The sequence below is a fragment of the Conchiformibius steedae genome (assembly GCF_014054725.1).
In the GTDB taxonomy this organism is placed as follows: Bacteria; Pseudomonadota; Gammaproteobacteria; order Burkholderiales; family Neisseriaceae; genus Conchiformibius; species Conchiformibius steedae.
Genome location: NZ_CP059563.1, coordinates 225766 through 456451, shown reverse-complemented (window position 1 = coordinate 456451; position 230686 = coordinate 225766). Strand labels below are relative to the sequence as shown.

The 230686-nt window shown below is 50.5% G+C and carries 214 protein-coding genes, 12 tRNA genes, 6 rRNA genes, 2 pseudogenes and 1 riboswitch (2 of these 235 running past the window's edge); of the genes and pseudogenes, 140 read left to right on the top strand and 94 right to left on the bottom strand.

What is annotated here, in order from left to right; all coding sequences use genetic code 11:
* A protein-coding gene (sstT, locus tag H3L98_RS02645) for a serine/threonine transporter SstT (protein ID WP_420838889.1) crosses the window boundary here: on the bottom strand, positions 1-1022 show its 5' portion. The gene continues 232 nt to the left of window position 1, outside the view; only the first 1022 of its 1254 coding nucleotides appear in the window; it begins with the start codon at positions 1020-1022; its stop codon lies beyond the left edge, outside the window.
* Positions 1023-1153: 131 nt separating this feature from the next.
* Here sstT and H3L98_RS02640 point away from each other — a divergent pair, with 131 nt between their 5' ends.
* The gene (locus H3L98_RS02640) at positions 1154-2056 is read left to right on the top strand and encodes a metal ABC transporter solute-binding protein, Zn/Mn family (protein WP_027022295.1); all 903 of its coding nucleotides are present in this window, start codon (positions 1154-1156) and stop codon (positions 2054-2056) included.
* 150 nt (positions 2057-2206) lie between these two features.
* Entirely contained in the window at positions 2207-2941 is a 735-nt protein-coding gene (locus H3L98_RS02635; protein WP_084481898.1) for a DUF4440 domain-containing protein, read from the top strand.
* Positions 2942-3102: 161 nt separating this feature from the next.
* Here H3L98_RS02635 and H3L98_RS02630 read toward each other — a convergent pair whose 3' ends face one another.
* The 4 genes from H3L98_RS02630 to murJ form a co-directional block, all read right to left on the bottom strand.
* Entirely contained in the window at positions 3103-3948 is an 846-nt protein-coding gene (locus tag H3L98_RS02630; protein WP_027022296.1) for an SDR family NAD(P)-dependent oxidoreductase, read from the bottom strand.
* 4 nt (positions 3949-3952) lie between these two features.
* Positions 3953-6655, bottom strand: coding sequence for a preprotein translocase subunit SecA (gene secA, locus H3L98_RS02625; RefSeq protein WP_027022297.1), 2703 nt, complete (start codon positions 6653-6655; stop codon positions 3953-3955).
* A gap of 161 nt (positions 6656-6816) precedes the next feature.
* Positions 6817-7908 carry an MBL fold metallo-hydrolase gene (locus H3L98_RS02620; RefSeq protein WP_051532109.1) on the bottom strand — a complete coding sequence of 364 codons (1092 nt, stop codon included), beginning with the start codon at positions 7906-7908 and terminating at the stop codon, positions 6817-6819.
* 1 nt (position 7909) lies between these two features.
* Positions 7910-9451 carry a murein biosynthesis integral membrane protein MurJ gene (gene murJ, locus H3L98_RS02615; protein WP_027022298.1) on the bottom strand — a complete coding sequence of 514 codons (1542 nt, stop codon included), beginning with the start codon at positions 9449-9451 and terminating at the stop codon, positions 7910-7912.
* 305 nt (positions 9452-9756) lie between these two features.
* Between murJ and pyrH the strand changes: the two genes are divergently transcribed.
* The 4 genes from pyrH (at position 9757) to H3L98_RS02595 (ending at position 12784) form a co-directional block, all read left to right on the top strand.
* The gene (gene pyrH / locus H3L98_RS02610) at positions 9757-10470 is read left to right on the top strand and encodes a UMP kinase (RefSeq protein WP_027022300.1); all 714 of its coding nucleotides are present in this window, start codon (positions 9757-9759) and stop codon (positions 10468-10470) included.
* A gap of 91 nt (positions 10471-10561) precedes the next feature.
* Positions 10562-11119, top strand: a complete 558-nt coding sequence (gene frr / locus H3L98_RS02605; RefSeq protein WP_027022301.1) for a ribosome recycling factor — start codon at positions 10562-10564, stop codon at positions 11117-11119.
* Between the two features lie 333 nt (positions 11120-11452).
* Entirely contained in the window at positions 11453-12037 is a 585-nt protein-coding gene (locus H3L98_RS02600) for a hypothetical protein (RefSeq protein WP_084481899.1), read from the top strand.
* A gap of 90 nt (positions 12038-12127) precedes the next feature.
* Positions 12128-12784: an isochorismatase family protein gene (locus tag H3L98_RS02595; protein ID WP_027022302.1), complete on the top strand. Its 657-nt coding sequence runs from the start codon at positions 12128-12130 to the stop codon at positions 12782-12784.
* On the opposite strand, the gene H3L98_RS02590 is transcribed toward H3L98_RS02595, so the two are convergent.
* The 5 genes from H3L98_RS02590 to truA form a co-directional block, all read right to left on the bottom strand.
* Complete coding sequence (locus H3L98_RS02590; RefSeq protein WP_027022303.1) at positions 12781-13653, bottom strand: NAD(P)H-hydrate dehydratase; 873 nt, start codon at positions 13651-13653, stop codon at positions 12781-12783. The genes H3L98_RS02595 and H3L98_RS02590 overlap by 4 nt on opposite strands.
* Complete coding sequence (gene dapB / locus H3L98_RS02585; RefSeq protein WP_027022304.1) at positions 13640-14440, bottom strand: 4-hydroxy-tetrahydrodipicolinate reductase; 801 nt, start codon at positions 14438-14440, stop codon at positions 13640-13642. The genes H3L98_RS02590 and dapB overlap by 14 nt, the downstream gene beginning before the upstream one ends.
* Positions 14437-14799, bottom strand: coding sequence for an outer membrane protein assembly factor BamE (locus tag H3L98_RS02580; protein ID WP_027022305.1), 363 nt, complete (start codon positions 14797-14799; stop codon positions 14437-14439). The genes dapB and H3L98_RS02580 overlap by 4 nt, the downstream gene beginning before the upstream one ends.
* 217 nt (positions 14800-15016) lie before the next feature.
* Positions 15017-16540 (bottom strand): ABC transporter permease, encoded by a 1524-nt coding sequence (locus tag H3L98_RS02575; RefSeq protein ID WP_027022306.1) that lies wholly within the window; start codon positions 16538-16540, stop codon positions 15017-15019.
* A 3-nt stretch (positions 16541-16543) separates the two neighbouring features.
* Positions 16544-17326 carry a tRNA pseudouridine(38-40) synthase TruA gene (truA, locus tag H3L98_RS02570; RefSeq protein ID WP_051532110.1) on the bottom strand — a complete coding sequence of 261 codons (783 nt, stop codon included), beginning with the start codon at positions 17324-17326 and terminating at the stop codon, positions 16544-16546.
* 119 nt (positions 17327-17445) lie between these two features.
* On the opposite strand from truA, the gene H3L98_RS02565 reads away from it, so the two are divergent.
* Entirely contained in the window at positions 17446-19596 is a 2151-nt protein-coding gene (locus H3L98_RS02565; protein WP_246327832.1) for a heavy metal translocating P-type ATPase, read from the top strand.
* Between the two features lie 48 nt (positions 19597-19644).
* Here H3L98_RS02565 and H3L98_RS02560 read toward each other — a convergent pair.
* Positions 19645-19716, bottom strand: a tRNA-Arg gene (locus H3L98_RS02560).
* A gap of 6 nt (positions 19717-19722) precedes the next feature.
* Entirely contained in the window at positions 19723-20697 is a 975-nt protein-coding gene (locus H3L98_RS02555; RefSeq protein WP_027022309.1) for a polyprenyl synthetase family protein, read from the bottom strand.
* Positions 20698-20759: 62 nt separating this feature from the next.
* Here H3L98_RS02555 and H3L98_RS02550 point away from each other — a divergent pair, with 62 nt between their 5' ends.
* The 4 genes from H3L98_RS02550 (at position 20760) to H3L98_RS02535 (ending at position 24308) form a co-directional block, all read left to right on the top strand.
* On the top strand, positions 20760-21560 hold the full coding sequence (locus H3L98_RS02550; RefSeq protein WP_246327831.1) for an endonuclease/exonuclease/phosphatase family protein: 801 nt from the start codon (positions 20760-20762) through the stop codon (positions 21558-21560).
* Between the two features lie 161 nt (positions 21561-21721).
* Complete coding sequence (locus H3L98_RS02545) at positions 21722-21988, top strand: DUF4212 domain-containing protein (RefSeq protein ID WP_027022311.1); 267 nt, start codon at positions 21722-21724, stop codon at positions 21986-21988.
* Positions 21989-21992: 4 nt separating this feature from the next.
* Positions 21993-23762 (top strand): sodium:solute symporter family protein, encoded by a 1770-nt coding sequence (locus H3L98_RS02540; RefSeq protein WP_027022312.1) that lies wholly within the window; start codon positions 21993-21995, stop codon positions 23760-23762.
* A 69-nt stretch (positions 23763-23831) separates the two neighbouring features.
* Positions 23832-24308: a hypothetical protein gene (locus H3L98_RS02535; protein WP_027022313.1), complete on the top strand. Its 477-nt coding sequence runs from the start codon at positions 23832-23834 to the stop codon at positions 24306-24308.
* 68 nt (positions 24309-24376) lie between these two features.
* Here the strand turns inward: H3L98_RS02535 and H3L98_RS02530 are convergent.
* Positions 24377-24461: transfer RNA gene (locus H3L98_RS02530), tRNA-Leu, on the bottom strand.
* 133 nt (positions 24462-24594) lie between these two features.
* Positions 24595-25845, bottom strand: coding sequence for a serine hydroxymethyltransferase (gene glyA / locus H3L98_RS02525; RefSeq protein WP_027022314.1), 1251 nt, complete (start codon positions 25843-25845; stop codon positions 24595-24597).
* 195 nt (positions 25846-26040) lie between these two features.
* On the opposite strand from glyA, the gene H3L98_RS02520 reads away from it, so the two are divergent.
* The 5 genes from H3L98_RS02520 (at position 26041) to H3L98_RS02500 (ending at position 32149) form a co-directional block, all read left to right on the top strand.
* Complete coding sequence (locus H3L98_RS02520) at positions 26041-26454, top strand: rhodanese-like domain-containing protein (protein ID WP_027022315.1); 414 nt, start codon at positions 26041-26043, stop codon at positions 26452-26454.
* A gap of 22 nt (positions 26455-26476) precedes the next feature.
* Complete coding sequence (locus H3L98_RS02515) at positions 26477-29449, top strand: DUF2339 domain-containing protein (protein ID WP_084481900.1); 2973 nt, start codon at positions 26477-26479, stop codon at positions 29447-29449.
* Positions 29450-29657: 208 nt separating this feature from the next.
* Complete coding sequence (locus H3L98_RS02510; RefSeq protein WP_182078445.1) at positions 29658-30392, top strand: metal ABC transporter ATP-binding protein; 735 nt, start codon at positions 29658-29660, stop codon at positions 30390-30392.
* Positions 30389-30793 (top strand): pyrimidine dimer DNA glycosylase/endonuclease V, encoded by a 405-nt coding sequence (locus tag H3L98_RS02505; RefSeq protein WP_027022318.1) that lies wholly within the window; start codon positions 30389-30391, stop codon positions 30791-30793. The genes H3L98_RS02510 and H3L98_RS02505 overlap by 4 nt, the downstream gene beginning before the upstream one ends.
* Positions 30794-30820: 27 nt before the next feature.
* Positions 30821-32149, top strand: a complete 1329-nt coding sequence (locus H3L98_RS02500; protein ID WP_027022319.1) for an MATE family Na+-driven efflux transporter — start codon at positions 30821-30823, stop codon at positions 32147-32149.
* Here the strand turns inward: H3L98_RS02500 and H3L98_RS02495 are convergent.
* Positions 32139-32603, bottom strand: a complete 465-nt coding sequence (locus H3L98_RS02495; protein ID WP_027022320.1) for an Lrp/AsnC family transcriptional regulator — start codon at positions 32601-32603, stop codon at positions 32139-32141. The genes H3L98_RS02500 and H3L98_RS02495 overlap by 11 nt on opposite strands.
* A 155-nt stretch (positions 32604-32758) precedes the next feature.
* Between H3L98_RS02495 and rarD the strand changes: the two genes are divergently transcribed.
* From rarD to H3L98_RS02480, 3 genes are read left to right on the top strand one after another with little or no spacing between them, the layout of a single operon-like run.
* Entirely contained in the window at positions 32759-33646 is an 888-nt protein-coding gene (gene rarD, locus H3L98_RS02490; protein ID WP_034333705.1) for an EamA family transporter RarD, read from the top strand.
* A 15-nt stretch (positions 33647-33661) separates the two neighbouring features.
* Positions 33662-34027, top strand: a complete 366-nt coding sequence (locus H3L98_RS02485; protein WP_027022322.1) for a hypothetical protein — start codon at positions 33662-33664, stop codon at positions 34025-34027.
* Positions 34028-34030: 3 nt separating this feature from the next.
* Positions 34031-34897, top strand: coding sequence for a metal ABC transporter permease (locus H3L98_RS02480; RefSeq protein WP_027022323.1), 867 nt, complete (start codon positions 34031-34033; stop codon positions 34895-34897).
* Positions 34898-35044: 147 nt separating this feature from the next.
* Here H3L98_RS02480 and H3L98_RS10885 read toward each other — a convergent pair.
* Positions 35045-35389, bottom strand: a pseudogene (locus H3L98_RS10885) (winged helix-turn-helix transcriptional regulator); the annotation flags it as partial.
* A gap of 92 nt (positions 35390-35481) precedes the next feature.
* Between H3L98_RS10885 and H3L98_RS02470 the strand changes: the two are divergent.
* Both H3L98_RS02470 and H3L98_RS02465 read left to right on the top strand, forming a co-directional pair.
* Positions 35482-35709 carry a DUF896 domain-containing protein gene (locus H3L98_RS02470; RefSeq protein ID WP_027022324.1) on the top strand — a complete coding sequence of 76 codons (228 nt, stop codon included), beginning with the start codon at positions 35482-35484 and terminating at the stop codon, positions 35707-35709.
* Between the two features lie 15 nt (positions 35710-35724).
* A complete protein-coding gene (locus H3L98_RS02465) occupies positions 35725-36591 on the top strand; it encodes a pirin family protein (protein WP_027022325.1) in 867 nt (288 codons plus the stop codon).
* A 163-nt stretch (positions 36592-36754) separates the two neighbouring features.
* On the opposite strand, the gene aroG is transcribed toward H3L98_RS02465, so the two are convergent.
* From aroG to H3L98_RS02430, 7 genes are all read right to left on the bottom strand, one after another.
* Positions 36755-37804 (bottom strand): 3-deoxy-7-phosphoheptulonate synthase AroG, encoded by a 1050-nt coding sequence (aroG, locus tag H3L98_RS02460; RefSeq protein WP_027022326.1) that lies wholly within the window; start codon positions 37802-37804, stop codon positions 36755-36757.
* A gap of 224 nt (positions 37805-38028) precedes the next feature.
* Positions 38029-38141: ribosomal RNA gene (gene rrf / locus H3L98_RS02455) — 5S ribosomal RNA — on the bottom strand.
* A gap of 74 nt (positions 38142-38215) precedes the next feature.
* Positions 38216-41101 (bottom strand): 23S ribosomal RNA (locus H3L98_RS02450).
* 328 nt (positions 41102-41429) lie between these two features.
* Positions 41430-41505: transfer RNA gene (locus H3L98_RS02445), tRNA-Ala, on the bottom strand.
* A gap of 42 nt (positions 41506-41547) precedes the next feature.
* Positions 41548-41624: transfer RNA gene (locus H3L98_RS02440), tRNA-Ile, on the bottom strand.
* A 64-nt stretch (positions 41625-41688) separates the two neighbouring features.
* A 16S ribosomal RNA gene (locus H3L98_RS02435) occupies positions 41689-43229 on the bottom strand.
* 344 nt (positions 43230-43573) lie between these two features.
* The gene (locus H3L98_RS02430; RefSeq protein ID WP_027022106.1) at positions 43574-44422 is read right to left on the bottom strand and encodes a GNAT family N-acetyltransferase; all 849 of its coding nucleotides are present in this window, start codon (positions 44420-44422) and stop codon (positions 43574-43576) included.
* 297 nt (positions 44423-44719) lie between these two features.
* On the opposite strand from H3L98_RS02430, the gene H3L98_RS02425 reads away from it, so the two are divergent.
* Positions 44720-46873: a M3 family metallopeptidase gene (locus H3L98_RS02425; protein ID WP_084481883.1), complete on the top strand. Its 2154-nt coding sequence runs from the start codon at positions 44720-44722 to the stop codon at positions 46871-46873.
* A gap of 118 nt (positions 46874-46991) precedes the next feature.
* Positions 46992-47564 carry a hypothetical protein gene (locus H3L98_RS02420; protein ID WP_027022108.1) on the top strand — a complete coding sequence of 191 codons (573 nt, stop codon included), beginning with the start codon at positions 46992-46994 and terminating at the stop codon, positions 47562-47564.
* Positions 47565-47631: 67 nt separating this feature from the next.
* Here the strand turns inward: H3L98_RS02420 and H3L98_RS02415 are convergent, their stop codons facing one another.
* Positions 47632-49083, bottom strand: coding sequence for an NAD-dependent succinate-semialdehyde dehydrogenase (locus H3L98_RS02415; protein WP_034333599.1), 1452 nt, complete (start codon positions 49081-49083; stop codon positions 47632-47634).
* Between the two features lie 125 nt (positions 49084-49208).
* Here H3L98_RS02415 and gnd point away from each other — a divergent pair, with 125 nt between their 5' ends.
* The 9 genes and pseudogenes from gnd (at position 49209) to H3L98_RS10810 (ending at position 58632) form a co-directional block, all read left to right on the top strand.
* A complete protein-coding gene (gene gnd / locus H3L98_RS02410) occupies positions 49209-50657 on the top strand; it encodes a decarboxylating NADP(+)-dependent phosphogluconate dehydrogenase (protein WP_027022110.1) in 1449 nt (482 codons plus the stop codon).
* A gap of 124 nt (positions 50658-50781) precedes the next feature.
* Complete coding sequence (gene murU, locus H3L98_RS02405; protein ID WP_027022111.1) at positions 50782-51483, top strand: N-acetylmuramate alpha-1-phosphate uridylyltransferase MurU; 702 nt, start codon at positions 50782-50784, stop codon at positions 51481-51483.
* A gap of 15 nt (positions 51484-51498) precedes the next feature.
* Positions 51499-52935, top strand: a complete 1437-nt coding sequence (locus tag H3L98_RS02400) for a porin family protein (protein ID WP_034333601.1) — start codon at positions 51499-51501, stop codon at positions 52933-52935.
* Positions 52936-53010: 75 nt separating this feature from the next.
* Positions 53011-54087: an AI-2E family transporter gene (locus H3L98_RS02395; RefSeq protein ID WP_027022113.1), complete on the top strand. Its 1077-nt coding sequence runs from the start codon at positions 53011-53013 to the stop codon at positions 54085-54087.
* 59 nt (positions 54088-54146) lie between these two features.
* Positions 54147-55088: a calcium/sodium antiporter gene (locus tag H3L98_RS02390; protein ID WP_027022114.1), complete on the top strand. Its 942-nt coding sequence runs from the start codon at positions 54147-54149 to the stop codon at positions 55086-55088.
* Positions 55089-55139: 51 nt separating this feature from the next.
* Complete coding sequence (locus H3L98_RS02385; protein WP_027022115.1) at positions 55140-55634, top strand: hypothetical protein; 495 nt, start codon at positions 55140-55142, stop codon at positions 55632-55634.
* Positions 55635-55658: 24 nt separating this feature from the next.
* The gene (locus tag H3L98_RS02380) at positions 55659-56024 is read left to right on the top strand and encodes a hemerythrin domain-containing protein (protein WP_027022116.1); all 366 of its coding nucleotides are present in this window, start codon (positions 55659-55661) and stop codon (positions 56022-56024) included.
* A pseudogene (locus tag H3L98_RS02375) lies at positions 56024-57192 on the top strand (NnrS family protein). Before H3L98_RS02380 ends, H3L98_RS02375 begins: the two are co-directional and overlap by 1 nt.
* Before the next feature lie 18 nt (positions 57193-57210).
* Positions 57211-58632: a sulfatase-like hydrolase/transferase gene (locus tag H3L98_RS10810; protein ID WP_051532081.1), complete on the top strand. Its 1422-nt coding sequence runs from the start codon at positions 57211-57213 to the stop codon at positions 58630-58632.
* Between the two features lies 1 nt (position 58633).
* Here H3L98_RS10810 and H3L98_RS02365 read toward each other — a convergent pair whose 3' ends face one another.
* A complete protein-coding gene (locus H3L98_RS02365) occupies positions 58634-59128 on the bottom strand; it encodes a pilin (RefSeq protein WP_027022118.1) in 495 nt (164 codons plus the stop codon).
* Positions 59129-59628: 500 nt separating this feature from the next.
* Between H3L98_RS02365 and H3L98_RS02360 the strand changes: the two genes are divergently transcribed.
* The 4 genes from H3L98_RS02360 (at position 59629) to H3L98_RS02345 (ending at position 62653) form a co-directional block, all read left to right on the top strand.
* Positions 59629-60336, top strand: coding sequence for a hypothetical protein (locus H3L98_RS02360; protein ID WP_051532082.1), 708 nt, complete (start codon positions 59629-59631; stop codon positions 60334-60336).
* A 16-nt stretch (positions 60337-60352) separates the two neighbouring features.
* Entirely contained in the window at positions 60353-61699 is a 1347-nt protein-coding gene (locus tag H3L98_RS02355; RefSeq protein WP_034333603.1) for a DEAD/DEAH box helicase, read from the top strand.
* Positions 61700-61861: 162 nt separating this feature from the next.
* Positions 61862-62275, top strand: coding sequence for a hypothetical protein (locus H3L98_RS02350; protein WP_051532083.1), 414 nt, complete (start codon positions 61862-61864; stop codon positions 62273-62275).
* A 51-nt stretch (positions 62276-62326) separates the two neighbouring features.
* Positions 62327-62653: a hypothetical protein gene (locus tag H3L98_RS02345; RefSeq protein WP_027022120.1), complete on the top strand. Its 327-nt coding sequence runs from the start codon at positions 62327-62329 to the stop codon at positions 62651-62653.
* A gap of 506 nt (positions 62654-63159) precedes the next feature.
* On the opposite strand, the gene H3L98_RS02340 is transcribed toward H3L98_RS02345, so the two are convergent.
* From H3L98_RS02340 to mnmE, 4 genes are all read right to left on the bottom strand, one after another.
* Positions 63160-64233: a transferrin-binding protein-like solute binding protein gene (locus H3L98_RS02340; protein WP_027022121.1), complete on the bottom strand. Its 1074-nt coding sequence runs from the start codon at positions 64231-64233 to the stop codon at positions 63160-63162.
* Between the two features lie 202 nt (positions 64234-64435).
* On the bottom strand, positions 64436-65707 hold the full coding sequence (gene purD / locus H3L98_RS02335; protein ID WP_027022122.1) for a phosphoribosylamine--glycine ligase: 1272 nt from the start codon (positions 65705-65707) through the stop codon (positions 64436-64438).
* Positions 65708-65724: 17 nt separating this feature from the next.
* Positions 65725-66732: a thiamine ABC transporter substrate-binding protein gene (locus H3L98_RS02330; protein WP_051532084.1), complete on the bottom strand. Its 1008-nt coding sequence runs from the start codon at positions 66730-66732 to the stop codon at positions 65725-65727.
* A 72-nt stretch (positions 66733-66804) separates the two neighbouring features.
* Positions 66805-68157, bottom strand: coding sequence for a tRNA uridine-5-carboxymethylaminomethyl(34) synthesis GTPase MnmE (gene mnmE, locus H3L98_RS02325; protein WP_027022124.1), 1353 nt, complete (start codon positions 68155-68157; stop codon positions 66805-66807).
* Positions 68158-68301: 144 nt separating this feature from the next.
* On the opposite strand from mnmE, the gene H3L98_RS02320 reads away from it, so the two are divergent.
* From H3L98_RS02320 to H3L98_RS02300, 5 genes are all read left to right on the top strand, one after another.
* Positions 68302-69048, top strand: coding sequence for an electron transfer flavoprotein subunit beta/FixA family protein (locus H3L98_RS02320; protein WP_027022125.1), 747 nt, complete (start codon positions 68302-68304; stop codon positions 69046-69048).
* A 19-nt stretch (positions 69049-69067) separates the two neighbouring features.
* Entirely contained in the window at positions 69068-70012 is a 945-nt protein-coding gene (locus H3L98_RS02315) for an electron transfer flavoprotein subunit alpha/FixB family protein (protein WP_027022126.1), read from the top strand.
* Positions 70013-70083: 71 nt separating this feature from the next.
* The gene (nadE, locus tag H3L98_RS02310; protein WP_027022127.1) at positions 70084-70881 is read left to right on the top strand and encodes an NAD(+) synthase; all 798 of its coding nucleotides are present in this window, start codon (positions 70084-70086) and stop codon (positions 70879-70881) included.
* A 175-nt stretch (positions 70882-71056) separates the two neighbouring features.
* A complete protein-coding gene (locus tag H3L98_RS02305) occupies positions 71057-71509 on the top strand; it encodes a hypothetical protein (protein WP_027022128.1) in 453 nt (150 codons plus the stop codon).
* A 250-nt stretch (positions 71510-71759) separates the two neighbouring features.
* Positions 71760-72425: a hypothetical protein gene (locus H3L98_RS02300; RefSeq protein ID WP_027022129.1), complete on the top strand. Its 666-nt coding sequence runs from the start codon at positions 71760-71762 to the stop codon at positions 72423-72425.
* Between the two features lie 143 nt (positions 72426-72568).
* Here the strand turns inward: H3L98_RS02300 and H3L98_RS02295 are convergent, their stop codons facing one another.
* The 3 genes from H3L98_RS02295 to H3L98_RS02285 all read right to left on the bottom strand — a co-directional run bounded on the left by H3L98_RS02295 (position 72569) and on the right by H3L98_RS02285 (position 74981).
* Positions 72569-73222, bottom strand: coding sequence for a TetR/AcrR family transcriptional regulator (locus H3L98_RS02295; protein ID WP_034333606.1), 654 nt, complete (start codon positions 73220-73222; stop codon positions 72569-72571).
* Between the two features lie 312 nt (positions 73223-73534).
* Positions 73535-74311 (bottom strand): acyl-ACP--UDP-N-acetylglucosamine O-acyltransferase, encoded by a 777-nt coding sequence (lpxA, locus tag H3L98_RS02290; protein ID WP_027022130.1) that lies wholly within the window; start codon positions 74309-74311, stop codon positions 73535-73537.
* 70 nt (positions 74312-74381) lie between these two features.
* Positions 74382-74981, bottom strand: a complete 600-nt coding sequence (locus tag H3L98_RS02285) for a Maf family protein (RefSeq protein WP_034333608.1) — start codon at positions 74979-74981, stop codon at positions 74382-74384.
* A 52-nt stretch (positions 74982-75033) separates the two neighbouring features.
* Here H3L98_RS02285 and H3L98_RS02280 point away from each other — a divergent pair, with 52 nt between their 5' ends.
* From H3L98_RS02280 to H3L98_RS02270, 3 genes are all read left to right on the top strand, one after another.
* On the top strand, positions 75034-75531 hold the full coding sequence (locus H3L98_RS02280) for a YceD family protein (RefSeq protein WP_027022132.1): 498 nt from the start codon (positions 75034-75036) through the stop codon (positions 75529-75531).
* Positions 75532-75555: 24 nt separating this feature from the next.
* A complete protein-coding gene (rpmF, locus tag H3L98_RS02275; protein ID WP_027022133.1) occupies positions 75556-75735 on the top strand; it encodes a 50S ribosomal protein L32 in 180 nt (59 codons plus the stop codon).
* Positions 75736-75814: 79 nt separating this feature from the next.
* Positions 75815-76345, top strand: a complete 531-nt coding sequence (locus tag H3L98_RS02270) for a phosphoribosyltransferase (protein ID WP_027022134.1) — start codon at positions 75815-75817, stop codon at positions 76343-76345.
* Positions 76346-76384: 39 nt separating this feature from the next.
* Here the strand turns inward: H3L98_RS02270 and hemL are convergent, their stop codons facing one another.
* The 4 genes from hemL to gap all read right to left on the bottom strand — a co-directional run bounded on the left by hemL (position 76385) and on the right by gap (position 80456).
* Entirely contained in the window at positions 76385-77671 is a 1287-nt protein-coding gene (gene hemL / locus H3L98_RS02265; RefSeq protein ID WP_027022135.1) for a glutamate-1-semialdehyde 2,1-aminomutase, read from the bottom strand.
* 18 nt (positions 77672-77689) lie between these two features.
* Positions 77690-78757: an NAD(P)H-dependent flavin oxidoreductase gene (locus H3L98_RS02260; protein WP_027022136.1), complete on the bottom strand. Its 1068-nt coding sequence runs from the start codon at positions 78755-78757 to the stop codon at positions 77690-77692.
* A gap of 67 nt (positions 78758-78824) precedes the next feature.
* On the bottom strand, positions 78825-79361 hold the full coding sequence (gene ruvC / locus H3L98_RS02255) for a crossover junction endodeoxyribonuclease RuvC (protein ID WP_027022137.1): 537 nt from the start codon (positions 79359-79361) through the stop codon (positions 78825-78827).
* Between the two features lie 90 nt (positions 79362-79451).
* A complete protein-coding gene (gene gap, locus H3L98_RS02250) occupies positions 79452-80456 on the bottom strand; it encodes a type I glyceraldehyde-3-phosphate dehydrogenase (protein WP_027022138.1) in 1005 nt (334 codons plus the stop codon).
* Between the two features lie 401 nt (positions 80457-80857).
* On the opposite strand from gap, the gene lpxC reads away from it, so the two are divergent.
* A complete protein-coding gene (gene lpxC / locus H3L98_RS02245; protein WP_027022139.1) occupies positions 80858-81766 on the top strand; it encodes a UDP-3-O-acyl-N-acetylglucosamine deacetylase in 909 nt (302 codons plus the stop codon).
* Positions 81767-81835: 69 nt separating this feature from the next.
* On the opposite strand, the gene H3L98_RS02240 is transcribed toward lpxC, so the two are convergent.
* The 5 genes from H3L98_RS02240 to H3L98_RS02215 form a co-directional block, all read right to left on the bottom strand.
* A complete protein-coding gene (locus tag H3L98_RS02240; RefSeq protein ID WP_027022140.1) occupies positions 81836-82414 on the bottom strand; it encodes a porin family protein in 579 nt (192 codons plus the stop codon).
* Positions 82415-82630: 216 nt separating this feature from the next.
* Complete coding sequence (locus H3L98_RS02230; RefSeq protein WP_027022141.1) at positions 82631-83353, bottom strand: SAM-dependent methyltransferase; 723 nt, start codon at positions 83351-83353, stop codon at positions 82631-82633.
* Positions 83354-83454: 101 nt separating this feature from the next.
* Entirely contained in the window at positions 83455-84882 is a 1428-nt protein-coding gene (locus H3L98_RS02225; RefSeq protein ID WP_027022142.1) for a surface lipoprotein assembly modifier, read from the bottom strand.
* Positions 84883-85013: 131 nt separating this feature from the next.
* Entirely contained in the window at positions 85014-86960 is a 1947-nt protein-coding gene (locus H3L98_RS02220; protein ID WP_051532086.1) for a transferrin-binding protein-like solute binding protein, read from the bottom strand.
* Between the two features lie 321 nt (positions 86961-87281).
* A complete protein-coding gene (locus H3L98_RS02215; RefSeq protein WP_027022143.1) occupies positions 87282-88562 on the bottom strand; it encodes a DUF2868 domain-containing protein in 1281 nt (426 codons plus the stop codon).
* 110 nt (positions 88563-88672) lie between these two features.
* On the opposite strand from H3L98_RS02215, the gene H3L98_RS02210 reads away from it, so the two are divergent.
* Positions 88673-88748, top strand: a tRNA-Lys gene (locus tag H3L98_RS02210).
* A gap of 95 nt (positions 88749-88843) precedes the next feature.
* Here the strand turns inward: H3L98_RS02210 and H3L98_RS02205 are convergent.
* The 4 genes from H3L98_RS02205 to H3L98_RS02190 all read right to left on the bottom strand — a co-directional run bounded on the left by H3L98_RS02205 (position 88844) and on the right by H3L98_RS02190 (position 94350).
* The gene (locus H3L98_RS02205) at positions 88844-90967 is read right to left on the bottom strand and encodes an AAA family ATPase (protein WP_034333611.1); all 2124 of its coding nucleotides are present in this window, start codon (positions 90965-90967) and stop codon (positions 88844-88846) included.
* 8 nt (positions 90968-90975) lie between these two features.
* The gene (gene prfH / locus H3L98_RS02200) at positions 90976-91611 is read right to left on the bottom strand and encodes a peptide chain release factor H (protein WP_034333614.1); all 636 of its coding nucleotides are present in this window, start codon (positions 91609-91611) and stop codon (positions 90976-90978) included.
* Entirely contained in the window at positions 91608-92675 is a 1068-nt protein-coding gene (locus tag H3L98_RS02195) for an RNA ligase RtcB family protein (protein ID WP_027022146.1), read from the bottom strand. Before H3L98_RS02195 ends, prfH begins: the two co-directional genes overlap by 4 nt.
* Positions 92676-92958: 283 nt before the next feature.
* The gene (locus tag H3L98_RS02190) at positions 92959-94350 is read right to left on the bottom strand and encodes a surface lipoprotein assembly modifier (protein WP_027022147.1); all 1392 of its coding nucleotides are present in this window, start codon (positions 94348-94350) and stop codon (positions 92959-92961) included.
* Between the two features lie 167 nt (positions 94351-94517).
* Between H3L98_RS02190 and H3L98_RS02185 the strand changes: the two genes are divergently transcribed.
* Genes H3L98_RS02185 through H3L98_RS02175 form a run of 3 tightly spaced genes read left to right on the top strand, consistent with a single transcriptional unit; the run spans position 94518 to position 98761 of the window.
* Positions 94518-95519: a Slam-dependent surface lipoprotein gene (locus H3L98_RS02185; RefSeq protein ID WP_027022148.1), complete on the top strand. Its 1002-nt coding sequence runs from the start codon at positions 94518-94520 to the stop codon at positions 95517-95519.
* A 15-nt stretch (positions 95520-95534) separates the two neighbouring features.
* Entirely contained in the window at positions 95535-98159 is a 2625-nt protein-coding gene (locus tag H3L98_RS02180) for a TonB-dependent hemoglobin/transferrin/lactoferrin family receptor (RefSeq protein WP_246327830.1), read from the top strand.
* Positions 98160-98188: 29 nt separating this feature from the next.
* Positions 98189-98761: a biliverdin-producing heme oxygenase gene (locus tag H3L98_RS02175; protein WP_027022150.1), complete on the top strand. Its 573-nt coding sequence runs from the start codon at positions 98189-98191 to the stop codon at positions 98759-98761.
* A 127-nt stretch (positions 98762-98888) separates the two neighbouring features.
* Here the strand turns inward: H3L98_RS02175 and H3L98_RS02170 are convergent, their stop codons facing one another.
* Both H3L98_RS02170 and polA read right to left on the bottom strand, forming a co-directional pair.
* Positions 98889-99554, bottom strand: a complete 666-nt coding sequence (locus tag H3L98_RS02170) for an NAD(P)H-dependent oxidoreductase (RefSeq protein WP_027022151.1) — start codon at positions 99552-99554, stop codon at positions 98889-98891.
* A gap of 19 nt (positions 99555-99573) precedes the next feature.
* Positions 99574-102339 carry a DNA polymerase I gene (gene polA / locus H3L98_RS02165; RefSeq protein WP_338025825.1) on the bottom strand — a complete coding sequence of 922 codons (2766 nt, stop codon included), beginning with the start codon at positions 102337-102339 and terminating at the stop codon, positions 99574-99576.
* A gap of 157 nt (positions 102340-102496) precedes the next feature.
* Between polA and adh the strand changes: the two genes are divergently transcribed.
* A complete protein-coding gene (adh, locus tag H3L98_RS02160) occupies positions 102497-104017 on the top strand; it encodes an aldehyde dehydrogenase (protein ID WP_027022153.1) in 1521 nt (506 codons plus the stop codon).
* Between the two features lie 59 nt (positions 104018-104076).
* Here adh and H3L98_RS02155 read toward each other — a convergent pair whose 3' ends face one another.
* From H3L98_RS02155 to H3L98_RS02145, 3 genes are all read right to left on the bottom strand, one after another.
* Positions 104077-104475 carry a hypothetical protein gene (locus H3L98_RS02155; RefSeq protein ID WP_027022154.1) on the bottom strand — a complete coding sequence of 133 codons (399 nt, stop codon included), beginning with the start codon at positions 104473-104475 and terminating at the stop codon, positions 104077-104079.
* 116 nt (positions 104476-104591) lie between these two features.
* Positions 104592-105686 carry a glycine cleavage system aminomethyltransferase GcvT gene (gene gcvT, locus H3L98_RS02150; RefSeq protein ID WP_027022155.1) on the bottom strand — a complete coding sequence of 365 codons (1095 nt, stop codon included), beginning with the start codon at positions 105684-105686 and terminating at the stop codon, positions 104592-104594.
* Between the two features lie 55 nt (positions 105687-105741).
* Positions 105742-105819, bottom strand: a riboswitch (glycine riboswitch).
* Between the two features lie 118 nt (positions 105820-105937).
* Complete coding sequence (locus H3L98_RS02145) at positions 105938-107782, bottom strand: ABC transporter ATP-binding protein (RefSeq protein WP_027022156.1); 1845 nt, start codon at positions 107780-107782, stop codon at positions 105938-105940.
* Between the two features lie 109 nt (positions 107783-107891).
* Here H3L98_RS02145 and H3L98_RS02140 point away from each other — a divergent pair, with 109 nt between their 5' ends.
* From H3L98_RS02140 to H3L98_RS02130, 3 genes are all read left to right on the top strand, one after another.
* On the top strand, positions 107892-108419 hold the full coding sequence (locus H3L98_RS02140; protein ID WP_124794445.1) for a hypothetical protein: 528 nt from the start codon (positions 107892-107894) through the stop codon (positions 108417-108419).
* Complete coding sequence (locus tag H3L98_RS02135) at positions 108392-108700, top strand: hypothetical protein (RefSeq protein ID WP_027022158.1); 309 nt, start codon at positions 108392-108394, stop codon at positions 108698-108700. Before H3L98_RS02140 ends, H3L98_RS02135 begins: the two co-directional genes overlap by 28 nt.
* 91 nt (positions 108701-108791) lie before the next feature.
* Positions 108792-109136 (top strand): hypothetical protein, encoded by a 345-nt coding sequence (locus H3L98_RS02130; RefSeq protein WP_027022159.1) that lies wholly within the window; start codon positions 108792-108794, stop codon positions 109134-109136.
* 40 nt (positions 109137-109176) lie between these two features.
* Here the strand turns inward: H3L98_RS02130 and H3L98_RS02125 are convergent, their stop codons facing one another.
* Positions 109177-109845 carry an HdaA/DnaA family protein gene (locus H3L98_RS02125; RefSeq protein WP_027022160.1) on the bottom strand — a complete coding sequence of 223 codons (669 nt, stop codon included), beginning with the start codon at positions 109843-109845 and terminating at the stop codon, positions 109177-109179.
* A 202-nt stretch (positions 109846-110047) separates the two neighbouring features.
* Here H3L98_RS02125 and H3L98_RS02120 point away from each other — a divergent pair, with 202 nt between their 5' ends.
* The 3 genes from H3L98_RS02120 (at position 110048) to H3L98_RS02110 (ending at position 113012) form a co-directional block, all read left to right on the top strand.
* Positions 110048-110554 (top strand): Spy/CpxP family protein refolding chaperone, encoded by a 507-nt coding sequence (locus H3L98_RS02120; protein ID WP_027022161.1) that lies wholly within the window; start codon positions 110048-110050, stop codon positions 110552-110554.
* A 159-nt stretch (positions 110555-110713) separates the two neighbouring features.
* Positions 110714-111463 carry a polyprenyl diphosphate synthase gene (gene uppS, locus H3L98_RS02115; protein WP_027022162.1) on the top strand — a complete coding sequence of 250 codons (750 nt, stop codon included), beginning with the start codon at positions 110714-110716 and terminating at the stop codon, positions 111461-111463.
* A 46-nt stretch (positions 111464-111509) separates the two neighbouring features.
* The gene (locus H3L98_RS02110) at positions 111510-113012 is read left to right on the top strand and encodes a hypothetical protein (protein ID WP_027022163.1); all 1503 of its coding nucleotides are present in this window, start codon (positions 111510-111512) and stop codon (positions 113010-113012) included.
* Between the two features lie 94 nt (positions 113013-113106).
* On the opposite strand, the gene glmU is transcribed toward H3L98_RS02110, so the two are convergent.
* The 5 genes from glmU to tsaA form a co-directional block, all read right to left on the bottom strand.
* A complete protein-coding gene (gene glmU / locus H3L98_RS02105) occupies positions 113107-114474 on the bottom strand; it encodes a bifunctional UDP-N-acetylglucosamine diphosphorylase/glucosamine-1-phosphate N-acetyltransferase GlmU (protein WP_027022164.1) in 1368 nt (455 codons plus the stop codon).
* Positions 114475-114489: 15 nt separating this feature from the next.
* Complete coding sequence (locus H3L98_RS02100) at positions 114490-114696, bottom strand: hypothetical protein (RefSeq protein WP_034333617.1); 207 nt, start codon at positions 114694-114696, stop codon at positions 114490-114492.
* Positions 114697-114877: 181 nt separating this feature from the next.
* The gene (locus tag H3L98_RS02095; protein ID WP_027022165.1) at positions 114878-115489 is read right to left on the bottom strand and encodes a 3'-5' exonuclease; all 612 of its coding nucleotides are present in this window, start codon (positions 115487-115489) and stop codon (positions 114878-114880) included.
* A 12-nt stretch (positions 115490-115501) separates the two neighbouring features.
* Entirely contained in the window at positions 115502-117304 is a 1803-nt protein-coding gene (locus H3L98_RS02090; protein ID WP_027022166.1) for a DUF294 nucleotidyltransferase-like domain-containing protein, read from the bottom strand.
* A gap of 80 nt (positions 117305-117384) precedes the next feature.
* On the bottom strand, positions 117385-118062 hold the full coding sequence (gene tsaA / locus H3L98_RS02085; protein ID WP_027022167.1) for a tRNA (N6-threonylcarbamoyladenosine(37)-N6)-methyltransferase TrmO: 678 nt from the start codon (positions 118060-118062) through the stop codon (positions 117385-117387).
* A gap of 151 nt (positions 118063-118213) precedes the next feature.
* On the opposite strand from tsaA, the gene H3L98_RS02080 reads away from it, so the two are divergent.
* From H3L98_RS02080 to ileS, 3 genes are all read left to right on the top strand, one after another.
* Positions 118214-118834 (top strand): YdcF family protein, encoded by a 621-nt coding sequence (locus H3L98_RS02080; protein WP_034333619.1) that lies wholly within the window; start codon positions 118214-118216, stop codon positions 118832-118834.
* Positions 118835-118971: 137 nt separating this feature from the next.
* Positions 118972-120312 (top strand): NCS2 family permease, encoded by a 1341-nt coding sequence (locus H3L98_RS02075; RefSeq protein ID WP_027022169.1) that lies wholly within the window; start codon positions 118972-118974, stop codon positions 120310-120312.
* Positions 120313-120346: 34 nt separating this feature from the next.
* Complete coding sequence (ileS, locus tag H3L98_RS02070) at positions 120347-123127, top strand: isoleucine--tRNA ligase (RefSeq protein ID WP_034333620.1); 2781 nt, start codon at positions 120347-120349, stop codon at positions 123125-123127.
* 63 nt (positions 123128-123190) lie between these two features.
* Here the strand turns inward: ileS and H3L98_RS02065 are convergent, their stop codons facing one another.
* Positions 123191-123397 carry a (2Fe-2S)-binding protein gene (locus H3L98_RS02065; RefSeq protein WP_051532087.1) on the bottom strand — a complete coding sequence of 69 codons (207 nt, stop codon included), beginning with the start codon at positions 123395-123397 and terminating at the stop codon, positions 123191-123193.
* 152 nt (positions 123398-123549) lie between these two features.
* Between H3L98_RS02065 and galU the strand changes: the two genes are divergently transcribed.
* The 5 genes from galU to glmS all read left to right on the top strand — a co-directional run bounded on the left by galU (position 123550) and on the right by glmS (position 129799).
* A complete protein-coding gene (gene galU, locus H3L98_RS02060) occupies positions 123550-124425 on the top strand; it encodes a UTP--glucose-1-phosphate uridylyltransferase GalU (protein WP_027022171.1) in 876 nt (291 codons plus the stop codon).
* A gap of 153 nt (positions 124426-124578) precedes the next feature.
* The gene (locus tag H3L98_RS02055) at positions 124579-125787 is read left to right on the top strand and encodes a transferrin-binding protein-like solute binding protein (protein ID WP_027022172.1); all 1209 of its coding nucleotides are present in this window, start codon (positions 124579-124581) and stop codon (positions 125785-125787) included.
* Between the two features lie 101 nt (positions 125788-125888).
* Positions 125889-126914 carry a UDP-N-acetylmuramate dehydrogenase gene (murB, locus tag H3L98_RS02050; RefSeq protein ID WP_027022173.1) on the top strand — a complete coding sequence of 342 codons (1026 nt, stop codon included), beginning with the start codon at positions 125889-125891 and terminating at the stop codon, positions 126912-126914.
* A 77-nt stretch (positions 126915-126991) separates the two neighbouring features.
* Positions 126992-127879, top strand: a complete 888-nt coding sequence (hslO, locus tag H3L98_RS02045) for an Hsp33 family molecular chaperone HslO (RefSeq protein ID WP_027022174.1) — start codon at positions 126992-126994, stop codon at positions 127877-127879.
* Between the two features lie 78 nt (positions 127880-127957).
* Positions 127958-129799 carry a glutamine--fructose-6-phosphate transaminase (isomerizing) gene (gene glmS, locus H3L98_RS02040; protein WP_027022175.1) on the top strand — a complete coding sequence of 614 codons (1842 nt, stop codon included), beginning with the start codon at positions 127958-127960 and terminating at the stop codon, positions 129797-129799.
* 74 nt (positions 129800-129873) lie between these two features.
* Here glmS and H3L98_RS02035 read toward each other — a convergent pair whose 3' ends face one another.
* Positions 129874-130491, bottom strand: coding sequence for an opacity family porin (locus H3L98_RS02035; RefSeq protein WP_027022176.1), 618 nt, complete (start codon positions 130489-130491; stop codon positions 129874-129876).
* Positions 130492-130782: 291 nt separating this feature from the next.
* Here H3L98_RS02035 and H3L98_RS02030 point away from each other — a divergent pair, with 291 nt between their 5' ends.
* The 19 genes from H3L98_RS02030 (at position 130783) to rpoC (ending at position 147767) form a co-directional block, all read left to right on the top strand.
* On the top strand, positions 130783-131034 hold the full coding sequence (locus tag H3L98_RS02030) for a YfhL family 4Fe-4S dicluster ferredoxin (RefSeq protein ID WP_027022177.1): 252 nt from the start codon (positions 130783-130785) through the stop codon (positions 131032-131034).
* Between the two features lie 106 nt (positions 131035-131140).
* A tRNA-Tyr gene (locus H3L98_RS02025) sits at positions 131141-131224 on the top strand.
* A 32-nt stretch (positions 131225-131256) separates the two neighbouring features.
* Positions 131257-131330, top strand: a tRNA-Gly gene (locus H3L98_RS02020).
* An 11-nt stretch (positions 131331-131341) separates the two neighbouring features.
* A tRNA-Thr gene (locus tag H3L98_RS02015) sits at positions 131342-131416 on the top strand.
* A 45-nt stretch (positions 131417-131461) separates the two neighbouring features.
* Complete coding sequence (gene tuf / locus H3L98_RS02010; protein ID WP_124794465.1) at positions 131462-132646, top strand: elongation factor Tu; 1185 nt, start codon at positions 131462-131464, stop codon at positions 132644-132646.
* A 7-nt stretch (positions 132647-132653) separates the two neighbouring features.
* A tRNA-Trp gene (locus H3L98_RS02005) sits at positions 132654-132729 on the top strand.
* 259 nt (positions 132730-132988) lie between these two features.
* Positions 132989-133180 carry a preprotein translocase subunit SecE gene (gene secE / locus H3L98_RS02000; protein ID WP_027022401.1) on the top strand — a complete coding sequence of 64 codons (192 nt, stop codon included), beginning with the start codon at positions 132989-132991 and terminating at the stop codon, positions 133178-133180.
* Between the two features lie 2 nt (positions 133181-133182).
* A complete protein-coding gene (gene nusG / locus H3L98_RS01995; protein ID WP_027022400.1) occupies positions 133183-133725 on the top strand; it encodes a transcription termination/antitermination protein NusG in 543 nt (180 codons plus the stop codon).
* A 147-nt stretch (positions 133726-133872) separates the two neighbouring features.
* Entirely contained in the window at positions 133873-134304 is a 432-nt protein-coding gene (rplK, locus tag H3L98_RS01990; protein ID WP_027022399.1) for a 50S ribosomal protein L11, read from the top strand.
* 1 nt (position 134305) lies between these two features.
* Entirely contained in the window at positions 134306-135004 is a 699-nt protein-coding gene (rplA, locus tag H3L98_RS01985) for a 50S ribosomal protein L1 (RefSeq protein ID WP_027022398.1), read from the top strand.
* 242 nt (positions 135005-135246) lie between these two features.
* Positions 135247-135744 (top strand): 50S ribosomal protein L10, encoded by a 498-nt coding sequence (gene rplJ, locus H3L98_RS01980; RefSeq protein WP_027022397.1) that lies wholly within the window; start codon positions 135247-135249, stop codon positions 135742-135744.
* A gap of 75 nt (positions 135745-135819) precedes the next feature.
* The gene (gene rplL / locus H3L98_RS01975; RefSeq protein WP_027022396.1) at positions 135820-136188 is read left to right on the top strand and encodes a 50S ribosomal protein L7/L12; all 369 of its coding nucleotides are present in this window, start codon (positions 135820-135822) and stop codon (positions 136186-136188) included.
* A 385-nt stretch (positions 136189-136573) separates the two neighbouring features.
* Positions 136574-140761 (top strand): DNA-directed RNA polymerase subunit beta, encoded by a 4188-nt coding sequence (gene rpoB / locus H3L98_RS01970; protein WP_027022395.1) that lies wholly within the window; start codon positions 136574-136576, stop codon positions 140759-140761.
* A gap of 158 nt (positions 140762-140919) precedes the next feature.
* The gene (locus H3L98_RS01965) at positions 140920-141345 is read left to right on the top strand and encodes a hypothetical protein (protein ID WP_156932320.1); all 426 of its coding nucleotides are present in this window, start codon (positions 140920-140922) and stop codon (positions 141343-141345) included.
* Positions 141342-141635 carry a hypothetical protein gene (locus H3L98_RS01960; protein ID WP_027022394.1) on the top strand — a complete coding sequence of 98 codons (294 nt, stop codon included), beginning with the start codon at positions 141342-141344 and terminating at the stop codon, positions 141633-141635. The genes H3L98_RS01965 and H3L98_RS01960 overlap by 4 nt, the downstream gene beginning before the upstream one ends.
* Positions 141636-141700: 65 nt before the next feature.
* Positions 141701-142561 (top strand): DMT family transporter, encoded by an 861-nt coding sequence (locus H3L98_RS01955; RefSeq protein WP_027022393.1) that lies wholly within the window; start codon positions 141701-141703, stop codon positions 142559-142561.
* Positions 142562-142624: 63 nt separating this feature from the next.
* Positions 142625-143161, top strand: a complete 537-nt coding sequence (locus H3L98_RS01950) for a copper resistance protein NlpE (RefSeq protein ID WP_051532121.1) — start codon at positions 142625-142627, stop codon at positions 143159-143161.
* A 3-nt stretch (positions 143162-143164) separates the two neighbouring features.
* Positions 143165-143488, top strand: coding sequence for a hypothetical protein (locus H3L98_RS01945; RefSeq protein WP_027022392.1), 324 nt, complete (start codon positions 143165-143167; stop codon positions 143486-143488).
* 88 nt (positions 143489-143576) lie between these two features.
* Positions 143577-147767, top strand: coding sequence for a DNA-directed RNA polymerase subunit beta' (gene rpoC, locus H3L98_RS01940; protein WP_027022391.1), 4191 nt, complete (start codon positions 143577-143579; stop codon positions 147765-147767).
* 81 nt (positions 147768-147848) lie between these two features.
* Here the strand turns inward: rpoC and H3L98_RS01935 are convergent, their stop codons facing one another.
* Complete coding sequence (locus H3L98_RS01935) at positions 147849-148076, bottom strand: hypothetical protein (protein ID WP_156932319.1); 228 nt, start codon at positions 148074-148076, stop codon at positions 147849-147851.
* A gap of 112 nt (positions 148077-148188) precedes the next feature.
* On the opposite strand from H3L98_RS01935, the gene H3L98_RS01930 reads away from it, so the two are divergent.
* Positions 148189-148431 (top strand): helix-turn-helix domain-containing protein, encoded by a 243-nt coding sequence (locus tag H3L98_RS01930; RefSeq protein WP_027022389.1) that lies wholly within the window; start codon positions 148189-148191, stop codon positions 148429-148431.
* 42 nt (positions 148432-148473) lie between these two features.
* Here H3L98_RS01930 and H3L98_RS01925 read toward each other — a convergent pair whose 3' ends face one another.
* The gene (locus tag H3L98_RS01925; RefSeq protein WP_051532120.1) at positions 148474-150513 is read right to left on the bottom strand and encodes a site-specific recombinase; all 2040 of its coding nucleotides are present in this window, start codon (positions 150511-150513) and stop codon (positions 148474-148476) included.
* A gap of 202 nt (positions 150514-150715) precedes the next feature.
* Between H3L98_RS01925 and H3L98_RS01920 the strand changes: the two genes are divergently transcribed.
* Both H3L98_RS01920 and ftsX read left to right on the top strand, forming a co-directional pair.
* Positions 150716-151369 (top strand): cell division ATP-binding protein FtsE, encoded by a 654-nt coding sequence (locus H3L98_RS01920; protein WP_027022388.1) that lies wholly within the window; start codon positions 150716-150718, stop codon positions 151367-151369.
* Positions 151366-152280, top strand: coding sequence for a permease-like cell division protein FtsX (ftsX, locus tag H3L98_RS01915; protein ID WP_027022387.1), 915 nt, complete (start codon positions 151366-151368; stop codon positions 152278-152280). The genes H3L98_RS01920 and ftsX overlap by 4 nt, the downstream gene beginning before the upstream one ends.
* Before the next feature lie 56 nt (positions 152281-152336).
* Here the strand turns inward: ftsX and H3L98_RS01910 are convergent, their stop codons facing one another.
* Positions 152337-152753: a hypothetical protein gene (locus H3L98_RS01910; RefSeq protein ID WP_051532119.1), complete on the bottom strand. Its 417-nt coding sequence runs from the start codon at positions 152751-152753 to the stop codon at positions 152337-152339.
* Positions 152754-153029: 276 nt separating this feature from the next.
* On the opposite strand from H3L98_RS01910, the gene rpsL reads away from it, so the two are divergent.
* The 3 genes from rpsL to fusA all read left to right on the top strand — a co-directional run bounded on the left by rpsL (position 153030) and on the right by fusA (position 156109).
* Positions 153030-153404, top strand: a complete 375-nt coding sequence (rpsL, locus tag H3L98_RS01905; protein WP_003792002.1) for a 30S ribosomal protein S12 — start codon at positions 153030-153032, stop codon at positions 153402-153404.
* Between the two features lie 107 nt (positions 153405-153511).
* Positions 153512-153985, top strand: coding sequence for a 30S ribosomal protein S7 (gene rpsG / locus H3L98_RS01900; protein WP_027022386.1), 474 nt, complete (start codon positions 153512-153514; stop codon positions 153983-153985).
* Positions 153986-154006: 21 nt separating this feature from the next.
* Positions 154007-156109 carry an elongation factor G gene (gene fusA, locus H3L98_RS01895; protein ID WP_027022385.1) on the top strand — a complete coding sequence of 701 codons (2103 nt, stop codon included), beginning with the start codon at positions 154007-154009 and terminating at the stop codon, positions 156107-156109.
* Between the two features lie 123 nt (positions 156110-156232).
* Here fusA and H3L98_RS01890 read toward each other — a convergent pair whose 3' ends face one another.
* The 8 genes from H3L98_RS01890 to orn form a co-directional block, all read right to left on the bottom strand.
* Complete coding sequence (locus H3L98_RS01890; RefSeq protein ID WP_027022384.1) at positions 156233-156832, bottom strand: hypothetical protein; 600 nt, start codon at positions 156830-156832, stop codon at positions 156233-156235.
* 112 nt (positions 156833-156944) lie between these two features.
* A complete protein-coding gene (zupT, locus tag H3L98_RS01885; RefSeq protein WP_027022383.1) occupies positions 156945-157754 on the bottom strand; it encodes a zinc transporter ZupT in 810 nt (269 codons plus the stop codon).
* An 85-nt stretch (positions 157755-157839) separates the two neighbouring features.
* Positions 157840-159177: a sodium-dependent transporter gene (locus tag H3L98_RS01880; protein WP_027022382.1), complete on the bottom strand. Its 1338-nt coding sequence runs from the start codon at positions 159175-159177 to the stop codon at positions 157840-157842.
* Between the two features lie 256 nt (positions 159178-159433).
* On the bottom strand, positions 159434-159745 hold the full coding sequence (gene rpsJ / locus H3L98_RS01875) for a 30S ribosomal protein S10 (RefSeq protein ID WP_027022381.1): 312 nt from the start codon (positions 159743-159745) through the stop codon (positions 159434-159436).
* A 12-nt stretch (positions 159746-159757) separates the two neighbouring features.
* A complete protein-coding gene (gene tuf, locus H3L98_RS01870; protein ID WP_182078444.1) occupies positions 159758-160942 on the bottom strand; it encodes an elongation factor Tu in 1185 nt (394 codons plus the stop codon).
* 192 nt (positions 160943-161134) lie between these two features.
* A complete protein-coding gene (gene ykgO / locus H3L98_RS01865; protein ID WP_027022379.1) occupies positions 161135-161260 on the bottom strand; it encodes a type B 50S ribosomal protein L36 in 126 nt (41 codons plus the stop codon).
* 2 nt (positions 161261-161262) lie between these two features.
* Entirely contained in the window at positions 161263-161535 is a 273-nt protein-coding gene (locus tag H3L98_RS01860) for a type B 50S ribosomal protein L31 (protein WP_027022378.1), read from the bottom strand.
* Positions 161536-161613: 78 nt separating this feature from the next.
* Entirely contained in the window at positions 161614-162162 is a 549-nt protein-coding gene (gene orn, locus H3L98_RS01855; protein ID WP_027022377.1) for an oligoribonuclease, read from the bottom strand.
* A gap of 211 nt (positions 162163-162373) precedes the next feature.
* Between orn and rplC the strand changes: the two genes are divergently transcribed.
* The 29 genes from rplC to rplQ all read left to right on the top strand — a co-directional run bounded on the left by rplC (position 162374) and on the right by rplQ (position 176756).
* Complete coding sequence (gene rplC / locus H3L98_RS01850) at positions 162374-163018, top strand: 50S ribosomal protein L3 (RefSeq protein WP_027022376.1); 645 nt, start codon at positions 162374-162376, stop codon at positions 163016-163018.
* Positions 163018-163638 (top strand): 50S ribosomal protein L4, encoded by a 621-nt coding sequence (gene rplD, locus H3L98_RS01845; protein ID WP_027022375.1) that lies wholly within the window; start codon positions 163018-163020, stop codon positions 163636-163638. Before rplC ends, rplD begins: the two co-directional genes overlap by 1 nt.
* Positions 163635-163949: a 50S ribosomal protein L23 gene (gene rplW, locus H3L98_RS01840; RefSeq protein ID WP_027022374.1), complete on the top strand. Its 315-nt coding sequence runs from the start codon at positions 163635-163637 to the stop codon at positions 163947-163949. The genes rplD and rplW overlap by 4 nt, the downstream gene beginning before the upstream one ends.
* 2 nt (positions 163950-163951) lie before the next feature.
* Positions 163952-164785, top strand: a complete 834-nt coding sequence (gene rplB / locus H3L98_RS01835; RefSeq protein WP_027022373.1) for a 50S ribosomal protein L2 — start codon at positions 163952-163954, stop codon at positions 164783-164785.
* A gap of 5 nt (positions 164786-164790) precedes the next feature.
* Positions 164791-165069, top strand: a complete 279-nt coding sequence (gene rpsS / locus H3L98_RS01830; RefSeq protein WP_002642293.1) for a 30S ribosomal protein S19 — start codon at positions 164791-164793, stop codon at positions 165067-165069.
* 10 nt (positions 165070-165079) lie between these two features.
* On the top strand, positions 165080-165409 hold the full coding sequence (rplV, locus tag H3L98_RS01825) for a 50S ribosomal protein L22 (protein ID WP_027022372.1): 330 nt from the start codon (positions 165080-165082) through the stop codon (positions 165407-165409).
* Between the two features lie 9 nt (positions 165410-165418).
* Positions 165419-166111, top strand: a complete 693-nt coding sequence (gene rpsC, locus H3L98_RS01820; RefSeq protein ID WP_027022371.1) for a 30S ribosomal protein S3 — start codon at positions 165419-165421, stop codon at positions 166109-166111.
* Positions 166095-166511 (top strand): 50S ribosomal protein L16, encoded by a 417-nt coding sequence (gene rplP / locus H3L98_RS01815; protein WP_027022370.1) that lies wholly within the window; start codon positions 166095-166097, stop codon positions 166509-166511. Before rpsC ends, rplP begins: the two co-directional genes overlap by 17 nt.
* Positions 166511-166705, top strand: a complete 195-nt coding sequence (rpmC, locus tag H3L98_RS01810) for a 50S ribosomal protein L29 (protein WP_027022369.1) — start codon at positions 166511-166513, stop codon at positions 166703-166705. The genes rplP and rpmC overlap by 1 nt, the downstream gene beginning before the upstream one ends.
* Positions 166702-166965 (top strand): 30S ribosomal protein S17, encoded by a 264-nt coding sequence (gene rpsQ, locus H3L98_RS01805; protein WP_027022368.1) that lies wholly within the window; start codon positions 166702-166704, stop codon positions 166963-166965. Before rpmC ends, rpsQ begins: the two co-directional genes overlap by 4 nt.
* Before the next feature lie 195 nt (positions 166966-167160).
* Positions 167161-167952: a substrate-binding periplasmic protein gene (locus H3L98_RS01800; RefSeq protein ID WP_084481904.1), complete on the top strand. Its 792-nt coding sequence runs from the start codon at positions 167161-167163 to the stop codon at positions 167950-167952.
* 198 nt (positions 167953-168150) lie between these two features.
* Positions 168151-168519, top strand: a complete 369-nt coding sequence (gene rplN / locus H3L98_RS01795) for a 50S ribosomal protein L14 (protein ID WP_027022366.1) — start codon at positions 168151-168153, stop codon at positions 168517-168519.
* Between the two features lie 15 nt (positions 168520-168534).
* Complete coding sequence (rplX, locus tag H3L98_RS01790) at positions 168535-168873, top strand: 50S ribosomal protein L24 (protein WP_027022365.1); 339 nt, start codon at positions 168535-168537, stop codon at positions 168871-168873.
* A gap of 2 nt (positions 168874-168875) precedes the next feature.
* A complete protein-coding gene (gene rplE, locus H3L98_RS01785) occupies positions 168876-169415 on the top strand; it encodes a 50S ribosomal protein L5 (RefSeq protein WP_027022364.1) in 540 nt (179 codons plus the stop codon).
* A 2-nt stretch (positions 169416-169417) separates the two neighbouring features.
* The gene (rpsN, locus tag H3L98_RS01780; protein ID WP_027022363.1) at positions 169418-169723 is read left to right on the top strand and encodes a 30S ribosomal protein S14; all 306 of its coding nucleotides are present in this window, start codon (positions 169418-169420) and stop codon (positions 169721-169723) included.
* A gap of 14 nt (positions 169724-169737) precedes the next feature.
* Positions 169738-170130 carry a 30S ribosomal protein S8 gene (gene rpsH / locus H3L98_RS01775; protein WP_027022362.1) on the top strand — a complete coding sequence of 131 codons (393 nt, stop codon included), beginning with the start codon at positions 169738-169740 and terminating at the stop codon, positions 170128-170130.
* Between the two features lie 14 nt (positions 170131-170144).
* Positions 170145-170678, top strand: a complete 534-nt coding sequence (rplF, locus tag H3L98_RS01770; RefSeq protein WP_027022361.1) for a 50S ribosomal protein L6 — start codon at positions 170145-170147, stop codon at positions 170676-170678.
* A gap of 14 nt (positions 170679-170692) precedes the next feature.
* On the top strand, positions 170693-171046 hold the full coding sequence (gene rplR / locus H3L98_RS01765; protein WP_027022360.1) for a 50S ribosomal protein L18: 354 nt from the start codon (positions 170693-170695) through the stop codon (positions 171044-171046).
* 19 nt (positions 171047-171065) lie between these two features.
* Positions 171066-171584: a 30S ribosomal protein S5 gene (gene rpsE, locus H3L98_RS01760; protein ID WP_027009601.1), complete on the top strand. Its 519-nt coding sequence runs from the start codon at positions 171066-171068 to the stop codon at positions 171582-171584.
* Positions 171577-171762, top strand: coding sequence for a 50S ribosomal protein L30 (rpmD, locus tag H3L98_RS01755; RefSeq protein ID WP_027022359.1), 186 nt, complete (start codon positions 171577-171579; stop codon positions 171760-171762). Before rpsE ends, rpmD begins: the two co-directional genes overlap by 8 nt.
* Positions 171763-171764: 2 nt before the next feature.
* Complete coding sequence (gene rplO / locus H3L98_RS01750) at positions 171765-172199, top strand: 50S ribosomal protein L15 (RefSeq protein WP_027022358.1); 435 nt, start codon at positions 171765-171767, stop codon at positions 172197-172199.
* Positions 172200-172210: 11 nt separating this feature from the next.
* Positions 172211-173518 carry a preprotein translocase subunit SecY gene (gene secY / locus H3L98_RS01745; RefSeq protein ID WP_027022357.1) on the top strand — a complete coding sequence of 436 codons (1308 nt, stop codon included), beginning with the start codon at positions 172211-172213 and terminating at the stop codon, positions 173516-173518.
* Between the two features lie 2 nt (positions 173519-173520).
* Positions 173521-173739: a translation initiation factor IF-1 gene (gene infA / locus H3L98_RS01740; RefSeq protein WP_027009605.1), complete on the top strand. Its 219-nt coding sequence runs from the start codon at positions 173521-173523 to the stop codon at positions 173737-173739.
* Between the two features lie 20 nt (positions 173740-173759).
* Complete coding sequence (gene rpmJ, locus H3L98_RS01735; protein ID WP_084481903.1) at positions 173760-173873, top strand: 50S ribosomal protein L36; 114 nt, start codon at positions 173760-173762, stop codon at positions 173871-173873.
* Positions 173874-173926: 53 nt separating this feature from the next.
* The gene (gene rpsM, locus H3L98_RS01730; protein ID WP_027022356.1) at positions 173927-174289 is read left to right on the top strand and encodes a 30S ribosomal protein S13; all 363 of its coding nucleotides are present in this window, start codon (positions 173927-173929) and stop codon (positions 174287-174289) included.
* Between the two features lie 18 nt (positions 174290-174307).
* Positions 174308-174703 (top strand): 30S ribosomal protein S11, encoded by a 396-nt coding sequence (gene rpsK, locus H3L98_RS01725; protein WP_002216249.1) that lies wholly within the window; start codon positions 174308-174310, stop codon positions 174701-174703.
* Between the two features lie 13 nt (positions 174704-174716).
* Complete coding sequence (gene rpsD / locus H3L98_RS01720) at positions 174717-175337, top strand: 30S ribosomal protein S4 (RefSeq protein WP_027022355.1); 621 nt, start codon at positions 174717-174719, stop codon at positions 175335-175337.
* A 25-nt stretch (positions 175338-175362) separates the two neighbouring features.
* Positions 175363-176346, top strand: coding sequence for a DNA-directed RNA polymerase subunit alpha (locus H3L98_RS01715; protein ID WP_027022354.1), 984 nt, complete (start codon positions 175363-175365; stop codon positions 176344-176346).
* Between the two features lie 26 nt (positions 176347-176372).
* Positions 176373-176756: a 50S ribosomal protein L17 gene (gene rplQ / locus H3L98_RS01710; RefSeq protein ID WP_027022353.1), complete on the top strand. Its 384-nt coding sequence runs from the start codon at positions 176373-176375 to the stop codon at positions 176754-176756.
* A gap of 90 nt (positions 176757-176846) precedes the next feature.
* Here rplQ and rpmE read toward each other — a convergent pair whose 3' ends face one another.
* On the bottom strand, positions 176847-177071 hold the full coding sequence (gene rpmE, locus H3L98_RS01705) for a 50S ribosomal protein L31 (RefSeq protein ID WP_027022352.1): 225 nt from the start codon (positions 177069-177071) through the stop codon (positions 176847-176849).
* A gap of 90 nt (positions 177072-177161) precedes the next feature.
* Positions 177162-177581 (bottom strand): DUF4124 domain-containing protein, encoded by a 420-nt coding sequence (locus tag H3L98_RS01700; protein ID WP_051532117.1) that lies wholly within the window; start codon positions 177579-177581, stop codon positions 177162-177164.
* A gap of 150 nt (positions 177582-177731) precedes the next feature.
* Here H3L98_RS01700 and guaB point away from each other — a divergent pair, with 150 nt between their 5' ends.
* From guaB to ftsY, 3 genes are all read left to right on the top strand, one after another.
* Positions 177732-179195, top strand: a complete 1464-nt coding sequence (gene guaB / locus H3L98_RS01695; RefSeq protein ID WP_027022350.1) for an IMP dehydrogenase — start codon at positions 177732-177734, stop codon at positions 179193-179195.
* Between the two features lie 72 nt (positions 179196-179267).
* Positions 179268-180218 carry an ABC transporter ATP-binding protein gene (locus H3L98_RS01690; RefSeq protein ID WP_027022349.1) on the top strand — a complete coding sequence of 317 codons (951 nt, stop codon included), beginning with the start codon at positions 179268-179270 and terminating at the stop codon, positions 180216-180218.
* A gap of 764 nt (positions 180219-180982) precedes the next feature.
* The gene (gene ftsY, locus H3L98_RS01685; RefSeq protein ID WP_420838888.1) at positions 180983-182482 is read left to right on the top strand and encodes a signal recognition particle-docking protein FtsY; all 1500 of its coding nucleotides are present in this window, start codon (positions 180983-180985) and stop codon (positions 182480-182482) included.
* A gap of 37 nt (positions 182483-182519) precedes the next feature.
* Here ftsY and dnaJ read toward each other — a convergent pair whose 3' ends face one another.
* Together dnaJ and uvrC are read right to left on the bottom strand one after the other, a co-directional pair.
* Positions 182520-183665 carry a molecular chaperone DnaJ gene (gene dnaJ, locus H3L98_RS01680; protein ID WP_027022347.1) on the bottom strand — a complete coding sequence of 382 codons (1146 nt, stop codon included), beginning with the start codon at positions 183663-183665 and terminating at the stop codon, positions 182520-182522.
* Between the two features lie 656 nt (positions 183666-184321).
* A complete protein-coding gene (gene uvrC / locus H3L98_RS01675; protein ID WP_027022345.1) occupies positions 184322-186145 on the bottom strand; it encodes an excinuclease ABC subunit UvrC in 1824 nt (607 codons plus the stop codon).
* A gap of 27 nt (positions 186146-186172) precedes the next feature.
* Here uvrC and H3L98_RS01670 point away from each other — a divergent pair, with 27 nt between their 5' ends.
* Positions 186173-186565, top strand: a complete 393-nt coding sequence (locus H3L98_RS01670) for an endonuclease V (protein ID WP_051532116.1) — start codon at positions 186173-186175, stop codon at positions 186563-186565.
* A gap of 41 nt (positions 186566-186606) precedes the next feature.
* Here H3L98_RS01670 and H3L98_RS01665 read toward each other — a convergent pair whose 3' ends face one another.
* The 13 genes from H3L98_RS01665 to H3L98_RS01610 all read right to left on the bottom strand — a co-directional run bounded on the left by H3L98_RS01665 (position 186607) and on the right by H3L98_RS01610 (position 195376).
* Positions 186607-187569, bottom strand: coding sequence for an IS110 family RNA-guided transposase (locus H3L98_RS01665; protein WP_027022344.1), 963 nt, complete (start codon positions 187567-187569; stop codon positions 186607-186609).
* Between the two features lie 202 nt (positions 187570-187771).
* The gene (locus H3L98_RS10805; RefSeq protein WP_027022343.1) at positions 187772-187954 is read right to left on the bottom strand and encodes a hypothetical protein; all 183 of its coding nucleotides are present in this window, start codon (positions 187952-187954) and stop codon (positions 187772-187774) included.
* Between the two features lie 24 nt (positions 187955-187978).
* Positions 187979-188203, bottom strand: coding sequence for a hypothetical protein (locus H3L98_RS01660; RefSeq protein ID WP_027022342.1), 225 nt, complete (start codon positions 188201-188203; stop codon positions 187979-187981).
* Positions 188200-189351 carry a zonular occludens toxin family protein gene (locus tag H3L98_RS01655; protein ID WP_051532115.1) on the bottom strand — a complete coding sequence of 384 codons (1152 nt, stop codon included), beginning with the start codon at positions 189349-189351 and terminating at the stop codon, positions 188200-188202. The genes H3L98_RS01660 and H3L98_RS01655 overlap by 4 nt, the downstream gene beginning before the upstream one ends.
* A 26-nt stretch (positions 189352-189377) precedes the next feature.
* Positions 189378-189662, bottom strand: a complete 285-nt coding sequence (locus H3L98_RS01650; protein ID WP_027022341.1) for a DUF2523 domain-containing protein — start codon at positions 189660-189662, stop codon at positions 189378-189380.
* 384 nt (positions 189663-190046) lie between these two features.
* Positions 190047-191906, bottom strand: a complete 1860-nt coding sequence (locus tag H3L98_RS01645) for an IgG-binding virulence factor TspB family protein (protein WP_027022340.1) — start codon at positions 191904-191906, stop codon at positions 190047-190049.
* A gap of 64 nt (positions 191907-191970) precedes the next feature.
* Positions 191971-192276, bottom strand: a complete 306-nt coding sequence (locus tag H3L98_RS01640) for a hypothetical protein (protein ID WP_027022339.1) — start codon at positions 192274-192276, stop codon at positions 191971-191973.
* Positions 192277-192334: 58 nt separating this feature from the next.
* Positions 192335-192565, bottom strand: coding sequence for a major capsid protein (locus H3L98_RS01635; RefSeq protein ID WP_027022338.1), 231 nt, complete (start codon positions 192563-192565; stop codon positions 192335-192337).
* Between the two features lie 145 nt (positions 192566-192710).
* The gene (locus H3L98_RS01630; RefSeq protein ID WP_027022337.1) at positions 192711-193097 is read right to left on the bottom strand and encodes a hypothetical protein; all 387 of its coding nucleotides are present in this window, start codon (positions 193095-193097) and stop codon (positions 192711-192713) included.
* Between the two features lie 74 nt (positions 193098-193171).
* Positions 193172-193486: a hypothetical protein gene (locus H3L98_RS01625; protein ID WP_027022336.1), complete on the bottom strand. Its 315-nt coding sequence runs from the start codon at positions 193484-193486 to the stop codon at positions 193172-193174.
* Between the two features lie 30 nt (positions 193487-193516).
* Positions 193517-194929, bottom strand: a complete 1413-nt coding sequence (locus tag H3L98_RS01620; RefSeq protein ID WP_034333727.1) for a replication initiation factor domain-containing protein — start codon at positions 194927-194929, stop codon at positions 193517-193519.
* Positions 194929-195159, bottom strand: coding sequence for a hypothetical protein (locus H3L98_RS01615; protein ID WP_027022334.1), 231 nt, complete (start codon positions 195157-195159; stop codon positions 194929-194931). The genes H3L98_RS01620 and H3L98_RS01615 overlap by 1 nt, the downstream gene beginning before the upstream one ends.
* Positions 195152-195376 carry a hypothetical protein gene (locus H3L98_RS01610; RefSeq protein ID WP_027022333.1) on the bottom strand — a complete coding sequence of 75 codons (225 nt, stop codon included), beginning with the start codon at positions 195374-195376 and terminating at the stop codon, positions 195152-195154. The genes H3L98_RS01615 and H3L98_RS01610 overlap by 8 nt, the downstream gene beginning before the upstream one ends.
* Before the next feature lie 98 nt (positions 195377-195474).
* On the opposite strand from H3L98_RS01610, the gene H3L98_RS01605 reads away from it, so the two are divergent.
* The gene (locus H3L98_RS01605; RefSeq protein ID WP_156932317.1) at positions 195475-195636 is read left to right on the top strand and encodes an endonuclease V; all 162 of its coding nucleotides are present in this window, start codon (positions 195475-195477) and stop codon (positions 195634-195636) included.
* Here the strand turns inward: H3L98_RS01605 and H3L98_RS01600 are convergent.
* From H3L98_RS01600 to H3L98_RS01580, 5 genes are all read right to left on the bottom strand, one after another.
* Entirely contained in the window at positions 195615-196004 is a 390-nt protein-coding gene (locus H3L98_RS01600; RefSeq protein WP_027022332.1) for a hypothetical protein, read from the bottom strand. The genes H3L98_RS01605 and H3L98_RS01600 overlap by 22 nt on opposite strands.
* Before the next feature lie 81 nt (positions 196005-196085).
* On the bottom strand, positions 196086-197021 hold the full coding sequence (gene ispH, locus H3L98_RS01595) for a 4-hydroxy-3-methylbut-2-enyl diphosphate reductase (RefSeq protein WP_027022331.1): 936 nt from the start codon (positions 197019-197021) through the stop codon (positions 196086-196088).
* A gap of 10 nt (positions 197022-197031) precedes the next feature.
* Positions 197032-197508: a signal peptidase II gene (gene lspA / locus H3L98_RS01590; protein WP_027022330.1), complete on the bottom strand. Its 477-nt coding sequence runs from the start codon at positions 197506-197508 to the stop codon at positions 197032-197034.
* 61 nt (positions 197509-197569) lie between these two features.
* Entirely contained in the window at positions 197570-199105 is a 1536-nt protein-coding gene (locus H3L98_RS01585) for a class I SAM-dependent methyltransferase (RefSeq protein WP_027022329.1), read from the bottom strand.
* 106 nt (positions 199106-199211) lie between these two features.
* Positions 199212-199302 (bottom strand) — tRNA-Ser (locus H3L98_RS01580).
* Between the two features lie 77 nt (positions 199303-199379).
* Here H3L98_RS01580 and H3L98_RS01575 point away from each other — a divergent pair.
* A complete protein-coding gene (locus H3L98_RS01575) occupies positions 199380-200048 on the top strand; it encodes an energy-coupling factor ABC transporter permease (protein WP_034333724.1) in 669 nt (222 codons plus the stop codon).
* Here the strand turns inward: H3L98_RS01575 and pdxA are convergent.
* Complete coding sequence (gene pdxA, locus H3L98_RS01570; RefSeq protein ID WP_051532114.1) at positions 200045-201037, bottom strand: 4-hydroxythreonine-4-phosphate dehydrogenase PdxA; 993 nt, start codon at positions 201035-201037, stop codon at positions 200045-200047. The two genes, H3L98_RS01575 and pdxA, sit on opposite strands and share 4 nt — an antisense overlap.
* Before the next feature lie 545 nt (positions 201038-201582).
* Here pdxA and H3L98_RS01565 point away from each other — a divergent pair.
* The 12 genes from H3L98_RS01565 to H3L98_RS01510 all read left to right on the top strand — a co-directional run bounded on the left by H3L98_RS01565 (position 201583) and on the right by H3L98_RS01510 (position 223167).
* On the top strand, positions 201583-211431 hold the full coding sequence (locus H3L98_RS01565; protein ID WP_182078443.1) for a YadA-like family protein: 9849 nt from the start codon (positions 201583-201585) through the stop codon (positions 211429-211431).
* 72 nt (positions 211432-211503) lie between these two features.
* Positions 211504-212394: an OmpA family protein gene (locus H3L98_RS01560; RefSeq protein ID WP_027022444.1), complete on the top strand. Its 891-nt coding sequence runs from the start codon at positions 211504-211506 to the stop codon at positions 212392-212394.
* A gap of 78 nt (positions 212395-212472) precedes the next feature.
* Complete coding sequence (locus tag H3L98_RS01555) at positions 212473-213018, top strand: L-threonylcarbamoyladenylate synthase (RefSeq protein ID WP_034333779.1); 546 nt, start codon at positions 212473-212475, stop codon at positions 213016-213018.
* A 286-nt stretch (positions 213019-213304) separates the two neighbouring features.
* Positions 213305-214845, top strand: a 16S ribosomal RNA gene (locus H3L98_RS01550).
* A 64-nt stretch (positions 214846-214909) separates the two neighbouring features.
* A tRNA-Ile gene (locus H3L98_RS01545) sits at positions 214910-214986 on the top strand.
* 42 nt (positions 214987-215028) lie between these two features.
* Positions 215029-215104: transfer RNA gene (locus tag H3L98_RS01540), tRNA-Ala, on the top strand.
* Positions 215105-215432: 328 nt separating this feature from the next.
* Positions 215433-218318: ribosomal RNA gene (locus H3L98_RS01535) — 23S ribosomal RNA — on the top strand.
* 74 nt (positions 218319-218392) lie between these two features.
* Positions 218393-218505 (top strand): 5S ribosomal RNA (rrf, locus tag H3L98_RS01530).
* 60 nt (positions 218506-218565) lie between these two features.
* Positions 218566-219078: a pantetheine-phosphate adenylyltransferase gene (gene coaD, locus H3L98_RS01525; RefSeq protein ID WP_027022421.1), complete on the top strand. Its 513-nt coding sequence runs from the start codon at positions 218566-218568 to the stop codon at positions 219076-219078.
* Complete coding sequence (locus H3L98_RS01520) at positions 219078-219791, top strand: DUF4184 family protein (RefSeq protein WP_027022420.1); 714 nt, start codon at positions 219078-219080, stop codon at positions 219789-219791. The genes coaD and H3L98_RS01520 overlap by 1 nt, the downstream gene beginning before the upstream one ends.
* A gap of 139 nt (positions 219792-219930) precedes the next feature.
* Complete coding sequence (metE, locus tag H3L98_RS01515) at positions 219931-222204, top strand: 5-methyltetrahydropteroyltriglutamate--homocysteine S-methyltransferase (RefSeq protein ID WP_027022419.1); 2274 nt, start codon at positions 219931-219933, stop codon at positions 222202-222204.
* 126 nt (positions 222205-222330) lie between these two features.
* A complete protein-coding gene (locus H3L98_RS01510) occupies positions 222331-223167 on the top strand; it encodes a hypothetical protein (protein ID WP_027022418.1) in 837 nt (278 codons plus the stop codon).
* 101 nt (positions 223168-223268) lie between these two features.
* Here H3L98_RS01510 and H3L98_RS01505 read toward each other — a convergent pair whose 3' ends face one another.
* Entirely contained in the window at positions 223269-223721 is a 453-nt protein-coding gene (locus tag H3L98_RS01505) for a hypothetical protein (protein WP_027022417.1), read from the bottom strand.
* Positions 223722-224000: 279 nt separating this feature from the next.
* On the opposite strand from H3L98_RS01505, the gene pepN reads away from it, so the two are divergent.
* The 3 genes from pepN to H3L98_RS01490 all read left to right on the top strand — a co-directional run bounded on the left by pepN (position 224001) and on the right by H3L98_RS01490 (position 229137).
* Positions 224001-226640: an aminopeptidase N gene (pepN, locus tag H3L98_RS01500; RefSeq protein ID WP_027022416.1), complete on the top strand. Its 2640-nt coding sequence runs from the start codon at positions 224001-224003 to the stop codon at positions 226638-226640.
* A gap of 179 nt (positions 226641-226819) precedes the next feature.
* Positions 226820-227632 (top strand): YoaK family protein, encoded by an 813-nt coding sequence (locus H3L98_RS01495; protein ID WP_027022415.1) that lies wholly within the window; start codon positions 226820-226822, stop codon positions 227630-227632.
* A 149-nt stretch (positions 227633-227781) separates the two neighbouring features.
* Positions 227782-229137 (top strand): pentapeptide repeat-containing protein, encoded by a 1356-nt coding sequence (locus H3L98_RS01490; RefSeq protein WP_051532126.1) that lies wholly within the window; start codon positions 227782-227784, stop codon positions 229135-229137.
* 160 nt (positions 229138-229297) lie between these two features.
* On the opposite strand, the gene dapD is transcribed toward H3L98_RS01490, so the two are convergent.
* Positions 229298-230116 (bottom strand): 2,3,4,5-tetrahydropyridine-2,6-dicarboxylate N-succinyltransferase, encoded by an 819-nt coding sequence (dapD, locus tag H3L98_RS01485; RefSeq protein WP_027022414.1) that lies wholly within the window; start codon positions 230114-230116, stop codon positions 229298-229300.
* A gap of 130 nt (positions 230117-230246) precedes the next feature.
* Here dapD and H3L98_RS01480 point away from each other — a divergent pair, with 130 nt between their 5' ends.
* Positions 230247-230686 carry the 5' portion of a low molecular weight protein-tyrosine-phosphatase gene (locus tag H3L98_RS01480; RefSeq protein ID WP_027022413.1) on the top strand. Its footprint extends 22 nt past the window's final position, so only the first 440 of its 462 coding nucleotides appear in the window; its start codon is at positions 230247-230249; its stop codon lies off the right edge, out of view.

Sequence of the window (230686 nt, the reverse complement as noted above, 5' to 3'; positions counted from 1 at the left end):
GATGCACCGCACGCACTTACCGTTGCCACCAAGCTTAACAGCAATGCTGTGGCAAAATCCACGCTAATGCCTTGTGTGTGCGCGGCTGCCAAAGTTAGCACGGTAATGGTAATCGCTGCGCCTGCCATATTGATGGTTGCACCCAAAGGCAGCGACACGCTGTACGTATCTTCATGCAGATTCAGTTTTTTTGCCAAAGCAAAATTGATGGGGATATTGGCAGCAGAAGAGCGGGTAAAAAACGCGGGAACGCCGCTTTCGCGCAAGCACAAAAACACCAAAGGATAAGGGTTTTTACGGATACGCAAAAACACCAGCAAGGGATTGACCACCAAGGCCACAAACGCCATACAGCCCACCAACACCACAATCAAACGCACATATTCCAGCAAAGTGGCTGCGCCTGTGTTGGCAACGGTTTCTGCCAGCAAGCCCAATACGCCCAAAGGTGCAAAACGGATAATCCACGCCACAATGGTGGAAACGGCTTTAGACATATCGCTGATAACGGTTAAAGTGGCAGGCGATGCACGGCGCAGGGCAAAACCCAGCAACAACGCCCATGCCAAAATGCCGATGTAGTTGGCATTGCTTAAAGCATTCACAGGATTGGCAACCAGATTCATCAGCAGATTGGTCATCACTTCGGCAATGCCTGACGGGGGCGTGAGTTTGTCGTCAGCCTGCTGCAACAGCGTCAGCGTGCTGGGAAACATAAAGCTGGCAGCCACCGCCACCACCGCCGCGCTAAACGTGCCGATTAAATACATGATTAAAATCGGACGGATATGGGTTTTGGTTTCGCTGTTGTGTTGGGCGATGGCAGCGGTTACCAGCACAAACACCAAAAACGGGGCAACACTTTTTAATGCGCCCACAAACAGCTTACCCAAAATCGCCACCGTGGGCACGGCAGCGGGAAGAAACTGTCCGATAAACGCGCCAACCAGCAAGCCCGCAATAATTTGATAAATCAGACCTGTACGCTGATACACACGGCATAAGGTATGCAAGAACATAATGGGATTTCCAAACAGATAAAGTTAAAGCGAATTATTATCGCAAAATCGGTTTCCGTCAAACAAAGGCATTGATGTTACACTATAACATTAAATACGGTACAATCGCCCTTTTTACTTATTGGAACACCACCATGAATCTCAAAACCCTTTATTCTGCTTTTGCGGCACTGCTTGTGTGGACAGGCACAGCTTTGGCTGAACCTTTGCCTGTGGTCAGCAGCTTCAGCATTTTGGGCGATGTTGCCACGCAAATCGGCGGTAACCGCGTACAGGTTAAAAACTTGGTGGGCGCAGATGCCGATGCCCACGCTTACCGTTTAACAGCACGCGACAGCCAAAGCATTGCTCAAGCCAAGCTGGTGTTGCTCAACGGATTGGGTTTGGAAAAAGCCGATATTGTCCGCGCTGTTAAACAAAGCAAAGTGCCTTATGCCGAAGCCGCCGCAGGCATCAGCCCGATTAAAGCTACCGAACACGCCCATCATCATCACGGGCATGACCACGACCACGGCGAGTTTGACCCCCATGTGTGGCACGACCCCGTATTGATGCAAAAATACGCCGCCAACGTTACCGCTGCGCTTACCAAAGCCGATCCCGCAGGCAAAAGCCATTACCAAGCAGGTTTACAGCGTTATCTTGCCCAGTTAAAACAATTGGACCAATACGCCCGCCAACAATTCGCCGCCGTGCCTGCTGCCAAGCGCAAAGTTTTAACGGGACACGATTCCTTTGCCTATTTGGGTAAACGCTATGGCGTAATGTTTTTGTCGCCGCAGGGCGTAAGCACCGAAGCCGAGCCTTCTGCGCGTACCGTTGCTGCCATTATCCGCCAAATCAAACAACAAGGGCTCAAAGCCGTGTTTGTAGAAAACATTAAAGACGGACGCATGATTAGCCGCATCGCCCAAGAAACCGGCGTAAAAGTCAGCGGCAAACTGTATTCCGATGCCCTTAGCCGTGGTGCACCCGCTGCCACCTATGCCGATTTGTTCCGCCACAATGTGCGTACCCTCACTAACAGCATGAAATAGCATTGTAAAATCCGCTTTACAAAAGCCCTGAACACTCTTAACATATCTGCTCTAAGAAACTTCCTGTAACGGACAAAGTGGCGTGTATTCGCCCTTTGCCCGTTTTTGCAATCTTTTGAATAAAAATAGCCTTTTCAAGGAGCAAACCTCATGGATATCAAAACCATCGCCCTAATGGCATCGGTGCTGGCACTGGCTGCCTGTGGCAACGGCGAAAAACGCAAACAAGAGCGTGAAAAGAAAGCCGAAAAAGCCGCCGCCGAGCAAAGCCAACATACCAATAACTACGCCTGCCACAGCATAACCGATGACGAAGTAGCCGCCCTGTTTGACCGTTGGAACAACGCCCTCAAAACAGGCAAGCCTGCCAATGTGGTGGCGACCTACGCCAAAGATTCTGTATTGTTGCCCACTCTTTCCGATAAAGTGCGTTACAGCCCTGCCGAAAAAGAAGACTACTTTGTTCATTTTCTGGAAAAATCGCCCGTAGGTGAAATCAACGAACGCCACATTCAAATCGGCTGTAATACCGCGTTTGATGCAGGTGTTTACACCTTTACCTTTGGCAAAACAGGCGAAAAAGCCACAGGACGCTACAGCTACACCTACAAATGGGACGGTAAAGACTGGTTGATTACCAGCCACCATTCCTCACTGATGCCCGAAGCGCAAGCCGCCAAAACCGCTGCCGCAGTCGCCGCTGCCAAAGCCCAAGCTGCAGCCGTGCCCGCAGCCCCCGCCTCTGCCCCGATTGCACCGGTAGCCCATCCTGCCACCGCCGCCGCCACGCCCGCACAGCAGCAACAGGCAGCAGCGGCAATGGCATCCGCTCCGATTGCCCCTGTCGCAGCCCCTGCACCCGCATCCGCGCCTGCCGCGCACTAAAGCCTCCAAGCCCAAGCACCTGTTTGAATGCACGGCAGGTGCTTGGTAAACCGATAAAACTTCCCCATTATCCCCTCCCCTGTTTACGGGAGAGGGCTAGAGTGGGGGATAAAATAAAACACCTGCAGATACAAGCATCTGCGGGTGTTTTCAATTAAATCTCAACGCTTTTCGGCAGCAAAGGCACGCCGTTTCAGCATATCCAGCACTGATGTGGGCAGGAATTTCCGCAGCCACCAAAATACCTGTGTTGGCACGGTTACGCGGTAGCGCGGCTTCGGCACGGTATCGGTAAAAGCACAGGCGCAGATTTCGGCACAAGCCGCAGCCGATACGGTAAACGGCGTGGGCTTGGTTTGCCCTGCCAAACGCGCCAAATGATTTTGATATGCCACACGATGCACGCTGTTTTCTATGTCAATATTTTGCTTAAATTTACTTAGGGCGTGTTCGCTAAAACGGCTGGTAACGGGACCTGGTTCAACCAAGCTGACGTAAATTTCCGTACCGTGTACTTCGTGGCGCAGGGTGTCGCACATGCCTTCTAGGGCAAATTTGCTGCTGTTGTACGCGCCGCGCATGGGCATAGCAGCAAAACCAAGAATGCTGCTATTGACCAACAAACGCCCATACCCTTGTTTACGAAAGATTTTCATGGCTTCAGCAACACATTGCCATGTGCCGAATACATTGGTTTCAAACTGCGCCCGCAGCGCAGCGCGGGAAACGTCTTCCACCGCGCCCATCTGCCCGTAACCTGCATTGCAAAACACGCCGTCCAGCGTTCCGCCTGTTTGCGCCAATACGGCGGCAAAAGCGGCGGAAACGCTGTTTTCGTCGTCCAAATCCATCAGCACGGTTTCCAGCCCTTCGGCTGCCAAACGGCTGCGGTCGCTTTCTTGGCGTACGGCGGCGAACACGCGCCAGCCCAAGGCGCGCATCCGCAAGACGCTGTCGTAGCCGATGCCGCTGGATGCGCCTGTAATCAAAATGCTTTTTTGTGTCATAATATTAGCTTAATTTACCGTGGCACTGTTTGTATTTTAAGCCGCTGCCGCACGGACAGGGGTCGTTGCGGTGAACCACTTTGCCTGCGGCTGCCAAGGCTTCGGGGGTGTAGGGCGAATACTCTTTAGCATCGGGGTGGATGGCTTCGGCTTCGGTGTGTTCGGGCAACATATCGGCTGCCGCTTGTTCCACATCGTCGTCTTGACGGATTTCCACCGATACCAGCAGGGCGCTGGATTGGTGTTGCACGGTATTCCACAAATTGCGGAACATTTCAAAGGCTTCGCGCTTGTATTCTTGTTTGGGGTTTTTCTGGGCGTAACCGCGCAAGTGAATGCCTTGACGCAGATAGTCCATCGCTGCCAAATGTTCGCGCCAATTGCTATCAATGCTGTGCAACAAGACGTTGCGTTCAAACGAGTTAAACGCATCTTGTCCCACCAAGGCGATTTTTTCGGCGTATTGACGGTCAATTTCTGCCAACAGGCGTTCTTTTACGTCTTCGTTTTCCAATGAATTATCGGCTTTTAACCAAGCGCGAATGTCAATTTGGGTGCGGAATTCGGCTGCCAATTGCGCTTCCAAACCTGCCAAATCCCATTGTTCTTCCATGCTGTCGGGAGGCATGTGGGTATCCACCAAACCGCCAATCACTTCGTGGCGCATTTCGCGGGCAATGGCGGAAACATCGTTGCTGTTTAAAATTTCGTTGCGCTGGTGGTAAATCACTTTGCGCTGGTCGTTGGCAACGTCGTCGTATTCCAATACTTGTTTGCGCTGGTCAAAGTTGCGCCCTTCCACTTTGCGCTGGGCGTTTTCAATCTGGCGGGTAAGAATGCCTGCTTCAATCGGTACGCCGCGTTCGGGGGCGAGTTTGTTCAGAATGGTGGCGGCGCGGTCGAGTGCGAACAGGCGCAGCAGCGGGTCTTCAAACGACAGGTAAAAACGGCTGGAACCGGGGTCGCCCTGACGACCAGCACGTCCGCGCAACTGGTTGTCGATGCGGCGGCTTTCGTGGCGTTCCGTACCGATAATGTGCAAACCGCCCGCTTCCATCACGCGCTCGTGGTCGGCTTCCCAAGAATCTTCTAACTGTTTGATTTGTTGTTTTTTCTCTTCTTCGCTTAAGTTTTCGTCTGCCATAATGGCATTCGCCTGATGTTTGACGTTGCCGCCCAAAACAATATCCGTACCGCGCCCCGCCATATTGGTGGCAACGGTAATCATGCCAGGTTTACCCGCCTGTGCCACAATCAGGGCTTCGCGCTGATGCTCTTTGGCGTTCAACACATTGTGCGGCAAACCTGCTTTATCCAACAGGCGCGACACCAATTCGGAATTTTCAATGGTGGTGGTACCCACCAACACGGGCTGACCGCGTTTGTAGCAGACTTCAATATCTTTAACCACCGCTTCATATTTTTCTTCGGCGGTGCGGAAAATTTGGTCGTTGAAATCTTTACGCTGAATGGGGCGGTTGGTGGGGATAATTACAGTTTCCAAGTTGTAAATAGATTGGAATTCATAGGCTTCTGTATCTGCCGTACCCGTCATACCCGCCAATTTGTCGTACAAACGGAAATAGTTTTGGAAGGTAATGGACGCCAAAGTTTGGTTTTCCTGACGGATTTCCACGCCTTCTTTGGCTTCTACCGCCTGATGCAAACCCTCTGACCAACGGCGACCGTCCATCAAACGCCCTGTGTGTTCGTCCACAATCACGATTTCGCCGTCTTTAATCACATAATGCTGGTCGAGATGGAACAGCGAATGCGCCCGCAATGCTGCCATCAAATGGTGCATCAGCATAATATTGCCTGTGGAATACAGCGAATCGCCTTCGTTCAGCAAACCCATTCTCGCCAAAATTTCTTCGGCGTGTTCGTGTCCGCGTTCGCTCAAAATCACCTGATGGGCTTTTTCGTCCACCCAGTAATCGCCTGCGCCGTCTTCTTTTTCCTGACGTTCCAACTGCGGTGGCACTTGGTTCATAATCTGATACAGCTGAATGTTGTCTTCTGCCTGACCCGAAATAATCAGCGGGGTACGTGCTTCGTCAATCAAAATGGAATCCACTTCGTCCACCACGGCAAAATTCAAGCTGCGTTGCACTTTGTCGTAACGGTCGTTCACCATATTGTCGCGCAGGTAGTCAAAACCGAATTCGTTGTTGGTACCGTAGGTAATATCGGCGTTGTAGGCTTCTTGGCGGTAAAACGGCTCTTGATTGCTGACAATCACGCCCACGCTCAAACCAAGGAAATTATACAAAGGTGCCAAAATGCCTGCGTCGCGCTCGGCAAGGTAGTCGTTTACAGTTACCACATGAACGCCTTTGCCCGCCAAGGCATTCAGATACACCGCTAAAGTGGCGACCAAGGTTTTGCCTTCGCCCGTACGCATTTCGGCGATTTTGCCGTCGTGCAACACCATGCCGCCAATCAATTGCACGTCAAAATGGCGCATGCCCAACACACGGCGCGAGGCTTCGCGGCATACGGCAAAGGCTTCGGGCAACATGCTGTCAAGGCTTTCGCCCTGTGCGTAACGCTGTTGGAAATCTTTGGTTTTTTCTTGCAGCGCTTCGTCTGACAAATCCTGTATGGTTTTTTCCAGTGAATTAATTTTATTGACGTTTTTTTGATATTGTTTGAGCAGTCGGTCGTTGCGGCTGCCGAAGACTTTTTTGGCAAGATTGGCTAACATAACATAAATTCCCTATGCCCCATACGGGCAAAACGGCATAGATTTTAACACAAGCCGCGCTGCCTTTGCGATACGCGCCCCAAGTAAAAAACCGCTGTGGTTTTTTTACATAAACAGCGGTTAGCAGAAAAAATTTTTACATGTCGGACAACAGGGCGTTTTTAGGATTCGCCGTTTTCCCACCAGCGGAAGGTTTCGCTTTCGCGGTCAAATACCTGCCCTTGAACGGGTGTCAGTACCGCCAAGCCTTCGTGTCTTGCCAAGGGAATGCTGCGGCACACGGGTTCGTCCCACGGGTGGGTGCTGAGTGCGTATGCGCCCCAATGCACGGGCATCAGGCATTTGGCGCGTACATCTAAAGCGGCTTGGACGGTTTGTTCGGGAAACATGTGATTGTCGCGCCATGCGGGATTGTATTGTCCGTTTTCGATGAGTGCCAAATCCAGTCCGCCAAAACGCTTGCCGATTTCGGCAAAATGGCTGCCGTAGCTGGAATCGCCTGAATAGTAAATGCTTTCGCTTTGGGTGCGGACAACCCAGCCATTCCACAGGGTAAGGTTGGTGTCGCCCCAGCCGCGTCCGCTGTTATGACGGGCGGGAACGGCGTGTAGCTGCCAACCGTCTAGGGCGATTTCGTCCCACCAATCGGCTTCGCGGATGCGTTCGGACGCTGCACCCCACGAACGCAGCAGCGCCGCCATGCCTAAAGGCACGATAAATTGTGTGGCTGTTGCAGCAAAATGTTGAAAAGCGGTTTTGTCGAGATGGTCGTAGTGGTTATGGCTGTACACCACATAATCCACTGGGGGCAGTTCGTGCAATGCGGCGGGCGCGGCTTGAAAACGGCGCATCATCCACGGCAGCGGCGACACGGATGGGGCAAATACGGGGTCAAAAAAGACGGTTTTTCCGCCCACGCGCATCAGCAGGCTGGAATGCCCGAACCAAATCATTTTGATGCGTTCTTTATCATCAGCACAAAAAAAGGCGTCCCAATCGGGGCGTTGCACAGGCAAGGGCTGTGGCGGACGGTAACGCTGCGGATACAGTGCCATACACAATAATGCCGCCAATGTGCTGCGGCGGTGCAACGCCGCCGCAGGCGGCGTGTTGGCAAAAGTTCTGCGCCCGTATTGCCTGCTTTGGCGATAGGGCGGATAACGCCGCCGCAGCTGCCAACGCCACCCTGCCAATCCTGCTAAAACCACACATACTGCTGCCAGCAGCAGCAGCGTCCTACCGTCCGACATCATATCAATGCTGCTCCGCCCTTCTGAAATGGCTGGGGCGCGTACCCAATACCACCAACGTACCGAAATACAAAATCATGCCCAACATCAGCAGGCACAGCAGCTGTATGCTACGGTGCCAACCGCTCACTTCCACCCATTGCAAAGGCAGCCAGTGCTGCGCCGCCAGCAAACCGCCCACCATCATCACCGCCGCAATCATAATACGGCGGATAAAGCGTTTCCAACCAAAACGCGGCGTGTAAATACCACGCATTTTTAACAACATTAACAACAACGATGCATTGATGGTCGCGCCCAAAGCAATCGCCAGCGACAAACCAACGTGTTTCAGCTTCCACACCAGCAGCAGATTAAACAACTGCGTTGCCACAATGGAAACCAAGGCGATACGGGTAGGCGTTTTCACATTTTTTTGCGCGTAAAAGCCCGAAGCCAAAATCCGCACCATAATCATGGCAGGCAAGCCCACCGCATACGCCATCAGCGCGTAACGGGTCATTTGGGCATCGTGTAGGGTAAATTCTTTATACATAAACAAAGTGGCAATCAAAGGAAACGCCAGCACCGCCAAACCGAATGCAGCAGGCACAATCAGCAATACGCACAGGCGCAAGCCCCAGTCCAGCAAAGCGGAAAATTCTTCGGTACTGCCTGCGGCGGCGTGGCGCGACAAGCTGGGCAGCAAAATCGTTCCCAATGCCGCACCAATGACCCCTGCGGGCAATTCCATCAAACGGTCGGCATAATACATCCACGACACACTTCCCGCCGCCAAAAACGAAGCAAACATGGTGTTAATCACCAAGGACACCTGCGCCGCTGAAGAAGCAAACACCGAAGGCAACATTTGGCGCATCACATAATTCACCGCAGGGCTGCGGAAACTCAATTTCGGACGTTTTAAAAAACCCAAACGCCACAGCCACGGCAATTGAAACACCAGCTGCAAAATGCCACCCACAAACACCGCCCAACCCAATGCCATAATCGGCGGGTCAAAATACGGTACAAAAAACACCGCAAACACAATAAACGACACATTCAGCAGCACGGGCGTAAACGCAGGAATCACAAAGCGACCAAACGTGTTCAAAATACTGCCCACAAAAGACGACAGCGAAATAAACAAAATATAAGGAAACACCACCCGCAGCAGCGACACCGCCAAATCAAAGCGCGAGCCTTCGGTAGAAAAGCCCGCCGCCGTCAGCCAAATCACCACAGGCGCAGCCAGCACGCCGATTGCCGTCACCACACACAGCGCAAACAGCAGCATACCCGCCACATATTGCACAAATAACTGCGTGGTACGCGCATCGCGTTTTTGACGGTATTCTGCCAGCACAGGCACAAACGCCTGCGAAAACGCACCTTCGGCGAACACCCGCCGCAACAGATTGGGCAGGCGGAACGCCACCACAAACGCATCCATTGCCGCGCCCGCACCGAAAATCCGCGCCAATACCGCATCGCGCACAAAGCCCAAAATCCGCGACAGCATGGTCATGCTGCTGACTTTGGCTAAAACGGCCAGTAGGTTCATCAAGATTCCTTTTCGGTTTGCCATTTTCGGCTTGCCGCAGCAGGCTAATGCGGCGGGCAAGCATGATTATTGCCAAGTGTACACTAAAAACAGGCAAATTGTGCAAGATGATGTACCGATTCCCCATCATTTTTAATACAAATCAAAATATTATCAAGTTTTGCATTATCCGCATCATGCCCGCGACTGCGACTGCTGCACTACCTGTGTGGGATTTTTGCCGCAGGCAAAGTAAAAATCGGTAAAAACGCGTTATAATGCGCCCCATTTATCTGTTTGTTTCCCTATATAAGAAGGTGCTTCACATGACTGTCAAATACAAACGCATCCTGCTCAAACTGTCTGGCGAATCGCTGATGGGCGGCGACCCATTCGGCATCAACCGCGAAACCATTATGCGCATTGTGTCGCAAGTCAAAGAAATTGCCGATTTGGGCGTACAAGTCGGCGTGGTGGTGGGCGGCGGTAATATTTTCCGCGGCGTATCGGGTCAGGCGCAAAGCATGGACCGCGCCACTGCCGATTATATGGGTATGATGGCAACGGTAATGAACGCTTTGGCATTAAAAGACGCGTTTGAAAGCTTGGGAACGAAAGCACGGGTACAGTCTGCCCTATCCATGCAGCAGATTGCCGAAACCTACGCCCGTCCCAAAGCCATTCAATATCTGGAAGAAGGCAAAGTGGTGATTTTTGCCGCAGGCACGGGCAACCCCTTCTTTACCACCGACACTGCTGCTGCCCTGCGCGGTGCGGAAATGAACTGCGACATTATGATGAAGGCAACCAATGTAGATGGTGTTTATACCGCTGACCCGAAAAAAGACCCCTCTGCCGAGCGTTATCAAACCCTAACTTTTGATGAAGCCCTGAACAAAAACCTGAAAGTAATGGACGCCACCGCCTTTGCCCTGTGCCGCGAACGCCGTTTGAACATCGTTGTGTTTGACATTCACAAAGACGGCGCGTTAAAAAACGTGATTTTGGGCGCAGACGAAGGCACGCTGGTGCATAACTGAAGTGCCTGACCCGTGCCGCAATATTCTTGTTGGCACGGCGCAAACGCGATAATATTCGCCATTTAGACCGATTGATTTTGGACAAAACCTTATGATTAACGACATTCAAAAAACCGCCGAAACCAAAATGCAGCGTTCGCTGGAAGTCTTGCGCGAAAATCTGGCAAAAGTGCGTACCGGACGCGCCCACACTGGTTTGCTCGACCAAGTGGAAGTGGAATACTATGGCAGTCCCGTTCCCGTGAGCCAAGTGGCAAACGTTACCCTGCTGGATGCGCGTACCATCGGCGTCAAAGTATATGAAAGCAATATGGCATCGGCGGTAGAAAAAGCCATCCGCGATTCCAATTTGGGTTTGAACCCCGCTGCGATGGCCGACGTGATTCGCGTACCCATGCCCATGCTCACAGAAGAGCGCCGCAAAGACCTGATTAAAGTGGTGCGCGGCGAAGTGGAAGAAGGACGCGTTGCCATCCGCAATGTGCGCCGCGATGCCAACGACCACATCAAAAAACTGCTCAAAGACAAAGAAATCACCGAAGACGATGCCCGTCGTGGCGAAGAATCGGTACAAAAACTGACCGACAAATACATTGCCGAAGCTGACAAAACGCTTGCCGCTAAAGAAGAAGACCTGATGGCAATCTGATAAGCTGCAGATATTGTGTCAAAAAATCCCCGATTTCGGTTTTTTGCGGTAGATGGGGGTTTCTTGACACAATTTTAAGCCGATTTACATTCGTCCGCCGCCACAGGCACAGGTTTACGCCGTGCGCCCCGATACGGTTTTGTAAAGAATGGTTAGATTTTGTGGTTTTCTTTACATAAATACACGCTTTTATCCCACTTATTCCCCCGCAGCAGGTGTGCGCGACAGCCAATTGGCATACAATCGCTACCGTATCATCCAGCAGGGCAAGGCTTTTTTGCAAGGCTCTGTATGTTTTCCGTAATTTGATTCATTTTTGAAAGGCATTCAACCATGAAACATCACATTTTCACGGCTGCCGCCGTAACGGTTTTGCTGGGTGCGTGCACCAACCAGCTGCCCCCCTATCAAGCTTACCAGCCCTATCAGGTGTATCCGGGCGTGGTGCCGTCCATGCTGCCGCAAACGGCGGTGGTAACCGCTACGCCGCAAGTGCCGCAGGTGGTGGTACAGCCCCCTGTTGCCGTTGCGCCGCCGGTACAGGTGCAAGTACCGCGTCAGCCAAGCACTACCGCCACCAAACCGCCTGCCGTAACCAAAACGGTTAGTCCGCCGCCTGTCAGCACTGTTGTTGATGCTTACGGTTGTCAAACCGCCACAGGTGCAACTTGGTCGGTATTGCTGCAACAATGCGTGCAGTTATTCAACGTTGCCAATATCCGCATGGTGGACCCCGATAACCAGTCTTTGGCAGCCTACGCCATTTTTAGTAAGGACAAAAAACAGGCGGAAATTTTCTCTGCCACTTTGCCCAAAGGCATTATTTTGTCGGCAACCAAAGGCGGCTTTATTTCTTCAGACGGCAGAATCCGTTTGGTGGATTTGGGTCGCAACAATTGGAAACTGGTTAAAAAATAACCGATTCAATCCAAATAACCACAACGCCTTGACCGTATTGTTACGCGGCAAGGCGTTTATTCCATACCCACAACCAACGAAAGGCAAACCATGATTGCAGCCATTGATGTTGATGCCCAAAAAACCTTTACTCCGCTTTGCCCGAATGAACTGCCCGTGGCAGGCGGCGATGAAATCGTGTCGGAATTAAACGCACAAGCCCAATACGCCGATTTACGGGTGATGACCAAAGACGCGCACACCTTGGAAGCCAAATGGCTATGCGCCGACCACAGCCAGATGGGTCAGCTCACAGGCTTGCCCGATGCCGACCAAACTTGGGTTGCTCATGCCATTGTAGGCACATACGGATTTGAATTATTAGACGGTTTGCCTGCCGAAAGCGAATATGATTTTTGTGTATGGAAAGGCACGTCGCCCGAATTGCACCCTTATGGTGCGTGTTTTCACGATTTGAAAGAACAGCGCAGCACGGGTTTGATTGAATGGCTGCAAAGCCAACAGGTTGACACGGTGATTGTGGGCGGTTTGGCAACGGATTATTGTGTGAAAACCACAGTATTGCAGCTGTTGCAGCACAGCGGCATCAAGGTGTTGGTTAACCGCGCTGCCTGCCGAGGCATTGCTGCTGATACCTGCGAACAGGCTTGGGCGCAAATGGCGCAGCAGGGCGCGGTGATTTTGGACGATGCGGCGGCGGTGGGCGAATATTTGTCGAGCGCACCGACAAATTGCGCTGCCGCTTAAGCGGCGGCGCTGCCCGCCACGCTGACCAAGCGGTTACGCAGCCAGCGGATGGCAGCGGGCAGTTCGCCTGCCAACAAACCGATGGGACCGGTTTGCCGTGCTGCCAGCCATTCGGCAGCCACACCGTGCAGCCATACCGAAGCGGCAATTGCCTGTTCTACGGCAATGCCCTGTGCCAACAGGCTGCCAATCAAACCCGCCAGCACGTCACCGCTGCCTGCGGTTGCCAAACCTGCATTGCCGCTGCGGTTGATGCGTAAAAAGCCTTGAGCGGAAGCAATCACGCTTTCATGCCCTTTTAATACCACCCAAGCCTGATGGCGGGACGACAATTCGCGTGCTGCCCACACACGGTTTTGCTCAACGGCATCTACGCTGCTTTTCAGCAGCCGTGCCGCTTCGCCCGGATGGGGGGTTAACACGCGCACCGTTTGCCCCGCATCAGGAAGCGGCAGCGCTTGTTTTGCCAACAAATTCAATGCACCCGCATCCAGCACCACCGCATCGGCACGGCGGCAGACAGGCGCAAGCAAGGCAGCGGCACGGTCGGTTTCCGCCAAACCGCAACCCAATACCCACACATCCGCACTGCCTGCCGATACCGACACGGCATCGTCTGCCATCAGTTCCAAACGGGCATGGTGAACGGGTGGCGGATAATGTTCCAAACCCACCAGCACTTTGCCGCAACCGCCGTACAAAGCCGCTTCCGCCGCCAACAATGCCGCACCCGTCATGCCCTTGCTGCCGCCGATAACGGCTACCGTGCCAAACGTCCCTTTGTGGCTGTTTTCGGGGTGCGGTTGGCAGATATCGGGAAAATGCTGTAAAGCATAACGGCGGCTGGTTTCAGTATCAAACGGTGTCATGGCGCAATCCCAATACGTCCTGCATATCAAACAAACCCTTATCTTGCGAAGCCAGCCACGCCGCTGCGCGTACTGCACCACCGGCAAAGGTCATGCGGCTGGAAGCCTTGTGGGTAATTTCCACGCGCTCGCCTTCTGTGGCAAACAGCGCGGTATGGTCGCCGACAATATCGCCGCCGCGCACGGTGGCAAAACCAATGGTATCGGCAGCGCGCGCACCTATTTGCCCTTCGCGTCCGTAAACCGCACATTCGCGCAAATCACGCCCCAAGGCATGGGCAATCACTTCGCCCATCCGCAACGCTGTTCCGCTGGGCGCATCAATTTTGTGACGGTGATGCGCTTCAATAATTTCAATATCGTAACCTTCGTTTAACACGCGGGCAACGGTGTCCAAAATATGAAAGGTCAGATTCACGCCCACGCTGTAGTTGGCGGCAAACACCACGGCGGTGCGCTCGGCAGCCGCCGCAATCGCCGCTTTGCCTGCTTCATCATAACCCGTTGTACCGATAACCAGTTTTACGCCTTTTTCGGCGCAGCGGGCAATCAGTGGCAGCGAAGCATCGGGACGGGTAAAGTCAATCAGCACATCGCAAGTGTCCAATACCGCATCCACATCGGCACTGATGCGTACCCCGTCTGCCACCACATTACCCAATACGGGCGAAGCAGCGTGCTCTAACGCGCCTGACAACACCACGCCTTCACGCTGTGCCACCGCTTCCACCAACATTTTGCCCATGCGCCCGCCTACGCCTGCAATTGCAATTCTTAAATCATTCATTGTGTTGCTTCCTGTCTATTGCGCTGGATTTCATCCAAGGCACTGCCTTCAATGCGCGACACCATATTGCCTTGGAAATAAACGGTTAACGTTTTGGTTTCTTTGACTTTGCCGCCGCGCACCACTTCATAAGTATAATCCCAACGGTCGTTACGGAACACGGAATTCAGCAACGGTGCGCCTACGGTTAATTGTACCTGCTCGCGTGTCATGCCCGGTTTTAAGGCAGCCACGGCTTCCACATCCAAGGGAATGCCTTGAATCACAGGCAGTTTGTAATAGGGAAGCTGTTCCACCAGCTTGGGCGTACACGCGCTTGCCAACAGCGCGGCACACAGTAATGCAAATGTTTTATTCATAGAATACCTTTCATTTATGTGTTTATTTTTCAAATAGATACCATCAATGCCAACACAAACGGGGCAAAAATCTGCAACCTTACCATAAGATAAGGCAAACCAAAAGCCTTATAGTCAATGTGCTTTATTTCCCATACGGCGTTGGCATCACCTTGCCGTATGATTCATACTGTCTGCGGCATCGCCGCCTTGTCTGAAAAATAAATCACATTAACTATTACGATTCACGTTCTTTGCCGTCTAATGCCACAAACACCAGCACCGACAATGCCATCAGCAAAACTGTCAGCACTGCGGCTTTGTCTTGATTTTCTGCACCCACTTTGCCTAAATAGCGGTAAATTAAGGTGGTTAAAGTGGTCCATTCGGGGCGAGACAGCAGTAAAGTAGCGGCGAATTCACCTATGCCTGTGGCCGCTGCCAAGGTCAGCCCGCGCCGCAAAGCAGGTAGCAGCAAAGGCAGTGTAACCGTACCCAGCACTTGCCAACGGTTTGCCCCGCATATCCGCGCCGCTGCGGTATAGGCAGGCGGTAAAGCGTCCCATGCCGCCAATATGTCTTTGGTTACAAACGGATAAGCCAGCAGCGCATACAGCGCAACCAGCATCCCCAGCGATGCCGACCAATCGGGATACAGCAGCAGCATCCCAAACGCCAAACACACGGGCGATACCATAAACGGTAAAAAGGTTAAAGCGCGTAAATACGTCCAACGGCGCACCAACGCCGCGTGTGCCATTCCCAACAACGCCGATACCGCCACCGCCGCCGCCGTAAAACGCAGCGTATTCCACAACGCCAATAAAGTTTCTTCGTGCCACAACACCTGCCACGCTTCGCCCGCGCCCATTGCCCGTGCCAGTACCGCCAACAAGGGCAATACGCAGCAACACAGCAGCACAGTCAATACCGTTGCCAACAACAGCCGTTCCCAAACCGTTTGCGGCGGGCGTGGCGATAGCGGGCGTACTTTGGCAGCATGGCTGCGGCGGCTCACCCACGCATACGCGCCCCCTGCCAACGCCGTTACCGCCAACACCAGCCACACCAATACCCCTGCCCGTGCCATGTCCAATTCATAGGCAATCAGTTGATAAATTTCCACTTCTACGGTGGCATAACGCTGTCCGCCCAATAATAACGCCAAACCAAATCCCGAAAAACAATACAAAAACACCAAACAGCCCGCACCCGCCAGCCACGGCAGCAACACGGGTCGTTCCACCTGCCAAAACCGTTGCCACGCACCCGCGCCCAAGGTTTGCACCGCTGCCACGCGGTTGGTGGGAACAGCGCAAAAACCCTGATAGGCAGCGCGTATCATCACGGGCAGATTAAAAAAAACATTGCCGTATAACAACAAATAAGGTGTATCCTGCCAACCTCGCCACAACAGCCCGCGTTCGCCAAACAATGCCAATACGCCCATGCCTGCTACCAAAGTGGGCGTGATAAACGGCAGCATCAGCAGCCGCAGCAGCCACAATCTCCCACGAAACTGCAAACGCGCCAGCACCCACCCCACAGGCACGCCCAAACACAAGGTCAACATCACCGTACAAAACGCCTGCCACGCCGTCCAGCCGATGCGCCAACGGTAATAGCTGTCGCCCAAGATTTCGCCCCACAGCAACGCGGCATCTTCATAACGCAGCATAGCAAACAGCGGTGCCAACACCGTTGCCGATAAAAACAGCAGCGGCATCAGCGCGAACAGCCAAAAACCGGTACGGTACATCATGGTTTACAGCCAATCGGATGCGGGAACTGGGTAAATGCCCCATTCAGGCGGATAGTCTGCGCCGACAAAATACAAACCGTCAGGCATAAAAGTGGGCGGTGCGTGGCAACGGTTTTGCGCTTGCAGCAGTTCTGCAAAAGCATTGACACTTAAACGTCCGCTGCCCACATATACCAGTGCGCCAACAATATTGCGTATCATGTGATGCAAAAAGGCATTGGCATGGAAATCAAACACAAAACGCTCGCCCGTGTGTTGGATTTCGGCGGAATACAGGGTTTTAACAGGGGATTTGGCTTGACATTGCGCAGCGCGGAAACTGGAAAAATCGTGTGTTCCCACCAATAGCGCAGCGGCTTGGCGCATCAGCGCAGCGTCTAAAGGATAATGTGTCCACCCTGCACGACGGTATAAATGCGGCGAACGCACGGGCGCGGATTGCAATACATAGCGGTAACGCCGCGCACAGGCATCAAAACGGGCATGAAAACGTTCATCAACCGCTTGGGCGTGCAGCACCGCCACGCCTTCAGGCAAACGGGCATTAACCCCGCGCACCCATGCTTGCAAGGGGCGAACGGTGTCGGTGTCAAAATGCACGGTTTGTGCCAGCGCGTGTACGCCTGTGTCGGTGCGCCCTGCGGCAAAGGTCCGCACGGGATGCTCTGCCATCTGTTCCAAAGCATGTTCAAGAGCGGCTTGCACGGTGGGCGTGCCGTCTGCCTGTTTTTGCCAACCAAAAAAATGGCTGCCGTCATAAGCAAGGGTAAGGGCGTAGCGGGTCATGGGCGGAATGGGCGGTTAAAACGCGCATTGTTCAACAAGCAGGCGGCGCTGTCAAAAATGTTGAAAAACGGATAATGCACCCGATAATATCGCTACCTTTATTTTGGGAAAAAGACATCATGGAACGTTTGCGTTTGCGGATTGACGGCATGAGTTGCCAAAGCTGTGCGGCGCGGGTGGAAAAAGTGTTAAACGCGCACCCTGCGGTAAGCCGTGCCGAAGTGAGTTTTGCCACCGAAGAGGCGCGGATTGATTTTGATGCGGCGGCTGCCGATGCCGCGCAGTTGGCGGCGCTGGTGGAACGGGCGGGATTTTCCGCGCACGCCGTACAAGGCACGACTGCACCGCTGCCCGCACCCGCTCCCCCCGATTGGCGTTTGAAACTGCTTTTGGTGCTGATGGCGACATTTATTCCCGGAATGGCGGGCATGTTATTCGGTTCGCACGCGCTGATGCCGCCGCTGTGGTGGCAAATTGTGGCTGCTACGCTGGTGCAAGTTTGGCTGGCACAACCGTTTTATCGGCGGGCGTGGGCAGCTTTGCGCGGCGGCAGTGCCAATATGGATGTGCTGGTGGTAGCGGGAACGGCTGCCGCTTACCTGTATTCACTGGTGTCTGCCGCGCAAGGTGCGGGAACGCACGGCGTGTATTTTGAAACAGGCGTGATGGTGCTGGCACTGGTGTCTTTGGGCAAATACTGGGAAGAACGCATGAAACGCGAAAGCCTGAACGGTTTGGCATTGCTGGTCAAACTCGTTCCCAAAACCGTGCAGGCGCAACGCAACGGCGAATGGGTGGAAATTGAAGTGGCACAAATTGGCATGGGCGAGCATTTGCGCGGGATACACGGCGGACGGATTGCCGCAGACGGTACGGTGTTGTCGGGCGAAGCATGGGCAGACGAAAGCCATCTTACAGGTGAAAGCCGTCCCGTTGCCAAACGTGCGGGCGACAGCGTGTTGGCAGGGGCAGTGTTGCACGGTTCCTTAGAATACCGCGCCGACAAATTGGGCGAAGACACACTGTTGGGCGACATGATGCGGGCGTTGGCAGAAGCACAATCGGGCAAAGCGCCTGCCGCTGCCTTGGCAGACCGCGTGGCAGCGGTGTTTGTGCCTTTGGTGGCAGCGGTGGCATTGCTCACTTTTGCGGGCAACCTGATGGCGGGCGTGGCAGCGGGTACGGCGGTGATGCGTGGGGTGGCGGTGCTGGTGGTGGCGTGTCCGTGCGCCCTCGGTTTGGCAACGCCTGCTGCGGTGATGGCGGGCATGGCGGCAGCGGTACGGCACGGGGTTTGGTTTAAACATCCTGCCGCTTTGGAAAGTGCTGCCGCTGCCGATACCGCCGTGTTTGACAAAACGGGTACGCTGACCGAAGGTCGTCCCGACATCATCGCCGTCCACACCGCAGCCGACACAGACGAAACCCGTTTGCTGCACGCTGCCGCTGCCTTGGAACGCCACAGCCTGCACCCGTTTGCCGCTGCCATTGTGCGCCGCGCCCATCAATTAGGCGACATTCCCGCCGCCCAATCCGTCCGCACCGAAGCAGGACAAGGCATCAGCGGCACGGTAACGGGCATGGGCGACGTGCGTGTCGGTTCGCCCGAATTTTGCGGACTGACTACCTTGCCCGATAACGAAACATGGCGGGAAGCAGGCATTGCCGCCGTTGCCGTCAACGGCAAACCCGCAGGCGCATTTGCCTTTGCCGATACCCTCAAACCCGACAGCCGCGCCGCCGTTGCCCGTTTGCAAAACATGGGCATCGCCACGCTGATGCTCAGTGGCGACCGTCCCGCCGCCGTTGCCCGCAGTGCCGCCGAAGCAGGGATTGCTCGCGCCCAAGGCGGTATGTCGCCACGCGACAAAACCGATACCGTGGCACAACTCGCCCAATCGGGCAAACACATTGCCATGATTGGCGACGGCATTAATGATGCCCCCGCACTCGCCGCCGCCCACATCGGTTTTGCCCCCTACGGCAGCAGCGCCGCCGCCGAACACACCGCCCAAGCCGTGCTGATGCGCCCCTCGCTGATGCGTTTGGCAGATGCGTTCGCCGTTGCCCGCGCCACCCGCCGCACCATCCGCCAAAACCTGTTTTTTGCATTTGCGTATAATGTATTGGCGATTCCCCTTGCCGCCACGGGCACACTCAGCCCCACCGTGGCAGGCATGGCGATGGCACTCAGTTCCGTATCGGTGCTGATCAATTCTCTGCGCCTGCACCGTTTCGGGCAAAAATCCGTATCAATGCCATCAGATTAAAAAAATGCCGTTTTCCTCAATCTGGAAAACGGCATTTTTATCACCCAACCCCGCCGACAGGAATCGAACCTGTATTTTACGCTTAGGAGGCATACGTTCTATCCATTGAACTACGGCGGGAAAAACTCAACTGATACGCGCCACCGAATGTTGCGCCAAATCGCGCATTGCCTGCACCGTTTCATTGTCGGGCAGCTTGTCCAAACAGGCACAGGCGCGGGCAACGGCATTTTGTGCCTGTTTGGTGCAATAGTTTAAGGCATCGGATTGGCTGACATGGCGGTAAATGGCTTCAAAACGGCTGCGGTCGGCGTTTTGCAGGGCATCGCGCACTTCGGCGGCGGCTTCGGCACTGCCTTGACGCATCAGATAAATCAGCGGCAGCGTGGGTTTGCCTTCTGCCAAATCATCGCCGACATTTTTGCCGATTTGTTCGGCGCTGCCCGAATAATCCAACACATCATCAATAATTTGAAATGCCGTGCCCACATACATGCCGTAATCTTTTAAGGCTTGTTCGTGTTCGGGCGACGCGCCTGCCAATACCGCGCCCACTTGCGCCGCCGCTTCAAACAGCTTGGCGGTTTTGTATTGAATCACGCGCAAATATTGTTCTTCGCTGATATCGGTATTGCCGATATTCATCAGCTGCATCACTTCTCCTTCGGCAATAATGTTGGTGGCTTCCGCCATAATGTCCAGAATTTTCAAACTGCCCGAACCCACCATCAATTGAAAAGCACGGGTATAGAGAAAATCGCCCACCAACACGGCAGCGGCGTTACCAAACAAATTATTGGCGGTGGCACGTCCGCGCCGCAATTCGCTTTCATCTACCACATCATCATGCAGCAGCGTGGAAGTGTGGATAAATTCCACCATCGCCGCCAGCGAATAAAGTTGGTCGGTGTCGCAACCAAGCGATTTGCCCGACAAAATGGTGATAATCGGGCGCAAGCGTTTACCGCCAGCACTGATGATGTAGTTGCCGATTTGCGAAATCAGCGCCACTTCCGACTGCACGGCGCGATTGACCACCGCGTCCACGCGGTGCAAATCATTTTGCAGATTTTGTTGAAAATAAGGCAGTTGGCGCAGCATGGGCAAGATTTTTGGCAAAATGAAAAGCGGCGATTATAGCAGTTTGGATTGACGGTTTCCATGTGTGGGCGCAATATTCGCCCAAGGTTTTTTTATGGAAACGCCAAGCAGCTTTGGCGTATGGGTTGATGCGTATTCTCAGTTACAACATTCAGGCTGCCATCGGTACAGACAGCTATTGGCGTTATGTGTCGCGCCTGCACCGTCAGGTCTTGCCTGCGCGGGCAAAACACGACACTTTGGCACGGATTGCCGATTATATTGCAGCGTTTGACGTGGTGTGTTTGCAAGAAATTGATTTGGGCGGTTTGCGCAGCGGTTTTTGCTGTCAGGCAAACCTACTGGCTGAAGCGTCTGCGTTTGCCCACAGCCTGCACCAAACCAACCGTGTGGTCGGCAAATTGTCGCGCCACGGCAACATGATGTTAAGCCATTTTCCACTGCGTCTGCTGGTTAGCGAAAGCCTGCCTTCGCGGATTAAAGGGCGTGGTTGGCTGGCAGCGGCAGCAGACACACCTTGGGGCGAAATGGTGGTGGCAAACGCCCATTTCAGCTTGGGAAGGCAAGACCAAATCCATCAGGCGCAACATATTGTTGATGCACTGGCGAAATATGAAAAGGTTTGTTTATGCGGAGATTTTAACTTTTTACCCGATGCCGCAGCAGCCAAAGTATTGGAACGGGCAGGTTTTATCCGCGTGGCTGCGCCTGCGCCCACCTATCCCAGTTGGCAACCGCGCAAAACGCTGGACCACATCTTTTTAAAAGGCTTGCATGGACAAGGGCAAACAGAAACCTTTTGCGCGTCTGACCATTTACCCGTTTCCGCGCAATTAAGCCTGTCCGCTGACAAATCGGTTTAAACGATAAGGGGCATCACATCTGCCGATACGGCATCAAATCCAAGCGGACGTTTTGTAAGGTTGTGTTATCCTGATTTTCATTGTTGATACGTTCAAGCGTATCGGCAGGAACACAGCGGGGGTATTTCCCGTTTTCACCACCTTTCATCAGGAGATGAAACATGTCCGTAGAAAAAAAACATGATGCTTCAGGCTACTGGAAGGCAAATTTACGCATTATCTTTATCTGCCTGACCGTATGGGCGCTTTGCTCGCACTTTGCCGCCATTTTGCTGCGCCCGATGTTGATGGGTATTAGCGTGGGCGGTGCCGATTTGGGCTTTTGGTTTGCCCAACAAGGCTCGATTTTGGTGTTTATCGCCATTATTTTTTATTACTCATGGCGCATGAACAAACTGGACGAACAGTTTGGCGTAAAAGAGGAGTGATATCATGAGCCAATTTTGGATTAACTTGGTGTTTGTGGGTGCGTCGTTTGCGCTGTATTTCGGCATTGCGATTTGGGCACGCGCGGGTTCTACCAAAGAATTTTATGTGGCAGGCGGGGGCGTGCATCCCGTACTCAACGGCATGGCAACCGCCGCCGACTGGATGAGTGCCGCTTCGTTTATTTCCATGGCGGGCATTATCGCCATGAGCGGTTATCCCGCTTCTGCCTACCTGATGGGCTGGACGGGCGGTTATGTGTTGCTGGCATTGCTGCTGGCACCCTATCTGCGTAAATTCGGCAAATTTACCGTGCCTGATTTTATTGGCGACCGTTTTTACAGCCGTACCGCGCGTTTGGTGGCGGTGGCGTGTTTGATTACCGCGTCCACCACCTACGTTATCGGACAAATGACAGGTGCAGGCGTGGCGTTTTCACGCTTTTTGGAAGTGAGCAATACCACAGGTTTGCTGATTGCCGCCGTGGTGGTGCTGTTTTACGCGGTATTGGGTGGCATGAAAGGCATTACCTACACCCAAGTGGCGCAATATGTGGTGCTGATTATTGCCTACACCATTCCCGCCGTGTTTATTTCGTTTAACCTGACAGGCAATCCGCTGCCACCTTTGGGTATGTTTGGCAACGAAAACGCTTCAGGCGAACCGCTGTTGCACAAACTTAACGGCTTAATTACCGATTTGGGCTTTAAAGCCTTTACCGCAGACGAACCCAACAAGCTGAATATGCTGTTGTTTACCATGTCGCTGATGATTGGTACAGCGGGTTTGCCCCATGTGATTATCCGTTTCTTTACCGTTCCCAAAGTGTCTGATGCGCGTACTTCCGCAGGTTGGGCATTGGTGTTTATCGCCCTGCTCTACACCACTGCACCCGCAGTCGGTTCAATGGCGCGTATGAATCTGGTGAACACCATTTACCCCGCAGGCACAAACCAGCCCGCTTTGGACTACGAACAACGCCCCGAATGGATGAAAAACTGGGAAACCACAGGTTTGCTGAAGTTTGAAGACAAAAACGGTGACGGCAAAATCCAATATTACAACGACAAAAACGAACAGTTTGAAGCCACCGCCACCGAACGCGGCTGGAAAGGCAATGAACTGACCGTTAACAACGATATTTTGGTATTGGCCAACCCCGAAATCGCCAATTTGCCCAGCTGGGTAATCGGCTTGATTGCCGCAGGTGGTTTGGCAGCAGCACTTTCTACCGCAGCAGGCTTGTTGTTGGCAATTTCTTCCGCCGTGTCGCACGATTTGATTAAGAAAACCCTCAAACCCGATATCAGCGAAAAAGGCGAACTGCTGGCAGCGCGTGTGTCAATGACGGTTGCCATCGTGGTGGCAACATGGTTGGGCATTAACCCGCCGGGGTTTGCCGCGCAAGTGGTTGCACTGGCATTCGGTATCGCCGCCGCTTCGCTGTTCCCCGTGCTGATGATGGGTATTTTCTCAAAACGCATCAACGACAAAGGTGCGATTGCGGGCATGCTGGCAGGTTTGCTTTCCACTTGTGTGTATATCTTCCTGTATTTGGGCTGGTTCTTTATCCCCGATACCAATACCTTTGAAAACAAACCTGAAAACTGGCTGTTTGGTATTTCGCCGCTGTCTTTCGGTACAGTGGGTGCCATCATCAACTTTGCCGTGGCGTTTGTGGTATCGCATTTGGGTAAAGCCCCGCCGCAAGACGTTCAGGACTTGGTGGAAAGCGTGCGTTTCCCGCACGGTGCAGGCAAAGCCATTGACCACTAATGGATTGATTTGAAAAAGCGGCACGTTTATCATCGTGCCGCTTTTGGTATTACAGACAAGGAAAGAACAATGCTGTGGGAATTTTTAGCCACCCTGTTTGCAGGTTTGGGCGCGGCAGGTGTGGTATTAATCGCCAAAACGCTGTTGCGCGGACGTATGCCCAAATGGGCTTTGCCTGCAGCGGCGGGTTTGGGGATGTTGGGATTTCAGGTTTACAGCGAATACACTTGGTTTGCCCATACCCGCGCCCAACTGCCGCAAGGTGCGCGGGTGGTGGCAGAAGTGCCTGCACGCGCATGGTATAAACCTTGGTCGTATGCCGTGCCGCAGGTTTTGCAGTTTGTGGCTGCCGATACGCAAAACATGGTGGTGGAAAACGAATCGCGCCGTGTAAACCTGTATTTTTTTGAACGGCGCATGAGCGCAAAAGTGCAAAGTGTGCGGGTAAACTGCACCACAGGGCATTATACCGATGTGTCGGGCAAATATACTTGGCAGTTTGACGGGCGTTTGCGTGAAGCAGTTTGCACAGGAAAAACGGAATAAAAATAGGCTGGATATAATCCAGCCGCTTGAAATGTAAAAAACAGCCTGAAAAGGCTGTTTTTTGAGTTTGGTGCCCAGGGTCGGACTCGAACCGACACACCTTTCGGTGGGGGATTTTGAGTCCCCTGCGTCTACCAATTTCGCCACCTGGGCTGGTGTTGAAGCTTGCTATTATACGGATTTTTTTTCTGCTGTCAAACGCTGCGTAAAACTTTTTTATAAAATATTAAAATTTTTAATAAAAAAGCCGCCGAATACATCGGCGGCGGTAAGCACGGGCGTGGTTTTACGCGCCGTAAACAGGATATTTATCGCACAGGGCTTTTACTTTTTCCGCCACTTGCGCCAAAACGGCGGCATCTTCGGGGGCTTCCAATACGTCTGCCACCAAGTTTGCCAACACGCGCGAATCGGCTTCGTTAAAACCGCGTGTGGTAATCGCTGCCGTACCGACACGGATACCACTGGTTACAAACGGTTTTTCGGGGTCGTTGGGAATGGCGTTTTTGTTGATGGTGATGTGCGCTTTGCCCAAGGCTTCTTCAGCGGCTTTGCCCGTAATCTGTTTGGCGCGTAAATCCACCAAGAAAACATGGCTTTCGGTACGACCCGAAATAATGCGCAAACCGCGTTTTACCAATTCTTCCGCCATGGCTGCGGCATTGGTTTTCACTTGTTTGGCATAGGTTTTGAATTCAGGCTCAAGCGCTTCTTTAAACGCAACGGCTTTGGCAGCAATCACGTGCATCAGCGGCCCACCTTGCAGGCTGGGGAAAATGCTGGAATTTAAGGCTTTTTCGTGGGTGGTATCGCGGCACAAAATCACGCCGCCGCGCGGACCGCGCAGGGTTTTGTGGGTGGTGGTGGTGACAAAATCGGCGTGGGGAACGGGGTTGGGGTATTCGCCACCTGCCACCAAGCCTGCATAGTGCGCCATATCCACAAACAGATACGCGCCCACTTTGTCGGCAATTTCGCGGAAACGCGCCCAATCAATTTCCAGCGCATAGGCAGATGCACCCGCCACAATCATTTTCGGTTTGTGTTCCAATGCCAAACGTTCCACTTCGGCATAGTCCAACACTTCGTTTTCGTCCAAACCGTAAGTAATGGCGTTGTACAGCTTGCCAGAAATATTCACAGACGCACCGTGGGTCAGGTGTCCGCCGTGCGCCAAACTCATGCCGAGAATGGTGTCGCCCGGTTTCAACACAGCAGCATACACGGCTTGATTGGCTTGGCTGCCTGAATGCGGCTGCACATTGGCGTATTCTGCGCCAAACAGTTTTTTCACGCGGTCAATGGCAAGCTGTTCCGCCACATCAACGTGTTCACAACCGCCGTAATAACGTTTGGCAGGATAGCCTTCGGCGTATTTATTGGTTAATTGGCTGCCTTGGGCTTCCATCACGGCGCAGCTGACATAGTTTTCAGAGGCAATCAGTTCAATGTGGTCTTGCTGGCGCACCACTTCGGCGGCGATGGCGGCGGCGAGTTCGAGGTCGTATTTTTCAATGGTAACGCTTTTGGAGAACATAAGCACAAATCCTAAACAGGTTCAGAAAAAAACCGCAGCGGCACAACGCGCGGCAGCGGCATTTTAACCTAATCTGACAACAAATCCGAAACACTTTACCCGTTTTGTGCGCAATTTTACTGAAAACAGCTGGACAGCCGCGCAGGGCTTTGGCAATAATCAAAATCCGTTTAACCGCCATCAAGGACCAATCCGATGAAACGCTTTTTGTGTCTCACTTTTACCTTGTTTGCTGCTGCTTGCGGTAATGCAGCGCAAACTCAACCCCCAGCTTCTACACCTGTCACACCAGCCGCATCATCGGCTTCCGCACCCGCCGCATCTGCTGCGGTAAGCGATGCCGCATCTGCTGTTGCCCCCAAACAGGTTTTACTGATTGACGTGCGCTCGCCCGAAGAATTCGCCGCAGGGCATTTGGACGGCGCAGTCAATATCCCCCACGACCAAATCGCCGAGCAAATCGCCCGTTTTACTAAAGACCCAAATGCCGAAATCCAACTTTACTGCCGCAGCGGTCGCCGTTCGGGTGTGGCTTTGGAAACCCTGCAAGGAATGGGTTATAAAAACTTAAGCAATTTGGGCGCGTATGACGACCTGAAGAAAAAATAAATCCGATTAAGGACAATGTGTTATGGCTATCATTATCTTGATGCTGATATTGGGGCTATGTTACCTGTTGTTTGACGTTAGCCAGATGCGCCAGCGTTTAGAAGCGGTGGAAAAACGCTTGCGCCATGTGGAAAAATTATTGCATCGGCAGGGCGTGCCGTCTGTGTCCGCGCCAACAGCCGAAACGCTTACGCCCAAACCGCCTGAAACGGCGGTTGCGCCCGCTGCGGTAGAAGCTGCACCGCCGAAAACGGTTAAAGCAGAAATCGCGCCACCGCTGCCTGAAACGGTCGCCGCCGCCACACCAGCAAACAGCAGTAACGATGCCCCGCGCTTCCGCATCAAACGGACAGAACCCGCCATTGCCCCGCCGCCGCCACCACCGGAAGCCCCCAAGCGCGTACCGTCTTCCGTTCCCCGCACTACCGCGTCAGAACCTGCCCCCAATCTTGTTTGGGCATGGTTTTGGCGCGGTAATCCTTTGTTAAAAACAGGTATGGCGTTGTTGTTTTTGGGTTTGGCGTTTTTATTGCGGTTGGCGGCGGAACACGTTCATTTTCCGATTGAAATGCGTTATTTGGGCGTGGCTGCCACGGGCATGGCAGCGGTGTGGTTGGGCGGAAAGCTGGCGCACAAACGCCGTGCCTACGGTTTGGCGGTGCAGGGTTTCGGTATGGCGGTGCTGTATTTAACCGTGTTGGCAGCATTAAAACTGCATCAGCTGCTGCCTGCGCCTGTCGCTTTAATGCTGATGAGTATTACCGTGATGGCAATGGCGGCTTTGGCGGTGCGCCGTGATGCTTTGGCGTTGGCGCATATTGCGGTGGCGGGCGGTATGGCTGCGCCCGTATTGGTATCAGACGGCAGCGGCAACCATATACTTTTGTTTGCCTATTTGGCTTTGCTCAACACAGGCATTGCGCTGATTGCTTGGTTTAAATCGTGGCGTTCGCTCAACCTGATGGGTTTTGCGGGTACGTTTTTAATTGGCGCGGTATGGGGCGCACAGGCTTATACACGCGAACATTTCGCCACCACCGAACCGTTTTTGCTGTATCACACACTGCTTTATACGCTGGTGGTGTGGCGTTTTGCCCTGCACAACCAACACGATGATATTCCTGCGCCCGACAACGATGCGGATTGGCAGACTTTGTGGCAACACGCTGCCCGCTACGGTATGCAAATCGGTAAAGTAGATGTTGCCTTGCTGTGCGCCACTGCCTTAACCGCGTTTTCACTGCAATACCGTATGGTGGCGGATATGCCTTACGGAGCAGCGGTGTCAGCATTCGGCTTTGCTGTGGCGTATGCGTTGGCGGCATGGTTTGCCCAACGGCAATCCCACAGCCTGCAAACGGCGTTTTCCCTGTTGGCAGCGGGTTTTGCCACGCTCAGTATTCCTTTGGCGTTTGATGGAGAATGGACAACGGCATTGTGGACCATAGAAGCCGCGCTGGTGTACGGCAGCGGCACACGTCTGCGCCAACCGTGGCTGCGTATGGGCGCATTGGCGGTAGGCATGATGGCAACCTTAATGCAGTTCGGCAGCTACAACAGCAGCAATGTTAGCGAACACACCGATATTCTGCTGATGGGCGACAGCTGGGGCGTATTGTGGATTTTGGCAAGCGCTGCCGCCGTGTGGGCATGGCGGCGCCATGATACCCCTGCCGATTGGGAACGGCGCGGACGTACTGCGTGGTTCGGGCTGGCAGGCATACACTTGATGTTGCTGCCCTTGATGTTGTTGCCTGTAACTTGGGCTTTGCCCGTATCGGCATGCTTGCCCCTACTGTGGGCAGTGCTGCGCCGCAGATTGGGCGTGATGGCAGAAGTGCTGACTGCCATCGGTTTGCTGTTGTGTCTGCTGCTGTGCCTGATTATGGCTGCACGTTTTGGCGATTTAACGGCATGGATGATGCTGACGGCTGCCGTTCCGCTTGCTGCCACTGCCTTTGTCCTGCATAAACAATACCGTTCAGAATTCGGCGCAGGCGTGGCATGGTGGGCATTACTGATGTCTTTTGCCTTTGGCTGGTATGCCCTGATACGTTTGTTGCCCGATGTGTGGGCAACGGTGCTGTGGTTTGCCGTTTGGTTGGCGGCAGCCGTGTACCTGAAATGGCGGCAAGGCATGAAAATTACCCTTGTTTTCCCCATTGTCTTTACGGTTTTATGGCTGATGTATCAACACAGCGTCCTGCCCCTGCTGGCAGCCACCATGTTACACGGCTGGATTTTACACGCCCAAAAACAACGCGCTGCCACCGAAATCCACGGCTTGGGTTTGGTGTTGTTTGTTTGGCTGTGGGGGATGTTTATTGCCGAAACCACCGCCAATAGCGATTGGCAAATCAGTGCAATGGGGCTATATGCCGCTGCGGGATTGTACTTATCCGCAGGTTACGGCACGGATTTGGCACGTTGGCTGCGCCACAACGGCGAAATCTACAGCCAAGTGGGTACGCTGATATTCACCGCTTTATCCGCCATGTGGCTGTTTTATGCCAACACCGCTACCCCCACTGCGCCCGTGCCGTATTTGCCGCTGCTTAATCCCGTGTTTGTATTGAGTGCGCTGATGTGCTGGATTGCGCTGCGCCACACGCGCCTGCCACAATGGTGCATGGGCGTGGCAATGTGGTACGCACTCAGTGCCGAAGTGTTACGCAACGGACACTTTTTCGGCGGCGTGGTATGGAATTTGCCCGACTTGCTGGCATCGTTTGCCCTGCAAGCGGCGTTGTCGGTGGCGTGGACAACAATGGGTATCGCCCTGATGGTGTGGGGCAACCGTAGCGCCCACCGCTTGCGCTGGCAGGCAGGCGCAGTTTTGTTGGGCGTGGTGGTGGCAAAACTGTTTTTTGTGGAACTCGCCGACAGCGGCGGCATCGCCCGCATTGTTTCGTTTATCGTGGTGGGACTGATGATGGTGGCTGTGGGCTGGTTCGCGCCCGTACCGCCGCCGCATTCCACCGAAGACGAAGACTAAATCACATCAACCAACAGGGCAGTTTGAACCCCTTTCAAACTGCCCTTTGTGTTATCCCCGCCTAAAATGTTATACAATAACCCCCTTTCATTTTTACCCAACGCCAAATGCCTTATTCCCTGCTGCTGGCGGGCGTGTGGCAACGTCTGCTGCTTGCCCTGTGTGCCATTGCCCTGATTTGGGGCGTTTATTTTTGGGCGTCCGCCGCATGAATACCCCCGCCATCCAAGTTGAAAACCTAACCGTCAGCTACCGCAGCCGTCCCGCCGTGCATCATGTGGATATGCGTTTTGACGCAGGCTGTATGTATGCCGTGTTCGGACCCAACGGCGCAGGCAAATCCACCCTGCTCAAAGCCATGATGCGCCTGCTGCGCTGCAATACAGGTGCCGTACACTGGCACGGGCTTTCCCGCGCCGACATCGCCTATCTGCCCCAACAGTCCGATATAGACCGCAGCCAGCCCATGAGCGTATTTGAACTGGCAGCATTGGGCTTATGGTATGAAACAGGCTTTTTCGGCAGCATTACCCCCACACAGCGCGAGCGTGTTCACGCTGCCTTAACACGGGTAAACATGAACGATTTTGCCCAACGCATGATAGGCGATTTGTCTAACGGACAATTCCAACGCGTGCTGTTAGCGCGTATGCTGGTACAAAACGCCCAATTTTTGCTGTTAGACGAACCGTTTAACGCCGTAGATGCCAAAACCACCTATGCCCTGTTAGACGTATTGCAGCAGGAACACCAAAACGGACGTGCCATTATTGCCGTTTTGCACGATTACGAACAAGTCCGCGCCTATTTTCCGCATACCTTCCTGATTGCCCGCGAAAAAGTGGCAGCGGGGCAAACCGATGACATCCTTTGTGAAGATTTGTTGCGCCGTGCCAATGCCTTGGCACAGGCAAGCGAAACGGAAGAATGGTGCGCCTTATGACCCGAATCAACCTTGTGCCACCGTCCGAACTGTGCGACCAACACCTGTTGGCAGAACACCGTGAATTAACGCGCATTCCCAATGCCGTTGCCAAAGGGCGTTTTCATTTAAACGGGCAGCCCGAAGACTACAAGCTGGGCGAAGGGCATGTACGTTTTTTCTTTAACCGACTGTTGTTTCTAAAAAACCGTTATGCTTTGCTGCATCAGGAATGTTTGGCGCGTGGTTTTAATGTGCAAAACCGTTGGCCCGACACGCTGCCTGAAGATGCCGCGCTGTGGCAGGACTACGTCCCCACTGTCGCCGCATTAGCCGCTAACCGCGCCCGTATTGCCGAGCGTATGCCGCAGAAAGCACGTTTTACCGCCCATCAAAACCAACAAGCAAGCCATACCGCATAACCGCACAATCAGAAAGCCAAACAACTGATGGGTAAAATAAATTTTGATTTTAAATTGTGGACGGCATTTGTACTGCTGTTGCTGATTCCGTCTGTTTTAAACTTGGTACGCCTGCACTTTATCGGCAATCTGCCTAATGAATGGGGTTTTAATATTGCCAGCCAAATCCAATGGCTGAATATTGTTTATGAAATCCTGCAAGAAGCCTTTTTAATTCCCCTGTTTTTTATGCTTGCCACTGCCCGCCAAACGGGACGGGAAACATTTTTAAATACCGCTGCCAACGGTTTGATGGTGGTGTTTGCCGTTTATTTGCTGTTGGCAGCGGGGGTGTGGACGTTTGCAGATGCCCTGCTGCCGCACACCGGTATCAGTCCGCAGCTTATCGGGCAGACAAGCGAGTACATCCGTTTGGAATCATTGGCATTAATGGGTGCAGTGGCAGGCGAATACCTGATTGTGTATTTGGCGGTAACGGGGCAATATCGGCAAATGATGGTTTTTTCCGTATGCAAAACGGCTTTATTGCTGTTGGCAGACGTATTTTTGATTGCCGATAACCGTTTTTCCCTGCAATTGGGCGTAAACGGCATTGCCCTGTCCAATCTCGCCGTCAATACGCTGCTGACCGTATGGCTGGCATACCGTATCCGCCTGTTGGATTGGATACGCCGACACGGTATCCGCTGGGACGGCGCATGGTTAAAACATTGGTTTGCCTTGGGCGCATTTTCAGGTTTGGAATCCCTGATACGCAATGTGGTTTTTGCCGTGATGATTTTGGCAATGGTCAACCAAATCGGTAATCAGGGCGTGTATTGGGTGGCAAACAGCGTGATTTGGGGCGTATTACTGGTGCCTGCCTTGGCATTATCGGAAGTGGTTAAACGCGATGTGGCTGCCGATGCCGACAATATCCGCCTCCGCACCCGCAGTTATTTGGGTTTGGCAACCGTATTTGTTTTGCTGTGGCTGTTGTCCATTCCCCTGTGGCAGCCGTTTTTAAGCCATGCTTTGCAGGTGCGCGAAGCCGATACCGTATTGTCGGTCATGCTGCTGCAAACGGGATTTTATTGTGTGTTTATTTTTAATTATGCGGTGTTGGATGCCACGCTGAAGGGCTTGGGTTTGACACGCTATATGCTGTATCAGTCTGTTTGTATTGATGTGGTGTATTACGGGGTGGTATTTGTGCTGTATCAGGCAGGAATGGTGTCCATGTCTTTGCAGACCATCAGTTTGATATTCGGCATCGGTATGGTGCTGGATATGCTGCCTACGATGTACCTGTATGCCAAAGCATTACGCCAACGCGGTATGCGTTGGCAGGAAGTGTGTTTTGCGCCTAAAGTTTAATTTTGGTTTCCGCCTTAACAAAATTCATAATAAATAAACTTTTAAACGTGCGAACTCGGTTGTCTGCCCCCAATACACGGCGGGTAAAACGGTGGTAGGCGTGCATGTCGCGGCAATGCACCAGCAGCATAAAATCATAATCGCCCGATATTTCATAACAACCTGCCACTTCGGGTTCGCGGCGCACCGCTGCTTCAAACGCACCTTGAATCAGATGGTCTTGATGTTCCAACTGAATTTGCACAAACACGCTGATTTCGCAGCCTGCTGCTTGCGGCGACACCAAGGCAACCGATTTCACCATACCATTTTGTTTCAAACGCGCCAAACGGCGTTGGCAGGTGGCAGCGGAAGCATGGCATTGTTCCGCCAAATCTTTTAAGGGCATATCGGCATTGTCTTGCAGCAGGTTTAATATGCGGCGGTCAAGCGCGTCTAAAGGGTAAAGGTTCATAGGGAAGAAAAAGAGAAGAAAATCGGAACAGCGTGAAACGGTATTATTTTGCACGAAGCCTAATATTTTGCAAAATATTTGCATCTTGTGCCGAAAAGCGGAAAAACCGTTCAGGTAGCCTGCGTACAATTTGGTTTTTTATCAGGAACAAACCCATGTGGTACGGTATGGCGTTGGCGGTTTTTGCCAATATTTTATTCGGTGTGATTTTTTTATACGGCGTGTGGCTGCAACCGTTAAACGGCACAGATGTTTTTGCGTGGCGGATGGTGGCGATGGCAGCGGTGATGCTGCTGTGGCTGACGGTAACGGGACAAAGACCCATGCTGTTGCGTCAATTGGCTAAAATACGCGGATGGAAAGTATGGCTGCTGCTGGTGTTGCCCACACCGATTTTAGCCAGCCAGTTTTGGCTGTTTATGTGGGCGCCTGCCAACGGACACGGACTGAATGTGGCAATGGGGTATTTTCTGTTTCCCCTAATAATGATTGTGGCGGGCAGGTTGTTTTTGGGCGAACGCTGGGACAGTTGGCAGGCAGCGGCGGTGGCGTGTGCCACGGCAGGCGTGCTGTGGGAATTGCTGCGGACAGGCGCGTTTGCGTGGAGTACCGCGTGGATTGCGTTCACTTATCCTGCTTACTACCTGATACGGCGGCAGCAGCGTGTGCCTGCGGTGGTGGGTTTGACGGTGGATTTGCTGTTGATTGCGCCCTGTGTCGGCTGGTATCTGCTTACCGCATCCGACAGCTTGGCACTGATAACGGCGCGTCCCGTATTGGCGGCAGCGGTGCTGTCTTTGGGCGTGTTCAGCGTATGGGCGATGCAGTGCAATTTACAGGCAGGTTTGCAGTTGCCTGTGGCATTATTTGGTATGATGAATTATTTGAAACCTGTGTTGCTGCTGGTGTTGGCGGTGCTGTATTTGCAGGAAGCGGTACAGGCGCAGATGCTGCCTGCTTACGGTTTAATTTGGCTGGGCGTGTGTTTGGCGGTATGGGGGGCGTGGCGGCGCGGATACCAGCCTGTTTGTAAAAATTCTTAATATATTTAATGTGATATGACGAGTAAATTAAACATTCTTTCCTTGTCTTCCCTGCTGATGCTGTTGGGTGCTTGTGCCGCGCCTTCTACACCTGCCGTTTCGTCCTGCCAAACTTTGTTGGACGATGCTTCTTTTTTAAGTGCCTACCGCAGCGCCTGTGTCGCGGAAAACCATGCCGATGCGGCGCGTTACGACAGCGAAAGCTATTTTGCGGGCGAAACTTTATTTAAACGGCAAAGCTGCCTGAAACATATTCCCGATGCACATATAGAAGTCAGCGTGGCAGCCGCCCAAGCCCAAACGGAAAACCAAGGTTATTGCGCTGCCAACCGCCACCGCGCCGAATCGCTGCTGCAACATTACGAATCACAAAAGCCTTAAACCATGTACGAACTGCTTATCCAACCTTTTTCCGAATTCGCTTTTATGCGTACCGCCTTGGCTTCGGTACTGATTTTGGCATTGTCTGCCGCGCCTGTAGGCGTATTTTTGGTGATGCGGCGCATGAGCCTGATTGGCGATGCACTCAGTCATGCCGTGCTGCCGGGGGCGGCTGCGGGCTATATGGTGGCGGGTTTGAGTTTGCCTGCGATGGGCATCGGCGGCTTTGTGGCGGGCATGCTGATGGCATTGTTGGCAGGATTAGCCAGCCGTTTTACCGAAGTGAAAGAAGATGCCAATTTTGCTGCGTTTTATTTAAGCAGCTTGGCGGTGGGTGTAACTTTGGTCAGTATTGGCGGCAACAGCGTAGAACTGCTGCATTTGCTGTTTGGTTCGGTGCTGGCGGTAGATGAAACCTCACTGTTGCTGATGGCATCGGTATCCACTGCCACACTGCTGGCATTGGCGGTAATGTACCGTCCCTTACTGCTGGAAAGCATAGACCCCACTTTTTTACGCGCGGTAAACGGACACGGCGGCGCGTGGCATGTGGCGTTTTTGGTGCTGGTGGTAATGAATTTGGTAGCAGGCTTTCAGGCTTTGGGTACGCTGATGTCGGTGGGATTGATGATGCTGCCGGCGGTAACGGCGCGTTTGTGGGTGCGCCGCATCGGGGCAATGATGGCAGTTGCCGCAGCCATTGCCTTGGTATGCGGTGCAGCGGGATTATTGTTTTCCTATTACGTCAATATCCCGTCAGGACCTGCCATTATTTTATTCTGCGGTGGATTTTATTTGTTTTCGGTGCTGTTTGGCGCACAAAGCGGCGTATTGGTCAAACTGCTGCGCCGCAAACACCGCAAGCCCTAAATCCCGCTGCAGCTATTTCCCCACAGAACGCGGCTGTCCGCCTGCTTCCGCCCCCATCAAAGCCATCATTTGCGCCAAACTGCCCGCATCGGACAAACGTACAGAAGGCTCTTTTGCCGCCGCAGCCGCCAAAACCGCCGCTTCGGTTTGGCTTTTAACACGGCTGCATTCGTCCGCATACGCCCTGCCCCACGCGTGCATCGCCGCCACCACCGGCATCAGCGTTTCGCCAAACGCCGTCAGCGAATATTCCACTTTCGGCGGCACTTGCGCATACACCTTGCGCAACACAATCCCATCGTTTTCCAATTCGCGCAACTGCATGGTCAGCACCCGCTGGGTTACGGCGGGAATCAAACGGTTCAATTCGTTAAAACGGCGCGTATTTCCGTTTAAATAATACAAAATCAACGGTTTCCATTTTCCACCCATTACCGCCAAAGTGGTATTAACGGGGCAAAGGTGTTCCTGATTCTCAACGGGTTCGCTCATGCTTTCGTCCTTTACAGTATCAAAAATGTATGTACTTGCAAAAATAATTATACACCATATAATAGCGGTAACGATTCACACAAGGAAAAAATATGCGTATCGCCGAACTTGACCGTATTAACCAATTGGCACAAAAAGCCAAAACCACCCCTTTAAGCACCGCAGAGCAGCACGAACGCGAGCAATTGCGCCAAAGCTATCTGGCACAAATCCGCGCCCAATTTCGTGGCACCTTATCCGTGCTTACCGTTATAGACAGCGAAGGCAACGACGTTACCCCTGCCAAGCTGCGTTATGCACAAGCCAATAATCTAATTTAAATTAAGGAAATAAACATGAGAAACGTACAACAGATTTACCGCGCCAACAGCCAGCACTGGGTAGGCAACGGCTTTTTGGTACAACCCCTGTTTTCCCATATGGATGAAGACCGCGGCAGCGACCCGTTTTTGATGCTGGATTACGCAGCCCCCAAAGATTTTCCCGCTGACGGACTGGAACGCGGCGTGGGCGCACACCCACACAAAGGCTTTGAAGCCGTTACCATCGCCTATCAAGGCGAAGTGGAACACCGCGATTCCACAGGCGGCGGTGGCGTTATCGGCACAGGCGATGTACAGTGGATGACCGCAGGCAACGGCATTATTCACCAAGAATTCCATTCCGAGCATTTTTCGCGTAACGGCGGCACATTTGAAATGGTGCAGCTGTGGGTAAACCTGCCTGCCAAACACAAATCCGCGCCTGCCCGTTACCAGCATCTGGCAAAAGAAAACATTCCCGTTATCGCCCTGCCCGCGCAAGCAGGCACAATACGCCTGATTGCCGGCGAATACCAAAATACCCAAGGCGCAGCGGAAACCTTTACCGAAATGAACGTATGGGACATGGATTTGAACGCCACCCAGCAAGCCGAATTATCCATTCCCGTCAGCCACAATTTGCTGTTGGTGGTATTGCGCGGCGAAGTCAGCATCAACAGCGAACAAAAAGCCCGTGCAGGTGAATTGGTACGTTTTGAGCAACAAGGCGAAGCCTTTACCCTGCAAGCAGGCGCAGAAAACGCCAAAATCCTGCTGCTGTCAGGCGTACCGATTAACGAGCCTGTCGCCGCTTACGGACCGTTTGTGATGAACACCGAAACAGAAATCCTGCAAGCGATGGATGATTTCCGTTCTGAACGTTTTGGCGCGATTGCTTAAACCACAATAAAGCCGTTTTTCCTTAAATATTTTGGAAAAACGGCTTTTTATCATTTGGCTGATTTTATAATTGATAAAAATAAAAACGAGACAAAGCGACAACGCCCGCCGTGTACCAACAGTCCATAAGGGCGTTAACAACGCCTTATCGTTGCGATTTTAATCAACTATATACACGTCCCGCATTTGCTTCCGCCAATACCGCCAACAATTTTTCGGTATCGTCCCAACCAATACAGGCATCGGTAATGCTCTTACCATACACTTCAGGCTTATCTTGCCGCCCAGCCTGCAAATGGCTTTCCACCATCACACCCATAATATTGTCTTCGCCGCTGCGCAGCTGTTGCGCCACATCTTCTGCGACAATCATCTGACGGGTATGGTCTTTATTACTGTTGGCATGGCTGCAATCCACCATCAGTTTAGGCGTTACGCCTGCTTTATTCAAAGCCGCTGCCGCTGCTTGCACATGCTCACTGCTGTAATTGGGCTCTTTGCCGCCACGCAAAATCACATGGCAATCAGGATTGCCCGCTGTATGCACAATGGCAGAATGCCCTGTTTTGGTTACCGATAAAAAGTGATGCGGATGCGAAGCCGCACCAATGGCATCAATGGCGATTTTCAAATTGCCGTCCGTACCGTTTTTAAAGCCCACGGGGCAAGACAAACCACTTGCCAACTCACGGTGAACTTGGCTTTCGGTTGTCCGCGCCCCAATCGCCCCCCACGAAATCAAATCCGCATAATACTGCGGCGTAATCATGTCCAAAAACTCGGTAGAAGCAGGCATACCCAGATTATTCAAATCCAATAATAATTTACGCGCCTGACGCAAACCAAAATTAATATCAAACGAACCATCTAAATGCGGGTCGTTAATCAAACCTTTCCAACCTACAGTGGTACGCGGTTTTTCAAAATATACCCGCATCACAATCAACAGCTCTTTGGCATATTTTTCGCGCAATACCAATAACTTCTGTGCATATTCCAATGCTGCTTTGGGGTCGTGAATGGAACACGGTCCGATAATCACCAATAAGCGTTTATCTTCGCCTTTTAATAATTTGGCAATTTCCGCACGGGTTTTTAACACCAAATCGGTTGCCTGTTCGCTAATCGGCAATTCGTATAAGTGGGCAATCGGCGGCAACAGTTCTGCCAATGCGTGAATGCGTACATCATCTGTCGTATGTAAGTGGTTCATTATTGTGTCCTTATCAAAAACTCAAGATTAACCTTTCCCCACATTCTTGACAAGGATTTTTTGACATAAATTGAAATATAATTGCGTTTATTTCACTTTAACTTAATTTTATAGCATATAAATGAGCATTATTGACTAAAAATTAAAATATTATTTCAATTCATTTTAAATTAAAATATTATAAAAAATCCCCCGCTATTAAGCGGGGGATTTGAGTATAGGTAGTTTGGCGGTGCCCTACTTTCGCACGGGGATCCGTACTATCATCGGCGCAGCTGCGTTTCACGGTCCTGTTCGGGAAGGGAAGGGGTGGTACCGCAGCGCTGTTGCCGCCAAACATAAAAGGATAAATCGGAAGCCGCTGTTGGGTAATGATGTATTTCAGTAAACTGATTAAGTACTTCAAATGATAGAGTCAAGCCTTACGGGCAATTAGTACAGGTTAGCTCCACACATTGCTGTGCTTCCACACCCTGCCTATCGACGTTCTGGTCTCGAACGACCCTTTAATGTGGTCAAGCCACAAGGGAAGTCTCATCTTCAGGCGGGTTTCGCGCTTAGATGCTTTCAGCGCTTATCCCTTCCGAACTTAGCTACCCGGCGATGCGACTGGCGTCACAACCGGTACACCAGAGGTTCGTCCACTCCGGTCCTCTCGTACTAGGAGCAGCCCCCGTCAAACTTCCAACGCCCACTGCAGATAGGGACCAAACTGTCTCACGACGTTTTAAACCCAGCTCACGTACCACTTTAAATGGCGAACAGCCATACCCTTGGGACCGACTACAGCCCCAGGATGTGATGAGCCGACATCGAGGTGCCAAACTCCGCCGTCGATATGAACTCTTGGGCGGAATCAGCCTGTTATCCCCGGAGTACCTTTTATCCGTTGAGCGATGGCCCTTCCATACAGAACCACCGGATCACTATGTCCTGCTTTCGCACCTGCTCGACTTGTGGGTCTTGCAGTTAAGCTACCTTATGCCATTGCACTATGAGTCCGATTTCCGACCGGACCTAGGTAACCTTCGAACTCCTCCGTTACACTTTGGGAGGAGACCGCCCCAGTCAAACTGCCTACCATGCACGGTCCCCGATCCGGATGACGGATCTGGGTTAGAACCTCAAAGCCACCAGGGTGGTATTTCAAGGGCGGCTCCGCAGAAACTGGCGTTTCTGTTTCATAGCCTCCCACCTATCCTACACAAGTGACTTCAAAGTCCAATGCAAAGCTGCAGTAAAGGTTCACGGGGTCTTTCCGTCTAGCAGCGGGGAGATTGCATCTTCACAACCATTTCAACTTCGCTGAGTCTCGGGAGGAGACAGTGTGGCCATCGTTACGCCATTCGTGCGGGTCGGAACTTACCCGACAAGGAATTTCGCTACCTTAGGACCGTTATAGTTACGGCCGCCGTTTACTGGGGCTTCGATCCGATGCTTGCACATCTTCAATTAACCTTCCAGCACCGGGCAGGCGTCACACCCTATACGTCCACTTTCGTGTTAGCAGAGTGCTGTGTTTTTAATAAACAGTCGCAGCCACCTATTCTCTGCGGCCCTCTTTGGCTTACGGAGCGAGTCCTTCACCTAAAAGGGCATACCTTCTCCCGAAGTTACGGTATCAATTTGCCGAGTTCCTTCTCCCGAGTTCTCTCAAGCGCCTTAGAATTCTCATCCTGCCCACCTGTGTCGGTTTGCGGTACGGTTCTGATTCAACTGAAGCTTAGTGGCTTTTCCTGGAAGCGTGGTATTTGCTGCTTCGCAACCGTGGTTGCTCGTCATCACGTCTCGGCATTAAGGAAGCGGATTTGCCTACTTCCTCTGCCTACCAGCTTAAACAGACTATTCCAACAGTCTGCCAGCATAACCTTCTCCGTCCCCACATCGCATTGAATCAAAGTACGGGAATATTAACCCGTTTCCCATCGGCTACGCATTTCTGCCTCGCCTTAGGGGCCGACTCACCCTACGCCGATGAACGTTGCGTAGGAAACCTTGGGCTTTCGGCGAGCGGGCTTTTCACCCGCTTTATCGCTACTCATGTCAACATTCGCACTTCTGATACCTCCAGCAGCCTTTACAAGCTGCCTTCACAGGCTTACAGAACGCTCCCCTACCATGCTAGTAAACTAGCATCCGCGGCTTCGGTTACAGATTTGAGCCCCGTTACATCTTCCGCGCAGGAAGACTCGACCAGTGAGCTATTACGCTTTCTTTAAATGATGGCTGCTTCTAAGCCAACATCCTGGCTGTCTGTGCCTTCCCACTTCGTTTACCACTTAATCTGTCATTTGGGACCTTAGCCGGCGGTCTGGGTTGTTTCCCTCTTGACAACGGACGTTAGCACCCGCTGTCTGTCTCCCATGATTGCACTTTCCGGTATTCTTAGTTTGCCATGGGTTGGTAAGTCGCAATGACCCCCTAGCCATAACAGTGCTTTACCCCCGGAAGTGATACATGAGGCACTACCTAAATAGTTTTCGGGGAGAACCAGCTATCTCCGAGTTTGTTTAGCCTTTCACCCCTATCCACAGCTCATCCCCGCATTTTGCAACATGCGTGGGTTCGGACCTCCAGTGCGTGTTACCGCACCTTCATCCTGGCCATGGATAGATCACTCGGTTTCGGGTCTACACCCAGCAACTGTTCGCCCTATTAAGACTCGGTTTCCCTGCGCCTCCCCTACTCGGTTAAGCTCGCTACTGAATGTAAGTCGTTGACCCATTATACAAAAGGTACGCAGTCACCCTATACAGGGCTCCCACTGTTTGTATGCATCAGGTTTCAGGTTCTATTTCACTCCCCTCCCGGGGTTCTTTTCGCCTTTCCCTCACGGTACTGGTTCACTATCGGTCGATGATGAGTATTTAGCCTTGGAGGATGGTCCCCCCGTCTTCGGACAGGATTTCACGTGTCCCGCCTTACTTTTCGTGCGCTTAGTACCATGATAGTGTTTTCGGATACGGGGCTATCACCCACTATGGCGGACGTTTCCAAGTCCTTTTCCTAACACTGCCATTATTACGCACAGGCTTTTCCGTGTTCGCTCGCCACTACTTACGGAATCTCGGTTGATTTCTTTTCCTCCGGGTACTTAGATGGTTCAGTTCTCCGGGTTCGCTTCAGCAGAGCTATGTATTCACTCTGTGATACACACTAAAGTGTGTGGGTTTCCCCATTCGGACATCGCGGTATCATTGCTTTATTGCCAGCTTCTCCGCGCTTTTCGCAGGCTTACACGTCCTTCATCGCCTATCATCGCCAAGGCATCCACCTGATGCACTTATTTACTTGACTCTATCATTTGAAGTACCTGTTGACTTCGTTTGTTTGGCGTTGACGACCAGAACAAACTTCAGATACCTTACTTTGATACAGTTTACTGCTTTGTTGTGAATTGTTCCTGCCTTTTGTGTTCAGGAACAATTGATACAATCATCACCCAAATTACTGTGGTTGAAATATATTTATATTTACAACCAACATTGTCTTTGTTTGTTGATTTCGGCTTCCGATTTGTTAAAGAGCGATGCAATTATTTTTGCAAATAAAAACAGACTATTTTACCTTAATCCGCTTTTATTTGCAAAAGCTTTATTTAATATCTGATGAAATACCTGATATTTGGTGGAGGCAAACGGGATCGAACCGATGACCCCCTGCTTGCAAAGCAGGTGCTCTACCAACTGAGCTATGCCCCCAGTATTCTTCAGTTTGGGTCTTTCAAACGGCTTTAAGCAGTTTGGTGGGTCTGGGAGGACTTGAACCTCCGACCCCACGCTTATCAAGCGTGTGCTCTAACCAGCTGAGCTACAAACCCAAGGTCTTTTTCTTGCATCTAACATGATTACCGATAAGTGCGGATACTTGACCGCTTTCTCTAGAAAGGAGGTGATCCAGCCGCAGGTTCCCCTACGGCTACCTTGTTACGACTTCACCCCAGTCATGAAGCATACCGTGTTAAGCGGGCTCCTTTCGGTTACCCTACCCAATTCTGGTATCCCCCACTCCCATGGTGTGACGGGCGGTGTGTACAAGACCCGGGAACGTATTCACCGCAGTATGCTGACCTGCGATTACTAGCGATTCCGACTTCATGCACTCGAGTTGCAGAGTGCAATCCGGACTACGATCGGTTTTCTGGGATTGGCTCCGCCTCGCGGCTTGGCTACCCTCTGTACCGACCATTGTATGACGTGTGAAGCCCTGGTCATAAGGGCCATGAGGACTTGACGTCATCCCCACCTTCCTCCGGTTTGTCACCGGCAGTCTCATCAGAGTGCCCAACTTAATGATGGCAACTGATGACAAGGGTTGCGCTCGTTGCGGGACTTAACCCAACATCTCACGACACGAGCTGACGACAGCCATGCAGCACCTGTGTTACGGTTCCCGAAGGCACAAGCATATCTCTACGCTCTTCCGTACATGTCAAGACCAGGTAAGGTTCTTCGCGTTGCATCGAATTAATCCACATCATCCACCGCTTGTGCGGGTCCCCGTCAATTCCTTTGAGTTTTAATCTTGCGACCGTACTCCCCAGGCGGTCAATTTCACGCGTTAGCTACGCTACTAAGGTGTCAAGCACCCCAACAGCTAATTGACATCGTTTAGGGCGTGGACTACCAGGGTATCTAATCCTGTTTGCTACCCACGCTTTCGGGCATGAACGTCAGTGTTATCCCAGGGGGCTGCCTTCGCCATCGGTATTCCTCCACATCTCTACGCATTTCACTGCTACACGTGGAATTCTACCCCCCTCTGACACACTCTAGCTATCCAGTTCAGAACGCAGTTCCCAGGTTGAGCCCGGGGATTTCACATCCTGCTTAAATAACCGTCTGCGCCCGCTTTACGCCCAGTAATTCCGATTAACGCTCGCACCCTACGTATTACCGCGGCTGCTGGCACGTAGTTAGCCGGTGCTTATTCTTCGGGTACCGTCATCAGTCATGGGTATTAGCCACAACTTTTTCTTCCCCGACAAAAGTCCTTTACAACCCGAAGGCCTTCTTCAGACACGCGGCATGGCTGGATCAGGCTTGCGCCCATTGTCCAAAATTCCCCACTGCTGCCTCCCGTAGGAGTCTGGGCCGTGTCTCAGTCCCAGTGTGGCGGATCATCCTCTCAGACCCGCTACTGATCGTCGGCTTGGTAGGCTTTTACCCCACCAACTACCTAATCAGACATTGGCCGCTCGGATAACGCGAGGTCAAACGATCCCCCGCTTTCCTTCTTAAAGCGTATGCGGTATTAGCTTACCTTTCGGCAAGTTATCCCCCATTACCCGGTACGTTCCAATGCATTACTCACCCGTTCGCCACTCGCCGGCAGAAGTGCAAGCACTTCCCCGCTGCCGTTCGACTTGCATGTGTAAAGCATGCCGCCAGCGTTCAATCTGAGCCAGGATCAAACTCTTATGTTCAATCTCTAACTTAATAACTTCTGGTCTGCTCAAAAAAACCAACAAGAAACACAACAAACAAACGTTACTGTGTACTCGTCAATCTTGGCAGTGCGGACAAATATCCGCACTTATCGGTAATCAACTGTTAAAGAGCAATAAAAATCACCGCCACAACTTAAAAACCAGTGCTGCAGCAGCGAAAAACCGAACTATACGCACTTTGCTAAATCTTGGCAAGCATCAGAACACAAAAAATTGCAGGAAATTTTATACACCATTATTTATTAACAGTATTTTGTTGCAAAAAATTGTGGCGGGAAAGATACGTTTGGGCGGTTTGCGGGGACAAACCGCCTGTTTTTTTATTTGTGGTTGTCCAGTTCACACACAAAATGGTAGGCGTTGATTTCAAATCCGTGCTGAAAATAGATGCGGTGAGCGGTAGTACGCTCGCCGCCAACATTGCTGTCAATGTGGATTTGGGTAACGCCGTGGGCGCGGGCAATGCGTTGGACTTCTTCCAACAGGCGGGTGCCGTAGCCGTGTTTGCGGTATTGGGGGACGGTAACGAGGTCGTCAATATGAATGTGCGTGCCGCTGACGAGATTGGTTTCTTCGTGAAAACCGCATACGGCAACGGCATTGCTGCGCCCGTCTTCAAAAATACCAAGCAGACGGTAGCCTTGCGGACGCTGAATCTTGTTGATTTGCTCAACAAAGCCGTTAATGTCTTTTAATTTGGGACGCAATACGCTGAGTGCGGCGAATGCGGCGGCGGTTTCATGTGGGGGGATTTCGCGCAATACGGCGGAAACCACGCCTTCGGGTGCGGCGGCTTTTTCGTTTTCGGTGAGCACGGTGGCAACACACGCCACATCGGCAGGCACATGGGCTGCGGGGGTTTCGGGTGTGATACCTGCTTCTGCCAGCAGTTCGCTGTAACGCAAAACGCGCAGGTTGTTGTCGGCAGCAAAGTCCATCAGAAAACGGTACATGCTCGGATTGATTTCTTCCAGCTTGGGCGCGATGGCAACGCAGCGGATTTTGTCCAGCAGCACGGGACGCACCCATTCATGGTAGGACAGGCGGTTGTCTTTATTAAAGGACGACAGAATACCGCACAAACGTTCGGCCCAATCGCTGGGGCGGAATACTTTGCCTTTGCCCGTGGTGCCGTGGATGATGATTTCTTCTGGATTGCAGACCAACATAGCCGAATACCGAAATACAATGAATAACAACCGAATTATAACCGATGCGCCAATCGGCTTGAAAGCCCCGTTTGGGCGGGGTATAGTTAGGGCGTGTCCCTATTTTACTTATGCGGCGGTATTTTTGATATAAACCCGCGTCTGCCGCGTTAAAAATCCTTGCAAGGTGTCCAACCTTGCGCGGATTTTTGCCTTGTACACGCAGATTTCTACTCAAAAAACCGCTTGGCAAAGCAAATAGAGACACGCCCTAAACTTGATTAACACAGCCGCCCGCACGGGGCGAAGGATTTTGCCATGCACCGCCGACAATTTTTACAACTGGGCGCATTGGGGCTTGCCGCCTTGCATTTTCCCGCTTTTGCCCGTACGGGTACACACACGGGTTTAACGCTGCCCGCCGCGCTCAAAAATAATCCGCTGTTGGATTTTTCTGGTTTGCCGCGTTTTGCCGATATTCGTCCGCAACACATCAATCCTGCTGTCGATTTTTTACTGGCGCACAACCGCCGCACCGTTGCCACACTAACCGCCATCAAACAACCGAATTGGCAAAACTTTTACCTGCCCTTGGCAGATGCGGGCGACTTGCTCGGACGGGCATGGGGTGCAGTTTCGCATTTAATGTCGGTCAATAATTCCGAAGCCCTGCGCCGCGCCCACGCCACCGCCCAAGGCAAAATCAGCGCGTTTCAAACATGGTACGGGCTGCACCAAGGACTGTACAATAGTTTCCGCGCCCTGCACGCCCATCCCGAATCCGCCCGCTACACACAGGCGCAGAAAAAAGCCCTTGACGATGCCTTGCTGGATTTCAAACTGTCAGGCATTGCCCTCAATCCCACCCAACAAAAACGTTACGCCGACATCAACACCCGCTTGGACAAACTGCGTACCCAATTTTCCAATAATGTATTAGACGCCGTTGCCGCATGGGAAAAAATCATTACCGATGAAGCGCAATTGTCAGGTTTGAGCGACACCGCCCGTCAAGCCGCGCGCGCTTCCGCCCAAAGCAAAGGTCAAGAAGGCTGGCGTTTTACCTTGGATTACCCCAGCTATTCCGCCATCGCCCTGTACAGCGACCGTCCCGAACTGCGCCGCGAATGCTACCAAGCCTACGCTACCCGCGCTTCCGACCAAGGACCACACGCCCGCAAATGGGACAACGGCAGCGTGATGCGCGACATACTCAACCTGCGCCTGCAAAAAGCCAAACTGCTCGGCTTTAAAACCTATGCCGATTACGCCCTCGCCACCCGCATGGCAGACAACCCCAAACAAGTCATGGATTTTTTACAAGACTTGTTGGCAAAATCACGCCCGCAGGCACAACGCGAAATCCAAGCCCTGCAAGATTACGCCGCCAAACAGCACGGCATCACTCAATTAGAAGCATGGGACGCCGCCTATTACGCCGAAAAACTCAAAACCGAACGTTACGCCGTCAATAGCGAAGCCCTGCGCCCCTATTTCCCAGCCGACAAAGTATTGGCAGGCTTGTTTGAAACCGCCAAACGCCTATTCGGAATCAGCGTCATTGAACGCCAAGACGTTCAAGTTTGGCATCCCACTGTCCGCTTTTTTCATGTTTTAGACGAAAACAAACAACATATTGCCTCGTTTTATTTGGATTTATACGCCCGCGAAGGCAAACGCGGCGGCGCGTGGATGAACGGACTGATTGACCGTCGCCGCGACAGCCACGGCACACTGCATCTGCCCGTAGCCGTTTTGGTGCTCAATTGCAGCGCCCCCGCCGACCACACCAGCCCCGCCCTGCTCACCCACGACGAAGCCACCACCCTGTTTCACGAATTCGGACACGCCCTGCATCACATGCTTACCGTGATTGAAGTCGCTGCCGTATCGGGCATTAACGGCGTACCGTGGGACGCAGTAGAATTCCCCAGCCAAATGCTGGAAGGCTGGACATGGGACAAACAAGCATTAAAACTGATTTCCGCCCACCATCAAACAGGCGAACCGCTGCCCGAAGCCATGTTAGACAAAATGCTTGCCTCCAAAAACTTCCAAGCCGCACGTGCCTTGGTGCGTCAGATTGAGTTTGCCCTGTTTGACTTTATCCTGCACACGCGCACCACCCCCGTATCGGTGGGCGACATTCTTGCCGTTGCCGCACAGGTGCGCCGTCAAGCCGCCGTGTTGCCCGAACCCGAATGGGTCAGACGCGGACATTCATTTTCGCATATTTTTGCGGGTGGTTATGCAGCGGGTTACTACGGCTATTTGTGGTCAGAAGTATTGGCTGCCGATGCCTTCGGACGTTTTGAACAAAGCGGCTTATTCAACCGCACCATCGGGCGCGAATTTGTGGACAAATTATTGTCGCAAGGCGGTTCGCAAGCCCCGATGCGCCTGTTTGAACACTTTATGGGACGCGCCCCGCAAAGTGAAGCCCTACTGCAGCAGCGCGGTATCAAGCCTTGATACAAAATGGAAAAAAAGACAGATTTTTTGTAAAATAGACGGTGAGGCACACGGTTTTCCGCTGATTGTACGCCCGTGTGCCTTTACCCCGACAATAAAGTTTACATAGGAAAAAATAATGGAAAACCTGTTCCGCCTTGTGCAAACATGGGAAGGCAATCCCGATGAATACGCTGCCAATTTTCTGTACAAACGCATGCTTGAAGACGGCTGTGTCAATGCAGACGGCAAAGTTGAGCTGATTCAGCGCACAGGAATGTTTTGTCCCGCGCCCGCGCCCCATTCCAAACAAGATTTGGAACGCCGCATCCGCGCCCGCATCATCAACATCAACCGCATTTCCGAAATTTACTGCCAGCTTCACTGCCTGACCTGCATCAATTTCCGCAAAGAAGAAGCCGTGGCACAGCGCAAACAGGCACGCCAGCAGGATTTGCTTGCCAACCAAAGCATTTTAAGCGACCGCGAACGTGAAGAACTGCTGTATTTAAACCGTTGGCTGCACGATAAAAAAGAACGTTCCTACTTTACCCAATACGATGAGTATATTCAGGAATACTGCATTAAAATGTACCGCGTGGTCTTGTCCGATTCCGAATCGTTTTTAGTGCCCAAAGACGATGTGCGTAAAATTGTGGGCGACGAACTGCTGCTGCAATTGTCGGAAAAACCGCTGAATACCACGTCTTAAGCTCTTTTTTGACATGCCAAACGGCTTTGCATCAAGCAAAGCCGTTTTTCCGTTCTCAAGCAGGTTTTTACAAACCGTCTAGCGCGATATATTTGGTTTCCAAGTATTCTTCCATGCCCTGCGCCGCGCCTTCGCGCCCGATGCCCGATTGTTTCATGCCGCCAAAAGGCGCAGCTTCATTGGAAATCACGCCTGTATTCACACCCACCATGCCGTATTCCAAAGCTTCGGATACGCGAAACACCCGTGCTAAATCGCGGCTGTACAGATATGCTGCCAAACCATATTCGGTGGCGTTGGCACGGCGGATGACTTCGTCTTCGTCCGCAAAAACAAATAAGGGCGCCACAGGGGCAAAAATTTCTTCGTGCGCCAAACGCATATCATCGTTGGCTGCAGCGATAACGGTGGGTGCAAAAAACACGCTCTGATGTGTACCGCCACATAATACTTCCCCACCGTGGGCGCGGGCATCATCCAATAATTCAAGGGTGCGCTGTAAGGCGCGTTGGTCGATTAACGGTCCGATTTCGTTGTGGGCTTCCATGCCGTTTCCCACGCGCAGTTTGGCAACGGCAGCGGTAAAACGCTCGGCAAAGCGGGTGTAAATGCCTTGTTGCACATAAATGCGGTTGGCACAAACACAGGTTTGTCCTGCGTTGCGGAATTTGGCAGCCAACGCACCTGCTACCGCCGCTTCCAAATCGGCATCATCAAACACAATAAACGGTGCGTTGCCACCCAATTCCAAGGACACTTTTTTGATGGTAGAAGCACATTGTGACATCAGTTTGCGCCCTACTTCGGTAGAACCGGTAAAGCTGAATTTGCGTACTGCGGGGTTTTCGGTTAATTCGCGCCCAATGGCTTCCGCCGCGCCCGTTACCACATTAAACACGCCTGCGGGAATGCCTGCTTGTTCTGCCAGCTCTGCCAATGCCAGCGCCGAAAACGGCGTTTGTGAAGCGGGTCGCGCCACAAACGTACAACCTGCCGCCAAAGCAGGGGCAACTTTGCGGGCAATCATGGCATTGGGAAAGTTCCAAGGCGTAACCGCTGCACACACGCCCACGGGCTGTTTGGACACCAGCACGCGCTGTCCGCTTACGGGCGCGGGCAAAATCTGCCCTGCTACACGTCTGGCTTCTTCGGCATACCAGTCAATATATGCAGCGCCATAGGCAATTTCGCCTTTGGCTTCTGATAAAGGCTTGCCTTGTTCTAAAGTCAGCAACACGGCTAAATCGTGCTGGCGGGCGGTAATCAGGTCAAACCAGCGTTTCAGCAGGCGACTGCGGACTTTAGCAGGGAAAGCACGCCATGCGGGCAAGGCGTTTTGTGCAGCGGTAATGGCGCGACGGGCTTCTTCTACACCCATATCGGGTATCGTGCCTAATATTTCGCCTGTGGCGGGATTGTGTACCGCCAGCACCTTACCCGAATCGGCATCGCACCACTTACCGCCGATATAAGCCTGTTGGCGGAACAAATCAGGATGGGGAATATTCACAAACGACATCCTTAAAACAGTCTAAAACACTAACCCTGCTACTTTACCCCATTTTGCCCGTTTTTCACACAGGCATTGTCGGAACGGCAAACAATCGGTAAAGTGCGTACCTTTTACCCGTGAAGGAAAAGAACATGCAAGGCGACATCGGTGTCATCGGCTTGGCGGTAATGGGGCAAAACCTGATTTTAAATATGAACGACAAGGGGTTTAAGGTGGTGGCGTACAACCGCAGCCCCGACAAAACCGAAGCATTTTTGCGCGGCGCGGCGGCGGGAACAGCGATTGAAGGCGCGTTTTCGCCCGAAGAGCTTGTAAGCAAACTACAGCGTCCGCGCAAAATCCTGCTGATGGTACGCGCAGGCGCAGCGGTGGACGGCATTATTGAACAACTGCTGCCTCTTTTGGAAAAAGGCGACATTATTATCGATGGCGGCAACGCCAATTACCCCGATACCAACCGCCGTGTGGCACAATTGCGCGAACTGGGCATTAACTTTATCGGCGCAGGGATTTCGGGCGGAGAAGAAGGGGCGCGTAACGGACCATCTATTATGCCAGGGGGCAATCGTGATGGTTGGGAAGCAGTCAAACCCATTTTTCAAGCCATTGCCGCGAAAACCCCCGATGGCGAACCCTGCTGCAATTGGGTAGGCGAAGACGGCGCAGGACATTTCGTCAAAATGGTGCACAACGGCATTGAATACGGCGATATGCAGCTGATTTGCGAAGCCTACCAATTTATGAAAGAAGGCTTGGGCATGAGCAGCGACGAAATGCACCAAACCTTTGCCGCGTGGCAACAAACCGAATTAAATTCCTATTTGATTGGCATTACCGCCGATATTTTGGCGTTTAAAGACACAGACGGCACGCCCTTGGTGGAAAACATCCTTGATACCGCAGGACAAAAAGGCACAGGCAAATGGACGGGCATCAACGCCCTCGATATGGGCGTACCGCTGACACTGATTTCCGAAGCCGTGTTTGCCCGCTGCGTATCCGCCCTGAAAGACCAACGCGTACAAGGTGCCAAACTGTTCCCCCACGGCGTGTCTGCCGTAGAAGGCGACCGCAGCGAATGGCTGGAATGCCTGCGCCTGTCGCTGTTGGCATCTAAAATCATTTCGTATGCCCAAGGCTTTATGCTGATGCGCGAAGCAGGCAAACAATTTGGTTGGCATTTAAACCACGGACGCATCGCCCTGCTGTGGCGCGAAGGCTGTATTATCCGCAGCGTGTTTTTAAACAATATCCGCGATGCCTTTGATGCCGATGCCGATTTGGTGTTTTTAGGGGCAGACCCTTATTTCCGCCAAATTTTGCAACACGCTTTGCCCGCGTGGCGCAAAGTGGTTGCCAAATCCATTGAAAACGGCATTCCCATGCCCTGTATGGCTTCTGCGATTGCCTTTTTAGACGGCTACACCAGCGAACGCCTGCCCGCTAACCTGTTGCAGGCACAGCGCGACTATTTCGGTGCGCACACTTACGAACGCACCGACCAGCCGCGCGGCGAATTTTTCCACACCAATTGGACGGGCAGCGGCGGCGACACCGTTTCCAGCAGCTATCACGTTTAAACGGCGCAGCGCATCTGTCCGCACACAGTTTCAACACACAGGGCTTCAAACACAGCCCTGTGTGTTGCCCTGATTGGGACGGGCTTACGCCCTGCCCGAATAAAACCAAAGAAAAGGAAGCTTGATGAAAGCCATGATTCTTGCCGCAGGACGCGGCGAACGGATGCGCCCGCTTACCGACCACACCCCCAAACCGTTGTTGCCCGTATGTGGCAAACCACTGATTGTGTGGCATATCCTGCGTTTGCGGGCAGCGGGATTTCAGGATATTGTGATTAACCATGCTTGGTTGGGACATCAAATTGAGCAGGCTTTAGGCACGGGCAGCGATTTAGGCGTGCAAATTGCCTACTCGCCCGAAGGCGAAACGGGTTTGGAAACCGCAGGCGGGATTGCCAATGCCTTGCCCTTATTGGGTAATGCGCCTTTTGCTGTGGTAAACGGCGATGTGCTGACCGACGTGGATTTCCACGCCGTGCACCAACGCGCAGAACAGTTGGGCGACGATTGGGCGCATTTATGGCTGACCGATAATCCGCCCCATCATCCGCAAGGCGATTTTGCCCTAGACGGACAGCGCGTCAATGCAGACGGCAGCAACAAACTGACCTTTAGCGGCATCGGCGTGTACCGTCCCGAACTGTTTGCCGATGTGGTGCGCGGCACACCCGCCAAACTCGCACCGTTGTTGGTGCAAGCCATGCAGCAGCAGCGTGTAGGCGGACAGCATCATCAGGGTTTGTGGCTGGACGTGGGTACGCCCGAACGTTTGGCACACGCCGAAACGGTGTGGCAGCCGCACGCGCAAGCCCTTTCCGCCCTTTAAACCCAAGGCGACATCATGAAAAAAATCCCCTATATCTGTCTGCTGCTGCCTGCTGCTGCATGGGCAGACGGCAATCCCTATCCGCTTAACCCACCCAGCGAACCCGAACCGCGTTTTGACGTTGCCCCCGAACCGCGCCGCGACAGCGAGCCTATTCCCCCCGCAACACCTGCACCCACCGAGCCAAAAAAACTGAAAGTGTCGCCCGAAGAGCTGCTGCAACAGCCCGAATTGCTGCATCGCGCCCTTACTTCCGCCGTTTTGCTGAAAAATATTGAAGGCATCAAAGTTCTGCTGCCGCTGTATCAGCAATTGCCCGAAGCCCAACGCCGCGACACCATTTTAATTGAGCTGGCGCAAGCCGCGCTTGCCGAAGCCGAACAGCGTCCCGACCGCGCTGTTCGCCATTACCGCGAAGCACTCAAACACGAAGCCGATATGCCCTCGGTGCGCCTGAATCTGGCGGGTGCATTGGTGCGCGACCAGCAAAACCGCGAAGCCCAAGCCCTGTTGGACGACATCGCTCAAGACCCACAACTGCCCGAACCCGCCGCCGCTGCGGTAAACGCCTACCGTCGGGTGCTGAAACAGCGCAGCCGTTGGCAATTGAGCGCGGGCGCACACTATATCCGCGACCCCAATATCAACAACACCCCAAAACAACGCATTATTAAACGAGGCAGAGGCACGTTTGAACTGCCCCCGCCCGAAACCGCGCACGGTTTGTCCTACCGCGCCAGTGCTGAAAAAGATTGGATGTTGCCCCAATACTACCGCATCCGCACAGGCATCGATTTAAACGGCAAAGACTATTGGGACCATTCCAAATACGACGATTTAAGCGTCCGCGCCCAAGCAGGTGTGGCACGACAGAGCGCCCGCAGCGAAAGTGCCTTACTGCCCTATTACGAACGGCGTTGGTACAGCGGCAGCCGCTATTCTGCCGAAAAAGGCATTCGTGCCGAACACAGCCGTCCCGTCAGCCACTCACTGCGTGTGTCGCTGGCAGGCGAAGCCGCCCGTGTGCGCCACGACCGCCGCCGTTTTTTAGACGGCGCCAGCTTCAACGCTTCCGCCACCGTATTGTGGACACCCAACGCCCGCAGTTATTTTACCCTCGGCACCGATTTTTCCCGCAAACGCGCCCTTGACCCGTCTGATGCCTATCACCGCCGCGGTATGCGCGGCAGTTGGGGACAGGCTTGGGGCAAAGGTTTCCAAACCGTGCTGCACGCAGGCATCGGCAGACGCAGCTACGATGCGGCGGATTTTTTCCGCATCACCCGCCGCGACACCGAATACAACCTTTCCTTAAGCGTGTGGAACAACAAACTCAAACTTTGGGGTGTTACCCCGCGCTTGGTGGGCGTGTATCAAAAAACCCGCAGCAACCATTTTGTTTACAACTACCGCAAAGCCTATGCCTTTATCCAATTGAGCAAATCCATTTAAACCCCGTTCCGCGCCGCCGTCCCATGCGGCGCGGTTTGCGTTACAATACTGTTTTTATTTAATCTTACCTATCCCATGTATCTTCCCAATCCCAAAAAACCGTGGCTGCCGTGGCTGGCGGCGGGGGTGGTGCTGCTGGTTTCCGTCAGCCTGTTCCGCCTGTTAGAAAGTATTTTGATGCCGTTTATTACCGCTGCGGTGCTGGCGTATATTCTTAACCCTTTGGTGGGGCGTTTGCAAAAACTGGGCATTCACCGCAGCCGCGCCGCCATGTGGGTAATGATGTTTACCTTTATGCTGCTGATTGCGCTGCTGCTGGTGATTGTGCCGATGCTGCTCAAGCAGTTGCAAAGCATTATTGCGCGGATTCCGCAATTAGTGGATTACGTTCAACACACGGTGTTGCCGTGGCTGAATATGCGTTTTGGCGAACATTTGGCATTGGACAATGCTTCCATTACGCAATGGCTACGCAATAACGCGCACAATATTCAGCAAACCTTACAAAAAACCATGCCTGTGCTGATGCAGCAAGGCACATCGTTGGCAGGCTGGTTGGGCAATATCGCGCTGCTGCCCTTGCTGCTGTATTATTTTTTGCTGGATTGGGCGCGTTGGGAAGACGGGGTTCGGCTGATGGTGCCGCGCCGTTATTTGGGTGTGTATAACCGTGTGGCAGGCAATATGGATACGGTGTTGGGCGAGTTTTTGCGCGGACAATTAACGGTTATGGTGGTGATGGGCTTGCTCTACGGTTTGGGGCTGATGGCTACGGGCTTGGAATCGGGCTTTGCCATCGGTATGGTGGCGGGGATTTTGGTGTTTGTGCCGTATTTGGGGGCGTTTACGGGTTTGCTGTTGGCAACTTTGGCGGCGTTGCTGCAATTTGGTTCGTGGCAAGGGGTGTTGTCGGTGTGGGCAGTGTTCGCCGTGGGGCAAACGCTGGAAAGTTTTTTTATCACGCCCAAAATCGTGGGCGACCGCATCGGGCTGTCGCCGTTTTGGGTAATTTTTTCACTGATGGCATTCGGCAGCTTGTTGGGCTTTGTGGGGATGCTGGTGGCGCTGCCTTTGGCGGCAGTATGTTTGGTGCTGTTGCGCGAAGGCAAAACGCTGTATTTGCAAAGCGGGTTTTACCGCCGCCGTTTTTAAAGCTAAAATTATCGGTTTTTTATTGAGTCAGCGGGCATGTTCCGCAGAAAGAAAACCGTATGCTGTATGCTGCTTTGGCAATTGTGATGGGTTTGGTGGTGCTGGTGTGGAGTGCCGACCGTTTTATTGACGGGGCGGCGGCGGTGGCGCGACATTTCGGCATGCCTGCCCTGCTAGTGGGCATGGTGATTGTCGGCTTTGGCACGTCTGCGCCCGAAATGGTGGTATCGGTGCTGTCGGCGGTAGAAGGCAATCCAGGCATTGCCTTGGGTAATGCTTATGGTTCCAACATCACCAATATTGCCCTGATTTTGGGGATTACCGCGCTGATTAGTCCCATTGCCGTGCAAACACAGGTTTTGCGTTTTGAGATGCCTGTGCTAATCGGCGTAACCTTATTAACCGCCGCGCTGCTGTGGGACGGTGCTTTATCGTGGCTGGACGGCGCTATGATGTTGGTGGTGCTGGCAATTTATATGGCATACACAGTATGGCAGGGGTTGCGGCACAAAACCGCTGCCGATACTTCTGCCGATGACGACTTACCCCCGCTCAAACAAGGCATTATTTGGTTGTTTTTAGGTTTGCTGCTGCTGATTGGCAGTTCGCGGTTGCTGGTGTGGGGTGCGGTCAGCATTGCCCAAAGCTTGGGGGTGAGCGATTTGTTTATCGGGCTGACGGTGGTAGCAGTTGGTACATCCCTGCCCGAACTGGCGTCTTCGGTGCTGGCAGCGCGTAAGGGCGAACACGATATTGCCGTGGGCAACGTTATCGGTTCTAATTTATTCAATACTTTGGCAGTGGTGGGCTTGGCAGCCGCCATTCATCCCATGCCGATTTCCCCCGAAATCCTGTACCGCGATTTGCCCGTAATGGGCGCATTAACGCTGCTGTTGCCCTTGCTGTGCTTCAACAAACGCATCGGGCGCGTTAAAGGGGCGTTGCTGCTGGCAAGCTATATCGGCTATACCGCTTATCTGCTGTTGGGGGTGTTATCGTAAGGCGCACAGTCGTATAATGGTTTTTATTTCCGATTGTCCCAATTAAACGCCATGGCAGAGCAACCCGCATCGTCCGCCAAACCCAAACCGCCGCCCGCCGCACCTTTAGCACCTGACGGTCGCGCTTCGCTGTGCGTGTTTACCAACCGTGCCATGCCGTTTAAAACCTTGCTGGCATACTGCACCAAATTTTATCCCGAAAGCTGGCTGGCAGAGCGACAGCAAAAAGGCGTACCCCTACCCCACCCCTATGTTTTACAATATGAAATCATTATTCGCCCCAGTGATTGGGAAACCATACGCGGCGAACTGAAAAACGCACTTGGGCATTTGGAAGTGCCAACACAGTATTTTGGCGGCGACAAAGACACCGTGTGGCTGCGTTGCCGTCAAGGATACGCCATCCGCACCCTCAAGCGCACAGTAGGCTGGCGGCGGCGCGGGCAACGTTACTTTAATCACGCCAAACAATGGCGCGGCTTCGTGTGGGGAGTGTGCTGTGCGCCCGTGTTATGGCTTGGGCTGTATTGGCTTTTTTACCGTTGATTTTCCGTCAGGCAAGGAAAAACCGTGAAACGACATCCGACATTGATTCCGCTTTCACACCAGCATCACCACACTTTGGCATGGTGTTTGCGGGTAGAACGCCAACCCGAACACACAGACCCTGCTGCTTGGCAGGCACACCGTGCCGAACTGCCCGCGCATTTTGCCGAAGAAGAAGCCCTGTTTGCACCTTGGTGGGACAAACTGGCGCGTGATGATTGGCGCAAACGCTTTGAGCAGGAACACGCCCATATTCTTGATTTATTGGCACAAGCGTGTTCGCCTGCACAACAAACTGCCTTGGCACAGGCATTGCGGGCGCATATCCGTTTTGAAGAACGCGAATTGTTCCCCGCCATGCAAGCCTTTTTACCGCAGGAAAACGCATAATGTGGCGCAGCACCCACCCTGTTTGGGCAATGGCATTCCGTCCGTTTTACCTGCTGGCGGCGCTGTGGGGCGCAGTTGCCATATTATTATGGGGATTTGGTTTCCAAGGTACGCCTTCACTGTCCGGACTCTATTGGCACGCTCACGAAATGATTTGGGGCTATGCGGCAGCGGTGGTGGTAGGTTTTTTGCTGACCGCTGTTGCCACTTGGACGAAACAGCCCCCTGTGCGCGGACGGCTGCTGATGGCATTGGCAGGCTGCTGGCTGTTGGCACGGACAGCGGCATTACTGCCGCAGGGCGCACCGTGGGCAGGCGCAGCGGGAACGGTATTTTTTCTTTTGGCATTATGGGGTTTGGGCAGTGCCGTCTGGCGCAGCCGCAATGTGCGTAACTATCCGACCGTATTGGCATTGGCGGGTTTTGCGCTGTCTCATACGGCGTTTCATTTGGGTTCACCGCCGCAAAGCGCATTAACGGCAGGACTGATGACGGTGGCGGGCTTTATCGGACTCATCGGTTCGCGCGTAATTCCCTTTTTTACCGCCAAACGTTTGAATACGCCGTCACCGCCTGCTGCTGCATGGCTCAATCATGCTGCTTTGATTTTACCGCTAACGGCAAGTGTGCTGATGCTGCGGCAAAACACATCCATTGCAGCAGCAGCGGCAGGAATGGGTTGTGCGGGCGTGGCAGCCGTGCAGTTATGGCGTTGGCATCGGCGTGGTATTTGGCGCGAACCCCTATTGTGGACTTTATTTGTCGGCTACGCCTTTACCTCTGCAGGCGTGGCAGTAACCGCTGCCACCGCTTACCGCAGCGCGGGCATTCATCTGATTGCCGTGGGCGGAATCGGACTATTAACACTCAGCATGATGACGCGCACCGCTTTGGGACACACGGGCAGACCGCTCTATCCCGCCCCATCAGGACTGACCGCTGCCTTTTGGCTGATGACGGCAGCCGCTGTTTTGCGTGTTGTGGCAACCGCTTTCGCAGGCACTGCCTATCTGCACGGCATCCGTTTATCTGCCGTGCTGTTTGCCCTTGCATTGCTGCTGTATGGATGGCGTTATCTGCCGTGCTGTTTGCCCTTGCATTGCTGCTGTATGGATGGCGTTATCTGCCGTGGCTGCTGCGCCCGCGTTGTGACGGCAAAACCGGTTAATTTTAAAAAGGAAGAATCATGTGGCAGGATTTACTCAAAAAAGACATTAAAATTTTAGAAAACCCACTGCTGTGGAAAAATATGTGGCGGGCGTTGGCGTTTGTGTTGCTGCCTAACTTGTTGTTGTGGTGTGCCTGTTATTTTATGAACTTGGCGCGTCCCATTGTCAATTTGGATTATCTGTTGGTATCCGCACTGATGGTGATGCCGTGGCGCAGTGCCAAAATTTTTGGTGGTGTACTGTTTGCCGTGTGTGTGTTTGTGGACTGCGCGATGCTGCTGATGCAGTTGTTTCCGTTTTTGGATTTGGCGGCAACGGTGTATCTGATTCCGTTTTTACCGCAAGCCCCGTTGCGCTTTATCGTGCTGGTGGCACTGGTGGTGGCGTATGTGGCGGCAATGCCGTGGCTGTTGGCGCGTATCGGGCGTTATGTACCGCGCAAAAGTGTGTGGTTTTACTGTATTTTATTGGGATTGTGCGGCTGGTCCATCCGTTCTGCCACTTACCGCACCGTTCCCGCCGAATACTTTGCCCGCGACAATTATTTTATTTCCCACAGCCAAACCGCACTGTATGCCGAACACTACGGCAACGGTTTTCTGACCGCCATGCGCCAGTTGCCCGAACTCATTCCCATTGATAAAACACAAGATTATGCGTCCAAACAGCTTGTCCGTCCCATTGGCGACAAAGTGTTGATGATTGTGGCAGAATCTTGGGGCGTGGCGCGGGAAGCCTCGGTACAACGTGCTATTTTGCAGAAAATTTACGACCGCCAAGACAAATTGGCGTTTATTAAAGAAGGTTATTTTGACTTTGCGGGTGCCACCGTGCAGGGCGAATTGCGCGAATTGTGCCAATTAAACACCACAGGCGGTTATGCCTTCCACAAAACCGACCCCGCCCAATTTGCCCGCTGCTTGCCCAATATTTTAAAACAGCAAGGTTATCAAACCATTGCCATGCACGGTGCCAGCAGCCGTTTATACGACCGCCACAGCTGGTATGCCAAAGCAGGCTTTGGCAAAACCCTATTTGCTGAAGATTTACCCGACAAACCACGCTGCTATGCCTTTCACGGTGCTTGCGACCGTGCACTGTATGACGAAGTTGCCAAAGCATTCCGCCAAAACGCGCAAGGCAAAACCTTTTTTTACTGGCTGACTTTAACTTCACATTCCCCCTATGCCCAATCCGATATGCACCAACCCCGTTTGGACTGTAAACAGCACCAATTATTTGAAGGAGATATTTGCAACAATATGCGTTTGAACGCACAATTTTTTGACGGTTTGGCAGAGCTGATTGACCGTCCTGAAATGCGCGGCACGGAAGTAATTGTGGTGGGCGACCACATGCCGCCGATTTTCAGCAATGCGCCGATTCACAAAAACCTACGTTGGAACGATGTAAGCTGGCTACACTTCAAAATCCAATAAGCTACATCGTGGCTTTACACGCCACCGGTACATGTTTGGGCTTCCACGAAGTGGCATTATTGGCTTTGGCTTCGCACTGCCAACGTCCGTCACCCAAACGGGTCAGGGTAATGGTGGCACCCTGAATGCCTTTAAAAGCATCTTTGCCGAAAGTGGCGGTGATGCTTTTAAAGCGGGTGCCGTTTTCATAGGCAATTACAGCGTTAAATATGAGATTGGATTCGGGGTCGCTGCCGTCCATGCCAATGTATTCGTATAACTCGCCGTTAATCAGCTTACCATCTTGGGCTTTTTGAACGGTGGGTACGCCTCCTTGCGAAATAATGGTATCCACAATGGTGCGGGCGCTGTTGACTTCGTAAAACACACGGCTTACTTGGGTGCGGGTTACATAGTCCTGATACATCGGCAGGGCAATGGCTGCCAATACGCCGATAATCGCCAACACAATCATCAGTTCAATCAGCGTAAAACCACCTTGTTTGTTTGGTTTCATGTTCCATTCCTCTAAGCTGTTGGGTTTGAAACCCCGCGGGCGGGGACGGTATAATATCGTTAAAATGTTTGATTTCCCATACGGTGCTGCACTGTTTGGGTATGCCAATTGGGGCATGTGCAGCGGCAGTATGCGGAAAGTGATTTTAACCTTATCATTTCAATATAGTTTATTTTTCTGCCGTTTGGATACGGGTAGGAAAAATCGGGCTTATTGATTGCTGGTCGGCTGCTGCCAAAGGGTATTTTACAAGGCAACACGGTTTAGAATATGGTGCTTCTATTCTATAATCTGATAAATATTCAATGTCTTCTGTAAAACAGGGTGGGTAAGCACAAGCAAATTGTATGCTAGTTTGGCAGTTTGATAAGCAAAATCTGCCGATTACGGGCATGATAAACGGCGATATTGTTGTTTTTGTGCCGAAATGCCTTATACCCTTAAGGGTTTCATCCGTTCTCATTCAAAAATTTTACAAGCTCAACCAAAAAGGCTGTGTAATGAATCCAAAAAATCCTTTTCCACTACAAGCCAAATTCAAGGCTGCAGGCGTGCATTTGCTGCTTTCGCTGCTGATTTTTGCAGGGGTGGCGGTGTGGCTGGTATTCGGGCTGTATCCCGAATTTTATTTTCACATGAGCGGCGGCATTCAGGGCATGATGCTGATGTTCGGTGTGGACGTGGTTTTAGGACCACTGCTGACGTTTTTGGTATTTAACCCCTATAAAAAGCTGCGCGAAATTGTGTCGGATTGTGTCATTATTGGTGCGGTGCAGTTTGCGGCATTGGGCTATGGTTTGCACACTGTGTATCAGGAACACCCTACTTTAACGGTGTTGTACGAATACGGTACGGCAACTGCCCTAACCCATCGTGAAGTGCAGGCAGATAAAAATTGGGCGAATCTGCCCGATTCCGAACAACACAGCCAGCGCGTGGCTGGCGTGGCGTGGACGGTATTTTCCCAGCAGCAGGGCAAAGACAGCTACAGCCCGCCGCCTGCCGCGCCCGCCCTACTCGCCAAAGCCGACGCTGCTGCCCGACAATATATGTCGCCTGAAGAAAAAGCACAATTGGCACAATGGGAACGCTCGCACGGTCCTGTGTATGTGTTTGCCGTAATCGGCAAATATACCGGCGCATACATTGTGCTGGACCGCCGCTTTCATTATTTAACCAAAATCGGCGAAAAAGAAGCCGGTTTGTAATTACAGATATTGGATTATGGACATAAAAACCAACGCCTTTACCGCTCTGGGTTTGGGGCGAGAATTAAGCGATGCCCTTAACGAACGGGGCTACCACACCCCCACCCCCATACAAGAAGCCGCCATTCCCAAAGTATTGGCAGGACACGATTTACTTGCCGCCGCCCAAACCGGCACAGGCAAAACCGCCGCTTTTATGCTGCCCGCATTAGAACGCCTCAAACGCTATGCCAATACCAGCACCTCGCCCGCCATGCACCCCGTACGTATGCTGGTGCTGACCCCCACCCGCGAGCTTGCCGACCAAATTGACCAAAACGTTGTCAATTATATTAAATACTTACCGCTCAAACACACCGTATTGTTCGGCGGCATGAATATGGACGCACAAACCCACGCCCTACGCGCAGGCAGCGAAATCGTTATCGCCACCGTAGGACGTCTGCTTGACCACGTCAAACAAAAAAATATCCAATTAAATAAAGTAGAAATTTTGGTGCTGGACGAAGCCGACCGCATGTTGGACATGGGCTTTATTGACGACATCCGCACCATTATGAACCTGCTGCCCAAGCAGCGGCAAACCCTGCTGTTTTCCGCCACCTTTGCCCCAGCCATCCGCAAGCTGGCGCAAGACTTTATGAACCGTCCCGAAACCGTACAAACCGCCGCGCAAAACACCACCAATGCCAATGTAGAACAACACATTATCGCCGTTGATGCCGCACGCAAACGCGAACTGCTTGAACGTTTGATAGTAGATTTAGAAATGAATCAAGTAATCGTGTTTTGCAAAACCAAACACAGCGCCGAACAGGTATCACGCGATTTGCAGCGGCGCGGTTTGCAGGCACGCGCCATTCACGGCGACAAAACCCAGCAAAACCGTTTGGAAACGCTGACCCAATTTAAAGAAGGACAAGTGCGCGTGTTGGTGGCAACCGATGTCGCCGCGCGGGGTTTGGACATTGCCGAACTACCGTTTGTGATTAATTACGAACTGCCCACCCAGCCCGAAGACTACGTTCACCGCATCGGGCGCACAGGACGCGCAGGTGCAGACGGCGTTGCCATTTCACTGATGGACGGCGACGAACAAAAAATGTATGAAGCCATTCAAAACCTGATTGGCAGCGAATTAAGCGTTTCGCGGATTGAAGGGTTTGAACCGCAATGGCAGCAGTCAAACCACAGCCCCGAAATTTCCCACACACGCCGCGCACCCGACAACAGCACCAACCGCACACCGCAACCCGCAGTCCACCCCAAAAAAGACACCGCTCCCCCGCGCCCCACCCGCCGCCGCGGACGCGAGCGCCGTTCCTGCGCCTTACTGCAAGCCAATTTTGGTGTGGAAAAATAGCTATTGCTTGTTTAATTAATCCACAACCCAACAATAAAATACAATATTGTTGGGTTTGCGTTTCATTTTCACACCAAACGACTGACCCATCTTTGAATAGTCAAAACAAGCTATGGAAAATTAAATACTTGTCTCAATTTGTTATTTACGGAATAAGCAAACATGAGCAATAAATCATATGAAGAAAATATTTTAAACTCAATAAATATTGCCATTAAATATCAAAATAGGATGAAAATTCCCAAATATTTTTTTATATCTGTTGGAATTGTTGGTTTGATTGGTGCATTACAAAAAATCTTTACAGGTCAAATCTTTATGAACAATGATCTATATTATTTAATTTATACAATATATTGGGCATTCGGCGGGCTGTTATCAATTATTTACATTCTCATTGCTGGAATATGCCCATATTGTCATCAATTTCAAATTAACAATGGAAAATCTCACAGTATAAGTGATAATGGAATTACCTATACCAAAGGCATTTCACCCTTTATTGATTATTGTGTTCATTGCAATGCGCCTTTATCAAAAAAAGCTGTAATGAAACAGTATAATAAGAAAAGTTAGTTTAGGTTAGGCAACACCATTACACAATATATTGAATAGTCAAAACAAGCTATGGAAAATTTAATTCAAACACTTGCCTCAATTCGTTCAGAAAAAAACAACTTTATTGAACGATTGGATTTAATTGCAGGTTATTCAGCCAGCGAACTTCGGGAAATTGAAACCCGCTACAATTTATCCATATACGGACAATTCCAAACATTGCTAATGACCATGGGCAAATGTTCAGGCAGATTACTGCTGGGTGGAGAAATACGTATTTTCAACAAATTAAATCAGCCAAACGGCAGTTTCTTTGGAAGAGAATATCAAAATGCCTGGCAAACCTCATACGATTTACAAGACTTTATTCAAGAACACAATTTTATAGTTGATTAAAATCGCAACAACACAGCGTTGCCAACGCCCTGATGTACTGTTCGTACACAGCGGGCGTTGTCGCCTTGTCTCGTTTTTATTTTTATCAACTATAGTTTTTTAGAACAAAAATTCTTTCATTTTGCCAGCAGAAACGAATCTTGCATACATTATTTCTTATTAACTCAAAACAAAGATAATACGGTACATAAATTTAATGAGTGTATTCAGGAAATTAAGTTTGAACGTTTTGGAACATTAACGGATTTTTTAGTATTTTATCGGGAAGAATTGGGAATGGACTATAGCAGTGGCACGGTTACAGGGCAAGAAACGCCTGAACTGTTTTATCAATTGACTACTGTCAGGTTACTCTAAACAATCATAAACTTATATCGTTAATGCAACTTAAGTCAGGCATAATTTGCCACCCAATAACAGACTGATACTTTATCCCAAACCCTATCCCATTCCACCCGACAGCAGCTTAAATGGTAAAAGCTGCTGTCGGGTTTTTAAGATACAGATTATTTTGCAGTGGTGCGTTCTGATACGCCAAATGCGCCGTTCAAACCTTTATGTTTGCCATCGGTAGCAAAAAACACGCCTGCTGCCGATGCCGCACCACCACCGTAGAAACCACCTTTGCTGACAATGCCGTTTTCATTGCCTGAAAAGGTATTGCCTTTAATGGTTGCACCAAATTCCAGCGCATCACGGGTTGCCTGCCCTTCGCGGCTGGGCGGGGTCAGGCTCACATCAATGCGTTTGGTGGCAAAATCCGCCACTGCTTTCACACCATGCACTTGATTGTACTCGCCGTTTTCGCCAATCACAGCACGCCCTGAATAACGGAATTTGCCGCTGCTAGGCACATAGCTGCTGGCATTACCCTGTACAAACAAGGTACTTACGCCTTTATCGGTATAAACGCCCCAACGGAAATCGGCAAAATCGGGGCTGTAGCCATAACCACGGCTACCCACAAAGCCCTTGCCTGTTTTACCGCCATCGGGGAAATCGCTGTCGTTAATCGGGCGCGATACTTTGCCTTCATCAGCATAACGTGCCAACAACAGCATTTTTTGTCCGTTGATGTTGATGGATTCCAATTCTGTTGAATCGGGCTGTTTGGCAGATACTGCGCCTGTGCTGTTATTGATGCTGATTACTGCACCGTTAATCGGACGGTACGCCATAAAATCGGCTTTTTCTTTGTGATTGGCAACAAAGGTTTTATCCAGTTGTGCAACCACATCGGCGGTGGTAGGGGCTTGTTTATCTGAAGCAGCAGCAGCTTCTTGCTTTTTGCGCTCTTCTTCAGCTTTAGCAGCTTCTTGCTTTTTACGCTCTTCTTCAGCTTTAGCAGCTTCTTGCTTTTTGCGCTCTTCTTCGGCTTTAGCTGCTTCTTGCTTTTTACGCTCTTCTTCAGCTTTGGCTGCTTCTTGGGCTTTGGCGATTTCCTCTGCCTTTTGTCTGTCGTTATTTGCCTGTTCTAAAACAGGTTTGTTGGCAACAGCAGAACCACCACCTGATGAGCCGCAAGCTGTTAAAGCCAACATACTGCAAAGCAGTAAAACATTAAAATTGGATTTTTTCATAGAATTTTTCCTTTGTGTACAAGACATACACACTGATTATGCGGTGTATGCTGTGGCTCAAACACACGGTATAAAACCATGCTTGATAATTATAACCATAATAAAAATTATTATCAATTAAATTGAGCGGACATAAAAAACTTTCGCCTGCGTCTCAATCAGAATTAGAAACATAGGCGAAAGTAAATCAATAATCAGTTAATTAACGCTTAATGGCTTTATCGGCAATATCGCGGCGGTACTGCATGCCGTTAAACGTGATTTTTTCTACAGCCTGATAAGTGCGGGCTTGCGCTTGGGTAACGTCATCGCCCAAAGCCACCACACACAATACGCGCCCGCCATCGGTCAGAATCTTGTCCCCGTCAGCGCGTGTGCCTGCGTGGAAGACTTTTGCGCCTGTGGCTTCGGCAGCCTGCAAACCGTGAATCACATCGCCTTTGCGCGGGCTGTGCGGATAGCCTTCGGCAGCCAACACCACGCCTACGGCGGTTTGTGCGTTCCATTGTGCGCTGGCTTGGTTTAGATTGCCGTTTAAGGCGGTTTCAATCAGTTCTGCCAAATCGCTGTCTAAACGGCTCATTACGGGCTGGGTTTCGGGGTCGCCGAAACGGCAGTTAAATTCAATGGTACGCGGTGCGCCTTGTGCGTCTATCATCAGCCCTGCATACAGAAATCCGGTAAAGGGATAACCTTCGCTTTTCATGCCTTGCACGGTGGGTAAGATGATTTCGTCCATAACGCGGCGGTGTACTTCGGGGGTAACCACAGGCGCGGGGCTGTATGCGCCCATGCCGCCTGTGTTGGGTCCGAGGTCGCCGTCTGACAGGCGTTTGTGGTCTTGGCTGGATGCCATCGGTAAAACGTGTTCGCCATCGCACATCACGATAAAGCTGGCTTCTTCGCCCAACAGGAAATCTTCAATCACCACCCGCGCACCCGCGCTGCCCATGCTGTTGCCCAACAGCATATCGTCAATGGCGGCGCAGGCTTCGGCTTCGGTTTGTGCCACCACTACGCCTTTGCCTGCTGCCAATCCGTCTGCTTTAATCACAATCGGCGCACCGCGTTCACGCACATAGGCGCGCGCAGCTTCGGCGTTATCAAAGGTTTGATAAGCAGCGGTGGGAATGCCGTAACGTTGCATAAAGGCTTTGGCAAAATCTTTGGAACTTTCCAATTGTGCGGCGGCGCGTGTCGGTCCGAAAATCGCCAAACCTGCGGCACGGAAATCGTCCACCATACCTGCTGCCAAGGGTGCTTCAGGTCCGACTACAGTAAAGGCGATGTTTTCGCGGCGGCAAAAATCCATTAAATCGGCATGGCTGCTTAAGGGCAGGTTGTGCAATTTGTTTTCCTGCGCCGTACCCGCATTGCCCGGTGCCACATACACGGCAGACACTTTGGGCGACTGCGCCAATTTCCATGCCAAGGCGTGTTCGCGTCCGCCACCGCCGATTAACAAAATTTTCATAAATCTTTTTCCTTAATTTATTTCAAAACGGTTTTGGTCCAGCGCGACACCCATGCTTTGCGGTTGTCGGCAATGCGTTTGTCGTTGGGCGACCAGTGTTGTTTGGGCAGGGAGGCGTGTTTCATTACCGCAGGCAGGGACGTACCGCGTACCGCAGGATAAACCCACATGGCAGTCGGTACAGCAGCTTGTACGGCGGGGCTTTGCAGGTATTGCACCAACTTGGCTGCCAACACGGGCTGTTGTGCCTTGTTTAACACCGCCGCGCCTTCAATCTGACGGTACACACCGCCGTTTAAAAACAAATTACCCATATCGGGAACGGTTTTTTTGTTTTTGCTGTAAAACACTTCGGCAGCAGGACTGCTGGCATAGCCCACCATAATCGGGCGCGCGCCGCCGTTTAAACTGAATTCGGTATTATAGGCTTCTGACCAACCTTTGGTAATTTTTACGCCGTTCTGACGCATTTTTGCCCACCACGCAAAGGCTTGGTTTTCGCCCAAACCACCGATATTCGCCAGCAAAAACGCCATACCGGGGGTAGAAGTAGCGGGATTGGGCATCACGGTTAGGTCTTTGTATTGCGGTTGCGCCAAATCGTGCAGGCTTTTGGGCAGTGGCAGTTTTTTCTCGGCAAACCATTTTTTGTCGTAATTGAGCGCAACAAAGCCGTAATCCACCGCCAGCATGCCCGACAGGGCAATCACGGTAGGCGCACTTTCGGGCTGCTGTGCCGCCAACACGCCCGCGCTGCGGGCTTTTTCGGCATTGCCGTTGTCCAAACCGTACACAGCATCGGCAATCGGTTGGTTTTTACTGATAATCAAACGGTTCAGCAATTCATTGCCATCACCTGCCTTAATCAGCACCACTTTGGCATCGTGCTGTTGTTCAAACTTTGCCAACAAGGGTTTAGGCAAATCAAAGCTGTCGTGTACCGCCAAACGCACTTCGGTGGCAGCGACGACAGTGTGTGCCAGCAAAACGGCGACACACGCCAGCAGTTTTTTTACAATCGTCATGTTTTTACCTTCACAATATGGAAAACGGGGCAGGCGCAATCATATCGGCGATTGCAGCGGCTTTCAACCACCTTATTTACCGATGCAAAAACGGCTGAAAATCACGCCCAGCAAATCATCGGCGGTAAATTCGCCCGTGATTTCGTTGCAGGCATTTTGCGCCAAACGCAGGTGTTCTGCCAATAATTCTGCCTGATTCACGCAAACAGCGGCGTGTTGCAGCTCAACGGCGGCGCGTGCCAATGCGTCCAAGTGGCGGCTACGCGCCAAAAACAAGCCTTCACTTTCGCCGCGCCAACCGATTTGTGCCAACAGGGCATTTTTAAGTAAATCCAAGCCTGCGCCTGTTTTGGCGGACAGCCCGATAATGCTGTCTGCACCGCACAGGCTGCCGCTGCTGCGGGTAAACGCTGCTTCATTGCGCAAATCAATTTTATTATGAATTTCAATGCGTTTTAAATCAGGCGGAAGCTGCGACAGGGCTTCACGCACGCTGTCGTTTAAGCCTTCCTGCGGGTCAATCAACACCAGCGCGACATCGGCTTGTGCCAAGGCACGGCGGCTGCGCTCGATGCCGATTTGTTCTACGGTATCGGCGGTGTGGCGCAAACCTGCGGTATCGGTAATGTGTACGGGTACGCCGTCTAAAACGATTTGTTCGCGCACGGTGTCGCGGGTGGTGCCGGCAATATCGGTTACAATGGCGATGTCGTCACCCGCCAAGGCATTAAGCAGGCTGGATTTACCGACATTGGGCGCACCTGCCAGCACCACCTGCATCCCTTCACGCAAAATCGCGCCCTGTGCGGCTTGGGCGTTAATTGCCTGCAACTGCACCTGTAATGCGTCCACACGGGCAGGAATATTTAATTCTGCTAGAAAATCAATATCTTCTTCGGGAAAATCCAAAGCGGCTTCTATCAGCATACGCAGGTGGATTAAGTCGTCCACCAAGGCGTGGATGCGCTGTGAAAACGCGCCTTTCAACGAACGTACCGCCATACGCGCGGCGGTGCGGCTGTCGGCATCAATCAAGTCGGCAACGCTTTCTGCTTGTGCCAAATCCATTTTGCCATTTAAAAAAGCACGTTGGCTAAATTCACCGGGGCGCGCTTGTCTTGCGCCCAATTCCACACAACGCGCCAGCAGCATCTGCATCACCACCATGCCGCCGTGTCCGTGCAGTTCCAGCACGTCTTCACCCGTAAAGCTGGCAGGTGCGGGAAAATACAGCAGCAGTCCGCTGTCTATGGTTTCGCCGTTTTCGTCTAAAAAATCGCCATAATGGGCGGTGCGTGGGCGGGGGGTTTTACCGCACAGGCGTTCGGCAAACGCTGCCAAATGTTTGCCCGATACGCGCACAATGCCTACGCCGCCGCGCCCTGCGGCGGTGGCAATGGCGGCAATGGTTTGGGAAGAAGCCATCTGTCCGAATCCCTTGGAAAAACGGCAGATTATAGTCCAATCCATGGCGCAGAAATAGTTTTCATACTCCAAACCTGCTGTTCAAGCAGGGGCGTTTGCATTAGAATAGACGGGTTTTTATTTGAAAACATTAAAGGAATTCTGATGAAAATTCTGGTTGCCGTAAAACGGGTTACCGATTTTAATGTGAAAGTGCGCGTGAAGCCCGACGGCTCGGATGTGGATATTGGCAATGTGAAAATGTCGATGAATCCGTTTGACGAAATTGCGGTGGAAGAAGCGGTGCGTTTAAAAGAAGCGGGCAAGGCAAGCGAAATTGTGGCGGTATCGGTGGGCGCAAAAAAATGTGAAGACACGCTGCGTACCGCTTTGGCAATGGGCGCAGACCGTGCTTTGCATATTGAAAGCGACACCGCGCCCGAACCTTTAGCCGTTGCCAAACTGTTGGCAAAAGTGGCGCAGCAGGAACAAGTAGATTTGCTGTTATTGGGTAAACAGGCAATTGATGACGATGCCAACCAAACGGCACAAATGCTCGCCGCGCTGTTAAACGCCCCACAAGCCACTTGCGCCTGTGAAATTGAATGCGGCGACGGCGAAATTACCGTTACCCGCGAAATTGACGGCGGTACGGAAACGCTGGCATTGCGCCTGCCTGCGGTGGTCAGCGCCGATTTGCGTTTGAACGAACCGCGCTTTGTCAAACTGCCCAATCTGATGCAGGCAAAGAAAAAACCTTTGGAAAAAAGTACGCCTGCCGATTGGGGCGTGGATATTGCCCCGCGTTTGCAAACGGTCGCTTATGCTGAACCGCCCGCACGCGGCGCAGCCCGTAAAGTGGCAGACGTTACCGAACTGATTGCCGCGCTTCAAGCCGCCAAAGCCCTGTAAACCGAAAGGAAAGCCCCTTATGACTACGCTTGTTTTTGCTGAACACGACGGCAAACAGCTTGCCCCTGCCACCCGCCACGCCGTTACCGCCGCCGCCCGTTTGGGGGAAGTGCATATTTTGGTGGCAGGCAAAGCCGTCCGCCACATCGCCGAAGCTGCCGCGCGTATCAGCGGCGTATCGCGTGTGCTGCTGGCAGAAGCCGAACATTACGAACATCTACTTGCCGAAGAAACCGCACCGTTGCTGGTGTCGCTTGCCGAGCCTTACCGTTATCTTGCCGCTGCCGCCTCAGGTTTTGGCAAAAACACCATGCCCCGCGCCGCCGCGCTGCTGGATTGCCCGCAAGTTTCCGATTTAACCGATATTGTGGATGCAAATACCTTTGTCCGTCCCATTTACGCAGGCAATGTGTTGGCAACCGTCCGCAGCGATGCCGACAAATTGGTGCTGACCGTCCGCGCCAGCGCCTTTGATGCCGCCGCCGACCACAACGACACCCCTGCTGAAATCCACACCGTTCCCGCTGCCCCCGCACAACAATTAAGCCGTTTCGTGCGCCGCGAACTCACCGTATCTGAACGCCCCGAACTCACCCAAGCGCGTGTGGTGGTATCGGGCGGACGCGGATTGGGCAGCGCCGAACAGTTTGACGCCCTAATCACCCCTTTGGCAGACAGCTTGGGCGCAGCCATTGGTGCATCACGCGCCGCCGTCGATGCCGAATACGCCCCCAACGACTACCAAGTCGGACAAACAGGCAAAATTGTTGCCCCCGATTTGTATATCGCCGTAGGTATTTCAGGCGCAATCCAACATCTGGCAGGTATGCAGGGCAGTAAAACCGTGGTTGCCATCAACAAAGACCCCGATGCCCCCATTTTTGCCGCCGCCGATTATGCACTGGTGGGCGATTTATTTGAAATCGTACCGCAGCTTACCGCCGCCATTAAGCAAATTTCCTAGGGACACGCCCTACACACCCTAATAACCCAAGGGGTGACACGTCCACCCCTGTTTTTATATTCCATTTCATTATGCAAACCGAAAAAATCATTACCCACATCACCCAATGGCTGCACGATTACGCCGTGCAAGCCCATGCAAAAGGCTTTGTTGTTGGCATTTCAGGCGGCGTAGATTCCGCCGTGGTTTCTGCCCTGTGCGCCCGTACAGGTTTAGATACCCTCTGCCTTGACCTACCCATCCGCCAACACCCCGACCAGCTCGCCCGCGCCCGCGCCCACATCGCCGCTTTGCAACAACAATTTACCAACGTCCGCGCCCACAGCGTAGATTTAACCCCACCGTTTGAAGCCTTTGAGCGCGACAACGCCGTTCCCGATAACCCCCACAACCTATTAGCCCTCGCCAACGCCCGTTCGCGCCTACGCATGACCGCACTGTATTTCCACGCCCAAATCAATGGGCTGCTGGTAGCAGGCACAGGCAACAAAGTAGAAGATTTTGGTGTCGGCTTTTTTACCAAATACGGCGACGGCGGTGTGGACATCAGCCCCATTGCCGATTTACTCAAAACCCAAGTCTATGCCCTAGCTCAAGCCCTAGGCGTATCCGAAGCCATCCGCCGCGCCGCGCCTACTGATGGGCTATGGGACAGCGAACGCACAGACGAAGCCCAATTAGGTGCCAGCTATCCCGAATTGGAATGGGCAATGGAACAGCACCAAGCAGGCAAAACCCCTGCCGATTTTAATGGGCGTGAACGCCAAGTATTAGAAACCTATCTGCGTCTCAACCGCGCCGCCCAACACAAAATCCAGCCCATTCCCGTGTGCCACATTCCCCCGCAGTTTTTCCAAAATAATCCATAAAAAAGCAGCTTGGGTTATGGATTTACCTAACCCAAGCAAGCTGCTGCCATTTGTTTGACCAGCAAAGTGTGTAGGATTAAAAACATTGCAAGAAAAAAGCAATGATTATGATTGCAAGAATTGCAAGGGTATATTAATATCATGATTAATTTAAGGTAAATTAACGGAGATATCCATGAATGAACAATGGATGAATGAACAATGGGCTAAATGGTTTTTTTGGTATAAAACCCATATCATTGTTACGGTAGTTAATTTTCTTGTGGTATCTTTACTGATAGAAATATATCAACCATTTGAGCGTACATTTGGTCATTATTTCTATAACGGCGTGATATTTTTAGTAAATATTGAGTGCTATAATGGTTGGAAAGAAGAAACTTTTGATTATTTTCTAGATGGAATGAGAGAAAGTAAGGGATGGCAATATAATCATCCCCTTGTCGGTAACTATATGCTTCCCCCTATATTGCTTATCTTTATGGGTGCTTATAATGATTGGATGCAATGCGTATTTTTAATCTATGTGGTCAATTATTTTATTCTCTATGTTCCACCTACTTATTGGTTAATGAAAAAGAGTTATCGTATTCTGAAATTTGATTTTGTTAAATCAGATAGATATTAAAGTAAGCAGGTAGTTAGGGTTAGGGTTAGCCGTAACCCAACGTTTCCATTTAGGTGATTGTTTTGGCAGTAAAGATGATTTAATTTAGTTGGGTTTACGCTAACGCTTCAACCCAACCTACTTGCTTTCTATCAAAAGGTAGCAAGTGGCTTGGGATAAGCGCAGCACAAACCCAACATAAACAACATTATAAATTGAAAATAAAATCATATTAGGTTTCCAACCCAACTACTCTTACAGCGGATTCATAATGAAAAATAACCTTCTTTTTTTTCAAGAGAACCATCCAATTACAACTAAATTATGCTTCTTTAAGATGGAATTCAATAAAATATTGGCAATGTTTGAGAAGAGACAAAAAGATTTAATCAATATATGGGGTGGGAAATATTATTGTAATTTATTGGATAGTAATTTAAATCTCAAGAATAAAATAGAACTTTTAAACCCATTGAGCAGTTTACCCAATCAATATCTGATAAGTGAAACCCAGTCTGATTGGTGTCTGTATATAGAAAATGGTTTATATGGAACAGATGTGTTTAGTCAGCCAAGTTATTTGGCGGAAGAGTGGAAAGTAGAGTATTTAGCTTTGTATTTAGACTGTAATTTAGATAAAGGTCAGTATGGTGCACTTATGTTTCATTGGGGAGATGGAGCGGTAAAGGAATCAGAATATCAAATTAAATCAAGAACTGTTCTATTGCATAAAGAAACAGAACAACTAAACTTTTTACACGAAGGCACACCGTTTCCATTTGAGAAATTAGAATCCTATAAGAAAAGAACAAAAAAAGAACGATTAACTATTGAAATGATTGCTGATTATTGCAATTATTTTGGAGTTAGATTATTTGACTTAGATTTTTATATTGGGGAATCAGCTTTAATAAATGCAAACAACCAGAAAACGTAATTTTGGTTGAAGCGCAGCCCAACTCCAACAAAAACAACATAATATATTGAAAATAAAATCATGTTGGGTTTTCACCCAACCTACTGCTACTTAAAATTAAGCCTGTAAAGCATTAACTGCTTTACAGGCATTTTTTAATCACCTTAATCGGCAATACGGCTTAATTTGGTGGCGCAGGCTTCAAATTCTGCTATGTGCTTGTCTTGCAAATAGGGGCGCAACAGGCTGAGGGTTTGATATACGCCGCGTTTTTTGGCAGCAGCGGTAATTTTGGCGCGTCCTTGCATGGAGCTGTCAAAATCAAACCAGTATTTGGTCAGCAGCCACATATTTACTGCCAAATCCTGCTTGGCGCGTTCATCAATGGCAATCATGCCCGATTCTTGCATTTGGGTCAGCAGCTTAAGCAGCAGCGGCGAAATACGCTCGCGGGTAAAATCGTTGTGTTGCCCTAACAGTTCGCTGCTGCGTATCAATAGGGTATTGACATCGCTAAACAAAAAGCGGTAATCCCACATGATGTCGTACACGCCTTTCATGTAGTCGATGGCTTGAGGAATGCTTTCAGGCAAGGCGGCTTGATTCAGGTATTCTAACAATGTCTGACTGTAACGCTGAAACAGCTGGACGATGATTTCGTCTTTATTGGCAAAGTGGTAGTAGAGGTTGCCAGGGCTGATGCCTAGATGGGTGGCAATGTGGTTGGTACTGGTATTGCGCTCGCCGTGCTCGTTAAACAGTTGCAGGCTGGCATCGATAATCCGCATATAGGTATTGGTGCGGCGTTGCTCTTTCATGAAATGTTTCCTTTCGGGTTTGCACCCCTTGGGTGCGGGGTAAACAGGGTAAAACAGAAAAGCCCGACTGAATCATCAGCCAAAAAATTGAATTATCTAAAATTATCTTGACAAACCACCGCAGACAGGTTCTTTGCTGTTCAGGCGCGTTATTTTATCAGTATTTGTTTTGGGTTTGAAAGACCACTCTAGCTAAATTACATAAAGGGAGGGAATCTTTACACCTGCTGTCTATATGTTTTCATTTTGGGGCGTGTCTGCATTGTTATGGTGTAAAAAAACAGCTTTCCATCGGGAAAGCTGTACACAGGGCTAACGGATAATGCCTCGCTCGGACACGGCAAAAAAATCGGCAAATACGTTTAATTCGGGTGCGGTGCCTGCCAGTTCGCACACGCGGGCTTTGGCTTCTTCATAGTTTAAACCTTGTCGGTAAAGGATTTTGTAGATGTTTTTGACATTGGCGATTTGTTCTGGGCTGAAGCCACGCCGTTTCATGCCTTCGCTGTTTAAGCCTGCGGGTTCAGCGCGGTAGCCTGCTGCCATCACATAGGGGGGAACGTCTTTGTGTACGCCTGCGGCAAAGGCTGTCATGGCGTGGTCGCCGATAATGCAAAATTGATGCACCAGCGAAAACCCGCCCAAAATCACATAGTCGCCAATGGTAACGTGTCCTGCTAAAGAGGCGTTGTTGGCAAAAATGGTGTGGTCGCCTACTACGCAATCATGCGCCAAATGCACATACGCCATAATCCAGTTGTCGTTGCCGATGCGGGTTTCGCCGATACCCGTTACCGTGCCGAGATTAAAGGTGGTAAATTCGCGGATGGTGTTGCCGTTGCCGATAATCAGGCGCGTGGGTTCGCCACGGTATTTTTTATCCTGCGGTATCGCGCCCAAGCTGGCAAATTGAAAAATGTGGTTGTCGCTGCCGATGGTGGTGTGACCTTCAATCACCACATGTGTGCCAATTTGGGTGTTCGCGCCAATGCGGACGTGTTCGCCAATCACGCTGTATGCGCCAACGCTGACGCTACTGTCTAATTCGGCGCGGGGATGAATAATGGCAGTGGGGTGAATCAGGGACATGGGGTTTCCTTTCTGCTTGCCTGAAGGCAAGGTGCTATCATAGCGGGGCGCGGGGCGCATGGAAAGGTTTTTAAACGGCAAATACGCCCTCTTCTGCCAAAAAATCCAGCAAACGGAATAGGGGCAGTCCAATCAGGGCATTGGGGTCGGTGCTGTCAATGCGTTGAATCAGGGCTGCGCCCAAGGCTTCGCTTTTTGCGCCACCCGCGCAATACACGGCATCGGGTTCGCGCTGCAAATAACGGGCAATGGTGTCTGACGACAGGGAACGCATGGTAACGGTGGTGGTATCGGTGTGCTGCTGTACACGCCCTGTGGCGCTGTTAAGCAGGCAAACGGCGCTGTAAAACTGAATGGTCTGCCCCGACAGTTCTGCCAGCATTCGCTGTGCTTTGGCAGTGGTCATGGGTTTGCCTAGCTGTTTGCCGTGACACCATGCTACTTGGTCTGCGCCGATAATCAGGTGGGCTTGCCACGTTGATGCCAATGAACGGGCTTTTGCCACCGCCAAACGCTGTGCCGTGGCAGCAGGGCTTTCGCCTGCCAAAGGGGTTTCGTCACAATCGGGTGCGGCGCAAACAAAATCCAAGCCCAGATTGTGCAATTGTTGCTGGCGGAACACAGAGCTTGAAGCCAAAACCAAGGGGAAATGCGGGTTACCGGCGGGCATGATTCTGAAACCTATTGACGTTGAAAGTATAAAATTATATCATGTCGGGTTTATGTCTAACCGTATTTTGATTGACCCGCAAGCGTTTGCGCGGCAAAAAGAAAGTTTGAGCGGCACGGTTGTCCTCGCCGATTTACACGAGCGGGTACATTCGCCCGATATGTTGGATTTGTCCGCAGCCGTCAGTTATACCCTGCACGGCGGTACAGACGAACTACAACGCCCGTTTTTGCAATTGCACCTGCACGGTGTGTTGCCGCTGCAATGCCAACGCTGTATGAAAGCGGTGGATTTTGCTGTGGATGAAAATGTGCGTATCGTGCTGTTTGCCGATGAAGCGGCACTTGACCGCGCCATGCTCGCCGATGATGCGCTTGAAGGTATGGTAAGCGACAAAGAAACCGATGTGTACACGCTGCTGGAAGACCAAATTCTGATGGCGTTGCCCCTTTCGCCCAAACACGATGACTGCCCAAGCGATACGGATGCTTACCGTCCGCAACGTACCAATCCTTTCGCGGTGCTGGCCGGTTTACAAAAAACGGATTAATTTTTCATTTTTCAGGAGCTTGAAATGGCTGTTCAACAAAACAAAAAATCCCCTTCCCGCCGCGGTATGCACCGTTCGCACGATGCTTTGAGCGCACCTGCGCTGTCGGTAGACCAAGCCACTGGTGAAGTACACCGCCCGCACCACATTTCGCCCAACGGCATGTATCGCGGTCGTAAAGTCGCCAAAGCCAAAGGCGAATAATCTGTGTGCGCCCCATAGCGGCGCAAGCTTGCCCAAGCCGACGCTTTATGCTGTCGGCTTTGTTTTTTAAGGAGTAATCATGAGTAAAAAGGTTTGGTACACTTATGACGACATTCACCGCTTAATCGCCAAAATGGCTGCCGAAATTCAGGCGGCGGGTGTGCGCTACGATGCGATGGTTGCCATTGGCGGCGGCGGTTTTATTCCCGCACGGATGTTGCGCTGTTATTTGGACGTGCCGATTTATGCGGTTACCACCGAATATTACGCCAACGAAAGCGATGCCCAAACATTGGACACCATCCGCACGGTGCAATGGCTGGACCCTGTACCCGACAGTTTGGCGGGTAAAAATATTTTGGTGGTAGATGAGGTGGACGACAGCCGCGTTACCTTGGGTTTTGTGCTGCGCCGTTTGCAGCAGCAGGGCTTCGGGCGCATCGGTGTGGCGGTGGTTCACAATAAAATCAAAGAAAAAAGCGACAGTTTGCCGCCTAATATCGATTATTTTGCGGGGGTGGAAGTGGCGGATTGGTGGATTAATTATCCGTGGGACGCAAACGATATTGACGAACACAACCGTTTGGCAGCGCAAAACCAAAACGGTTAATACGCAAAAGGTTGGCAATATGCCAACCTTTTTTTGATTTTATGCTGCTGCCATTTCAGCAAACACTTCTTGCGCGGCGGCGATGGTGTTGTCAATCAGTTCGGGCGTGTGCGCGGCGGACATAAAGCAGGCTTCATAGGCAGAAGGTCCAAAAGCGATACCGCGTGCCAGCATACCATGGAAAAAGCGTTTAAAGGCTTCGGTGTCGGAAGCAGTCATATCGGCATAGCTGTGTGGAATGTTTTCGGCAAAATACAAACCAAACATTCCCCCTACCCAATCGGCACAAAACGGTACGCCCGCTGCTTTTGCCGCTGCGCTCAAGCCTTGGCACAGACGTTGACTCAATGTGGATAAGTTCTCGTAAAAGTTTGGGCGTTGGATGATTTCCAATGTTTTCAAACCTGCGGCAACGGCAACGGGATTGCCCGACAAAGTGCCTGCCTGATACACGCCACCCAAGGGGGAAATACAATCCATGATTTCTTTTTTACCACCAAACGCTGCCAAAGGCATACCGCCACCAATCACTTTGCCCATAGTGGTCAAATCGGGACGGATACCGTGCAGGGATTGTGCGCCACCCAATGCCACGCGAAATCCCGTCATCACTTCATCGTAAATCAGCACCACACCGTGTTCTTCGGTTAGGCGGCGCAAGGTGTGGATAAATTCGGCAGACGGCTGTACCAAGTTCATATTGCCTGCAATCGGTTCAAGAATCACACAGGCGGTTTCCGTGCCTTGCTCGGCGAAATACTGTGCCAAAGCTGCGGTGTCGTTATAGGGCAAAACGGCGGTATGGCGGATAAAATCAGACGGTACGCCTGCGGAACTGGGGTTGCCGAAAGTGAGTAAACCGCTGCCTGCTTTGACCAACAGGCTGTCGGAATGCCCGTGATAGCAGCCTTCAAATTTGACGATTTTGTCGCGCCCGGTGTAACCACGCGCCAAGCGAATGGCAGACATGGTGGCTTCTGTGCCTGAACTGACCAAACGCAGCCGTTCTACGCTGGGAAGCAGTTTGGTAACGGTTTCAGCAATGATGATTTCGCCTTCGGTGGGTGCGCCAAACGATAAACCACCCGCTGCGGCTTCCTGTACGGCAGCAATCACTTCAGGATGGGCGTGTCCGACAATGGCAGGTCCCCACGAGCCGACATAGTCGGTGTAGCGTATGCCGTCTTCGTCCCACACAAACGCGCCCTCGGCACGGCGGATAAAACGCGGTGTGCCGCCTACGCTGCCAAAGGCACGCACAGGCGAATTGACCCCGCCCGGAATAATGTTTTTGGCGCGTTCAAAAAGTTGTTCGTTGCGTGCCATCAGGCTTCCTTTACACGTTTATGCGGTTTCTTTGCCGATGGCGGCAAAATATTCTTGTTCCAAAGCGTCAATCAGCTGTTCGGCGGTTAAATCGCGGCACAAACCGACACCGCGCCCCGCCCACAATGCCATGTATTCGGCATCGCCATGTTCTTCGGCATCGCGGCGCAAGGGCAGCGTGTAGGCGTTTTGCAGGGGATAGGCGGCGACATGCTGCTCGTACATCATGTTTTCGCGTACAAAGCGGTTAATCAACACCCGTCCCGTGCGCCCTGTAAACAGCTTGGTGTGTCCCGTTACGGCGCGGCGGGTATCAAACAGCATATTGCGGTAATGACGGGGAATGCCCGCTTCGCGGGTGCTTAAAAACGCTGTCCCCATTTGCGCGGCTTCTGCACCAAGGTTTTGCACGGTGGCGATGGCTTGCCCTGTCATCAAGCCGCCCGCTGCCCACAGGGGAATACGCACGCTTTGGCGGCATTGGGTCATCAGGGGCTGCAAACCCATGGGTTGGGCGACATATTGCTCGGTAAAACCACCACGGTGTCCGCCTGCATCGCTGCCTTGTACGCAAACAGCATCTGCGCCGATGTCTTCCCAATGCTTGGCTTCGTCCACATGGTTAGCAGTGCCGACAATGGCAATATTGCGCTGACGCAGGGCGCGGATATGTTCGGGTTTCAGCAAGCCAAATGCAAACGATGCCACCGCAGGGGATACCGACAGCACGGCTTCCAGCTGGTCTTCAAACACGGGCATGGGCATCTGCTGCTTGGGCAGGGGCTGACCGCGTTTGTGGTAAATATCTGCCAGCCAGCGCGGAATCGGGTCAGCAATTTGGTTGGGCTGCTCACGGAAATTATGCACAAACAGATTGATGCCGAATGGTTTGTCGCTACGCTGGCGCACGGCGGCGGCGTGTTCAAAAATCACATCGGGCGACATTTCCCCCGCACCGATAAACCCCAGCGCACCGGCCTTGCCCACCGCCGCCACCAGTTCGGGCGTGGTAATCCCGCCCGCCATCGGGGCTTGTACCACAGGCAAACGCAGATTGAATTTTTCGATCAAAGACGGGGCGGTCATGAGATGATTTCTCCGAAAGATGATTTAATGGGCGCATTTTAATGTAAAACCGCCACAATGTGTGCATTCACGGGCGCAAACGTCCGCCGCGCAATGCCAAGCCGCCCATTTTACCAGCTAAACCGTGAAAGCGCAGCCCATGACTGATAGCAACCGCCAAACCATCTGCCGCATCTGCCTGTGGCGTACCCGACAAACCCAACATCTGTACCACCATGTGCTGTACCTGCTCTTTGGCAGCTTTGCCCTTGCCTACCACTGACTGTTTAACCTGTAAAGCCGTGTATTCATACACAGGCAAACCGCGCAATACCAAAGCCGCTACCGCTGCGCCCCTAGCCTGTCCCAACATCAGCGTTGCCGCAGGATTCACATTTACAAACACCTTTTCCACCGCTGCTTCATTGGGACGATAGGTTTCAATAATTTCGCCAATATGTTCCACAATAATGCCCACCCTGCCTGCCAACTCATCCCCCGCAATGGTGGTAATGCAGCCTGAAGCCACATACACAGGTTCACGTCCATGCCAATCCACCACGCCAAAGCCCGTGCTGCGGCTACCGGGGTCTATGCCCAAAATACGCACGATTTGGTTAGCCATGATGCCTTTCCCCACAAATACTGCGCCGCCATCTGCATCCACAACAGACAGCGGCGACCACTTAGCCTAATTATCGGGCTGGGAACTTAATTAAATTTTGCCTGCGAAATAGGCAACGGTACGCACCAGCTGGCAAACGTAAGACATCTCGTTGTCATACCACGCCACAGTTTTAACCAACTGTTTGCCATCCACATCCAATACACGGGTTTGTGTTGCATCAAACAGCGAACCAAACTCAATACCGACGATGTCAGACGATACCAGCTCTTCATCGGTGTAAGCAAACGATTCGTTGGCGGCAGCTTTCATGGCAGCGTTTACTTCGTCCACGCTAACCGCTTTTTCCAAAGTACATACCAATTCGGTCAATGAACCCGTGGCTACGGGTACACGTTGGGCAGCACCGTCCAGTTTGCCTTTCAGTTCAGGAATTACCAAACCGATGGCTTTGGCTGCACCTGTGCTGTTGGGGATAATATTTTCTGCAGCAGCACGCGCACGGCGTTTGTCGCCTTTACGATGCGGGGCATCCAAAGTGTTTTGGTCACCAGTGTAAGCGTGTACAGTGGTCATCAAGCCCTGTACCACACCAAATTGCTTGTGCAGTACCGATACCATCGGTGCCAAACAGTTGGTTGTGCAAGAAGCCGCAGAAATCACGCTTTCACTGCCATCCAATACATCGTGGTTAACGTTGAACACCACAGTTTTCACATCATTGCCACCAGGAGCAGAAATCACCACTTTGCGTGCACCTGCGCGAATATGTGCTTCTGATTTTTCCTTGCTAGCAAAAAAACCTGTGCATTCCAGCACCACATCCACACCCAATTCACCCCAAGGCAGGTTTTCAGGATTGGCATCTGCCAGCACTTTTACGTTCTTGCCGTTTACCAGCATGCCGTTGTCGGTCATCTCTGCCGTACCGCGAAAACGTCCTTGTGTGGTGTCATACTTCAGCAGATGCACCAACATATCAGGCGGGGTCAAATCATTCACGGCGACCACCTCAATGCCTTCAGTTTCCAACAAACGGCGGAACGCCAAACGACCAATACGGCCAAAACCGTTGATGGCTACTTTCACACTCATGCTTTGCTCCATGGTTCAGTCAGGTAGAAAAACGTATTTTCCCACAAATCGGGCGTTTTGACTAAATCTTGTTTTCAACTTGCCCCTATTTGCCCCCAAGCCAATTTTTTTCGCGAACACCAATAAATAATAAAAATATATATGATGATACTGGTGTTTTGAATTTCTGTGGATAAGTCCGTTTTTTTTATTTTTTTTAAAAAGATATCCTGTGGATAAGTCTGTGGATAACCTGTGGATAAAATGTGGATAACTTATCCACAACCCGACAGCCTGTGGATAACTCATGACTTATCCACATTTTATCCACAGACTTATCCACAGGCTGTCAACCTGTGGATAACTTTGGTTTTTGCTGTATAATAATGGGTGTTTATCTATGATTTAAAAGGATTTTAATTATGAAACAGCGTACTTTGGCACAAAAAATAGAGATGACAGGCGTCGGACTGCATTCCGGCGAGCGTGTGGCAATGACTTTGCATCCTGCGGTGGATAATCACGGTATTGTGTTTCGCCGTTGCGATTTAGGGGAAGCAGTGATTCCCTTACACCCCGATTTAATTAACGACACCCGTTTGTCTTCTACGGTGGTAACGGCAGACGGCGTGCGTGTGGGGACGATAGAACACATTATGTCTGCGTTGGCAGCGTGTGGTGTGGATAATGTACTGATTGAACTGAATGCGCCCGAAGTCCCGATTATGGACGGTTCCAGCCTGCCCTTTGTGTATCTGTTAAAAGAAGCAGGTATTGTGGAACAACTGGCAAAAAAACGCTTTTTGCGGATTATGCGCGAAGTATCGGTACAACAGCCTGATAAATGGGTGCGTTTTGTGCCTTATGATGGTTTTAAACTGAAACTGACCATTGAATTTGACCATCCCGTATTCAATACCAGCGAGCCGGTTTTTGAAATTGATTTTGCCAAGCAAAACTATATTGAAGAAATTGCCCGCGCCCGCACTTTTGGCTTTATGCAGGAAGTAGAAATGATGCGTACCCACAATTTGGGTTTGGGGGGAAATTTGGGCAATGCCATTGTAATTGACGAAACCGATGTACTGAATCCTGACGGATTGCGCTATCCCGATGAATTTGTGCGCCATAAAATTTTAGATGCGATTGGCGATTTGTATATTGTCGGGCATTCGATTATTGGGGCATTTGAAGGTTATAAATCAGGACACGCCATCAATAATGCCCTATTAAGAAGTATTTTGGCGGATAAAGACAATTATGAATGGGTAGAGTTTGACGATTCTGAACAGATGCCTGAAGCCTTTGCGGGTGTAGAAACCCTGCAATAAGCCATTCTGTAAACAAACGCTTCCCGCCCGATAAAATTTCAGGCGGGAAGCGTTTTTATGGATTAGAGATTAGAAGCGGTAAGCGACACCAGTGCTGACGCTGTTGCCGCGAATTTTTACACGGTCGCCATCAGAATCTTTTTTGCTGCGCAAACGGCTGTGCATGTATTCTGCACCCACTTCCACATTCGGGGCAACTTGGTATTTAGCACCCACACCTACGCCTACACCATTGGCAGACAGTTTGCTATCGTCTTTAAAACGGCTGTGGATATAGTCCACTTTGGCATAAGGCATTAAATCGTTGGTAACACGGTAGCCTTGGCTGTAGCCAACGCTCAAGCGTTGTTGCTCTTTCACTTTACGCTCTTCGCCGTTTTCATTGTAAGTAAAGGCTTTAGATGCGGGCAGTTTGGCTTTTGCACCTACTTCACCAATCAGTTGGCTGTCGCCGTATTCAAAGGCGTAGCCACCAGTCAGGGTCAAGTCTTTGGTGCTTTTACCGGAAAGACCGCTGTCTTTCACTTTGTATTTAGTGGTACCCACTTCCACACCTACCGAACCGCCGGTAAAGCTTTTACCGGTAGGGGCAGCCAAAACCGATACGCTCATCAAAGCGCCCAATACCAATGCAGTAACTTTTTTCATAATGTCGTTTCCTTTCATAAAGGGGAGTTGAACGCATGTCTTGCGTGATGAGATGTATTATGACAGGTTTTGATGTGAAAAACCGTTGTGCCTGTGTAAAAAAATGTCCCGAAAATTGCCCTAAACAGGCGCAAAATAGGGGTTTCGGTAATTTTTAATAGCTAATTTACAGCTTTGGCAAAATTACATCAAAACAGCCATAGTGTTGCGTATTGTTTACACTTTGCCATGGTTTGGGCTGTGGATAACAAATAGCGTAGGACGTTTTTTTAGGTTGGGCAATTCGCCCATCTTGCGCCACTGCTTAACGGGTTGGCTGATAATGGTTTGCTGAGAGGTGGTTAAATCGGTGGCAATACACAGCAAGGTATTATCGTCAAGCAATGTAACGGCATCATTTAATAAGGCTTGATTGCGGTAAGGGGTTTCAATAAACAATTGGGTTTCGTTTTCTTGGCGGGAACGCTGTTGCAATTGTTTTAAACGTGTTGCCCTGCCCTGCGGGTCGGCAGGCAGATAGCCTTTAAAGGCAAAACATTGCCCATTAGCACCCGATGCCATCAGCGCCAATAAAATGCTGGAAGGTCCAACCAAGGGGCGTACTTCAAACCCTTTGGCGTGTGCCAAGGCAACCAAATCGGCACCGGGGTCGGCAACGGCGGGACAACCCGCTTCGCTTACCAAACCCAAATCACGTCCTTCATATAAAGGCTGTAACAATTCGGGCAAGCTGTCTGTTGGTGTGTGTTCATTTAGGGTGCGTAGTTTCAGTTCGCGCACAGGGGTGCGGATACCCAAATGCCGCAAACAGGCACGCGCCGTTTTTTCGGCTTCTACCACAAAATCGCTTAAGTGGGCGATTTGGGCAGATTCTTGTGGAAGCAGACAAGGCGTATCTGGCGTAGACAGCGGGGTAGGAATTAAATATAAAATAGGCATAGTTTTACCTGTTGATTTTTAATAATAAAAAAATCACATGAAACGTAAAATACCGTTTGGGTAAACTTGTTTTACGTTTCACGTGAAACTGAAAAATTCAATTAAAAGGTTTTTTGAATAAAAATATAAGCGTCCCGCGTATCGTATGATTGCGTGGTTAAATTGCTTTTGGTTTTTTGATAGTTAAAAACCAATCTTGGCATAAATCCTTTAAACTGCCATGTGGGGTTAAATACTTGGGCATTTACCGAATAGCTGTGGTTTTTTCTTTGTAAACCAAACCAGTAGGGCTTTTGATTGCGTGTGCGGGAAGCACCCACAGTAAAATCGGTATAAAAATTCTTGGGCCATTCTTGCCGCCAACCCAAATTAACCCCTACCGTTTTATTGGCATTGGTTTTGTCTTTGGTATTTAAACGGCTCCAATACATGCCCAATTGCCAGCTTTGTTTGTCGTTTTGCTGATAAGAAAGCGATGAATGAACAAAATGGCGTACGCCGTCTGATGTACGTGCCACCAAGGGATTATTGTATTTGATATAAGAGGGCTGGTACATTAAATCGTATTGAAAACGGCTGTTTAACCAACGCCAAACGCGGAAACGTGCGCCATATTCGTCTGAATAACGTGCCAAGTGTCCTTCTTCCCGTCTGCCTTCGCCGCGCGCATTCCAATTGCTGCGTAAAAACGGTTGGAATTCGGCATGATAGCGCGGGGTTTCATACAGCCAGCCCAAACCGATATTGGTGTTGATTTGGCTGTATTTCTTGGCATTAAAATAGTGGTCCCAATCTATGCCTGTATTGAGGCGCAAGGCATTACGTCGCCACGGTAAATGCCAACGTTTTTGCGCATTAAAGCCCACGCGGAAGCCGTAGCCGCGTTTGGCGGTTTCGGAGTTGGAAAAAGTAGCACCACCGGGAAGCTGATAATAAACGGTGTGGCGGGGTGCCTGATTGACATTGCTGTTGTTCAGAAATTGAAAGGTAAAACCAAACTGCCATTTTTGCCGTTGCTGGATTTGCATAATCCAACGGTCGGCAGCTTTTTCATAGTTTACGGTTAAATCGGGCGTGGCGCGGAATTTTTCAAATTCGTTTTGTGCGGCATCGGGTTCGCCGTTGTACAACAGGGCTTGTGCCAATTGAAAGCGCAGCAGTTCCTGTTTGGGGAATTTTGCCAGCAGTTTGCGGTATTGCTGTACGGTTTTTTGCCAGTCTTCTCCTGCATCCATAATGATATCTGCCCAATCCAGCAGGGAATCATCGCGTTTTTCGGCAGGAACGCGGGTGCGGTAGGCATAGCTGAGGGAGCGCACGGCATTGCGGTTGGCTTGGGTGATGTCGTAAGGATTAATGGCAACAGCTAATGCTTGTTCCAATTGTTGTTGTTCGTTTGCGGATAAGGTTTGAGTATCGGGTGTGGAAACAGCAGAACCCAAGGGTTTACCCGGAACGGTGGTATTTTCGGCGAATGCTGTGGTACACAAAATAAAAGTGCCGATAAGGGACAGAATGATGCGTTTCATTCCAAATCCTTTTGAAAGTGTGGAGATGTAAAGAAAAAGCCCGATAACGGCAGGAAGCCGATATCGGGCAGAAAAAGGCATTAACCTGATAGGGTTGACCTTTTAGCGGTTATTGGCTTTAGGAAGGCAGCTTATTTAACCAAGTTAGTTAAACCTTGTTGGTCGCTACCATCCAATACACCCGTTACACCACCGCCAATGGGCTTAACAGGAGGAGGCGCTAAAGGCTTAACTGCAGGAGGCGTAGTGGTATTTTTTGCACCAAACGACAAGCCCCATTGCAATTTTTCAGGATTGGCACTTACGATGGTTCCACCCATTTCTTCACCTTTTGCACCAAAGATGGTGGCATTGAATACGCCTGGTGCATAATTTTTGGTGTAGTTTTGAGCAGTACCTGCAATATTACCGTTGTCTGCCAAAGTGCCGTTAAAGCCTACCAAGGGTGCTTCTACTTTGGTCAGGGTGTCCATATTGTTGTCTTTTACCAAGCCCCAAACATTGTACACATTGCCATCTACCAGTTTGGTAGCCAAATCCACATTAGCTTGGATATGGGTACCGCTAATCAGGTATGCTTTGGCACTGCCACCCAAAGCGGTGGGTACTTTGCCGTTGTTTTGACCTTGGCGGAAGCTATGGTCCAGACCGTAAGGTACAACGTGACCTTTATAAGTCAGCTTGTTGGTGCCGTAGTGTGCAGGCAACGCAGCCAATTGGTCAGCAGTAGTGTTATTCACACCACGGGCGAAGTAGTGGTTTTCAGTACCATCTGCACCATATTCACCAAAAGCAACAATATAGGTGGGATAGTTTTGGTGCAAACCTTCAACAAAATTATCAAGATTGCGACCGCTTAACTGGGAAGTAACACGACCATATTGTACATGATGCAGAACTTGGTCTTCCAAAGGCAGGTTTTTGGCGTTTTTGTATTCACCTTTTTTGGAGAGGTCATCGCCATTATCACCGTATGCTACAGGAGTGTTTTTAGCATCATCTTTTTTAGCAAAAGTGGTTTTATTACCGTACAATTCAAACACAGTGTCTGCGCGTTTCGTACCTTCAAACTTGCTTAATTTTGGTTTTCCTTTATTATCAAAGGATAATACTTTAACATCTTTCAAACCACTGTCTTTAATTTTGGCTTCATCCATACCAGCATGGATATAGATTTTTTTATCTAAAGCATAAACTAAGGCTTTTTTATCTTTTTCAGTACCTTGTTTTTCTACTTTAGTAACATCAACCAAATGTGTACCTGTGATGCGTTTACCCAATTTAGGATAGTCTACCCCTTTTTTAGCTACCCATGCTTGTTTTAAGGTAATTTGGTTGTCATCTTTTAAGGGTAAGGCTTCCATTGCACGGGTATCAACATCTTGCAAATACAAGACATTTTCTTTGCCGTTGCTATCGCGGTAGTGACCAATCACAAAGTTATCCAAGTGTTTGTTCGGGTCTTGTTCCTGCATCAGCAAACCGGTATTGGATTCGCTATTAGCGGATTTTTTCACGCCGTTCAAAATAAAATCGGATTTGGTTTTGATAACGTGTTTGTAACCCACGTTGGATGCTTTGTTGTTTACCGGTACGGTAGAAACGCTGATGCTCTTGTTGGCATTGTCTTGAGCCAGTTTTTGTTCGGCTACTTTTTGGGCATCTGCCACAGTGGTTGCCAAAGTTTTCAAGGCTTCAACAGCCTGCTGTGCCGATAATGCGGCAGCAGGTGCGTTGGGGTCTTTGTCGTTGCCGGCTTTTACGGCAGCTTCTTGTGCTGCTTGTGCAGCAGCTTGGGCTTTATTAACCGCAGCTTGTGCAGCAGCGACATCGCCTGCCGCTGCCGCTTTTTCTGCTTCGGCTTTGGCAGCTTGTGCTTCTTTTAAGGCATTGGCTGCTTTAAGTGCGTAGTCTTCTTTGCTGGGTGTGGTAGAAGTGGACGCACCGTTATTGGGTGTGGTTTGACTTTTGGTGCTGGGCGCATCGTCACCGCCGCTGCTGCCGCAGGCAGACAGGATAAGCGCGGTAAAGGTACTTACGCCCATTTTTACACCCATTTTGAACAAATTGGATTTCATTTGGTTTACCCCATAAGTTTGAGAACGGAAAGACAACCAGATGTCTGGTTGTTTGTTTAGGCACTGCTTGCTGTTTTACGTGTTTTGCCGGCCAAAAACGCAACCGCAGCGGCAGTTTGGATATCCTGTTGCGGATTGTAATTGTGCTTAGTGTATAAAGTCAAGGCTTGTCAAGATAATTTTGCGAAATGTCAAGTATTCGCCAAAATGTATGGGGAGTGTTTTTAGGGGTAAAAACAGGTAAATGGAAGGGGGTAAATATGTTACTTTTGTTACGGAAAAAAGGAAAAGCGGGACGTTTGTCCCGCTTGATGAAAGGGTTTACACAATGTGCCAACCGTGTTCGGCACAAATCTGCTGCCATTGTTTGACGCTGTCGCCGCCGTTGCCAATCAAACGAATCGCCAATCCGCCGCGTGCGTGGTGGGCGAGAACGCTTAAACGGCGCACGGTGCCGCGGTCGGGGGTGGCGCGGGCGCGGATGCCGATTAACAGCATAATGTTTTGGTTTTGGCGGGCAAGCTGTTCGGTAAAGTGATGAAAATCATCGCGTTCGCACACAATGCCTTTGTCGCGCCAAATGCGGTTGTAGGCGTTTTGAAACCATGTGGCGGGGGCATCGGGGGCATCGAGGGCAACGGCCCAATATTGGTCGGCGGGGGTGTGCGGGGGCGTGCGGTGGTGAACGGCATCGGCACGGAAATCGCTGCTGTGGTCGGTAATGCGGCGTTGCCATTGTCCGATGATGTTTTGGTAGTAAGGCAGGGTTAAATCGAGTGAGATGCAGCTGCGGCGTTGTTGCCAAAAACAGACACCCCATGCCAGCAGGCGCGGTAAAATGCCGTAACAGGCAATGCTGCCGAGCAGCAGTCCGCCCCAACGGGCAGCGTGAACGGCATCGGCGCGGTTGCGGTTGGCGAAAACGGCATCGGCATCGGGTACGGGCAAGCCGAGTGCGGAAGGCAGCCAGCCCAAAACATCCACCGCACGGCTGAAAGCGCGGCTGTCTAACAGCGTGCTTTCCCAGTTAAACGTATATTGGCGCACAGTTAACAGCAGCAGCGCGGCGGCGAACATTCCGCACAGGGCAGACAGCGACAAACGGTGGCTGACGGCACTGGCACGCCAAAAAAAGACGGGGCTTTGTGTGGTTTGCGCGTAAAGTTCCGCCAAGGCGGCAGGAACGGCATCGGGTTTGCGTCCGAACAGCAAGGTGGGATACAGCCAACCGCCGTGGTAGGGTCGCTGCCGCCAAACGCTTGCCAGCCACCACAGCAGCATCAGGGTATTGATGCCCAAAATCCCCGCCAATACAAACAGAAAATTTAAATTATGCTGGCGCATTAGGCTGTAAGTACCGATAAAGCCAAGCACAAACCATGCAGCGGTAGCGGCAGACAGCAGCCAAACAGCGCGTTGGCGATGAGTGTAGAGCTGGTGTATTAATGCCCCGTCGGCATCAATTTGGGCGGCGCGGCGGTGCAGGCGTTCGGCAAAACCGCTAGGGTCGCTGCGCAGGCGTTCGGTAATTAACAAAGGGTCGGCGGCAAAAGTGTGGCCTCGCGTTTCCAGCAGGCGCACCAGTTCGGTAAGCAGGTACATGGGCGTGTGCAAAAAATTATGTTCAACCGCGCTATTTTACCGCCAAACGGCAGATGATGCCGCATAGAATATTGACAAGGGCAGATAAGTGATGTATAGTTACGTCTTTCGGGTCGTTAGCTCAGTCGGTAGAGCAGCGGACTTTTAATCCGTTGGTCGAGCGTTCGAATCGCTCACGACCCACCAAATTTAAACCGTCCAGCAGATTGTTGGACGGTTTTTCCTTATCTATCAAAGTAGTAAAGGCGCAATCCCAATGGTGTGGATTGCGCCTTTATCCCTTAAACAAAGCCAAACGTGCCTTTTGCCCCTTCTTTTAACGCACATTCGCGTTTTAAAGCCGCTGCAAACGCCGCCGCATCTGCCACAGGCACAATCCGCGCCTGTTTGACCACCACGGCAAAATCGCCCAAAGCCAGCTGCGGCATGCTCCACAATTCCGCTTTTAACACAGGGTCGTTGTCGGCTACAGCCAAACCCAATTGGACGCAATGGTTTTGGAATGCAGACCAAGCCTGTTCGGGCTTGAGCCAGCCAAATTCAATTTTAAAATCAAAACGGCGCAGTGCAGCTTGGTCGAGATTGCGCATTAAATTGGTGCTGGCAGCGAAAATACCGTCAAACGCTTCCATTTGCGTGAGCATTTCGTTGACTTGGGTGACTTCCCAATTTTGACGGGCATTGCGGCGGTCTTGTAAAAAACTGTCCACTTCATCAAACACCAGCACAGCATCGTTTTCTTTGGCTTCTTCAAAGGCTGCGGCAATCAGCTGTTCGGTTTCACCGACATATTTGGACAATAAATCCGAACTGCGTTTATATAACAAAGGCTTGCCCGCGCGTTCTGCCAGCCACGCCGCAAACGCGCTTTTGCCTGTTCCAGGGGCGCCGTATAAGCACAATGTGCCGCGCCCTGTGGCAACGATACCGTCTGCCAGTGCCTGTAAATCCTGTTTGCAGTTAATCCACGCGGGATTATAGGTTTCGGGCAGTTTGGCACGGGTGTTGAGGGCGTGAAAATGTCCTTGTGCTTTTAAGGTATTGTGCAAAAGTTTTTGAAATAAATCGCTTTTGGGTTCGGCTTGCCAGTCTTTGCCTGCGGATTCGGTAACGCGGTGCGCCTGTTTGAGCAAGGCAGGCACCAAAACATCGCTTTCCGCCAAGGCGCGGATTTGCGGCGCGGGCAGGTAATCCCCAGCCAAATCGCGAATCATTTGGGCGCGAACGGGAACGGGCGGAACTTTCATTTCAATCACCATATCAAAACGGCGCACCGCTGAAGGGTCAATCAAATGGACGTTGTTACACACCCATACGGTAGGCACGGGATTGTTTTCCAACATACGGTTGAGCCAAGCTTTGTTGAGGCTGAAATCGGATTGCCCGCGGTCAAACAAATCTTCCACTTCGTCAAACATCAGCATCACTTTTTGCGCGGAAAAAATATTTTGTGCCATACGCAGGGCATTGATGCGGCTGTTGCGGTTGTGGGGGCGGTTGTCTTCGTCTGACCATGCAATTTCATACAGTTCCACACCTGCCTGCTGTGCCAATACGCGGGTGAACTCGGTTTTGCCTGTGCCTGCCGCGCCGTGAATCAAAATATTGCAGCCGTTTTGTTTGTCGGCAAACACGGTTTGCAAATGGGAAACGGCAGCAGGGGTAAGCACACCCAAATGAGCGAAATTTTCGGGGCTTAATTGGGTTTGCGGGGGCGTGGTAATGTGTTCTTTCAATACCTGCGCGGGGCTGAGCGGTTCTGCTGCCATCTGAACGGCAAACTGGCGCGAGAGCAGGTCAATTTTGCTGCGCAGGGTATAGTCTTCGTTGCGGTCAAGGCTGAGTACGCCGGTGCTGCTTAAACGTCCGTGTGACTGCAGGGCTTGGGTGATGTGGTTTTCGGGCAGGTGCAGCAGTTTGGACAGGACGTGGCAGGTGTCGTTGTCGTCCAATTCGTTCAACAGCGCACACAGGCGCATCAGTTCGGGTTTGGTGTGCAGTAAAATCGCAAAAGTCAGCAGGCGCGATTCGGTTTCGTCAAAACCGAACATTTCCGTCCATTGGGCAACATTGCTTTTTAATACGGCTGGCACGCCTTCCTGCCACAGCTGGTTAAAGTCGTCCTGCGTGGAAACCTGATGATGGCGGCGGATGTGGCGGCGGGCGACTGTCGGGTCAAAATCTTCTTGGTCAAACCAACTGTCTGCGCCGATAAATTCGGCAATTTGGGTGCCGTGGAAGCCGTCGCTCTCAATAAATTGGTTTTGCCCGTCAAGGGTGTATAAAATTTCCCATGCCCAATGCAGCATCAGGGTTTTGAGGGCATCGGCTTCTACGGCAAGCGGTGCATCGGCGGCATCGGGCTGGGGGGAAATCAGGTTTTTGATTTTTTCAGATAAACTCATTTTTTTCCTTAATTTTCAATAGGTATGGGGTAAGAACCGCTGCCACGGTACTGTCTGACGGCGTTGCCGCGTTCCAAATCATGACGCTGGCGGTGGTTTTGCTGTTCGGTATGGCGTTGGTTTTGTTGTTGCCGATGCAATAGTTTTTCTGCCAGCAGCAAACGTGCTTGTTTTTTGTTGGCGTGCTGGCTGCGGCGGTTTTCTACGCGCACGCTTAATCCACTGGGCAGATGTACGGCACGGACGGCACTTTCGGTTTTGTTCAGGTGCTGTCCGCCGTTGCCACGGGCGCGACAGGTGCTGAAACGGATATTGTCTGCTGCGTGGTCAGCGTATTCAGGGGAATGTGCTGCCAACGATACGGCTACAAACCAGTTTTTACGCGGATGCTGCGGACGCAGCGGGCTGGGACAAATCCATTGCCATGTACCCAACCATCGCGCGGCGGCGGTGGCAGCGTGTGTGCCTGTCAGTTGCAACAGGGCGGAACGCAAACCGTATTGGTCGCTTTGCGATTGCAGGACTTGGCAGCGCAAACCTTGTGCGGCGGCTTCGCGGCAAACGGTGTTGGCAATAAAGCGGGCAAACAAACGGCATTCGGCAGGACCTTGTGCGGTGGAAATCAGTAAACAAACGTTGTTCATGCTTCGCACCCTCCCGCAGTTTTGTAGGTCAGCACGGGTTTAAGCCTTGCCACCACGCGCACCAAGCCTGCATCACACAAAGCCTGTACCACACTGTCGATGTTTTTGTAGGCTTGCGGGGCTTCTTCGTACAGTAAGTGTTTGTCGGCGCAGACCACAGTGCTGCCCAAAGCGGTTTTACGCAGGCTGTCAGCAGGATATTTGTGCGACAAACGTCCTTTACATTCGCTGCGCTGCCATTTGCGACCTGCGCCGTGTGCCAGCGAATACAGCGACAAAGCGGTATCGGCTGCGGGCATCACCAAATAGCTGTAATCGCCACGCGACCCCGGAATCACCGCCAAACCTTGATTGGCGGGTGTCGCGCCTTTGCGGTGCACCCAGCCGTGTTCGCCGTTTAGTTGGCAGGCTTCTACAAAATTATGGCTTAAATCCAGCAGGCATTGCCCGCTGCTGCGCCAGCGTTCCAGCATGCGTTGGGCGATGGCGGCGCGGTTGCGGACGGCGAACGCTACGGCGGCATCGTGTTCTGCCAGATAATCGGCGGCTTCGGCATCGGGCAGACCGCGGTGTCCGTGCTGGTCAATGTGGCGGCGCAGGATTTCCCCGCCCAAACCGCGCGAACCGCTGTGTACCAACAACAGCAGTTTGTCAGGTGCAAGGGCTGCGGGCAGATATTCGGGCAGGTAAACCGCATCTACAGTTTGCAATTCGGCAAAATGGTTGCCGCCGCCAATGGTGGCGGGAACATCGCCCGCCAAAGGCGCATCAATACTGCCCAATTGTTTGGCGAGTTTGTCGGCTTTGGCGCGGCGGGCAGGCAGTTCGGTTTGCCACAACGCCATGCCGCAACCGATGTCGCCGCCAATCAGCGCCGGATACAGTACGCCACTGCTGAAAAATGCCGCGCCCACGGGATAACCGCGTCCGGGGTGCAAATCAGGCATGCCCGCCACGCGGCGCATACCCGCCAAAGCAGCAGTCGTCTTTAATTGCTGCTCGGCAGCACCTTCAATCCAAGTATTTTGATTGCGAATGATAACAACAGGATAAGAATTGCCCATATAGAGTTGCTTTCCATATGCCGTATAAACGGCACAACAAAATACCAATCCGCATCAAGCGGTTTGGCAAAATTGGGGAAAAGCAGCCCGATACGGCGTTGGGAAAGAACCGTATTAAGGATTCGGGCTGCAAAGAAAGAAACAGGCAAACATTGTCATGATAAAAATCCTTTCTTTGCAGTGAATGGGAAACGAAAACGCCATTATGCCGAAAATAAAGCGGTTCAACAAGGCAGTTTACACCAGCACGGGCAAAGTCATGGCAAATCCGCCACAGCCCGCGTCAAAATCCCGCTTCCAAGCCGATACCGAACGAACGCTTGCGCCGTTGCGCCCACGGCATATTGCTGCGGATGCGACTGTGTTGGTAAAACAAAACGGGTTGCCAGCCGCGCCATTGCAGTTGCCGCTGACTGACGGCAATACCCGCGCCGTATTCGCGGTTGCGCTGTGCCTGCGTGCCGAATGCCGCGATGCCGCGATATTGTCTGATGCCGTAATGCGCCGACAAGCGCGTGTCTGTACCTGTGCCTTGCCAATGTTGCGACCACACGCCCGATAATCCATGAAACTGAAACGCAGCATTGTTTTCAAATGCGCCGATATGCTGGTGTTTGGGGCGGAATAATTCATAACGGTAAGCAGCAGACAGCGAAGCTTGCGGCGTGATTTGTTTGGCAAACGATATGGCTGACGACCATTGATTACCGTCTTGACGTTGTGCGTAGGCAGCGTCGCGGTAGCGGTGGCGTTGCGCTTCCAATTGAATGCGGAACAAGCTGTATCTGTCGGGGCGGTATGCCCAAGCCAAGCGCGTTCCCAAAGTGTGTCGGTGTGCGTAAGGCAAAGCACGCGCCGCACGGTTGCCACTAAACGATTCTGCCCCTTCTAAACGGATTTGGTAAAACGGCAGCAGCGACCATTCATGTCGGGCATCGCGGTATTGCCAGCCCAAAGCAGCACGCGCCGATGCTTCATTGTAACCGTTTTGCCCAAAATAAAATGTGCCATCATGTTGAAGCTGTACTGCCAGATTGTGTTTGCCATGCAGGGGCTGTGTTTTGGCAAGCTGTATGGCGTAACTGCCACCGTATGCGCTTTGCGCGGTGGTGCGGGTGCAGTACACGCCGTTTAAACAATGCGGCGGCGGGGCGTTGTTGATGTTGTCGTTATAAACGGGTTGCAGCGCAAAACCCCACTGCCATTGTTGGCGGCGGGCGATGGCGTGACGGAAACGGGCGATATTGGCGTGAACGGCGGCAGGCAGGGTTTCTTCGGCGAGTGCGGCGAATGCAGCATCGGCTTCACGGGTTTTGCCGTTTTCAAATAAAACAGCGGCTTCGTCCAAACGGTCGCGCAAATGGTTGGAGTGGTCGTGCGGCAAACGGCGATACAGGTCTTCGGCTTCGTCCAAACGTCCATTTAAACGCAGCAATACGGCTTGCGCCCGCATTTTTAACAACTCATCGGCTTGTGGCAGTTGGGCATAGGCTTCGTTTAAAGATGCCAACAGCTTGGCATCGCTGCCGTCCATGGCATCAATAAGCAGCCGTTCCAATAATTCGGGTTGCTGCTGCAAACGCTGATTGTCCCAAACAGTGTCGGACGGGATTTGTGCGTGGGCTTGCCAGCAGGCGCATAAAAAAATAATGTGCAGCCAATTGCTTCTTAACATCGGAGACGGTACGCTGGGGATTTTGATTGATAATAATAATCATATCATTTATTATTTGCCGCTGATAGGTTTGCTGCGAAATCATGGCGTACATGGTCAGGCAAATCTGTGTATTGCCCTGTTGCAACGGGGATTTGCCCCGTGCCAAACGATTTTGAGGAAAACCGATGAAAACCATTTGTATTGCCGTGAGCTTGGTCTGTGTATTGGGCGGGTGCGCGGGCAGCAGCATCACCGAACCAAAAGGACCTGTGGATATCCCCACTTTACCCTCTGCCAACAATAATCAATCGTTTAAACCCAATGAAACCCTGCCTGCACGGATGCAAACCCTCAGCACTGCCGATACACCCAGCGGACAACTGGAAGCAGTGGATGTCCCTGCACGCTTTACCGGCACGCCCGAACCCGAATTGATGTACCGCACCAAAGACGGCACGCTGTACCGCTTCAGCGAGTTTACCAATCCGATTGTACCCAGTTCGTTTAGCCCGTCTTGGAAAATGGAAACCCGACATCAGGGGCAAAATACCGAAAAACACGGCAAAATGATGGTGTGTTGCAGCGGCGGCGGCGTGTTCCGTTATGCAGCGGCAACCGATTTGAAACACGTCCGTTTTGGCGCGTGGGGCAACGGCGAATTGTTTGTGGGCGGCATGGTGTCCGACCCTGCCTTGATGCCAGGCGGAAGCCACGAAAAAGTACGCGACATTAAAGGCAAAGCCACTTACGAAGTGTGGGCATTGCGCGTGAAAGACGGACAGTTTGTCAGTTCGTCCTACACACCCAAATCCTATACCAATTCCAAAGGCGAACCTGTAGTGTCGCTGTTTACCGCCAACTTCAATACAGGAAAAATGGGCGGAACAATTGTTGGCAACAGCGATTTTGGCGCAGACGTAGAATTAAAGAATGTGGATATTCAAGGCAATGCCTTTTCGGGTACGGCACAATCAGCAGGCAAAATCGGACAGGTGGACGGACGCTTTTTCGGCGAACCGCGCACTTACGGTTATGGTAAATACGTTGAAATTACCGGACCTGCCACCGAAGAAATTGGCGGCAAAATCGTGTTTGACGGCAACCGCAGTTTGGATACCGTATTTGGCGGCAAACGTGTTAATGAGCAATACAAAGATGATTCATCGGATTTGAATCCGCTTCAGTAAGATTGGGGATTGAGCATGTCTTCCGTTCATCAAAAGAAAAAACGCCATCCGAACCGCCGCGCCGTAGGTAAAACCCCCGGTGGTGTCGCCGCCCGCAGCCGCAGCAAAGCCGATTACAAAATGCACGGACGTTTGTCGCATCGCCCTGTGCCGACCGTATTGGCGACTTACCGCAATCTTGCCCCCGCACCGATTAGCCCCTATCCCTGCACCGTGTTGTCCGAACAGCCCAAAACTTCTTTATGGCGTGCCGTACTGCCTGCCTTATTGCTCGTTCCCGCCACTGCGCCTGCCTTGGCTGCCGACAACAACGCAGACGAAGGCAAAACACTCAAGCAGCTTGAAGCCGTTGGCAAACGCCGCAGTAGCGACAAACTTGGCGAAACCCGCACCAAGCGCAAAGCCCTTGATGAACAGATGGTACATGACGAACACGACCTCACCCGTTACGAAACAGGGGTAAGCGTGGTGGAAGGCGGACGCACAGGCTCAAATGGTTTTGCCATTCGTGGCGTGGATAAAGACCGCGTTGCCATCAATGTAGATGGTTTGGCACAAGCCGAAAGCCGTTCTTCCGAAGCCTTCCAAGAACTGTTTGGCGCATACGGCAACTACAACGCCAACCGCAATACCGCCGAAATTGAAAACTTTTCCGAAGTCACCATCAGTAAGGGTGCAGATTCGTTGAAATCAGGCAGTGGCGCACTCGGCGGCGCGGTAAATTACAAAACCAAATCCGCCGAAGATTACGTTCACGAAGACAAGCCCTATTATTTGGGCGCGAAAGCAGGTTATTTAAGCCGCAACAAACAACGTTTTTCCAGCATTACTTTTGCGGGTAAACTGGGCGGTTGGGAAACCCTGCTGGTACACACCCGTCGTCAGGGCGCAGAAACCGCCAATCGCGCAGACGAAAAAGAAACCAAACTCACCAGCGACACCCCTATTTCTTCCGTGTTTAACAACAGCGGCAGCACCCGCAGCGAAAAAGCCTACGGCGTATCGCGCGGCAAACCCGACCCGCAAACATGGGAAAACCAAACCACCCTGTTTAAAACAGGCTACCGTCTCAATTACAACCACTATTTAGGCGGCGTGTTTGAAGAATCCCGTTTAGAACGCCAAACCAAAGAACTTTCTAATTTGTGGACACCCAAAAATCTCGGTTCGGAAGACCCCAGCGGCGATGTGCGTCACCGCAACGATGTCAGCTACCGCCGCCGCATCGGTTTTGAATATCAAGGCACTTTAGAAAAAGGACCTTGGGACAAACTCAAACTGACTTGGGACAAACAAAAAATCACCATGGCAACATGGACATGGGATTTGCCTGCCAACTATTTGGACAAAGGCTTTAATTCCGAAGCCCTGCACATGTACCGTCAAATCCACCAAACCACCCGCCGCGCCGCACTGCAAGCAGACAAACACCTGCCGTTTGAGCGTGCCGATTGGCAAATCCAATACGGCGGCGGTTTGCAAACCAACGACAACGACAACGATAACGTAACCTATTGGGTAAAACTGTTTGCCCCGCACATCGCCACCGCCAACCGCAACGACGATATTTTCCTGTTGAAAACCCGTTCCAAAAGCCGTTACATTTACTGGAACAATGCCTTGAGCTTGGGCGAACGCCGTCAATGGCGTTTGAATATGGGCGTGCGTTACGACCGCAGTGTCAGCAACGCCAAAAACGATGGCAACTACACTGGCACGGTTGCCAAAGTTCTTCCTGAATTAGGCAGCAGCCTGAAGCACGGCGGTACCAGCTATTCGCTGGGCGTGGATTGGCGACCCAACAACCACCTTTCCTTGATGGCAAAAGCCTCTAACGGTTTCCGCGCCCCCACCACAGACGAACTGTGGTTAATGTTCCCACACCCCGATTTTTACCTGAAAGCCAATCCCAAACTCAAAAGCGAAACCGCCCGCAATCTGGAATTGGGTATCAGTGCCAACGGGAAAGCAGGTTCGTTTACCTTATCGGGCTTTAACACCCGTTATCGCAACTTTATTGAACTGGCGTATTTGGGCTTGGGCGTGATGCCGTTTGCCCGCGACAGCTTCCCTGCTGTGGTGTGGCAAAACCAAAACCGTTCCTCTGCCTATGTGCGCGGATTGGAATGGAAAAGCCGTTGGCAGTTAGACAGCATCGGTTTACCTAAAGGTATGTACACAGGCTTAACCGCCACCTATATCAAAGGCAAAGCCAAAGCCGCAGACGGAAAATCCTATCCCATCAATGCCCTGTCGCCGTGGTCTGCCGTGTGGAATATCGGCTACGATGCCCCGTCTAAAAAATGGGGCGCAGCCTTGCATTTAAGCCACACTGCGCGTAAAAAGCCCCAAGACACCATTCACAGCAACGACGATTTAAGCAATCCGTGGCCCTTTGCCAAGCACAGTAAATCCTACACCATAGCCGATGCCAGTGTGTACCGTCATTTTGGCAGACACTTTACCTTACGCGCAGGCGTGAATAACCTGACCAACAAAAAATACTATACTTGGGATGCCTTACGCAGCATCCGCGAATTTGGCACGGTAAACCGTGTGGACAACAAAACCCACGCCGGTATTGACCGATTCACTTCCCCCGGACGCAATTTTAATGTAACCGTGGAAGCCCGTTTCTAAACCCACTTTGGATTGATGAGGAAAAAACCATGTCTGAACAAATGACTTTTGCCGAATACCTGAAAACCAACAGTCGTGCCACCCACGATAGCGTGGATAATATGGTGATGTCGTGCAAACCGTTTGATAATGCCGAAAACTATGCCCGTTTTTTGCAGCTGCAAGCCGTGTTTCATAAAATTGTGGACGATGTGTACCGTGATGAAGCCTTGAATCGTCAAATCCCCAATTTGGCAACATTGGCGCGTTATGATGCCGTGATGCAGGATTTGCAGGACTTGGGTGCACAAGAAGCCAAATTGGACGTAACTTTGCCCAAGCCTGAAGGTGCGGAAGCCATTGGTTGGTTGTATTGTGCTGAAGGTTCTAATATTGGCGCAGCGTTTTTGTTTAAAGACGCACAAGAAAAATTGGGTTTTGGTGCAGAACACGGCGCACGCCATTTGGCACCTCATGCCGATGGTCGCGGTAAGCACTGGCGCGAATTTGTGGGCTATTTGAACGGTTTGAACTTGAATGATGAAGACCGTGAAACGGCTTTGCGCGGCGCATTAAATGCCTTTGCTTTTTATAAAGTTTTGCTGAAAAATATTTTTCATTAAATTTTAAATACTTGCATTTAAACATTTTTGCACTAAAAACGTTTCACGTGAAACAAAAAACGGTTTACCATCATCAGTAAACCGTTTTTTAATTTTTATTTTTTTAAAACCATTGAATATAAAGGATTTATTTCCAGCTAATCACTGCTTGTGCTGACTGGCGGGTTTTGGGGCGCGGGGCATCGGCACGGTAGCCAAACGCGCACATCACTGCCAGCTTATACACTTCGCTATCAAACACGCCTTGTTCTGCCAATAAACGGTTTAAGGTTTCCAAAGGAAAGCCTTCCACCGCAGTAGCATCAATATTGAGTGCAGCGGCAGTGGTCAGCATATTGCCCAAGGCAATATAACATTGTTTGCACGCCCAATCGTAAAAACTGCGTGGATTTTCAGGAGTTAGGGCGAAATCCTGCTCGCAAAATTCGCGGTAACGCTCGCGGCGGAGGGCAGCAGCTTCAGGGGCAATACCATGCACTTGTTCCATCATCTGCATAATATAGGGCGAATCGGCGTGCAAGGTATTGGCTTGACGTGCCAAAATCAGCACAAAGTGGCTGCATTCGCCGATTTTGTCTTTCGCACCCCAAGCGTGTTGCCCGATTAATTGTCGCAGTTCGGGATTTTGTACCACCACAAAATGCCACGGCTCAAAGCCAAACGAGCTGGGCGACAGGCGCGCGCTTTCCAAAATCACTTGGAAGTCGTCTGCGCTGATTTGGCGGTCGGGATTGTATTGCTTGCAGGTGGAACGGGTTTGGTAAAGGTGCAGTAAGTCTTGCGGGGAAATCATGTGTTGACCTTTCGTAAAGTTAGTGGGCGGATTCCCAATTGCTGCCGCTGCCCACTTCGGCAGGCAGGGGGACGTTTAATACCTGTTCGCCTGCTTGTGCCATCAATACAGGCAAGGCTTGGCAAACTTGTGCGCGTTCGTTTTCAGGCACTTGCAATACCAACTCATCGTGTACCTGCATCACCAGCTTGGCAGACAGTTGTTCGTTTTGCAGCCATTGTTGCACCTGAATCATGGCGCGTTTGATTAAATCGGAAGCCGTGCCTTGCATGGGTGCATTGATGGCAGCGCGTTCGGCGGCGGCGCGGGCGTTGGCGTTGCGGCTGTGAATATCGGGCAGATACAAACGTCTGCCAAACAGGGTTTCCACATAACCTTGCGCGTTGGCTTGTTCTTTGGTGCGCTGCATGTATTCGGCAACCCCGGGATAACGGGCAAAATAGCGGTCAATAAAACTCTTGGCGGACAGATTATCAATGCCCAGTGCTTTTGCCAAACCGTATTGACCCATGCCGTAAATCAAACCGAAATTAATGGTTTTGGCATAACGGCGTTGTTCCGCGCCCACTTGTTCGGGGGTAAGCCCGAAAACTTCTGCAGCGGTGCGGCGGTGAATGTCTTCGCCGTTTTGAAATGCTTCAATCAATGTGGTGTCGCCGCTTAAGTGCGCCATAATACGCAATTCAATTTGCGAATAGTCTGCCGACACCATTGCAAAACCTTCAGGCGCAGTAAACGCACGGCGCACGCGCCGTCCTGCTTCGGTACGAATCGGAATATTTTGTAAATTGGGATTGCTGCTTGCCAAACGCCCCGTAACGGTAACGGCTTGGGCGTAAGTGGTATGTACGCGCCCCGTATGCGGCGAAATCATTTCGGGCAGTTTGTCGGTATAGGTGGATTTGAGTTTTGCCAAGCTGCGGTGTTGCAAAATCAACTGCGGCAATTCGTGTTCGCCGGCGAGTTGTTCCAAAACCGCTTCATTGGTGGAAATACCACCTGAAGTGGTTTTTTTCAGCCCTTTGGTGGCAATACCCATTTTATCAAACAGAATTTCCTGCAATTGCTTGGGCGAATTTAGATTAAACGGTTGTCCTGCAATGGTATAAGCGCGTTGTTCTAAATCCAGCAATTCATGTCCCAATTCGTGGCTTTGGCGTGCCAACTCGTGTTGGTCAATGTGTACGCCTGCGCGTTCCATCGCAAACAGCACATCTGACACAGGCAATTCCATGTCTTGATACAAGGACAATTGGCGTTCGTCCATTTGCGTGCGTAAATGCGCTTCAATGCGTAGGGCAAAATCAGCATCCTGACAGGCATAATCGCAGGCTTGCGCCAAAGGCACATCGGCAAAGGGAATTTGTTTTGCGCCTTTTTTACCGCATAAATCTTCATAAGTAATCGTGCTTAAACCCAACCAGCGTAATGCTAGTTCGTCCAAACCGTGTCCGAGATGGCTTTCTACAATATACGATGCCAGCATGGCATCGCCCGCAATGCCCTGTAAATCAATGTGGTGATTGGCGAAAACATGACGGTCGTATTTGAGGTTTTGTCCGATTTTTTTCAGCGCGGGATTTTCCAAATGGGGCTTGAGCGCGGGTAAAACGATATTGCTGTCGAGCTGTTCGAGGGTAAGCGCGGGATTGTGCGCCAAAGGCAGGTAAACGGCATCGCCCGCAGCAAAGGCAATGCTGATGCCGACCAATTGGGCGTTCATGGCATCTAAAGAAGTGGTTTCGGTGTCAATGCCGATGCTGTCGCTTTCGTTGAGACGGGCAAGCAGGGCTTGGAAATCGGATTCGGTGGTGATGCTGCGGTAGTGTACGGCGGCGGGGGCAGTGGCTTGGGTGGTTTCGGCAGCTTGTGAAACAGGCGCAGGGGCAAACAGTTCGGGGGAAGCGTTGCCGTTTTGCTGCTGCTCGGCTTCTTTCAGCCAAGTTTTAAAACCCAAACGGCGGAAGTGTTCCACCAATGCCGTCCAATCGGGTTCGCGCCGCTGTAAATCATGCAAACCTGCGGGCAATTCGTTTTGCAAATCCACATCGGTTTTTAGGGTAACCAGTTGTTTGCTTAAAGGCAGCTGCGGCAAAGCAAGACGCAGGTGTTCGCCTACTTTACCGCCGATTTGTTCGGCGTTTGCGCTCAAGTTTTCCAAAGAACTGTATTGCGCCAGCCATTTGGCAGCGGTTTTGGGACCACATTTTTCTACCCCTGGCACATTATCCACTTTATCGCCCATCAAACTCAAATAATCGGTAATCTGATGGGGTGCAACGCCAAATTTTTCCAACACGCCCGCGCTGTCCAAGGTTTCGCCGCTCATGGTATTGACCAGCGTGATGTGTTCATTAACCAATTGCGCCATGTCTTTATCGCCTGTGGAAATGACCACGCGCCATGCTTGGGCTTCAGCTTGTTTGGCAAGGGTGGCAATCACATCATCGGCTTCCACGCCTGCGGTTTTGAGTACCGTCCAACCCATCAGGCGCACCAGTTCGGGCAATAGGTCGGCTTGCGGGCGCAAATCATCGGGCATGGGCGGGCGTGTGGCTTTGTAATCGGCAAACAGGGTGTGGCGGAAGTTCTGACCTTTGGCATCAAATACGCAGGCACAATAATCGTGGGGGATTTCGGCACGGGCGCGGCGCAACATATTTAATACGCCGTAAACGGCATTGGTGGGTGTACCGTCAGGCGCAGAAAGATGGGTCATGGCATAAAAGGCGCGGTACAGATAAGATGAACCGTCAACCAAAAGCAAAGTAGGCATGGACATCACAATCGCTTAAAACAAAAACGCATGGATTATACTGGATTCCACCGCAGGGATTGTGTCGGCTGATGTGGTGCATCACAAAAACCAAAGCCGCTGGCAGGGGCGTTCAAAACACCTTAATATCAAACTTCCCTTACACCCCCGTCAGGAGCGAGTCATTATGAAATACGCAGTCCCCAATACCCCCGACAGCATTGTGCAATTCAAAAGCCGTTATGAAAACTATATCGGCGGACAATGGGTAGCGCCCGTCGACGGCGAGTATTTTGATGATATCAGCCCGATTACCGGCAAGCCTTTTGCCCAAGTGCCGCGTTCGCAGGCAGCCGATGTGGAAAAAGCCCTTGATGCTGCCCATGCCGCCAAAGATGCTTGGGGCAAAACATCGGTAAGCGAGCGCAGCCGCATTCTGTTGCAGATTGCCGACCGCATGGAACAGAATCTGGAAAAAATCGCCGTTGCCGAAACATGGGAAAACGGCAAACCCGTGCGCGAAACTTTAGCGGCTGATATTCCCTTGGCGGTGGACCATTTCCGTTATTTTGCCGGCGTGATTCGCGCCCAAGAAGGCGGTATTTCCGAAATTGACCACGACACCGTTGCCTATCATTTTCACGAACCTTTGGGCGTAGTCGGACAAATTATTCCGTGGAACTTCCCCATTTTGATGGCAGCGTGGAAAATCGCCCCTGCGCTGGCAGCGGGCAACTGCATCGTCTTGAAACCTGCCGAGCAAACCCCCGTATCCATTTTGTATTTATTGGAAATTATTGGCGATTTACTGCCTGCGGGCGTGTTAAACGTAGTAAACGGTTTCGGCATTGAATGCGGCAAACCCTTGGCACAAAGCCCGCGTATTGCCAAAGTAGCCTTTACCGGCGAAACCGGCACGGGCAAGCTGATTATGGGCTATGCCAGCGAAAACATCATTCCCGTTACCTTGGAATTGGGCGGAAAAAGCCCCAGCATTTTCTTTGAAGACGTGATGGACGCAGACGATGCCTTTTTAGACAAATGTTTGGAAGGTTTTGCCATGTTTGCCCTTAATCAGGGCGAAGTGTGTACCTGTCCTTCCCGTGTGCTGGTGCAAGAATCCATTTACGAAAAATTTATGGAAAAAGCCGTTGCCCGCGTGAAAGCCATTAAAGCAGGTGACCCCTTGGACACCGATACCATGGTAGGCGCACAAGCCAGCCAAGAACAGTTTGACAAAATTGAAAGCTATTTGAAGCTGGGTAAAGAAGAAGGTGCAGAAGTGTTGGCAGGCGGTACGGCACGTCAGGAAGCAGGCGAATTGGCAGGCGGTTTTTATATTGAACCCACCATCTTTAAAGGCAACAACAGCATGCGTATTTTCCAAGAAGAAATTTTTGGACCTGTGGTTGCCGTTACCACCTTTAAAACCGCCGAAGAAGCGCTTGCCATTGCCAACGACACCCAATTTGGTTTGGGCGCAGCCGTGTGGAGCCGCGACATGAACACCGCTTACCGCATCGGACGCGGCATTCAGGCAGGGCGCGTATGGACCAATTGCTACCATCTGTATCCCGCCCATGCTGCATTTGGCGGCTACAAAAAATCAGGCATCGGACGCGAAACCCACAAAATGATGCTGGAACACTATCAGCAAACCAAATGCCTGCTGGTGAGCTACTCGCCCGATAAATTGGGCTTCTTCTAAATCCGCAGCACACGTTTGATTTGAATCCGCGCAATTACTTTATATTGCGCGGATTTTTATTAAAAAACATTGGTTTGATCAATTTCAATAAAAGGAAAAAATAATCTGTATCTATCCAGTATATGCGGATTTTCCTCTAATGCTTTGAGTGCCTCTGCTTTTGTCATATCTGGTTCATACAGATTGATGTTTCTTGCAAATGCGATGCCAGTTAAAGCATTTTTTTCGGCTTCCGACAAATCACTATTCGGTGCAAACCCGATGATTTTATAGATATGGCATAAACCTTGATTAAAATCAATCAGGTCAAATACATAATGAGGCGTTTCATCTATGGGCATCTGCAAAATAACCCTATCAATCCACAGATTAAACTCTCTAATATCAATAGATTGAGAGAATAAATTTGCCAGCACGAAACCCAAATCATGGCTGTTTTCCCTGTATATTTTCCACATATTACATTGGCTTATTGATGTTTAAACAGCAGCAGCTTGGGTTGGGCAAATCCATAACCCAATGTTTTTTATGCAATGAATCAACCCAAGCTACTGTTTTCAGGCTGCCTGAAACATCAGTCAAACTGCTTTTTGCCGTTACGCACAAACGGCAGTTTCAACACGCGCACATCGGTCAGCGTGCCGCGAATATCCACTTGTGCGGTATCGCCTGTTTCTTTCGGCACGCGGGCAATGGCGATGGACTGCTTCAGGCTGGGCGAAAACGTACCGCTGGTAATCACGCCTTTGCCGTGTGCGGTCACGACTTCCATGCCTTCGCGCAAAACGCCGCGCGTTTCCAGCAGCAAACCAACCTGTTTGACATCCACACCTGCGTTTTTCAATGCCAGCAAAGCGGTTTTGCCGATAAAGTCGCGGTTTTCGTCTTTTAAATCCACTGTCCAGCCCATGCCTGCGCGTAAAGGGCTGGTTTCTTCGTCCATATCGTGTCCGTACAAATTCATGCCTGCTTCCATGCGCAGGGTGTCGCGCGCGCCCAAGCCGCAGGGTTGTACGCCAGCTTCGCGCAGAGCGGCAAAAAAGCCGTTGGCTTCGGTGGCAGGCAAAATCACTTCTACGCCTTCTTCGCCTGTGTAGCCTGTGCGGGCAACAAACCAGTCATTGCCCAAATCCGCGCCTTGGAACACCGCCAAGCCGTTTACGGTATCCGCCCATTCGGGTTTGACGGACAACAGTTTTTCTACGGCTTTCGGACCTTGTACGGCAAGCATCGCCAAATCATAACGGGGGGTGATTTCTACGCCGAATGCTGCGCCGATTTGGTTAAACTGCGCCAAATCTTTTTCGCGGGTGGCGGCGTTGGATACAATGCGGTATTGGGTTTCGGCTTCGTTGGCGCGGTAAACAATCAGGTCGTCCATCACGCCGCCTTGTTCGTTCAACATGGCGGAATACAGGGCTTTACCGACAAAAGACAGTTTCGCCACATCGTTTGCCAGCAGTTTGCGGAAAAAGTCGCGGGCGCGTTCGCCACGCACGTCCGACACCAGCATATGCGATACGTCAAACATGCCTGCATCGGTACGCACGGCTTCGTGTTCTTGAATTTGCGAACCGTAATTAACGGGCAATTCCCAGCCGGCAAAATCAACGAGTTTGCCGCCTGCGTCTTTGTGGGCTTGGTTAAAGGGGGTGGTTTTGACAGACATGGGGTTCTCCAAACAATAAACAAAACAAGGTTGCCAACAAAGTTTGATTTTGTCGGCAACCCTATCTGTCCGTTTACCTGAGAGTTTTGCCCCTTCGGTGGGCGCGTGTGCGCCGCTCTCCAGATGTGAGTGATGCTGTGCAGTCCGTTTACCTGAGCGATTTAAGGGTGTCTGCGCCTTCGGTGCCGCGTGTTGGCGGGCTCTCCTGCCTAGCTGGGCGATTGTTGCAGAAAGGCAGGGTTTTGGCAAACTTATTCAATTTGTTCGGGCAAAAAACCGCCGCTTTGGTGCGCCCACAGCTTGGCATACAAACCGTTCTGTTCCAACAATTGCGCGTGTGTGCCTTCTTCGACAATGCGCCCTTCGTCCAAAACCACCAGCCTGTCCATGGCTGCTACGGTAGATAAACGGTGGGCGATGGCAATCACGGTTTTACCGTCCATCATTTTGTCCAAGCTGCTTTGAATGGCGTTTTCCACTTCGGAATCTAGCGCGCTGGTGGCTTCGTCCAACACCAAAATCGGGGCGTTTTTCAGCATCACGCGGGCAATGGCAATGCGTTGGCGTTGTCCGCCGGACAGCTTCACACCACGGTCGCCCACTTGAGCATCATAGCCAATGCGCCCTTGCGGGTCAGACAAACGGGCGATAAATTCGGCGGCTTCGGCTTGTTCGGCGGCGCGGCGCATATCGTCTTCATCGGCATCGGGGCGACCGTAAACAATATTGTCGCGCACGGAACGGTGCAGTAATCCCGTGTCCTGTGTGACCAAACCAATGTGTTCGCGCAGGCTTTCTTGACGCACGGCGGCGATGTTTTGACCATCAATGGTAATGCGCCCGTTTTGGGCATCGTAAAAACGCAGCAGCAGATTGACCAAAGTGGATTTGCCTGCGCCGCTGCGCCCGATTAAACCAACTTTTTCGCCACTTTTTACCGTTAAATTAAAGTTTTCCAATAGGGGACGGGCAGCATCGTAATGAAACGAGACGTTTTCAAAACGGATTTCGCCTTGTTTAACCTGCAAGGGCGGCGCATCGGGCGCGTCTAATACCGTGTGCGGGCGCGATAGGGTTGCCATACCGTCTGCCACCGTGCCGATGTGTTCAAACAAATGCGCCGATTCCCACATAATGTGGTTGGAAAAATCGCGCACACGCAATGCCACGGCAATCGCGGTTGCCACCGTACCCGCGCCCACCGCGCCTTGTTGCCACAACACCAGCCCCAAAGCAGTGGTTAAGGTAATCAGTCCGATGCCTGCGGCTGCCGATGCCGTACCCATCAGCGTTGCCAAGCGCATCTGACGGTGAACGGTATGCATAAATTCCTGCATAGAATCTTTAGCATAATCGGCTTCGCGCGTGCCGTGTGAAAACAGTTTCACAATGGCGATATTGGAATAGGCATCGGTAATGCGCCCCGTCATCATGCTGCGGGCATCGGCTTGGGCTTTGGCGGCGCGTCCCACGCGCGGAATGGACACTTTCATCAGCGTACCGAACACCAGCACCCACAGGATAAACGGCAGCACCAAACGCCAGTCCAAAGCCGCCAAAATCGCCCCTGCTGTCAGCAGATACACGCCCGTATGCACCAGCATTTCAATCAGAATCATCACCGTATCGCGCACCGACAAAGCCGTTTGCATCACTTTGGCGGCGATACGTCCCGCAAATTCATTGTGATAAAACGCCAAGGACTGATTGAGCATGTGTCGGTGAAACTGCCAGCGCAAACGCATGGGAAACACACCCTGCAAGGTTTGCAGGCGCACGGTGTTGGCAGAGAAGCGCACCAGCACCAGCAGTCCCATCAGCAAGGCCATGCCCGCCAAGCTGCTGCCTTTTTCCTGCCACAACGCATCGGGGGCGTATTGTCCCAACCAATCCACAATCATGCCCATAAAACGGAACATCATGGCTTCCAACAAACCTGCCGTTGCCGTGAGCAGCACCAACAGCAACAGCCAGCCGCGCAGTCCTTGGGTAGATGTCCAAACAAATGCAGCAATCCCGCCTTGCGGGGGCGGGGAAACGGAATCGGGGTAGGTTTCAATGCGGGTTTCAAACCAGCGGAACAAAGGTCGCAGCATACGGACTCGCAGGGCAAAAACCGTTTATTATAACGCAAAGCCCGCTGTTTGACGGACTCTTGCAGAAACGATATAGTTGATTTTAACTGAAATGATTCAAGGAAAAGGTGTGAGCCGTATCGTTACCCTGCCTGTGGCACTGTATCTATTGGGGCATTTGCTGTTTGGGGTGCTAGACAACGCCGCTGATGCTTTTGCCGCGCCCGCTGATGATAAGCTGTCGGCTTGGCTGCAACTGTTTGCCAATGGCGGTATGTGGCTGTTGCTGGCGTTTGGCACAGCGGCGCTGCTGCAATTGCAAACCCACAATAAACGCGGACAAATCCGTTCGTGGAACGCAGCGCGTGTCTTGGGTATGCTGCTGATCTTCGCGTTTACCCTGCCTTCGTTGCCCTTGTGGGCGCGCGCAGCTTGGCAGTGGTTTACAGTGGGGCAAAGCCATATCGCGTTTGCACCGTTTTCGTATTTATTGGCAGCTTTGTGCCAACCTTTATTGTTAGCTGCCTGTGTGGGCGCATTGTGGCGACAATGGCATTTAATCCGCCGTTTGCGCCACGCCCGCGCCACTGCTTTTGCCCCCAACACCGTTTACATTCCCCCCACCCGCACTTGGAAACCTTGGAAACTGCGCCGATGATGAATCCCGAACAGCTGCGCCACTGCTTTCAGCACGCCACCGATGACGAATTAGCCGAATTTATTCAACAACACGGTACTTTACTGGCTTTATTCAACGAAACATGGACACAGTTTCAAAACGAACGCCGACAACGCTCGTCTGAACCTGTGCGCGAATACGCTGCCGATATTTCGCCCGAACAATTAAGCCATCATGCTATTGATGAAGACGAAACCCTGCGTTTTTTTGAGCATTTTGAGCGTGAACGGCTGCACAACGACAGTCCTTACCGCCGTTAAACCAAGCATAAAAAAGCGAATAATCTTACTATGGAACAATAAAATGGCATGGTCAAAGAGTGACAGATTCAAAATAACGGCTTATTTTTTGATGGTTATCCTGACCTTATTTGCCGTTTTGATTATGCTTGACAGGTTTTTCATCAAACAGCGGATAGCGTTTATCACCGCACAAATTAACCAATATCAATTAACACACCACACCTTACCTGCCAATATTGATTTTATCCCGCATAAAAAGAAATTGGAAAAAAAGGACTTGGAAAGAGAGTCTTGGTGTGCATTTTCAGATTCTGCCCTACCTGGTTGGGGGTATTGCTATTATGGGCTATTTCAAAACGACTATGTTTTTGTCGTTAAGGGATATTACTCAAGCATACTCTATGAACCGTGCACAAAGGGTTTTGTTTACAATTCCCCCAAATATACGATGTGACAAGCGATGGCGACAACCTGTCCCGTTATGGGAATCCAACCTAGTTTTTATGTTCTTTTAATAGTTGTTTGAGCAGTGCCAGCGTCATCGGCTTGCCCGAATGAATGGAATAATTTGCCAAATCGTCAAACATTTGCAGCAGGCTGTTCATGTCTTGTTTCCAGTTGGCAAGCAGATAGGGATAAATGCGTGGGTCAATATTGAGACGGCGGGTGTCCGCCATATTGGTTAGGGCGTCTATTTTTTCTTGAACGCTCAGCGGTTTGACTTCGTAAGGCAGGCAGTAGGCAACGCGGGTACGCAAATCTTCGCGCAAATTGAGACGGCTGGGGTGCAAATCGGAACTGAGCAGCAGATAGCCCTGACGGGAATTGCGGAAGCGGTTGAAAACATTAAATAATGCAGTTTGTTCGCGGCTGCGCAGTTTTTCAATCTGGTCAATGGCAACATAGCAGGCATCGCCAATCAGCTGCTCGCTCAAGGTGTGCGCAGCAGCATCAATATACACTGCCTGATGTCCGTTTTGCAGCGCCTGACCCACCCACGATTGCAGAATGTGGCTTTTGCCCGAACCACGCTCGCCCCACAAATAAATGAATTGGTCGTGTTCTTGCTGCAAAATATAAATCAGTTCGGCATTTTCGTTGCCGAGCAGTTTGTCGAAGCGCGGATAAAGCGGTTCGGCGAAATCCAGACTCAGTTGGTTCACGGCTGCGCTAATCACCAAGGGTTAGAAAATATGGGCGCAGATTGTAATGCTTGCGCCATCATCTGTATAGGGCAGGCGCGGTATTTCGTGCCAAAATGTCTTTACGCGCCATGCGTCAATTTTACCCGTGCCAACGGCGGTTTACACACAAACAGGCTATGATTCGGTTTTTGCGATATGTATGGATTGAAAGGATTGAAAAATGAAAAAAATTACCACTTTGGCACTGGCTTTATTGATTGGTGCGAATTTTGCCACTGCCGCCGACCCTGTGGCACGCAACTATCAGGGTGCACCTGCCCAAAATCATCATCAACAGGGTAAACGTGATGGTTTGCCGCGTGGTTTTGAGCAATTGAATTTGTCGGAAGAACAAAAAGCCAAAATCCGTGCCATCGCGCAATCTGACCGCGCAGCCCGTCCCGCCACAGATAAATCTGCCCGCCGCGATGCCGCAAAACAAAAAATGCAACACCGCCGCGAACAGGAACGCCGTTTGTTAGATGCCCGTCATTTTGACGAACAGGCAGCGCAAAAGCTGATTAACGAACGCCAACAGGAACGTTTGGCGATGCAGCAGCAGCACGCGGAACGCGAATTGCAGATGTTGAAAAAACGCCACGCGATTTTTCAGGTGCTGACCCCCGAACAGCAACGCCAGTACCGTCAGATGCAAAATGAAAAAGCAGGCAAACGCAGCCGCCCATAAGCCTTTTGCCCCAAATATGCGCCCGCAGCTCAAACGCTTGCGGGCGCATTGGCGTGTGTGTCTGCCGCAACGGACAGGCTTTCGCGGTGTCGGTTTGCAAACAGTTGTATCGGTTTGCTATATAATGGCGTCTTTATTCTTTTTGCGAAAGATTTGCCGATGGCCGCCAGCAGCACCCAAACCATTCTCGAACACCGCGATACGCCGCGCCATGTGGCCGTGATTATGGACGGTAACGGTCGTTGGGCGAAAAAACGCTTTTTGCCACGGGTGATGGGACACCGTCAGGGCTTGGAAGCCTTGGAAGAAATGTGTCGTGTGTGTGCGAGTACGGGCGTGGAATATTTGACCGTGTTTGCCTTTTCCACCGAAAACTGGCGGCGTCCGCAAGATGAAGTCTCGTTTTTGATGGATTTGTTTTTAAACGCTTTAAACAAGCGGGTTGGCAAAATGCACGAAAACGGTTTGCGCCTGAAAATCATCGGCGACCGCAGCCGCTTCAGTGATGCCATCCGCCAAGGTATTGAACATGCCGAAACGCTGACCGCCGCCAATACGGGGCTAACGCTGACCATTGCGGCGGATTACGGCGGACGTTGGGATATTTTGCAAGCGGCGAATGCGCTGTTGCGCGAAGGCAAAACCGAAATCAGCGAGCAGGATTTAACCGCCAAACTGATGTTGGGTGATGCACCCGAACCCGATTTGTTTATCCGCACGGGTGGCGAAACGCGCATCAGCAATTTTATGTTGTGGCAAATGGCGTACGCCGAATTTTATTTTACCGATGCGCTGTGGCCTGATTTCAACGAAGCGGAGATTTTACAGGCGTTTGCTTCGTTTAAGCAGCGCGAACGGCGTTTCGGGCGCACGTCTGAACAATTACCGCCCGAACAGCAGCGTCCTTGATTTTCCCATCTGCACCGTTTATTTTTCCTTGACAGAATAACTGCCTATGTCCTACCGCTCCGACCCGCGCCGCCGTTCTGCCGCGCCGCCGCCCGCCGAACCTGCTCAATGCAACCGTCCTTTGCAAAAGATGCTGTTGGGTTCTGCTGTGGGTTTTTTCGGCGCATCTATGGTTTTGCCGTTTCAAGACGACAAACCAGGGCTGTGGGCGGTGTTTACCGTGTTGGGGCATCCGTTTGAGCTGCTGTATTGGCTGTTTCCGATTTGTACGCTGGCGTTTGTGCCCGTTTTGTTCCGTTTGCACGAAACCCGTCTGCCGATTTTTAAAGCCCTACTGGTGGGCGTTTTGATGCTGTTGGCGGTAATTAACCTGTATTTTGACCGCAACGGTATCGCGGTAGGCATAGGCGTGGCGTTTTGGCTGGCATCGGGCTATATGCTGTTTGCCGCTGCCATGCGCTGGCGTTATCCGCGTGGCGGTTTAAAAACGAGTTTGTCTTCGCTGGTGTTGGCGATTGTATTAAGTATTTGGATGCAGGGAGTGTTTCAAGGCGGCAACGGCGGACATATCTGGAATTCACGCGGACAAACCCCCGATGATTCCATGCTGCCATCTGCCAAAACCGCGCCCGAAGCCCCCGCGCCTGCCCGTCAAAACGTCCCCGCTGCCAGCTTGGGCGCACTGAATCGTCAAACCCTGATTGCGGTAAACCGCGACCGTAATCTGTACAACCCTTGGGCAGAAAAAGACGCTGAAGCCACCTGCGAAACCGCCATCCGCCGCGACTATCCCGTTTTGCTGCCGCCGCGTTTTAGCGAAGACGGCTATGAATGGCGCAACTACCAGCACAGCGATGCCGCGTGCAATACCCTGTTATATGTCGGCACCCCCGGTTTATCGAAAAAACCCGATTTGGATTACCGCATCGCCCAAGACCACCGCAACAACACCTATCTGCTGCTGGTCAATCAAAAAGGCAATGAACTCTACACACACACCTTTACCCCCGACAGCGGCGGTGTAACCGATACCGCCTATATTGAAACATTAAATCAAGGCTTTGCCAAAATGGTGGACAATCCCACCCCCAATCAGCTGTTAGACGGCGAATACGTCTTTTCCAAAGCCGCCATGCCTGCTCAGGCAGATATCCTGATGCGCGGCTGCGCGTGGAAGCCTGTAAACGGTCGTCCCAATACCTACCAATGGGGAACGGGACGCATCAACTGGCGCGGACAAGCCCTGTTACGCCCTGAAAATTTCTGTTCCAAAACCCATGTCGGCGTTGCTCACTTATCGCCGCATCCGCAAGCCCATCTGGCAGGCAATGCCGTGGATAACCGACTGTATGTGAAACTGTTTCGCGGCGAAGATTTAAAACCTGTTGAATGCGGCGCTGTTTCCCTGCCTTTAGACAGCAACGATGTGGAAGCATGGCAATCAGGGCAACTGCAAGCCGAAAGCATCCGCATTGAAACCGCCGCTGCAGGCAGCTGTATCAATGTAAAAGTCAAATTAAGTGACGGACGGGTGCTGGGCAGCAGTTGAATAGGTCTGATTTTATTGGCTCGCCTTGCGTAAAAAAGCGCAGCTTAAACAGAAACGCTGTGTTTGATGTCAAGCTGCGCAAATGGTTTAAATATTAGGATTTTTTCGGTTTTTCGGGGCGAACCCAGTGTTCTACCGTGTGCTGACGCGCCCGTCCCAGCGTGAGTTTGTTGGCAGGGCAGGTTTTGGTAATCACGCTGCCTGCGCCTGTGGTGGCACGGTCTTCCACAGTTACGGGCGCAACAATCATCGTTCCCGAACCAATGCGGACATCGTTGCCAATCTGGGTATGATGTTTGTTTACGCCGTCATAATTGCAGGTAATCGTGCCTGCACCAATATTGCTGCTTTCGCCAATGGTGGCATCGCCGATATAGCTTAAGTGGTTGGCTTTGCTGCCACGCCCGATGCTGCTGTTTTTCACTTCCACAAAATTGCCAATGTGTACGCCGTCTGCCAGCACGGCATTCGGGCGCAAACGGGCATACGGTCCGATGCGAGCATCTGCGCCTACCGTGCAGTTTTCCAAATGGCTGAACGGGGCAATCACTGTGCCTGCGCCGATACGGGCGTTAATCAAGACACAGTTTGCGCCGATAATCACGTTGTCGCCCAATTGGCATTCGCCTTCAAAAATGCAGTTGGCATGAATGTGTACGTCGCGCCCGTGGCTAAGCGTGCCGCGCAGGTCAAAACGGGCGGGGTCGGCAAGGGTGACACCTGCGGTTAAGAGGGCGTGTGCTTGTTCTTGTTGGTAAATGCGTTCCAGTTCTGCCAATTGGACTTTATTGTTTACGCCTGCTGCCAAATGGGAAGCACGCACGGGCAAGGGACGTACGGGAATATTGTCCTGTTTGGCAAGGGCAACGACATCGGTCAGATAATATTCGCCTTGGGCGTTGTTGCTTTGCAGGGCGTTCAGCCATGCGGCTAAAGGTTTGTTGGGCAACACAAACATACCCGTGTTGATTTCTTTGATGCGTTTTTGTTCGGCATCGGCATCTTTTTCTTCCACAATGGCGGAAACTGCGCCTTGGGCATCGCGGATAATGCGCCCGTAGCCTGTGGGGTTGTCGGCGGTATCGGTGAGCAGGGCAACGTCTTCACCTGCAGTGTCAAGCAGTTGGCGCAGGGTGTCGCTGTCGGTTAAAGGGACGTCGCCGTACAGCACCAAGGTGCGCCCGTGTGCGGGCAGGTGCGGCAGCGCGGTTTTAAGGGCGTGTCCTGTGCCAAGCTGTTCGGTTTGTTCCACCCAATTGACATCATACTGCGCCAACTGTGCCAAAACGGTGTCTTTACCGTGTCCCACCACCACATGAATGCCTTGCGGATTCAGGCTTTGTGCGGTTTCAATGACCCGTGCCAGCATGCTTTTGCCGCCGATGCGGTGCAACACTTTGGGCAGTGCCGAATACATGCGCGTGCCTTTGCCCGCTGCCAAAATCACAATATTCAAATCCATTGCCGTGCCTTTCGTTTATTTTTGATTGGGGGTTAAAACATGGGGTTCGGGGCGCAAACCGTGGTAATGCGGATTTTGCGAGGCTGCGCCTTGGGTGTAAACAATGCCGCTGCCTGCGGGGTATTTTTGGCGCAAACGAGTTTGCCCCTGCGCGTTTTGGTAGGTTTCCCAAGTGCATGCGCCCAACGCCAGCACGCACAGCAGAGCCAAGGTGGTTTTCATCGGTATTCCTTTTTCGGTATGGTTGATTAAAATTGCAACGATACGGCGTTATCGCCTTGTCTTGTTTTTATCAACCATACAACCAGCTGTTGAAAAAATAAAAAAAGCGAAACGGTGGTTTTCCGCCCGCTTCGCCATGCGGTATTGTAATGGGTTTCTCCCTGCTTTAACAGCGGTGTATTTAGCGTTCGCGCCCTTGCAAGCACAAATACATCACGGCTGCGTGTACCGCATCGTTTAAGGCATTGTGGCGTGTGGTAACGGGCAGGCGCAGTTTTTTATTGATGGCTTCTAAACGCAAATCCACAAAACCGTCTTGCAGCGTTTTCATTTCCTGACGGTAATAAATAGAGGAAATTTCGATTTGGCGGTTGGGCAGTTTGACCCCAATCAGCGGTTTTAAGAATTTGTTTAACATCGCCACGTCAAATTCCAAATAATAACCCACCAAGGGTCTGCCACCGATAAAGTCCAGCAGTTGCAACAAGGCTTCCTGAATCGGCAAACCACCCGACAAATCCTGCGGGCGCAAACCGTGTACGCTGATGTTTTCCGCTGCCATTTCGCCTTCGGGCTTAATTAGCACATAAAACGGCTCGCCCGCCAAGACGCGGTTTTCGCGGATTTTCACCGCGCCGATGGAAATAATTTCCGCCGTTTTCACGTCCAAACCTGTGGTTTCGCAATCAATGCTCACCATTTCGCCGCCGCCAGCCGCTTCGTCATACAAAAAAGCAAATTTCGGGTCGGCGAGTTTTTTCTGTTCCCAATGCAGGCGCAGTTTTCTCAACATCTTCTTTCCTCATCAGGCATTTAAATGAAAATGATGGCGAATCACACCCTTAAAGCGTTTGACCACTGCCAGCGCATCTTTTAACAAATCGCGTTCCAAAGTGGATAAATCTTTAAAATCCAATTGGTTGGGCTGGTGTTGGGTTTGCCCTGAAAAAATCGCCAAATTCGCTTTCAGGCGCAAATCCATCAAATAGCCCAAGGCTTCGGCAATGTCGCGCCCCAAACTTTCATTTAAAACATTTAATTGCACTAACTTGTGAATGCGCTCAAAGGTATTGGTTTCTTCCAAACGCGCTTCCAAGCTCAAAGCACGGATGCCGTGAACAATCGGGAACTGTCCCATTTTTTTGATGTCCAAACGTTCGGGCTGACGGTGCAACAGTTGTGCGAAAAAACCGTGGCTGTGGCTGTCAAATTGCTCAACAGCACGCGCAAAGCCCATCAACATACCCGCATCATTAACCATATGGCGGTACAGGTGGTCTTTGACTTCGCTTAATAGTGTGGCATCGCCTGCCACCACTTTGGCATCAATAAAAATCGCCAAGTTCATCATGGCAGCGGGCGAGGGCGAACGACACCAGCCCAATACGGTGTCTTTAAATTCGGGCAGGGGTTTGCGCCAATCGGGATTGCTGACCATGATGTTGCCCGCGCAAGGCGGATAGCCCAAACGGGCAAGGGTGGCGGAAAACTGCTCGGCGGCGGCTTGTGCCATTTCGGCATCTTCGGCGCGGCGGATAATCAGGGCGTTGTCTTGGTCGGTTTTTAAAATTTGTTCGCCGCGCCCTTCCGAACCCATCACAATCAGGCAGGATTCGCGGTAGAGGGCTTCAGGGGCGATAATGCGCCACACTTTTTCAAATAAACCTGTGTTTAACACTTGCATCAGTTGTGCCAATTGTGGGGCGCGTACGCCGTTGTTGCGCAATAATTGAATGGAACGGGTCATCTGATTGGCCAGTTCCACCAGTTCGTCAATATCGGAAGCGCGGTCAAGGCGTTGGGCGATTAAATGGCTGTGATTGGAAAAATACGCCAATACATCAATCTGTTCCAATGTGCCGACAGGCTTGCCCTGCTCGGTAACGACCACGCGCTGAATGCGGTGGCGCATCATTTGTAGCAGTGCGGTAAACACAAAATCGTCAATATCGGTGCTGATGAGTGCGTAAGTCGCCACGTCGCCAACACGGGTATCGGCAGGTGTGCCGTTAATCAGCATATCGCGGAAAAACGATTCGGTCAGTACGCCCACTTTGTCCTGATGGCGCACCAGCAGGGATTTGGTTTTGCGGGTTTTCATGGTTTGGGCGGCGTCTAAAACGCTGGCATCGCCGTCTAACCATGCGGGGTCGGGGTGGTAGGCATCGCGCACTTTGGCGGTAAACAGGCTTTCAAATTCGCTTTCGTTTTTGATTTGTGCCAAGCTGGCGAATTTGTCGGCAACGCTGGCATAGCAGTAAGCAGCAAAACGGGGATTGGCAGCGATGATTTCCTGTATCACGGCTTTGGGAATGGTGTAAACCAGTGTTTGTTCTTCGGCGATAAAGGGGTATTCGCACGAACCCTCCAGCAATCCGCGTGCTTCAAAGGTGTCGTGGGGGTGGTACAGCGACAAAACTTCGCCGTCGTTGCCTGTTTCGCGAACCAGCCCTTTCAGTACCACATACAGAAATTCTATCGGGGCTTTGGCGGCAATAATGGTTTCGTGGTTGTTGTAATAGGCGATGTTGATGGACTGTTGCACGCGCAGGCGCTCTTGCGGGCTGAGGTAGCTGAAAGGGGCGCACGAGAAATCAAATGCTTGCATGATGGGCTTTGCGTTAGGGAAAAAGGGGATTGTGGGGCAAGGCGGCGGCGCGGACTAATCGGTTTTTTGTATGGCGGACATCAGTTTGACTGAAGTGTTTGGCAGCTTTCGATGATAACGGTGTGTTCGGCGATGCGGAAGGTGGTTTCCCATTGTGCCATCACGGCACGATAGCGGCGTTGGGGGTCGTGGTGGTAGGCGGGGCGGGGGTCTTGCGACAGGCTTTGTTCAATCAGGGCGCGGACGGGTTCGGGTGGGGGCGTATCCAGCCAACACACCGCCAAACGCGGCGGCGGTGCGGGGGCAAAACCGGCAGCGGCATCGGCACGGGCTTCCACAAAAGGGATATAGGGTTTCACATCTAACACGGGCGTACCATCCAATAAATCTGCGCCACTGCAATGCAGCACTATGCGCCCGTTTTCGTTGCCGATGCTGTCCAACACCAGCAGCGACAAACCCAAATGATTGGGACGGTGCGGGCTGCGCGTGGCAAACACGCCCATTTTGGCTTTTCCGCCCAAACGCGGCGGACGCACGGTGGTCTGCCAGCCTTCATTCAGGGCATCGTGGAACACAAATTGCACCCACACGCAGCCAAACTGTTCCAAACCGCGTACGCAGTCGGCAGGAAAATCGGCTTCAAACACAATATCGGCACGGGCGGCAGGCACCAACTGCGGCTGGCGCGGAATGCCGAATTTTTGCGTGTAGGGCGAACGGACATAAGCAATGGGACGGACGGTATAAGCAGTCATGCGTTGTACTTTGGCTAAATAATGGCAGATTATAGCCAAGTTATTGACCGAACCACGCCAATCGCGGTTAAAATAAACACTTTATTTACCCGTTTAGGATAAATTGCGGTTTACGGTTGCGGTGGATTCCGTATGCAGCAAGCCGTTATCTATGAAAAGAATATTTAATTTTTGTTTGGGAATAAGCCTGCTGCTGGTGTTGGCGGCGGTGTTGTTGGGCTGCGTGAGTATGTGGCAGGTGCGCCGCGATGCCTATTCTGCTGCCCGTGTCAAAGCCGATGCTGCGGTGATTTTGGGCGCGGCAGCGTGGGGCAACAAACCTTCCCCCGTGTTCCGCGAACGCATTGTTCACGGCATAGACCTGTACCGCAACGGCACGGTACGCAAGCTGGTGTTTACGGGTGGCACGCCCAAAGCAGGTTATCCCACCGAAGCCGAAGTAGGCAAACGTTTTGCCCAAAAACAAGGCGTACCCGAGCGCGATATTTTAATCGAGCCGTTGTCGCGCAATACCTATGAAAATCTGAAAAACACCCGTCAGCTGATGCGCCGCCACAAAATCGGCAGCATTATCATTATCAGCGACCCCGCCCACATGGCGCGTGCCCGTGCCATGGCAGAAGATTTGGGCATCACCGCCGCTTATTCCGCTACCCCCAGCAGCCGTTATGCTGAAAGCAGCCAAGCCGATGATTTTTTTATCCGCGAAACCCTGTATTTAAGCCTGTTTCGGCTGTGGCAGTTAGGCAAATGGCTGGGCGTGGCGGCTTAATATCATATAAGCGCAAAAACAAAACCATCGGAAAGATTTTGTTTTTGCGCTTTTCTCTGCCTGTTTTCCCATGTTGCGCCATTAGGCGTGTAGAAAATTGTTATAATCCGATTTTGTAGCTTTGTTTCGGATTTGTTATGGAAGCACCCCAGCCACTTGTCGAACGCCTGTTTCGGCTGTCTGAACATCACACCAGCATCCGCACCGAACTGCTGGCGGGATTAACCACTTTTTTAACGATGTGTTACATCGTGATTGTCAATCCGCTGATTTTGTCTAATACAGGTATGGATTTTGGCGCGGTATTTGTGGCAACCTGTATTTCTGCTGCCATTGGCTGTTTTGTGATGGGCTTGCTGGCAAACTATCCGATTGCGCTTGCCCCCGGTATGGGTTTGAATGCGTATTTCACCTATTCGGTGGTATTGGGCATGGGCGTATCGTGGCAGGTGGCGTTGGCGGCGGTGTTTGTGTCGGGCGTGATTTTTATCCTGTTCAGCTTTTTTAAAATACGCGAAATGCTGGTTAATGCGCTGCCTATGGGTTTGAAAATGGCCATTGCGGCGGGCATTGGTTTGTTTTTGGCGTTGATTGCGCTGAAAAACGCAGGCTTGATTGTGGCAAGCGAAACCACTTTTGTGAAAATGGGTCAGCTGTATAGTGTGGGTGATAATGGTGTCAAAAGCCCGAATTGGACGGTGTGGCTGGTGTTGTTGGGTTTGTTTGTTACGGTGGCGCTGGATTATTTTAAAGTGCGCGGGGCAATGATTATCGGCATCGCGGCGGTTACGCTGCTGTCGCTGCCTTTGGGTTTGGCAAAATTTGAAGGCATTGTTGCGCCGCCGCCGTCGCTTGCCCCTACGCTGATGCAGATGGATTTTTCGGGTTTGCTCAACGGAAGCCTGATTGCGGTGGTGTTTGTGTTTTTTCTGGTGGATTTGTTTGACAGCACGGGCACGCTGGTGGGCGTGTCGCACCGTGCGGGCTTGTTGGAAAACGGCAAACTGCCGCGTTTGAAAAAAGCCTTGTTTGCCGATTCCACTGCGATTGTGGCAGGCGCGGCATTGGGTACGTCTTCCACCACGCCCTATATTGAAAGCGCGACAGGCGTGGCGGCGGGCGGGCGCACGGGTTTGACTGCCGTTACCGTGGGCGTGCTGATGCTGGCGTGTTTGTGGTTTTCGCCTTTGGCAAAATTGGTGCCTGCGTTTGCCACTGCGCCCGCGCTGCTGTATATCGGCGTGCAGATGATGCGTTCTGCTACTGAAATCGATTGGGACGACCTAACCGAAGCCGCGCCTGCCTTTTTAACCATGGCGTTTATGCCGTTTACCTATTCTATTGCTGACGGTATTGCCATGGGCTTTATCAGCTATGCAGCAATCAAACTGCTGTGTGCGCGTCATCGCGAAGTACCCGTGATGGTGTGGGTAGTGGCACTGTGCTGGCTGGCAAAATTTTGGTTTTTGGGCGCGTAATGCCGTTTAATTTTATTTTTGGGAACACACTATTATGAGTAACAATCAGCAAGTCAATCTGTACGAATCGCCCTTTCCCATGCGCGGCAACCTTGCCAAGCGCGAACCCGCATGGGTGGCGCAGTGGCAACAACAGCAGCGTTATCACAAGCTGCGCGAAAAAGCCGCAGGGCGTCCCAAATTTATTTTGCACGATGGTCCGCCCTATGCCAATGGCGACATCCACATCGGACACGCCGTCAATAAAATCTTAAAAGACATTATTATCCGCAGTAAAACCTTGGCGGGTTTTGACGCGCCCTATGTACCGGGTTGGGACTGCCACGGCTTGCCGATTGAAGTAATGGTGGAAAAACTGCACAGCAAAGACATGCCCGATGCCAAGTTCCGCGAACTGTGCCGCGAATACGCCGCCGAACAAATCGCCCGTCAGAAAAAAGACTTTATCCGTTTGGGCGTGATTGGCGATTGGGATAAGCCTTATCTGACGATGGATTACCGCACCGAAGCTGACACCGTGCGTACTCTGGGCGAAATCTACAAAGCAGGTTATCTGTACCGTGGCGAAAAGCCTGTGCAATACTGTTTAAACTGCGCCTCTTCCCTCGCTGAAGCCGAAGTGGAATACAAAGACAAGGTGTCCCACGCCATTGATGTGATGTATCCTGCTCAAGACAGCGCAGCACTGGCAAAAGCCTTTGGTTTGAATCAGGACATCGGCGCTGCCTTTGCCGTGATTTGGACGACCACACCGTGGACTTTGCCCGCCAGCCAAGCCGTTTCCGCCGGTGCGGACATTGTTTACCAACTGATTGACACCCCCAAAGGCAAGCTGGTACTGGCAAAAGATTTGGCAGAAGCCGCGTTGGCGCGTTACGGATTTGCCGAAAGCCCTGTTTTGGCGGAAACCACAGGCGCGAAACTGGAAAACCTGTTGTTCGCCCACCCCTTCTTAAAACGCGATATTCCCGTTTTAAACGGTGAGCATGTGACCACCGATGCGGGTACGGGTTTGGTACATACTGCACCCGCACATGGTTTGGAAGACTATTTTGTCTGCTTGAAATATGGTATTACCCTGTATAACCCTGTGGACGCGCAAGGGCGTTATTTTCCGTCTGTGGAACGCGTGGGCGGATTAAGCGTGTGGGAAGCCAATCCCGTGATTATTGATTGGTTGGCAGAAAATCAAGTGTTGCTGTCCAATGCCAAGATTGAACACAGCTACGCCCACTGTTGGCGGCACAAAACCCCGCTGATTTACCGCGCGACCCCGCAATGGTTTATCGGCATGGACAAGGCAGGCGTGGCAGGTAAAACCTTGCGCAATACCGCCTTAAAAGCGGTGGACGATACCGAATTTTTCCCCGCATGGGGACGTGCCCGTTTGCAGGCGATGATTGAAGACCGCCCCGACTGGGTGGTGTCGCGCCAGCGTTATTGGGGTACGCCGATGACCTTTTTCGCCCACAAAGAAACGGGCGAGTTGCACCCCGATTCCGCCGATTTATTGGAAAAAGTCGCGCAAAAAATCGAGCAAAAAGGGATTAACGCTTGGTTTGAATTGGATAAAGCCGAGCTGTTGTCGCCCGAAGATTGCGAACAATACGACAAACTGCCCGATACCATGGACGTGTGGTTTGATTCAGGCAGCACCCATTTTTCCGTATTAAAACAACGTGAAGAACTGGCTTGGCCCGCCGATTTGTATTTGGAAGGCAGCGACCAGCACCGTGGTTGGTTTCAATCGTCCATGCTGACAGGCTGTGCCACTTTAGGGCGTGCGCCGTACAAACAGCTGTTAACGCATGGTTTTGTGGTGGACCAAAACGGACGCAAAATGTCCAAATCCATCGGCAATGTGGTTGCGCCGCAAGAAGTGTATAACGAATTTGGCGCGGATATTTTGCGCCTGTGGACGGCGGCAACCGATTATTCGGGCGAATTGGCAATTTCCAAAGAAATCTTGAAGCGCGTTACCGAATCCTACCGCCGTATCCGCAATACTTTGAGCTTTCTGTTTGCCAACTTAACCGATTTTAGCCCCATTGAACACGCCGTTCCGCAAGCCGATATGGTGGAAATGGACCGTTATGCGCTGGTGTTGGCGCGTAAGCTGCAAGAAAAAGTGGCGGGCGAACACTATCCGCGTTATGCCTTCCATTTGGCGGTTAAGGACATTGTGCATTTCTGTTCGGAAGACTTGGGTGCGTTTTATTTGGACGTGTTGAAAGACCGTCTGTACACCACCAAAGCGGACGGACATGCCCGCCGTTCCGCACAAACTGCGCTGTATCACATTACCCGCAGCTTGGTGCTGCTGCTGTCGCCGATTTTATGCTTTACCGCCGAAGAAGCATGGGAACTGATTGGCGGCGGCGAAGACGACAGCGTGCTGTATCATACTTTGCATGATTTTCCGTCTATGCCCGCAGCCAGCGAAATGGAATTGTTGAACAAATGGACTGCCGTGCGTGAAGCCCGTGCTGCTGTCAATGCGGCGATTGAGCCTTTGCGTGCCGACAAAACCATCGGTTCGTCTTTGCAGGCGGAAGTGGTGCTGACTGCGCCCGAGCCGTATTTCGCCGCATTGGAAGCCTTGGGAGAAGAACTGCGTTTTGTGTTGCTGGTGTCGCAAGTAAGTTTGCAGGAAGGAACAGAGCTGACAGCGCAGGTATCGCCCAGCCATGCCGAAAAATGCCCGCGTTGTTGGCATTATGTAGCGGATATCGGTGAAAACGCCGATTATCCCGAACTGTGCGGACGTTGCGCCGATAATTTGGGCGGACAGGGCGAACAGCGCGATTATGCCTAAAGCTTGATTGGATAAACAAACCCCGTATGATGAAACACATACGGGGTTTTGGCTATTCTGAAATTACGCAGCTTCGGCGCAACTGATGTGATTGACGTTTTGTCCTGCACCATTGGCAGCATTTAAAAACGAGCTTGCCAAATCGGCGCAACAGCCACAACAGCTTGCCACGCCTAGGCTGTCTTGCAAATCGTTTAACGAAGACGCGCCCGCAGCAACGGTATCTTGAATTTGGCGGTCGGTAACCGCATTGCAAATGCAAACATACATAGCGTTTTCCTTTCCCCGATGGTGTGTCGGTTTAGAGATTTGGTGTGTGCGTAATGATAATACTGTTTATTTGTAATCGCAAGCAGGTGGCGGATTTTTGTTGTGGCAAGTAATGCTGGTACAATCACATTTTTTGTTTAGGAAGACAGAATATGCAGCACCGCGCCATTAAAAAAGCCGTATTTCCCGTAGCCGGAATGGGAACCCGTTTTTTGCCAGCTACCAAAGCCAGTCCCAAAGAAATGTTGCCAATTGTGGACAAACCCCTGATTCAATACGCCGTAGAAGAAGCCGTGGCAGCAGGTTGTGATGAAATTATTTTTGTGACGGGGCGCAGCAAGCGCAGCATTGAAGACCACTTTGACAAGGCTTACGAGCTGGAAACCGAATTGGCATTGCGCGAAAAACACGCTTTGCTGAATACCGTGCAAAACGTCTTGCCCGCAGGCATTACCTGTCTGTATATCCGTCAGGCAGAAGCTTTAGGCTTGGGGCATGCGGTATTGTGTGCCAAAGCAGCGGTGAATAACGAACCCTTTGCCGTGATTTTGGCAGATGATTTGATTGATGCGCCACAGGGTGCATTAAAACAGATGGTGGACGTGTATCAGGCAACGGGCGCAAGCGTGTTGGGTGTGGAAACGGTTGAACCCAGCCAAACCGCGTCTTACGGTATTGTGGAAACCCATGATTGGCAGGATTTTCAACGCATCCGCAGCATTGTGGAAAAACCCAAGCCCGAAGATGCGCCGTCTAATTTGGCGGTGGTGGGGCGTTATATTTTAACCCCGCGTATTTTTGAACTGTTGGCAAACTTGGAGCGCGGCGCAGGCAACGAAATCCAATTAACGGACGGTATTGCCAAATTATTGGAATACGAACCTGTGTTGGCGCATGCTTTTAACGGCACGCGTTACGACTGCGGCAGCAAAATCGGTTATTTGGAAGCCACCTTGGCGTATGGTTTGAAACACCCCGAAACGGGCGCAGCTTTCCGCGAACTGCTGCAACGTTACGCACAGCAGTAAACGCTGTTGCGCCGCAAACGCAACAACCCTGCCCGTTTGCGGTGCAGCGTGTGCAAAAAATGCTTTACAACAAACCAGCTGTGTTAGAATCGGCAACATTTCGCAAGGCCGTTACAGCGGCTTCCCAAACAAAAACTTTAAGGAGTGTGCAGTATGGATAAAAAATTGACCGCCGTATTGGTAACGGCAGTATTCGGATTGGCAGCCTGCGGCAGCGGTGGTGGCGGCAGCGGTACGATTGTTACCGGTAGCGGTGGCGGAACAGGCAGCGGAGGTGCTTCATCAGGCGGTTCGGGCAGTAGCAGCAGTAGCAGTGGCGGTTCTTCATCAGGTGGTTCTTCTGCAGCCAACAATACCGTTACATCAGAAACTCTATTTGGTTTGTACGGTTCGCTGGATGTGAATCCCACTTCCAAAGACAGCGGTAAATTTGTCTCTGAACAAACCGATTGGAAAATGAAAGACATCAGCACATTGGAGATTGATGGACGTTCCATTTTGCTGATTCCCACAGGCAAAAATGATGCGTCAGATGGTAAAGAAGATGGATTTTATTCGGGCAGCAACGAAAAAATCTATACGGGTACCAGTACTGCACCCTACCATCAAAACCCCAGTAACTCATGGCGCATGATTGGCACGCATCTGAAGCATGCCCGTTATGGCGAGGTATATGACGAATACGAAAAACGCCATGTGTTTACCGTAGGTAAGGCAACACCTGTAGAAAAAATTGAAGCGCTTGGTAAAGATGCGCACGATAAAGAAATTAAATATAAAGGTAAAGGCTTACATTTTGAAGCACTTCCGTATTTTAATGCCGCTGCGGTTGCCGGTGTGGCGAATACCAATCTGACTGCTGCCGAAGCAAAATTAAAAACCGCTACTGAAAACCGTGAAAAAGCCCGTACGGAATTGGCGAATTCAGGTGGCAGCAGCGAAGCACAAGCCAAATACGATGAAGCACAAAGTGCGGTACGGACTGCCGTCAGTGATTTGTCGGATGCCCGCCGTCATGTGAAGCTGGCGCAAGAAGGGGTAAAAGCTACTTTGGCAGAAAAACCCATTCCCGTGCAATCTGAATTTGTGGTAAGTTTTGGCAATAGAACAGTGGTGGGAAGCATTACGGATGAGAATAATCCTGATTTTAAAATTAATCTGAAAGGTACATTTGGTAAAAAACCCGATGGAAGCGATACGGAACTGTACCGTTTTGGTGGATTGGATTCGGCAGCAACAGCAGCAGGTAAAGTGGCTGCAACAATGGAAGGCACGTTCCACGGCGATAATGCTGAAGAGATGACAGGTGCTTATATTTACGGCAGCAGCTACGGCACATTTGGCGCAGCCCAAGAAAAATAAACCCCTGCTGTAAAACGCATTAAACTGTAAATGATTATCCCGTCTGTACCGTATCGGGTGCAGATGGGATAATCTGTTTTTGTTTGTCCGTAGGGGGATTTATGGTTGCCGTTTTTTCTGATTATGATTTATCGGGCTGTTCTACTTTTCATCTGCCTGCCCGCGCTGCGTATTTTTGCGTGTTAAACCATGCTTCAGAATTGCCTGAAATTTGTGTTTTGCCACAGTTTCGGCGCGACACGGTGCTGTGGTTGGGTGGGGGCAGCAATATTTTATTTAGCCGCGACCATCAGGGCTTGGTGGTGCAGATGGCAAATAAAGGTATTCGCGAATACGCCCGCGATGGCGCACAGGTGCGTTTGGCAGTGCAGGCAGGCGAAGTGTGGCATGATTTTGTGCAATATACGGTAAACGCGGGTTTAAGCGGTTTGGAAAACTTAAGCCTGATTCCAGGGACGGTGGGCGCTGCGCCTGTGCAAAATATCGGTGCGTATGGCGTGGAAGTAAAAGACCGCATTGATTATGTGGATTGTTTTGATTTAGACAGCCGCGAATTTGTGCGTTTGCAGCGGGACGAGTGTGCGTTTGCCTACCGCGAAAGCCTGTTTAAACAGGCTGGTAAAGGGCGTTATGTGATTGTGGCGGTGGGTTTTGTGCTGGATACAGTGTTTCAGGCGCGGGTAGGTTATGGCGATTTGGCGGCGGTGTTGGCGCAAAACTGCGGGGAACGCGAAGCCACCGCAGCAGATGTATCGGCAGCGGTGTGCCAAATCCGCCGCAGTAAATTGCCTAATCCCGATGCAACGGGCAATGTAGGCAGTTTTTATAAAAATCCTGTGGTAGATGCGGCGCACGCCCAGCGTTTGCGCGAACAATATGGCGATATGCCCGTTTATCCGCAGCCCGATGGAACGGTAAAACTGGCAGCGGGTTGGCTGATTGAGCGTTGTGGATTAAAAGGCAAGCAGATTGGCGGTGCAGCGGTACACGACAAACAGGCATTGGTGTTGATTAACCGTGATGGCAAGGCAAGTGCAGCAGACGTTTTGGCATTGTCGCAAATGGTCTGCGAAGAAGTTTTGCAGCGTTTTGGGGTGGTGTTGGTGCCTGAACCGAATATTCTATAAATGCTTTGCCCTTGCATTATGGCGTTTCGGCATTATTTTGCGGTGATGTTTAAAATTGAAAGAAAGGATTTCACAGCATGAATGCCGATTCCGATTACCGTAGCCGTTTTTTATTTGACGAACACCCTGCACGCGGTTTGTATGTGCGTTTAAGCGAAGTGTGGCAACACATTCTGCAACGCAAAAACTATCCGCCAGCCATCCGCCGCGCTTTGGGGGAAGTGTTGGCTGCTGCAGCCTTGTTGTCCGAAGATTTAAAATCTGACCACACTTTAACCATTCAGGTGCAGGGCAAAGGCGTGTTGAAAATGCTGGTGGCAGAGGCTGTGAGTGGAACGTGTCGCGCCACGGCACGTTGGGACGAAAGTGTCGCCGTTGCCGATGATGCGGATTTGCATCAATTATTGGGTGGGGAAGGGATATTTGCCATTACCGTGCAACCGCGCAACGGCGAGCCGTGGCAGGGCATTGTGCCTTTGCACAGTGGTGGTATTGCGGCGATGTTGGCAGACTATATGCAGCGTTCCCAACAAATTCAAACCCATATCGTATTGAGTGCCGATGAACAACAGGCATGCGGATTTTTGCTGCAACGTTTGCCCGAAAGCGAAGCCGATGATGAAGCGTGGGCGCAAGTGGCGTTGCCCGCACAAACTTTATCGGCGGAAGAATTGAGCGGTTTGCCTGCCGATGCTTTGCTGTACCGTTTGTTTCATGAACATCCGCCGCGTGTGTTTCCTGCCGAAGCCTTGGAATTTGCCTGTAGCTGTTCGCGTGGAAAAGTGGCGGATATGCTGTTGCTGCTGGGCTGTAAAGAAGTGGGCGAAGTGGTGGCTGAAGAAGGCAGCATTAGCGTGGATTGCGATTTTTGTAATGAACGCTATACCTTTGATGAAGCCGATGCCGATGCGCTGTTCGGTACGGGTGTAGTGGCAGCGGCGCAGGCGATGCGTCAGGCAGCGTGATATTCTGTTACAATTCCCGACATCCTATTTTAATGGGGCGACTGCGCCCCTGTTTCGCTTATTGTAAGGAATAGCATTATGTGCGGAATTGTCGGTGCGGTACGCGCACCCGAAAATAATGTGGTTGATTTTTTAACAGACGGACTGCAACGCTTGGAATACCGCGGTTACGATTCATCGGGTATTGCCGTGCATACCGCCAACGGCATTGAGCGTGTGCGCCGTGTCGGGCGTGTTGCCAATATGCGCCAAGCCGCACAGGAACAAAACTTGCGCGGACAAACAGGCATTGGACACACCCGTTGGGCAACGCATGGCGGTGTTACCGAACCCAACGCCCACCCGCATATTTCCGACCAACTGATTGCTGTGGTGCATAACGGCATTATCGAAAACTTTGAGTCCGAGCGCAGCCGTTTGCAAGCATTGGGCTATGTGTTTGAATCGCAAACCGATACCGAAGTTATCGCCCACAGCGTGCATTATGAATACATCCATAATGGCAGAGATTTGTTTGCTGCCGTGCAAGCCGCTTGTGCGCGCTTTCACGGCGCGTATGCCATTGGCGTGATTGCCGCCGACCAGCCCGAATACATGGCAGTTGCCCGCATGGGGTGTCCGCTGCTGGTGGCATTTGGCGAAAACGAAACCTTTATCGCTTCCGATGTGTCTGCCGTGATTGCCTTTACCCGCCACATCGCCTATTTGGAAGACGGCGACATCGGATTATTAAACGCCACAGGCATCGTAAAATTGGCAGACAAAAACGGCAATGCCGTTGAACGCCCCGTGAAAACTTCTGCCTTATCCTTGGCATCGCTGGAGTTGGGACCGTACAGCCACTTTATGCAAAAAGAAATCCACGAGCAGCCCCAAGCCGTTGCCAGCACCGCCGAAGTGTTTTTAGACGGCGGATTTGAGCCTGAAAACTTTGGCGAAACTGCCCGCGAAGTGTTCCAAAACATCAACAGCATTAAAATTCTGGCGTGTGGTACGTCTCACTATGCCGCGCTGACCGCCAAATACTGGCTGGAATCCATTGCCAAAATCCCTACCGATGTAGAAATTGCCAGCGAATACCGTTACCGCGACGTGATTGCTGACCCGCAACAATTGGTGGTAACCATTTCCCAATCGGGAGAAACGCTTGACACCATGGAAGCGCTTAAATACGCCCAATCTTTAGGCAACCGCCATTCACTGTCCATTTGCAACGTAATGGAATCTGCCCTGCCCCGTGCCAGCAGTTTGGTGCTTTATACCCGTGCAGGTGCGGAAATCGGCGTGGCTTCCACTAAAGCCTTTACCACACAATTGGTTGTTTTGTTTGGATTAGCCGTTACTTTGGGGAAACTGCGCGGCAGCGTTTCCACAGAGCAGGAACACACCTACACCGAAGAACTGCGCCAACTTCCGGGCAGTATTCAACACGCTTTAAACCTTGAACCGCAAATCGCCGCATGGGCGCAAAAATTTGCCAAAAAAAGCAGTGCCTTGTTTTTAGGGCGTGGGATTCATTACCCGATTGCCTTGGAAGGCGCGCTCAAACTCAAAGAAATCACCTATATTCACGCCGAAGCCTATCCTGCCGGTGAATTAAAACACGGACCTTTGGCATTGGTAGATGAAAATATGCCTGTTGTCGTGATTGCCCCCAACGATGCCCTGTTGGACAAAGTCAAAGCCAATATGCAGGAAGTAGGCGCACGCGGTGGCGAATTGTTTGTGTTTACCGATTTGGACAGCCATTTTGAAGCCACAGACGAAATCCATCTGATTCGCACCCCGCGCCATACAGGGGCGTTATCGCCGATTATCCATACCGTTCCCGTGCAGTTGCTGTCTTATCATGCTGCATTGGCACGCGGTACGGATGTTGATAAACCGCGCAATCTGGCAAAATCCGTTACCGTAGAATAAACGCAAGCCGTCAAAACCAAACAGCACCTTATTGAAACAAGGTGCTGTTTTTTTTATTGATTAAAATCTATATGTTAACGGAAGGTGTAGCGCACACCTGCTGTGACTTCATGTGCCTTGATTTCCGAACCCATGTGGTTGTAGCGGTAGCCCACATCGGTAGAAATATTCGGGCTGATTTCGTAGCTGGCACCCAGTAATACGCCCATGCCTACTTTGGTTTTGCTGTCAGACGAGCTTTGGGTATTGCCGCCGTTTTGCAAACGTGCCTGCAATTTGGTTTTGTTCAAACCCACCCGAGCACCCGCATAAGGCTTGATTGCCGTGCCTTCAATCGGAAAATCGTAAACGGCAGAAACCCCCATGCTGCGGGCTTGGGTTTTAACGTGCAGGCTGGTGTCGCCTTCCCGTGCCGAATTGTCGGCATCTTTGTAATGGGTGTAATCGCCTGCCACGCGCAAATTGTTGCCAAAATCGTAGCCTGCGCTGATGCGGGGCATAAAACCCGACTCTTTATAAGAGTTTTTCAGGCTTTTAAAGGTGTTTTTGACCTTAAATTTTTCGGTGTTGGTGTTCAGGTTTGCCAAGCCCACATCGCCTTGAACATAAAAACCCGCGCCGTTTTCGGCGGCTACCGTGCCTGCCATCAGCATACCCGCTGCGGCAATCATCACTTTATGTAATTGCTTCATGGTATTCCATTCAAAAAAAACAGTTCTCAAAATCGGTCTGCCGCGCCTGATGGCATCGGACAGTTCCTGATAAAGACTATACCATGAAAATGATGGCAGGGTGCGTTGTCCGTCAAGCCATAACGGGACAAAACCCCTGTTTTGTTGTATTTGTGTCCGCGCAGCGTTTTACCAATGGGCTGTTTGTTTGTAAAAAATAATTATACTCAATATCTTAACTAAAAACTTTCCATGCAGACGTATCGGTAAAACATGCTATAATAATGCGTTTTTATTTTGAGTTTGACTGCTATGTCTTTGTTTATTACCGACGAATGCATTAATTGCGATGTCTGCGAACCCGAATGCCCCAACGATGCCATTTACCAAGGCGAAGAAATTTACGAAATCAATCCAAATTTGTGCACACAGTGTGTCGGACACTATGACGAACCGCAATGCCAGCAGGTTTGCCCTGTGGATTGCATTCTGATTGATGAAGAAAACCCCGAAACGCCCGAACAGCTGCAGGCAAAATACGAAAAAATTATTGCGGAAAAGTAAAAATAAAAATCCGAAAAATAATTGACTTGGAAAAAACACACACACCAAGCACCAATTTTGTTTGACAAGCCTATGCGGGAAGCGTTATAGTTTCGTTTCTCTTTTCGGTGGGATTCCCGAGCGGTCAAAGGGAGCAGACTGTAAATCTGCCGCGTAAGCTTCGAAGGTTCGAATCCTTCTCCCACCACCAGATTTCCCCAGTTGGAGTGTAGAGATTAAGTTGCGGGTGTAGCTCAATGGTAGAGCAGAAGCCTTCCAAGCTTACGGTGAGGGTTCGATTCCCTTCACCCGCTCCACAAACTTTTAGGCCCATGTAGCTCAGGGGTAGAGCACTCCCTTGGTAAGGGAGAGGTCGGCAGTTCAATTCTGCCCATGGGCACCATATCTCTTTTTTCCGATTTTACTGTTTTTACAAGGATATTTTGCCATGGCAAAGGAAAAGTTTGAACGTAGCAAACCGCACGTAAACGTTGGCACCATCGGTCACGTTGACCATGGTAAAACCACCCTCACCGCCGCACTGACCACCATCTTGGCCGAAAAATTCGGCGGTCAGGCGCGCGCATACGACCAAATCGACAACGCCCCCGAAGAAAAAGCCCGCGGTATTACCATTAACACCGCCCACGTTGAATACGAAACCGAAGGTCGTCACTACGCCCACGTTGACTGCCCCGGTCACGCCGACTATGTGAAAAACATGATTACCGGTGCTGCCCAAATGGACGGCGCGATTTTGGTATGTTCCGCTGCTGACGGTCCCATGCCGCAAACCCGCGAACACATCCTGTTGGCGCGTCAGGTAGGTGTACCCTACATCATCGTATTTATGAACAAATGCGATATGGTGGACGATGCCGAGCTGCTGGAATTGGTGGAAATGGAAATCCGTGACCTGTTGTCCAGCTACGACTTCCCCGGTGACGATGTGCCCATCGTTCAAGGTTCTGCCCTGAAAGCCTTGGAAGGCGATGCCGCTTACAAAGAAAAAATCTTTGAATTGGCTGCCGCTTTGGACAGCTACATCCCCACTCCCGAGCGTGCAGTGGACAAACCCTTCCTGCTGCCGATTGAAGACGTATTCTCCATCTCTGGTCGCGGTACTGTGGTAACCGGTCGTGTAGAGCGCGGCATCATCAAAGTAGGCGAAGAGATTGAAATCGTCGGTTTGAAAGAAACCCAAAAAACCACTTGTACCGGTGTGGAAATGTTCCGCAAACTGCTGGACGAAGGTCAAGCAGGCGACAACGTAGGCGTATTGCTGCGCGGTACCAAACGTGAAGACGTAGAGCGCGGTCAAGTATTGGCTAAACCCGGTTCCATTACCCCGCACACCAAGTTCAAAGCCGAAGTATACGTTTTGAGCAAAGAAGAGGGTGGTCGCCACACTCCGTTCTTCGCCAACTACCGTCCGCAATTCTACTTCCGTACTACTGACGTAACTGGTGCAGTGACTTTGGAAGAAGGCGTGGAAATGGTAATGCCGGGTGAAAACGTTGCCATTACCGTAGAACTGATTGCCCCCATCGCCATGGAAGAAGGCTTGCGTTTCGCGATTCGCGAAGGCGGTCGTACCGTGGGTGCAGGCGTGGTTTCTTCAGTTATTGCTTAAGTTTTAGAGGCCAGTAGCTCAATTGGTAGAGTATCGGTCTCCAAAACCGAGGGTTGGGGGTTCGAGACCCTCCTGGCCTGCCAAATAGAAAAAACTAACCGGTCTAACAACCGGTTAGTTTTTTATCGTATGGTATTGAAAGGAATTCAAATGAATCATGAAATGCCGCAACAAAACACCAATAAAGGCGCAGATACGTTTAAATTATTGATTGCTGCCGCATTTGTAGGCGGGGGCGTGTGGGCGTATGACGGCGTAAAAGGTTTGCCTCCTTATACCAATTTGGTTTTTCCGATTGGCGGGGTGCTGATTGCGCTGCTGATTGTGTTTTTTTGGTGTGATATGGGGCGCAATCTGTTGCGCTATATTAAAGAATCCACTGCCGAAGTCAAAAAAGTAGTTTGGCCCAAACGCCCCGATGCGGTACGCATGACCATGTTTGTGGTGTTGTTTGTGGCGGTATTTGCCGTGTTTATTTATGGTGTGGACACTTTAATCAGTCTGCTGTTTAACGCCGTTTTGTTGAAAGGTTAAGAATGTCGAAACGTTGGTATGTGGTACAGGCTTATTCTGGTTTTGAAAAAAATGTACAAAAAACCTTGAAAGAGCGCATTGCCCGTGAAGGCATGGAAGATTATTTCGGGCAGATTTTGGTGCCTGTTGAAGAAGTGGTGGATATTAAAAACGGACGTAAAACCGTTGCCGAGCGCAAGTTTTTTCCGGGTTATGTGCTGATTGAAATGGAAATGACCGACAGTTCGTGGCATCTGGTAAAAAGTACCCCGCGCATCAACGGCTTTATCGGCGGTACTGCGCACCGTCCTTTGCCGATTTCGCAACGCGAAGTGGACAATATTATGGCACAGGTGGGTGGCGGTGCAAGTGGCGAGAAAAAACCCAAACCGCGTGTAGAATTTGAAGTGGGACAGCAAGTCCGTGTAAACGAAGGACCTTTTGCCGATTTCAACGGTGCGGTGGAGTTTGTGGATTACGAGCGCAACAAACTGCGTGTTACCGTGCAAATTTTTGGGCGCGAAACTCCTGTTGAGTTGGAATTTGGGCAGGTGGAAAAACTGTGATTGTGCAGATGAAAAAATAATTTGCAAAATCAAGCAGCGGGATTTATAATTGCCCGTTTTATTTTGAGAGCGGCGTTTCGCTCTAATCCGTTTTGAAATCTGGGGAGCAGAATTATTCTGCGTATGACCCGTTTTGGAGTTTAATTCATGGCAAAAAAAGTTGTCGGCTACATCAAACTGCAGATTCCTGCAGGTAAAGCCAATCCCTCGCCGCCTGTAGGTCCTGCATTGGGTCAGCGCGGTTTGAACATTATGGAATTTTGTAAAGCGTTTAACGCGGCCACTCAAAGCATGGAACCGGGCTTGCCCATTCCTGTTGTGATTACCGCTTACGCTGATAAATCCTTCACTTTTGTGATGAAAACGCCGCCTGCTACCATTCTGCTGAAAAAAGCAGTTGGTTTGCAAAAAGGCAGCGCCAATCCCTTGACCAACAAAGTCGGCACGGTTACCCGTGCCCAGTTGGAAGAAATCGCCAAAACCAAACAGCCTGATTTGACTGCTGCGGATTTGGATGCGGCTGTGCGTACCATCGCGGGTTCTGCCCGTTCTATGGGCTTGAATGTGGAGGGCGTGTAACATGGCAAAAGTATCCAAACGTTTGAAAGCCTTGCGTGCTTCTGTTGAAGCCAACAAGCTGTATGCGGTAGAAGAAGCGATTGCTTTGGTTAAAAAAGCCGCGACTGCCAAATTTGACGAGTCTGTAGACGTGTCTTTCAACTTGGGCGTAGACCCGCGTAAATCCGACCAAGTGATTCGCGGTTCTGTGGTTCTGCCCAAAGGTACAGGTAAAACCACCCGTGTGGCTGTGTTTACGCAAGGCGCGAATGCCGAAGCCGCTAAAGCTGCTGGTGCAGACGTAGTTGGTTTTGAAGATTTAGCCGAAGAAGTGAAAAAAGGCAATCTGGATTTTGACGTGGTAATTGCTTCTCCCGATGCAATGCGTATCGTGGGTCAGTTGGGTACGATTTTGGGTCCGCGCGGTTTGATGCCGAATCCGAAAGTCGGCACCGTTACCCCGAATGTTGCCGAAGCGGTGAAAAACGCTAAAGCGGGTCAGGTTCAATACCGTACCGACAAAGCAGGTATTATTCACGCCACCATCGGTCGCGCATCTTTTTCCGAAGCCGATTTGAAAGAAAACTTTGACGCGCTGTTGGATGCTTTGGTAAAAGCCAAACCCGCCGCCGCCAAAGGTCAGTATCTGAAAAAGATTGCGGTATCCAGCACCATGGGTTTGGGTGTACGCGTTGACGTTGCCAGCGTAACCGCAAAATAAGTGCTGAAAAATTTTTCAGGCAGCCTGAAAAGCTGTTTTGGCTGCCTGAAATGGGACTGCTTGATAACAATAAGCAGATGTCCAAGACCGTAGGGAGCGCAAGCTTTAATCTTTCAACCCTACGCAGACGGTGGTCCACAAGGTATGCGCAAGCTAACTGCTTGCAAAATGTCTTTTCGGGTTGCCGCGCTGGTGGAATACCGCTTGGCGGTGTTCTTTTGACAAACAGTGGGAGGTAGACCTTGAGTCTCAATATTGAAACCAAGAAAGCAGCCGTAGAAGAGATTGTGGCCGGTATTAACGGTGCGCAAACTATGGTGATTGCCGAATATCGCGGTATCAGTGTTGCCAGCATGACCGAACTGCGTGCCAATGCGCGTAAAGAAGGCGTTTACTTGCGCGTTCTGAAAAACACTTTGGCTCGTCGTGCGGTTGAAGGAACTTCTTTTGCCGGTTTGGCTGACCAAATGGTTGGTCCTTTGGTATATGCCGCATCTGAAGATGCCGTTGCCGCCGCAAAAGTGCTGCACCAATTCGCGAAAAAAGACGACAAAATTATTATCAAAGCCGGTTCTTACAATGGCGATGTGTTGAATGCTGCTCAAGTTACTGAGTTGGCATCCATTCCGAGCCGCGAAGAATTGCTGTCCAAACTGCTTTTCGTTATGCAAGCGCCCGTATCAGGCTTTGCACGCGGTTTGGCTGCTTTGGCAGAGAAAAAAGAAAGCGAAGCGGCTTAATCCGCACGGTTTCGTATTTTGTCCGATTTAAACCAACATTTTATTATTTCACTCAATATTTAGGAGCTTAATAGCATGGCTATTACTAAAGAAGACATTTTGGAAGCGGTAAGCAACCTGACCGTTATGGAATTGAACGAGCTGGTTAAAGCTTTTGAAGAAAAATTTGGCGTTTCTGCTGCTGCGGTTGCCGTATCTGCTGGTCCTGCTACTGGTGTTGCTGAAGAAGCGAAAACCGAGTTTGACGTGGTTCTGGCTTCTGCCGGCGACCAAAAAGTAGGCGTGATTAAAGTGGTTCGTGCCATTACCGGTTTGGGCTTGAAAGAAGCCAAAGACTTGGTTGACGGCGCTCCCAAAACCCTGAAAGAGGGCGTATCTCAAGCTGAAGCCGACGACATCAAGAAACAATTGGAAGAAGCCGGCGCGAAAGTGGAAATCAAATAATCTGCTTTTGACAATTTGAGGCAAAAGGCTGGCAGTTTTACTGCCAGCCTTGTTGCGCTTTCAATCTGTTTAAAATGTAAATTTACAAAATTTTACTGTTTTTCTGTTAAAAATTAGAAAAATTTTATAAATTTATATAAAATTCATTCCGATAAGTTTTCAGCTTGCCTGAAAACAGCGGCAGGAGTATCCCATGATGATGTTGCCTCTTTCTTTTGCGCCCCTACGCGTCTTATATTGCACGTCTTGCCGCCGCTTTGCCGTCAGTCTTTGATTGTCGCATTGTTTTCCATTTTTCTACAAATCTTTTCTGCACGCTGCCTGCATTTTGGTGTCAGCCTGTACCGTTTTTACAAATAACCGTTGCCCCTCAGGAGTATTGACCATGAGTTACACCTTTACCGAGAAAAAACGCATCCGTAAGAGTTTTGCCAAGCGCGATACCGTATTGGATGTGCCGTATCTGCTGACCACGCAGTTGGAATCTTACGGTAAATTCCTGCAGCAAAACCGCGCGTTTAATGAGCGCAAAGACGAAGAAGGGCTGCAAGCTGCGTTTACCTCGATTTTTCCGATTCTGAGCAACAACGGCTATGCCGAGCTGGATTTTGTCCATTATATTTTGGGCGAGCCTTTGTTTGATATTCCTGAGTGCCAATTGCGCGGTATTACCTACGCAGCCCCTTTGCGTGCGCGTATCCGTTTGAAAATTTACGATAAAGATTCTGCTGCTTCTGCCAAAGTGATTAAAGAAGTACGCGAAAACGAAGTGTATATGGGCGAAATTCCGCTGATGACCCCCAGCGGTTCGTTTGTGATTAACGGTACCGAACGCGTGATTGTGTCGCAGTTGCACCGTTCGCCCGGTGTATTCTTTGAGCACGACCGCGGCAAAACCCATTCTTCAGGCAAATTATTGTTTTCGGCGCGGATTATTCCCTACCGCGGTTCGTGGTTGGACTTTGAGTTTGACCCGAAAGACCTGCTGTATTTCCGTATTGACCGCCGCCGCAAAATGCCCGTTACCATTCTGTTACGCGCTTTGGGCTTCAGCGATGAACAAATGCTGGATATGTTCTACGAGCGCGAGAGCTATTATTTGAGCAAAGACGGCGTGGAAACCGATTTGGTGCTGTCGCGCTTAAAAGGCGAAACCGCTAAAGCCGATATTACCGACCAAGAAGGCAATGTTTTGGTGGCTGCGGGCAAACGTGTGAATGCCAAAGACATCCGCACCATTGAAAAAGCAGGCTTAACCCGTTTGAAAATTGATGCCGAAGCCTTGGTAGGCAAAACTTTGGCAAAAGCCGTGTTGGATACCGCCACAGGCGAAGTGATTGCCGCTGCCAACAGCGAAATCACCGAAGAACTGCTGGCACAATTTGACATCAGCGGCATCACCCAAATTGAAACCCTGTTTACCAACGAAACAGACCACGGCAGCTATATTTCCGCTACTTTGCGTACCGATGAAACCGCCGACCAATACGCGGCGCGTGTTGCCATTTACCGCATGATGCGCCCCGGTGAACCGCCTACCGATGAAGCGGTAGAAGCTTTATTTAACCGTTTGTTCTTTCAAGAAGAAAGCTATGATTTGTCGCGTGTGGGACGCATGAAGTTCAATACCCGCACTTATCAGCAAAAACTGTTGCCCGAACAAAGCGGCGGCTGGTATGAGCGTTTGTTGAATGAAACTTTGGCAGATGCGGTAGAAAAAGGCAAATATATTCTGACGGTTGATGATATTGTTGTCACCATTGCCACGCTGGTGGAACTGCGTAACGGTCATGGCGAAGTAGATGATATTGACCACTTGGGCAACCGCCGTGTGCGTTCTGTAGGCGAATTGGTGGAAAACCAATTCCGCAGTGGCTTGGCGCGTGTGGAACGCGCGGTAAAAGAGCGTTTGAATCAGGCAGAATCGGAAAACCTGATGCCTACCGATTTGATTAACGCCAAACCCGTTTCTGCGGCGATTAAAGAATTTTTCGGTTCTAGCCAGCTGTCGCAGTTTATGGACCAGACCAATCCGCTGTCGGAAATTACCCACAAACGTCGTGTATCGGCATTGGGTCCGGGCGGTTTGACCCGCGAACGCGCAGGCTTTGAGGTGCGCGACGTACACCCCACTCACTACGGTCGTGTTTGCCCGATTGAAACGCCTGAAGGTCCGAACATTGGTTTGATTAACTCGCTGTCCGTATTTGCCCGCACCAATGAATACGGCTTTTTGGAAACGCCCTACCGCCGTGTGGTGGACGGTAAAGTTACCGATGAAGTGGAATACTTGTCTGCCATTGAAGAAGGTCGTTATGTGATTGCACAGGCGAACTCGGATTTGGACGAACAAGGCTGCTTGAAAGGCGATTTGATTACCTGCCGCGAAAAAGGCGAAACCATTTTGGCAACGCCCGACCGCGTGCAATACATGGATATTGCCACCGGTCAGATTGTTTCCGTTGCCGCTTCACTGATTCCCTTCTTGGAACACGATGATGCCAACCGCGCCTTGATGGGTGCTAACATGCAACGTCAGGCTGTGCCTTGCCTGCGCCCCGAAAAACCAATGGTCGGCACGGGCATTGAACGTTCCGTAGCCGTGGACAGCGCGACTGCGATTGTGGCACGTCGCGGCGGCGTGGTGGAATATGTGGACGCCAACCGCGTGGTGGTGCGCGTACACGACGACGAAGCCACCGCAGGCGAAGTGGGTGTAGATATTTACAATTTGGTGAAATTTACCCGTTCCAACCAATCCACCAACATCAACCAACGCCCTGCCGTGAAAGCGGGCGACGTGTTGCAGCGCGGCGATTTGATTGCCGACGGCGCATCCACCGATTTGGGCGAGTTGGCGCTCGGTCAAAACATGACCATCGCCTTTATGCCGTGGAACGGTTACAACTATGAAGACTCCATTTTGATTTCCGAGCGTGTCGCCGCAGAAGACCGCTACACCTCCATTCACATTGAAGAGCTGAATGTGGTGGCGCGTGATACCAAGCTGGGCGCGGAAGACATTACCCGCGATATTCCTAACTTGTCCGAGCGCATGCAAAACCGTTTGGACGAATCGGGCATTGTTTATATCGGTGCGGAAGTGGAAGCAGGCGACGTGTTGGTGGGTAAAGTGACCCCCAAAGGCGAAACCCAGCTGACCCCCGAAGAAAAACTGCTGCGTGCCATCTTCGGTGAAAAAGCCTCTGATGTAAAAGACACTTCTTTGCGTATGCCCACAGGCATGAGCGGTACCGTGATTGACGTGCAAGTGTTTACCCGCGAAGGCATTCAACGCGACAAACGCGCCCAATCCATTATTGAAGCCGAGCTGAAACGCTACCGCCAAGACTTGAACGACCAAATCCGTATTTTTGACAACGACGCATTTGACCGTTTGGAACGCATGATGGTGGGTCAAAAAGCCAACGGCGGACCCTTGAAGCTGGCAAAAGGCAAGGAAATTACCACCGAATACCTGCATTCGCTGCCCAGCCGCCACGACTGGTTTGACGTGCGTTTGGCAGACGAAGATTTGGCGAAACAACTGGAACTGACCAAGCTGTCGCTGCAACAAAAACGCGAAGAAGCCGAAGAGCTGTATGAAGTCAAAAAGAAAAAAATGACTCAAGGCGACGAACTGCCTCCCGGTGTACAAAAAATGGTGAAAGTGTTTATCGCCATCAAACGCCGTTTGCAGGCAGGCGACAAAATGGCGGGTCGCCATGGTAATAAAGGTGTGGTATCGCGCATTCTGCCTGTGGAAGACATGCCCTATATGGCAGACGGTCGTACTGTAGATATCGTGCTGAATCCCTTGGGTGTACCGTCGCGGATGAATATCGGACAGATTTTGGAAGTGCATTTGGGCTGGGCTGCAAAAGGCATCGGTCAGCGCATTGAAAAAATGCTGGAAGAACAACGTAAAGTCAAAGAAATCCGCGCCTTCTTGGAAGAGCTGTATAACGGCAGCGGCAAGAAAGAAGACCTGAAGTCTTTGAGCGACGATGAAATTCTGGCATTGGCGCACAATCTGAAACGCGGTGCCACCTTTGCTTCGCCCGTATTTGACGGCGCGAAAGAAGCGGAAATCTATCAAATGCTGGATTTGGCTTACCCCAGCGATGACCCCGAAGTACAGAAATTGGGCTTTAACGACACCAAAACCCAAATCACGCTGTATGACGGACGTTCGGGCGAAGCATTTGACCGCCGCGTAACCGTGGGCGTGATGCATTATCTGAAGCTGCACCACTTGGTTGATGAAAAAATGCACGCCCGTTCTACCGGTCCGTACAGCTTGGTAACGCAGCAGCCTTTGGGCGGTAAAGCGCAGTTCGGTGGTCAGCGTTTCGGTGAGATGGAGGTGTGGGCGCTGGAAGCCTACGGCGCGGCCTACACCTTGCAGGAAATGCTGACGGTGAAATCGGACGATGTAACCGGCCGTACCAAAATGTATGAAAACATTGTGAAAGGCGAACACAAAATTGATGCGGGCATGCCCGAATCGTTTAATGTGATTGTGAAAGAAATCCGTTCGCTGGGCTTGGATATTGATTTGGAACAGAATTAATATCTAGAGACTTCCTGAAAGCTGTTATCAGCTTTCAGGAGATACAAGTAATGTACTTATTTGAAGAGGTGTCTATATTATGAGTAATAAAAAATAAATTGTTTTATTGGAAATCACATCGGATGTAACAGGTTATACAATTCAGGCATTAAAAACGCGTGATGATTTTAAACATAACTTTTTGTTTTCTGATCCAGCAGTTGTTGTTCCTACTTTTAGTGCCTACCCAAAAACATCTTGATGGTACAGAGATAGCTGGTGCTAGAATAAATCAAAATTTAGCTAAAGATATTATGATTCATATTGGTGGTACTTATAGTATTCTTTCTTTTGATCATTTGGGAGGATCATTTGGTTGTTTTGGTTTTATTCCGAAAGGAAATGTTCATAAAACACAATACTCCGCAGAAAGGGCTTCTGTGTCAGATAGCTATGATGATAATTTGTCTAATGAGCCATGGAAAAAAGTCTGCCAAGATATTGTTAATTTAGCTTTTGGTAGTAGTAAGAGAGAAATTCAAATTCTATTAAGACCAAGGTTATCAAATACTCAGTATATACCTACCAAAATTTTAGAGGAATGATTTTATTTATGCTAGCTGATAAGATTTATGGCTATTTAAAAATCATCTGTCCGCTATTGGTCATAGCGTTATTTATCTTTTTGCAATTTGTTAGATATACAGATACCGTTAGCCATCATATTTTGTTGCAAAATGATTATAGCTGGCAGGCGCATTGGGATTTTTTTGTCAATTGGGACAATTTTTATGTGCTGTTGGCTTGTATTGTTATCGGATATTTGCCCTTGCTGCTGTTGGGTTTAGGCGGTTGGCTGTATCGGCTGGTTTGTAGTAACCGTAGCTTGGATTGAAGCGCAGCGAAAACCCAACATCGCTGCTATGCCGTAATCACTGAAAAGGAATCCAAAATACCGTAATGCACTATTTACTACTTGCCGCCTTTTTATGGGGAACGTCTTTTATTGCAGGAAAAATCGCTTATCAAAGCGCCGAACCCGCGTTGGTGGTGCTGTTGCGACTGCTGTTGGCGGCGGTATTGCTGCTGCCGCTTACCCTGCGTTTTTTCAGGCAGCATCGTTTGGATAAGCAACAGTTTTTACAATTGGCAGGCTTGGGGGTTTTAACCTATCCGCTCACGTTTTTATTACAGTTTGAGGGCTTGAAACATACGTCTGCTGCCAGCGCGGCGGCGATGCTGGGTTTTGAACCTGTGATGGTGGTATTGGCAGGATATTTCTTTTTTAAAGAGAAAGTGAGTGCCAAAACATGGTTGTTGTCGCTGATGGCATTGTGCGGTGTGGTATTGGTGGCGGGCGTGTCGCAAAACGAGCAGATTTCTTTATTCGGCTGTTTGTTGGTGCTGGCTTCTACGGTGTTGGTGGCGTTTTGGTTGCGCTGGTCAAAAAGTGTCATGCAAAACATGGACACGCAAAGTTATACGGCGTTGTCTTTGCAGTTGGGGACTTTATTTGGCATGCCCTTGATGGCGGCTTTGGTGCAAGATTGGCAGATACGCTTTACATGGCAGGGCGTGGCGGCGTTGGTGTATTTGGGGATTGCTTGTAGTTTGGGTGCGGCTTGGTTGTGGAATAAAGGCTTGGTGCAAACAGGTGCGGCAACTAGCGGTATCTTTTTGGCATTAGAGCCTGTGTTTGGTGTGGTGCTGGCGATGGGTTTGTTGGGCGAACAATTGGATATGACGACTGCGTTGGGCATTGTATTGGTGGTGTTGGCGGCGGGTCTGTCTATGCTGCCTGAAAAGGCAAAATCTTCATAACGGCAGATTTTTAGGCTGCTTGAAATTATTTTTTAACTTACTTTTTTATTTAAAGGAAACAAAATGTTGAACATTAAAAAATTACTGGGTATTTCTGCATTGGCTGCTGTGTTGGCTGCTTGTGGCGGCGGTGAATCTGCTGCGCCCGCACCGTCTGTGCCTGAAGCTGCATCCGCTGCCGCTTCGCAAGTGTTGCCGAACGAACAGCCCGAAAGCGGATCAATGGCTTCAGGGCATTTTGAGGGCGACGGACACGACCACAGCCACGATAAAGACCACAGTGCCATGAATGCTTTGGATTGGGCGGGCAAATATGTGGGTCAATTGCCCTGTGGCGATTGCGACCATATTTTGGCTACTGTTGAGCTGAAACAAGACGGCACTTACCACTATATTGCCGATTATCAAGGCGGCAAACAGCCTTTGAAAGTAGAAAAACAGGGCAAATTTGAGTGGGAAGACAAGGGCAGTATTGTGGAGCTGGACTTGGACAATGAAGAAGATTTGCGCTTTTTTGTGGCGGAAGGACATTTGCAGCAGTTGGCAAAAGACCAAAACCAATACCAAAAAGACAGCCACTATAATTTGAAAAAGCAATAATTGATGTTGAAAAAATATCTGTTTGTGTTGTGTTTGGGTGTATCGCTGACAGCACAGGCGCAGCCGTCTGATGCGGAGCGCATTGCGGCTTTGGAACGCCAAGTGGCGCGTTTAACCGAGCAGGTAAACCTTTTGCTGGCAGAACGGGCGCAGTTTACGCCGCGTCAAAATACGGTGTATGTGTGCCGTTTAAAAGCGTTTACCGATACTTTCCGCAGTGAAAACAGCCATCGCGGACAGGCAAAGCTGGATGTGTTAAAACAATGCCGCACCAAACACAGTGAAATGTTTTGCAAAGCCGAACAAGTAAGCTGCGAAGCCTACTGATGTGCTTGGTCAAATAAGATTTTTGCGCCCTTGTGTCGCACACACGGGCGCGTGTACCCCATCACGGGCTTGACCCGAAGGAGCCATTATGAACTTGACAGACTTATTCAGCCCCCTGCAGCAGGCAGGGTCGGAAGAATTTGATGCCATTAAAATCGGCATTGCCTCGCCCGACACGATTCGTTCGTGGTCGTATGGCGAAGTGAAAAAACCCGAAACCATTAACTACCGCACCTTCAAGCCCGAGCGCGACGGCTTGTTTTGCGCCAAAATCTTCGGACCGGTAAAAGACTACGAATGTTTGTGTGGTAAATACAAACGCCTGAAATTTAAAGGTGTAACCTGCGAAAAATGCGGTGTGGAAGTGACACTGACCAAAGTGCGCCGCGAGCGCATGGGTCACTTGGAACTGGCTGCGCCTGTTGCCCATATTTGGTTTTTGAAATCGCTGCCTTCACGCTTGGGCATGGTATTGGACATGACCCTGCGCGATATTGAGCGCGTGCTGTATTTTGAAGCCTTTGTCGTTACCGACCCCGGTTTGACCACTTTGCAACGCCGCCAATTGTTGAGCGAAGAAGACTATTACGCCAAAATTGAAGAGTTTGGCGAAGAGTTTGACGCACACATGGGCGCGGAAGGCGTACGCGAGCTGTTGCGTACCATGGACATCGAGAAAGAAATCGAGATGTTGCGCCAAGAGCTGCAAAGCACGGGTTCGGACACCAAAATCAAAAAACTTGCCAAGCGTTTGAAAGTATTGGAAGCCTTCCAGCGTTCGGGTATGAAGCTGGAATGGATGATTATGGACGTGCTGCCCGTGCTGCCGCCTGATTTGCGTCCCCTCGTGCCTTTGGACGGCGGACGTTTTGCCACTTCCGATTTGAACGATTTGTACCGCCGCGTGATTAACCGTAACAACCGTTTAAAACGCCTGCTGGAACTGCGCGCGCCCGATATTATCGTGCGTAATGAAAAACGTATGTTGCAAGAAGCAGTGGATTCGCTGCTGGACAACGGTCGTCGCGGTAAGGCGATGACGGGTGCGAACAAACGTCCCTTAAAATCCCTGTCCGATATGATTAAGGGTAAAAGCGGTCGTTTCCGCCAAAACCTGCTGGGTAAACGGGTGGACTACTCTGGTCGTTCCGTGATTACCGTAGGTCCTTACCTGCGCCTGCATCAATGCGGTTTGCCGAAAAAAATGGCTCTGGAATTGTTCAAACCGTTTATTTTCCACAAGCTGGAACAGCGCGAGTTGGCAACCACCGTTAAAGCGGCGAAAAAATTGGTTGAGCAGGAAGTGGCGGAAGTTTGGGATATTTTGGAAGAAGTTATCCGCGAACACCCGATTTTGCTGAACCGTGCGCCTACCTTGCACCGTCTGGGTATTCAAGCGTTTGAGCCGATTTTGATTGAAGGTAAAGCCATTCAGCTGCACCCCTTGGTGTGTGCTGCGTTTAACGCCGACTTTGACGGCGACCAAATGGCAGTACACGTTCCCTTGAGCTTGGAAGCGCAAATGGAAGCGCGTACGCTGATGCTGGCGTCTAACAACGTGTTAGCCCCTGCCAACGGCGAGCCGATTATCGTACCGTCTCAAGACATCGTATTGGGTTTGTACTACATGACCCGCGAGCGCATCAACGGCAAGGGCGAAGGCACTTTGTTTGCCGATGTCAAAGAAGTGCACCGCGCCTACCACACCAAACAGGTGGAGTTAGGCAGCAAAATCACCGTGCGTCTGCGCGAATGGGTGAAAAACGAATCAGGCGAGTTTGAAGCGGTGTTGAACCGTTATGAAACCACGGTTGGTCGTGCGCTGCTGTCTGAAATCCTGCCTAAAGGTTTGCCGTTTGAATATGTAAACAAAGCACTGAAGAAAAAAGAAATCTCCAAGCTGATTAATGCTTCGTTCCGCTTGTGCGGTTTGCGCGATACCGTGATTTTTGCCGACCACCTGATGTACACGGGCTTTGCTTTGGCAGCCAAAGGCGGTATTTCCATTTGCGTGGACGATATGGAAGTGCCTAAAGAAAAACCCGCGCTGCTGGCTGCTGCCAATGCTGAAGTGAAAGAAATTGAAGAGCAATACCAAAAAGGCTTGGTAACCAACGGCGAGCGTTACAATAAAGTGGTGGATATTTGGGGCGCGGCAGGCGATAAAATCGCCAAAGCGATGATGGACAATCTGTCTAAAGAACCTGTGATTGACCGTGAAGGCAATGAAGTGTTCCAAGAATCGTTTAACTCTATCTACATGATGGCGGATTCGGGGGCGCGTGGTTCGGCAGCGCAGATTAAACAGCTTTCCGGTATGCGCGGTTTGATGGCGAAACCTGACGGCTCCATTATTGAAACGCCGATTACTGCCAACTTCCGTGAAGGTTTGACAGTATTGCAATACTTTATTGCGACACACGGTGCGCGTAAAGGTTTGGCGGATACCGCTTTGAAAACCGCGAACTCTGGTTACCTGACCCGCCGTTTGGTGGACGTGACCCAAGATTTGGTGGTGGTGGAAGACGATTGCGGTACCGATGAAGGCTTCTCCATGAAAGCCGTGGTACAAGGTGGCGATATTATCGAATCCTTGCGTGAGCGTATTTTGGGACGTGTGGCGGCTGCTGATGTGGTGGACCCGTCCAGCGGCGCGACTTTGGTAGAAGCAGGCACTTTGTTAGACGAGCGTTTGGTGGATTTGATTGATGCTTCAGGTGTCGATGAAGTAAAAGTACGCACCCCGATTACCTGTCAAACCCGTTACGGCTTGTGTGCCAAATGTTACGGGCGCGACTTGGCGCGTGGTAAATTGGTGAATTCGGGCGAAGCCGTGGGCGTGATTGCCGCGCAATCCATCGGCGAACCGGGTACACAGCTGACCATGCGTACCTTCCACATCGGTGGTGCGGCATCGCGTGCGGCGGCTGCCAGCCAAGTAGAAGCCAAATCCAACGGTACGGTGCGTTTCTCTAGCCAAATGCGTTACATCGCCAATCCCAAAGGCGAGCTGATTGTGATTACCCGTTCTGCCGAAATCGTGATTCACGACCAGATGGGACGTGAGCGCGAACGCCACAAAGTGCCTTACGGTGCGACTTTGAAAGTGTATGACGGCGAAGAATTGCAGGCAGGCGCACTGTTGGCGACTTGGGACCCGCATACCCACCCGATTATCACCGAATACGCAGGGCGTGTGGAATTTGAAAACGTAGAAGAAGGCGTAACCGTTACCAAGCAAACCGATGAAAACACAGGTTTGTCTACCTTGGTGGTGATTGACGGTAAACGTCGTGCTTCTTCATCTTCCACCAGCAAGCTGCTGCGCCCCACCGTGCGCCTGTTGGACGAAAACGGCGAATATGTGGTGATTCCCGGAACCAGCACGCCCGTATCGGTGGCGTTCCAAACGGGTGCAGTGATTGCCGTGCGTGAAGGTCAGGAAGTGGGCAAAGGCGTGGTGATTGCGCGTATGCCGCAGGCTTCTACCAAAACCCGCGATATTACGGGTGGTCTGCCGCGTGTGGCGGAACTGTTTGAGGCACGCATTCCCAAAGATGCGGGCATGCTGGCAGAAGTAACGGGTACAGTATCGTTCGGTAAGGAAACCAAGGGCAAACAACGCCTGATTATTACCGATTTGGACGGTGTTGCCACCGAAACGCTGGTGTCTAAAGAGAAACAGCTGCTGGTGCATGACGGTCAGGTGGTGAATAAGGGCGAAACCGTAGTTGATGGCGCGGTAGATCCGCATGATATTCTGCGTTTGCAAGGTATTGAAGCCTTGGCGCGTTATATTGTGCAGGAAGTTCAGGAAGTTTACCGCTTACAGGGCGTGAAGATTTCTGACAAGCACATTGAAGTGATTATCCGCCAGATGCTGCGCCGCGTAACCATTACCGACCCCGGTGATACAGGCTTTATTACGGGCGAACAGGTAGAGCGTGCCGAAGTGATGATTGCCAACGAACACGCCGAAGCCGAAGGCAAAGAGCCTGCGCGTTTTGAAAACGTGTTGTTGGGTATTACCAAAGCGTCTTTGTCTACCGACAGCTTTATTTCGGCGGCATCGTTCCAAGAAACCACACGCGTGTTGACCGAAGCGGCAATTATGGGCAAAAAAGACGATTTGCGCGGTTTGAAAGAAAACGTGATTGTGGGCCGTCTGATTCCTGCGGGTACGGGCTTGAGCTACCACCGCAGCCGCCGTGCCGCATGGCAGCAGCTGCAGCGTACGGCAGACACGTCCGATAGCGAAGCGGCAGAAGCTGCCGAATAAGTCTAAATGCTATTAAGCAACAGCCTGAAACGGTTTCTGTTTCAGGCTGTTTTGATTTTAAGGATTTAAAAAATCAGTATTTTATTGAAAATATAGGTTATTGTTGAGCTGATTATTGTCAGGATTGATATTTTGACGTTTTAAACTTCCTTCTTGAACCAGATTTTCACATTCTTGAAACATGGTTTGCTCATTGGTATTGCCGTGTTTTCGGTTGTAAATTTCAGCTAACTCAACGGGATTAACATAATTGGGCTGGGTTTGTGCGGCACTATTTGCCATCAGTAAAATGAAGTCTCTTACGTTCATGGTGTTTACTTCCTTTAAGTGAAAAAGATGTGGGTTAAATTCATACTATTGTATGAAGACATAATCATAACAGGCTGATGAAATTCATGCAAATGTATTCATTGGCTAGATTATGGAAACACTTACCCGTGCATTTGGTAAAGTCTTGCGTACAAGAAGAAAAAACCTGAAACTGACACAAGAACAGTTGGCATTTGAGGCGGATTTGCAGCGTGTGTATATCAGCTTGCTGGAATTAGGCAGGCAACAGCCATCATTGGTTACGGTGTTTAAACTGGCGGAAGGTTTGAATTGTTCGCCTGCCGTACTGATTGATGAAACAGAAAAAATGCTGCGGCAGTTTGAGAATACTTAAAACAACAGGCAGATGAAAAAATACATCTGCCTGTTTTGGGTTTTAGTGGGGCGTATGGTCGCTTTCTTTGCTTTCCTTGCCGTCTTTATTTTCTTTTACGGCAGCGGCGATGGCATCTTGGGGCAGTTGCCACGGGAAAAACAGACTCCACGGACGCTCTTTGGCAATTTGCCACACGCAGCGGAAAATGCGCCACCAGCTGTCAATGCGGGTTTCGCGCGAGCGTAGTGCCACCCACAGGGTAATGGAAAAGCTGACCCATAAATTGACACCGCCAATCAGCAGCACAAAAATCAGGTTTTTCAAAAATTCGCCCAAACCCGCCATGCCGCTGACGGAAGCATAACCGATATTGGCAGACGAAAACGCCACATGGCGGATATCCAAAGGCAAGCCGGTAACGTGTCCGACAAAGCCCGTCATCCCCAATAGCATACCGAAGCAGAGGTTGCCCATAATCGAGCCGTAGTGGTTATGCACATAATCGGCAAAACGGGCGCGGGTTTTTTCGGGCAGGGGGCTGAGCAGCGGATGATGGCGCAGGCGCATTCTTAAATTTAAGTAATCGCAGCGGTTGTCAAAAAAGCCCGAAATAATGCCCGAACAAAACAGCCACACACCCGCAATGGCGGCAAACCATAATGTTCCTGCCATCGGGTCAACGGCGTGAACCTGATAGGCAACTTGGGACGGGTCTAATAGCGGACTGAGGTTGGTCAGCCAATAGACACCGGCAATCACGGCAGCCAAACTGATGGCGGCAAACACGTTGCCAAACGCGGCGGCGGTTTGCGAACGCAGCACATCTACCAATAATTGCGCCAGCTTCATGTCCACGGCATGACCTTTATCGTTACGTTCTACTGCGGCGGCAAAACGTGATGCGGTCATGGCGGGCTGTTTGGTGGCAACGGTAAAGCCCAGCATATAAATCAGCGCAAAACCGATGCCGTAGTTTAAGCCTTCTGCTAAACTTAACCAAAATTGGTTTTGAATCACCATACCCAAGTGGATTTTAAACAGCGACATCAGCGCAATCACCACCCCGCCGCCCGCCGCCGAATAAAACATACTGCGGTATTCGGCGGTATTGCGGGTGATGTAGTGTTCGCCGTGGTCGCTGGAATTTTGGGTAATGCTGCGGGCAAGCATTTTAACGCTGCGTTTCCACAGCCACGACAGACTGTGTTGTTCAGCAGCGGCGCGTGCCAACGTGCCGGTCAGTGCCAAAACGCGGCGTGGGGCAATGGCAACGGGCGAGAAAACGTCCATCAGCATGGTCATGCGCCCAAGGGTTTGGTCAAGACGTTCCAACAGGTGTGCCACGCCCAAAGACGAACCTGCACCCGCCAAAGTGCCTTTTTTACGCAGGTTTTCTACCTGACGGCGGCATTGGTCAAGCATTACATACAAATGGCTGTCGTCAAACGGGGCATCGGCAAAACGGGCTTCTACCCAGCGTGCTACTTCCCGTTCCAATGCCACAAAGGGCGAATCGCGGTCCAGCAGCTTGGGGTCTAGGCGGATTAAGTCGGGTTCCAATTCTTCGGCTGCCACCCAAATCGCCAGCATTTCCACCGCATATAAACCTTCCTGACGCATATAGCGGCGGGCGGTTTCGCGGTTTTGTTCGGGCGTGTGGCGGCGCAACAGGTTGAGCAACACCAGCCATTCGCGCATCGGCACGGCTTCCAGCCACTCTACATCGCGTTCTTCTTTAAAAAGTTGCGAGAAAATATCGCGCAAATCGGAAAGGTCTTTGTAGGCGGGATTGAACTTTTCGTACCAACGCCCCATCAGTTCGCGGGCAAAGCCTTCGCGGGAAAAAATACCCGCACTGATAAACAGCGGATACAGGCGCAAATGGCACAGCCAACGGCTGAGTAAAACGGCGGTTTTGCCGCATAATTCGGCATCGGCTTCCAGTGTGCGGCGCAGCAGGCGCACGCGTTCGGCTGCGTGTTTGGCTTTGCCGTGGCGCAGCCAGCGGGTAAGGGCAAGCAGCAGTCCGAAAGGGGCGTTGTTTTCCACGCGTTCGCTAATCAGGGCGTGCAGGGTTTGTTCGTTCAAATGCTTGGGCATCTGGGCTCAATTCGGGTTGGAAAATCGGACGGAAATTATAGCATGGTGTTTTTTTCGCGTAACACAAGACGGGCTTTTACGGCGGCTTTTGCTTTTGCGGCGGTAAAATCGCGTATAATCGTAGCATTTGCAGGGGCAGTGTCTGCCGTGATATTGCCCTGTTTACCCCATACGAGTATTTTTACCACAGGCGCCAATATTTATGATACGTTTTGAATCGGTTTCCAAAATTTATCCGGGCGGATTTCGGGCTTTGAACAATGTCAGTTTCACCATCGAAAAAGGCGAAATGATTTTTGTTGCCGGCCATTCGGGCGCAGGCAAATCCACCATTCTCAAACTGATTGCGGGCATCACCAAGCCCACCACTGGCAAAGTATTCATCAACCAAAACGATTTGGGTTCGTTGTCTGACAACGAGCTGGGCTATCTGCGCCAGCACGTCGGCATTGTGTTTCAAGACCATAAGATCCTGTTTGACCGCAATGTGCTGCAAAATGTGCTGCTGCCCTTACGCATTATCGGTTACGACCGCAAAAACGCCGAACGCCGTGCGCGTATGGCGATTGAAAAAGTCGGTTTGGGCGGGCGCGAGCTGGCAGACCCCATGAGCTTATCAGGCGGCGAACAGCAGCGTTTGTGCATTGCCCGTGCCGTGGTACACCAGCCCAGCCTGCTGATTGCTGACGAACCGTCTGCCAACCTAGACCGTGCCTATGCTTTAGACATTATGGAACTGTTTAAAACATTTCACGAAGTCGGCACCACCGTGATTGTGGCGGCACACGACGAAACACTGATGCAAAATTACGGACATCGGATTTTGCGTTTTCAGGAAGGCAGGTTTTCAGCATGATTCAATACTTTTCCCACCACGCCGAAAGCGCACGCCGCGCCGCAGGCTATTTTCTCAAACAGCCCTTTGCTACCTTACTGATTTTGGCGATGCTGTCGATTGCCATGGCACTGCCGCTTACCCTGTATTTGGGCGTACAAAGCAGTCAAAACGTACTCGACAAACTCAGCGAAGTGCCACAAATTACCCTGTATTTTGAACAAGGCGCACAGCAAAACGACATTGAAGCCGTGCGTAAATTATTGTCAGACAACAAACAAGTTAAAGACTTTAAATTTGTTGGCAAAGAACAGGGCTTGGACGAATTAAAAGAAGCCATGGGCACACAAGATGCCGTTTCCATGCTCGATGAAAACCCCTTGCCCGATGTATTTGTGGTTACCCCCGACAATGCCAATCCCCAATCCGTGTTGGCAGTGCAACAGGCATTGGCGCAGTATCCGATGGTAGAACAAGCGCAAATGGACCAAGAGTGGATGCAGACACTTTACCAAATCAATGATTTGGTAAAAAAAGCCTTTTGGTTTTTGGCAGCTACATTAAGTGTGGCGTATGTGCTGGTGGCACACAATACCATCCGTTTGCAAATCCTCAGCCACAAAGAAGAAATTGAAATCACCAAATTATTGGGTGCGCCGTCTTCATTTGTGCGCCGTCCGTTTCTGTATCAGGCAGTATGGCAAAGTGTGGTATCGGTGGTATTAAGTCTGGTGTTGAGCGCGTGGGTGTTGCACGTGGCGCGTCCTTTGGTCAATCAGATTTTTCAGCCTTACGGCATTACTTTGCAATGGCGCAGCTTTTTGCCGTGGGAAATCGCGGCGGTGTTTGGCGGCGTGTGCCTGTTGGGGATTGTGGGGGCGTGGATGGCTTCTACCCAGCATTTGTTGGGCTTTAAGGCACGACGCAACTAAATCAGCATAAACAAAGCGCAACCTGATAAAAGGTTGCGCTTTTTTGTTTGTGTGGTTTAGCGGTAAATCTGCATGGCGAACAATGCGCCGTCAGACAAACGGCAACTGCCCCTTCCCGAATAGGCAGACACCATTTCGTAGCGGCAGGCAATATAGCGTCCGCTAATGGATGAGGCTTCGGCTTGTCCGTAACGCGCTGTGCCAATGCGTGTGGCACCACCTTGAAACAGTTCGTTACGCAAACCGACACGGAACAGGCTTTGTCCGTTTTGGGTGGTGATGATGTGTCCTTGTCCGCTGCTGTAATAGCGTTGGGAAACGGGATTGGCAGGGGTAATTTTGACGTTGAGCGACAGTAGCGGCGCACCTGCGGGCGGGGTAAGCACTGCAGGCGGCGGCGCGGGCAAATGGCAGGCACTTAATGCGGTACACAAAGTCAATGCGGCGACACCGCGCAAAACCGTTTTCATCATGGTGCGATTCCTTATTGTTAGTAGTGGAACGGGAAAGGCGGCGCTGCACTTGGGGCGCAGTCCGTAGTCAAATTATACCGCTGCGGCAAAGGCTTTGCCATATACGTCCTGTGGGGTAAAAAACGGGTATTTTGAACAGCCCGTGCGCTGTAAATGCCGCAAAACCCTGCCTTTCACACGCAAAACATTGACCAATGGCAGAAAAAACAAATATAATAGAAAGCTTGTCGGCATGGTGCTGACAAAATATTTTCACTCAACAGGACAAAGTAAAATATGCCAACGATTAACCAATTGGTACGCAAGGGTCGTCAAAAACCCGTGTACGTCAATAAAGTACCCGCACTGGAAGCCTGCCCGCAAAAACGCGGCGTATGCACCCGCGTGTACACCACCACTCCGAAAAAACCGAACTCTGCCTTGCGTAAAGTCTGCAAAGTACGTTTGACTAACGGCTTTGAAGTGATTTCATACATCGGCGGTGAAGGTCACAACCTGCAAGAACACAGCGTGGTACTGATTCGCGGCGGTCGTGTAAAAGACTTGCCGGGTGTACGTTACCACACCGTTCGCGGTTCTTTGGATACCGCAGGCGTGAAAGACCGCAAACAAGCACGTTCTAAATACGGTGCAAAACGCCCGAAAAAATAATCCATTGACACGGCATCGCCGACTGCCCGAAAACACAGTCGGAGTAAGTGAATGCCCCATTGGGTATTCATGGGATTGCCCCCAACTGAAGACACTAAGGAATTAACATGCCAAGACGTAGAGAAGTCCCCAAGCGCGACGTACTGCCCGATCCGAAATTCGGCAGCGTAGAACTGACCAAGTTCATGAACGTACTGATGATTGACGGCAAAAAAGCCGTTGCCGAACGCATCGTGTACGGCGCATTGGAACACATTGCCAAAAAAGTACAAGGCAAAGAAGCAATTGAAGTTTTCAACGAAGCCATTGCCAACGCCAAACCCGTAGTTGAAGTGAAAAGCCGCCGTGTGGGTGGTGCCAACTACCAAGTTCCTGTTGAGGTACGCGCTTCACGCCGTTTGGCGCTGGCGATGCGCTGGGTGCGCGACGCTGCCCGCAAACGTGGCGAAAAATCCATGGATTTGCGTTTGGCAGGCGAGCTGATTGATGCTTCCGAAGGCCGCGGCGGCGCGTTGAAAAAACGCGAAGAAGTACACCGCATGGCGGAAGCCAACAAAGCCTTCTCACATTTCCGTTTCTAATTTTTTGGAAAGGCTTAAAAAATGGCTCGCAAAACCCCGATTAACCTGTACCGCAATATCGGTATTTCCGCCCATATTGACGCAGGTAAAACCACCACCACCGAACGTATCCTGTTTTATACCGGTCTGACTCACAAGCTGGGCGAAGTGCACGACGGTGCCGCCACCACCGACTACATGGAACAGGAACAAGAACGCGGTATTACCATTACTTCCGCCGCCGTAACTTCCTACTGGAAAGGTATGGCGGGTCAGTTCCCCGAACACCGCTTCAACATCATCGACACCCCCGGACACGTGGACTTTACCGTAGAGGTAGAGCGTTCTATGCGCGTTTTGGACGGTGCGGTAATGGTTTACTGCGCAGTAGGCGGCGTACAGCCCCAGTCTGAAACCGTATGGCGTCAGGCAAACAAATACAAAGTGCCGCGTTTGGCGTTTGTAAATAAAATGGACCGTCAAGGTGCCAATTTCTTCCGCGTGGTTGAGCAAATGCGTACCCGTTTGCGCGCGAACCCCGTTCCCGTGGTGATTCCTGTGGGCGCGGAAGACGGCTTTGAAGGCGTGGTTGACCTGCTGAAAATGAAAGCGATTATTTGGAATGAAGCCGACAAAGGTACCACCTTTGAATACGGCGACATCCCCGCTGATTTGGTGGCCACTGCCGAAGAATGGCGTCAAAACATGATTGAAGCCGCTGCCGAAGCCAACGAAGAGCTGATGGACAAATATTTGGGCGGCGAAGAGCTGTCTGAAGACGAAATCATCTCTGCTTTGCGCCAACGTACTTTGGACGGCGAAATTCAACCGATGTTGTGCGGTTCTGCCTTTAAGAACAAGGGTGTACAACGTATGTTGGACGCGGTGGTAGAGTTCCTGCCCGCCCCGACCGACATTCCGCCCGTACAAGGCGAAACTCCTGATGGCGAAAAACAAAGCCGTCAGGCAGACGACAACGAGAAATTCTCGGCTTTGGCGTTCAAAATGTTGAACGACAAATACGTTGGTCAGCTGACCTTTATCCGCGTGTATTCAGGCGTGGTGAAATCAGGCGACAGCGTGATTAACTCCGTTAAAGGCACGCGCGAGCGTATTGGTCGTTTGGTACAAATGACTGCCGCCGACCGTACCGAAATTGAAGAAGTACGCGCAGGCGACATCGCTGCCGCCATCGGCTTGAAAGACGTAACCACAGGCGAAACCCTGTGCGCCGAAGACAGCCCGATTATCTTGGAACGCATGGAATTCCCCGAGCCCGTGATTCACGTTGCCGTTGAGCCGAAAACCAAAGCCGACCAAGAGAAAATGGGTATTGCCCTGAACCGCTTGGCAAAAGAAGACCCCTCTTTCCGCGTGCGTACCGATGAAGAATCCGGTCAAACCATTATTTCCGGTATGGGCGAATTGCACTTGGAAATTATTGTGGACCGTATGAAACGCGAATTTGGCGTAGAAGCCAATGTGGGAGCACCGCAGGTAGCCTACCGCGAAACCATCCGCAAAGAAGTGGAATCCGAAGCCAAACACGTTAAACAGTCTGGTGGTAAAGGTCAGTACGGTCATGTGGTCATCAAAATGGAACCTATGGAACCGGGCGGCGCAGGCTACGAGTTTATTGACGAGATTAAAGGCGGTGTGATTCCGCGCGAATTTATCCCGTCTTGTGACAAAGGTATCCGCGACACCCTGCCTAACGGTATCGTTGCCGGCTACCCCGTAGTAGACGTGCGTGTACGCCTGATTTTCGGTTCTTACCACGATGTGGACTCTTCGCAAATCGCGTTTGAGTTGGCTGCTTCCATGGCATTTAAAGAAGGCATGAAGAAAGCCAGCCCCGTATTGCTGGAGCCGATTATGGCGGTAGAAGTGGAAACCCCCGAAGAGTATATGGGCGATGTGATGGGCGACTTGAACCGTCGCCGCGGCATCGTGCTGGGTATGGACGATGACGGCATCGGCGGCAAAAAAGTCCGCGCCGAAGTGCCTTTGGCAGAAATGTTCGGTTACTCAACCGATTTGCGTTCTGCTACCCAAGGTCGCGCTACCTACTCTATGGAGTTTGCCAAATACGCTGAAGCACCGTCTCACGTTGCTGAAAAAGTAGTTGCTGACCGCAAAGGTTAATGGCTGCTGATTGAAACAGGCTGCCTGAAATGTTTTTCAGGCAGCCGCGAATAGAAAATACCGTTTGGGTTTGTGCCTAAACGGTATTTTTTAGTAATGTTGGGTTATAGATAATAGATATGCCTAATCTGAGCTGCTACTGTTTGATTTTTTATGTATATGAAACCTAATTCCCAAAATAGAGAATAGCATTCCCAATCCACTTAATATTATTGACCAATTCTTAATTAACTCATTCAAGGATTTACCTTTTCCAACGACATCCTTATCAGGGAGAGTGTAAACTCTATTTTCATTTGCATTGACTTGCTTAAAGCTACCGTTCAAAAAAGTAATATATAGGGAAGCTTTTCTATTCTTTCTTAAGCTTATACGCCGTTCTAAAACAAATATTTTTACATTAGAACCAATAAACTGATGACCTTTAAGATTGGGATCACATATATCGGTTTCATAAAATTTGCATACATCTGAACTATATAATTCACCATTATATTCAACAGTCAATGCCCCGCCAACGAATCTAGGTGCATCGAGATGTCTGGTATAAACCAAACCATCTGGTAGGGCTATCTCCTGTTCAACCACTTCTACCGTTAAATAAATGGGTAATGTCACAAAAAATATCAGTGACAAAGACAGAATTAATATCATTACATAAAAATCTATAGGCTTTCGATTAAAAATTGTTTTTTCAATATTTTTTAGAAAATTTAAAAGCATAATAAATACATAGCAAGTAAGTTGTATGAAGTTATGTTATTCACAATATAATACAAACCCAAGAATTCACAATTTTATTTGAACCATTGGGTTTGTTATATATTGAATCGGCTTAAAAATTAAATAATACCAAACTTAATGCCATTACCGACATACCGATACACAATCCATATACGGTTTCATGCCCTGTGGCATAGCGTTTGGCAGCAGGCAACAGCTCATCCAGCGCCAAAAACACCATTACCCCTGCAATGACACCAAATACGGCACCAAATACGGTGGGCGATAAAAACGGCTGTAATACGGCATAACCCAGCAATGCACCCAAAGGCTCTGCCAAACCCGATGCCAAACACGCTAAAATCGTCAGTCCTTTTTTGCGTGTGGCAAAATATACGGGTGCAGCAATGGAAATGCCTTCGGGAATATTGTGAATGGCAATCGCCAACGCTAAGGGCAAGCCTACAGTGGGGCTGTCGAGCGTGGCAAAAAAGGTTGCCAAGCCTTCAGGGAAATTGTGTGCGGTAATCGCCAATGCTGCTAAAATCCCCACACGCGCCACGGCATGACGGTTTTTTTCCTGAAACATGGGGTCGTTGGGATCAAGAGTTTCGTGGGGATTGGGGACGAGGTAGTCAATCAGCACGGTAAGCAGCAAACCGCCTAAAAACGCGAATGTGGCATACGCCATGCCCATTTTTTCGCCTGATACTTCGGCGAAGGCTTCGCTGGATTTGGTAAAAATCTCGGTAAGCGACACATAAACCATTGCCCCGCCTGCAAATGCCAAACCAAATGCCAAAATGCGCGGGTTGGGCGTTTTGGAAAAAAACACCAATGCACTGCCTAATACGGTTGCCAAACCTGCGGCAACCGTGATGCCGAATGCAACCAAAACGTTGTAGCTAAAAAAAGCATCCATTTATCCATACCTGTAAAACCTGATAAAATGTAAGGTTATCATATTTTCTCAGGCATAGGCAAATGATAATGGGAATCAAACGCGATTATTTGCTTAAGGTATGCCAAAACACCAGTAAAATGGCAACAGGTGCGAGCCAGCGCAATGCCAAATACCACAATCCAATCAGTTTGTCAGAAATATTGCTGCCTTCGCGCATGTGTGCCAATACGGTTTCGCGCGGTTGCGCCCAGCCGACAAATGCGGCGGTGGCGAGTGCGCCCAAGGGCATAATCCACGAGGTAATCAGGTAATCCCATAAATCAAATACAGTTTTACCCATAATTTTCCATTCGCCCAATACGCCAAACGATAAGGCAGACGGAATGCCTACCAATAAAATCACTGCGCCTGTGCTGATGGTGATGCTGCGGCGTTTGGCTTCGTTGCCGCGAATCAGGGCAGCGACCACGGTTTCCAGCATGGCAAAGGCTGATGTGAGCGTGGCAAAGGCAATCAATACCATAAACAGGGCAAACAATGCCGTACCGAAAGGGATTTTTTGAAAAACTTCGGGTAAAACGATAAAAATCAATCCCGGACCTGCATCGGGTTTCATACCAAAGGCAAATACGGCAGGAAAAATTACCAAACCCGCCAGCAGCGAAACCAGCATATTCAGCCACATCACGCTGTTTGCCGAGCGGAATAAATCTTGGTTTTTATCCAGATAAGCGGCGTAAGTGAGCATGGCAGACACACCCAAACTAAGCGCGAAAAAGGCTTGTCCCAAGGCAGTGAGCAGGGTTTCTCCGCCGATTTTGCTAAAATCGGGCGCAAGCAGAAAAGATACGCCTGCCATTGCCCCTGGCAAGGTGAGCGAGCGCACTGCCAATACCAAAAACATTAAGAACAATAAGGGCATCAGGTAACGGCTGGCGCGTTCAATGCCTTGTGAAATACCGTTTTGCACCACAGCTACGGTAATCAGCATAAACAGCATTTGCCAAAAGATTGCCGACCACGGATTAGAAATGGTGCTGCCGAATAATGCGCCAAAATCTGTTCCCGCGCCCACTGCGCCGCTAAAGGCGTGCCACACATAGGCAAGCACCCAACCGCCTACCACGCTGTAAAACGACAGCAGCAGAAAACAGGCAAGTACGCCTGCGATGCCTACGGCTTTCCATGCGGGGGTCTTGGGGGCGAGTTCGCCGAATGCGTCTAGGGCGTTGCGTTGGGATTTACGCCCAACATAAAATTCCGCCAATAACACAGGCAAACCAATCAGCAGGGTAAACACCAAAAAAATCAAAAAGAAAACCGCACCGCCGTTGTTGCCTGCTGTGTAAGGAAATTTCCAAATCGCGCCCAAACCGATTGCCGAGCCTGCCGCCGACAAAATAAAACCGATTTTGGACGACCAATGCGCTTGAGCCGCCATAAATTTTCTCCAAAAGGGCGGATTATAAATTATTGTTGCGCTAATATTGTTTCTGCGAGAGTGAAATGGATTTTTTCAGGAATAAAAGGTAGAAAATGGCAGATTTATGTCTATGTGAACCATAAGCGGGCTGGATATAGAGAATTGGCGCACGGGCAAAATAAGATAGCTAGGCAATCAGCAATAAAATTCCATACATCAAAAATCCCCTTAAACCATAAGATTTAAGGGGATGGTGCTTTAATTAAGCCAATGATTATTGAACTTTAATTTCCACATCTACACCAGCGGGCAAATCCAGCTTCATCAGCGCATCGGTGGTTTTGTCGGTCCAATCCACAATGTCCATCAGGCGCAAGTGGGTACGGATTTCCAACTGTTCGCGTGAAGTTTTGTTTACGTGCGGCGAACGCAGGATGTTGAAACGCTCGATTTTAGTCGGCAAAGGAATCGGACCTTTTACCACTGCGCCGGTGCGCTTGGCGGTTTCCACGATTTCTTGTGCAGATTTGTCAATCAGGCTGTAGTCGTAGGCTTTCAGGCGGATACGGATTTTTTGGTTAGCCATGTCGTCCTATCCTTATGCAATAACTGAAGAAACCACGCCTGCACCGACGGTACGACCGCCTTCGCGAATCGCGAAACGCAAGCCTTCTTCCATGGCGATGGGGGCAATCAGTTCTACGGTAATGGCAACGTTTTCACCCGGCATTACCATTTCTACGCCTTCTTCCAAAGTAACCGCGCCGGTTACGTCAGTGGTACGGAAGTAGAATTGCGGACGGTAGTTGGCGAAGAACGGGGTATGACGACCACCTTCTTCTTTGCTCAAAACGTACACTTCGGCTTTGAACTTGGTGTGCGGGGTAATGGAACCGGGTTTGGCCAATACTTGACCGCGTTCTACGTCTTCACGTTTGGTACCGCGCAGCAGCACGCCTACGTTGTCGCCTGCCTGACCTTCGTCCAGCAGTTTGCGGAACATTTCCACACCGGTACAAGTGGTTTTTTGGGTGTCTTTCAAACCGACGATTTCAATCTCTTCGCCTACTTTGATAATGCCGCGCTCTACACGACCAGTCACCACGGTACCGCGACCAGAGATGGAGAATACGTCTTCAATCGGCAGCAGGAAAGGTTTGTCCACAGCACGCTCAGGCGTGGGGATGTAGCTGTCCAAAGCGGCAGCCAGTTCAAAGATTTTTTCTTTGTAAGCGGCATCGCCTTCCAAGGCTTTTAGGGCAGAACCTTGAACGATGGGCACATCGTCGCCGGGGAAGTCGTAGCTAGACAACAGGTCACGGATTTCCATTTCCACCAATTCCAGCAGCTCGGCATCGTCCACCATATCGCATTTGTTCATAAATACGATGATGTAGGGTACACCTACCTGACGCGCCAACAGGATGTGTTCGCGGGTTTGCGGCATGGGACCGTCAGCAGCGGAACATACCAAAATCGCGCCGTCCATTTGGGCAGCACCGGTAATCATGTTTTTCACATAGTCGGCGTGACCGGGGCAGTCAACGTGGGCGTAGTGACGACCTTCGGTTTCGTATTCAACGTGGGCGGTGTTAATGGTAATACCGCGGGCTTTTTCTTCGGGGGCGTTGTCGATTTGGTCGTATGCGCGCGCCTGACCGCCGAATTTTTCGGCCAAGATGGTGGTCAGTGCGGCGGTGAGGGTGGTTTTACCATGGTCAACGTGACCGATGGTGCCAACGTTTACGTGCGGTTTGCTACGTTCAAACTTTTCTTTAGCCATGAGGCAATTCCTTCAATAAAAGAGCGAATGATAAAGAACAAAAAACAAGGCATCAGATGCCTTATCGCAAAAATACGGGCAGAAAGGGTATCCGCCCGCAACAAATAAATATCCGAGTATTTTACGGTTTTAGCTGCACAAAAGCAAGCAGGCAGGCAAATATTTTGCCTGCTGCCGATGTAAACTGCCGTTTTAACGCTGACGTGCCTTAAAGCGCGGATTGGATTTACAAATCACATACACCTTACCTTTGCGGCGCACCACTTGGCAATCGCGGTGGCGTTGTTTGGCAGCTTTTAAAGAAGACAATACTTGCATAATTATTTTCCTTTTTTCAATGCGCTCATCATACCCGCATAGCGTTGGTTAAACTGGCTGGCACGACCTTCTTTATTGTGTTCGCGCTGTTTGCCGGTATAAACGGGGTGGGATGCCGATGAAGTATCCAACATAAATACAGGATATTCCTCGCCGTCCGTCCACTTCATGGTGCGGTTGGTGGGCGCACACGAGCGAATCAGCCAGCCTGTTTCGGCGCTGCTGTCGTAAAACAAAACGGTGCGGTAATTTTCAGGGTGAATGCCTGCCTTCATAATCGCGATTCCTTTCCAAATTTAAGGGGTGTTGTTATGTTATAACACTGTGAAAAATTTGGCAAGGGACGAGTGGCGTCAGGCAGGCAGTTTTAAAAAATGTTCGCGGTAATATTTTAATTCTTCAATACTTTCCAAAATATCATCTAAAGCCTTGTGCGAACCTTTTTTCGTTACCCCGCGATAAACTTCGGGATGCCAGCGTTTTGCCAATTCTTTTAAAGTGGAAACATCTAAATTTCGGTAATGGAAATAGGCTTCCAACTCAGGCATGTGGCGTACCATAAAACGGCGGTCCTGATGAATGGTGTTACCGCACATGGGCGTACTGTTTTTCGGCAACCATTGTTCCATAAAGGCAATCAGTTCGCGCTCTACCTGTGCTTCGTTAAACGCAGATTGGCGCACACGTTCCACCAAACCTGTGCGGGTGTGGGTGTCGGTACACCATTTGTCCATCGCGTTTAAAATTTCATCGCTTTGGTGAACGGCATATACGGGCGATTGCGCCAATACGTTTAAGTTGCTGTCGGTAATAATCATGGCGATTTCAATGATTTTGTCGGTGTCGGGGTTTAAACCCGTCATTTCCATATCCAGCCAGCACAGATTATGGGGGGATTTCATGCGGTTTCCTTAAAAAAAAATAATAAAGGGGCAATTAATTATAGTGGAAGGCGCTGCAGCAAAACCACAGACAAACGTTGTGTTCAAAAATTTCCTTGAAACCCTTGCAAAAACTGTGCTATAGTGTCGGGCTTGGCATTGCGCCAAGTGTTTATTTTTGCCACAGGTCAGCCAATCGTAGCTGACCCCTTTGTTATACAAGGAAAAAATCATGACTTTAGGTCTGGTTGGACGCAAAGTGGGCATGACCCGCGTGTTTACGGATCAGGGTGCTTCCATCCCCGTAACCGTGCTGGAATTGTCTGCCAACCGCGTTACCCAAATCAAATCCGAAGCCACTGACGGTTATAACGCTGTTCAAGTGACTTTCGGTCAGAAAAAGGCAAACCGTGTAAATCAAGCCGAAGCTGGACACTTTGCGAAAGCAGGTGTGGAAGCAGGTCGTGGTTTGCATGAATTTGCGGTTTCTGCAGAAAAAGCCGCCGAACTCAAAGCGGGCGACGAAGTAACCGTTGCCATTTTTGAAGCAGGTCAGTTGGTGGATGTAACCGGCACTTCTAAAGGTAAAGGTTTCTCCGGTACCATCAAGCGCCACAACTTTGGCGCACAGCGCACTTCTCACGGTAACTCGCGTTCGCACCGCGTGCCGGGTTCTATCGGTATGGCGCAAGACCCCGGTCGCGTATTCCCCGGTAAACGCATGGCAGGACAATACGGTAATACCAAGTCCACCGTGCAAAATCTGGAAATCGTGCGTGTTGATACCGAACGCAATTTGCTGTTGGTAAAAGGTGCTGTTCCCGGTGCTGTAAACAGCAATGTGATTGTCCGTCATGCTGTGAAAGTAGGTGCGTAATGGAATTGAAATTGATTGATGCGAAGGGTCAGGTAGCCGGCAGCGTAAACGCTTCCGATGTCCTGTTCGCCCGCGAATACAACGAAGCCTTGGTGCACCAGCTGGTTACTGCCTATTTGGCAAATGCCCGTTCCGGCAACCGCGCTCAAAAAACCCGTGCGGAAGTAAAACACTCCACTAAAAAACCGTGGCGTCAAAAAGGTACAGGTCGTGCGCGTTCTGGTATGACTTCTTCTCCGCTGTGGCGTAAAGGTGGACGTGCGTTCCCGAACAAACCCGATGAAAACTTCAGCCATAAAGTAAATCGTAAAATGTACCGTGCCGGTATGGCGGCGATTTTGTCGCAACTGGTGCGCGATGAGCGTTTGTTTGTGATTGAAGATTTGTCTGCTGCTACACCCAAAACCAAAGAGTTTGCTGAACAGGTAAAAAATTTGGGTATGGAAAATGTACTGTTTGTTACCAAGCAGTTAGATGAAAACGTATACCTGTCTTCACGCAACCTGCCCAATGTATTGGTGCTGGAAGCCACGCAAGCCGACCCTTACAGCCTGCTGCGTTACAAAAAAGTCGTGCTGACTAAAGACGCGGTGGCACAATTGGAGGAACAATGGGTATGAACCAACAACGCCTGATGAAAGTAATTTTGGCTCCTATTGTTTCTGAAAAGAGCAATCTGCTGGCTGAAAAACGTAACCAAATGGCTTTCAAAGTGTTGCCCGATGCAACCAAGCCCGAAATCAAAGCGGCTGTGGAACTGCTGTTTGGTGTGGAAGTAGCTGCTGTTACCACCACCACCACCAAAGGCAAAACCAAGCGTTTCGGTCGTACTTTGGGTCGCCGCAGCGATGTGAAAAAAGCCTATGTCAGCTTGGCTGCCGGTCAGGAGCTGGATTTGGAAGCCGCAGCTGCTACTGCGGATAAGGAGTAAGCATGGCTATCGTAAAAATGAAACCGACTTCCGCCGGCCGTCGCGGCATGGTGCGTGTCGTTACCGAAGGTCTGCACAAGGGTGCGCCCTACGCGCCGCTGTTGGAAAAGAAAAATTCTACTGCTGGTCGCAACAACAATGGTCATATTACCACCCGTCATAAAGGCGGTGGTCATAAGCACCATTACCGTGTGATTGATTTCAAACGCAATAAAGACGGTATTCCCGCCAAAGTAGAGCGTATTGAATACGACCCCAACCGTACCGCACACATCGCTTTGCTGTGCTATGCTGACGGCGAACGCCGCTACATTATTGCCCCGCGCGGTATTAAAGCAGGTGCGGTGCTGGTTTCTGGCTCAGAAGCAGCGATTAAAGCAGGTAACACTTTGCCTATCCGCAATATCCCTGTGGGTACCACCATTCACTGTATTGAAATGAAACCCGGTAAAGGCGCACAAATCGCCCGTTCTGCCGGTGCTTCTGCAGTGTTGTTGGCAAAAGAAGGCTCTTATGCACAAGTTCGTCTGCGTTCTGGCGAGGTGCGTCGTATCCATGTAAATTGCCGTGCTACTGTCGGCGAAGTGGGTAACGAAGAGCAAAGCCTGAAAAAAATCGGTAAAGCGGGTGCCAATCGTTGGCGCGGTATTCGCCCGACTGTTCGAGGTGTGGTAATGAACCCTGTAGACCACCCGCACGGTGGTGGTGAAGGTCGTACTGGTGAGGCTCGCGAACCTGTTAGCCCATGGGGTACACCGTCTAAAGGTTACCGTACACGCAACAACAAACGTACGGATAATATGATTGTCCGCCGCCGTTATTCAAATAAAGGTTAATTGATATGGCTCGTTCACTGAAAAAAGGTCCATACGTAGACCTGCATTTGTTGAAAAAGGTTGATGCGGCTCGTGCGACCAATGACAAACGTCCGATTAAAACTTGGTCTCGCCGTTCTACCATTCTGCCCGATTTTATCGGCTTAACCATCGCTGTACACAACGGTCGCACCCATGTGCCCGTATTCATTAGCGACAACATGGTTGGTCACAAATTGGGCGAGTTCTCATTGACCCGTACCTTTAAAGGCCACTTGGCTGATAAAAAGGCTAAGAAAAAATAAGGGATAAAACATGAGAGTATCTGCATCGCATAAAAATGCCCGTATCTCTGCACAAAAAGCCCGTTTGGTTGCAGATTTGATTCGTGGCAAAGACGTTGCCCAAGCATTGAATATTTTGGCATTCAGCCCCAAAAAAGGTGCTGAATTGATTAAAAAAGTACTGGAGTCTGCTATTGCCAACGCAGAACACAACGAAGGTGCTGATATTGATGAGCTGAAAGTCGTTACCATTTATGTGGATAAAGCCGCATCGTTGAAACGCTTTCAAGCCCGTGCCAAAGGTCGTGGCAACCGTATTGAAAAACAAACTTGTCATATCAATGTGACGGTAGGCAACTAAGGAACAACAATGGGACAAAAAATTCATCCGGTTGGCTTCCGCTTGGCTGTAAATAAAGACTGGTCTTCTAAATGGTTTGCCAAAAGCACTGACTTTGCCGATGTTCTGAAACAAGACATTGACGTGCGTGAATATTTGAGCAAACGTTTGGCAAATGCTTCTGTAGGTCGTGTGGTTATTGAGCGTCCTGCCAAATCTGCCCGCATTACCATTCATTCTGCACGTCCGGGTGTGGTTATTGGTAAAAAAGGCGAAGACATTGAAATTCTGAAGCGTGATTTGGAAAAGCTGATGGGTGTTTCCGTTCACGTGAATATTGAAGAAATCCGCAAGCCTGAATTGGACGCGCAAATTATTGCTGATGGCATTGCTCAGCAATTGGAAAAACGCGTACAGTTCCGTCGTGCCATGAAACGTGCCATGCAAAATGCCATGCGTGCGGGTGCTAAAGGCATCAAAATCATGACTTCTGGTCGTTTGAATGGTGCGGACATCGCGCGTAGCGAGTGGTACCGCGAGGGTCGTGTGCCTTTGCACACTCTGCGTGCCGATGTGGATTATGCAACCAGCGAAGCCCACACCACTTATGGTGTGATTGGTTTGAAAGTTTGGGTGTATAAAGGCGAAGCGGGTCAGGTTCAAGCGAAACCTGAGCAGGAAAACCGTCGTAGAAAGGGTGGTCGTCATGCTGCAACCAACTAGAATGAAATACCGCAAACAGCACAAAGGCCGTAACACCGGTATCGCTACCCGTGGCAACACTGTTGCTTTTGGCGATTTTGGTCTGAAAGCTGTGGGTCGCGGTCGTTTGACTGCGCGTCAAATTGAAGCGGCACGTCGTGCCATGACCCGTCATATTAAACGTGGCGGCCGTATTTGGATTCGTGTATTCCCCGACAAACCGATTACTGAGAAACCCATTCAAGTGCGTATGGGTGGCGGTAAAGGTTCGGTAGAATACTATGTTGCCGAAATCCAACCCGGCAAAGTATTGTACGAAATGGACGGTGTCGCCGAGTCTCTGGCGCGTGAGGCATTTGCATTGGCAGCAGCCAAGCTGCCCATCGCAACCACATTTGTAATAAGACAGGTGGGTAAATAATGAAAGCCAAAGAATTGAAAGAAAAATCAGTCGAGCAGCTGAACCAAGACCTGCTGGCTCAACTGAAACAGCAATTCAGCCTGCGTATGCAGCATGCTACCGGCCAGTTGGGTAACAGCAGCGAACTGAAAAAAGTACGCCGCAACATTGCCCGCATCAAAACAGTTATTACTGAAAAAGGCAGCAAGCAATGAGTACTGAAAAAACTGTCCGCACCCTGCAAGGCAAAGTGGTAAGCGACAAAATGGACAAAACGGTAACCGTACTGGTAGAGCGCAAGGTAAAACACCCCTTGTATGGCAAAATCGTGCGCCGTTCCACCAAAATCCATGCCCACGACGAGCAAAACCAATATGGTATCGGCGATGTGGTGGTGATTCAGGAATCCCGTCCTTTGTCAAAAACCAAATCTTGGGTAGTAAAAGAGCTGGTTGAAAAAGCACGTACCGTATAATTAGTGGTAGGCTTTAACTGAAACAGAAGTGAAGAATTGTGTTATACGCAAAACTTCACTTCTTTTGCTTTATGACTGTGGTAGATTGTGCCACTAAAATAATTTCATTCAGTCAAAATGGCGCTTTAATTTTTTAATTCAAAAGTTTGTATATAAAGCACTAAAACGGAAAGATTTAAATTGAAAGGGGACAAAATGAACAAATGGTTTTGCATGCTTATGTGTGTGGTAATGTTGCTTGCTTGTATGCAGGAAGATGGTAGTCAGGGAAGTAAAAAAATAAATGAAAATAAGCAAATTGCATCGTTGAAAACCTATAAAGTGACTGCCTATCCTTATATGCCGTTTGTGATTCGTGATGGTAAGGGTGAAGTGGGTGGTTTTGAAATCGAAATTTTGCAGGCAATCGCCAAAAATCAAAATATTCGATTTGAATTTGTGCCAATGCTAACCAATTGGGAAATGCTATTTAAAAGTATTGAAAATCAACAAAATGATTTACTTTCGGCTGCGATGTATCCTAATCCTGAGCGTGCTGCTCGTTTTGAAATTAGCGAGCCGTATATGGATACCCGTTTTATGCTTTTAGCGGGTAAGGGGGTAATGGTAAATGGTTTGGCGGATTTGCGTGGGAAACGTTTGGCGGTCTTTGTGAATTCAATGGCAGAGCGAGAGATTTTGAGTTTGCCTTATGCCAAAGAAATCAGTTTAGTGCCTATTAAAAGTGTTTATGAGGGGGTAAAAGCTGTGTTGGCGGGTGAGGCGGATGTGGTCTATGGTGATGGGGTGGTATTGAAATATTATGCCAATCAGTTTCAGGCGCAAGGGGTGAGATTAAGTGTTGATGCACATGCAGAAAAACATCAATTTGTCTTTTTAATCAGCAAGGGTAACCGTGAGTTGTTGGCAACTGTGAATGCGGGTTTGGCGGCGATTCAGGCAGATGGTACATTGGATGGAATCAAACATAAATGGCTGGAAAAATAAAAATTGCGTTTGGATAAATTTTGTTGTAGAATTTCATTCTTCATTTTGACCTCGGCTTCATACGGGGTGTCTTCCCTTCGGGGCCAAGACTGGTTTACTCGAACCGTAAGGTTTCAGGCATGAGCCCTAGCAAATATGCTGGGAATTTGGCTGAAAATGGTAAATTAAGTTGGATTTTTTGTTTAAGGTTATACAGACATGATTCAAATGCAGACCATCTTGGATGTGGCTGACAACTCTGGTGCGCGTCGTGTGATGTGCATCAAAGTGTTGGGCGGGTCCAAGCGTCGCTACGCGAATGTGGGCGACATTATTAAGGTGGCGGTAAAAGACGCTGCGCCGCGCGGTCGTGTGAAAAAAGGCGATGTGTACAATGCCGTGGTGGTGCGTACTGCCAAGGGCATCCGTCGTCCGGACGGTGCGCTGATTAAGTTTGACAACAATGCTGCCGTATTGTTGAACAACAAACTTGAGCCGATGGGTACCCGTATTTTCGGCCCGGTAACCCGCGAACTGCGTGGCGAACGCTTTATGAAAATTGTTTCGCTGGCACCTGAAGTGTTGTAAGAAAGGCAAAGACTAATGAATAAAATCATTAAAGGCGACCGCGTGGTCGTGATTGCCGGTAAAGACAAAGGCAAACAGGGCGAAGTATTGCGTGTTTTGGGCGAAAAAGTGGTAGTAGAGGGTGTAAATGTTGCCAAACGCCATCAAAAACCCAATCAAATGCGCGGTATTGAAGGCGGTATTGTTTTGAAAAACATGCCTTTGGCCATTTCTAATGTGGCTTTGGTAAATCCTGCTACCGGTAAAGCCGACCGTGTCGGCATCAAACTGGTGGAAGGCGAAGGCAAAGTCAAACGTGTCCGCGTGTTCAAATCCAACGGCGCGGAAGTGCCCACCCCCCAGCGAGGTAAATAAACATGGCGCGTTTAAGTGAGCATTATAAAAACGTGGTAGTGCCTGAATTGATGAAACAATTCGGTTACAAATCCATTATGGAAGTACCCCGTATTGAAAAAATCACCCTGAATATGGGTGTGGGTGAAGCCGTTGCCGATAAAAAAGTAATGGAGCACGCTGTTGCCGATTTGCAAAAAATTGCCGGTCAAAAACCGGTAGTAACTGTGGCGCGTAAATCCATTGCGGGCTTTAAAATCCGCGACAACTACCCCGTAGGCTGCAAAGTAACCCTGCGCCGCGAGCGCATGTTTGAGTTTCTCGACCGTTTGGTAACCATCGCGCTGCCCCGTGTGCGCGACTTCCGTGGTGTAAGCGGCAAATCATTTGACGGACGCGGTAACTACAATATGGGTGTGCGCGAGCAAATTATTTTCCCTGAAATTGAGTACGATAAAATCGATGCTTTGCGCGGTTTGAATATTACTATTACCACCACCGCCAAAACCGATGAAGAAGCCAAGGCTTTGCTGTCTCTGTTCAAGTTTCCCTTTAAAGGTTAATCATGGCTAAAAAAGCACTTATTAATCGTGAAGCAAAGCGTGTTGCTTTGGCGAAAAAATACGCTGCCAAACGTGCTGCGATTTTTGCCGTCATCAATGACGCGAATGCAACTGACGAAGCGCGTTTCGAAGCCCGCCTGAAATTGCAGTCTATTCCCCGTAATGCCATGCCTGTGCGCCAGCGCCGCCGTTGTGCATTGACTGGTCGTCCGCGCGGCGTGTTCCGCAAATTCGGTTTGGGCCGCATCAAAATCCGTGAAATCGCTATGCGCGGCGGTATTCCGGGTGTTATCAAAGCCTCTTGGTAATGGGAGTATAAAAAATGAGTATGCATGATCCTATTTCCGATATGCTGACCCGTATCCGCAACGCACAACGTTCCAGCAAAGCGGCTGTGGCTATGCCTTCTTCAAAACTGAAATGTGCAATTGCCAAAGTTTTGAAAGAAGAAGGTTATATCGAAGATTTTTCCGTTTCCGCCGATGCTAAACCGGTGTTGTCGGTTGAGTTGAAATACTATGCCGGCCGTCCGGTAATCGAGCAAATCAAGCGTGTATCGCGTCCCGGTTTGCGCGTTTACAAGGGCGCGGACGAAATCCCCACTGTGATGAACGGTTTGGGTATTGCCGTTGTCAGCACGTCTAAAGGTGTGATGACTGACCGTAAAGCGCGCGCAGCCGGTATCGGCGGCGAGCTGCTGTGCATTGTTGCCTAAAGGAGCGTTTTCAGATGTCTCGCGTAGCGAAAAATCCAGTAACTGTTCCTGCTGGCGTAGAAGTAAACTTCGGAACAGATGCCTTGACCGTAAAAGGTAAAAACGGTGCTTTGTCGCTGCCTTTGACCGGTGCGGTAAAAGTTGAACTCGACAACGGCGTATTGACTTTTGCCGCTGCCGATGAGAGCAAACATGCCCGTGCCATGTCCGGCACCGTGCGTGCGCTGGTTGCCAATATGGTAAAAGGCGTATCGGAAGGCTTTGAGAAAAAGCTGCAATTAATCGGCGTGGGCTACCGTGCCCAAGCTCAAGGCAGCAAATTGAATCTTTCTTTGGGCTTTTCCCACCCCGTTGAGTATGAAATGCCTGCGGGTGTGAGCGTTCAAACCCCGTCCCAAACCGAGATTGTATTGAGCGGTGCGGACAAACAGGTTGTCGGTCAGGCAGCCGCCGAAATCCGTGCGTTCCGTCCGCCTGAGCCTTACAAAGGCAAAGGTGTCCGCTACGTCGGTGAGGTGGTGGTCATGAAAGAAGCTAAGAAGAAATAATTGAGGCTGTAATCATGAATAAAAAAGTTGCAAGACTGCGCCGTGCACGCAAAACCCGTGCGCGCATTGCAGGTTTGAATATGGTTCGTTTGTGCGTGTTCCGCAGCAACAGCCATATTTATGCCCAAGTTATCAGTGCCGAAGGCGATAAAGTATTGGCTTCTGCCTCTACTGTAGAAGCTGAAGTGCGCGGCAGCCTGAAATCAGGCGGTAATGTGGAAGCCGCTGCTTTGGTAGGCAAACGCATTGCTGAAAAAGCCAAAGCTGCCGGTATCGAGAAAGTTGCTTTTGACCGTTCTGGTTTTCAATACCACGGCCGCGTAAAAGCATTGGCCGAAGCCGCCCGTGAAAACGGCTTGAGCTTCTAATCAGATTGTGGAGACCAAAATGGCAAAACATGAAACAGAAGAACGCGGCGACGGCCTGATTGAAAAAATGGTTGCCGTAAACCGCGTAACCAAAGTGGTTAAAGGCGGTCGCATTATGGCGTTTTCCGCTTTGACCGTAGTGGGTGATGGTGATGGTCGTATCGGTATGGGCAAGGGTAAATCCCGCGAAGTGCCTGTTGCCGTACAAAAAGCCATGGATCAAGCCCGCCGTTCGATGATTAAAGTACCTTTGAAAAACGGTACGATTCATCACGAAGTGATTGGTAAACACGGTGCAACCCGCGTATTTATGCAGCCTGCCAAAGAAGGTAGTGGTGTAAAAGCAGGTGGTCCGATGCGTTTGGTATTTGATGCTTTGGGCGTACACAATATTTCTGCCAAAGTACACGGTTCAACCAACCCTTACAACATCGTGCGTGCTACTTTGGACGGTTTGTCTAAGTTGTACACGCCTGCCGAAATCGCTGCCAAACGCGGTTTGACGGTTGAAGAAATTTTCGGAGCAAACCATGAGTGAGCAAAAGAAAATCAAAGTAACACTGGTACGCAGCTTGATTGGTACGATTGAGTCGCACCGTGCTTGTGCCCGTGGCTTGGGCTTGCGCCGCCGCCAGCACACCGTTGAGGTGTTGGATACCCCGCAAAACCGCGGTATGATTAACAAAATCAGCTACCTGCTGAAAGTGGAGGCTTAGTCATGTTTTTGAATACGATTCAGCCTGCCGAAGGTGCGAAACACGCCCCCCGCCGCGTTGGTCGCGGTATCGGCAGCGGCTTGGGTAAAACTGGTGGTCGCGGTCATAAAGGTCAAAAAAGCCGTGCAGGCGGTTTCCACAAAGTGGGTTTTGAAGGCGGTCAAATGCCTTTGCAACGCCGTTTGCCCAAACGCGGTTTTAAATCTTTGACTGCTGCTTTCAATGCCGAAGTGCGTTTGTCTGCTTTGAATGCGGTTGCCGTGAATGAAATTGACGTATTGGTGCTGAAGCAGGCCGGTTTGGTAGCCGCAGATGCCCAAAACGTGAAAATTATTGCTTCTGGCGAACTGACCAAAGCCGTTACACTTAAAGGCATTAAAGCGACCAAAGGCGCGAAAGCCGCCATTGAAGCTGCCGGCGGCAAGGTAGAAGAATAAGGCGTCCGATAGTGGCTAAGCAACCTTCTTCATCGGCAGCCGGTCTGTTGAGTAATCCAGATTTGCGCAAACGTCTGATGTTTTTGCTTGGGGCGCTGATTGTGTTCCGCATCGGTGCACACGTTCCCGTGCCCGGTGTGGACGCTGCCAGTTTGGCGGAAAAACTGTCAAACGGCAGCGGTCAAGGCATTTTCGGTATGCTGAATATGTTTTCAGGCGGTTCGCTTGAACGCTTCAGCGTATTTGCCATTGGCATTATGCCGTATATTTCCGCCTCGATTGTGATGCAGTTGGCGGCAGAAATTGTGCCTTCGCTTAAGGCATTGAAGAAGGAAGGCGATGCCGGGCGTAAAACCATCACCAAATACACCCGTATGGGTACGGTGCTGCTGGCAACGCTGCAGAGTTTCGGTGTCGCCAATTTTGTGTACAGCCAAAATGTGGTGGTAATCGGTCAATTTGAATTTTTCCTGTCCACCATTACCTGTTTGGTAGGTGGAACCATGTTTTTGATGTGGTTGGGCGAACAAATTACCGAGCGCGGCATCGGCAACGGTATTTCACTGCTGATTACAGCGGGGATTGTGGCGGGTATTCCGTCAGGTATTATCCAGCTGTGGCAATTGACTTCCGAAGGTGCAATCAGCGCGATTACTGCCGTGGGCGTGGTAACGGGTGCATTGTTGCTGACTTACGGCGTGGTATTTTTTGAAAGCGCACTGCGTAAAGTACCCGTGCATTATGCCAAACGCCAAGTGATGTCGGGACAAGGCAACCACATGCCGTTCAAGCTGAATATGGCAGGCGTGATTCCGCCGATTTTTGCGTCCAGTATCATCATGTTCCCCGGAATGTTTGCCGGCTGGTTCGGCAGCAGCGACCCGACAGGTTGGTTAAACCGCGTGGCAGGATTTTTGCAACACGGTCAGCCCGCATACATTATTTTGTTTGCAGCCAGCATCATCTTTTTCTGCTATTTTTATACCGCATTGGCGTTCAGTCCCAAAGAAATGGCGGAAAACCTGAAAAAAAGCGGTGCGTTTGTGCCCAGCATCCGCCCAGGCGAGCAAACCTCGCGTTATTTGGAAAAAGTGGTTCTGCGACTGACATTCTACGGTGCGCTGTATATTACCGTGGTGTGTCTGATTCCCGAGTTTTTAACCACAGGTTTGGGCATTCCGTTTTATTTGGGCGGCACGTCGCTGCTGATTTTGGTGGTGGTAACCATGGATTTCAACAACCAATTGGCATCCTACCGCATGAGCCAGCAATATGACGACCTGATTCGGCGCCCCGATGTAAAATCATTGCGTAAATAATTATGGCTAAAGAAGATACCATACAAATGCAGGGCGAGATTCTGGAAACTCTGCCCAATGCAACATTTAAAGTCCAGTTGGAAAACGGACATGTCGTGCTGGGACATATTTCTGGCAAAATGCGGATGCACTATATCCGTATTTCCCCCGGCGACAAGGTTACCGTGGAGCTGACCCCTTATGATTTGTCACGGGCACGCATTGTGTTCCGTGCCCGCTAATCCCGTAGAAGGAAAATGTTATGCGAGTACAACCCTCCGTAAAACCCATTTGCCGCAACTGCAAAGTTATCCGCCGTAACCGTACAGTCCGCGTCATTTGTACCGACCCGCGCCACAAACAACGTCAAGGCTGATATTGCTCTGATTTTGTGATATAGTGCGCACTTTTTGCCCTTAAGGAAAAAATATGGCCCGTATTGCAGGGGTAAATATCCCCAACAATGCCCATATCGTTATTGGCTTGCAAGCCATTTACGGTATCGGCTCGACCCGTGCGAAAAATATTTGTGAAGCTGCAGGCGTTGTCGGCAGCACCAAAGTCAAAGATTTGGACGAGTCACAATTAGAAGCTTTGCGCGAACAAGTTGCCAAATATGAAGTGGAAGGCGATTTGCGTCGTGAAGTAACGATGAACATCAAACGCTTGATTGATATGGGCTGCTATCGCGGCTTCCGCCACCGTCGCGGATTGCCTTGCCGTGGTCAGCGCACCCGTACCAATGCCCGTACCCGTAAAGGTCCGCGCAAAGCGATTGCCGGTAAAAAATAATTTTTGAAGGATTAATTGATGGCTAAAGCAAACACAGCCTCACGTGTACGCAAAAAAGTACGCAAAACCGTGAGTGAAGGTATTGTGCATGTTCATGCTTCGTTTAACAATACCATCATTACCATTACCGACCGTCAAGGCAATGCGTTGTCTTGGGCTACCTCTGGCGGCGCCGGTTTTAAAGGTTCGCGTAAAAGTACACCGTTTGCTGCACAGGTTGCGGCAGAAGCAGCTGGTAAAGTTGCCCAAGAATATGGCGTGAAAAACCTCGAAGTACGCATTAAAGGTCCGGGTCCGGGTCGTGAGTCTTCCGTGCGCGCGCTCAATGCGCTGGGTTTCAAAATCACCAGCATTACCGACGTTACCCCGCTGCCGCACAACGGCTGCCGTCCGCCGAAAAAACGTCGTATTTAAGGAGTGATTGAGAATGGCACGTTATATTGGACCGAAATGTAAACTGTCCCGCCGTGAAGGTACTGATTTATATCTGAAAAGCGCACGCCGCTCTTTGGATTCCAAGTGCAAAATGGCATCTGCGCCCGGTCAGCATGGCGCGAAAAAACCGCGTTTGTCAGATTATGGTCTGCAATTGCGCGAAAAACAAAAAATCCGCCGTATTTACGGCGTGTTGGAACGTCAGTTCCGCCGTTATTTTGCCGAAGCCGACCGCCGTAAAGGCTCAACCGGCGAATTGCTGCTGCAATTGCTGGAGTCGCGCTTGGACAATGTGGTTTACCGCATGGGCTTTGCCTCTACCCGCGCCGAAGCACGCCAATTGGTGTCGCACAAAGCGATTGTTGTAAACGGTCAGGTAGTGAATATCCCTTCTTTCCAAGTGAAAGCGGGTGATGTGGTAGCCGTGCGCGAAAAAGCGAAAAAACAAGTCCGTATCCAAGAAGCCTTGGGCTTGGCCGGTCAAATCGGCTTTCCGGGCTGGGTAAGCGTGGATGCGGCGAAAATGGAAGGCGTATTCAAAAATATGCCCGACCGCGCTGAGTTGTACAGCGATATTAATGAACAGCTGGTGGTAGAGTTCTACTCTAAATAATGCCGGCGAAGTGAGGGACAGTTAAATGCAAAACAGCACTTCCGAATTTTTGAAACCCCGTCAGATTGACGTGGATACTTTGTCCGCTACCCGTGCCAAAGTGTCCATGCAGCCTTTTGAGCGCGGTTTCGGTCATACTTTAGGTAATGCTTTGCGTCGTATCTTACTGTCATCTATGAACGGCTTTGCCCCGACCGAAGTGAACATTGACGGCGTTTTGCACGAATATTCCACTTTGGAAGGCGTTCAGGAGGATGTGGTTGACATCCTTCTGAACATCAAGGGCGTGGTTTTCCGCTTGCACGGGCGCACTGATGTTACCGTGAGCCTGAACAAATCGGGCGCGGGCGTGGTGCGTGCAGGCGACATCGAGCTGCCGCACGATGTGGAAATCATCAATCCCGACCACGTTATCTGCCATTTGGCGGATAAAGGCAGCATTGCCATGGAAATCAAGGTGGAACAAGGACGTGGTTATCAGCCCGTTTCCGGTCGCCGCCAAGGTAAGGATCACACCAAAATCGGTGCTATTCAATTGGATGCGAGCTTTTCGCCCATCAGCCGTGTGAGCTTTGATGTAGAAGCAGCGCGTGTGGAACAGCGTACCGACTTGGACAGCCTGATTCTCGACATTGAAACCAATGGTGCGATTGACCCCGAAGAAGCCGTCCGCACGGCAGCACGGATTTTGATTGACCAAATGTCGATTTTTGCCGATTTGCAAGGCACACCAGTTGAGGTGGAAGAAGAAAAAGCACCGCCGATTGACCCTGTGCTGCTGCGTCCCGTTGATGATTTGGAACTGACGGTGCGTTCGGCAAACTGCCTGAAAGCCGAAGACATTTATTACATCGGCGATTTGATTCAGCGTACCGAAACCGAGTTGTTGAAAACCCCGAATTTGGGTCGCAAGTCTTTGAACGAAATCAAAGAAGTGTTGGCATCAAAAGGTTTGACACTGGGTTCGAAGCTGGAAGCATGGCCGCCCGCTGGTTTGGAAAAGCCGTAAGCGTTTGAAGATTAAAGGATAATGACATGCGTCATCGTAATGGTAACCGTAAACTGAACCGCACCAGCAGCCACCGTGCTGCCATGTTGCGTAATATGGCAAATTCTTTGCTCACTCATGAAACCATTGTTACTACTTTGCCTAAAGCCAAAGAGTTGCGTCGTGTGGTTGAGCCCTTGATTACCTTGGGTAAAAAACCGTCTTTGGCCAACCGCCGTTTGGCGTTTGACCGCACCCGCGACCGTGATGTGGTGGTAAAGCTGTTTGACGATTTGGGTGGACGTTTTGCCAACCGCAACGGCGGCTATGTGCGTATTTTGAAATACGGCTTCCGCAAAGGCGACAATGCGCCTTTGGCATTGGTGGAGCTGGTAGAGAAAAACGCACCTGCTGCTGAAGCTGCCGAATAATTAAGGCATAGAAAAATCGGAATTTGTAAAAATTCCGATTTTTTGTTGTAAAAAAACCGCTTGAAAATCTTTTTCAAGCGGTTTAGTAAATTATGATGTGGCGCGTTTGAACATATTGCCGTATTTTTGGTTGAATTTGTCCACACGACCTGCAGTATCTACGATTTTTTGCTTACCAGTGTAGAACGGGTGGCATTCGGAGCAAACCTCGATGGTAAAGTCGGTTTTTGCCATTACTGAAGAAGTGGTAAATTTGTTACCGCAAGAGCAGCTTACATTAACGGCGTGGTAGTCGGGGTGAGTGTCTTTTTTCATTGTGGGAGTCCTTAAACGGGCGCAGGGGTTGTGCCTGCGCTTCAAGTAAAACGGTATATTATCCCGATTTTTTTGCCAAGTGGCAAGCGTTTAGTTGCAGAAGCGGGAAATTTCCTCATCGTATTTTTGAATCAGCTGGTCGCGGTTGCGGGCGTTTTCTGCCAGACGGCGGCTGCTGCGGGCGTTGTTACATTGTTCCACTTTTTGATTGTGTTCCAAGGCTTTGGCATTGGATTCTTCAATTTGGCGGTTACGCATGGCGATTTCTTGGCTTAATTGTGCCTGACGGTCTGCCAGCGATTCGGGAACGGCGGGACGTGCGCTGCTTTGGGGTACAACGGTTTGGGTGCGCACGTTCATCACATTGGATTTGCCCAATTTCAAACCGCGAGGGGTGTCGGAATATTTGGTTACGCCGTTGCCTTCTTTCCAGTTGAACACGGGAGCAGCGGCGGTGGCAGTGGCAGACAATCCTGCCAGTAAAGCAATCAGTACGGATTTTTTCATCATAAATTCCTTATTGTTGATTGTTGGATTAAATCTTTTTATTCTAACCCATCATGCGGGCTTTGTCATGATGTATGCCCGTGTAGGCGCAAAAGCGGGCATTTTATGCTACAATACCGTGCATTTTCCAAACAGACTTTAGGTAAATGCATCATGAGAGTTGTTGAAAAAGCCTATACGTTTGACGACGTATTGCTGGTTCCCGCCCATTCTAAAATCCTTCCCCGCGATGTTTCTCTGCAAACGCCGCTCACTCGTTCCATTACCTTAAACCTGCCTTTGCTTTCGGCTGCGATGGACACCGTTACCGAAGCGCGTCTGGCGATTTCTATGGCACAAGAAGGTGGTATTGGCATTATCCATAAAAACATGACCCCCGAACAGCAGGCAACCGCTGTGCGTAAGGTAAAACGCCACGAAAGCGGGATTGTAAAAGACCCCGTTACCGTGTCGCCCGATAAAAAAATCGGCGATTTGCTGGCAGAACGCGCCCAGCGCAAACGCAAAATGTCGGGTTTGCCCGTGGTGGAAAACGGTAAAGTGATTGGTATTGTAACCAACCGCGATTTGCGTTTTGAAAACCGCCACGATTTGCCCGTATCGGCGATTATGACCCCGCGTGAGCGTTTGGTGAGCGTGCCTGAAGGCACGTCTATTGAGGAAGCGCGTGAGCTGATGCACAAACACAAAGTGGAACGGGTGCTGGTGCTGAACGCGCAGGACGAATTGCGCGGTTTGATTACGGTAAAAGACATTATCAAAAATACTGAGTTCCCCAATGCCAATAAAGATGGCGAAGGTCGTTTGCGCGTGGGCGCGGCGGTGGGTACGGGTGCGGATACCGAAGAGCGTGTTCGCGCCCTTGTTGCTGCGGGCGTGGATGTGATTGTGGTGGATACGGCGCACGGACACAGCCAAGGTGTGATTGACCGTGTGCGCTGGATTAAAGAGCATTTCCCCGAAGTGCAGGTCATCGGTGGCAATATTGCTACGGCTGCTGCGGCGCGTGATTTGGCTGCTGCGGGCGCGGATGCGGTTAAAGTGGGTATTGGTCCGGGGTCAATTTGTACCACGCGCATTGTGGCGGGTGTGGGCGTACCGCAATTAACGGCGGTGCATAATGTGTCGGAAGCTTTGAAAGGCACGGGCGTGTCGGTGATTGCCGATGGCGGTATCCGTTTTTCGGGCGATGTTGCCAAGGCATTGGCGGCGGGGGCGCATTGTGTGATGTTGGGCGGAATGTTTGCGGGTACGGACGAAGCCCCCGGCGAAATCGAGCTGTATCAAGGACGTTCTTATAAGTCTTATCGCGGCATGGGTTCACTGGGTGCGATGAGCCAAGGTTCAAACGACCGTTATTTCCAAGACAAGCAGGAAAGCGCGGATAAATATGTGCCTGAAGGCATTGAAGGACGTGTGCCTTATAAAGGTCCGATTGTGAAGATTATCCATCAATTAACGGGTGGTTTGCGTTCCAGCATGGGCTATTTGGGCTGTGCCAGCATTGCGGAAATGCACGAAAAAGCCGAATTTGTGGAAATCACGGCTGCGGGCATGAGCGAATCGCACGTTCACGATGTGCAGATTACCAAAGAAGCCCCGAATTATCACCGTTAAGAAACGGTTTTGAGGTTTAACCGCTTGCGCTTTGGCGTGCAAGCGGTTTTTTTGAACAAAGGGATGGGAATCATGCTTGAATTACGGCAAATCTGTAAACGTTTTGGCAGCAGAATAGTGGCGGAAAATATCTCGTTTACGGCGGCTGCGGGGGAAATTACGGCGGTATTGGGCGCAAGCGGCAGCGGTAAATCCACTTTGCTGAATATGGTGGCGGGTTTGGTGTTGCCCGACAGCGGCGAAGTGTGTTTAAACGGTGCGGTATTAAACGGCATCGCGCCCGAAAACAGGCGTGTGGCGATGATGTTTCAGGATTTTGCCCTGCTGCCGCATTTGGATGTGCGCGACAATGCAGCTTTGCCGCTGCGTTTGCGCGGTATGGGCAAACACGAAGCGCGACGACGTGCCGAAGCGGTGTTGGCAGAAGTGGGTTTGGTGGATTTGGCGCGGCGGCAGGTGCAATCGCTGTCGGGTGGGGAACAGCAGCGCACCGCTTTGGCACGGGCTTTGTTGGCAGAACCTGCGGTATTGCTGTTGGACGAGCCTTTTTCGGCATTAGACAGTGCTTTGCGCCAACGCATCCGCAGCCAAACCGCGCAATTGGTGCGCCGTTATGATTTACCTGCGCTGCTGGTAACGCACGACCCTGAAGAAGCGTGTTTGTTGGCAGGCAAAATTGCGGTATTGGACGGTGGGCGTTTGTTGCAATGCGGTACACCCGAGCAGTTGCTGGCGCGTCCGCAATCGGCGCAGGTGGCGCGTTTGCTGGGTTGTGCCAATGTCAATGAGCGGTTTTATATTCCGCAGCAGGCGATGGCGTTGCATGAAGATGGCGAAGTGTGCGAATTGTTGTCGTGTTACCGCGATGCAGACGGCTGGCGCGTGCGTGTGAAGCATCCGCATTGGGGCGAATTGGCGTGTTTGCACACGGGCGAAACGGCGCCTGCCGATGGCTGCCGTGTGCGTGTGCAGGCAGAACGGGCAGTTTGGTTTGCAGCGGCAGAATGCCAACATTTACCGTGATTTGCCGACAAAACCGTTTTCGGATTGCATGTGTTAGGCTACAATAGCCTGCTATTGTTCCCCACTTGACAGATTTAATAAAGAAAACCGCCATGTCCAGTTTTTTTAAACGTCTTTTCGGTTTCGGCAAAAGCACCGAACAGGCTGAAAAAGCCGTGCCGCCCGAATCCCAGCCCGCCCAAACCGCTGCTTCCGAACCGCAAGAGCCGGTAACGGTGGATTCGTTTGAGGTGGATGTGGGCGCAAAGCCCGCCGAAGCTGTGCCTGAAACGGCAGAAGAAACCCGTTCGGACAGCCAAACCGCCGCCGAAACCACCGATACTGCTGCCGTTTTATCCGACAGCCCAACCGATTCCGCCACCGCCCGTCTGCCTGATAACGGCAACACCGCCAATGAAGCAGCAACACCGACAACACCGTCTGCAGAGCCTGTCGGTGCACCTGCAGCAGCAGATACCCCAAGCACTGGCGAAATTGAGGTGGATGGGGGGGACGATGTGCGGGCAGAACACCCGCCCGAATCTGCCAATGATGCCGAAATTGTCAATGTTGATTTGGATTTGCAGGAAGAAAGCGCAGCAATACCGTCTGCCGATACCGAGCCTGTTGTGGAAGAAACGCTGGTTGAAGTGCCTGTGCCGACCAACGAAACTCCAAGCGAAGCAGAAGACGCACCGTTTGCACAGGCTGTGGATGTGGTAGATGAAGAGCTTACAGCAGCGCGTACGGAAGCAGCGGTAGATGAATTTGAAATCGGCGTGGATATGCTGGAAGAAACCCCCGCTGCCGCGCCTGCCGAAGCCTCGGAAGAAATGTTGGATGCCGATGCCATCAAAGCCGCCGTACAAGCCATGCAGCAGGAATCGGGCGAAACCATTTTTGAGTTTACCGAAGACGGCGATGCGGAACAAACAGCATCAGAGCAAACAAACGGCGAGGCAGCGTTTTCTATTGACGTAGTGGATTTGTATGCCGACGATGAGCAGCAGATGCAAGAACAGATTCCGCCGCTGTTACAAGCCGATACCGAAACCGTAGATGCGGGCGAAATTGAAGCCGAAATGCTGGCGATGGAAGAAGCAGCAAACGGTCCGCCGATTGAACCACCGCTGCCCGAAACCAAACAATCATCGCTTCAAGAAAAAACCAATGAACCAGCGGAAAGCACGCCTGTAGCGGAAGTTGAAGCCGCATCAGCGGAAGAGTCAAGCGCCGAAAGTGCAGAGCCGAAAGACTGTTCCGTTAGCCAAGAAGAAACCGTAACAGCAGAAGAAACCGCATCTGCCGAAACCAATGAAGCAGAAACCGCAACTACCGTTACCGAAGAAGAGACACCGCAAAAAACAGGGGGTTGGGCAGCGCGTTTGAAAGAAGGCTTAAGCAAATCGCGCAACCACATGGCAAAATCCTTGGCATCGGTGTTTGGCGGCGGACAAATTGACGAAGATTTGTATGAAGAATTGGAAACCGTGCTGCTGACCAGCGACATGGGCATTGAAGCCACCGAAAAACTGATGGACGAAGTGCGCCGCCGTGTGTCTTTAAGCGGATTAAAAGACGGCAACGAATTGCGTCAAACCTTAAAAGAAGCCGTGCGCGATTTGCTTTCGCCTTTGGAACAACCCCTTGCCATTCCCGAAGGGCAAGGACCGTTTGTGATTATGATGGCGGGCATTAACGGCGCGGGCAAAACCACGTCCATCGGCAAGCTGGCGAAATATTTTCAGGCACAAGGCAAATCGGTGCTGTTGGCGGCAGGCGATACCTTCCGCGCTGCTGCGCGTGAACAGTTGCAGGAGTGGGGACGGCGCAACGGCGTTACCGTGATTTCGCAAGAGTCCGCAGATTCCGCCGCCGTGTGTTTTGATGCCTTGGAAGCTGCCAAAGCGCGTAAAATTGATATTGTGCTGGCAGACACCGCAGGACGTTTGCCCACCCAATTGCATTTGATGGAAGAAATCAAAAAAGTCAAACGGGTATTGCAAAAAGCCATTCCCGATGCCCCGCATGAAGTGATGGTGGTATTGGATGCCAATATCGGACAAAACGCCGTGAATCAGGTGGCTGCGTTTGATGAAGCCTTGGGCGTAACGGGTTTGGTGGTCACCAAATTGGACGGGACGGCAAAAGGCGGCGTGTTGGCGGCATTGGCAGAACGCGGCATTCCTGTGCGCTTTATCGGTGTGGGCGAAAAAATTGACGATTTGCGCCCCTTTGATACCGAGGCTTTTGTAGAAGCTCTGTTTGAAGACGAACAGGCATAAACAAAAAACGGCAGAATTTTCTGCCGTTTTTTAGTTTTTAATCAAACATTTCTTTTAAGCGGTCTAAAAAGCTGCGCTGGCGCGGCGTTTGACTGCGGTCCAATCCCGTAGAAATCTGGTCAAATTCAGCCAACAGTTCTTTTTGACGGTCTGTCAAATTAACAGGCGTTTCCACAATCACATGGCAATACAAATCACCGATTTGGCTGCTGCGCAAGTGTTTTACCCCTTTGCCTTTTACCCGCAGTTGCTTGCCGTTTTGCGTGCCTGCGGGAATATTCATTTTTACGCGCCCGTTTAAGGTAGGCACTTCCACTTCGCCACCCAGAGCAGCGGTAGGAAAGCTGATGGGCAGTTCGCAATGCAAATCGGTGGGATTATTGGGGTCGCGCTGGAACACTTTGTGTTCTTTTACGCCCACATGAATATACAAATCCCCCGATGGCGCACCGTTGCTACCGGGTTCGCCTTCGCCGCTTAAACGGATGCGTTGTCCGTCATCAATACCTGCGGGAATATTGACTTCTACCGTTTTGGTGGCTTTCACACGCCCGTCGCCACGGCATTTGTGGCAGGGGTCTTTGATTTCTTTGCCCGAACCGTGGCAGGTGGGACAGGTCTGCTGAATCTGAAAAATGGCTTGGCGTACATGTACCGTACCCGAACCGTGACAGGTGCGGCAGGTGCTGGCGCTGGTACCGGGTTTCGCGCCCGAGCCGTGGCAGACATCGCATTCTTCGTAAGTGGGAATGGTGATTTGTTTTTTCAGACCCTGTGCGGCTTCTTCCAGCGAAATATCAATTTGATACTGCAAATCCGCACCCTGATGGCTTTGCTGACGACCGCCGCCGCCTGCACCAAACATCTGGCTGAAAATATCGCCAAAATCAAATCCGCTTGCACCGCCACCAAAGCCACCGAATCCACCAAAGCCGTCGCCGCCGCCCATATTGTTCGGGTCCACGCCCGCATGACCGAAACGGTCGTAAGCCGCTTTTTTCTGCGGGTTAGACAAAATATCGTATGCCTTTTGAATTTCTTTAAATTTTTCTTCGGCATCTTTATTGTCGGGATTGCGGTCGGGGTGATATTTCATCGCCAGCTTGCGATAGGCTTTTTTGATGTCGTCTTCGCTGGCGCTGCGGGCTATGCCCAGCGTTTCATAAAAATCTTGGTTGCTCATAGTCTGTGCCGTAATAAGAAAAAACAGTTTGGCGCAAATATGGGGGGATTGCGGTTAAACTCAATAGTGCGGGGCGAGAAATTTGGACGGTGGAAAACCCATCGCCATAAGACAAGGCGGCAAGCCAAGTTATTTGTTCTGCTTGGGTACAGCTTGCCATAAATGTATGCCTAATGTATTGTAAAAGTGTTTATCCACATAATCCATTATATAAAAGAAATGTTTTGGATTATTAAAATTAACATATATGCTGATATTATTCGGTGGCGATGAAAATATTTCCCCACTTTTACAGTTAAAATCAGGTAAGTTTTTACTGCAATAAAAACTAATGGCACTAAAATTTTTTAATTTTTTTTTCATAATCAAGACGTGGGATATAAGCATATTTATATGATAATCTGTCTTCTAAACATATTAAACCATCAATATTATTTTTTTCGCAAAGTTGATATGAATCACCCCTGAGTTTAATCAGTTCTTCTTTGGAAGTGATGGTATTAAGTAGGCTAGGTGTGGTGCGTATCCCATTTTGAATGTTAATTTTCCCCCAGATACCATCGGGTATGGTTTGTTTACCTAACGTCTTTCATGATGGTTTTTCCTGTTGGCTGGGTGTGGTTTATGGGCGAATCAGCCATATTTTGCTCTTGCATTCAATGGCTGTGCAATGCAGCATAAATTTTCTCTGCCAAGGCGCGGCTGATGCCTTCGGTTTGGGCGATTTCTTCTACGCCTGCCGCGCTTACCCCGCGCAGGCTGCCAAAACGGGTAAGCAGGGCTTTTTTGCGTTTGGCACCGATGCCCGCAATGTCGTCCAAGGACGATGCCAAACGGGCTTTGTCGCGCTTTTGGCGGTGTCCGGTAATGGCAAAACGGTGGGCTTCGTCGCGCACGGTTTGCAGCAGGTGTAGGGCAGGACGGTTGTCGGGCAGGCGGAAGCGTTGGTTTTGAAAGGGTAAAATCAGTTCTTCCAAACCTGCTTTGCGTTCTACGCCTTTGGCAATGCCAATAAGGGGCAGGTTTAAACCCAATTCTTCCCATACGTCTAAAGCGACGTTAATTTGTCCTGTGCCGCCGTCAATCAATACGGCATCGGGAAACACGGCGTTTTCGCCGTTGGCGTGCGCTTGCAAAAGTTTGCTGTAACGGCGGGTAAGGGCTTCGCGCATGGCGGTGTAGTCGTCACCGCAATCGGTGCTGCGGATGGTGTAACGGCGGTATTGGTCGGGGCGCATGGCAAAACGGTCGTACACCACACAGGCAGCAACAGTGGCTTCGCCTTGGGTGTGGCTGATGTCAAAGCATTCCAAACGCTGCAAACCGTCTATGCCTGTTAAATCCGCCAAATCTGCCACGCGCTGCGTTTGCAAATGCTGTTGCGACTGTCTTTGTCCAAGGGCGATGCGGGCATTGTGTTCGGCGCGTTCCAGCCATTTGCGCCGTTCGCCGCGTTCGGGACGGACGAAATGCAAACGTTTGCCGCCGTCTTGTTTGAGGGCGTTTAACAGGCTGTCGGGCAGATTAAAATTGCCAATTAGGGTATCGGGGCGGTCTTTGCCGAGATAATGTTGCGCGACAAAGGCTTCGGCGTAATCTTGCGGATTGGGCGCGGGGTCGTGGCGGGTGTCGGGAAAAATCTGCCGTTCGCCGATGTGTCGTCCGCCGCGTATGCCCGCCCAATGCAGACACACTGCGCCATCTGCCACTGCCACCGCCACAATATCGGCATTTTCGGCGCGGCGGCTGTCGATAAACTGACGGCTTTGTAACAGTCCCAATGCCTGAATTTGGTCGCGGTAACGCGCCGCCGTTTCAAAATCCAAGGCATCGGCAGCGTGTTGCATGGCTTGGTGCAGGTTTTGCGTGAGTTCAGCGGTGCGCCCATCTAAAAAATCTGCTGCCGCGTTTACCTGTTGCGCGTATTCTGCGGGAGAAATATTGCCCACGCAGGGCGCATGGCAACGCTGAATTTGTCCGAGCAGGCAAGGACGGCTGCGATGTGAGAACACGCTGTCTTCACAAGTACGCAAACGAAATACTTTTTGCAAAATATCCATGCTTTCGCGCACCGCTTGGCTGTTCGGGTAAGGTCCGAAACAACGGTCGCCTTGGCTGGGCGTGCCGCGATGATAGGCAAGCTGCGGAAAAGCGTGTCCGCTTAATTTGACATAAGGATAAGATTTGTCGTCCCGAAACAGAATATTGTATTTGGGCGATAAGGATTTAATCAGATTATTTTCTAAAATCAGGGCTTCCGCTTCGCTGCGGGTAACGCTGATTTCCACCTGCGCCACTTGCTTGAGCATCAAGGCAATGCGTGGGGAATGGTCGTTTTTGTGAAAATAACCCGATACACGCCGTTTTAGGTTTACCGCCTTGCCAACATACAGCACCGCGCCATCTGCCGCCAACATACGGTATACACCCGGTAGCACGGGCAGGGTAGATAAAAAATGGGATAGGTCAAAATCAGACATGAGCAGATTATAATCAGGTTTTGAACAATGGGTTTACAAAAAATGAGAACCTTGGCATTAGATGTTTTTTACCGCGAGGGCGAACCGCTGGACCATGCCCGCGCCGCCGCTGTCTTGTTTGATGGTCAGGGAAAAGAGTTGGCACATTATCATGCCGATATAGAAAATGTTGCGCCCTATCAGGCAGGGAAATTTTATCTGCGCGAACTGCCTTGTTTGCTGGCAGTGCTGGCGCAGGTTCATCTGCCGTTTGAGCAGATTGCGATTGACGGTTTTGTGTATTTGGACGATGCAGGCGCAGAAGGCTTGGGCGCACATTTGTACCACAGCTTAAATCAGCGTTATCCCGTTATCGGCATTGCCAAAAAACCGTTTCGCAATATGGGGGAGATGATATGTTGGCTGTCAAGCGTAATTTAACAAGTATGTGCAAATAATGCACTTGTTTTTCATGTTAAAAATCAGACTGGTGCTTGATAAAGCTTACAATCGAATGGTTTACCGTTCTTATAAATGCCGTAAGCAATCTTTGCCAGTTTTCGCATCAACGCGACCAGTGCCACCATTTTCTTTTTGCCTTTATCCAATAAACGCTTAATAAACCCTTTAAAGCATTCGTTACGAGCAGCAGCCAATGCGGGCATAAACAAAGCACGTTTCAAATGCCTGTGTCCCAACCTGCTTAATTTATCAGGTTTGCAGACACTCGTTCCTGAGCGGACAATCTGCGGATTTAAACCTGCGAAAGCCACAAATTGATTGGCTGTTGCAAAATTCCGACTGCTCAAATGCTGAATTAGCACTGCGGCAGTTTCCTTGCCAATGCCGGGAATCGTCATCAAATTGCGGTACTGACAATGCCAATCAGAGCAACAAATCACATGTTCAATCCGCTCTACCGTCAGCCGCATATGTCGCTCCAATTCCCGAATCAGCATACTATGCACATTCGCAACATAATCGTCCTTTGCTGAATGTAACTGATTGCGGTGTTGCTGAATCTGCTTTTTCAACTGATTTAACAGTGCATTTAGTTTACCCAATTCGTACTGCTCTGATTTGGGTGGCTGGTAATCATGCAACGTGTCATGATAACGGCGAGCATAATCTGCAATAAGTTTAGCGTCGGTCTTATCCGTTTTGGTGCGGGCAAACGTTTTTTTGGCATGTTCTTTAATTTTCAAAGGATTCACTACACACACGTTATAATAACGGCTGAAATACTTGGCAGACTGCTCATAATAAATGCCCGTTGCTTCCATACACACCAACAACTTTCGGATACGGTGTTGTTTGATTTTTTCATGCAAGAGCAAAAATCCCGCCATATCGTTACCGATTCGGCAATAATCTTCTCTGCCGTCTTTCTTCCTTAAATAACAGTCCACATGGTCTTTTGAAATGTCCAAACCGATTATATTCAAGGTGATTTTCCTTATAGTACAGCCTGCAAAGCGGCTCTGATGATATTCAATCTTTTAGACCAATAAAGCTGCCCGTTCAATCTCCCCCACAATATGACTATTCAGGGCTGTGTACGAACTGGGCAGCCTGATTCAGGTTTCGAGAAAGCCCGAATCCCAAAGCCATCTGTAGATACAAATGGCTTTAAGTCTAGGGCTTCATCTAAAAATCTATACATGCAAAAAACATTAACGCTGCTATTACTAAAGCATTTACTAAAGCAAAAGAGCGTGCTTGCAATGCAGCTTTTGTTTCACGATAGGGCAATGAAAAAATTACAAGTGCCACAATGAGAAACAAATTACCCCATAAATATAAAATGAAAGGCGGAATATCAGTAACCATTAAGTATACCCCAAAAAGCCCGCATCATACCCTTACAAAATACTTAACGCAAACCGCCAGCATGGTTAGCAAAGTCGCCGCTACAATAAGGCTAATTGCTTCATATTTCGGTTTTTTCCTTGCTACATAACTGAACAGCAAATAAGCTGCCAAGAGTGCCAATCCTGCGTATGCGGTCAGATACAAACCCGCCCACCCTGCATCTGCTGCCAGTTTGCGGCTAACCATTTCCGTTGTGCTGTAATTCATTGGATATCCTGTAAGCGTTTAGGGTAGTCTTGCGACTTCGGCATTTTAGGCTCGCCCGATGATAAGGTTAGCACTTGTTGCCCTGTTTGTACTGCTTCTGTTTGCGGCTCTGTTACCTGTTGCGGTGGTAATTCCTGCGGCGGTTCACGGTAAGGGTCAAACGGCAAGCCGTTTTTGACATACTGCAAGCATTGAGATTTGCTAATCTCTATGAGTGGGGTCGCTTGGTCGCTGTAACAGGTGCAGCCTGTTTGCCCGCCTTTCACACAAGCAGCAATACGCTCAAAAGTTCTTACCTGCCGCACACCGTCATATAATGGTTTGGATTCGGGCTTTTCAGGTATGGTTGGGGCAAACATTTCAGCGGTTAATGATTGCCCTGTGGTGGTAGCAGGTGTATCAACTAATCCCCCTGCATCGGTTACGGTATCACTTGCAACAACTGCTGATGCTGCCTGCTCTGTCGGTGTTTGTTCATTACCTGTATATTTATCTTTTAAACGTGAAAATGTGTAATATCCGTAAACCGTCAAAATTGGCAATAAAAAAATCAGAAATATTAGGCTTTTGGGAAGCCTGCGTTTAGGCTTTGTATGAACTTCTGCTGATTTATATTGTTCAAAAGCCTGTTTTGGCAACTTGAACTGCCGTTCAATCGCTCTTGCAATATTTACGGGGCTGTCAGGCTGGTCTACACATTCGTTCCATTCGTATAATTTCCTGCCAACGGCTTTGATGCTGATATGTATGTGCCGCTGTACCAATTTGCGGACAAAGGGGTCAAGAAAGCTTGGATGTTGCGTAATCAGGATAATATCCAAACCATGATGGCGGTGTGTGGCTAAAGCTTCAATATAAGGCGGTACTTTGCTTGCCGGTGAACGTGCACCCATTAACCGCTGCACTTCGTCAATGACAACCAGCGAGCCATAGGGCAAAAAATCCTGTAAAGGTTGTGCGCGGATTTGTTCATCGTCTAATTGTGTGTGCTCTAAAAGTAATTCGTTAATACCGTTTACGAATAAAGGGCGTTTCTTCTTAACGCCGTCTTTATCTGTAAAATGTGTGTAACTTTCGTCATTCATTAACATGGCGACCACACTCGCAGTTTTGCCGCTGCCCGGTACGCCCGTTTGCAAAATAATCATGATTGCCCCTTAAATCATCAAAAAACTTATTTTTTCAATACGCCTGTTGCCAGTTTGTTACTTGCCGTTAAAGCCACATTAAAGGCATATGCGCCAAATATAATCCCCAATGCCTGTCCGAATCCTGCCATCAGCATTAGATTGTAGGCATCGGCAGGTATGCCTGAAACTGTGCTTTGCACATAACCCTTAATGGCTTTAAGCGACAATTCCAAACCTTTGTAGGCAACAAAAGACACACCAAATGCCAACATTAATTTTGACACACCCCAAACCAGCAAGGATTGAAAGGCTTTGATTAAAAAATTCATGTTGAATCCTTTTCTTTCAGTTGCGGTAAAAACCCGTTCCGCTGTAGTAATCCATCGGTCTGTTATCGGCTCTGCTTCGGGGCTTATGGATTGGGCAACTCCGTCATCACAAAGTAAAGGGGGTATTCGTAAAGATTGCAAGCAATCTTTACAAAGCTTCCCCCTTTACTTTGCGCTGACTGCGTTGCTATCCAACCATGCCCCGAAGCGACGCCGATAACAGACCGATGGATTACAAGGCTACGCCACAGCTACACTGGACGTTGCTTGCCCGACAGGGGCATTTAGCCCCTGTCAGGCAAATGCCCCTCTCTCTGCCTCCTCCATCCCGATGGGGGATAGGTCGTTACGCTACTGACATAAATAAACATGGGTTGAAACCGTTTAGTCTTTTTTGCCCGCAAAAATAATATAAGCTGCCATCAGATAGGCAAGCCCGATAATCAGCATACGGATTTGTTGGGCGAATTGGCACAGCCAGTTGTAACTAATGGTGTAGGTGCGGCCCAACATAACAACGTGTTTGGGATTGGGACAGTAACCTGCGGTTGGTAAAAAGTTGTCGGCTTCAAATTTCTTATCAATGGTTGTGGTCGGCACTTCAAAAGACTGCTCTGTATCAACTTCGCCCATTTGGGCGCAAGCAAGGGTGTTACGATGCTCGCCTGAACAATCCAATCCGCCGCCATCTCCTTTTTTGCCACCACCGCCCGCTGCTCCGTCTCCCGAACTGCTGCCGCCTTGCTCCGTACCCTGTCCGTTGCTGCCGCTCCCTTTGGGATTGGTTCCGTTGGGGTTGTTATTTCCTGCTGTTACAGCTTCAGACTGTTTGTCGGGGCGGGGTGTGGTGGTTACACTTACGCTGTTTCCGCTGCCGCCGCCGTTATTGATGCCTGTATTACCGCTGCCGCCTGTGCCTGATGATGGGCTGCCACCCGCTCCGTTTCCTGCTCCGCCTGATGATGGCGGCGGCAAGTCGCCTTTTTTACTGGGTGTTGCGGTAATGCGTACATTGTCTTGAACGGATTTACCTGTTTTAGGGTCAAGATAAGGCGGGCTTGATGCGGTTACTGTTCCACCAGTACCGTCTTTCTTTTCAATGGTTGCCTTTGGTTTGATTGCTTTGCGTAAGTCTTTGCCTACCTGACCTTTGTCGTTCATGTAGGGCGTGGGGTTTTTCTTAAAGTCTTTTGATACCAAATTCACAACATCAACCATTTGGATTTTTTCTTTATAATTTTCCCTTAAAACCCTGACAATAAAACTCGGTCCGATAAAATCTTCGCCGTTATCATCTGTTGCTAATGTTGAACAGCCTAAAAGGTCTCCGTCTTTTTTCAGCTCTGCACTTTTTACTTTACCCGTTAATCCATAGTTATCATGATTGTTAGGGTCAATGCCTGTGTATGATGTACCCACCAATTTTTTACACATATCATTTGCAATGCTTCGGGCGTGTTCAGCACTGTTCGCACCAATCAATATTTGACGGTATTCGGGGGCGCACTCTTTTTCATGACCGGGTTCGCAATCGCTATGTCTGGTTTTACCCCAATGTCCTTTGAGTACATAAGGGTACTCTTTAACATACGTTTTGCCCTGCTTGCCTGTTTGGGGGTTGGTTATCTGTTCGGGTTTGTAGCCTTCTTCTTCGGCAGTCTTGCAAAAACTTTCAGGAAAGCCAATTTCTTGTAAAAATCCTTCCTTAAAATGCCCTATACCCCAATAATTGATAGCGCATAAATGAGGTATAACCACAGCTGCAACAGTTTTACATTTTGTACTTGCCAAACAATTAGTGATAATAGGTGGTAACACGCTGCGCGCCACCGTACCGCCTACCCGTACAATCCAGCCCACTGCTGGCAGCCATACCCGTACACGTTCGCCATCATTAACATTGGGACGATAGACAGGGCGCATCAACATTGCCCGATGTTGCTTCGGGTTATAAGTGGCAACTATGGCATAACCGCCGCCAGCTACCCGCTCATAAGCATGAAACTCTGACGAATGCAGAGTTTTAAGGGGCATATCTGCTACCGTAAATTGTGTGGTTGCGTTGTCGCTCGGCTCGTCAAAACCCCATGTGCGATTCTCAAATACAGATGGTTCAAAGTTAAAAATCAGCCGCTGATTTTGGGCATCGGCAAAGATATAGTTTCCGCCCGTGATTTGGGCAACATTTTCGGCGTGGCAGAGTGGAGCAGTAGTCAATAACGCAGCAAGCAAGAGTTTTTTCATAATTTCAAAAGGAATAGAGCGACCATAACCCAAAAGCCAAAGCCTAAATAAAAGTAAAAGTCCATCATGAGAACTTGTCCAATATGGTTTTAATGTTGAACACCGTCCATAGTCCGATGGCTGCGAGCAGAAACATAAAGCCGATTTGTGCGCCGTCTTTAAAGTTTTCGGCGGGGCTGCATTGTGGCAAACTAGCTGATACCGTCCGCCCGTTTAATGTCCAACCGCCGTCAATATGTTTGGGATTGCCGTTGTATTGCAGTTGCAGCAATCTGCCGTTTTGCTGAATCACAGGCGCAACTTGACTGAAATAGGCGTTTTCGGCTGCGCCTTTTGTCGCATAACAGGTATTTCCTACTTGGTATCCCATTTTGTTGCCCTTTATGTGGGCGGGTACACAGCAGAACCACTGCATACCCGCTTATTGATTAACGCAATACGCGGCGCATCATCATCAGGGCAAAGATGGCAACAATGATGCCGAGCACCATGCCGCCTACTTGTAAGGCATCTGTTTTGGCAGTGCCTAATGCTTGGGTTACTTCTTGCGGCACTTCAGCTTGTGCTGCGGCTGCCAACATAATCAGGCCGCCACCAACAGCAAGTTTGGCTTGGTTCATACGCGGGGCGTACTTTTTAGCAATATTCATGATTTTCATGATTCACTCCATAATGTAAGGCAGCTTTTAAAAAACATTAACGCGGCTGCCGTTCGCGTTAAAACACATCATCATCAGGTTCCAATCCTAACGATGTCAAAATATCCAAGTCTAAGTATGTATTATTTTCAAGCATCTCACATGCTTATTCATAACTTTCATCAAGAAAGCAAAAATCTTTATAACAAAATGGACCATAAACATCTTCCACAGGTTCCAATCCTAACGATGTCAAACTATCCAAGTCTAAATATGTATTATCTTCAAGCATCTCACATGCTTCTTCATAACTTTCAGCACCATAAATAGAAACATCGCCTTCGGGAAAGTAGTAGTATTTTTGTAAGTCATCATCTAAATAAACCGTGTGAAAATTATCATCAAGCGTAAAAATCCTTCTGTCCCAATCAAACGGTACGTCCAAATTATCTAAAAACTCTTTTGCTTCTTCAGCGGTTTCAAATTCCATGTATTCATAAACAGGCATATCGCCATGATAATACAATGGAAAATATGATTGAATTTTATACATGAAATCTATCCTTATTCATGGGCGGCTGGGTAAGGGGCTTTTTGCGCCGCCGCCCTTAACGCAAAACAGTTGCATCAATTCGGTTGTTGCAGTTTGGGTGTGGGTTTGTCGTGTATCACGTCCAAACGGCTGACGACATTGATTTCATCATTGCCTTTCTTGGCTGCATACCATTCCACATCAACAGCAACGGGCAATTTGCCGCGCAGGTGTTCCAGTTTTTTAAAGTCTTCATAAAGACCGTATTCCAATTCAAGCACATCAACGCCAAACTCTTTTTCCTGTTTGTCATAAACGGGGATTTCAATTTGAATGCGGGTATAGTCGTACTCGATGCCGTTATCGGTTACGCCTTTATTGCATTTGACTTTACGCAAAAACGTTCTCATTGAAGGTTTCCTTAAGGTTGGTTAATAAATCTACAACATTCGTCCAAATGATTGATAATCTGCACTCATGCGGTGCTGCATGGCATCTTGTTCCAAACGGTCAAAGTATGCTTGGCGTTTGCTCGCCTGCTCTTGGCGATATAAGCCGTCCATATAGTCTTTGACTGCGACATCGGGCTTGCCTAGCAGCTCATGCAGGTAGATAACATCGGCATGGTTGCAATCGTAACGGTCAGCCCTCAACCGTTTGGGGAGCTTTTTTTTACCGCCTTTAAGCAGTTTGACGATTTCATGGTCTGCCAGCCCGTATGCTTCAAGGGCATTTACCGTACCTGATGCCTGCATACTGGCATAACGGACACAATGCTCCAGCCCGATTTCAACGGACTTTTTTATATATTCAACTTTTTTAGGTGCATGGGTATATCGGGCAAATAATGCTGCCAATGCAGGATATGTACCCGTCAGGTACTCGCCTGGATAAAGCAGGATTTCATGGGGGATAATGATTTCGCGGTTACGGAGCTGCAATTCCACCCGTACCCATGGACTTGTATAATCGCCCTGTTCGCAGCCTTTTTCATACACACGCAAAAGTCGTGAACTTTGCGGTGTGCCGACATAAAAGGTTTTGCCTGTGCGTTGGTCATCTAACCAGTCGTAACCATGTTTACGGGCTCGCGGTCGGCGGTTATTGGCGGTATAACCACCACCCAGCCAATCTTGATAGGCTTGGTCGGGAGTGTAGCCGCCATCTAAAAAGTCGTGAGCAAGGTCGCAGCGGGTAATCGTGGCATACGGGGCAAATGCACTCAGCCAGTTATATAAACGGGTTTCCCAACCGTCTTTAGCGGCAGTCAGACCATCGCCGTAAAAGTAAATCATGACACTGCCTTTTTGATTGGTGCCGCCAAAGGCGACAATCCCGTAAGTGGCATTGTCCGTACCCATACGGTAGGAATATTTATAGCCGTTAATGCCGTTGCGTTCTTCGTAAATGCCAAAGCCCATTAGGGTATGCAAAGTTTGCGAAATACTTTTTGCAAGTGTGGCTTTAGTTTCGTCCGTATGCACTTGGACTTCTTCAGCAAATACGTCTTCGCGCATGGTTAAGGTTAAAGTGTCAATATGTGCTGCTGTACCGACACCCCGTCTTAAAGGAATGTGTTTGACCTTGCCACGCACCATAACGGTATGGCTGTAAGATTGGCTGACCTGACCCGCGCAATCCGTTCCCCCCGTGTTACTAGCGGGGGCGGGCTGCGCGACCGCACAAACTGCCGCCGCTGCGCGGCTGTCTGTTTGTGCGTCCGCTCCGCCACGCTCCTGCAATTGGCGGACACGGCGAACTGCATCACGGCGGCGGCTGTAATCGTGGATATGACAACCGTCTATGTAGAGCGTGTATTTACCGCTCTCGGTTTTTACGATTTCATAACCCATTATGCAGCCCCCTTATTCTTATCTTGCCAAATCGCATAGGCGTGTTCTTCATCAATTGCGCGAACAATCACGAAATCATCACTCATAAACGAAAATGGCTTTTCTTCATCAGCATTTTGTACTGTGCCATCTGCATATACGCGATATCGCCCCATGATTTGTTCTTCTAATAAAATTTGTTCAAAGCTCAAATCTTCATCAACAGGATTCAAAATTAAAACTTCAGACATAAACCAGCCCCTTTAAATTCAAAACGCCCGTGTTGATAAACACTTCCATTGCTTCTTGAGTTTCTTGCCAATCTTGTCGGCAATCGATTTCTACAAGTGCAACTGTCCCCAAATGGGGAGCTTCAAAGGAACGGAATTCAAGTAATAAGGTATTGGGTACAACATTTGGCAAAACGACTACAAACCGTTTTGGTAAAGAATCTTTTTGAACAGACATAACTAAAGCCCCTAAATTTAGTTAAACATAGGGGCTTTGATAAAATCAGATTGTTTTACAGCCCCTTAAATTTAGGGCTATCATATAAGGTCTATTGTGTGTACCGTGGGCGTAGCCAACGCCCTTTATATGTAACCGCTGCGGGCATGGCATTGGAAGATGCCAAACAATGGGTGCGGGATTTGTCGGGCAACGGGGGCATTCCCGAAATCCTTGCCCGTGTGGACCGTTTAAGCCGTCAGGTGGGCGCGTGTCCGTAAGCACCGCGTACCGCACAACCTTTTACCACCTTGCCGCGATAATACAGTTTGGCGGTAAATTCGTTCATGCGCCCGTTGTGGTCGCGGCAACGTTGGCTGTTGATGTTTAAGGTTACTTCGCCAAAACGGGTTTTGCCGGTAAATTCCACGCCTTTGGCATACGCCAGCCGTTTGACGGGAATGCGGCGGTGGTATTCATTGCCCTTAATGGTTTCCAATTCTATACGATTATTGCGAATAACTGCACGCCAGCCGTTTTCACCGTCGCTGCTAAAAGCGGTAAAGTGGCGTACCACCGTGTCTTTGGGCGCAGCCAAGGCGGGAAGGGTGGCGCACACCAGCAGCGCGGTCAGCAAATGTTTTTTCATCAAGTGTTTTCCTGTAAAAAACGGTTATTGTGGCACACGCCTGCATGGTTCACACGCCACTTTACCCGATTTGGCGGGGATTTACTTGCGTAATTCTTTGGGTAACACAAACACGATGCTTTCTTCCACATCGCCGCTTTGTCTGACTGTGTGCGCGCCCCAAGCCTGAATTTGGGCAATCACTTCCTGAACCAGCACTTCAGGTGCAGACGCGCCTGCGGTTACGCCCACGCACTGTTTGCCTGTAAACCAGCTTTCCTGCAAAAACGAGGCATTATCCACCATATAGGCATCTACCCCGCGCAATGCCGCCACTTCGCGCAAACGGTTGCTGTTAGACGAATTGGGTGAACCCACGACTACGACAACATCACATTGTTTTGCCAAATCTTTCACGGCTTCCTGACGGTTGGTGGTGGCGTAGCAGATGTCTTCTTTGTGGGGGCTTTTGATGTGGGGAAAACGGGTTTTTAAGGCGGCGATAATGTCGCGGGTTTCGTCAACCGATAAGGTGGTTTGGCTGACGTGGGCGAGTTTTTCGCTGTCGCGCACATTGAGCTTGGCAACATCATCAACGGTTTCCACTAGCAGCATCGCGCCTGCGGAAAGCTGTCCCATTGTGCCTTCTACTTCGGGGTGTCCTGCGTGTCCAATCATGATGATTTGATAGCCTTGTTCGTCTAGGCGGGCGACTTCTTTGTGGACTTTGGTCACCAGCGGGCAGGTGGCATCAAATACGCGGAAACCGCGTTCGGCGGCTTCTGCCTGTACGGCTTTGGATACGCCATGAGCAGAATAAATTAAGGTTGCACCTGCGGGGACGTCTGCCAAATCTTCAATAAAAACTGCGCCTTTTTCGCGTAGATTGTCCACCACAAATTTATTGTGGACAACTTCGTGGCGGACATAAATGGGTGCGCCGTATTCTTCTAGGGCGCGTTCAACAATGCTGATGGCGCGGTCCACGCCTGCACAAAAGCCGCGCGGGTTGGCGAGAATAATGGTTGCTTGGGACATGGTGTGTCTTTCAGGTATTTTTGGGGTTTTTTTGGGTAAAGCTTTCAATAATCAGTAAGGCTGCGCCCACGCAGATAAAGCTGTCGGCAATATTAAAAGCGGGGTAGTACCAGTTTTGCCAGTAAAACAGTAAAAAATCGACCACTTTGCCGTGAATAAAACGGTCTATCACATTGCCGAATGCGCCGCCGATAATCATGGCAGCCGCCCAGTTGCCCAGTCGTCCGAATTCGCCTTTAACGATGGAACGCGCCAGCCAGCCGCTAATCACAAACGCCAGCACGGTAAAAATATATTTTTGTGCGCCACCCATATCGGCCAAAAAGCTGAAAGCAGCACCAGGGTTATACACCAGCGTTAAATCAAAAAAATTGGGAATGATGTTGCGGCGTTCGTGGTCTTCAAAATTAATTAAAATAAGGTATTTGCTTAATTGGTCAAGAAAAATGGCGACAAAGGCGGTCAGCCAGTAGGGTAGGTATTTCATCCATATTCCTTTTGGGCAACACGCAAAGCGCATGGGCTTTGCGTGTGTTGTTCAAACAAGTTTATTGTTCAATCATGTGCAGTGCTTGCAGGGTAGTCAGGCGGTTGGCGGCGAATTCTTCTGCCAAGCGGTTTAATTCGGCAAGGTTGGCTTCTTCACCCTGCAGGGTTTCGCCGTCTTTAACCATTGCCTGACCGTAGCTTTGCAAAATACGCCATACCGATTCGGCCCATTGTACGGGTTGCTGCAGTCCTTGCTGATAAGCGGCAGCAAACAGCAGCTCAATGCGTCCCATATGCATTGCGCCACCCGACAGCGGGCTGGTTAAATAATAAATCTCGCCGTTGTAACGGGCAGATTCCATTACATAGCGGTTAAAGGCGCGACAACGTGCGCGTGCGCTTTCCACAGCGGCTTCGTCTTGAACCAGTGCCACATCGTTTTTGGCGTGCAGCAGGGCAAGTGATGAGAAAACCTGTGTTTCGTTTAATGTGCCTTGCAAAGCGGCGCACAAATCGCTGACACGGTGCACTTGGTGGTCTTTCAAGATATCCAACAGCGGGTCAAACACTTCTGGCATCAGATTGATGCTGATGTAGTTATTGATGCCCATTTCCACTTTGTCGCGCGGGGTGGTCAGCACAAAGCGTTGTTTGCCGCGCTGTTGTGCAAGCTGGGTGTGATTGAGTTTTCGTGCGCCTTTTACCCACAAGTCGCGGCGGAACTGTTTGTTTAAAATAAAGTCTTTAACGGTTTGAGCCAAAGGCGTGCCTGCCACTTCGTCCATCAGTTTTTGCTGTTCGGGATTAAACAGGCACATATTGAAGTCGTCCAGATAGCTGGCGGAACAGGCAAAACCCACTTTGGCAGGTTCAAGCCACTGTTCCAAATCAGCATAATACATGGGATGCCAGTGGTAGTTCATGTATTCGTGAATCAGATAGCTGGTGTCGTGTTTGGCAATTTCGTTTAAACGGTTGAGGATATGGGGGGTGTTGTTTTTCAGTCCGGGACTGTGTTCCAATACGCGGCTGCCGAAGTCAAGGGCGGTTTTCACATTTTGGGCGCGGCTGTTGGCGGCGGAAGCAATGTGGTTGTCGTGCATGGCAAGCAGGTGGCGGATGGGCGCGTGTGCCGACCAGCCAGGCAGGGTGTTGTAGCTGATGTATAAAATTCCGCCCACAGCCAGTTTGCGGCGGACAAAATCCACAATCACACGGCGGTTTTCATCCGAAATCCACGACCAAATACCGTGCAGTCCGATAAATTCAAATTCGGGCAAATCATCACGGTTGCAAAATGTGGCAAAATCATCATCGGCAATCAGCACTTGGCTGCCGCATTGTTGTGCCACATCGCGGGCAAACGCAGCATGAGCGGGGTTAAAATCCGTACCGTACCAACGTGCTGTCCCTGCAGCAGCATGGGCGTTGAGCGATACGCCCTGACCAAAGCCCAATTCGCAGGCGTTTTTGATGGTGGGAACGGCAAAGCCTTCCTGAAGCATCGGCACAAGGGCGCGAAGCGGGTTCAGTTCGGGGTAATAGCCGTAGGTATAGCCGATGTCGCTGACATAGCCGTGAGACCAAGTGGACATAATGGGTTCTCCATATATTTGAAAAAGACGGTGCAGATTGTACCCGATTCATTGCGGCTGTGCAGACAAAACAAGCCCTTTGCGTGTGCAAAGGGCTTGTAAAAACTGGCGGAGAGGAAGGGATTCGAACCCTCGATACGCTATTCACGTATACACGCTTTCCAGGCGTGCGACTTCAACCACTCATCCACCTCTCCAAAGGGGGAAAGCAGGCATTGTAAGGGTATTTGTGTGCTATAGTCAAGGTACAAACCCAATTAGGGAAGCAATCAAGATGAATTTTCATAGTGCATGGTTTGACGGAACAATATGGCAAACGGCGTGGCTGCCGTTTGTGCTGGTGTGTGCCGTATCGCTGCGGGCAGCGCAGCAGGTTTGGCATACGTGGCAAAGCACTTTGTTGGCAGCGGCGGCGGTGCTGGTGTTGCCACAGCTTTTGCAGACACAATTGCCCAATCACGGTTTTGCCTATCATTTGCTGGGGGTAAACTTGGCGTGTTTGATGTTGGGGGCAAGGACAGCTTGGTTGGCGGCGTGTGCGTTTTTGCTGCTGATTGGGCTGGCGCGGGACGGTGCAGCGTTTTTCAACGTATGGGCGATAAACGCCCTGTTTACCGTTTTGCCTGCCTGTGCGGTAAACGTGCTGTTGCGCCGCATCGGGCAGAAAATCTTACCGCCTAATTTGTTTGCCTATATTTTTGTGTATGGTTTTTTGGGCGCGGCGGCGGGGCTGTTGCTTACGGGCGCAGGATTAAGCGCACTGGCATGGCTCAATCCCGCCGTTCCCGCGCCGCATTTCCCCGTGTTTTTGCTGCTGGCGTGGGGCGAAGCGTTTTTAAGCGGTTTATTGTGTGCCGTGCTGATTGCTTTTGCCCCGCAGCTTTTAAGCACCTTTAGCGATAAGGTGTACCTGCGCCGTGAAAAGCAGATTTGGAAAGACTAGGTATTTTGTCCTGCTGCTTGCGCTGCGCACATTTGCTGCGCCACCGTTACCGCTTCCAGCAAACTGCCCGCATCGGCTTTGCCCGTTCCCGCCAAATCCAACGCCGTGCCGTGGTCCACCGAAGTACGCACAAACGGCAGTCCCAGCGTAATATTGACCCCACGTCCAAAAGAAGCATATTTCAACACAGGCAAACCTTGGTCGTGATACGCAGCCAGCACTGCATCGGCATCGTTTAATAAAAACGGCTGAAACAGCGTATCGGCGGGATACGGACCGCGAATGTCCATGCCCTCGCCCTGCAATTGCTGTAAAGCAGGCAACATTTCTTCCAATTCCTCGCGCCCCAAATGCCCGTTTTCGCCCGCGTGCGGATTCAGTCCCGCCAACAAAATCCGTGGCGAGGCAATCCCAAATTTATCCCGCAAATCGCCATGCAGAATACGCGCCACATCTACAATACGCTGCTGTGTAATCTGCGCTGCCACATCTTTTAAAGGCAAATGGGTGGTGAGCAATGCCACCCGCAGTCCCCCACCTGCCAACATCATCACTACCTGCCCCACCCCCGCTTTTTCCGCCAAATATTCCGTGTGTCCGCTAAAAAATCCCCCCAATTTCGCATCGTTAATCACGCCCTTGTGCAAAGGCGCAGTAACCATGCCCGCAAACAAACCCGTGTGAATACCCTGATAAGCCGTGTCCAACAGCTTCAAGACATAGCTGCTGTTGTGCGGATTGAGTGTACCCGCTTGGCAAGGCACGTTTAACGGAATATGCAGCACTTCCAATGTCCCCGCAGGTGCTGGTGTGTTGGCATCAAAATCCCACAAGCGCACATCGCGCCCCAACTGCTTCGCCCGTTGTGCCAACAAATTCCTGTCGCCCAGTACAACGACACGACAGGGCAGATTTTCCCCTGCCAATGCCAAACAAATATCAGGACCAATGCCCGCAGGCTCGCCTGAAGTAATCGCTATGATGCTCATAAAAATTCCTTTTGCCACTCGTTTTCTTACCCTAAAGCGGCGGCGGACTTTAGGGGATACATAATCCGCTTTACTGAAAAAGCCCATCGGTTTGACTGATGCACGGCTATTGTAGCAACGATTACATAACGGCGGATAAAATCTATTTCTTCATAATTTATTAAATGGTTATTTTGCTCAAAACAGTGCATGGCAAAGGACGTGGCAAATGTTAAGCGTATTGATGGGCTTGCCGCTTCGGTGTTAAACTGCGAAGTCGGTAAAAATTTATCAACAGCCCTTCCCTGCTTGTTGTAGGGTTTAATAAGGAAAGCTTCCTTTCGGGCTGTGGGCGGGTGGCGGTACGGTTGGGCAAGTGGTACGCCGATTGCTTATTCCGAATGTTTGGGGCAAGACAAAATCTACCCCGTATTTTTGAAAATACAGGCGCGTATTTTGCCGATACGCGCACCACTGCGGCACAGAGGCTGTGCCCCTTTGCCAAATCATTCCGTCTGCGCCTACGGGTAAGGGCGGTCAAATTTGTTTTCCAAGGATTTTTTATTATGAATCATACTTATCGGGTCGTGTTTAACGAATCCACCAAAACGTATGTTGCCGTTTCTGAAAACGAACCGGCAAAGGGCAAAAGCAAATCCGTTAAAAAAGCGGTAGCAGCAGCCGTTGCACTTGTATTCGGTGGGGCTTCGGGTTTAGCTTCTGCCGTTATTTCCGATACGAAAGAGGGTACAAACCTGCTGATTCGTCCGCAAACGGGTACTGACCCCTCCCTTATTGGAGGCGGTACAGGCGGCGGTTACAGTATCGCTATTGGTAGTAAAGCCCAAGTAGATAGAAACTATGCGATTGCAATGGGCGTGGACAGCAAGGCAGGTGGTCAGGCATCTGTAGCATTGGGTTCGCTGGTGCAGGCAACTGGACACCAATCTATCGCTTTGGGTACGACTTCTCTGCCCTTGACTAACAATAACGCTTGGGCAACCGTGGCTAAAGGCGACCAAAGCCTTGCGATAGGTTTGGTACAATCCATCGGTCGTCAAAGCACGGCGATTGGTAATGACGTTTATTCAGGCGGTGTGGGTTCGGTAGCCATTGGTAGTGATGATACGGGCAACAAACAAACCAAAGGGCATGAATATACTATTGCTACTAATCACCGCTACGGTAAAGGCGGCACAGATGTTGACAGTGTTGGTTATGTGAAAACAAACAGTCGTGATGCCAAGCACAATGCTCTTTATGTTGCCACCGTTACACAAGGTAATGGTGCAGTCAGCGTGGGTGCGCACACACAATCCTTGCATCACGGTGCAACTGCCATCGGTTCGGGCGCTGTTGCCGGTATGGGTAAAGCGACTGACGGTGCAATGAATACGGTTAACCTGACTTTGCAGTCTGTCCGTGGTATTCAGGCTACTGCTGTGGGTGCACAAAGTTTTGCTGCTTCCGACCGTACCACTGCTTTGGGTACAAACGCTATGGCAGGTGGTGAAAATGCAACTGCCGTTGGTGCGAATTCCATTGCCTACTCTGCCAAAACCATTGCTATCGGCGACGGCGCACGCGCAGGCTCAAACGGTGAGACCGATTCTTCCAAATTAAATAAAGATAATGTAAAAGCCCCCAATGCCATTGCCATTGGTTCTAATGCCAATGCCGTAGCGGAAAACAGCTTAACTTTGGGTGCGAATGCTACCACCACCACTAATGCTACTCATGGTATTTCAATCGGTAAAGATGCCAATACCGATGTGGTAGGCGGTATTACCATCGGTTGGAATGCTAAAAGCTCCGATAACAGGGGCAGCCGCCATTTAAGCCGTTATAACCCCTACAATCCCTTAACCGACAAAAGCAATGTCAAGGAAAGCAGCCGTCAGAGCAACGGTAAAACCGTAACCACCCATTTGGTTAAAAATGCTGGTTCTACCAACGATAACTTTGCTTCTGTTAGTGTGGTTGTCGGTCCCAATGCTTCCGCTCAAGGCGGTAACGGCTCTGTGGTAATGGGCGACCGCGCCAATGCCAGCGCAGGTTTGAGTATTGCCATTGGTGCCAATGCCCACGCTGCGAATAATAAAGACAGTAGCGGTACATCTACCATTGCTTTGGGTGCATCGGCTTATGCCAGCGGTAATACTGCTTTGGCAATCGGTCGTCAGTCTGCCGCTACGCAAGACTTCTCACAAGCCATCGGTAACGTAGCTGCTGCTACAGGCGTCGGCTCGCTGGCAGTAGGTCACTCTGCCAACGCCACGGGCTACCGCGCCATTGCCATCGGTTCGTCTAACATCAAAGATGCAGGCGGAACAGTAGGCAGCACAGGCACGCAGGCAGGTACCGAGTACCAAAAAGACAGCCAAGCCCGTGCTTCAGGCGATGATGCCATTGCCTTTGGTGCAGGCGCACAGTCTGATTCATACACTTCCATTGCCCTTGGCGCATTTTCTGACGTAGAGTCCAATTCTAATCACTCTATGGCGTTGGGTAATCTTGCCAAAGCCAAACATCAAAAAGCCGTTGCCATCGGCTATGCTGCTAAAACCGAAGCCGAAACAGGCATTGCCATGGGCGCGAATGCCACTGTTACTGCCAAAAACGGTATCGGTATCGGCACTTTAACTACCGTGTCGGGCGAGCAATCCGTGGGCGTGGGCTTTACCAACAAAATTTCAGGCAAAACGTCAGGCGCATTCGGTAACAGCAATACCGTTGCTCAAAACAATACTTTTGTTGTGGGTAACAAAGTTAGCACAACCCAAGCCAACAGCGTGATTTTGGGTAACGAATCCACCGACCGTGCAGCCACCACCGAAAACAATGCCAATGTAAACGGCTTAACCTACAGCGGTTTTGCAGGGCAAGGCGCAGCTGCTAAAGGCGTAGTCAGCGTAGGTAAGGTAGGCGGCGAACGCCAAATCATCAATGTTGCCGCAGGCAAAATTTCTGAAACTTCTACCGATGCCATTAACGGTTCACAGCTTTACTTTACCCAGAAAAACTTGGGTAATCTGGCGAGATCTACCGCCAATCATTTGGGCGGAAATGCTGGTATTAATACTGATGGTACGCTTAAAGCACCTACTTACAATTTAACACACGGCTCTAATGTTCCGACCAAAAATCAAACTGCCAATAATGTAGGCGCGGCGCTGACCAATCTGAACAACTACATCAACGAAGGTTGGGAAGTTCACGATAAAACCGGTAAAAAAGGCACCGTTACCCCCGGCGACAAAGTGAAATTTGTAGCGGGCGACGGCGCAACCGTTAAAGTGGACCAAGAAACGCGTAATGGCGAAACTGTGATTACCATTGGCGCAACCAATCAGGTAAGCAATACCAAATTGGATGTTGCAGGCGGAAAAATCAATACGCCCAATCCTACCGATGGCGCGAAATACGTTAATGCCACCACCGTAGCCAATGCCGTAAACAATGTGTCTTGGGAACTGCAGCAAGGCGGTGCGAAAAAAGACGATGTTAAAGCAGGCGACAAAGTAAACTTTGTAAACGGTAAAGGCACGACTGTCAGCATTACCAATGAAGGCGATACCAAATCCAATATTAAGATTGATGTGGATACCGGCGATGTTGCCTTTAATAACGGTACTGCCACCACCACCAATCCCGAAAAAATCGCCAAAGCAGGCGATGTTGCCAACGTAACCAATAATGCCACCAATTATGTTGTTAACAAGGGATTGAACTTTAAAGGCAACAGTGCAGACAGCATTCACAAAAACTTGGGCGATACCCTGACCATTAAAGGCGGACACCCGAATAATACGGACGTGAGCGACAAAAACACCTTTGTGGAAAAAGTAGGCGATGAATTGATTGTGAAATTCGCCGAAACGCCCGAGTTTAAAGGTATTAAGCTGGCAGACAACAATAATGTCGTCAATCTTGCCCCCAATGGTGCGGACAACCTGAAATTAACAGGCAGTAACGGCAATGCGCCTGTAACCATCAGCAATGTAAAAGCGGGTAAAGACCCGATGGATGCGGTAAATGTTAGCCAACTGAATGCTTTGAAATGGAAGCTGGATGTGGATGCAGATGCTGCTGCTGGCGGTAAAGTTGAAGGTAAAGGCGAAACCGTTGTTAACGACCAAACCGTAAAAGTGGTAGCGGGTAAAGGTATCCAAGTGAAAAAAGTGGGTACAACCGTAACCATTTCTTCTACCGTTACCCCCGGTGCGCCTGCTCAAAATATTGAATTTGCTGATTTAAATGTTAATCAAAACACGGGTCAAGTCAATACGCCGCAAAATGGCGATGGCGACAAAGCCGTGAATGCCACCACCGTAGCCAAAGCGATTAATAAATCGGGCTGGATTGCTACATCAGATGTAGCAGAAGGCGGTGAACGCGAAGGCGATGCTACTGATGAACTGGTAAATCCGGGCGATAAAGTAGAACTGATTGCCGGTAAGAACCTGAAGATTAAGCAGGAAAACGGCAAGTTTACCTACTCGACCAAAGAGAACGTCAGCTTTACCCATGTAGACAGCGACAGCATCAGCATTGGTAACGGCAATAATGCCGATGGCAGCAAACCCATTGTTACCCTGACGACTGACCCGACCAGCGGCGCATTAAAGGTAGCCAATAAAGACGGCAATCCCGTTAAGATTACCAACGTAGCCCCCGCCGAATTGAGCGAGAACAGCAAAGATGCCGTAAACGGCAGCCAGCTGTACAGCTTGGGTGACAGTGTGACCAATATTTTTGGTGGCGATACCGCCTTTAATAAAGATGCAGGTAAGGTTGAAGGCTTTAAGTTCCAAGTGACTAAAGAAGGCGATAACAATCCCGTTTACGGTACACAATCCCCTGATGTTCACAAAGCCCTGACTGACCTGAACAAATACGTTAACGAAGGTATTAAAGTTGGCGACAACACAGGCAACAAAATCAGTACCCTGACCCCGACCGAGCAACTGAACTTTGTCAACAGCGACAGCGTCAGCAGCAATGTAGTGGTTGGCGATAACGGTGCGACCAATGTTTCCTTTGCGGTTAAGACAGGTACGATTACCCCTGAAGGTAATAAAGCGGTTGTCAATGAAACTGGCGGTAAGATTGCTACGGTAGGCGACGTTGCCAATGTAGTGAATAACGTAGCTTGGGAGTTGCAGCAGGATGGTACGAAGAAAGACGACGTGAAAGCTGGCGACAAAGTGAACTTTGTAAACGGCAAAGGCACGACTGTCAGCATTACTGCCGAGAATGACACCACGTCCAAGGTTCAAATTGATGTGGATACTGCTGCGTTAACAGGCGATGTAACGTTTAACAACGACAACGGCACTGCCACAGCCGCCGAACCCGACAAACTTGCCAAAGCAGGCGATGTGGCAAATGTAACCAACAACGCCACCAAGCATGTGATTGAAAAAGGCTTGAAGTTTGCTGGTAACGACGGTCAGCCCGTTCACAAGAATTTGGGTGACACCCTGACCATTAAGGGTGGACACGGTGCAGATGGTGTAAGCGACAAAAACACCTTTGTAGAAAATGTTGACGGCAACTTAGTGGTTAAATTCGCCGAAACACCCGAGTTTAAAGGCATTAAATTGTCAGAAGGCGGCAATACCGTCAATCTTGCCCCCAACGGTGCCGACAACCTGAAATTAACAGGTGGCGACGGTAATGGTCCTGTAACCATCAGCAATGTAAAAGACGGAGTTGAAGGTAACGATGCTGTTAACGTTAACCAACTGAACGCATTGAAATGGAAGCTGACAGTTGCCGATACCGGTACGGGTAAAGCCGAAGGCGCCACAGAAACCGAAGTGGGCAGCCAAACCGTAACCGTAGTTGCGGGCGACGGCATCGGTATTAAGCAAGAAGGTACCAAGGTAACCATTTCGTCCAATGCCAAAGGCTTAAGCTATGCCGATTTAACGGTTGACAATGCCAACGGCAAAGTGAACGAACCTCAAGGTGCAGATGGCGATAAAGTAGTAAATGCTACTACTGTAGCCAATGCGATTAATCAATCGGGCTGGATTGCTACATCAGATGTAGCAGAAGGCGGCGAACGCGAAGGCAATGCTAGTGATGAGCTGGTAAATCCGGGCGACAAGGTAGAGTTGATTGCTGGTAAGAACCTGAAGATTAAGCAGGAAAACGGCAAATTTACCTACTCGACCAAAGAGAACGTCAGCTTTACCCATGTAGACAGCGACAGCATCAGCATTGGTAACGGCAATAATGTCGATGGCAGCAAACCCATTGTTACCCTGACGACTGACCCGACCAGCGGCGCATTAAAGGTAGCCAACAAAGACGGCAATCCCGTTAAGATTACCAATGTTGCCCCCGCGGAATTGAGCGAGAACAGCAAAGATGCTGTTAACGGCAGCCAGCTGTACAGCTTGGGCGACAGTGTGACCAATATTTTTGGTGGCGATACCGCCTTTAATAAAGATGCAGGTAAGGTTGAAGGCTTTAAGTTCCAAGTGACTAAAGAAGGCGATAACAATCCTGTTTACGGTGCTGAATCCCCTGATGTTCACAAAGCCCTGACCAATCTGAACAAATACGTTAACGAAGGCATTAAGGTTGGCGACAACACAGGCAACAAAATCAGTACCCTGACTCCGACCGAGCAACTGAACTTTGTTGACGGCGACAACGTCAGCAGCAAAGTGGAAGTGGGAACGGACGGTGCGACCAATGTTTCTTTTGCGGTGAAGACAGGTACGATTACCCCTGAAGGTAATAAAGCGGTTGTCAATGAAACTGGCGGTAAGATTGCCACCGTAGGCGACGTTGCCAATGTGGTAAATAACGTAGCTTGGGAACTGCAGCAGGATGGTACGAAGAAAGACGACGTGAAAGCCGGCGACAAAGTGAACTTTGTAAACGGCAAAGGCACGACCGTCAGCATTACTGCCGAGAATGACACGACATCCAAGATTCAAATTGATGTGGATACTGCCGCGTTAACCGGTGATGTAACGTTTAACAACGACAACGGCACTGCCACAGCCGCCGAACCCGACAAACTTGCCAAAGCAGGCGATGTGGCAAATGTAACCAACAACGCCACCAAGCACGTGATTGAAAAAGGTTTGAAGTTTGCTGGTAATGATGGTAATGCCGTTCACAAGAATTTGGGCGAGACGTTGACCATTAAGGGTGGACACGGTGCAGATGGTGTAAGCGACAAAAACACCTTTGTGGAAAAAGTAGGCGATGATTTGGTTGTGAAATTTGCCGAAACGCCCGAGTTTAAAGGCATTAAATTGTCAGAAGGCGGCAATACCGTTAATTTGAACCCTGCAGCAGACAACACCCTGAAGCTGACCGGTAGCGACAATAATGCCCCCGTAACCATCAGCAATGTAAAAGCCGGCGAGCAAGATACCGATGCCGTTAATGTCAGCCAACTGAACGCATTGAAATGGAAGCTGAATGTTGAACAAGGCAGCGGTACCGGTACCGTTTCTGCCAACGATGGCGAGACCACAGTCGGCAAAGACACCGTAACCGTAGTTGCGGGCGACGGCATTGACCTGAAGAAAACAGGCAGCAAGATTACCATTTCGTCTAATGCCAAAGGCTTAAGCTATGCCGATTTGAAGGTTGATAACACCAACGGCAAAGTGGAAACCCCGCAAGGCGAAGAAGGTGGCAAAGTTGTGAACGCCACCACCGTAGCCAATGCGATTAATAAATCGGGCTGGATTGCTACATCAGATGTAGCAGAAGGCGGCGAACGCGAAGGCGATGCTACCGATGAGCTGGTAAATCCGGGCGAGAAAGTAGAGTTGATTGCCGGTAAGAACCTGAAGATTAAGCAGGAAAACGGCAAGTTTACCTACTCGACCAAAGAGAACGTCAGCTTTACCCATGTAGACAGCGACAGCATCAGCATTGGTAACGGCAATAATGCCGATGGCAGCAAACCCATTGTTACCCTGACGACTGACCCGACCAGCGGCGCATTAAAGGTAGCCAACAAAGACGGCAATCCCGTTAAGATTACCAATGTTGCCCCCGCGGAATTGAGCGAAGGCAGCAAAGATGCCGTAAACGGTAGCCAGCTGTACAGCTTGGGCGACAGTGTGACCAATATTTTTGGTGGCGATACCGCCTTTAATAAAGATGCAGGTAAGGTTGAAGGCTTTAAGTTCCAAGTAACGAAAGAGGGCGATAACAACCCTGTTTACGGTGCTGAATCCCCTGATGTTCACAAAGCCCTGACCAATCTGAACAAATACGTTAACGAAGGCATTAAGGTTGGCGACAACACAGGCAACAAGATCAGTACCCTGACCCCGACCGAGCAACTGAACTTTGTCAACAGCGACAGCGTCAGCAGCAATGTAGTGGTTGGCGATAACGGTGCGACCAATGTTTCCTTTGCGGTTAAGACAGGCACGATTACCCCTGAAGGTAATAAAGCGGTTGTCAATGAAACTGGCGGTAAGATTGCTACGGTAGGCGATGTTGCCAATGTAGTGAATAACGTAGCTTGGGAGTTGCAGCAAGGCGGTGAGAAGAAAGACGACGTGAAAGCTGGCGACAAAGTGAACTTTGTAAACGGCAAAGGCACGACTGTCAGCATTACTGCCGAGAATGAGACCACGTCCAAGGTTCAAATTGATGTAGACGCCCAGTCCATCACCAACGACGCCCAACTGCCCGTGGTATACACCGATGCCAACGGCAAAAAAGTGTACAAACAGCCCGACGGCAAGTTCACCACCGAACCCAACGGCAGCGGCGACGTAGTTGAGCCCGGTAACGTGATTGCCTCGTTGAACAGCGGCGGCAATGAAACCACCGCCCCGACCACCTTGGCGAATGTCAAAGGCAACCTGAATGTGGTTAACGATGCCGACGGCAGCGTCAGCAACCCCGCAGGTAACAAAGTAGACGGCGACAACAAAACCGCCGTTACCCCCCAAGACCTGAACCCCAACCACGCCGCCACCGTAGGCGACGTATTGAACTCAGGTTGGAACCTGCAAGGCAACGGCAAAGCCCAAGACTTCGTCCGTCATGGCGACACCATCAACTTCAAGGACGGCCAAGGCAGCAAAGTGAACATTGCCGTAGAAAACGGCAACGTGACCACCATCAGCTTTGACACCCCCTTGAGCTATGTGGATGGCGACAAGACCAATATGGGTGACCAAACCCATAATCCGACCAACAGCGTTACGTTGATTGGTAAGGATAAAGGCGCTGCAGTAAACCTGAAAAACGTTTCCAGCGGCGTGGGTGATAACCTGTCGGGCAATGCGTTTATCGATGCTTTGAATAAAGCCAGCGGCGACCAGTTGAACAATGCCGTGAATGTCAGCGATTTGAAAAACCTGAATCAGGCAATTAACAACGCTGCAAACGGTACTGGCTTTAATTTGGCAGTGTCTAAATCAGAAGGCGGTGAAATCGGTGCGAGTACCGCTACGGATACACGCATCGGTAACAGTGAAACCATGACTTTGGATGCGGGTAAAAACATTAAAGTTACCCAAACCGACAACGGTTTCTCTGTGGCAACTACTGACAACCTGAACGTCAGCAGTGTAACCACTCAAGATGGCGACAAACAAACCGTGTTGAACGGCGGCGGTATTACCATTAAACAAGGCGATACCACTGTGAGTCTGACCAATAAAGGTTTGGATAACGGCGGTAATAAAGTCGTGAACGTTGCCGAAGGCGATATTTCGTCCACCAGCAAAGACGCGGTAAACGGCAGTCAGCTGTACAACCTGCAAAACAACCTGAAAAACTTGGTAGATAATGCCAATACCAATGCGACAACAGGTTGGGCGTTGAGCGTGAACGGCGACGAAGCCACCACCATTAAGCCTAAAGGCGACGGCAAACCCGTTGTGGTGGGTTTCCAAGACGGTCAGGGTACGAAAGTCAGCCGTGTAGCGGGTGCGACAGCCGATGCTGGTCCTGTGGTGAAAATTGATACGCCTTTGCAGTACGTTCAAGACGATAAAAACCCCGGTTCGTTGAAAAACGAGGTAACTTTAGTAGTCAATAAGGACGATAAAGGCAATCCGACAGGTCCCGTAACCATTCACAATGTGGCAGAGGGTAAAGCCAATACCGATGCAGTGAATGTGGGTCAGCTGAATGCAGGCTTGAGCAACATCAACAACCGTATTAACGGCTTGGCTGATGATGCCGATGCAGGTACTGCCGCTGCTATGGCAACCGCAGGCTTGCCGCAGGCCTACCTGCCTGGTAAGAGCATGGTTTCCGTGGCGGGCAGCACCTACCGCGGCAAACAAGGCTATGCTGTAGGCTTCTCGGCAATCAGCGATGGCGGTAACTGGATTATCAAAGGCTCGGTAAACGGTCATACCCGCGGTCATTTCGGTGCTACTGTGGGTGCGGGTTACCAGTGGTAATGCGCTGACTTTTGACTGAAGCGGTCTGTGCGGCAAGTGCAGACCGCTTGTAAGACAAACAAGGAATTTCAAATGAAAACATACATGAAAAAGTGGGCGTTGCCGTTGGCTGCCGCTGCCGTATTGTCGGCTTGTGCTTCTTCCGGCACTTATGTTCATGCCGACGGTTCGGCAGACGAATTGGTTTGGCCCAATCCCGAAAGCACCACCTTTAACAAAGACCGTGGTACTTTTCCCAATGTGGAAAATCTGAAACAAATCCGCAGCGGCATGAGCAAAGACCAACTGTATTACCTGATTGGTCGTCCGCAGTTTAACGAAGGCTTCCGCGTTACCGAATGGAACTACCTGTTTCACTTCAATACGCCAGGGCAAGGCACGGACGGTGTAACCACCTGCCAATACAAAGTTTTGTTTGACAAAAATAAATTTGCCCGCAACTTTTATTGGAAAGCGGTTGACCCTGTGAACGCCGTTTGTCCGCCTGAAGTACCGCAGCCCAAACCCGTTCCCCAGCCCACGCCCGAGCAGCCTGCGCCGCACCGCTTTACCTTGTCCGCAGACGCATTGTTCGTCTTCGACAAAGGCGATGAAGCCAATATGCTGCCCAAAGGCAAAGCCGAGCTGGACCAACTGGCTGCCGAATTGCGCCGCTTCCCACGCATTGACCAAATCCGCATTATGGGTCATACCGACTACTTGGGCACCGATTACTACAACATGATGTTGTCGCAACAACGTGCCGAAACCGTCCGCCGCTACCTGTATGCCCGCGGCGTACCGCGTGGTCTCATGCTGGCATTCGGTATGGGTGAAGGCTATCCCGTGAAACAATGTACCAATAACGGTAACCGCACCGAACTGATTGCCTGCTTGCAGCCCAACCGTCGTGTAGAAATTGAAGTAAATGGTATTTCTGCCAGCGGTAACAACGGCAACCAAGGCATCAGCCTGCCCCGTTAAACCTCTTTTGTAGTCCCATAAACCGATGCCCCGAAACCCTTTTCGGGGCATTTTTTTAATGATTTCAGCCAACTGATAATGAGAATTCCCCCCCATATTGTCCGCCACCTGCGCCGAGGCGGCATCGCTGCCTATCCCACTGAATCCTGTTACGGCATTGGCGGATTGCCCAACCATCCCCGTGTTGTCCGCCAAATTATTCGTTTGAAAAAACGTCCACAACATAAAGGCTTGATTGTCATTGGTGCCAATATAGCCCAATTGCAAAAACACCTGCAAACCTTGTCCCCGTCCGTCCGCCAACAACTGGAACACATTTGGCCCGCACCCGCCACCTATATTTTGCCCGCTCATGCCCGTGTATTGCCCCAATTGCGCGGACGACGGCGCAACGGTCTTGCCGTCCGCATTCCCGACCACCCACTAGCTCGCGAACTGTGCCGTCAAGCCCGCAGCGCCCTTATTTCCACATCATGCAACCGTGGCGGACAACGCCCCTGCCGCAGTGTTCGCGAAGTTCGCCGCCGTTTTGGGCGACAAATCCCCATAATTCGCGGCATCATCGGCAAACGCAAACGCCCCAGCGACATCATCGATTGGCAAAACGGCACACGTTTGCGCTAATTTTTCCAATTTAAATTTGTTAAAAAATAAATTGTTGCAAAATTCTGTAAACTTTTTTATAAATTGTCCTTGCCAAGATTTAGCAAAGTGCGTATAGTTCGGTTTTTCGCTGCTGCGACATTAGTTTTCTGGTTGTGGTAGCCATTTTTATTGCTCTTTAACAGTTGATTACCGATAAGTGCGGATATTTGTCCGCACTGCCAAGATTGACGAGTACACAGTAATTTTGTTTGTTGTGTTCTTGTCGGTTTTTTTGAGCAGACCAGAAGTTATTAAGTTAGAGATTGAACATAAGAGTTTGATCCTGGCTCAGATTGAACGCTGGCGGCATGCTTTACACATGCAAGTCGAACGGCAGCGGGGAAGTGCTTGCACTTCTGCCGGCGAGTGGCGAACGGGTGAGTAATGCATTGGAACGTACCGGGTAATGGGGGATAACTTGCCGAAAGGTAAGCTAATACCGCATACGCTTTAAGAAGGAAAGCGGGGGATCATCTGACCTCGCGTTATCCGAGCGGCCAATGTCTGATTAGCTAGTTGGTGGGGTAAAAGCCTACCAAGGCAACGATCAGTAGCGGGTCTGAGAGGATGATCCGCCACACTGGGACTGAGACACGGCCCAGACTCCTACGGGAGGCAGCAGTGGGGAATTTTGGACAATGGGCGCAAGCCTGATCCAGCCATGCCGCGTGTCTGAAGAAGGCCTTCGGGTTGTAAAGGACTTTTGTACGGGAAGAAAAAGTTGTGGCTAATACCCATGACTGATGACGGTACCGTAAGAATAAGCACCGGCTAACTACGTGCCAGCAGCCGCGGTAATACGTAGGGTGCGAGCGTTAATCGGAATTACTGGGCGTAAAGCGGGCGCAGACGGTTATTTAAGCAGGATGTGAAATCCCCGGGCTCAACCTGGGAACTGCGTTCTGAACTGGATAGCTAGAGTGTGTCAGAGGGGGGTAGAATTCCACGTGTAGCAGTGAAATGCGTAGAGATGTGGAGGAATACCGATGGCGAAGGCAGCCCCCTGGGATAACACTGACGTTCATGCCCGAAAGCGTGGGTAGCAAACAGGATTAGATACCCTGGTAGTCCACGCCCTAAACGATGTCAATTAGCTGTTGGGGTGCTTGACACCTTAGTAGCGTAGCTAACGCGTGAAATTGACCGCCTGGGGAGTACGGTCGCAAGATTAAAACTCAAAGGAATTGACGGGGACCCGCACAAGCGGTGGATGATGTGGATTAATTCGATGCAACGCGAAGAACCTTACCTGGTCTTGACATGTACGGAAGAGCGTAGAGATATGCTTGTGCCTTCGGGAACCGTAACACAGGTGCTGCATGGCTGTCGTCAGCTCGTGTCGTGAGATGTTGGGTTAAGTCCCGCAACGAGCGCAACCCTTGTCATCAGTTGCCATCATTAAGTTGGGCACTCTGATGAGACTGCCGGTGACAAACCGGAGGAAGGTGGGGATGACGTCAAGTCCTCATGGCCCTTATGACCAGGGCTTCACACGTCATACAATGGTCGGTACAGAGGGTAGCCAAGCCGCGAGGCGGAGCCAATCCCAGAAAACCGATCGTAGTCCGGATTGCACTCTGCAACTCGAGTGCATGAAGTCGGAATCGCTAGTAATCGCAGGTCAGCATACTGCGGTGAATACGTTCCCGGGTCTTGTACACACCGCCCGTCACACCATGGGAGTGGGGGATACCAGAATTGGGTAGGGTAACCGAAAGGAGCCCGCTTAACACGGTATGCTTCATGACTGGGGTGAAGTCGTAACAAGGTAGCCGTAGGGGAACCTGCGGCTGGATCACCTCCTTTCTAGAGAAAGCGGTCAAGTATCCGCACTTATCGGTAATCATGTTAGATGCAAGAAAAAGACCTTGGGTTTGTAGCTCAGCTGGTTAGAGCACACGCTTGATAAGCGTGGGGTCGGAGGTTCAAGTCCTCCCAGACCCACCAAACTGCTTAAAGCCGTTTGAAAGACCCAAACTGAAGAATACTGGGGGCATAGCTCAGTTGGTAGAGCACCTGCTTTGCAAGCAGGGGGTCATCGGTTCGATCCCGTTTGCCTCCACCAAATATCAGGTATTTCATCAGATATTAAATAAAGCTTTTGCAAATAAAAGCGGATTAAGGTAAAATAGTCTGTTTTTATTTGCAAAAATAATTGCATCGCTCTTTAACAAATCGGAAGCCGAAATCAACAAACAAAGACAATGTTGGTTGTAAATATAAATATATTTCAACCACAGTAATTTGGGTGATGATTGTATCAATTGTTCCTGAACACAAAAGGCAGGAACAATTCACAACAAAGCAGTAAACTGTATCAAAGTAAGGTATCTGAAGTTTGTTCTGGTCGTCAACGCCAAACAAACGAAGTCAACAGGTACTTCAAATGATAGAGTCAAGTAAATAAGTGCATCAGGTGGATGCCTTGGCGATGATAGGCGATGAAGGACGTGTAAGCCTGCGAAAAGCGCGGAGAAGCTGGCAATAAAGCAATGATACCGCGATGTCCGAATGGGGAAACCCACACACTTTAGTGTGTATCACAGAGTGAATACATAGCTCTGCTGAAGCGAACCCGGAGAACTGAACCATCTAAGTACCCGGAGGAAAAGAAATCAACCGAGATTCCGTAAGTAGTGGCGAGCGAACACGGAAAAGCCTGTGCGTAATAATGGCAGTGTTAGGAAAAGGACTTGGAAACGTCCGCCATAGTGGGTGATAGCCCCGTATCCGAAAACACTATCATGGTACTAAGCGCACGAAAAGTAAGGCGGGACACGTGAAATCCTGTCCGAAGACGGGGGGACCATCCTCCAAGGCTAAATACTCATCATCGACCGATAGTGAACCAGTACCGTGAGGGAAAGGCGAAAAGAACCCCGGGAGGGGAGTGAAATAGAACCTGAAACCTGATGCATACAAACAGTGGGAGCCCTGTATAGGGTGACTGCGTACCTTTTGTATAATGGGTCAACGACTTACATTCAGTAGCGAGCTTAACCGAGTAGGGGAGGCGCAGGGAAACCGAGTCTTAATAGGGCGAACAGTTGCTGGGTGTAGACCCGAAACCGAGTGATCTATCCATGGCCAGGATGAAGGTGCGGTAACACGCACTGGAGGTCCGAACCCACGCATGTTGCAAAATGCGGGGATGAGCTGTGGATAGGGGTGAAAGGCTAAACAAACTCGGAGATAGCTGGTTCTCCCCGAAAACTATTTAGGTAGTGCCTCATGTATCACTTCCGGGGGTAAAGCACTGTTATGGCTAGGGGGTCATTGCGACTTACCAACCCATGGCAAACTAAGAATACCGGAAAGTGCAATCATGGGAGACAGACAGCGGGTGCTAACGTCCGTTGTCAAGAGGGAAACAACCCAGACCGCCGGCTAAGGTCCCAAATGACAGATTAAGTGGTAAACGAAGTGGGAAGGCACAGACAGCCAGGATGTTGGCTTAGAAGCAGCCATCATTTAAAGAAAGCGTAATAGCTCACTGGTCGAGTCTTCCTGCGCGGAAGATGTAACGGGGCTCAAATCTGTAACCGAAGCCGCGGATGCTAGTTTACTAGCATGGTAGGGGAGCGTTCTGTAAGCCTGTGAAGGCAGCTTGTAAAGGCTGCTGGAGGTATCAGAAGTGCGAATGTTGACATGAGTAGCGATAAAGCGGGTGAAAAGCCCGCTCGCCGAAAGCCCAAGGTTTCCTACGCAACGTTCATCGGCGTAGGGTGAGTCGGCCCCTAAGGCGAGGCAGAAATGCGTAGCCGATGGGAAACGGGTTAATATTCCCGTACTTTGATTCAATGCGATGTGGGGACGGAGAAGGTTATGCTGGCAGACTGTTGGAATAGTCTGTTTAAGCTGGTAGGCAGAGGAAGTAGGCAAATCCGCTTCCTTAATGCCGAGACGTGATGACGAGCAACCACGGTTGCGAAGCAGCAAATACCACGCTTCCAGGAAAAGCCACTAAGCTTCAGTTGAATCAGAACCGTACCGCAAACCGACACAGGTGGGCAGGATGAGAATTCTAAGGCGCTTGAGAGAACTCGGGAGAAGGAACTCGGCAAATTGATACCGTAACTTCGGGAGAAGGTATGCCCTTTTAGGTGAAGGACTCGCTCCGTAAGCCAAAGAGGGCCGCAGAGAATAGGTGGCTGCGACTGTTTATTAAAAACACAGCACTCTGCTAACACGAAAGTGGACGTATAGGGTGTGACGCCTGCCCGGTGCTGGAAGGTTAATTGAAGATGTGCAAGCATCGGATCGAAGCCCCAGTAAACGGCGGCCGTAACTATAACGGTCCTAAGGTAGCGAAATTCCTTGTCGGGTAAGTTCCGACCCGCACGAATGGCGTAACGATGGCCACACTGTCTCCTCCCGAGACTCAGCGAAGTTGAAATGGTTGTGAAGATGCAATCTCCCCGCTGCTAGACGGAAAGACCCCGTGAACCTTTACTGCAGCTTTGCATTGGACTTTGAAGTCACTTGTGTAGGATAGGTGGGAGGCTATGAAACAGAAACGCCAGTTTCTGCGGAGCCGCCCTTGAAATACCACCCTGGTGGCTTTGAGGTTCTAACCCAGATCCGTCATCCGGATCGGGGACCGTGCATGGTAGGCAGTTTGACTGGGGCGGTCTCCTCCCAAAGTGTAACGGAGGAGTTCGAAGGTTACCTAGGTCCGGTCGGAAATCGGACTCATAGTGCAATGGCATAAGGTAGCTTAACTGCAAGACCCACAAGTCGAGCAGGTGCGAAAGCAGGACATAGTGATCCGGTGGTTCTGTATGGAAGGGCCATCGCTCAACGGATAAAAGGTACTCCGGGGATAACAGGCTGATTCCGCCCAAGAGTTCATATCGACGGCGGAGTTTGGCACCTCGATGTCGGCTCATCACATCCTGGGGCTGTAGTCGGTCCCAAGGGTATGGCTGTTCGCCATTTAAAGTGGTACGTGAGCTGGGTTTAAAACGTCGTGAGACAGTTTGGTCCCTATCTGCAGTGGGCGTTGGAAGTTTGACGGGGGCTGCTCCTAGTACGAGAGGACCGGAGTGGACGAACCTCTGGTGTACCGGTTGTGACGCCAGTCGCATCGCCGGGTAGCTAAGTTCGGAAGGGATAAGCGCTGAAAGCATCTAAGCGCGAAACCCGCCTGAAGATGAGACTTCCCTTGTGGCTTGACCACATTAAAGGGTCGTTCGAGACCAGAACGTCGATAGGCAGGGTGTGGAAGCACAGCAATGTGTGGAGCTAACCTGTACTAATTGCCCGTAAGGCTTGACTCTATCATTTGAAGTACTTAATCAGTTTACTGAAATACATCATTACCCAACAGCGGCTTCCGATTTATCCTTTTATGTTTGGCGGCAACAGCGCTGCGGTACCACCCCTTCCCTTCCCGAACAGGACCGTGAAACGCAGCTGCGCCGATGATAGTACGGATCCCCGTGCGAAAGTAGGGCACCGCCAAACTCCTTATTCATAAACCCCCTGAACCTTGTTTTCAGGGGGTTTTTAACTGGAATAAACATCATGCAGCAGCCTACCGTATTGCGCCGTGCCGTATATGCAGGCAGTTTTGACCCGCCTACCAATGGTCATTTGTGGATGATTGCCCAAGCGCAGCAGCTTTTTGATGAACTGATTGTGGCGATTGGCGTGAATGCTGACAAAAAAAGCACTTATACTGTGGCAGAACGGCAGCAAATGTTGCAGGATATTACCGCACAGTTTGCCAATGTTCGGATTGCGGCGTTTGAAAATGATTTTTTGGTGAATTATGCCGATTCGGTAGGGGCACGTTTTATTGTGAGAGGCATTCGCACGGGTGCTGACTACGAATACGAACGCGCCGTGCGTTACATCAATGCCGATTTGCAGCCCGAAATCCGTACCGTATTTCTGATGCCCCCGCGTGAAATCGCCGAAATTTCTTCTACAATGGTAAAAGGTTTGGTGGGGTACAAAGGTTGGCGACAAGTGTTGTTGCGCTATGTGCCCGATGCAGTTTACCAAAAAATATTAATGGATAATCAGGAACGCTGATGCCGTTTACTTTAGCTCATCCTGCGGCAGTATTGTGTTTGCCCGAAAAACCGTTTTTGCATCGTGGTGCATTGGTTTTGGGGGCAATGTCGCCTGATTTTATTTATTTTTTACAGGGTAGGGCGGCGAATGGTTTCGGGCATACCCTATTGGGTGCTTTGTGTCTGAATCTGCCCTTGGTGTGCTTGTTTTATGCGCTGTATCGTTGGCGTTTGCGGGCAGTGGCGATGGCTTATTTACTGCAAACGTGGGCGTTTGATGTCCCTGATACATCAGCAAAAACAAGAGGGCAGCGTGTACTTGTGTTTTTGTCATCTGCGTTATTGGGCATGGCAACCCATGTGTTTTGGGATGCCTTTACCCATCAGGGTGCATGGTTTGTAGAGCATATTTCTTTTTTAAACAGTAAGCTAATTGGGTTGCCTGTTTATAAATGGCTGCAATACAGTGGCGGAATTTTCGGTTTGGCGTATGTGGCTTGGGTGTGGCGCAAAACGGTGCAACGTTATCCTGCGCCACGCCTGCGAGCGCGAGCACAGAAGCGGTGTTTTTGGGCAATATTGGGTATTTTTACTTTGATTGTAATGGGAATTTGGCAGTTTTGCTTTCCCGTTAGTGCATTGGCGACACAGATTATCCGTTTAATTGATTGTGTGGTAGTACTGTGGTTGGCGGTGGCGTGCCTGAATCGTCAAATACCCGACAGCCGATAATGCGTGATGTTTGGAATATGAAAAAAATTCATATTGGAAATGCAAAATTATCATTTGCATTCATTGTGAAAACACGCCAATATCGCGCCTTGAGAATTTTTGTGTTCCCCGTGTGTGGGGATTTTATAAGGAATGATTTATGAATACTTTTCATCTTTCAGGTTATCCGCGCATCGGTGCGAAACGCGAACTGAAATTTGCTGTTGAAGCTTTTTGGAAAGGCGATAAAACCGAAGCCGAATTGCAAGCCGTTGCGGCTGATATCCGCCGTGGCAACTGGGCGACTCAAAAAGCAGCGGGTGCAGATTTGTTGCCCGTAGGCGATTTTTCTTTTTATGACCAAGTGTTAGATTTGCTGTGTACTTTGGGCGCGATTCCCAAACGTTTTGGTTTTGACCCCGCAAAACTGACTTTGCCTGAATATTTCCAATTGGCGCGTGGTAATGCCACTCAGTTTGCCATGGAAATGACCAAATGGTTTGATACCAACTACCACTATATCGTTCCCGAATGGCATGCGGATACCGAGTTTTCGGTAAACGCGCAAAACCTGATTGCCCAAATCAAAGAAGCCAAAGCTCAAGGTCATGATATTAAGCCGACTTTGTTAGGTCCTGTTACTCTGCTGTGGCTGGGTAAGGCAAAAGGCGAGGGCTTTAAACGCATCAGCCTGTTGCCGAAATTGTTGCCTGTGTATGCACAATTGTTGCGCGAACTGGCAGCGGAAGGCGTGGATTGGATTCAAATTGATGAGCCGATTTTGTCTGCCGATGCCGATGCCAATTGGATTAAAGCCGTTGAAACGGCTTATAAAGAGCTGACCAATACGGGTGTTCGCATTATTATCGGGACTTATTTTGCTTCTGTTGCCGAGCATTTGAACCTGCTGAAAGCCCTGCCTGTTCACGGTGTGCATATTGATGCGGTGCGTGCGCCCGAGCAATTGGATGTGTTTGTGGCGAATTGGCCTGAAAACAAAGTATTGTCAGTGGGTTTGATTGACGGTCGCAATGTGTGGCGCGCCAATTTGAGCAAAGTGATTGATACTTTGAAACCCGTACAGGAAAAATTGGGCAATAATTTGTGGATTGCGCCGTCTTGCTCGCTGCTGCACAGCCCGCAAGATTTGGCAGTAGAAGAAAAATTAGACCCCGAAATCAAAAACTGGATGGCGTTTGCCGCGCAAAAACTGGTGGAATTGGGTGTGGTGAAACAGGCGTTGGCACACGGTAAAGACAGCGTAAAAGAAGCGATTGCCGCTTCCGATGCTGCTGCTGCCGACCGTGCCACCAACAAAAAAATCCACAATGAAGCGGTACAAAAACGCGTTGCCGAGTTGCCTGAAGGCGCAGACCAACGCAAATCGCCGTTTGCCGAGCGCATCAAAGCGCAACAGGCTTGGATGAACCTACCTGTTCTGCCGACGACCACCATCGGTTCTTTCCCGCAAACCACCGAAATCCGCCAAGCACGCGCCGCCTTTAAAAAAGGCGAGTTGTCTGCTGCCGATTACGATGCAGCGATGAAGAAAGAAATCGCCTACTGCGTTGAAGTACAAGAAAAACTGGAATTGGACGTACCCGTTCATGGCGAAGCCGAGCGCAACGATATGGTGGAATACTTCGGCGAACAACTGGCGGGCTACTGCTTCAGCCAATTCGGTTGGGTGCAAAGCTACGGCAGCCGCTGCGTGAAACCGCCGATTATTTTCGGCGACGTTTCCCGCCCCGAGCCGATGACCGTTTATTGGTCGCAATACGCGCAAACCCTGACCAAACGCCCGATGAAAGGCATGCTGACCGGTCCTGTTACCATGTTCAAATGGTCGTTTGTGCGCGATGATGTGCCTTTGAGCGTGGTGGCTAAACAAATCGCTTTGGCATTGAACGATGAAGTGTTGGATTTGGAAAAAGCGGGTATTAAAGTGATTCAGATTGACGAACCTGCCATCCGCGAAGCCATGCCGCTGAAAAAAGCGCAATGGGACGAGTACTTGGCTTGGGCGTGTGAAGCCTTCCGCCTGTCCAGCACGGGCGCTGAAGACAGCACGCAAATCCACACCCATATGTGCTATTCCGAGTTTAACGACATTCTGCCTGCGATTGCCAGCATGGATGCGGACGTGATTACCATTGAAACTTCACGTTCTGATATGGAATTGCTGACTGCGTTTGGCGATTTCAAATACCCCAACGACATCGGTCCGGGCGTGTACGACATTCACAGCCCGCGTGTGCCGACTGCTGCCGAAGTGGAACACCTGTTGCGTAAAGCGATGGAAGTTGTGCCTGTTGAGCGTTTGTGGGTGAACCCCGATTGTGGTTTGAAAACACGCGGTTGGAAAGAAACCATTGAGCAGTTGGAAGTGATGATGGATGTAACCAAAAAACTGCGTGCGGAATTGAATAAGTAATCCCCGTATTGCTTTAAGCAGCCGTCCGAACATGGTGTTCGGGCGGTTTTTTGTCTCCAGAAATACCTGCCTGAAACAGAAAATCCGTTTAAAATAACTGTTTTATTCAGCCCTAGGATACGCAATATGAATCATGAAATATGGCAACAATGGCAACAATCGGAAGTGTGTTTGTTGAACGAACCTGCAGAATGCCCTGCACGGGACAGTTCGGTTTGGATGCGCCAAGCATGGCTGTTGTTTAAACGGCGCAAGTGGACATGGATGATGATGGTTGGGATGTATTTGTTGATTATCATACTGTGTATGTGGGGAGTGGCAGGTTTTTTGGTAGGGAAAATGCCGCAGCATGCCGAAATATTGAAATCGCTTGCTTTGCCGCTTGAGGTGGTCTGTATTGTGCTGCTGACGGGCGGAATGATGATTTCCGCCGCATCGTTGGCAGAAGATAATAATTTAAAATTTGTTTATTTGTTTTCGGGGTTTCAATATCAGTTAAAGCCTTTATTGCTGTTGTCGTTTATTCTGATGGCATGGGTGGTGCTGATGGTTGGAGGGGTGTTGTGGTTGGCAGGTATGCTTCCGCCGAAATCGGCTTGGTTCTGGGTGTTAATTGTGTTTTTTATACTGTTTGTCATGCTGACAATGGGTATGTGTGTGTTTTCAATTGTATTGGTGGTATTGCATGATATTAAGCCTTTTCAAGCCTGTGTGATGAGTGTGCGTGCTTTTTTCCTGAATCTTGCTGTTTTTGTTAGGTTGGTTGCGGTGTGGAAGGCTTTATTGATTGTGGTGGGCTGTGTGCTGGGGATGGTGGGATGGTTGTTGGCTGTGTGGTTGGAGGAGCTGGCAATGTTGCTGGTGTTTTTGGCTGTGCCTGTGGTATTGACGATTGCAGCATTGGCGGTTTTGCAAATGTACACCGCTTACCGCAATGTTTGGACCAATCTGCCGATGGAATAAGGCTGATATCAAGCGATGCCGCCGCCCTTTGGGGCGGCGTTTTGCTGTGTAATACTACTGTTTTTGGGAAAAATACCTTTAAAACAGCCCAAAAAGCATGATTAAGACGAATAGGTAATAACCAACCAATTATTGGCAGCAGCGTGTTTAAATAGGCGTGTGATATTGTTGAAAATATAAACTTGTTCTTCAAATGAATAGTGAAAATCTTCGTCGTTTTCTTCGCAGTACTTCCTAATCTCGCTTCCCCAGTTTACCCCTTCAAATGCCGCTGCGATTGCTTGAACGGCATCATGGTCATACCAACGGGCGTCGCCATCGTCAGCCATAGGTGCCAAAACGTCATGTTTTTTTGCTTTGAAGTAAAAAGATTGGGCAAGATGATGGTTTTCAACCAGCTCTACAAATTCATCGGAAAACTCTTGGGTACTGGTACCGAGAGGTGGATTACTACGCTCTTCGGCAAGTTCGTTAAATTTGTCGTTGTCTTGGTTTTGAACAATGTCGTTAAACTCTTCTTCAGAAAGAGAAAAGAAATAGAAAGCATAAGACATAAAGCACCTCAAATGGCGTGGGGAAAAGCATATCTTATGCGATATGTTTTTTTGTTGTCAATAAAATAGAAAGCGGCGACGTTTCAGGCTGCTTGAAAAATTTGTACAATAGGGTACTGCTTTTTTCATCCACATTCCTTTTCGGTTTGAAACCCCGCCGTTTATGGCGGTAAAATCAGCTTTTTTATTCGGTTGGGGTGTAAGCCCGTCCGAATCAGGGCAACACATAGGGCTGTGCTGGATGTTCAGCTCTGTGTGTTGAAACATTAGGAAAATTCTATGAGCCAAACAGCCAAATACCTAAAAGACTACCGCGCCCCCGATTATCGTATTCCCGAAATCCGTTTGCGTTTTGATATTCATCGCGACCATACTTTGGTAACTGCCGAATACGCGGTTGAGCCGCAAAGCGGCGCGGGCGATTTGCGTTTGCACGGCAGCGCCGAACTGGTGGGGCTGATGGTAAACGGACGTATGTTGCCCGAAACCGAATACCGTTTGGAAAATGAAATGTTGGTGGTGCATCGTGCGCCTGCACAGCCGTTTACCTTTAGCGTGCAAACCAAGCTGTTTCCCCATCAAAATACCACGCTGATGGGCTTGTATCAAAGCGGCGGTAATCTGTACACCCAATGTGAACCCGAAGGTTTCCGCAAAATCACGTTTCACCCCGACCGCCCTGATGTGATGAGTGTCTATACCACCGAAATTCACGCCGACAAAGCCCGTTTTCCCGTGTTGCTGGCAAACGGCAACCGCATTGACGGCGGCGATTTGCCCGAAGGACGCCATTTTGCCGTGTGGCACGACCCGTTTGCCAAACCGTCTTACCTGTTTGCGTTGGTGGCAGGCGATTTGGCGTGTACCCGCGACCGCTTTACCGCCGCAGACGGACGCGAAATTGCCTTGGAATTTTACACCCGCGCCGAAGACCAAAACCAAGTGGGCTTTGCCATCGAGTCGCTCAAACACGCCATGCGCTGGGACGAAACCCGTTTCGGGCTGGTGTATGATTTGGATATCTACATGGTGGTGGCGGTGGGCGACTTTAATATGGGCGCCATGGAAAACAAAGGTTTAAATATTTTTAATACCAAATATGTGCTTGCCGATGCCCGTACTGCCACCGATGATGATTTTGACGGCGTAGAAAGTGTGATTGCCCACGAGTATTTTCACAACTGGACGGGCAACCGTGTTACCTGTCGCGACTGGTTTCAGCTTTCGTTAAAAGAAGGACTGACCGTGTTCCGCGACCAAGAGTTTTCCGCCGACCGCAGCAGCCGCGCCGTGCGCCGCATCCGCAATACCGCTTTGCTGCGCCGTCATCAATTCCCCGAAGATGCAGGTCCAATGGCACACCCTGTCCGTCCTGCCAGCTATGTGGAAATGAACAATTTTTACACCATGACCGTGTATGAAAAAGGCGCGGAAGTGGTGCGTATGTATCATACCCTATTGGGCGAAGAGGGTTTCCAAAAAGGCATGAAGCTGTATGTTCAACGGCATGACGGACAAGCCGTAACCTGCGACGATTTCCGCGCCGCGATGGCAGATGCCAACGGCATGGATTTGGCGCAATTTGCCCTGTGGTACAGCCAAGCGGGTACGCCTGTTTTGGACGTTTCGGGCAGTTTGAACGGTCAAGGCGCGTATGTTTTGCGTATCAAACAAAGTATTCCGCCCACCCCCGATATGCACGACAAACAGCCGATGATGATGCCCGTTAAAATCGGTTTGTTGGACGACACGGGCGCAGCTGTAGCCTTTTCCCTGCCAAACAGCGGGGAAAGCGTTACCGAAGCAGTATTGCTGCTGACCGAATCCGAACAAGAATTTGTTTTAGAAGGGGTAAATGTTAATGTTACGCCCTCACTGCTGCGTGGCTTTTCTGCGCCCGTGCGCCTGAATTTCCCTTACAGCGATGCACAACTGGCTTTGCTGCTGGCACACGACAGTGACCCGTTTGCCCGTTGGGAAGCAGGGCAGACCTTGTTCCGCCGCGCCGTCGCCGCCAATGAGCAGGCATTAACCAAGCAGCAGGATTTGCCCGCGCATGATACGCTGTTTGATGCCTTGGCGCACGTTATCCGTGCCGAGATTGACCCTGCTTTAAAAGCGGAATTATTGACCGTTCCCGCCGAAGAAGAATTGTGGGGCAGCGAAAACATCCATCCGCTGAACGTGCATCATGCCCGCGAAGCCTTGCTGAATGCCTTGGCAGTGCGTTTCCAAGACGATATTTTGGCTTTAAACCTGCAAGCCAAATCCGCCGAAGAAAACGCTGCTGTGCCAAATCCTTATGATTATTATCCCGAACAGGCAGAATGGCGCACCCTGCGTAATGTCTGCCGCAGTCTGCTGTTACGCGCCAATCCGCAGGAACAAATGGAATATGTGTTTGAGCATTATGATGAAATGTCGAAAAACATGACCCACGAATGGGGTTTGCTTGCTGCCGTGAATCATGTGGACGACCCGCGCCGTGATGCGCTGTTGGCGCGTTTTGCCGAAAAATTTGGCGAACACGCGCTGGTGTTGGACAAATATTTTGCCCTGATTGCCAGCAGCCGCCGCGACGACACGCCCGCACAAGTGCAAGCTGCCTTGCAACATCCTGCGTTTGCGCCCACCAATCCGAATAAAGTTCGCGCCCTGATTGGCACGTTTGCCCGCAATAACCGCCATTTTCATGCGGAAAACGGCGCAGGTTACCGTTTTGTTGCTGAAAAAGTGCGCGAAACCGATGCGTTGAATCCGCAAACGGCAGCGGTGTTGGCGCGAACGGCGTTTAGTGTGTGCCAACGCCTTGAGCCGCACCGCCGCTCCCTGATGACTGCCGAGCTGCAACAGCTTGCTGCGTGGGACGATTTGTCTAAAGACACGCGCGAGATTGTGGAAAAGATTTTGGCTGGATAAAAAAACGCTGTGCCTGCGAGCCACACATCTGTGTTTCAATGATGTGTGGCTTTGCTTTGGTGGGCGCAGTGTTGTTTTTTAACCAATCCATGCCGTACTTTGGTGCATAAGCTGCCGCAAAGCGGGCAAATTGCTGTATCATGGACAGTTTATCATCAACCCTGCGGATTAGGTCTGATATGTCCGCGCGCGCCGACAAACCACGCCATGCCCGCCATCCGTTTTGGCAGGCAGATAAACCTTATTTGCATCATCAGCATATTTCCGATGTGCGTTTCCGTATGCTCGGTTATGTGATGGCGTTTTTGGCAGGTGGCATCAATGCGGGCGGTTTTTTTGCGGTGGCGGCTTATACCTCGCACGTTACGGGTGCGCTGTCGCACGCGGCAGACGGGGTATTTGAAGGCGAATGGCTGATGGCGTGGACGGCATTGGCGGGGGTGATGTCGTTTGTTTTGGGCGCGGCGCACGCCAATTGGACGGTGCTGTGGGCAAAACGGCAGCGTTTCCGCAGCAGTTACGGTTTGTCGATGTGGCTGGAAGCGGTGTATTTGCTGCTGTTCGGTTTGTTGGGGACGATGCTGGAACGGGTGGATGCAGCGGCAGTACAGCTTACCTTGTTGTTTTTATGCTTTATTATGGGTATGCACAATACGGTGATGACGGTGTTGTCGGGTGGGGCAATCCGTTCTACCCACATGACGGGCACGGCAACGGATTTGGGCATTGAGCTATCTAAAGTGCTGTATTACCGCCGTAAAAATCATCCGCGTTTGCCTGATGTGCGGGTGAGCCGTCCAAAAATTAAATTGTTTACTGGTTTGATGGCGGCGTTTTTTGCTGGTGGCGTAGTGGGGGCGTGGGGCTACCGTCAAATCGGTTATCATTTTACCCTGCCGATGGCGGCGCTGCTGTTTGTGTTTGGTGCGGGTTCGGTGGGCTATGATGTGCGGATTCGGGTAAAATGGCTGCTGCTGAAGCGGCGACGTTAGGCATGGTTTGAAATAAACACATAAAAATAAATGGTTTGACTGCCAAATCGCATGATGCGGCAGTTTGGAAGGGGCTGTCCCGTTTGGGACGACACGCAGGCAGGGCGTGATACCGTGTGCCGTGCGGCAAAATATCGGAGCAAAATCTTATGACACAGCAAAACACCTTAAGCAGCAAAGCCTTGCGCGTGATTTTGCAAGAGCATTATCTGTGGCTGATTAGTGGCGGCAAAGACGGCAAACGTGCCGATTTGTCGGGGCATGTGCTTTCGGGCATGAATCTGGTTGCCGCCAATTTGGAAAAAGCCGTTTTGGAAGGCACGGTGCTGGAAGCCGCCGATATGCGCCGCGCCAATCTGCGCGAAGCCAATTTGCAAGGTGCGGGTTTGCAGCGTGCCAATTTGCGCGGTGCCGATTTGCGCGATGCCAATTTGCGCGGCGCGTATTTGCGCGATACCAATTTGCAGGGCGCGTATTTGCGCGATACCAATCTGCAAGGCGCGTATTTGCGCGAAGCCAATTTTCAAGGCGCGTATCTGCGCGACACCAATTTAAAAAGTGCCTATTTGCGCGAAGCCAATTTACAGGGCGCACATTTGTGGCGCACCGATTTGCGCGGTGCGGATATTCAAACCGTGCGTTTTCAATCGGCGCTAATGGACAATGTGATTGGCGTACCGTTTCGCGATACCCCTGAAAACATCAAGCGCATTATTGACGGTTTTGACCAACAAATTAAAGATTTGCAAGACCGTGTGCGCGATGCCGAAAGCGTGTTCAGTGTAACGGGCGCAAGCGAAGCCGAGCGTCAGGAAGAAATACGCGAGCTTCAGGACAAAATCTCGCTGTTAAACGAAGCCAAAAAACAGCGCGAAGAAGGTTTGGCACAAAAGCAGGAAGAAGCCGCAGAACTGCAACGTCAGATGCAGCGTTTGGAACAGCGCACCCGCCGCGCCCAAAAAGCCCTGATTGATTCCTTGGACAATGTGGAAACGCGCATGAGGGCAGGCAGCCGTTTTGCCTTTTTCAGCGGTTTGGCAGGTACGTTGGTGTTGGCAGCAGATGTGGCGATTATTTTATCGCCGTTGTGGTCGGCGTGGAGTCAGGGCATGACTGCCGATGCGGTGGTGTATCTGCTGTTTAACAAATTGGGACCGTGGAGCGTGGTGTTTTATGTGATTCCTGCGGTGGTGCTGGTGTTGGTGTCGGCGGTGCTGTTTTATCAACAGCGAAAATTATTGGCAGAAGTGCGCTATTATGCGGTGGTGAAACATCAGATTGAAGTGTTTGCAGGATTGCTGGACGCAGCGCAGCATACCGCTTCGGGCTGGGACGACCCGCACCGTGCTTCTGAATATGTACATGAAACCTTTACCCGCATCCGCGATAATCTGTTGCAGGAATTGGGCGATGCTTTCCCTGTGCCTGATGTATCGGTGTTTGACGACAAAACAGACGGTTCGCCTGAAGACATGGAAAATAAAGAATCTGCCGATTGGGTATAAAATATAGTTGATTAAAATTGCAACGATACGGCGTTGCCAACGCCCTGATGTACTTATCGTACACGGCGGGCGTTGTCGCCTTGTCTCGTTTTTATTTTTATCAACTATAAAAACCGAATTCTGTTGGGAATTCGGTTTTCTTATTTTTAAAATTTTAAACTTATACGCCGCGCAATAATTCGTTTACGCTGGTTTTGGCGCGGGTTTGCGCATCCACTTTTTTCACAATCACGGCGCAATACAGGCTGTGGCTGCCGTCTTTGCTGGGCAGGCTGCCTGAAACAACCACCGAACCCGCAGGTACGCGACCGTAATGGATTTCGCCTGTTTCGCGGTCGTAAATTTTGGTAGATTGTCCGATATACACGCCCATGGAAATCACGCTGCCTTCTTCCACAATCACGCCTTCCACGATTTCGGAACGTGCGCCGATAAAGCAGTTGTCTTCAATAATGGTGGGCGAGGCTTGCAAAGGCTCTAACACACCGCCGATGCCCACGCCGCCGCTCAAATGCACGTTTTTACCGATTTGGGCGCACGAACCGACAGTCGCCCAAGTATCTACCATTGTGCCTTCGTCCACAAACGCGCCGATGTTGACATAAGAGGGCATCAACACCACGTTTTTGCCGACAAAGCTGCCGCGACGCGCCACCGCACCCGGTACGGCACGGAAGCCCGCTGCCTGAAACTGTTCGGGTGTCCACTCGGCGAATTTAGTCGGCACTTTGTCAAAATATTTGTTTACACCGTCGTCAGCCACTTCGTTATCAGCGATGCGGAACGACAGCAAAACGGCTTTTTTCGCCCATTCGTTTACCACCCACGCGCCGTCTTTTTTCTCGGCAACGCGCAAGCTGCCTGAATCCAGTTGGCGCAGGGTTTCTAATACTGCTTCTTTGACTTCGGCAGAGACGGTGGCGGGGGTGATGTCGGCGCGGTTTTCAAACGCCGTTTCAATAATGTTTTGCAAAGACATGGTTTATCCTTTGATGGGGGAACGCAAAAGCAGGGATTGTAACGTAAAACCACTGTTTTTTGTGTTTTAAGCAGATGCCTGCCAAGGGGTATAATGTGGCTCTTTTGAAAATGCTATGAAATCGGAAAAGATGGAAAACAAAAAGGTTTTATTTGTGTGCTTGGGTAATATTTGCCGTTCGCCGATGGCGGAATACCTGTTCCGCGAAATTGCCGCGCAGCGCGGTTTGCCCGTGCAGTGCGCCAGCGCGGGCACTTCGGGCTGGCACGACGGCGAATTTATGCATTGCGGCACGGCGGATATTTTGGACGGTTTGCAGATTGACAGCAAAGGCTTTACCAGCCGCAAATTGCGCGATGCGGATTTTGCCGAATACGATTATTTAATCGTGATGGACGACAATAATCTGCGCGATGTACGGGCGCGTTTTGGCACGCACGACAAAATTTTTAAGATAACCGATTTATGCCCCGATTGCGGCTACGACCATGTGCCTGACCCGTGGTACACGGGTAATTTTGTGGAGACGCGGGATGTGCTGACACGCTGTTGTACGGCGTTGGCAGAGGC

What these genes read in the sequence shown, in the direction of transcription:
- H3L98_RS02640 (WP_027022295.1), top strand. Translation starts at nt 1,154, where the DNA reads ATGAATCTCAAAACCCTTTATTCTGCTTTTGCGGCACTGCTTGTGTGG.
- H3L98_RS02635 (WP_084481898.1), top strand. Translation starts at nt 2,207, where the DNA reads ATGGATATCAAAACCATCGCCCTAATGGCATCGGTGCTGGCACTGGCT.
- H3L98_RS02630 (WP_027022296.1), bottom strand. Translation starts at nt 3,948, where the DNA reads ATGACACAAAAAAGCATTTTGATTACAGGCGCATCCAGCGGCATCGGC.
- secA (WP_027022297.1), bottom strand. Translation starts at nt 6,655, where the DNA reads ATGTTAGCCAATCTTGCCAAAAAAGTCTTCGGCAGCCGCAACGACCGA.
- H3L98_RS02620 (WP_051532109.1), bottom strand. Translation starts at nt 7,908, where the DNA reads ATGATGTCGGACGGTAGGACGCTGCTGCTGCTGGCAGCAGTATGTGTG.
- murJ (WP_027022298.1), bottom strand. Translation starts at nt 9,451, where the DNA reads ATGAACCTACTGGCCGTTTTAGCCAAAGTCAGCAGCATGACCATGCTG.
- pyrH (WP_027022300.1), top strand. Translation starts at nt 9,757, where the DNA reads ATGACTGTCAAATACAAACGCATCCTGCTCAAACTGTCTGGCGAATCG.
- frr (WP_027022301.1), top strand. Translation starts at nt 10,562, where the DNA reads ATGATTAACGACATTCAAAAAACCGCCGAAACCAAAATGCAGCGTTCG.
- H3L98_RS02600 (WP_084481899.1), top strand. Translation starts at nt 11,453, where the DNA reads ATGAAACATCACATTTTCACGGCTGCCGCCGTAACGGTTTTGCTGGGT.
- H3L98_RS02595 (WP_027022302.1), top strand. Translation starts at nt 12,128, where the DNA reads ATGATTGCAGCCATTGATGTTGATGCCCAAAAAACCTTTACTCCGCTT.
- H3L98_RS02590 (WP_027022303.1), bottom strand. Translation starts at nt 13,653, where the DNA reads ATGACACCGTTTGATACTGAAACCAGCCGCCGTTATGCTTTACAGCAT.
- dapB (WP_027022304.1), bottom strand. Translation starts at nt 14,440, where the DNA reads ATGAATGATTTAAGAATTGCAATTGCAGGCGTAGGCGGGCGCATGGGC.
- H3L98_RS02580 (WP_027022305.1), bottom strand. Translation starts at nt 14,799, where the DNA reads ATGAATAAAACATTTGCATTACTGTGTGCCGCGCTGTTGGCAAGCGCG.
- H3L98_RS02575 (WP_027022306.1), bottom strand. Translation starts at nt 16,540, where the DNA reads ATGATGTACCGTACCGGTTTTTGGCTGTTCGCGCTGATGCCGCTGCTG.
- truA (WP_051532110.1), bottom strand. Translation starts at nt 17,326, where the DNA reads ATGACCCGCTACGCCCTTACCCTTGCTTATGACGGCAGCCATTTTTTT.
- H3L98_RS02565 (WP_246327832.1), top strand. Translation starts at nt 17,446, where the DNA reads ATGGAACGTTTGCGTTTGCGGATTGACGGCATGAGTTGCCAAAGCTGT.
- H3L98_RS02555 (WP_027022309.1), bottom strand. Translation starts at nt 20,697, where the DNA reads ATGCTGCGCCAACTGCCTTATTTTCAACAAAATCTGCAAAATGATTTG.
- H3L98_RS02545 (WP_027022311.1), top strand. Translation starts at nt 21,722, where the DNA reads ATGTCCGTAGAAAAAAAACATGATGCTTCAGGCTACTGGAAGGCAAAT.
- H3L98_RS02540 (WP_027022312.1), top strand. Translation starts at nt 21,993, where the DNA reads ATGAGCCAATTTTGGATTAACTTGGTGTTTGTGGGTGCGTCGTTTGCG.
- H3L98_RS02535 (WP_027022313.1), top strand. Translation starts at nt 23,832, where the DNA reads ATGCTGTGGGAATTTTTAGCCACCCTGTTTGCAGGTTTGGGCGCGGCA.
- glyA (WP_027022314.1), bottom strand. Translation starts at nt 25,845, where the DNA reads ATGTTCTCCAAAAGCGTTACCATTGAAAAATACGACCTCGAACTCGCC.
- H3L98_RS02520 (WP_027022315.1), top strand. Translation starts at nt 26,041, where the DNA reads ATGAAACGCTTTTTGTGTCTCACTTTTACCTTGTTTGCTGCTGCTTGC.
- H3L98_RS02515 (WP_084481900.1), top strand. Translation starts at nt 26,477, where the DNA reads ATGGCTATCATTATCTTGATGCTGATATTGGGGCTATGTTACCTGTTG.
- H3L98_RS02510 (WP_182078445.1), top strand. Translation starts at nt 29,658, where the DNA reads ATGAATACCCCCGCCATCCAAGTTGAAAACCTAACCGTCAGCTACCGC.
- H3L98_RS02505 (WP_027022318.1), top strand. Translation starts at nt 30,389, where the DNA reads ATGACCCGAATCAACCTTGTGCCACCGTCCGAACTGTGCGACCAACAC.
- H3L98_RS02500 (WP_027022319.1), top strand. Translation starts at nt 30,821, where the DNA reads ATGGGTAAAATAAATTTTGATTTTAAATTGTGGACGGCATTTGTACTG.
- H3L98_RS02495 (WP_027022320.1), bottom strand. Translation starts at nt 32,603, where the DNA reads ATGAACCTTTACCCTTTAGACGCGCTTGACCGCCGCATATTAAACCTG.
- rarD (WP_034333705.1), top strand. Translation starts at nt 32,759, where the DNA reads ATGTGGTACGGTATGGCGTTGGCGGTTTTTGCCAATATTTTATTCGGT.
- H3L98_RS02485 (WP_027022322.1), top strand. Translation starts at nt 33,662, where the DNA reads ATGACGAGTAAATTAAACATTCTTTCCTTGTCTTCCCTGCTGATGCTG.
- H3L98_RS02480 (WP_027022323.1), top strand. Translation starts at nt 34,031, where the DNA reads ATGTACGAACTGCTTATCCAACCTTTTTCCGAATTCGCTTTTATGCGT.
- H3L98_RS02470 (WP_027022324.1), top strand. Translation starts at nt 35,482, where the DNA reads ATGCGTATCGCCGAACTTGACCGTATTAACCAATTGGCACAAAAAGCC.
- H3L98_RS02465 (WP_027022325.1), top strand. Translation starts at nt 35,725, where the DNA reads ATGAGAAACGTACAACAGATTTACCGCGCCAACAGCCAGCACTGGGTA.
- aroG (WP_027022326.1), bottom strand. Translation starts at nt 37,804, where the DNA reads ATGAACCACTTACATACGACAGATGATGTACGCATTCACGCATTGGCA.
- H3L98_RS02430 (WP_027022106.1), bottom strand. Translation starts at nt 44,422, where the DNA reads ATGTTGGTCTGCAATCCAGAAGAAATCATCATCCACGGCACCACGGGC.
- H3L98_RS02425 (WP_084481883.1), top strand. Translation starts at nt 44,720, where the DNA reads ATGCACCGCCGACAATTTTTACAACTGGGCGCATTGGGGCTTGCCGCC.
- H3L98_RS02420 (WP_027022108.1), top strand. Translation starts at nt 46,992, where the DNA reads ATGGAAAACCTGTTCCGCCTTGTGCAAACATGGGAAGGCAATCCCGAT.
- H3L98_RS02415 (WP_034333599.1), bottom strand. Translation starts at nt 49,083, where the DNA reads ATGTCGTTTGTGAATATTCCCCATCCTGATTTGTTCCGCCAACAGGCT.
- gnd (WP_027022110.1), top strand. Translation starts at nt 49,209, where the DNA reads ATGCAAGGCGACATCGGTGTCATCGGCTTGGCGGTAATGGGGCAAAAC.
- murU (WP_027022111.1), top strand. Translation starts at nt 50,782, where the DNA reads ATGAAAGCCATGATTCTTGCCGCAGGACGCGGCGAACGGATGCGCCCG.
- H3L98_RS02400 (WP_034333601.1), top strand. Translation starts at nt 51,499, where the DNA reads ATGAAAAAAATCCCCTATATCTGTCTGCTGCTGCCTGCTGCTGCATGG.
- H3L98_RS02395 (WP_027022113.1), top strand. Translation starts at nt 53,011, where the DNA reads ATGTATCTTCCCAATCCCAAAAAACCGTGGCTGCCGTGGCTGGCGGCG.
- H3L98_RS02390 (WP_027022114.1), top strand. Translation starts at nt 54,147, where the DNA reads ATGCTGTATGCTGCTTTGGCAATTGTGATGGGTTTGGTGGTGCTGGTG.
- H3L98_RS02385 (WP_027022115.1), top strand. Translation starts at nt 55,140, where the DNA reads ATGGCAGAGCAACCCGCATCGTCCGCCAAACCCAAACCGCCGCCCGCC.
- H3L98_RS10810 (WP_051532081.1), top strand. Translation starts at nt 57,211, where the DNA reads ATGTGGCAGGATTTACTCAAAAAAGACATTAAAATTTTAGAAAACCCA.
- H3L98_RS02365 (WP_027022118.1), bottom strand. Translation starts at nt 59,128, where the DNA reads ATGAAACCAAACAAACAAGGTGGTTTTACGCTGATTGAACTGATGATT.
- H3L98_RS02360 (WP_051532082.1), top strand. Translation starts at nt 59,629, where the DNA reads ATGAATCCAAAAAATCCTTTTCCACTACAAGCCAAATTCAAGGCTGCA.
- H3L98_RS02355 (WP_034333603.1), top strand. Translation starts at nt 60,353, where the DNA reads ATGGACATAAAAACCAACGCCTTTACCGCTCTGGGTTTGGGGCGAGAA.
- H3L98_RS02350 (WP_051532083.1), top strand. Translation starts at nt 61,862, where the DNA reads ATGAGCAATAAATCATATGAAGAAAATATTTTAAACTCAATAAATATT.
- H3L98_RS02345 (WP_027022120.1), top strand. Translation starts at nt 62,327, where the DNA reads ATGGAAAATTTAATTCAAACACTTGCCTCAATTCGTTCAGAAAAAAAC.
- H3L98_RS02340 (WP_027022121.1), bottom strand. Translation starts at nt 64,233, where the DNA reads ATGAAAAAATCCAATTTTAATGTTTTACTGCTTTGCAGTATGTTGGCT.
- purD (WP_027022122.1), bottom strand. Translation starts at nt 65,707, where the DNA reads ATGAAAATTTTGTTAATCGGCGGTGGCGGACGCGAACACGCCTTGGCA.
- H3L98_RS02330 (WP_051532084.1), bottom strand. Translation starts at nt 66,732, where the DNA reads ATGACGATTGTAAAAAAACTGCTGGCGTGTGTCGCCGTTTTGCTGGCA.
- mnmE (WP_027022124.1), bottom strand. Translation starts at nt 68,157, where the DNA reads ATGGCTTCTTCCCAAACCATTGCCGCCATTGCCACCGCCGCAGGGCGC.
- H3L98_RS02320 (WP_027022125.1), top strand. Translation starts at nt 68,302, where the DNA reads ATGAAAATTCTGGTTGCCGTAAAACGGGTTACCGATTTTAATGTGAAA.
- H3L98_RS02315 (WP_027022126.1), top strand. Translation starts at nt 69,068, where the DNA reads ATGACTACGCTTGTTTTTGCTGAACACGACGGCAAACAGCTTGCCCCT.
- nadE (WP_027022127.1), top strand. Translation starts at nt 70,084, where the DNA reads ATGCAAACCGAAAAAATCATTACCCACATCACCCAATGGCTGCACGAT.
- H3L98_RS02305 (WP_027022128.1), top strand. Translation starts at nt 71,057, where the DNA reads ATGAATGAACAATGGATGAATGAACAATGGGCTAAATGGTTTTTTTGG.
- H3L98_RS02300 (WP_027022129.1), top strand. Translation starts at nt 71,760, where the DNA reads ATGAAAAATAACCTTCTTTTTTTTCAAGAGAACCATCCAATTACAACT.
- H3L98_RS02295 (WP_034333606.1), bottom strand. Translation starts at nt 73,222, where the DNA reads ATGAAAGAGCAACGCCGCACCAATACCTATATGCGGATTATCGATGCC.
- lpxA (WP_027022130.1), bottom strand. Translation starts at nt 74,311, where the DNA reads ATGTCCCTGATTCACCCCACTGCCATTATTCATCCCCGCGCCGAATTA.
- H3L98_RS02285 (WP_034333608.1), bottom strand. Translation starts at nt 74,981, where the DNA reads ATGCCCGCCGGTAACCCGCATTTCCCCTTGGTTTTGGCTTCAAGCTCT.
- H3L98_RS02280 (WP_027022132.1), top strand. Translation starts at nt 75,034, where the DNA reads ATGTCTAACCGTATTTTGATTGACCCGCAAGCGTTTGCGCGGCAAAAA.
- rpmF (WP_027022133.1), top strand. Translation starts at nt 75,556, where the DNA reads ATGGCTGTTCAACAAAACAAAAAATCCCCTTCCCGCCGCGGTATGCAC.
- H3L98_RS02270 (WP_027022134.1), top strand. Translation starts at nt 75,815, where the DNA reads ATGAGTAAAAAGGTTTGGTACACTTATGACGACATTCACCGCTTAATC.
- hemL (WP_027022135.1), bottom strand. Translation starts at nt 77,671, where the DNA reads ATGGCACGCAACGAACAACTTTTTGAACGCGCCAAAAACATTATTCCG.
- H3L98_RS02260 (WP_027022136.1), bottom strand. Translation starts at nt 78,757, where the DNA reads ATGACCGCCCCGTCTTTGATCGAAAAATTCAATCTGCGTTTGCCTGTG.
- ruvC (WP_027022137.1), bottom strand. Translation starts at nt 79,361, where the DNA reads ATGGCTAACCAAATCGTGCGTATTTTGGGCATAGACCCCGGTAGCCGC.
- gap (WP_027022138.1), bottom strand. Translation starts at nt 80,456, where the DNA reads ATGAGTGTGAAAGTAGCCATCAACGGTTTTGGCCGTATTGGTCGTTTG.
- lpxC (WP_027022139.1), top strand. Translation starts at nt 80,858, where the DNA reads ATGAAACAGCGTACTTTGGCACAAAAAATAGAGATGACAGGCGTCGGA.
- H3L98_RS02240 (WP_027022140.1), bottom strand. Translation starts at nt 82,414, where the DNA reads ATGAAAAAAGTTACTGCATTGGTATTGGGCGCTTTGATGAGCGTATCG.
- H3L98_RS02230 (WP_027022141.1), bottom strand. Translation starts at nt 83,353, where the DNA reads ATGCCTATTTTATATTTAATTCCTACCCCGCTGTCTACGCCAGATACG.
- H3L98_RS02225 (WP_027022142.1), bottom strand. Translation starts at nt 84,882, where the DNA reads ATGAAACGCATCATTCTGTCCCTTATCGGCACTTTTATTTTGTGTACC.
- H3L98_RS02220 (WP_051532086.1), bottom strand. Translation starts at nt 86,960, where the DNA reads ATGAAATCCAATTTGTTCAAAATGGGTGTAAAAATGGGCGTAAGTACC.
- H3L98_RS02215 (WP_027022143.1), bottom strand. Translation starts at nt 88,562, where the DNA reads ATGTACCTGCTTACCGAACTGGTGCGCCTGCTGGAAACGCGAGGCCAC.
- H3L98_RS02205 (WP_034333611.1), bottom strand. Translation starts at nt 90,967, where the DNA reads ATGAGTTTATCTGAAAAAATCAAAAACCTGATTTCCCCCCAGCCCGAT.
- prfH (WP_034333614.1), bottom strand. Translation starts at nt 91,611, where the DNA reads ATGAACAACGTTTGTTTACTGATTTCCACCGCACAAGGTCCTGCCGAA.
- H3L98_RS02195 (WP_027022146.1), bottom strand. Translation starts at nt 92,675, where the DNA reads ATGGGCAATTCTTATCCTGTTGTTATCATTCGCAATCAAAATACTTGG.
- H3L98_RS02190 (WP_027022147.1), bottom strand. Translation starts at nt 94,350, where the DNA reads ATGTTAAGAAGCAATTGGCTGCACATTATTTTTTTATGCGCCTGCTGG.
- H3L98_RS02185 (WP_027022148.1), top strand. Translation starts at nt 94,518, where the DNA reads ATGAAAACCATTTGTATTGCCGTGAGCTTGGTCTGTGTATTGGGCGGG.
- H3L98_RS02180 (WP_246327830.1), top strand. Translation starts at nt 95,535, where the DNA reads ATGTCTTCCGTTCATCAAAAGAAAAAACGCCATCCGAACCGCCGCGCC.
- H3L98_RS02175 (WP_027022150.1), top strand. Translation starts at nt 98,189, where the DNA reads ATGTCTGAACAAATGACTTTTGCCGAATACCTGAAAACCAACAGTCGT.
- H3L98_RS02170 (WP_027022151.1), bottom strand. Translation starts at nt 99,554, where the DNA reads ATGATTTCCCCGCAAGACTTACTGCACCTTTACCAAACCCGTTCCACC.
- adh (WP_027022153.1), top strand. Translation starts at nt 102,497, where the DNA reads ATGAAATACGCAGTCCCCAATACCCCCGACAGCATTGTGCAATTCAAA.
- H3L98_RS02155 (WP_027022154.1), bottom strand. Translation starts at nt 104,475, where the DNA reads ATGTGGAAAATATACAGGGAAAACAGCCATGATTTGGGTTTCGTGCTG.
- gcvT (WP_027022155.1), bottom strand. Translation starts at nt 105,686, where the DNA reads ATGTCTGTCAAAACCACCCCCTTTAACCAAGCCCACAAAGACGCAGGC.
- H3L98_RS02145 (WP_027022156.1), bottom strand. Translation starts at nt 107,782, where the DNA reads ATGCTGCGACCTTTGTTCCGCTGGTTTGAAACCCGCATTGAAACCTAC.
- H3L98_RS02130 (WP_027022159.1), top strand. Translation starts at nt 108,792, where the DNA reads ATGGTTATCCTGACCTTATTTGCCGTTTTGATTATGCTTGACAGGTTT.
- H3L98_RS02120 (WP_027022161.1), top strand. Translation starts at nt 110,048, where the DNA reads ATGAAAAAAATTACCACTTTGGCACTGGCTTTATTGATTGGTGCGAAT.
- uppS (WP_027022162.1), top strand. Translation starts at nt 110,714, where the DNA reads ATGGCCGCCAGCAGCACCCAAACCATTCTCGAACACCGCGATACGCCG.
- H3L98_RS02110 (WP_027022163.1), top strand. Translation starts at nt 111,510, where the DNA reads ATGTCCTACCGCTCCGACCCGCGCCGCCGTTCTGCCGCGCCGCCGCCC.
- glmU (WP_027022164.1), bottom strand. Translation starts at nt 114,474, where the DNA reads ATGGATTTGAATATTGTGATTTTGGCAGCGGGCAAAGGCACGCGCATG.
- H3L98_RS02100 (WP_034333617.1), bottom strand. Translation starts at nt 114,696, where the DNA reads ATGAAAACCACCTTGGCTCTGCTGTGCGTGCTGGCGTTGGGCGCATGC.
- H3L98_RS02095 (WP_027022165.1), bottom strand. Translation starts at nt 115,489, where the DNA reads ATGTTGAGAAAACTGCGCCTGCATTGGGAACAGAAAAAACTCGCCGAC.
- H3L98_RS02090 (WP_027022166.1), bottom strand. Translation starts at nt 117,304, where the DNA reads ATGCAAGCATTTGATTTCTCGTGCGCCCCTTTCAGCTACCTCAGCCCG.
- tsaA (WP_027022167.1), bottom strand. Translation starts at nt 118,062, where the DNA reads ATGACTGCTTATACCGTCCGTCCCATTGCTTATGTCCGTTCGCCCTAC.
- H3L98_RS02080 (WP_034333619.1), top strand. Translation starts at nt 118,214, where the DNA reads ATGAAAAGAATATTTAATTTTTGTTTGGGAATAAGCCTGCTGCTGGTG.
- H3L98_RS02075 (WP_027022169.1), top strand. Translation starts at nt 118,972, where the DNA reads ATGGAAGCACCCCAGCCACTTGTCGAACGCCTGTTTCGGCTGTCTGAA.
- ileS (WP_034333620.1), top strand. Translation starts at nt 120,347, where the DNA reads ATGAGTAACAATCAGCAAGTCAATCTGTACGAATCGCCCTTTCCCATG.
- H3L98_RS02065 (WP_051532087.1), bottom strand. Translation starts at nt 123,397, where the DNA reads ATGTATGTTTGCATTTGCAATGCGGTTACCGACCGCCAAATTCAAGAT.
- galU (WP_027022171.1), top strand. Translation starts at nt 123,550, where the DNA reads ATGCAGCACCGCGCCATTAAAAAAGCCGTATTTCCCGTAGCCGGAATG.
- H3L98_RS02055 (WP_027022172.1), top strand. Translation starts at nt 124,579, where the DNA reads ATGGATAAAAAATTGACCGCCGTATTGGTAACGGCAGTATTCGGATTG.
- murB (WP_027022173.1), top strand. Translation starts at nt 125,889, where the DNA reads ATGGTTGCCGTTTTTTCTGATTATGATTTATCGGGCTGTTCTACTTTT.
- hslO (WP_027022174.1), top strand. Translation starts at nt 126,992, where the DNA reads ATGAATGCCGATTCCGATTACCGTAGCCGTTTTTTATTTGACGAACAC.
- glmS (WP_027022175.1), top strand. Translation starts at nt 127,958, where the DNA reads ATGTGCGGAATTGTCGGTGCGGTACGCGCACCCGAAAATAATGTGGTT.
- H3L98_RS02035 (WP_027022176.1), bottom strand. Translation starts at nt 130,491, where the DNA reads ATGAAGCAATTACATAAAGTGATGATTGCCGCAGCGGGTATGCTGATG.
- H3L98_RS02030 (WP_027022177.1), top strand. Translation starts at nt 130,783, where the DNA reads ATGTCTTTGTTTATTACCGACGAATGCATTAATTGCGATGTCTGCGAA.
- tuf (WP_124794465.1), top strand. Translation starts at nt 131,462, where the DNA reads ATGGCAAAGGAAAAGTTTGAACGTAGCAAACCGCACGTAAACGTTGGC.
- secE (WP_027022401.1), top strand. Translation starts at nt 132,989, where the DNA reads ATGGGGCGCAATCTGTTGCGCTATATTAAAGAATCCACTGCCGAAGTC.
- nusG (WP_027022400.1), top strand. Translation starts at nt 133,183, where the DNA reads ATGTCGAAACGTTGGTATGTGGTACAGGCTTATTCTGGTTTTGAAAAA.
- rplK (WP_027022399.1), top strand. Translation starts at nt 133,873, where the DNA reads ATGGCAAAAAAAGTTGTCGGCTACATCAAACTGCAGATTCCTGCAGGT.
- rplA (WP_027022398.1), top strand. Translation starts at nt 134,306, where the DNA reads ATGGCAAAAGTATCCAAACGTTTGAAAGCCTTGCGTGCTTCTGTTGAA.
- rplL (WP_027022396.1), top strand. Translation starts at nt 135,820, where the DNA reads ATGGCTATTACTAAAGAAGACATTTTGGAAGCGGTAAGCAACCTGACC.
- rpoB (WP_027022395.1), top strand. Translation starts at nt 136,574, where the DNA reads ATGAGTTACACCTTTACCGAGAAAAAACGCATCCGTAAGAGTTTTGCC.
- H3L98_RS01960 (WP_027022394.1), top strand. Translation starts at nt 141,342, where the DNA reads ATGATTTTATTTATGCTAGCTGATAAGATTTATGGCTATTTAAAAATC.
- H3L98_RS01955 (WP_027022393.1), top strand. Translation starts at nt 141,701, where the DNA reads ATGCACTATTTACTACTTGCCGCCTTTTTATGGGGAACGTCTTTTATT.
- H3L98_RS01950 (WP_051532121.1), top strand. Translation starts at nt 142,625, where the DNA reads ATGTTGAACATTAAAAAATTACTGGGTATTTCTGCATTGGCTGCTGTG.
- H3L98_RS01945 (WP_027022392.1), top strand. Translation starts at nt 143,165, where the DNA reads ATGTTGAAAAAATATCTGTTTGTGTTGTGTTTGGGTGTATCGCTGACA.
- rpoC (WP_027022391.1), top strand. Translation starts at nt 143,577, where the DNA reads ATGAACTTGACAGACTTATTCAGCCCCCTGCAGCAGGCAGGGTCGGAA.
- H3L98_RS01935 (WP_156932319.1), bottom strand. Translation starts at nt 148,076, where the DNA reads ATGAACGTAAGAGACTTCATTTTACTGATGGCAAATAGTGCCGCACAA.
- H3L98_RS01930 (WP_027022389.1), top strand. Translation starts at nt 148,189, where the DNA reads ATGGAAACACTTACCCGTGCATTTGGTAAAGTCTTGCGTACAAGAAGA.
- H3L98_RS01925 (WP_051532120.1), bottom strand. Translation starts at nt 150,513, where the DNA reads ATGCCCAAGCATTTGAACGAACAAACCCTGCACGCCCTGATTAGCGAA.
- H3L98_RS01920 (WP_027022388.1), top strand. Translation starts at nt 150,716, where the DNA reads ATGATACGTTTTGAATCGGTTTCCAAAATTTATCCGGGCGGATTTCGG.
- ftsX (WP_027022387.1), top strand. Translation starts at nt 151,366, where the DNA reads ATGATTCAATACTTTTCCCACCACGCCGAAAGCGCACGCCGCGCCGCA.
- H3L98_RS01910 (WP_051532119.1), bottom strand. Translation starts at nt 152,753, where the DNA reads ATGATGAAAACGGTTTTGCGCGGTGTCGCCGCATTGACTTTGTGTACC.
- rpsL (WP_003792002.1), top strand. Translation starts at nt 153,030, where the DNA reads ATGCCAACGATTAACCAATTGGTACGCAAGGGTCGTCAAAAACCCGTG.
- rpsG (WP_027022386.1), top strand. Translation starts at nt 153,512, where the DNA reads ATGCCAAGACGTAGAGAAGTCCCCAAGCGCGACGTACTGCCCGATCCG.
- fusA (WP_027022385.1), top strand. Translation starts at nt 154,007, where the DNA reads ATGGCTCGCAAAACCCCGATTAACCTGTACCGCAATATCGGTATTTCC.
- H3L98_RS01890 (WP_027022384.1), bottom strand. Translation starts at nt 156,832, where the DNA reads ATGCTTTTAAATTTTCTAAAAAATATTGAAAAAACAATTTTTAATCGA.
- zupT (WP_027022383.1), bottom strand. Translation starts at nt 157,754, where the DNA reads ATGGATGCTTTTTTTAGCTACAACGTTTTGGTTGCATTCGGCATCACG.
- H3L98_RS01880 (WP_027022382.1), bottom strand. Translation starts at nt 159,177, where the DNA reads ATGGCGGCTCAAGCGCATTGGTCGTCCAAAATCGGTTTTATTTTGTCG.
- rpsJ (WP_027022381.1), bottom strand. Translation starts at nt 159,745, where the DNA reads ATGGCTAACCAAAAAATCCGTATCCGCCTGAAAGCCTACGACTACAGC.
- tuf (WP_182078444.1), bottom strand. Translation starts at nt 160,942, where the DNA reads ATGGCTAAAGAAAAGTTTGAACGTAGCAAACCGCACGTAAACGTTGGC.
- ykgO (WP_027022379.1), bottom strand. Translation starts at nt 161,260, where the DNA reads ATGCAAGTATTGTCTTCTTTAAAAGCTGCCAAACAACGCCACCGCGAT.
- H3L98_RS01860 (WP_027022378.1), bottom strand. Translation starts at nt 161,535, where the DNA reads ATGAAGGCAGGCATTCACCCTGAAAATTACCGCACCGTTTTGTTTTAC.
- orn (WP_027022377.1), bottom strand. Translation starts at nt 162,162, where the DNA reads ATGAAATCCCCCCATAATCTGTGCTGGCTGGATATGGAAATGACGGGT.
- rplC (WP_027022376.1), top strand. Translation starts at nt 162,374, where the DNA reads ATGACTTTAGGTCTGGTTGGACGCAAAGTGGGCATGACCCGCGTGTTT.
- rplD (WP_027022375.1), top strand. Translation starts at nt 163,018, where the DNA reads ATGGAATTGAAATTGATTGATGCGAAGGGTCAGGTAGCCGGCAGCGTA.
- rplW (WP_027022374.1), top strand. Translation starts at nt 163,635, where the DNA reads ATGAACCAACAACGCCTGATGAAAGTAATTTTGGCTCCTATTGTTTCT.
- rplB (WP_027022373.1), top strand. Translation starts at nt 163,952, where the DNA reads ATGGCTATCGTAAAAATGAAACCGACTTCCGCCGGCCGTCGCGGCATG.
- rpsS (WP_002642293.1), top strand. Translation starts at nt 164,791, where the DNA reads ATGGCTCGTTCACTGAAAAAAGGTCCATACGTAGACCTGCATTTGTTG.
- rplV (WP_027022372.1), top strand. Translation starts at nt 165,080, where the DNA reads ATGAGAGTATCTGCATCGCATAAAAATGCCCGTATCTCTGCACAAAAA.
- rpsC (WP_027022371.1), top strand. Translation starts at nt 165,419, where the DNA reads ATGGGACAAAAAATTCATCCGGTTGGCTTCCGCTTGGCTGTAAATAAA.
- rplP (WP_027022370.1), top strand. Translation starts at nt 166,095, where the DNA reads ATGCTGCAACCAACTAGAATGAAATACCGCAAACAGCACAAAGGCCGT.
- rpmC (WP_027022369.1), top strand. Translation starts at nt 166,511, where the DNA reads ATGAAAGCCAAAGAATTGAAAGAAAAATCAGTCGAGCAGCTGAACCAA.
- rpsQ (WP_027022368.1), top strand. Translation starts at nt 166,702, where the DNA reads ATGAGTACTGAAAAAACTGTCCGCACCCTGCAAGGCAAAGTGGTAAGC.
- H3L98_RS01800 (WP_084481904.1), top strand. Translation starts at nt 167,161, where the DNA reads ATGAACAAATGGTTTTGCATGCTTATGTGTGTGGTAATGTTGCTTGCT.
- rplN (WP_027022366.1), top strand. Translation starts at nt 168,151, where the DNA reads ATGATTCAAATGCAGACCATCTTGGATGTGGCTGACAACTCTGGTGCG.
- rplX (WP_027022365.1), top strand. Translation starts at nt 168,535, where the DNA reads ATGAATAAAATCATTAAAGGCGACCGCGTGGTCGTGATTGCCGGTAAA.
- rplE (WP_027022364.1), top strand. Translation starts at nt 168,876, where the DNA reads ATGGCGCGTTTAAGTGAGCATTATAAAAACGTGGTAGTGCCTGAATTG.
- rpsN (WP_027022363.1), top strand. Translation starts at nt 169,418, where the DNA reads ATGGCTAAAAAAGCACTTATTAATCGTGAAGCAAAGCGTGTTGCTTTG.
- rpsH (WP_027022362.1), top strand. Translation starts at nt 169,738, where the DNA reads ATGAGTATGCATGATCCTATTTCCGATATGCTGACCCGTATCCGCAAC.
- rplF (WP_027022361.1), top strand. Translation starts at nt 170,145, where the DNA reads ATGTCTCGCGTAGCGAAAAATCCAGTAACTGTTCCTGCTGGCGTAGAA.
- rplR (WP_027022360.1), top strand. Translation starts at nt 170,693, where the DNA reads ATGAATAAAAAAGTTGCAAGACTGCGCCGTGCACGCAAAACCCGTGCG.
- rpsE (WP_027009601.1), top strand. Translation starts at nt 171,066, where the DNA reads ATGGCAAAACATGAAACAGAAGAACGCGGCGACGGCCTGATTGAAAAA.
- rpmD (WP_027022359.1), top strand. Translation starts at nt 171,577, where the DNA reads ATGAGTGAGCAAAAGAAAATCAAAGTAACACTGGTACGCAGCTTGATT.
- rplO (WP_027022358.1), top strand. Translation starts at nt 171,765, where the DNA reads ATGTTTTTGAATACGATTCAGCCTGCCGAAGGTGCGAAACACGCCCCC.
- infA (WP_027009605.1), top strand. Translation starts at nt 173,521, where the DNA reads ATGGCTAAAGAAGATACCATACAAATGCAGGGCGAGATTCTGGAAACT.
- rpmJ (WP_084481903.1), top strand. Translation starts at nt 173,760, where the DNA reads ATGCGAGTACAACCCTCCGTAAAACCCATTTGCCGCAACTGCAAAGTT.
- rpsM (WP_027022356.1), top strand. Translation starts at nt 173,927, where the DNA reads ATGGCCCGTATTGCAGGGGTAAATATCCCCAACAATGCCCATATCGTT.
- rpsK (WP_002216249.1), top strand. Translation starts at nt 174,308, where the DNA reads ATGGCTAAAGCAAACACAGCCTCACGTGTACGCAAAAAAGTACGCAAA.
- rpsD (WP_027022355.1), top strand. Translation starts at nt 174,717, where the DNA reads ATGGCACGTTATATTGGACCGAAATGTAAACTGTCCCGCCGTGAAGGT.
- H3L98_RS01715 (WP_027022354.1), top strand. Translation starts at nt 175,363, where the DNA reads ATGCAAAACAGCACTTCCGAATTTTTGAAACCCCGTCAGATTGACGTG.
- rplQ (WP_027022353.1), top strand. Translation starts at nt 176,373, where the DNA reads ATGCGTCATCGTAATGGTAACCGTAAACTGAACCGCACCAGCAGCCAC.
- rpmE (WP_027022352.1), bottom strand. Translation starts at nt 177,071, where the DNA reads ATGAAAAAAGACACTCACCCCGACTACCACGCCGTTAATGTAAGCTGC.
- H3L98_RS01700 (WP_051532117.1), bottom strand. Translation starts at nt 177,581, where the DNA reads ATGATGAAAAAATCCGTACTGATTGCTTTACTGGCAGGATTGTCTGCC.
- guaB (WP_027022350.1), top strand. Translation starts at nt 177,732, where the DNA reads ATGAGAGTTGTTGAAAAAGCCTATACGTTTGACGACGTATTGCTGGTT.
- H3L98_RS01690 (WP_027022349.1), top strand. Translation starts at nt 179,268, where the DNA reads ATGCTTGAATTACGGCAAATCTGTAAACGTTTTGGCAGCAGAATAGTG.
- ftsY (WP_420838888.1), top strand. Translation starts at nt 180,983, where the DNA reads ATGCTGGAAGAAACCCCCGCTGCCGCGCCTGCCGAAGCCTCGGAAGAA.
- dnaJ (WP_027022347.1), bottom strand. Translation starts at nt 183,665, where the DNA reads ATGAGCAACCAAGATTTTTATGAAACGCTGGGCATAGCCCGCAGCGCC.
- uvrC (WP_027022345.1), bottom strand. Translation starts at nt 186,145, where the DNA reads ATGTCTGATTTTGACCTATCCCATTTTTTATCTACCCTGCCCGTGCTA.
- H3L98_RS01670 (WP_051532116.1), top strand. Translation starts at nt 186,173, where the DNA reads ATGGGTTTACAAAAAATGAGAACCTTGGCATTAGATGTTTTTTACCGC.
- H3L98_RS10805 (WP_027022343.1), bottom strand. Translation starts at nt 187,954, where the DNA reads ATGGTTACTGATATTCCGCCTTTCATTTTATATTTATGGGGTAATTTG.
- H3L98_RS01660 (WP_027022342.1), bottom strand. Translation starts at nt 188,203, where the DNA reads ATGAATTACAGCACAACGGAAATGGTTAGCCGCAAACTGGCAGCAGAT.
- H3L98_RS01655 (WP_051532115.1), bottom strand. Translation starts at nt 189,351, where the DNA reads ATGATTATTTTGCAAACGGGCGTACCGGGCAGCGGCAAAACTGCGAGT.
- H3L98_RS01650 (WP_027022341.1), bottom strand. Translation starts at nt 189,662, where the DNA reads ATGAATTTTTTAATCAAAGCCTTTCAATCCTTGCTGGTTTGGGGTGTG.
- H3L98_RS01645 (WP_027022340.1), bottom strand. Translation starts at nt 191,906, where the DNA reads ATGAAAAAACTCTTGCTTGCTGCGTTATTGACTACTGCTCCACTCTGC.
- H3L98_RS01640 (WP_027022339.1), bottom strand. Translation starts at nt 192,276, where the DNA reads ATGGGATACCAAGTAGGAAATACCTGTTATGCGACAAAAGGCGCAGCC.
- H3L98_RS01635 (WP_027022338.1), bottom strand. Translation starts at nt 192,565, where the DNA reads ATGAAAATCATGAATATTGCTAAAAAGTACGCCCCGCGTATGAACCAA.
- H3L98_RS01630 (WP_027022337.1), bottom strand. Translation starts at nt 193,097, where the DNA reads ATGTATAAAATTCAATCATATTTTCCATTGTATTATCATGGCGATATG.
- H3L98_RS01625 (WP_027022336.1), bottom strand. Translation starts at nt 193,486, where the DNA reads ATGAGAACGTTTTTGCGTAAAGTCAAATGCAATAAAGGCGTAACCGAT.
- H3L98_RS01620 (WP_034333727.1), bottom strand. Translation starts at nt 194,929, where the DNA reads ATGGGTTATGAAATCGTAAAAACCGAGAGCGGTAAATACACGCTCTAC.
- H3L98_RS01615 (WP_027022334.1), bottom strand. Translation starts at nt 195,159, where the DNA reads ATGTCTGAAGTTTTAATTTTGAATCCTGTTGATGAAGATTTGAGCTTT.
- H3L98_RS01610 (WP_027022333.1), bottom strand. Translation starts at nt 195,376, where the DNA reads ATGTCTGTTCAAAAAGATTCTTTACCAAAACGGTTTGTAGTCGTTTTG.
- H3L98_RS01600 (WP_027022332.1), bottom strand. Translation starts at nt 196,004, where the DNA reads ATGAAAAAACATTTGCTGACCGCGCTGCTGGTGTGCGCCACCCTTCCC.
- ispH (WP_027022331.1), bottom strand. Translation starts at nt 197,021, where the DNA reads ATGTCCCAAGCAACCATTATTCTCGCCAACCCGCGCGGCTTTTGTGCA.
- lspA (WP_027022330.1), bottom strand. Translation starts at nt 197,508, where the DNA reads ATGAAATACCTACCCTACTGGCTGACCGCCTTTGTCGCCATTTTTCTT.
- H3L98_RS01585 (WP_027022329.1), bottom strand. Translation starts at nt 199,105, where the DNA reads ATGTCCACTTGGTCTCACGGCTATGTCAGCGACATCGGCTATACCTAC.
- H3L98_RS01575 (WP_034333724.1), top strand. Translation starts at nt 199,380, where the DNA reads ATGAATTTTCATAGTGCATGGTTTGACGGAACAATATGGCAAACGGCG.
- pdxA (WP_051532114.1), bottom strand. Translation starts at nt 201,037, where the DNA reads ATGAGCATCATAGCGATTACTTCAGGCGAGCCTGCGGGCATTGGTCCT.
- H3L98_RS01565 (WP_182078443.1), top strand. Translation starts at nt 201,583, where the DNA reads ATGAATCATACTTATCGGGTCGTGTTTAACGAATCCACCAAAACGTAT.
- H3L98_RS01560 (WP_027022444.1), top strand. Translation starts at nt 211,504, where the DNA reads ATGAAAACATACATGAAAAAGTGGGCGTTGCCGTTGGCTGCCGCTGCC.
- H3L98_RS01555 (WP_034333779.1), top strand. Translation starts at nt 212,473, where the DNA reads ATGAGAATTCCCCCCCATATTGTCCGCCACCTGCGCCGAGGCGGCATC.
- coaD (WP_027022421.1), top strand. Translation starts at nt 218,566, where the DNA reads ATGCAGCAGCCTACCGTATTGCGCCGTGCCGTATATGCAGGCAGTTTT.
- H3L98_RS01520 (WP_027022420.1), top strand. Translation starts at nt 219,078, where the DNA reads ATGCCGTTTACTTTAGCTCATCCTGCGGCAGTATTGTGTTTGCCCGAA.
- metE (WP_027022419.1), top strand. Translation starts at nt 219,931, where the DNA reads ATGAATACTTTTCATCTTTCAGGTTATCCGCGCATCGGTGCGAAACGC.
- H3L98_RS01510 (WP_027022418.1), top strand. Translation starts at nt 222,331, where the DNA reads ATGAATCATGAAATATGGCAACAATGGCAACAATCGGAAGTGTGTTTG.
- H3L98_RS01505 (WP_027022417.1), bottom strand. Translation starts at nt 223,721, where the DNA reads ATGTCTTATGCTTTCTATTTCTTTTCTCTTTCTGAAGAAGAGTTTAAC.
- pepN (WP_027022416.1), top strand. Translation starts at nt 224,001, where the DNA reads ATGAGCCAAACAGCCAAATACCTAAAAGACTACCGCGCCCCCGATTAT.
- H3L98_RS01495 (WP_027022415.1), top strand. Translation starts at nt 226,820, where the DNA reads ATGTCCGCGCGCGCCGACAAACCACGCCATGCCCGCCATCCGTTTTGG.
- H3L98_RS01490 (WP_051532126.1), top strand. Translation starts at nt 227,782, where the DNA reads ATGACACAGCAAAACACCTTAAGCAGCAAAGCCTTGCGCGTGATTTTG.
- dapD (WP_027022414.1), bottom strand. Translation starts at nt 230,116, where the DNA reads ATGTCTTTGCAAAACATTATTGAAACGGCGTTTGAAAACCGCGCCGAC.